This is a genomic window from Actinophytocola oryzae, assembly GCF_004364325.1.
Taxonomy (GTDB): domain Bacteria; phylum Actinomycetota; class Actinomycetes; order Mycobacteriales; family Pseudonocardiaceae; genus Actinophytocola; species Actinophytocola oryzae.
Window position 1 is genome coordinate 631,298 of the sequence record NZ_SOCP01000002.1, and the last position, 214,501, is coordinate 845,798.

At 70.6% G+C, this 214,501-nt stretch carries 192 protein-coding genes and 4 pseudogenes (1 of these 196 only partly in view); 114 read left to right on the plus strand and 82 right to left on the minus strand.

Annotated elements, in window-relative coordinates; all coding sequences use genetic code 11:
- Positions 1-1,639, minus strand: partial view of a polysaccharide deacetylase family protein gene (locus CLV71_RS06530; protein WP_133901686.1) — the 5' portion only. Its footprint begins 20 nt before the window's first position; the window shows 1,639 of its 1,659 coding nt (coding positions 1-1,639); it begins with the start codon at positions 1,637-1,639; the stop codon falls past the left edge of the window.
- 203 nt (positions 1,640-1,842) lie between these two features.
- Here CLV71_RS06530 and CLV71_RS06535 point away from each other — a divergent pair, with 203 nt between their 5' ends.
- The 9 genes from CLV71_RS06535 (at position 1,843) to CLV71_RS06575 (ending at position 8,642) form a co-directional block, all read left to right on the plus strand.
- The gene (locus CLV71_RS06535) at positions 1,843-2,622 is read left to right on the plus strand and encodes an SDR family NAD(P)-dependent oxidoreductase (RefSeq protein WP_166663973.1); all 780 of its coding nucleotides are present in this window, start codon (positions 1,843-1,845) and stop codon (positions 2,620-2,622) included.
- A gap of 96 nt (positions 2,623-2,718) precedes the next feature.
- Entirely contained in the window at positions 2,719-4,092 is a 1,374-nt protein-coding gene (locus CLV71_RS06540; protein ID WP_133901688.1) for an aromatic ring-hydroxylating oxygenase subunit alpha, read from the plus strand.
- Positions 4,089-4,661, plus strand: coding sequence for a 3-phenylpropionate/cinnamic acid dioxygenase subunit beta (locus CLV71_RS06545; protein ID WP_133901689.1), 573 nt, complete (start codon positions 4,089-4,091; stop codon positions 4,659-4,661). The genes CLV71_RS06540 and CLV71_RS06545 overlap by 4 nt, the downstream gene beginning before the upstream one ends.
- Complete coding sequence (locus CLV71_RS06550; protein WP_243866249.1) at positions 4,658-4,930, plus strand: hypothetical protein; 273 nt, start codon at positions 4,658-4,660, stop codon at positions 4,928-4,930. The genes CLV71_RS06545 and CLV71_RS06550 overlap by 4 nt, the downstream gene beginning before the upstream one ends.
- Positions 4,927-5,712 (plus strand): 3-(cis-5,6-dihydroxycyclohexa-1,3-dien-1-yl)propanoate dehydrogenase, encoded by a 786-nt coding sequence (hcaB, locus tag CLV71_RS06555; RefSeq protein ID WP_133901690.1) that lies wholly within the window; start codon positions 4,927-4,929, stop codon positions 5,710-5,712. Before CLV71_RS06550 ends, hcaB begins: the two co-directional genes overlap by 4 nt.
- A 14-nt stretch (positions 5,713-5,726) precedes the next feature.
- Positions 5,727-5,918 carry a ferredoxin gene (locus CLV71_RS06560; RefSeq protein ID WP_133901691.1) on the plus strand — a complete coding sequence of 64 codons (192 nt, stop codon included), beginning with the start codon at positions 5,727-5,729 and terminating at the stop codon, positions 5,916-5,918.
- On the plus strand, positions 5,915-7,099 hold the full coding sequence (locus tag CLV71_RS06565) for an NAD(P)/FAD-dependent oxidoreductase (RefSeq protein WP_133901692.1): 1,185 nt from the start codon (positions 5,915-5,917) through the stop codon (positions 7,097-7,099). The genes CLV71_RS06560 and CLV71_RS06565 overlap by 4 nt, the downstream gene beginning before the upstream one ends.
- The gene (phtC, locus tag CLV71_RS06570) at positions 7,096-7,857 is read left to right on the plus strand and encodes a 3,4-dihydroxyphthalate decarboxylase (RefSeq protein WP_133901693.1); all 762 of its coding nucleotides are present in this window, start codon (positions 7,096-7,098) and stop codon (positions 7,855-7,857) included. Before CLV71_RS06565 ends, phtC begins: the two co-directional genes overlap by 4 nt.
- Positions 7,854-8,642, plus strand: coding sequence for an IclR family transcriptional regulator (locus CLV71_RS06575; RefSeq protein WP_133901694.1), 789 nt, complete (start codon positions 7,854-7,856; stop codon positions 8,640-8,642). The genes phtC and CLV71_RS06575 overlap by 4 nt, the downstream gene beginning before the upstream one ends.
- A 595-nt stretch (positions 8,643-9,237) precedes the next feature.
- Here CLV71_RS06575 and CLV71_RS06580 read toward each other — a convergent pair.
- Positions 9,238-12,216 (minus strand): AfsR/SARP family transcriptional regulator, encoded by a 2,979-nt coding sequence (locus tag CLV71_RS06580; RefSeq protein ID WP_133901695.1) that lies wholly within the window; start codon positions 12,214-12,216, stop codon positions 9,238-9,240.
- A 194-nt stretch (positions 12,217-12,410) separates the two neighbouring features.
- Here CLV71_RS06580 and CLV71_RS06585 point away from each other — a divergent pair, with 194 nt between their 5' ends.
- From CLV71_RS06585 to CLV71_RS06595, 3 genes are read left to right on the plus strand one after another with little or no spacing between them, the layout of a single operon-like run.
- Positions 12,411-13,607, plus strand: coding sequence for a hypothetical protein (locus CLV71_RS06585; protein ID WP_133901696.1), 1,197 nt, complete (start codon positions 12,411-12,413; stop codon positions 13,605-13,607).
- Positions 13,604-13,906 carry a hypothetical protein gene (locus tag CLV71_RS06590; RefSeq protein ID WP_133901697.1) on the plus strand — a complete coding sequence of 101 codons (303 nt, stop codon included), beginning with the start codon at positions 13,604-13,606 and terminating at the stop codon, positions 13,904-13,906. The genes CLV71_RS06585 and CLV71_RS06590 overlap by 4 nt, the downstream gene beginning before the upstream one ends.
- On the plus strand, positions 13,903-14,835 hold the full coding sequence (locus CLV71_RS06595) for a carbohydrate kinase family protein (RefSeq protein ID WP_133901698.1): 933 nt from the start codon (positions 13,903-13,905) through the stop codon (positions 14,833-14,835). Before CLV71_RS06590 ends, CLV71_RS06595 begins: the two co-directional genes overlap by 4 nt.
- Positions 14,836-14,837: 2 nt before the next feature.
- On the opposite strand, the gene CLV71_RS06600 is transcribed toward CLV71_RS06595, so the two are convergent.
- Both CLV71_RS06600 and CLV71_RS06605 read right to left on the minus strand, forming a co-directional pair.
- Entirely contained in the window at positions 14,838-16,676 is a 1,839-nt protein-coding gene (locus CLV71_RS06600; RefSeq protein ID WP_133901699.1) for a tetratricopeptide repeat protein, read from the minus strand.
- Between the two features lie 609 nt (positions 16,677-17,285).
- Positions 17,286-17,849, minus strand: coding sequence for a dihydrofolate reductase family protein (locus tag CLV71_RS06605; protein WP_133901700.1), 564 nt, complete (start codon positions 17,847-17,849; stop codon positions 17,286-17,288).
- Between the two features lie 84 nt (positions 17,850-17,933).
- Here CLV71_RS06605 and CLV71_RS06610 point away from each other — a divergent pair, with 84 nt between their 5' ends.
- Positions 17,934-18,899 (plus strand): sigma-70 family RNA polymerase sigma factor, encoded by a 966-nt coding sequence (locus CLV71_RS06610; RefSeq protein WP_133901701.1) that lies wholly within the window; start codon positions 17,934-17,936, stop codon positions 18,897-18,899.
- Positions 18,900-18,919: 20 nt separating this feature from the next.
- Here the strand turns inward: CLV71_RS06610 and CLV71_RS06615 are convergent, their stop codons facing one another.
- Positions 18,920-19,396, minus strand: a complete 477-nt coding sequence (locus CLV71_RS06615; protein WP_133901702.1) for an NUDIX hydrolase — start codon at positions 19,394-19,396, stop codon at positions 18,920-18,922.
- A 244-nt stretch (positions 19,397-19,640) separates the two neighbouring features.
- On the opposite strand from CLV71_RS06615, the gene CLV71_RS06620 reads away from it, so the two are divergent.
- A complete protein-coding gene (locus CLV71_RS06620; RefSeq protein WP_208297413.1) occupies positions 19,641-21,074 on the plus strand; it encodes a pectinesterase family protein in 1,434 nt (477 codons plus the stop codon).
- Positions 21,075-21,092: 18 nt separating this feature from the next.
- Positions 21,093-22,526 (plus strand): RICIN domain-containing protein, encoded by a 1,434-nt coding sequence (locus CLV71_RS06625; RefSeq protein WP_133901703.1) that lies wholly within the window; start codon positions 21,093-21,095, stop codon positions 22,524-22,526.
- 61 nt (positions 22,527-22,587) lie between these two features.
- Here CLV71_RS06625 and CLV71_RS06630 read toward each other — a convergent pair whose 3' ends face one another.
- Together CLV71_RS06630 and CLV71_RS06635 are read right to left on the minus strand one after the other, a co-directional pair.
- Positions 22,588-23,493, minus strand: coding sequence for an SMP-30/gluconolactonase/LRE family protein (locus CLV71_RS06630; RefSeq protein WP_243866250.1), 906 nt, complete (start codon positions 23,491-23,493; stop codon positions 22,588-22,590).
- Between the two features lie 90 nt (positions 23,494-23,583).
- Positions 23,584-24,144 (minus strand): hypothetical protein, encoded by a 561-nt coding sequence (locus tag CLV71_RS06635; protein WP_243866251.1) that lies wholly within the window; start codon positions 24,142-24,144, stop codon positions 23,584-23,586.
- A 145-nt stretch (positions 24,145-24,289) separates the two neighbouring features.
- Here CLV71_RS06635 and CLV71_RS06640 point away from each other — a divergent pair, with 145 nt between their 5' ends.
- The 3 genes from CLV71_RS06640 to CLV71_RS06650 all read left to right on the plus strand — a co-directional run bounded on the left by CLV71_RS06640 (position 24,290) and on the right by CLV71_RS06650 (position 26,912).
- Positions 24,290-24,787: a hypothetical protein gene (locus CLV71_RS06640; RefSeq protein WP_133901704.1), complete on the plus strand. Its 498-nt coding sequence runs from the start codon at positions 24,290-24,292 to the stop codon at positions 24,785-24,787.
- A 127-nt stretch (positions 24,788-24,914) separates the two neighbouring features.
- A complete protein-coding gene (locus tag CLV71_RS06645) occupies positions 24,915-26,573 on the plus strand; it encodes a glutamate--tRNA ligase (RefSeq protein ID WP_133901705.1) in 1,659 nt (552 codons plus the stop codon).
- Between the two features lie 21 nt (positions 26,574-26,594).
- Positions 26,595-26,912 carry a peptidase inhibitor family I36 protein gene (locus tag CLV71_RS06650; protein ID WP_133901706.1) on the plus strand — a complete coding sequence of 106 codons (318 nt, stop codon included), beginning with the start codon at positions 26,595-26,597 and terminating at the stop codon, positions 26,910-26,912.
- 132 nt (positions 26,913-27,044) lie between these two features.
- On the opposite strand, the gene CLV71_RS06655 is transcribed toward CLV71_RS06650, so the two are convergent.
- Positions 27,045-28,175: a VanZ family protein gene (locus CLV71_RS06655; RefSeq protein WP_243866252.1), complete on the minus strand. Its 1,131-nt coding sequence runs from the start codon at positions 28,173-28,175 to the stop codon at positions 27,045-27,047.
- A 262-nt stretch (positions 28,176-28,437) separates the two neighbouring features.
- On the opposite strand from CLV71_RS06655, the gene CLV71_RS06660 reads away from it, so the two are divergent.
- Positions 28,438-29,676: a serine hydrolase domain-containing protein gene (locus CLV71_RS06660; protein WP_133901707.1), complete on the plus strand. Its 1,239-nt coding sequence runs from the start codon at positions 28,438-28,440 to the stop codon at positions 29,674-29,676.
- 26 nt (positions 29,677-29,702) lie between these two features.
- On the opposite strand, the gene CLV71_RS06665 is transcribed toward CLV71_RS06660, so the two are convergent.
- The 4 genes from CLV71_RS06665 to CLV71_RS06680 are packed head-to-tail and all read right to left on the minus strand — an operon-like array spanning position 29,703 to position 34,408.
- Positions 29,703-30,974 carry a cytochrome P450 gene (locus CLV71_RS06665; protein WP_133901708.1) on the minus strand — a complete coding sequence of 424 codons (1,272 nt, stop codon included), beginning with the start codon at positions 30,972-30,974 and terminating at the stop codon, positions 29,703-29,705.
- The gene (locus CLV71_RS06670) at positions 30,971-32,680 is read right to left on the minus strand and encodes a non-ribosomal peptide synthetase (protein WP_133901709.1); all 1,710 of its coding nucleotides are present in this window, start codon (positions 32,678-32,680) and stop codon (positions 30,971-30,973) included. The genes CLV71_RS06665 and CLV71_RS06670 overlap by 4 nt, the downstream gene beginning before the upstream one ends.
- Entirely contained in the window at positions 32,677-33,516 is an 840-nt protein-coding gene (locus CLV71_RS06675; protein ID WP_133901710.1) for an alpha/beta fold hydrolase, read from the minus strand. Before CLV71_RS06675 ends, CLV71_RS06670 begins: the two co-directional genes overlap by 4 nt.
- A 28-nt stretch (positions 33,517-33,544) precedes the next feature.
- Positions 33,545-34,408, minus strand: coding sequence for a helix-turn-helix transcriptional regulator (locus tag CLV71_RS06680; RefSeq protein ID WP_133901711.1), 864 nt, complete (start codon positions 34,406-34,408; stop codon positions 33,545-33,547).
- A gap of 438 nt (positions 34,409-34,846) precedes the next feature.
- On the opposite strand from CLV71_RS06680, the gene CLV71_RS06685 reads away from it, so the two are divergent.
- Together CLV71_RS06685 and CLV71_RS06690 are read left to right on the plus strand one after the other, a co-directional pair.
- The gene (locus CLV71_RS06685; RefSeq protein WP_133901712.1) at positions 34,847-35,866 is read left to right on the plus strand and encodes a patatin-like phospholipase family protein; all 1,020 of its coding nucleotides are present in this window, start codon (positions 34,847-34,849) and stop codon (positions 35,864-35,866) included.
- Positions 35,866-38,313: a hypothetical protein gene (locus tag CLV71_RS06690; protein WP_133901713.1), complete on the plus strand. Its 2,448-nt coding sequence runs from the start codon at positions 35,866-35,868 to the stop codon at positions 38,311-38,313. Before CLV71_RS06685 ends, CLV71_RS06690 begins: the two co-directional genes overlap by 1 nt.
- A gap of 9 nt (positions 38,314-38,322) precedes the next feature.
- On the opposite strand, the gene CLV71_RS06695 is transcribed toward CLV71_RS06690, so the two are convergent.
- Complete coding sequence (locus CLV71_RS06695) at positions 38,323-40,050, minus strand: cation:proton antiporter (protein WP_133901714.1); 1,728 nt, start codon at positions 40,048-40,050, stop codon at positions 38,323-38,325.
- An 87-nt stretch (positions 40,051-40,137) separates the two neighbouring features.
- Positions 40,138-42,405, minus strand: a complete 2,268-nt coding sequence (locus tag CLV71_RS06700; RefSeq protein ID WP_166663974.1) for a sialidase family protein — start codon at positions 42,403-42,405, stop codon at positions 40,138-40,140.
- Positions 42,406-42,574: 169 nt separating this feature from the next.
- Here CLV71_RS06700 and CLV71_RS06705 point away from each other — a divergent pair, with 169 nt between their 5' ends.
- Entirely contained in the window at positions 42,575-44,770 is a 2,196-nt protein-coding gene (locus CLV71_RS06705; protein ID WP_166663975.1) for an exo-alpha-sialidase, read from the plus strand.
- Between the two features lie 213 nt (positions 44,771-44,983).
- Positions 44,984-46,357: a serine/threonine-protein kinase gene (locus tag CLV71_RS06710; RefSeq protein WP_243866269.1), complete on the plus strand. Its 1,374-nt coding sequence runs from the start codon at positions 44,984-44,986 to the stop codon at positions 46,355-46,357.
- Between the two features lie 6 nt (positions 46,358-46,363).
- Here CLV71_RS06710 and CLV71_RS06715 read toward each other — a convergent pair whose 3' ends face one another.
- Both CLV71_RS06715 and CLV71_RS06720 read right to left on the minus strand, forming a co-directional pair.
- A complete protein-coding gene (locus tag CLV71_RS06715; protein ID WP_133901717.1) occupies positions 46,364-47,146 on the minus strand; it encodes a hypothetical protein in 783 nt (260 codons plus the stop codon).
- A 33-nt stretch (positions 47,147-47,179) separates the two neighbouring features.
- The gene (locus tag CLV71_RS06720) at positions 47,180-48,028 is read right to left on the minus strand and encodes a LysR family transcriptional regulator (RefSeq protein ID WP_133901718.1); all 849 of its coding nucleotides are present in this window, start codon (positions 48,026-48,028) and stop codon (positions 47,180-47,182) included.
- 102 nt (positions 48,029-48,130) lie between these two features.
- On the opposite strand from CLV71_RS06720, the gene CLV71_RS06725 reads away from it, so the two are divergent.
- Positions 48,131-48,808 carry an SDR family NAD(P)-dependent oxidoreductase gene (locus CLV71_RS06725; RefSeq protein ID WP_133901719.1) on the plus strand — a complete coding sequence of 226 codons (678 nt, stop codon included), beginning with the start codon at positions 48,131-48,133 and terminating at the stop codon, positions 48,806-48,808.
- Positions 48,809-48,845: 37 nt separating this feature from the next.
- On the opposite strand, the gene CLV71_RS06730 is transcribed toward CLV71_RS06725, so the two are convergent.
- Positions 48,846-49,271 (minus strand): TetR/AcrR family transcriptional regulator, encoded by a 426-nt coding sequence (locus tag CLV71_RS06730; RefSeq protein ID WP_208297415.1) that lies wholly within the window; start codon positions 49,269-49,271, stop codon positions 48,846-48,848.
- A 147-nt stretch (positions 49,272-49,418) separates the two neighbouring features.
- Entirely contained in the window at positions 49,419-49,622 is a 204-nt protein-coding gene (locus CLV71_RS48390) for a helix-turn-helix domain-containing protein (protein WP_208297416.1), read from the minus strand.
- A 22-nt stretch (positions 49,623-49,644) separates the two neighbouring features.
- Here CLV71_RS48390 and CLV71_RS48395 point away from each other — a divergent pair, with 22 nt between their 5' ends.
- From CLV71_RS48395 to CLV71_RS06745, 3 genes are all read left to right on the plus strand, one after another.
- Entirely contained in the window at positions 49,645-50,067 is a 423-nt protein-coding gene (locus tag CLV71_RS48395; protein WP_208297417.1) for a hypothetical protein, read from the plus strand.
- A 308-nt stretch (positions 50,068-50,375) separates the two neighbouring features.
- Positions 50,376-51,020: a helix-turn-helix transcriptional regulator gene (locus CLV71_RS06740; RefSeq protein ID WP_133901720.1), complete on the plus strand. Its 645-nt coding sequence runs from the start codon at positions 50,376-50,378 to the stop codon at positions 51,018-51,020.
- Positions 51,004-52,635 (plus strand): DHA2 family efflux MFS transporter permease subunit, encoded by a 1,632-nt coding sequence (locus CLV71_RS06745; RefSeq protein ID WP_133901721.1) that lies wholly within the window; start codon positions 51,004-51,006, stop codon positions 52,633-52,635. The genes CLV71_RS06740 and CLV71_RS06745 overlap by 17 nt, the downstream gene beginning before the upstream one ends.
- Positions 52,636-52,746: 111 nt before the next feature.
- On the opposite strand, the gene CLV71_RS06750 is transcribed toward CLV71_RS06745, so the two are convergent.
- From CLV71_RS06750 to CLV71_RS06760, 3 genes are all read right to left on the minus strand, one after another.
- Positions 52,747-56,298 (minus strand): choice-of-anchor D domain-containing protein, encoded by a 3,552-nt coding sequence (locus tag CLV71_RS06750; RefSeq protein ID WP_133901722.1) that lies wholly within the window; start codon positions 56,296-56,298, stop codon positions 52,747-52,749.
- Positions 56,299-56,555: 257 nt separating this feature from the next.
- Positions 56,556-58,100: a M4 family metallopeptidase gene (locus CLV71_RS06755; protein WP_133901723.1), complete on the minus strand. Its 1,545-nt coding sequence runs from the start codon at positions 58,098-58,100 to the stop codon at positions 56,556-56,558.
- Between the two features lie 83 nt (positions 58,101-58,183).
- Positions 58,184-59,050, minus strand: a complete 867-nt coding sequence (locus CLV71_RS06760; RefSeq protein ID WP_133901724.1) for a poly(ethylene terephthalate) hydrolase family protein — start codon at positions 59,048-59,050, stop codon at positions 58,184-58,186.
- Positions 59,051-59,213: 163 nt separating this feature from the next.
- Here CLV71_RS06760 and CLV71_RS06765 point away from each other — a divergent pair, with 163 nt between their 5' ends.
- Positions 59,214-61,649: a helix-turn-helix transcriptional regulator gene (locus tag CLV71_RS06765; protein ID WP_133901725.1), complete on the plus strand. Its 2,436-nt coding sequence runs from the start codon at positions 59,214-59,216 to the stop codon at positions 61,647-61,649.
- Positions 61,650-61,709: 60 nt separating this feature from the next.
- Here CLV71_RS06765 and CLV71_RS06770 read toward each other — a convergent pair whose 3' ends face one another.
- The 5 genes from CLV71_RS06770 to CLV71_RS06790 all read right to left on the minus strand — a co-directional run bounded on the left by CLV71_RS06770 (position 61,710) and on the right by CLV71_RS06790 (position 67,949).
- The gene (locus tag CLV71_RS06770; RefSeq protein WP_133901726.1) at positions 61,710-62,732 is read right to left on the minus strand and encodes a hypothetical protein; all 1,023 of its coding nucleotides are present in this window, start codon (positions 62,730-62,732) and stop codon (positions 61,710-61,712) included.
- A gap of 68 nt (positions 62,733-62,800) precedes the next feature.
- Positions 62,801-63,577 (minus strand): S1 family peptidase, encoded by a 777-nt coding sequence (locus CLV71_RS06775; protein WP_133901727.1) that lies wholly within the window; start codon positions 63,575-63,577, stop codon positions 62,801-62,803.
- A gap of 966 nt (positions 63,578-64,543) precedes the next feature.
- Positions 64,544-65,719 carry a cytochrome P450 gene (locus tag CLV71_RS06780; protein ID WP_133901728.1) on the minus strand — a complete coding sequence of 392 codons (1,176 nt, stop codon included), beginning with the start codon at positions 65,717-65,719 and terminating at the stop codon, positions 64,544-64,546.
- 193 nt (positions 65,720-65,912) lie between these two features.
- Complete coding sequence (locus CLV71_RS06785) at positions 65,913-66,989, minus strand: glycoside hydrolase family 43 protein (RefSeq protein ID WP_243866253.1); 1,077 nt, start codon at positions 66,987-66,989, stop codon at positions 65,913-65,915.
- Between the two features lie 42 nt (positions 66,990-67,031).
- Entirely contained in the window at positions 67,032-67,949 is a 918-nt protein-coding gene (locus CLV71_RS06790) for an arabinan endo-1,5-alpha-L-arabinosidase (protein ID WP_243866254.1), read from the minus strand.
- A gap of 557 nt (positions 67,950-68,506) precedes the next feature.
- Between CLV71_RS06790 and CLV71_RS06795 the strand changes: the two genes are divergently transcribed.
- From CLV71_RS06795 to CLV71_RS06805, 3 genes are all read left to right on the plus strand, one after another.
- Positions 68,507-69,106 (plus strand): hypothetical protein, encoded by a 600-nt coding sequence (locus CLV71_RS06795; protein WP_133901730.1) that lies wholly within the window; start codon positions 68,507-68,509, stop codon positions 69,104-69,106.
- A 108-nt stretch (positions 69,107-69,214) separates the two neighbouring features.
- Entirely contained in the window at positions 69,215-69,709 is a 495-nt protein-coding gene (locus tag CLV71_RS06800) for a hypothetical protein (RefSeq protein ID WP_133901731.1), read from the plus strand.
- Entirely contained in the window at positions 69,702-72,347 is a 2,646-nt protein-coding gene (locus CLV71_RS06805) for a M48 family metalloprotease (protein ID WP_133901732.1), read from the plus strand. The genes CLV71_RS06800 and CLV71_RS06805 overlap by 8 nt, the downstream gene beginning before the upstream one ends.
- On the opposite strand, the gene CLV71_RS06810 is transcribed toward CLV71_RS06805, so the two are convergent.
- Complete coding sequence (locus CLV71_RS06810) at positions 72,348-73,505, minus strand: TetR/AcrR family transcriptional regulator (RefSeq protein WP_133901733.1); 1,158 nt, start codon at positions 73,503-73,505, stop codon at positions 72,348-72,350.
- 227 nt (positions 73,506-73,732) lie between these two features.
- Here CLV71_RS06810 and CLV71_RS06815 point away from each other — a divergent pair, with 227 nt between their 5' ends.
- The 5 genes from CLV71_RS06815 to CLV71_RS06835 all read left to right on the plus strand — a co-directional run bounded on the left by CLV71_RS06815 (position 73,733) and on the right by CLV71_RS06835 (position 77,276).
- A complete protein-coding gene (locus CLV71_RS06815) occupies positions 73,733-74,908 on the plus strand; it encodes an oxygenase MpaB family protein (protein ID WP_133901734.1) in 1,176 nt (391 codons plus the stop codon).
- A gap of 215 nt (positions 74,909-75,123) precedes the next feature.
- On the plus strand, positions 75,124-75,723 hold the full coding sequence (locus CLV71_RS06820) for a TIGR03086 family metal-binding protein (RefSeq protein ID WP_133901735.1): 600 nt from the start codon (positions 75,124-75,126) through the stop codon (positions 75,721-75,723).
- 52 nt (positions 75,724-75,775) lie between these two features.
- Positions 75,776-76,147: a VOC family protein gene (locus CLV71_RS06825; protein ID WP_133901736.1), complete on the plus strand. Its 372-nt coding sequence runs from the start codon at positions 75,776-75,778 to the stop codon at positions 76,145-76,147.
- The gene (locus CLV71_RS06830; protein WP_133901737.1) at positions 76,148-76,483 is read left to right on the plus strand and encodes an ArsR/SmtB family transcription factor; all 336 of its coding nucleotides are present in this window, start codon (positions 76,148-76,150) and stop codon (positions 76,481-76,483) included.
- Between the two features lie 19 nt (positions 76,484-76,502).
- The gene (locus CLV71_RS06835) at positions 76,503-77,276 is read left to right on the plus strand and encodes a class I SAM-dependent methyltransferase (RefSeq protein WP_208297418.1); all 774 of its coding nucleotides are present in this window, start codon (positions 76,503-76,505) and stop codon (positions 77,274-77,276) included.
- 83 nt (positions 77,277-77,359) lie between these two features.
- Here CLV71_RS06835 and CLV71_RS06840 read toward each other — a convergent pair whose 3' ends face one another.
- Positions 77,360-77,941, minus strand: coding sequence for a TetR/AcrR family transcriptional regulator (locus CLV71_RS06840; RefSeq protein WP_133901738.1), 582 nt, complete (start codon positions 77,939-77,941; stop codon positions 77,360-77,362).
- A 78-nt stretch (positions 77,942-78,019) separates the two neighbouring features.
- On the opposite strand from CLV71_RS06840, the gene CLV71_RS06845 reads away from it, so the two are divergent.
- Positions 78,020-78,931 (plus strand): SDR family NAD(P)-dependent oxidoreductase, encoded by a 912-nt coding sequence (locus CLV71_RS06845; protein ID WP_133901739.1) that lies wholly within the window; start codon positions 78,020-78,022, stop codon positions 78,929-78,931.
- A gap of 10 nt (positions 78,932-78,941) precedes the next feature.
- Here CLV71_RS06845 and CLV71_RS06850 read toward each other — a convergent pair.
- From CLV71_RS06850 to CLV71_RS06875, 6 genes and pseudogenes are all read right to left on the minus strand, one after another.
- Positions 78,942-79,196, minus strand: a pseudogene (locus CLV71_RS06850) (dihydrofolate reductase family protein); the annotation flags it as partial.
- Between the two features lie 199 nt (positions 79,197-79,395).
- On the minus strand, positions 79,396-80,163 hold the full coding sequence (locus CLV71_RS06855) for an SDR family NAD(P)-dependent oxidoreductase (RefSeq protein WP_133901740.1): 768 nt from the start codon (positions 80,161-80,163) through the stop codon (positions 79,396-79,398).
- A gap of 10 nt (positions 80,164-80,173) precedes the next feature.
- Positions 80,174-81,364: a thiolase family protein gene (locus CLV71_RS06860; RefSeq protein ID WP_133901741.1), complete on the minus strand. Its 1,191-nt coding sequence runs from the start codon at positions 81,362-81,364 to the stop codon at positions 80,174-80,176.
- 21 nt (positions 81,365-81,385) lie between these two features.
- The gene (locus CLV71_RS06865) at positions 81,386-82,414 is read right to left on the minus strand and encodes an acyl-CoA dehydrogenase family protein (RefSeq protein ID WP_133901742.1); all 1,029 of its coding nucleotides are present in this window, start codon (positions 82,412-82,414) and stop codon (positions 81,386-81,388) included.
- Positions 82,411-83,559: an acyl-CoA dehydrogenase family protein gene (locus CLV71_RS06870; protein WP_243866255.1), complete on the minus strand. Its 1,149-nt coding sequence runs from the start codon at positions 83,557-83,559 to the stop codon at positions 82,411-82,413. Before CLV71_RS06870 ends, CLV71_RS06865 begins: the two co-directional genes overlap by 4 nt.
- A gap of 14 nt (positions 83,560-83,573) precedes the next feature.
- Positions 83,574-84,332 carry a crotonase/enoyl-CoA hydratase family protein gene (locus CLV71_RS06875; RefSeq protein WP_133901743.1) on the minus strand — a complete coding sequence of 253 codons (759 nt, stop codon included), beginning with the start codon at positions 84,330-84,332 and terminating at the stop codon, positions 83,574-83,576.
- A 195-nt stretch (positions 84,333-84,527) separates the two neighbouring features.
- On the opposite strand from CLV71_RS06875, the gene CLV71_RS06880 reads away from it, so the two are divergent.
- The 20 genes from CLV71_RS06880 to CLV71_RS06975 all read left to right on the plus strand — a co-directional run bounded on the left by CLV71_RS06880 (position 84,528) and on the right by CLV71_RS06975 (position 106,065).
- Positions 84,528-85,610 (plus strand): zinc-binding dehydrogenase, encoded by a 1,083-nt coding sequence (locus CLV71_RS06880; RefSeq protein ID WP_133901744.1) that lies wholly within the window; start codon positions 84,528-84,530, stop codon positions 85,608-85,610.
- A 79-nt stretch (positions 85,611-85,689) separates the two neighbouring features.
- Positions 85,690-87,138 (plus strand): aldehyde dehydrogenase family protein, encoded by a 1,449-nt coding sequence (locus tag CLV71_RS06885; RefSeq protein ID WP_133901745.1) that lies wholly within the window; start codon positions 85,690-85,692, stop codon positions 87,136-87,138.
- Positions 87,131-87,889: an ABC transporter ATP-binding protein gene (locus CLV71_RS06890; protein WP_133901746.1), complete on the plus strand. Its 759-nt coding sequence runs from the start codon at positions 87,131-87,133 to the stop codon at positions 87,887-87,889. Before CLV71_RS06885 ends, CLV71_RS06890 begins: the two co-directional genes overlap by 8 nt.
- Before the next feature lie 115 nt (positions 87,890-88,004).
- Positions 88,005-88,718, plus strand: a complete 714-nt coding sequence (locus tag CLV71_RS06895; protein ID WP_133901747.1) for an ABC transporter ATP-binding protein — start codon at positions 88,005-88,007, stop codon at positions 88,716-88,718.
- 12 nt (positions 88,719-88,730) lie between these two features.
- Positions 88,731-89,612 carry a branched-chain amino acid ABC transporter permease gene (locus tag CLV71_RS06900; RefSeq protein WP_133901748.1) on the plus strand — a complete coding sequence of 294 codons (882 nt, stop codon included), beginning with the start codon at positions 88,731-88,733 and terminating at the stop codon, positions 89,610-89,612.
- Positions 89,609-90,625 (plus strand): branched-chain amino acid ABC transporter permease, encoded by a 1,017-nt coding sequence (locus CLV71_RS06905; RefSeq protein WP_133901749.1) that lies wholly within the window; start codon positions 89,609-89,611, stop codon positions 90,623-90,625. The genes CLV71_RS06900 and CLV71_RS06905 overlap by 4 nt, the downstream gene beginning before the upstream one ends.
- A complete protein-coding gene (locus tag CLV71_RS06910; RefSeq protein ID WP_166663976.1) occupies positions 90,622-91,875 on the plus strand; it encodes an ABC transporter substrate-binding protein in 1,254 nt (417 codons plus the stop codon). Before CLV71_RS06905 ends, CLV71_RS06910 begins: the two co-directional genes overlap by 4 nt.
- Before the next feature lies 1 nt (position 91,876).
- The gene (locus CLV71_RS06915) at positions 91,877-92,791 is read left to right on the plus strand and encodes an SDR family NAD(P)-dependent oxidoreductase (protein WP_243866256.1); all 915 of its coding nucleotides are present in this window, start codon (positions 91,877-91,879) and stop codon (positions 92,789-92,791) included.
- Positions 92,791-93,633 carry a MaoC family dehydratase gene (locus tag CLV71_RS06920; protein WP_133901751.1) on the plus strand — a complete coding sequence of 281 codons (843 nt, stop codon included), beginning with the start codon at positions 92,791-92,793 and terminating at the stop codon, positions 93,631-93,633. The genes CLV71_RS06915 and CLV71_RS06920 overlap by 1 nt, the downstream gene beginning before the upstream one ends.
- Complete coding sequence (locus tag CLV71_RS06925) at positions 93,630-94,025, plus strand: Zn-ribbon domain-containing OB-fold protein (RefSeq protein WP_133901752.1); 396 nt, start codon at positions 93,630-93,632, stop codon at positions 94,023-94,025. Before CLV71_RS06920 ends, CLV71_RS06925 begins: the two co-directional genes overlap by 4 nt.
- Entirely contained in the window at positions 94,022-95,140 is a 1,119-nt protein-coding gene (locus CLV71_RS06930) for a thiolase C-terminal domain-containing protein (RefSeq protein ID WP_133901753.1), read from the plus strand. The genes CLV71_RS06925 and CLV71_RS06930 overlap by 4 nt, the downstream gene beginning before the upstream one ends.
- A gap of 9 nt (positions 95,141-95,149) precedes the next feature.
- A complete protein-coding gene (locus CLV71_RS06935; protein ID WP_133901754.1) occupies positions 95,150-95,962 on the plus strand; it encodes an enoyl-CoA hydratase/isomerase family protein in 813 nt (270 codons plus the stop codon).
- Positions 95,959-97,863 (plus strand): acetate--CoA ligase family protein, encoded by a 1,905-nt coding sequence (locus CLV71_RS06940; protein ID WP_133901755.1) that lies wholly within the window; start codon positions 95,959-95,961, stop codon positions 97,861-97,863. The genes CLV71_RS06935 and CLV71_RS06940 overlap by 4 nt, the downstream gene beginning before the upstream one ends.
- Positions 97,860-99,158 (plus strand): acyl-CoA dehydrogenase family protein, encoded by a 1,299-nt coding sequence (locus tag CLV71_RS06945; RefSeq protein ID WP_133901756.1) that lies wholly within the window; start codon positions 97,860-97,862, stop codon positions 99,156-99,158. Before CLV71_RS06940 ends, CLV71_RS06945 begins: the two co-directional genes overlap by 4 nt.
- Positions 99,155-100,354, plus strand: a complete 1,200-nt coding sequence (locus CLV71_RS06950; RefSeq protein WP_133901757.1) for an acyl-CoA dehydrogenase family protein — start codon at positions 99,155-99,157, stop codon at positions 100,352-100,354. Before CLV71_RS06945 ends, CLV71_RS06950 begins: the two co-directional genes overlap by 4 nt.
- Positions 100,351-101,274: an LLM class flavin-dependent oxidoreductase gene (locus tag CLV71_RS06955; RefSeq protein ID WP_133901758.1), complete on the plus strand. Its 924-nt coding sequence runs from the start codon at positions 100,351-100,353 to the stop codon at positions 101,272-101,274. Before CLV71_RS06950 ends, CLV71_RS06955 begins: the two co-directional genes overlap by 4 nt.
- Positions 101,274-102,359, plus strand: a complete 1,086-nt coding sequence (locus tag CLV71_RS06960) for an acyl-CoA dehydrogenase family protein (protein WP_133901759.1) — start codon at positions 101,274-101,276, stop codon at positions 102,357-102,359. Before CLV71_RS06955 ends, CLV71_RS06960 begins: the two co-directional genes overlap by 1 nt.
- Positions 102,360-102,363: 4 nt before the next feature.
- A complete protein-coding gene (locus CLV71_RS06965) occupies positions 102,364-103,875 on the plus strand; it encodes an AMP-binding protein (protein ID WP_133901760.1) in 1,512 nt (503 codons plus the stop codon).
- Positions 103,872-104,903, plus strand: coding sequence for an LLM class F420-dependent oxidoreductase (locus tag CLV71_RS06970; protein ID WP_133901761.1), 1,032 nt, complete (start codon positions 103,872-103,874; stop codon positions 104,901-104,903). The genes CLV71_RS06965 and CLV71_RS06970 overlap by 4 nt, the downstream gene beginning before the upstream one ends.
- 16 nt (positions 104,904-104,919) lie before the next feature.
- Positions 104,920-106,065 (plus strand): acyl-CoA dehydrogenase family protein, encoded by a 1,146-nt coding sequence (locus tag CLV71_RS06975; protein WP_133901762.1) that lies wholly within the window; start codon positions 104,920-104,922, stop codon positions 106,063-106,065.
- 31 nt (positions 106,066-106,096) lie between these two features.
- Here the strand turns inward: CLV71_RS06975 and CLV71_RS06980 are convergent, their stop codons facing one another.
- A complete protein-coding gene (locus tag CLV71_RS06980; protein ID WP_133901763.1) occupies positions 106,097-106,927 on the minus strand; it encodes an IclR family transcriptional regulator in 831 nt (276 codons plus the stop codon).
- An 18-nt stretch (positions 106,928-106,945) separates the two neighbouring features.
- Positions 106,946-108,079 (minus strand): CaiB/BaiF CoA transferase family protein, encoded by a 1,134-nt coding sequence (locus CLV71_RS06985; protein ID WP_279588712.1) that lies wholly within the window; start codon positions 108,077-108,079, stop codon positions 106,946-106,948.
- A gap of 254 nt (positions 108,080-108,333) precedes the next feature.
- On the opposite strand from CLV71_RS06985, the gene CLV71_RS06990 reads away from it, so the two are divergent.
- Entirely contained in the window at positions 108,334-111,465 is a 3,132-nt protein-coding gene (locus CLV71_RS06990; RefSeq protein WP_133901765.1) for an AfsR/SARP family transcriptional regulator, read from the plus strand.
- Here CLV71_RS06990 and CLV71_RS06995 read toward each other — a convergent pair.
- Genes CLV71_RS06995 through CLV71_RS07005 form a run of 3 tightly spaced genes read right to left on the minus strand, consistent with a single transcriptional unit; the run spans position 111,449 to position 114,374 of the window.
- The gene (locus CLV71_RS06995; RefSeq protein ID WP_133901766.1) at positions 111,449-112,201 is read right to left on the minus strand and encodes an ABC transporter permease; all 753 of its coding nucleotides are present in this window, start codon (positions 112,199-112,201) and stop codon (positions 111,449-111,451) included. The two genes, CLV71_RS06990 and CLV71_RS06995, sit on opposite strands and share 17 nt — an antisense overlap.
- On the minus strand, positions 112,198-113,151 hold the full coding sequence (locus tag CLV71_RS07000; protein WP_133901767.1) for an ATP-binding cassette domain-containing protein: 954 nt from the start codon (positions 113,149-113,151) through the stop codon (positions 112,198-112,200). Before CLV71_RS07000 ends, CLV71_RS06995 begins: the two co-directional genes overlap by 4 nt.
- A complete protein-coding gene (locus CLV71_RS07005) occupies positions 113,148-114,374 on the minus strand; it encodes a cytochrome P450 (protein WP_133901768.1) in 1,227 nt (408 codons plus the stop codon). The genes CLV71_RS07000 and CLV71_RS07005 overlap by 4 nt, the downstream gene beginning before the upstream one ends.
- 119 nt (positions 114,375-114,493) lie before the next feature.
- On the opposite strand from CLV71_RS07005, the gene CLV71_RS07010 reads away from it, so the two are divergent.
- Positions 114,494-114,973: a flavin reductase family protein gene (locus CLV71_RS07010; protein ID WP_133901769.1), complete on the plus strand. Its 480-nt coding sequence runs from the start codon at positions 114,494-114,496 to the stop codon at positions 114,971-114,973.
- Between the two features lie 139 nt (positions 114,974-115,112).
- Entirely contained in the window at positions 115,113-115,430 is a 318-nt protein-coding gene (locus CLV71_RS07015) for a putative quinol monooxygenase (protein WP_133901770.1), read from the plus strand.
- Positions 115,431-115,433: 3 nt separating this feature from the next.
- Here CLV71_RS07015 and CLV71_RS07020 read toward each other — a convergent pair whose 3' ends face one another.
- Positions 115,434-116,171, minus strand: a complete 738-nt coding sequence (locus CLV71_RS07020; RefSeq protein ID WP_133901771.1) for a DUF2306 domain-containing protein — start codon at positions 116,169-116,171, stop codon at positions 115,434-115,436.
- A gap of 105 nt (positions 116,172-116,276) precedes the next feature.
- On the opposite strand from CLV71_RS07020, the gene CLV71_RS07025 reads away from it, so the two are divergent.
- Genes CLV71_RS07025 through CLV71_RS07035 form a run of 3 tightly spaced genes read left to right on the plus strand, consistent with a single transcriptional unit; the run spans position 116,277 to position 119,774 of the window.
- Positions 116,277-117,053 carry a TetR/AcrR family transcriptional regulator gene (locus CLV71_RS07025; RefSeq protein ID WP_133901772.1) on the plus strand — a complete coding sequence of 259 codons (777 nt, stop codon included), beginning with the start codon at positions 116,277-116,279 and terminating at the stop codon, positions 117,051-117,053.
- A 58-nt stretch (positions 117,054-117,111) separates the two neighbouring features.
- Positions 117,112-119,361: a catalase gene (locus CLV71_RS07030; protein ID WP_133901773.1), complete on the plus strand. Its 2,250-nt coding sequence runs from the start codon at positions 117,112-117,114 to the stop codon at positions 119,359-119,361.
- An 11-nt stretch (positions 119,362-119,372) separates the two neighbouring features.
- Positions 119,373-119,774 carry an ankyrin repeat domain-containing protein gene (locus CLV71_RS07035; protein WP_133901774.1) on the plus strand — a complete coding sequence of 134 codons (402 nt, stop codon included), beginning with the start codon at positions 119,373-119,375 and terminating at the stop codon, positions 119,772-119,774.
- Positions 119,775-119,867: 93 nt separating this feature from the next.
- Here CLV71_RS07035 and CLV71_RS07040 read toward each other — a convergent pair whose 3' ends face one another.
- The 9 genes from CLV71_RS07040 to CLV71_RS07080 all read right to left on the minus strand — a co-directional run bounded on the left by CLV71_RS07040 (position 119,868) and on the right by CLV71_RS07080 (position 127,101).
- Complete coding sequence (locus CLV71_RS07040; RefSeq protein WP_133901775.1) at positions 119,868-120,542, minus strand: DUF6766 family protein; 675 nt, start codon at positions 120,540-120,542, stop codon at positions 119,868-119,870.
- 79 nt (positions 120,543-120,621) lie between these two features.
- A complete protein-coding gene (locus CLV71_RS07045) occupies positions 120,622-121,020 on the minus strand; it encodes a hypothetical protein (RefSeq protein ID WP_133901776.1) in 399 nt (132 codons plus the stop codon).
- A gap of 117 nt (positions 121,021-121,137) precedes the next feature.
- Positions 121,138-122,313 carry a PQQ-dependent sugar dehydrogenase gene (locus CLV71_RS07050; protein ID WP_133901777.1) on the minus strand — a complete coding sequence of 392 codons (1,176 nt, stop codon included), beginning with the start codon at positions 122,311-122,313 and terminating at the stop codon, positions 121,138-121,140.
- Positions 122,314-122,417: 104 nt separating this feature from the next.
- A complete protein-coding gene (locus CLV71_RS07055; protein ID WP_133901778.1) occupies positions 122,418-123,593 on the minus strand; it encodes a cytochrome P450 in 1,176 nt (391 codons plus the stop codon).
- The gene (locus tag CLV71_RS07060; RefSeq protein WP_133901779.1) at positions 123,590-124,393 is read right to left on the minus strand and encodes an ABC transporter permease; all 804 of its coding nucleotides are present in this window, start codon (positions 124,391-124,393) and stop codon (positions 123,590-123,592) included. Before CLV71_RS07060 ends, CLV71_RS07055 begins: the two co-directional genes overlap by 4 nt.
- Positions 124,390-125,337 carry an ATP-binding cassette domain-containing protein gene (locus CLV71_RS07065; protein WP_133901780.1) on the minus strand — a complete coding sequence of 316 codons (948 nt, stop codon included), beginning with the start codon at positions 125,335-125,337 and terminating at the stop codon, positions 124,390-124,392. Before CLV71_RS07065 ends, CLV71_RS07060 begins: the two co-directional genes overlap by 4 nt.
- Before the next feature lie 17 nt (positions 125,338-125,354).
- Entirely contained in the window at positions 125,355-126,200 is an 846-nt protein-coding gene (locus CLV71_RS07070) for a DUF4097 family beta strand repeat-containing protein (protein ID WP_133901781.1), read from the minus strand.
- Positions 126,201-126,250: 50 nt separating this feature from the next.
- On the minus strand, positions 126,251-126,790 hold the full coding sequence (locus CLV71_RS07075; protein ID WP_133901782.1) for a toxin-antitoxin system HicB family antitoxin: 540 nt from the start codon (positions 126,788-126,790) through the stop codon (positions 126,251-126,253).
- 86 nt (positions 126,791-126,876) lie between these two features.
- Entirely contained in the window at positions 126,877-127,101 is a 225-nt protein-coding gene (locus CLV71_RS07080; protein WP_133901783.1) for a hypothetical protein, read from the minus strand.
- A gap of 557 nt (positions 127,102-127,658) precedes the next feature.
- Here CLV71_RS07080 and CLV71_RS07090 point away from each other — a divergent pair.
- Together CLV71_RS07090 and CLV71_RS07095 are read left to right on the plus strand one after the other, a co-directional pair.
- Positions 127,659-128,204, plus strand: coding sequence for an EF-hand domain-containing protein (locus CLV71_RS07090; protein ID WP_133901784.1), 546 nt, complete (start codon positions 127,659-127,661; stop codon positions 128,202-128,204).
- Complete coding sequence (locus tag CLV71_RS07095) at positions 128,201-129,166, plus strand: terpene synthase family protein (RefSeq protein WP_133901785.1); 966 nt, start codon at positions 128,201-128,203, stop codon at positions 129,164-129,166. Before CLV71_RS07090 ends, CLV71_RS07095 begins: the two co-directional genes overlap by 4 nt.
- A 32-nt stretch (positions 129,167-129,198) precedes the next feature.
- Here the strand turns inward: CLV71_RS07095 and CLV71_RS07100 are convergent, their stop codons facing one another.
- The gene (locus CLV71_RS07100) at positions 129,199-130,200 is read right to left on the minus strand and encodes a LacI family DNA-binding transcriptional regulator (RefSeq protein WP_133901786.1); all 1,002 of its coding nucleotides are present in this window, start codon (positions 130,198-130,200) and stop codon (positions 129,199-129,201) included.
- Between the two features lie 164 nt (positions 130,201-130,364).
- On the opposite strand from CLV71_RS07100, the gene CLV71_RS07105 reads away from it, so the two are divergent.
- Genes CLV71_RS07105 through CLV71_RS07115 form a run of 3 tightly spaced genes read left to right on the plus strand, consistent with a single transcriptional unit; the run spans position 130,365 to position 135,518 of the window.
- Complete coding sequence (locus CLV71_RS07105; RefSeq protein WP_208297419.1) at positions 130,365-132,236, plus strand: discoidin domain-containing protein; 1,872 nt, start codon at positions 130,365-130,367, stop codon at positions 132,234-132,236.
- A 49-nt stretch (positions 132,237-132,285) separates the two neighbouring features.
- Positions 132,286-134,112 carry a ricin-type beta-trefoil lectin domain protein gene (locus tag CLV71_RS07110; RefSeq protein WP_133901787.1) on the plus strand — a complete coding sequence of 609 codons (1,827 nt, stop codon included), beginning with the start codon at positions 132,286-132,288 and terminating at the stop codon, positions 134,110-134,112.
- Positions 134,109-135,518 (plus strand): SMP-30/gluconolactonase/LRE family protein, encoded by a 1,410-nt coding sequence (locus CLV71_RS07115; RefSeq protein ID WP_133901788.1) that lies wholly within the window; start codon positions 134,109-134,111, stop codon positions 135,516-135,518. The genes CLV71_RS07110 and CLV71_RS07115 overlap by 4 nt, the downstream gene beginning before the upstream one ends.
- 41 nt (positions 135,519-135,559) lie before the next feature.
- Here the strand turns inward: CLV71_RS07115 and CLV71_RS07120 are convergent, their stop codons facing one another.
- Positions 135,560-136,804 carry a BTAD domain-containing putative transcriptional regulator gene (locus CLV71_RS07120; protein WP_133901789.1) on the minus strand — a complete coding sequence of 415 codons (1,245 nt, stop codon included), beginning with the start codon at positions 136,802-136,804 and terminating at the stop codon, positions 135,560-135,562.
- Between the two features lie 258 nt (positions 136,805-137,062).
- Between CLV71_RS07120 and CLV71_RS47515 the strand changes: the two genes are divergently transcribed.
- Entirely contained in the window at positions 137,063-137,200 is a 138-nt protein-coding gene (locus CLV71_RS47515) for a hypothetical protein (RefSeq protein ID WP_166663977.1), read from the plus strand.
- 26 nt (positions 137,201-137,226) lie between these two features.
- On the opposite strand, the gene CLV71_RS07125 is transcribed toward CLV71_RS47515, so the two are convergent.
- Positions 137,227-140,007 (minus strand): AfsR/SARP family transcriptional regulator, encoded by a 2,781-nt coding sequence (locus CLV71_RS07125; protein ID WP_133901790.1) that lies wholly within the window; start codon positions 140,005-140,007, stop codon positions 137,227-137,229.
- A gap of 143 nt (positions 140,008-140,150) precedes the next feature.
- Between CLV71_RS07125 and CLV71_RS07130 the strand changes: the two genes are divergently transcribed.
- Positions 140,151-141,446, plus strand: a complete 1,296-nt coding sequence (locus CLV71_RS07130; protein ID WP_166663978.1) for a glycoside hydrolase family 16 protein — start codon at positions 140,151-140,153, stop codon at positions 141,444-141,446.
- Positions 141,447-141,544: 98 nt separating this feature from the next.
- Positions 141,545-141,700, plus strand: coding sequence for a hypothetical protein (locus CLV71_RS47520; RefSeq protein ID WP_166663979.1), 156 nt, complete (start codon positions 141,545-141,547; stop codon positions 141,698-141,700).
- 65 nt (positions 141,701-141,765) lie between these two features.
- On the opposite strand, the gene CLV71_RS07135 is transcribed toward CLV71_RS47520, so the two are convergent.
- Positions 141,766-142,338 carry a TetR/AcrR family transcriptional regulator gene (locus CLV71_RS07135; protein ID WP_243866257.1) on the minus strand — a complete coding sequence of 191 codons (573 nt, stop codon included), beginning with the start codon at positions 142,336-142,338 and terminating at the stop codon, positions 141,766-141,768.
- 49 nt (positions 142,339-142,387) lie between these two features.
- Here CLV71_RS07135 and CLV71_RS07140 point away from each other — a divergent pair, with 49 nt between their 5' ends.
- Entirely contained in the window at positions 142,388-143,173 is a 786-nt protein-coding gene (locus CLV71_RS07140) for a class I SAM-dependent methyltransferase (RefSeq protein WP_133901792.1), read from the plus strand.
- Between the two features lie 4 nt (positions 143,174-143,177).
- Here the strand turns inward: CLV71_RS07140 and CLV71_RS07145 are convergent, their stop codons facing one another.
- Positions 143,178-143,645, minus strand: a complete 468-nt coding sequence (locus CLV71_RS07145; RefSeq protein WP_166663980.1) for a MarR family winged helix-turn-helix transcriptional regulator — start codon at positions 143,643-143,645, stop codon at positions 143,178-143,180.
- 52 nt (positions 143,646-143,697) lie between these two features.
- Here CLV71_RS07145 and CLV71_RS07150 point away from each other — a divergent pair, with 52 nt between their 5' ends.
- Both CLV71_RS07150 and CLV71_RS07155 read left to right on the plus strand, forming a co-directional pair.
- Positions 143,698-144,768 (plus strand): FAD-dependent oxidoreductase, encoded by a 1,071-nt coding sequence (locus CLV71_RS07150; protein WP_166663981.1) that lies wholly within the window; start codon positions 143,698-143,700, stop codon positions 144,766-144,768.
- Between the two features lie 93 nt (positions 144,769-144,861).
- On the plus strand, positions 144,862-145,749 hold the full coding sequence (locus CLV71_RS07155; RefSeq protein ID WP_243866258.1) for an SAM-dependent methyltransferase: 888 nt from the start codon (positions 144,862-144,864) through the stop codon (positions 145,747-145,749).
- Positions 145,750-145,751: 2 nt separating this feature from the next.
- On the opposite strand, the gene CLV71_RS07160 is transcribed toward CLV71_RS07155, so the two are convergent.
- Positions 145,752-147,800, minus strand: coding sequence for a peptidase M6 (locus tag CLV71_RS07160; RefSeq protein ID WP_208297420.1), 2,049 nt, complete (start codon positions 147,798-147,800; stop codon positions 145,752-145,754).
- 92 nt (positions 147,801-147,892) lie between these two features.
- Here CLV71_RS07160 and CLV71_RS07165 point away from each other — a divergent pair, with 92 nt between their 5' ends.
- Both CLV71_RS07165 and CLV71_RS07170 read left to right on the plus strand, forming a co-directional pair.
- Positions 147,893-148,570: a GntR family transcriptional regulator gene (locus CLV71_RS07165; RefSeq protein ID WP_133901795.1), complete on the plus strand. Its 678-nt coding sequence runs from the start codon at positions 147,893-147,895 to the stop codon at positions 148,568-148,570.
- Positions 148,571-148,644: 74 nt separating this feature from the next.
- The gene (locus CLV71_RS07170; RefSeq protein WP_133901796.1) at positions 148,645-151,629 is read left to right on the plus strand and encodes a beta-L-arabinofuranosidase domain-containing protein; all 2,985 of its coding nucleotides are present in this window, start codon (positions 148,645-148,647) and stop codon (positions 151,627-151,629) included.
- Here CLV71_RS07170 and CLV71_RS07175 read toward each other — a convergent pair.
- The 3 genes from CLV71_RS07175 to CLV71_RS07185 all read right to left on the minus strand — a co-directional run bounded on the left by CLV71_RS07175 (position 151,624) and on the right by CLV71_RS07185 (position 155,007).
- Positions 151,624-152,805, minus strand: a complete 1,182-nt coding sequence (locus CLV71_RS07175) for a cytochrome P450 (protein ID WP_133901797.1) — start codon at positions 152,803-152,805, stop codon at positions 151,624-151,626. The two genes, CLV71_RS07170 and CLV71_RS07175, sit on opposite strands and share 6 nt — an antisense overlap.
- Positions 152,806-152,809: 4 nt before the next feature.
- On the minus strand, positions 152,810-154,183 hold the full coding sequence (gad, locus tag CLV71_RS07180) for a glutamate decarboxylase (protein WP_166663982.1): 1,374 nt from the start codon (positions 154,181-154,183) through the stop codon (positions 152,810-152,812).
- 383 nt (positions 154,184-154,566) lie between these two features.
- Positions 154,567-155,007, minus strand: a complete 441-nt coding sequence (locus tag CLV71_RS07185) for a hypothetical protein (RefSeq protein ID WP_133901799.1) — start codon at positions 155,005-155,007, stop codon at positions 154,567-154,569.
- Positions 155,008-155,242: 235 nt separating this feature from the next.
- Between CLV71_RS07185 and CLV71_RS07190 the strand changes: the two genes are divergently transcribed.
- Positions 155,243-155,704: a CAP domain-containing protein gene (locus CLV71_RS07190; protein ID WP_133901800.1), complete on the plus strand. Its 462-nt coding sequence runs from the start codon at positions 155,243-155,245 to the stop codon at positions 155,702-155,704.
- A gap of 52 nt (positions 155,705-155,756) precedes the next feature.
- Here CLV71_RS07190 and CLV71_RS48400 read toward each other — a convergent pair whose 3' ends face one another.
- Together CLV71_RS48400 and CLV71_RS07200 are read right to left on the minus strand one after the other, a co-directional pair.
- Positions 155,757-156,665, minus strand: coding sequence for an excalibur calcium-binding domain-containing protein (locus CLV71_RS48400; protein WP_208297421.1), 909 nt, complete (start codon positions 156,663-156,665; stop codon positions 155,757-155,759).
- A 120-nt stretch (positions 156,666-156,785) separates the two neighbouring features.
- Positions 156,786-158,240 (minus strand): phospholipase D-like domain-containing protein, encoded by a 1,455-nt coding sequence (locus CLV71_RS07200; protein WP_133901801.1) that lies wholly within the window; start codon positions 158,238-158,240, stop codon positions 156,786-156,788.
- An 86-nt stretch (positions 158,241-158,326) separates the two neighbouring features.
- Here CLV71_RS07200 and CLV71_RS07205 point away from each other — a divergent pair, with 86 nt between their 5' ends.
- Positions 158,327-158,953, plus strand: a complete 627-nt coding sequence (locus CLV71_RS07205; RefSeq protein WP_133901802.1) for an LUD domain-containing protein — start codon at positions 158,327-158,329, stop codon at positions 158,951-158,953.
- A 3-nt stretch (positions 158,954-158,956) separates the two neighbouring features.
- Here CLV71_RS07205 and CLV71_RS07210 read toward each other — a convergent pair whose 3' ends face one another.
- From CLV71_RS07210 to CLV71_RS07225, 4 genes are read right to left on the minus strand one after another with little or no spacing between them, the layout of a single operon-like run.
- Complete coding sequence (locus CLV71_RS07210; protein ID WP_133901803.1) at positions 158,957-160,036, minus strand: NlpC/P60 family protein; 1,080 nt, start codon at positions 160,034-160,036, stop codon at positions 158,957-158,959.
- 32 nt (positions 160,037-160,068) lie between these two features.
- Positions 160,069-160,551, minus strand: a complete 483-nt coding sequence (locus CLV71_RS07215) for a poly-gamma-glutamate biosynthesis protein PgsC/CapC (protein WP_243866259.1) — start codon at positions 160,549-160,551, stop codon at positions 160,069-160,071.
- Positions 160,548-161,915, minus strand: coding sequence for a poly-gamma-glutamate synthase PgsB (gene pgsB / locus CLV71_RS07220; protein WP_133901804.1), 1,368 nt, complete (start codon positions 161,913-161,915; stop codon positions 160,548-160,550). The genes CLV71_RS07215 and pgsB overlap by 4 nt, the downstream gene beginning before the upstream one ends.
- Complete coding sequence (locus tag CLV71_RS07225) at positions 161,915-164,185, minus strand: cache domain-containing protein (RefSeq protein ID WP_133901805.1); 2,271 nt, start codon at positions 164,183-164,185, stop codon at positions 161,915-161,917. Before CLV71_RS07225 ends, pgsB begins: the two co-directional genes overlap by 1 nt.
- Before the next feature lie 184 nt (positions 164,186-164,369).
- Between CLV71_RS07225 and CLV71_RS07230 the strand changes: the two genes are divergently transcribed.
- The 5 genes from CLV71_RS07230 (at position 164,370) to CLV71_RS07250 (ending at position 167,904) form a co-directional block, all read left to right on the plus strand.
- On the plus strand, positions 164,370-165,287 hold the full coding sequence (locus CLV71_RS07230; protein WP_208297422.1) for a hypothetical protein: 918 nt from the start codon (positions 164,370-164,372) through the stop codon (positions 165,285-165,287).
- A 16-nt stretch (positions 165,288-165,303) separates the two neighbouring features.
- Positions 165,304-166,017, plus strand: a complete 714-nt coding sequence (locus CLV71_RS07235; RefSeq protein WP_133901806.1) for a PIG-L deacetylase family protein — start codon at positions 165,304-165,306, stop codon at positions 166,015-166,017.
- Between the two features lie 74 nt (positions 166,018-166,091).
- Positions 166,092-166,619: a winged helix-turn-helix transcriptional regulator gene (locus CLV71_RS07240; RefSeq protein ID WP_133901807.1), complete on the plus strand. Its 528-nt coding sequence runs from the start codon at positions 166,092-166,094 to the stop codon at positions 166,617-166,619.
- 11 nt (positions 166,620-166,630) lie between these two features.
- Complete coding sequence (locus CLV71_RS07245; RefSeq protein WP_133901808.1) at positions 166,631-167,398, plus strand: SDR family oxidoreductase; 768 nt, start codon at positions 166,631-166,633, stop codon at positions 167,396-167,398.
- Positions 167,399-167,475: 77 nt separating this feature from the next.
- Positions 167,476-167,904 carry a cytochrome P450 gene (locus CLV71_RS07250; RefSeq protein ID WP_243866260.1) on the plus strand — a complete coding sequence of 143 codons (429 nt, stop codon included), beginning with the start codon at positions 167,476-167,478 and terminating at the stop codon, positions 167,902-167,904.
- A gap of 6 nt (positions 167,905-167,910) precedes the next feature.
- Here CLV71_RS07250 and CLV71_RS07255 read toward each other — a convergent pair whose 3' ends face one another.
- Positions 167,911-168,837: an extracellular catalytic domain type 1 short-chain-length polyhydroxyalkanoate depolymerase gene (locus CLV71_RS07255; RefSeq protein WP_133901810.1), complete on the minus strand. Its 927-nt coding sequence runs from the start codon at positions 168,835-168,837 to the stop codon at positions 167,911-167,913.
- Positions 168,838-168,961: 124 nt separating this feature from the next.
- Between CLV71_RS07255 and CLV71_RS07260 the strand changes: the two genes are divergently transcribed.
- The gene (locus CLV71_RS07260; protein WP_208297423.1) at positions 168,962-169,159 is read left to right on the plus strand and encodes a DUF3103 family protein; all 198 of its coding nucleotides are present in this window, start codon (positions 168,962-168,964) and stop codon (positions 169,157-169,159) included.
- 11 nt (positions 169,160-169,170) lie between these two features.
- Positions 169,171-169,353: a DUF3103 family protein gene (locus CLV71_RS07265; protein ID WP_208297424.1), complete on the plus strand. Its 183-nt coding sequence runs from the start codon at positions 169,171-169,173 to the stop codon at positions 169,351-169,353.
- A 4-nt stretch (positions 169,354-169,357) separates the two neighbouring features.
- Here the strand turns inward: CLV71_RS07265 and CLV71_RS07270 are convergent, their stop codons facing one another.
- Positions 169,358-170,908 (minus strand): putative glycoside hydrolase, encoded by a 1,551-nt coding sequence (locus CLV71_RS07270; protein WP_243866261.1) that lies wholly within the window; start codon positions 170,906-170,908, stop codon positions 169,358-169,360.
- 395 nt (positions 170,909-171,303) lie between these two features.
- Here CLV71_RS07270 and CLV71_RS07275 point away from each other — a divergent pair, with 395 nt between their 5' ends.
- From CLV71_RS07275 to rox, 4 genes are all read left to right on the plus strand, one after another.
- Complete coding sequence (locus tag CLV71_RS07275; RefSeq protein WP_243866262.1) at positions 171,304-172,446, plus strand: 4-hydroxybenzoate 3-monooxygenase; 1,143 nt, start codon at positions 171,304-171,306, stop codon at positions 172,444-172,446.
- Positions 172,447-172,461: 15 nt separating this feature from the next.
- Positions 172,462-174,147, plus strand: a complete 1,686-nt coding sequence (locus tag CLV71_RS07280; protein ID WP_133901812.1) for a methyltransferase — start codon at positions 172,462-172,464, stop codon at positions 174,145-174,147.
- A gap of 1 nt (position 174,148) precedes the next feature.
- Positions 174,149-174,829 carry an NADPH-dependent F420 reductase gene (locus CLV71_RS07285; protein WP_133901813.1) on the plus strand — a complete coding sequence of 227 codons (681 nt, stop codon included), beginning with the start codon at positions 174,149-174,151 and terminating at the stop codon, positions 174,827-174,829.
- 280 nt (positions 174,830-175,109) lie between these two features.
- Positions 175,110-176,546: a rifampin monooxygenase gene (gene rox, locus CLV71_RS07290; RefSeq protein WP_133901814.1), complete on the plus strand. Its 1,437-nt coding sequence runs from the start codon at positions 175,110-175,112 to the stop codon at positions 176,544-176,546.
- On the opposite strand, the gene CLV71_RS07295 is transcribed toward rox, so the two are convergent.
- The 3 genes from CLV71_RS07295 to pdxA are packed head-to-tail and all read right to left on the minus strand — an operon-like array spanning position 176,531 to position 180,255.
- Positions 176,531-176,968 (minus strand): NUDIX domain-containing protein, encoded by a 438-nt coding sequence (locus CLV71_RS07295; protein ID WP_133901815.1) that lies wholly within the window; start codon positions 176,966-176,968, stop codon positions 176,531-176,533. The genes rox and CLV71_RS07295 overlap by 16 nt on opposite strands.
- Before the next feature lie 22 nt (positions 176,969-176,990).
- Entirely contained in the window at positions 176,991-177,791 is an 801-nt protein-coding gene (locus CLV71_RS07300) for a DeoR/GlpR family DNA-binding transcription regulator (RefSeq protein ID WP_133901816.1), read from the minus strand.
- Between the two features lie 10 nt (positions 177,792-177,801).
- On the minus strand, positions 177,802-180,255 hold the full coding sequence (pdxA, locus tag CLV71_RS07305) for a 4-hydroxythreonine-4-phosphate dehydrogenase PdxA (RefSeq protein ID WP_341771460.1): 2,454 nt from the start codon (positions 180,253-180,255) through the stop codon (positions 177,802-177,804).
- Here pdxA and CLV71_RS07310 point away from each other — a divergent pair.
- Genes CLV71_RS07310 through CLV71_RS07340 form a run of 7 tightly spaced genes read left to right on the plus strand, consistent with a single transcriptional unit; the run spans position 180,203 to position 187,043 of the window.
- A complete protein-coding gene (locus CLV71_RS07310) occupies positions 180,203-181,780 on the plus strand; it encodes an ABC transporter substrate-binding protein (RefSeq protein WP_133901818.1) in 1,578 nt (525 codons plus the stop codon). The genes pdxA and CLV71_RS07310 overlap by 53 nt on opposite strands.
- A gap of 2 nt (positions 181,781-181,782) precedes the next feature.
- Positions 181,783-182,763, plus strand: coding sequence for an ABC transporter permease (locus tag CLV71_RS07315; RefSeq protein WP_133901912.1), 981 nt, complete (start codon positions 181,783-181,785; stop codon positions 182,761-182,763).
- Positions 182,760-183,674, plus strand: coding sequence for an ABC transporter permease (locus CLV71_RS07320; RefSeq protein WP_133901819.1), 915 nt, complete (start codon positions 182,760-182,762; stop codon positions 183,672-183,674). Before CLV71_RS07315 ends, CLV71_RS07320 begins: the two co-directional genes overlap by 4 nt.
- 1 nt (position 183,675) lies before the next feature.
- A complete protein-coding gene (locus CLV71_RS07325; protein WP_133901820.1) occupies positions 183,676-184,497 on the plus strand; it encodes an ABC transporter ATP-binding protein in 822 nt (273 codons plus the stop codon).
- Entirely contained in the window at positions 184,494-185,282 is a 789-nt protein-coding gene (locus CLV71_RS07330; RefSeq protein ID WP_133901821.1) for an ABC transporter ATP-binding protein, read from the plus strand. Before CLV71_RS07325 ends, CLV71_RS07330 begins: the two co-directional genes overlap by 4 nt.
- Positions 185,279-186,253 (plus strand): aldo/keto reductase, encoded by a 975-nt coding sequence (locus CLV71_RS07335; RefSeq protein ID WP_133901822.1) that lies wholly within the window; start codon positions 185,279-185,281, stop codon positions 186,251-186,253. Before CLV71_RS07330 ends, CLV71_RS07335 begins: the two co-directional genes overlap by 4 nt.
- A 13-nt stretch (positions 186,254-186,266) precedes the next feature.
- Positions 186,267-187,043: an HpcH/HpaI aldolase family protein gene (locus CLV71_RS07340; protein WP_243866263.1), complete on the plus strand. Its 777-nt coding sequence runs from the start codon at positions 186,267-186,269 to the stop codon at positions 187,041-187,043.
- A 49-nt stretch (positions 187,044-187,092) separates the two neighbouring features.
- Here the strand turns inward: CLV71_RS07340 and CLV71_RS07345 are convergent, their stop codons facing one another.
- Positions 187,093-187,653, minus strand: coding sequence for a dihydrofolate reductase family protein (locus CLV71_RS07345; protein ID WP_133901823.1), 561 nt, complete (start codon positions 187,651-187,653; stop codon positions 187,093-187,095).
- Positions 187,654-187,858: 205 nt separating this feature from the next.
- Between CLV71_RS07345 and CLV71_RS07350 the strand changes: the two genes are divergently transcribed.
- From CLV71_RS07350 to CLV71_RS07360, 3 genes are all read left to right on the plus strand, one after another.
- Positions 187,859-191,437 carry a LamG-like jellyroll fold domain-containing protein gene (locus CLV71_RS07350; protein WP_133901824.1) on the plus strand — a complete coding sequence of 1,193 codons (3,579 nt, stop codon included), beginning with the start codon at positions 187,859-187,861 and terminating at the stop codon, positions 191,435-191,437.
- Between the two features lie 87 nt (positions 191,438-191,524).
- Positions 191,525-192,046, plus strand: a complete 522-nt coding sequence (locus CLV71_RS07355; RefSeq protein WP_133901825.1) for a SigE family RNA polymerase sigma factor — start codon at positions 191,525-191,527, stop codon at positions 192,044-192,046.
- Positions 192,043-193,077 (plus strand): hypothetical protein, encoded by a 1,035-nt coding sequence (locus CLV71_RS07360; RefSeq protein WP_133901826.1) that lies wholly within the window; start codon positions 192,043-192,045, stop codon positions 193,075-193,077. Before CLV71_RS07355 ends, CLV71_RS07360 begins: the two co-directional genes overlap by 4 nt.
- A gap of 36 nt (positions 193,078-193,113) precedes the next feature.
- On the opposite strand, the gene CLV71_RS50600 is transcribed toward CLV71_RS07360, so the two are convergent.
- Positions 193,114-193,338: a hypothetical protein gene (locus CLV71_RS50600; protein ID WP_133901827.1), complete on the minus strand. Its 225-nt coding sequence runs from the start codon at positions 193,336-193,338 to the stop codon at positions 193,114-193,116.
- Between the two features lie 25 nt (positions 193,339-193,363).
- Here CLV71_RS50600 and CLV71_RS50605 point away from each other — a divergent pair.
- Positions 193,364-193,462: pseudogene (locus CLV71_RS50605) on the plus strand (hypothetical protein); the annotation flags it as partial.
- 281 nt (positions 193,463-193,743) lie between these two features.
- Here CLV71_RS50605 and CLV71_RS07375 read toward each other — a convergent pair.
- Positions 193,744-194,184 carry an Lrp/AsnC family transcriptional regulator gene (locus tag CLV71_RS07375; RefSeq protein WP_133901828.1) on the minus strand — a complete coding sequence of 147 codons (441 nt, stop codon included), beginning with the start codon at positions 194,182-194,184 and terminating at the stop codon, positions 193,744-193,746.
- A gap of 79 nt (positions 194,185-194,263) precedes the next feature.
- Here CLV71_RS07375 and CLV71_RS07380 point away from each other — a divergent pair, with 79 nt between their 5' ends.
- Together CLV71_RS07380 and CLV71_RS07385 are read left to right on the plus strand one after the other, a co-directional pair.
- Entirely contained in the window at positions 194,264-195,085 is an 822-nt protein-coding gene (locus CLV71_RS07380) for an MOSC domain-containing protein (protein WP_133901829.1), read from the plus strand.
- A 22-nt stretch (positions 195,086-195,107) separates the two neighbouring features.
- Entirely contained in the window at positions 195,108-195,767 is a 660-nt protein-coding gene (locus CLV71_RS07385; protein WP_133901830.1) for a pyridoxine/pyridoxamine 5'-phosphate oxidase, read from the plus strand.
- Positions 195,768-195,774: 7 nt separating this feature from the next.
- On the opposite strand, the gene cynS is transcribed toward CLV71_RS07385, so the two are convergent.
- Positions 195,775-196,218, minus strand: coding sequence for a cyanase (gene cynS, locus CLV71_RS07390; RefSeq protein WP_133901831.1), 444 nt, complete (start codon positions 196,216-196,218; stop codon positions 195,775-195,777).
- A gap of 150 nt (positions 196,219-196,368) precedes the next feature.
- Between cynS and CLV71_RS07395 the strand changes: the two genes are divergently transcribed.
- The 4 genes from CLV71_RS07395 to CLV71_RS07410 all read left to right on the plus strand — a co-directional run bounded on the left by CLV71_RS07395 (position 196,369) and on the right by CLV71_RS07410 (position 199,835).
- Positions 196,369-197,865, plus strand: a complete 1,497-nt coding sequence (locus CLV71_RS07395; protein ID WP_133901832.1) for a carboxylesterase/lipase family protein — start codon at positions 196,369-196,371, stop codon at positions 197,863-197,865.
- A 28-nt stretch (positions 197,866-197,893) separates the two neighbouring features.
- Positions 197,894-198,268 (plus strand): VOC family protein, encoded by a 375-nt coding sequence (locus CLV71_RS47525; RefSeq protein WP_166663983.1) that lies wholly within the window; start codon positions 197,894-197,896, stop codon positions 198,266-198,268.
- A gap of 95 nt (positions 198,269-198,363) precedes the next feature.
- Entirely contained in the window at positions 198,364-198,945 is a 582-nt protein-coding gene (locus CLV71_RS07405; protein ID WP_166663984.1) for a hypothetical protein, read from the plus strand.
- Positions 198,942-199,835, plus strand: a complete 894-nt coding sequence (locus CLV71_RS07410) for a hypothetical protein (protein ID WP_133901835.1) — start codon at positions 198,942-198,944, stop codon at positions 199,833-199,835. The genes CLV71_RS07405 and CLV71_RS07410 overlap by 4 nt, the downstream gene beginning before the upstream one ends.
- A 214-nt stretch (positions 199,836-200,049) precedes the next feature.
- Here the strand turns inward: CLV71_RS07410 and CLV71_RS07415 are convergent, their stop codons facing one another.
- On the minus strand, positions 200,050-200,859 hold the full coding sequence (locus CLV71_RS07415) for an inositol monophosphatase family protein (protein ID WP_208297426.1): 810 nt from the start codon (positions 200,857-200,859) through the stop codon (positions 200,050-200,052).
- A 138-nt stretch (positions 200,860-200,997) separates the two neighbouring features.
- Here CLV71_RS07415 and CLV71_RS07420 point away from each other — a divergent pair, with 138 nt between their 5' ends.
- Entirely contained in the window at positions 200,998-202,149 is a 1,152-nt protein-coding gene (locus tag CLV71_RS07420) for a sialidase family protein (RefSeq protein ID WP_208297427.1), read from the plus strand.
- A gap of 4 nt (positions 202,150-202,153) precedes the next feature.
- On the opposite strand, the gene CLV71_RS07425 is transcribed toward CLV71_RS07420, so the two are convergent.
- Positions 202,154-202,504 (minus strand): cupin domain-containing protein, encoded by a 351-nt coding sequence (locus CLV71_RS07425; RefSeq protein WP_243866265.1) that lies wholly within the window; start codon positions 202,502-202,504, stop codon positions 202,154-202,156.
- 70 nt (positions 202,505-202,574) lie between these two features.
- On the opposite strand from CLV71_RS07425, the gene CLV71_RS07430 reads away from it, so the two are divergent.
- The 6 genes and pseudogenes from CLV71_RS07430 to CLV71_RS07455 all read left to right on the plus strand — a co-directional run bounded on the left by CLV71_RS07430 (position 202,575) and on the right by CLV71_RS07455 (position 208,852).
- On the plus strand, positions 202,575-202,907 hold the full coding sequence (locus tag CLV71_RS07430; protein WP_208297428.1) for an ArsR/SmtB family transcription factor: 333 nt from the start codon (positions 202,575-202,577) through the stop codon (positions 202,905-202,907).
- Positions 202,907-203,527, plus strand: a pseudogene (locus tag CLV71_RS07435) (cation efflux transmembrane domain-containing protein); the annotation flags it as partial. The gene CLV71_RS07430 and the pseudogene CLV71_RS07435, both read left to right, overlap by 1 nt.
- Positions 203,528-203,682: 155 nt before the next feature.
- Entirely contained in the window at positions 203,683-206,139 is a 2,457-nt protein-coding gene (locus CLV71_RS07440; RefSeq protein WP_133901837.1) for a carbohydrate binding domain-containing protein, read from the plus strand.
- A gap of 188 nt (positions 206,140-206,327) precedes the next feature.
- Complete coding sequence (locus tag CLV71_RS49190; protein ID WP_243866266.1) at positions 206,328-206,945, plus strand: excalibur calcium-binding domain-containing protein; 618 nt, start codon at positions 206,328-206,330, stop codon at positions 206,943-206,945.
- 13 nt (positions 206,946-206,958) lie between these two features.
- Positions 206,959-207,618: a hypothetical protein gene (locus tag CLV71_RS07450; protein ID WP_133901838.1), complete on the plus strand. Its 660-nt coding sequence runs from the start codon at positions 206,959-206,961 to the stop codon at positions 207,616-207,618.
- A 10-nt stretch (positions 207,619-207,628) separates the two neighbouring features.
- Positions 207,629-208,852, plus strand: coding sequence for a cytochrome P450 family protein (locus CLV71_RS07455; protein ID WP_133901839.1), 1,224 nt, complete (start codon positions 207,629-207,631; stop codon positions 208,850-208,852).
- A 4-nt stretch (positions 208,853-208,856) separates the two neighbouring features.
- On the opposite strand, the gene CLV71_RS07460 is transcribed toward CLV71_RS07455, so the two are convergent.
- The 3 genes from CLV71_RS07460 to CLV71_RS07465 all read right to left on the minus strand — a co-directional run bounded on the left by CLV71_RS07460 (position 208,857) and on the right by CLV71_RS07465 (position 211,421).
- Positions 208,857-210,410, minus strand: coding sequence for an FAD-dependent monooxygenase (locus tag CLV71_RS07460; protein ID WP_133901840.1), 1,554 nt, complete (start codon positions 210,408-210,410; stop codon positions 208,857-208,859).
- Between the two features lie 111 nt (positions 210,411-210,521).
- Positions 210,522-210,656: a hypothetical protein gene (locus CLV71_RS50085; RefSeq protein ID WP_279588713.1), complete on the minus strand. Its 135-nt coding sequence runs from the start codon at positions 210,654-210,656 to the stop codon at positions 210,522-210,524.
- 354 nt (positions 210,657-211,010) lie between these two features.
- A complete protein-coding gene (locus CLV71_RS07465; protein ID WP_166663986.1) occupies positions 211,011-211,421 on the minus strand; it encodes a hypothetical protein in 411 nt (136 codons plus the stop codon).
- Positions 211,422-211,620: 199 nt separating this feature from the next.
- Here CLV71_RS07465 and CLV71_RS07470 point away from each other — a divergent pair, with 199 nt between their 5' ends.
- Complete coding sequence (locus CLV71_RS07470; RefSeq protein WP_166663987.1) at positions 211,621-212,355, plus strand: helix-turn-helix transcriptional regulator; 735 nt, start codon at positions 211,621-211,623, stop codon at positions 212,353-212,355.
- 63 nt (positions 212,356-212,418) lie between these two features.
- Here CLV71_RS07470 and CLV71_RS07475 read toward each other — a convergent pair whose 3' ends face one another.
- The 4 genes and pseudogenes from CLV71_RS07475 to CLV71_RS07490 all read right to left on the minus strand — a co-directional run.
- Positions 212,419-212,970: a hypothetical protein gene (locus tag CLV71_RS07475; protein ID WP_133901843.1), complete on the minus strand. Its 552-nt coding sequence runs from the start codon at positions 212,968-212,970 to the stop codon at positions 212,419-212,421.
- Positions 212,971-213,273: 303 nt separating this feature from the next.
- Positions 213,274-213,762 (minus strand): annotated as a pseudogene (locus tag CLV71_RS07480) (SPFH domain-containing protein); the annotation flags it as partial.
- 3 nt (positions 213,763-213,765) lie between these two features.
- Entirely contained in the window at positions 213,766-214,197 is a 432-nt protein-coding gene (locus CLV71_RS07485) for an NfeD family protein (RefSeq protein ID WP_133901844.1), read from the minus strand.
- A 185-nt stretch (positions 214,198-214,382) separates the two neighbouring features.
- Positions 214,383-214,501 (minus strand): fasciclin domain-containing protein (locus tag CLV71_RS07490; RefSeq protein WP_208297452.1); only part of this gene is annotated, 119 nt, incomplete at its 5' end.

Genomic DNA, 214,501 nt, shown 5'->3' on the forward strand with positions numbered 1-214,501 from the left:
GTGGTCCTCCCTCGTCCAGCATCGACCTCGCGAACCCCCTGATCTCCGCCCGCGCCCGGTCGTCCAGATAGGACAGTCTGGACAGACCGTCCACTCTGGCCAGCAGCAGCGCCCCGAGCACGGTGGCGAGCCAGTGTTCGTCCAGCTCACCGTACTCGTCGACGAACGCGGCGCATCCCGACGCGAACGCCTCGGCGTGCGCGGGCAGGTGCACCGACTTGGCCACCAGGTGGGTCAGCAGGAAGGCGACGTCGAAGACCGGGTCGCCCGCACAGGCGACCTCCCAGTCCAGCACGGTGAAGTCGGGGTCCGGTCCGCCGCGGCGCACCAGGATGTTCTTGGGGGAGTAGTCGCCGTGGATGAGGTGCGTGGTGGTCTCGCGCAGCCGCCGCACCACCTCGGCCGTCCCGTCGATGCCGCCGAAGTAGGGCGACAGGCGCAGCTCGTCGAAGCGCCGGGCACCGTCCGCCGTGGCCAGCTCACCCGGCTCGGTGGCGTGGACCTCACGCAGCGCGGTCGCGGTCGCACGCACGACGTCGAGGTCGACGATGCCTGCGAGCAGCTGGTCACGCCACACCTCGCCGCCGACGAACGCCATGGTGAGCACCAGGTTCGGCTCGTCGAGGTCCACGACGGCCGGTGCCAGGCCGGGAAAGCGGCCCATCGCGACACCCTCGGCGAGCACCCGGTCACGGTCGGCGGGCCAGTGCCCGGCGACCGCGAGCAGCTCCCTCGGCCGCTTGACCACCACGTCGCCGACCCGCACCGCCTCGCAGGACACCCCGCCCGCCAGCGTCTCCTGTGGACCCCACCGCCACGGCGGTCCGGCCAGTGCGCCCCGGGCCCGCAGGTACGGAATCCACCGGTCGGGCGGGGCGTCCACCGGGGGCGGACCCGGCTCGGATCGCGGTGCCAGCAGGTCGGCGGCCCGGCACACGCGCACGTCCGGGTCGTCGGCGAGCGCCCCAAGCACCCGCTCGAGCGCCGCGTACCGGTCGTCGAGGACGCCACTGACGTGCGGGTGGACGACCAGCGTGGTCAGCTCGTCGGTGCGGTGCTCGACCTGGTACAGCCACTCGGTGGCGAGCTGGTCCGGGGTCGGCGGCCGGTCCCGGCGGTACTGCCACTCGTCGACCATCGGCCAGGTGAACGGGATGTTGACCAGGTCACCCCGAAGCGGCCGGAGCCGGCCCGCCGGCTGGTCGTCCTCGGTGAGCAGCGAGCTGTCGTAGCGGAAGCCCAGTGCCGCCAGCAGGTCGCTGCTCTGTCCGGAAAGGACACCGTGCGGCGCGCGGAACCCCGGCACGGTCACGCCCGCCGAGGTGAGCGCGGCCAGGCCGTCGCCGAGGAGGCGTTCCTCCTCGCCCGGCGCCAGCCGCGACCACTTCTCGTGCGCCCAGCCGTGCAGGGCGACCTCGTGGCCGCGCTCCAGCAGGTCGGCGACGTGCGCCGGGTAGTGCAGCAGGCTCCAGCCCTCGACGAAGAACGTGGCGGTGATGTCGAGGTCCGCCAGCAGCGCCAGGATTCGCGGGTAGCCGGTGAGCAGTGCGGAGTCGTTCCAGTCCGGTCGCGTGCGCACGCCGCGGCCCACGTCGAGCGCGGCTCCCAGCCGACCGAGGGTGAGACAGACGGTACGCATCACCGTGCACGTTATTGTATACGAACAGGCCAGATCAAGGTGTCGGGCGCCGAAGCGTGGTCACGATGGCGGCCCGCATGCGTTGTGTCACGCCAGGTCAGCAGTCGAGTTGGCAGGCCGTGTGCCCTATCGGAAATCCGTCCTGCGTAGCACACTTCTTCTCAGCAGAGAGCATTGCATGTATACAAGAGGAGCTGGTCGCCATGGAATCGGAGCTGACGCCGTTCGCCGCGCTGAAGGGCAACACGGCGGTCGTCACCGGGGCCGCGCGCGGGATCGGGTTCCAGATCGCCACGACCCTGCAGGGGGCGGGGATGACCCTGCTGCTCGTGGACCGGGACGGCGACGAGCTGGACCGGGCGGTCAAGGACCTCGGCGAGGGTGGGCCGGTCGTGCCGGTGGTCGCCGAGCTGACCGCGCCGGACGGGTTCGCGGGTGTCGAGTCGGCGCTCGGGACCGTGCCGCCGCTTCGGGTGTGGGTCAACAACGCCGGTGTGGTGAGCCACCAGGACGTGGCCGATGTGGACATGGCGGAGTTCGAGCGGGTGCTGCGGGTCAACGCCGAGACCGCGCTGCGCGGGTGCCAGGTCGCCTACCGGGCGATGCGCGAGGAGACCGACGCGGACCGTGCGATCGTGAACCTGTCCTCGCTGCTCGCCGACAAGGCGTTGCCACAGCGGTTGAGCTACGCCACGTCCAAGACCGCGGTGGAGACGATCACCCACTACGCCGCCCAGGAGTGGGGCCGGTTCGGCATTCGGGTGAACGCCGTCTCACCGGGCTATGTGGACACCCGGCTCACGGCGTGGCCCGCCGACGACCCTCGGCAGGTCGCCAAGCAGGAGGCGGTGTCCACCCTCGCCCTGCGCAGGGCGGGCTCGGTCGAGGACATCGCGAACGCCGTGCTGTTCCTCGCCTCGCCGATGGCCGCGTACGTGACCGGCACGGTGCTACGTGTCGACGGCGGCTGGCACCTGGCCTGAGGTGTGCGCCGGGGGTTGACGTAGCCCGACCTCATCCCGCACTCTTCTGCATAGAAGAAATTTTATCTGCGGTACAGATCGATTGCTGGAGGGCGGATGACCGGTCAGGCCACGGTGCTCGCCGACGTCCGTCGCGGCATGATCCCGGCGCACATCTACAACGACGCGGAGATCTTCCGGCTGGAGCGGGACCGGGTGTTCGGGCGTGCCTGGATGTTCGTCGCACACGAGTCGGAGATCCCCGCGCCGGGCGACTACGTCGTGCGCCGCGTGCTCGAGGACTCGTTCATCGTGGTCCGCGACGAGCAGGGCCAGGTGCGTGCGCTGTTCAACATGTGCCTGCACCGCGGCATGCAGGTCTGCCGCGCCGAGGTCGGCAACGCGTCGCACTTCCGCTGCCCGTACCACGGCTGGTCCTACCGCAACGACGGCCGCATCGTCGGGCTGCCGTTCCACCGCGAGGCGTACGGCGGCGAGGACGGCTTCAGGCGCAAGGGTCAGTCACTGCTGCCCGCGCCGTCGATCGACACCTACAACGGCCTGGTCTTCGTGAGCCTCGACCCGCACGCCCCGCCACTGCGTGAGTACCTCGGCGACTTCGCCTTCTACCTCGACTACTACACCAGGCAGAGCGAGGCGGGCGTCGAGCTGCGCGGCCCGCAACGCTGGCGCGTCAAGGCGAACTGGAAGATCGGCGCGGAGAACTTCGCCGGCGACATGTACCACACGCCGCAGACCCACACGAGCGTCGTGGAGATCGGCCTGTTCCGCGAGCCCAAGGCGGAGAAACGCAAGGACGGCAACACCTACTGGGCGGGCGCCGGCGGCGGCACCACCTACAAGCTGCCGCCCGGCACGCTCGAGGAACGCCTGCGCTACGTCGGCTACCCGGACGAGATGATCGCGAGGATGCGCGCCACCTGGTCGGCCGACCAGCAGAAGGTCATCGGCGACAACGGTTTCATGGTCTCCGCGGCCACCGTGTTCCCCAACCTGAGCTTCGTGCACAACTGGCCGAAGGTGGCCGACACCGACGCCGTCCTGCCGTTCATCTCGCTGCGCCAGTGGCAGCCGGTGAGCGAGGACGAGACCGAGGTGCTGTCCTGGTTCGTGGTGGACAAAGCGGCGCCGGAGGAGTTCAAGGCGTTGTCCTACAAGGCCTACCTGATGTGCTTCGGCAGCACCGGGATGTTCGAGCAGGACGACGTGGAGAACTGGGTCTCCCTCACCAGCACCGCGGCGGGCTCGATGGCACGCAGGCTGCGGCTCAACAGCAGGATGGGCCTGCTGACCGACGACACCACGGTCGTCCCGGCCCTCACCCGCGAGCAGTTCGCGGGCCCGGGCACCGCCTACGTCGGCTACGCGGAGCACAACCAGCGCGCACTGCTGAACCGCTGGGCGGACTGCCTGGAGAAGCCCGTCGACGAGGCCGCGTCGGTCGACATCGGTTCGGCGGACCGGTCATGAGCACCCGTCCGGCCTCCCCGCTCGGTCGCCATGCCTCGACCACCGAGCGAACCGGCTCGTCGCTGCCGTTCGACGACACCAGACACCTGCTCGCACACCGGTTCCTCGTCGACGAGGCCTACCTGCTCGACGCGCAGGACTACGCCACCTGGCTCGACCTGCTCACCGACGACATCCACTACTTCATGCCGGTGCGGGTGACCACCGCGCTCGGCGCCGGTTTCGACTGCGCGCCGGGCATGGCGCACTTCGACGAGGACAAGTACTCGCTGTCCAGACGGGTGGCCAGGTTCGCCACCGAGCACGCCTGGACCGAGGACCCCCCGTCGCGCCTTCGCCACCACCTGGGCAACATCCGCACCTTCGCCACCCCGACCGACCACGAGCTGGTGGTCGAGTCCGCGGTGCTCCTGTTCCGCAGCAGGGGAGACGTGCGGGAGCCCGCCGTCGTGTCGGCCGGCCGGGAGGACCTGCTCCGGTCCACATCGGACGGCTGGCGGCTCGCGCGCCGCACGATCATGGTCGACGAGTCCGTGCTGCGGATCCAGAACCTGGCGGTATTCCTGTGACCGACGACAGCCCCGGCCCCGGTGCCGACATGGTGCCCGTCGGCGAGCCGATCACGATCGCGAACGAGTTCGCCGAGATCCGCGTCCGCAGGGTCGACACCCGCAACGGCTCCCGGCTGCTCGTCGAGTCCCCGCGCAGCGGCCAGTGGATCACCCTGTGCCCGCTGGAGCTGGAGTCGCTCACCTGGCAGACCCCGCTGACCTTCTCCGCCATGATCGGACATCCGGCCGCCCCGCTGGTCACCGAGGCGAACTGGGAGGACCCGTGACCGGGTGGCTCGACGGCAGGCGGGCACTGGTCGTCGGCGCCGGGTCCGGCATCGGCCGCGCGGTGGTCGACGCCTACCTCGCCGAGGGCGCGCGGGTCGCCGTGCTGGAGCGCGACGAGTCCAAATGCGACAGTCTGGCGGCGGAGCTGCCGCGGGTGCCGGTGGTCACGGGCGACGCGACGACCCGAGCCGCCAACGAGGCGGCGGTCGAGGCCGCGGTGTCCGCGTTCGGCGGACTGGACGTACTGGTCAACTGCGTCGGCGTGTTCGACTTCTACCTCGGTCTGTCCGAACTGGACACCGAGGCGATCGACGACGGGTTCGCCGAGGTCTTCTCGGTGAACGTCAAGAGCTGCCTGCACTCGGTGAAGGCCGCGCTGCCCGAGCTGTCTCGCTCCGGCGGGTCGGTGATCCTCACCGAGTCGACGTCGGCCTACTACCCGGGCCGGGGCGGGGTGCTCTACGTGTCGTCGAAGTTCGCGGTGCGCGGCCTGGTGACCGCGCTCGCACACGAGCTGGCGCCGACGATCCGGGTCAACGGCGTGGCACCCGGCGGCACGCTCGGCACCGACCTGCGTGGCGCGGCGAGCCTCGGCCTGTCCGACCGGCGGCTCGCCGACACGCCGGGCCGGGCGACGGAGCTGGCGGCACGCACGCCGCTCAACGTGGCGCTGTCGGGCGCCGACCACGCCTGGAGCTACGTGTTCCTCGCGTCGGCGCGGTCGAGCGGGGTGACCGGCGGGGTCGTGCACTCCGACGGCGGGGTGGGGATCAAGACGTGACGAGGGAGGGCGCCATGCCGGTGGTACGGGCGGACGTCGAGGCGTGCCAGGGGTACGCGAACTGCGTGATGGGGGCCGAGGACGTGTTCGACATCGACGACGACGGCGTCGTGGTCGTGCTGCGCGACACCGTCGACGAGTCCGAGCGGGAGCGGGTCACCGGTGCGGCACGCAGCTGCCCGGTCAGCGCGCTCACGGTCGAATGAACCGCACGGTCGTGGTCGGGTCCTCCATCGCGGGGATTCGCACCGCGCAGGCGCTGCGCTCTGCCGGTGACACGGACGAGATCGTGGTCGTCGGCGAGGAGTCGGTGGCGCCGTACGACAAGCCGCCGCTGTCGAAGGCGGTCCTGGCCGGCACCGCGGAGGTGGCCGACGGCGCACTGCTGCCCGGTGATGCCGATGTCACCGTCCTGCTGGGCACCCCGGCGACCGGCCTGGACCTCGGTTCGCGGGAGGTGGAGCTGGGAGACGGGCGCCGCCTCGGCTATCGCGATGTCGTGATCGCCACCGGCGCGCACGCCCGGCCGTCGCCGTGGCGCCCGCGCTCGGGCGTGCACGTACTGCGAACCGCTGCCGACGCGCTGGCGCTTCGATCCGACCTGGATCGCGGCGGCCCACTGGTGGTGGTCGGCGCCGGGGTGGTCGGCTCGGAGGTCGCGGCCACCGCACGCGGACGCGGGCTGGAGGTGGCGCTGGTCGACCCGCTGCCGGTGCCCGCGGCGCGGGTGCTCGGCGACCCGGCCGGGATCTTCCTCGCCGAGCTGCACCGCGCCCGCGGCACCCGGTTGCACCTTGGCGTCGGTGTCACCGACGTGACCGGCGAGGCCGGTGACCTGCGGGTGACACTGACCGACGGCCGGGTGCTGCCCGCCGCGACCGTCGTGGTCGGCATCGGCGCGGCCCCGAACGTCGGCTGGCTGCGTGGGTCCGGGCTGCGGCTGCACGACGGGGTGGTGTGTGACGAGTTCGGCCGCTGCGCTCCCGGCGTGTGGGCCGTCGGCGACGTGGCCCGCTGGACCCGGCCGGGCGTAGGGGCCACCCGCTACGAGCACTGGACGAGCGCGGTCGAGCAGGCCGCGCTCGTGGCACGCAACATCGCGGGAGAGCGGCTGGTCGGGTACGCGCCGGTCGACTACGTGTGGAGCGACCAGTTCGACTGGCGGCTCCAGGTCGCGGGCCGCCCCGCGGACGCGGTCACCCACAGGGTGGTCGTTACCCCGGACGACGAACGGTTCGCGGTGGTCGGCTTCGACGCCGCCAGGGTGCCGGTGGGGGTGGTCACGATGAACTGGCCGCGGGCGATGCTCACCGCCCGCCGGTCGATGGACGACCCGGCCCTCGCCACCCGACTCACCGCGCTGGCCGGGAGCAGGCGGGCATCATGACCGAGGCATCGGATCGAGTGCTCGTCGCGGACGCGTGCCGGGTGCTCGCCGCGCGCGGCCTGTCCGACGGGGTGCTCGGGCACGTCAGCCTGCGGGTGGACGAGGAGCGCCTGCTGATCCGCTGCCGGGGGCCGCACGAGCGGGGACTCGCGTGGACCACGCCCGAGGACATCCGGCTGGTCACGCTGGACGGTGCCGAGGGCGCACCGGGGGAGCTGGACGGCTACTCGCCGCCGAACGAGCTGCCACTGCACACCGAGGTGCTGCGCAGCAGGCCGTCGGTGACATCGGTGGTGCACGCACACCCACCCTCCGTAGTCGCCGCGGACCTGGCGGGCATCGCGATCCGCCCGATCGTGGGTGCCTACGACATCCCGGGCGCGGCGCTGGCCCGCGCGGGCGTCCCCGTATACGAGCGCGGGGTGCTGATCCGCGACCGGGAGCTGGCCGGCGAGATGGTCACCGCGATGGGGGAGCGGCCGGTGGTGCTGCTGCGCGGACACGGTCTGACCAGCTCGGCCGCCGGTGTGGCACAGGCGGTGCTGCAGGCGGTGAGCGTCGACCGGATAGCGGCGCTGTCGCTGTGGGTCCGGGCCGGGGGCGGTGAGCCGGCCGAGCTGCCCGCGGCGGACCTCGACCAGCTGCCGGACCTGGGGTCGGGCTTCACGGTGGCCGTCGCGTGGCGACACGAGCTGGCACGGCTCGGTGACACTGCGGTGGGACCCGTTCATCCGTTCCGGTTAGGCTCTTCGTCATGAGCGCGGCTCCACGGAGCGCGGCGGACGGTCGCACGCCTCCCCACTACCCGATCGAGTCAGTGGACAACGCCCTGCGGCTGCTGCTTCTCTTCGCGGAGAAGCCGAGGATCAGGCTGACGGACGCGAGCGCCTACCTCGGGGTGGCGTCGTCGACCGCGCACCGGCTGCTGGCGATGCTGCAGTACCGGGGGTTCGTGCGGCAGGACGCGGCGTCCCGGGCGTACGAGCCGGGTGGTGCACTGGCGACGATCGCGTCGGCGGTGCTGCGTCAGGTGGACGTGCGGGCTCGTGCGCGGCCGATCCTGGAGCGCCTGAACGCGGAGTTCAACGAGACGGTGCACCTGGGCAGGCTGGAGGACCGCCAGGTCGACTTCCTGGACTCGATCGAGAGCAGCCGCGCCGTACGGGTGGCGTCCCGCGCGGGCCGGTCGCTACCGGCGCACTGCACGTCGACCGGCAAGGCGATGCTGTCCCAGCTGGACACGGCCGAGCTGCACAGGCGGTACCCGGAGGAGAAGCTGCAGGCCGTGACCGAGCGGACGATCACCTCGCGGGCGGCACTGGAACGTGAGCTGGCGACCACTCGCAAGCGCGGCTACGCGTCGAGCATGCAGGAGAGCGAGGAGGGCGTCGCGTCGGTGGCCGTGGCAATGGAAAGCCCGGGCGGCGACTATTACGCGGTCAACATCTCGATGCCGAGCACCCGCATGTCCCCCACCATCCGCACCGACGTGGCGAAGGCCCTCATCGCCGCCGCCCACGAGATCACCGAACTGCTCGTCTGACCACTGTGCTTGACGGTGAGGCGCTCAAAGGGCCCACGGCTCCTACGACAACCCGGGCGACAGTGGCGAACGACGCGTTGGTGCCATGAACACATGTGACGGTCACGCCAGGCTCGACGCGACCCGTGTCACGAAATTTGTTGAGCATATTACTACTATTGTCGGGTCGAACGGTCCCTCGATGCGACGAGGCGGGATGTACTGGGGTTTCGTCGGAACCGAACAAGCCATCCGCGCCGGGGTGTCCGCTAGAGAGAAAATGTGGACACCCCAGAGCGGCGGAATTCGATCCTAGGCACTCGCGGCCGAAACCGCCGACACGACGTTGAGCATGTCGTACCACGCCAAGGCGAGGCCAAATGCGACAACCCGTGGCAACCATCGCGCACTGTCCTCCACAGTGGCCAGGAAGGGCAGCTTCGCGGGGCACAAAAATTCTTGTTCCAAGATCATGACGGCATCCTGCCAGCCCGCCCCGTCGCCAAGGTCATCGGGGGTACTCTGCGCGCCAGGAGGAAGCAAAGTCGAATATCGTGTTCGATCTTTGTCGTCGAGCGGCTTCTCGCCTGGTCGGAGCGGGTTGTGAATTGCCGCTTCAGTCGGGAATATGAACCGTTTTCATATCGGTGCCTGTTCGCTGTGGAGTCTGAGTCAAGTGGGCGGCCTGCGCGGTCGTGCGCGGGATCGGGATTGGACGGTCGTCAACTGTCTCCAGCAAGCTGCGGACAACGGTGGCACGAGGGTCCGTCGGTGCGCTGATCAATTCCTGTGCCGACCTCCACGATTGTGCGGCCGTGGCCGACTCGCCGGCAGCTGCCTGGGATCGGCCCATGATGATGAGGCCGTCGATCTCCCCGGACTTGTCGTCCGCTTCCCGGTAGGTGCGGATCGCCTCGTCGGCCATTGATGTGGCGACGGCGTGGGAACCGAGGCGAAGGTGAGTGGCGGCCAGGGTGGTCAGCGCTGCCGCTCCGCCGGTTCGGTCCACGTGGACGCGGTCGAAGAGATCCAGCGCGGCCTGCCCGTACTGGAGGGCGTCCTCCAGTAGGTCCTGCTCCAGGCTGAGTTGGGCAAGGCAACGCAGTGCGGTGGCATGTCCGGCCAGATCGTCGGCCAGTTGGCTCGTGTAGGCGGCCAGGCGGTAGTGGGAGCGGGCATCAGTGACGTTGTGCAGCATGCGGTTCGCGTCGCCGAGGCGGCGATGGGTGTTGGCGACGGCCCAATCGCTCTGGATGCGGGTGTTCATGGCCAGAGCGCGGGTGAGCCATGTGACGGCATCGGCCGGCCGGCCCCGGTTGAGATGGGTGACACCGGTGTTGTGCGTCGAAACGGCGACGCCTCTCATGTCACCTGCCGCACTGAACGCCCGGTGGGCGAGCTCGAAGCAGTGTCCGGCGTTGGCGTGATCGTTGAGCAGGGCGTATGCCGTGCCCTTGTTGTTCAGGCAACCGCCAACCGCGGCCGTCTCGCCGGTGAGTTCCGCGGATCGGCGACCCAGATCGTGGATTTCCAGCAGGCTGTGGGGGCTCACGTGTCGGTTGAGTGCGTTGAGACAGGCGGACAGCCGCCACACGTGGTCGTGGTGGGCCAGCTCGACCGCCCGGTATGCGCAGGCGATGAGGTTCGTCCGCTCTGTGACGAGCCACCGCAGCGCGGTGTTCGCGTCGTCGAAGGCGACCGGCTCGACTGGGTCGACCGGGGTCAGTTCGGGCACCGGCTGATCGTCACCGAGGAGGAGCGAGCGAGCGTGGCATGCGGAGCCCAGGTACCAGTCGAGCAGTCTGCGCACCGCGCGATCTCGCTCGTCCGCCTTCTCGTTCTCTCGGACGATGTCGATGGCGTAGTCGTACAGCAGGTCGTGGACGAGGTAGCGGCCGGCCTGCTCCTGGGCGACGAGGTGTGCACCAACCAGCGCGTCGAGAAGCCGTTCGACGTCGGCGAGCTTGTCGTGGCCAAGCAGGGCGCAGGCAGCGCGCACGTCGAACCGGGTGGTCGGGTGCAGGCCGACGAGCCTGAAGGCGCGTTGTTCCTCCGGGCGCAGGTTGTGATAACTCCACGAGAAGGTGGATCGGAGTGTGGTGGTGTGGTCGTCGCCGTGGGAGCCCGCGTCGAGAAGACGTCGCTCGTGCCTGAGTTCGGTGGAGAGGTCGCCGATCGGCACAGCTGGTCGCGCGGCGATGTGTTCACCGGCGACGCGCAGCGCCAAGGGCAGGCCCTGGCACAGTTCGACGAGCGTTGAGGTCGTGGCCGGATCGTCGGTGGCACGGTGCCCGACGCACTTCTCGAGCAGCCTCGTCGCGTCGTCGTCGGACAATGCCGGGATGACCACGCGTTGGCCGCCGTCGCGGTAGATGACGCCGGTCAGCTGCTGGCGACTGGTGATCAGTGTCCGACAGCCCGCGGTGGCGGCGAGGAGCGGGCGCACGTGCATACTGTCACGCACGTTGTCGAGAATGACCAGTACATCCTTTTTGGACAAGGTGCGACGGAGCAGGGTCGCGCGTTCACTGGTGTCGTCGGGTATCTGGGTCGCGCGAACGCCGAGCTCCTCCAGGAACTCCGCGATGACGGTGTTCGGCTCGATGAGCGGGGCCTCCGCGTAACCGGCGAGATCGGCCAGCAGCACGCCGTCCGGGAACCACTTGTGTTGCCGGCGGGCCCAGTGTTTCGCGAGCGTGGTCTTGCCGACGCCGGGCAGCCCGTCGAGGACCACGACATCGACCTCGCGATCGTCACCGGCGAGCAGCTCGTCCAGCTGGTCGAGGAGTTCGTCGCGTCCCGTGAAAAGCGGTGTCACCCGGGGCGGGCTCGGCGGTGTCGGGGCCGCCGTGTTCGATCGGCGCGGACTCGACGCGTCCCTGAAGGCGTGGACGAGCTGCGCGGAAGGCTGTGCGCCGAGGTCGTCGGCCAGTCGCTGGGTGAACTCCCGGTAGAACGCGGGCACCTCACCGCTCCGGTTCGCGACGGCGAGTGCGTGGATCCACCTCACGGCCAACTGTTCCTCGGTGGTGTGTTCGGAGAGCAGTCGTTGGAGCCCGTCCAGGACCGCGTCGTGGTCACCGAGCGCGAGCTGCGTGTCGAACAGGCCGCAGAAGGCGGGAATGAGTTCGCTGTGGACCAGTGTCGCGCGTAGGCGACGCGCCCACGTCGTGTTGAGGTCGGCCACCGGTGGCCCTGTCCACATGCCCACTGCCGACGCGAAAAGCCCGGCAGCTTCCGAAAGGTTCCCTCTGCCGCGTGTCCTGTGGCCGTTGCGTACCGTGGTCCGGAATCTGTGGAGGTCCACAGTGGAGGGATCGATCTCCAGGCGGTAGGAGCTTGCTTCGTGCAACACGTCGGCTGGGCATCCGGATTCCCGTAATACCCGGCGTAATCGGGATACCTGGGGTTGGACCCGTTTCCCTGAGTCAGCTGAATGATCGTCGTCCCAGAGTGCTTCGAAGATACGGTCGACGTGCACCGCCTCGTTCATGCGGAACGCCAGGTAGCCGAGCAGGCCACGAACCTTGGTGGGACCGAGTTTGATCTGCTCGTGCATCTGCAGGCGTACTTGCCCAAGGATTTTCAGTTCCACCGAGGCTCCCCAACCGGGTCCGCAACGTGCCGGCAGTCGAGTGTGTGACGGGCAAAAACATCAACTCGCTTTTTTCTTCGACTCTGATATCCAACCGTTACGATTCGGGAAAGTCGCTGCAAGCGTCCTGCAAGTTGTCTGCCAATCCTGTCGCCATGCTCGACTCCGGAGTTTGTTCCGGGGAGGGAGCAAAGGTGAACGAACAAGAATGGCGGCAAGTGCCGGTCGGTCTTGGCGCACGACGATGGGTCACGAGGGAGACGCGGAAGGTCGTGCTCGTGGCGGCACATACCCTGGTCTCGGTCCAGCGCCTGCTGGACGTGGTGGGGTTGGTCGAGACGGATCGCCGTGTTCAGGTGGTGTTTACCAAGGCGCCCGCGCCACTTGGCGACGGCGTGTTGCAATATCTGGATTTTGTTGGCGCGCTGACTATTCCATGGACTCAGGCGGTGCACGAGCGCTTCGATCTTGCGTTGGCGGCCGCATACGCGTCAATTGACGACCTACATGCGCCGGTCCTGGTGATGGCGCACGGCGCGGGTTGGGGCAAACGTTCCGGCGGTACGGGACCGATATACGGGCTGGACGCCGGTCGACTGTTGCGGGACGGCAGGCCTGTGCCGGCGACGCTCGTGCTGTCCCACGACGCCGACCGCAGGATACTCACCGAACAGTGTCCGCAGGCTCTGGACATCGCCATGGTGGCCGGCGACCCGTGCTACGACCGAATGGCGGCCAGCCTGCCGTGCCGAGATGCCTACCGACGGGCGCTTGGGGTAGGCGTCGGCTGTGATTTGGTTGTCGTCGCTTCCACGTGGGGTCCGCACTCGTTGTTGGGGCGGATCGAGCAGTACCTCGTGACCGTTGTGAAGCAACTGGATCCGGCACGGTATCGGGTGGCCTTGCTGGCGCATCCGAATGTCTGGCACGCCCACGGACGCAGGCAGTTGAGGGCATGGCTGTCGGACGCACGCGCGGAGGGGTTGATGTTGATCGAACCCGACGTGGACTGGCGTGCGGCGGCCGTCGCTGCCGACTACGTGATCGGGGACCACGGATCGACGACGGTGTACTCCGCGGCCATCGGCACACCCGTCCTGTGCACCGATCTACCGATCGAGCACCTCAATCCGGCGTCTCTGCAGGCGTCGTTCGGTATGCAGGCACCGCGCCTGGTGCGCGCGAGACCACTCGAGCCCCAACTCCGCGCGGCCGCCGAGTGGTGGCGTTCGTTGCCGGCAGGGGGAACCGCGGCAAAGCTGACCTCGCGGCCGGGTCAGGCCCACCAGCTACTGCGGGAGGAGATGTACCGGTTGTTGGGGATGTCGATGCCGGGCCGGCACCGTGCGGTGGAGCCCATACCGGTCCCCGGACACGGGAGGAGGTCATGATGGATGACACCGTCGTCGCGATCTACGATGTGAGTGAACGCGCGTGGCTGCAGGCGGCCGACGTCATCGTCGGGCAACACCGCACCCGGTGGGCGGCGCGCCGGTGGATCGACTCGGTTCGTCAGTGCTACCCGGGCTGTGTCGTCGCGGTCACCCGCCAGCGGCGTGATCGTTGGTGTGTGGTCGGCTTGCCTGCCCGGGTCTTCCTGGTACGGGGTGGGTACATGGACGCGGCCATGTCCATCCAGATCGGGCGAGCTGCCTACCAGGTCTGGGCCGCACAAGGGGTGCGGTCATGACGCGCGTCCTCGTCGCGGGTGTCGTGAGCGTCCGGCTCTCTCAGCAGGTGCCGGAATTCCCTGTGCCGCTTGTCTCCAACCAGGTCGTCGACGGCGGGTTGGACGTGCGGCTGGCGGGTGCCGGGTGGTCCGCGGCCACCGTGGCTCGTGCGTTGGGCGCAGACGTCCAGCTCGCTACCTACGTTGGTGCGGATCCGCTCGGGATGGTAGCCGAGCAGGGACTGCGCGCCCGCGGCTGGTACCACCGCGGAATCCAGGTGTGCGCTGAGCAGCCGCGTGCCCTGGTGCTCTACGACGCGGCCGGGACCCGATGCGGAACCACGGACCTACGCGCCATGTGGGATCTGCGATATCCCGTGGACGTATTTGGCTCTCTTCTCGACGAGCAGTCCACCGACGTGGTCCTGATGGCCAGTGTGGGGTTCACCCGACCACTCATCGCCACCACGCTCGCACGACAGGTGCCCATCGCCACCGACATGCAGTGTGTGATCAGTGCGGACTACCCGCGCAAACAGGACTGGCTCCATGCGGCGACCATCGTGAGCTGTTCGCATGAGAAGCTGCGCGACGGTCCGATCGAATGGGTCGAGGCCCTGTGGCACCGTTTCGCGACGCCGATAGTCGTCATCGGATGTGGTGCGGACGGCGCACTGGTCGCCACTTATGAGGATCGCCGGATCTGGCACGTGGGCGCGCCGACACCACGAGGTGTGCGGTTCGTTGGCGGGGCCGGCGACACCATGCTCGCCGCGTTCGTGCACCAGTATTTCGAACACGGCGATCCGGTCTCCGCACTGCGCCACGCCACCCTCGCCGCTGGCTGGCTGGTCGGCGGTGGTCCCGACTACGAGTTCGATCTGTCCGCCGAGAGGCTCGCCACACTCGGTGCGCGTCATGGGTTACCGGACGCGCGTCGCGAGCGATGACGTCAACTACTCGGTCGCATCAACTGAGCTGCCCGGTCCCGATGGGACCGGGCTTGCTCGGCATCACCCAGTCGATCGTGCACCTGTGCGAGCAGGTCGTGCGTGGTGGCCCGTTCGTGGTCGGCGTCGACTGACACCAGCATGGCCAGCGCCTCCTCGAGCAGTTGGCGTGCCGCCTCGGTCTCTCCTCGCAGGAGGTGGGCTTGCGCCAGTACGTGTGACGCTCGGGCTGTGTTATACGGGTCGGGCTGCTCCAGCGAACGCAGGATCGCCATGGCCTCGTCGAGATGTCCGATCAAGGCCGGAACATCTCGTAGCGCGAGCAACGCCCTACCGAGGTCGATCAGCGCCAAGGCCAGGTCACGATGCAGGTCCAACGCGCGAATGATCTGGGCGGCCTCGTCGAAGGCGAGTACCGCCTGCTCGTGCTCTCCCAGGCGGGAGTGCAGTCCGCCCAACGTCTTCAGCCCGCTGGCCAGTCCGCGCCGGTCGCTCCGCTGCCGAGCCCCAGCCAGCAGTTCGTCGATGTGCTGCTGCGCCGAGGTGAACTCGTCAAGCCGTACATAGACGCGAGCCAGCCGTTTGCGCATCTCTGTTTCGGCATGCCAGTCCCGCATGTGGACGGCCGCGGTCAGGCCGAGCCGGTTCACCTCGACCGCCTCGCTGTTGTGCTTGTGCAGGATCAGCAACGGCTGTATGGCATAGGCCAGCTTGTAGGCGATCTCGTACCTGCCCTGTGTCACGGCCGATCGCATCACCGCCGCGAGATCCAGGCGGTGTCGTTCCAACCACGCGAGCGCACCGTCGTGGTCGACGACCTCTACGGGAAGGTCGTAAGATCGGCCGAACTCATGTGTGAGTGCCGGCCTCGCGGGCATCACGATTGCGCTCGCCGCCTGTGCGACGAACAGATGCCACTCACTTACCGTTTGCTCCATGGAGTTCCTGTCCTCCGAACTCACCTCCTGACCAACGACCGCGCGTGCGTGCGTCCGCACGAGTTGATGACAGCGGTACCGACCTGGACCGATCTCGTCGAGAACACCTGCGTCCAAGAGCGCGTCAATGGCCTCGCTCGCCCGGGCCGACCCACAGACCGCCGCGACCAGCTCGCCGGAAAGCAGAACGCCAGGATTGATCCCGACGACGTGATACGCGCCGACTGCCGAGCTCGGCAGGATCCGGTAGGACAGATCGAAGGTCGCGCGTACGGACAGGTCCTCGTCGAGCGACAACATATCCAATCGGCGGCGCTCATTGTCCAACGCCGCGACGAAATCGGCGACAGATCGGCGAGGCCGCGATGCGATCAGGGCCGATGCCACAGCCAGGGCGATCGGCAGTCCCTCACACCGGTCGACCAACTGTTCGCCCGCTGCCCGCTCGGCAGCGAGACGCGCCGCTCCCACGTGATGCTCGACCAACTCGATCGCTGCTGCTGAGTCCAACCGCCCGATCGTCACCACGGACGCGCCCTCGGCGAGCAGGCCAACCAGAGGCGATCGGCTCGTGACCACGACCACGCTCGATCCGGAAGAAGGAAGCAGCACGCGAACCTGCCCGGCCGAGAAGGCATCGTCGAGCAGGACCGCGATCGATCTGCCCGCGGTCACCGAACGGAACAGCCCAACGCGTTCGCTCAACGTCGTCGGCACAATGTCCGCAGGCACACCCAGTGCCCGGAGGAACGCGCCGAGAACGTCTTCGGCCGCCACAGGACGACCGGTGGTCTCAGTCAGCACCGCGTACAGAGCACCGTCCGGAAACTGGTTCAGCACGGCGTCCAGCCAACGCAACGCCAACGCCGACTTACCGACACCCCCGGGACCGTTGATCATCATCAGTCGCGGGGCACGTGCGCCGCCCGGCCGCACTTCATCCAGTTGGGACAGTTCCTCCGTCCGATTGGCGAAATGTACCGGAGGAGCCGGCAACTGCTGAGGGATGACGGCCGCGCCGGCTCCCGCTGGTTTCCACGTCAAGTCGCTGCCCCCATCCCCACACGGAACTTTCCATTGTACGTTGTGTGGGTGTCACTTTCTGTAACGTTGTACTGCCACGCTAAGCCATCGAGAAGTCAGCCGCGTGCGTCGTCCCACGTCCGGGTGACCCGCTGATCGTTTGCGTGACAGGATCGCCTACTGGAATGAGCTGCGGACCTGGTGAGTAAGCGTGTGATCAAGAATTGGCAGGCAATTCGTTTCCGGGTGTCAGCCCAGGCAACCTGCCGTCTTCAATGTTGAGTGCATGACGGTGCGTGGTTGCGGGAACCCATGTGGACGATTATCGACAGAAACTCCACAGCGGACACAAGGCCGACTCTCGTCGGCGCCGACCCACGTCCGTTCGCGTTGACAGGATATACCGCGTTGTGCGGACACTGGCCACTCGAAACCTCCATCCGGTCCCTGGCCGCTTCCCCGGCCGCTCCGGTAACGGGAGCGGCGTGATCACGCCGCCTTCCGGTAGCGCAGGAGCGCGGCCGGGCCCCGCTGTTCGACGGCGCTGAGCCGTAGGTCCGTGGGCGGGGTGTGGTCGGAGAAGAGGCGCTGTCCCGTGCCGAACACGGAGGGGAACACCAGGAGGCGGTACTCGTCGACCAGGTCGTGGCCGGCCAGTTCGTGGACGACGCTGATGCTGCCGGTGACGATGACGTCCTGCTCGGCCTTGCGGCGGCGGACGGTCGTGACCAGGTCGTCCTCGAGCAGTGACGAGTTCTGCCAGTCGTCGACGCTGGTCAGCGAGTGGGACGCGACCAGTTTGGGGATGTTGTTCATCCTCGTGGAGAACTCGTCGGTGCGGGTGGGCCAGATCTTCGCGAACAGCTCCCAGGTCGTGCGGCCCAGCAGCATGACGCCGGTGTCGAGCAGCGGCCCGAGCAGGAACTTGTCGCCCGCCACCGCCTCGGGGCCGTGGCGGAACGCCCAGCCGCCGTTGGGTGTTCCGCCGGATCCGTCCGGATCCTCGATGACGCCGTCCAGCGTGACGAACTCGATGACGGTCAGGTCGCTCATGTCCCACTCCTCGTTCGGTGTGTCCTGGCCGGCCGGGTGGCTCGGTGTCGGTACATACCGGCGAGTGCCCTCATACTCATCGCGATGACCACCATCGATTTCGAGACACGCGTCGAGCGGCACCGCCGGGAGCTGCTGGCCTACTGCTACCGGATGCTCGGGTCCGTTAACGAGGCCGAGGACCTGGTGCAGGAGACGATGCTGCGGGCGTGGAAGGCACGCGACCGCTACGACGAGCGCAAGGCCTCCGTCCGGACCTGGCTGTACCGCATCGCGACGAACGTGTGCCTGACCGCGCTGGAGGGGAAGGCGCGCCGCCCGCTTCCGTCCGGGCTCGGCGCGCCCAGCACCGATCCGGACACGCCGCTGCTGCCGGCCTTCGACGTGCCGTGGCTCCAACCCTTCCCCGACGCCCGGTTCCGCGACGGCGACGATCCGGCGGCGCGGGTCGTGAGACGTGACAGCATGCGACTGGCTCTGGTCGCGGCCATGCAGCTGCTGCCGCCTCGACAGCGCGCGATCTGGGTGCTGCGCGAGGTTCTGGAGTTCAGTGCCGCCGAGGTTGCCGGGCTGCTCGACACGTCGGTAGCCTCGGTGAACAGCGCTCTGCAACGGGCGCGGGCCGGGTTGGCCGGCGCCGCGGTCGTGGAGGACGAACTCGGCCAACCGGACGATCCGGCCGTTCACGAGGCCGTGGCCGCCTACGTGCGTGCCTTCGAGGCCGCTGACGTGGCGGGCCTGGTCGAGCTGCTCACCGAGGACGCGGTCCTTGAGATGCCGCCGGTGCCACTGTGGTACCTCGGCCGCGACGACTACGCCGCGTTCATCCGCAGGGTGTTCGCGATGCGCGGCGTCGGCTGGCGCATGATCCCGACCGGGGCCAACGGCCAACCGGCGGTGGCTGCCTACGCGCCGAACCCCGAGGGTGGGCACCAGTTGCACACGTTGCAGGTGTTCACCGTCACCAGCGGGGGAAAGGTCTCGCACACCGTCGTTTTCCAGGACCCGGCGGTCTTCGCGGCCTTCGACCTGCCGGCGGTCCTCGACTGATCGAACGCACCCCGCTCGGTTCAGGTAGCCGGGGACTGACACACACGTCTGGCGATCTCCGCGTCCAGTGGGCTCATGTCCTCGCTCACTGGACGCGCCGGCGGCCACCACTGAAAGTCGAGTGCCTCGTCGTTCGTGGTGAGCGACGGCGAAACCGGGAGCCGAACCCGGTAGATGGCAAGGAGTTCGCGGCGCACCGGCTTGGTGAGGACGAACTCGGCCACGGCCGCGAAGGTCAGTGTGACGTCGTCGATCCCTGTCTCCTCGCGGAGTTCTCGTACGGCGGTCTGCCGTGCGGTCTCACCGGGCTCGCGTTGTCCGCCTGGCAACTCCCACTGCCGTCGCCAGCGGTCGAACATCATGAGGACAGCGTCGTCGTGCGTGACGACCACCAGGGACGCGGGTACCGCGGCCAGAGGGTTCAGCTCCTGCTCGTCGGCCACTCGGAAGTCGACCAGCGCGTTCCCGGCGTTGTCGCGAATCGGCAGAGTGGCCACAACGTCCAGTCAACCGCACGGATCCGACACGGTCGAGGACCTGTCCTGTGCTGGGTGAACAGGTGTGACCGGTGTATCGAGAGTAATTCATGTTCTCGCTAACATGATCTTTGTCTTGGTCTTTCGACTGAACAATTTAAGCTGTGCAGTGCTGTTGACACTCGGACAACAACCTGCCATAACAGGTGAAGGAGATGTTGTTAGCGATAACATCGCGATCTGTCCTCAACGAGGAGGACCTCTCATGAGACCAGTGGGTTCGACGGTGCTCGGCCGCGTGGTCCGGGCGTTGGCAGTGCTGGCGATGGCGGGCTCGGCAGCCGTCTCGGTGTCCGCGCCGGCCCAGGCGGCGGTGCCGGTCAACGGCACGACCTACCAGGTGAGCGTCACCAACAGTGGTAAGTGCCTGGACGTCACGGCGGGGTCGGCTGACAACGGTGGTCTGGTGCAGCAGTGGAGTTGTTCCGGCGACACGTGGCAACAGTTCACCCTCGGCGCTTCCGGCGGCTACCGGACGCTGACCAACGTCAACAGTGGTAAGTGTCTCGACATCCCTTATGGGACAACTGAATCTGGTGTGCAGTTGCAGCAGTGGACCTGTAGTGGGTCCACGTATCAGCAGTGGCGGCTGGTCGCGTCGGGAGCTGGTACGTATCAGCTGGTCAACGTGGCCAGTGGGTTGTGTCTGGCGAACCAGAACGCGTCGTCGGGTTCCGGTGTGCCGATCGTGCAGGAGGCGTGTACGGCGAACACCAACAAGCAGTGGCTGTTCACCCCGGTGTCGACGGCGACACCGACGGTCGCTGCGGACGGCACCGGTCAGTACCGCACGGTGCAGGCGGCGATCGACGCCGTGCCGGCCAACAACGCGAGCCGGGCCACCATCACGATCAAGGCGGGCACCTACCGCGAGATCGTGACCGTGCCCGCGAACAAGCCGTTGATCACGTTGCAGGGCCTCGGCAGCGGCCCGTCGCAGGTGGTGATCGTGAACAACCACTCGGCCTACACGCACGGCACGTCCGGCAGCGCGACCGCGTTCGTGTACGGCCGTGACTTCGTGGCGACGAACCTGACGATCTCCAACGACCTCGACGAGAACTCGGTGCCGAGCGGCCAGCAGGCGGTGGCACTGCACCTGAACGCGGACCGCGCGGTGCTGCGCAACGTCCGGCTGCTCGGCGACCAGGACACGTTCCTCGTCAACGACTCGACCCGCGCCTACGTCACCGGCTCCTACGTCGAGGGGACCGTGGACTTCGTCTTCGGCGGTGGCACGATCGTGTTCGACGGCTGCGACGTGTACGAGAAGCGGTCGACCGGCGGCCCGATCACGGCGGCGAGTACCGCGGCGACGAAGACGTACGGCTTCCTGTTCTACAGGTCGCACGTCCGCGGCGCGGCGGCGGCCGGTACCACCAACCTCGGCAGGCCGTGGCGGCCGGACGCGCAGGTGTTGTACCGGGAGTCCACACTGGACGCCGTCGTCAGGACGTCGCAGCCGTGGACGGACATGTCGGGGAACCTGTGGCAGAACGCCAGGTTCCTCGAGTACCGCAACACCGGCGCCGGCTCCGGCACGGGCACGAACCGTCCGCAGCTGGCCGACTCGCAGGCCGCGAACTACACCCCGCAGAAGTACCTCGCCGGCACCGACGGCTGGAACCCCGTCGGCTGACACGGAAGGACGAATCCCATGCGCTCCAAGAGATCAGTGGCTCACGTCTTCTGCGCTCTGGCCCTCGCCGCGGCCGCGGCGGTCGTCGCGGTGCCGACCGCGAGCGCCGCCGTGCCCTCGGTCGGCGCCACCTACCAGATCAGCGTGACGAACAGCGGTAAGTGCCTGGACGTCACGGCGGGGTCGGCTGACAACGGTGGTCTGGTGCAGCAGTGGAGTTGTTCCGGCGACGCCTGGCAGCGCTTCACCCTCGGCGCCGCGGGCTCGTACCACACGCTCACCAACGTCAACAGTGGCAAGTGCCTCGACATCCCCTACGGCACAACGGAATCTGGTGTGCAGTTGCAGCAGTGGACCTGTAGTGGGTCCACGTATCAGCAGTGGCGGCTGGTCGCGTCGGGAGCTGGTACGTATCAGCTGGTCAACGTGGCCAGTGGGTTGTGTCTGGCGAACCAGAACGCGTCGTCGGGTTCCGGTGTGCCGATCGTGCAGGAGGCGTGTACGGCGAACACCAACAAGCAGTGGCTGTTCACCCCGGCAGGCAGGACGTGGTCGAACGCCGCGGACGGCTTCGCGGGCACCAGCGGCATGGGTGACACCACGACCACCGGCGGTGCGGCAGGCGCCACGGTCACGGTGACCAACTACGCCGACCTGGTCCGGTACGCGACCGCGAGCGAACCGTACGTGATCCGGGTCGGCGCCGCGGTCACCGTCACGCCGTACGGCACCGAGATCCGCGTCCAGTCGAACAAGACGATCATCGGCGTCGGCACCGGCGGGCACATCGTCAACGGCGGGTTCTTCCTGGCCGGTGGCGTGCACAACGTGATCATCCGCAACCTCACGATCCGCGACACCCGGATGGCCTCCGACGACCCGGACGACAAGGACTTCGACTACGACGGCATCCAGATGGACACCGCGCACCACGTGTGGATCGACCACAACACCATCGTGCGCATGAACGACGGCCTCATCGACAGCAGGCTCGACACCACGTACCTGACCGTGTCGTGGAACGTGCTGGCGGAGAACAACAAGGCCTTCGGCATCGGCTGGACGAGCAACGTGACGTCGCGGATGACCATCCACCACAACTGGATCCACGACAACAACCAGCGCAACCCCAGCACGGACAACGTCGCGTACGCGCACCTCTACAACAACTACCTGCAGAACATCACGTCCTACGGCAACTACGCCCGAGGCGCGACGAAGATGGTCCTGGAGAACAGCTACTTCGACAACGTGAAGGACCCCTACTACCGCGACGACGCCGCGCAGCTGCGGCAGTCCGGCAGCATCGTCGTCAACTCGACCGGTCAACAGGAGACGGGCGGCTCGGCCTTCACCCCGAGCACGTACTACGCCTACACCCTCGACCCGGCCACGAACGTCCCATCCCTCCTGCGCACCTACGCCGGACCGCAGGCCAACATCGGCGCCTGACCGGACAGTCACCCCTCGGCCGTCGTCCTTTTCGGACACTGTCCGAGGGGTGACGGCCGCGTCAGGGCAGGCCGGCGTGTGGGACCTCGACCTCGACGGCGAGTAGTCGCGCCTCACGTGTCGCGCGGCGTTCGTGCTCGGCGAAGGACGGTGCCGAGCACGCGAACAGGGTGCGGCCGTCATCGCCGCCGAGCATGCACGCGTAGACCCCGGTACCGGTGGGGATCTCGTCGAGGATCTCCCCGCCCTCGCGGACGCGGAGGAGTCGGGCGTGCAGCGCGTCGGCCACCCAGACGGCGCCCTCGGCGTCGGCGCAGATGCCGTCCGGGGCGACCTCGAGGCGTGCCAGCGCGGTCTCGACGTCGTCGGTCGCGGGGGGCTCGCCGAAGTGTGCCCACACCCGCTGGTTGGTCAGGTCGCCGTTCTCGTCGAGGTCGAAGGCGGTCAGGCGGCCCGCGAAGGTCTCGGCGACCACCAGCACCTCGCCGTGCAGGATCACCATGCCGTTGGGGAAGCGGAGGCCGTCGGCCACCGTGGTCACCGTGCCGTCCGGGTCGACGCGGCACAGGGTGGTGTCGCGCATGGCGGCGCCGCCCATCAGGTCGAAGCCGAAGTTGCCGACGTAGGCACGTCCCCGTTCGTCGACGACCATGTCGTTGAGCACCGCGGGCACGGCGTCGGAGAGGTTCGCGTGTTCCGCCAGCCCACCCGACTCGTCGCGGACCAGGACGCGGTGGTCGCGCATCGAGATGATCAGTGCGCGTCCGTCGGGCAGGAAGCCTAGGCCGGACGGCTGGCCGGGCACCTCGGCCATCACCTCGACGTTGCCTCGGCCGTCGGTCGCGAGGACCTGGTTGGTGTAGAAGTCCGAGACCCACAGGCGCCCGTCACGCCACCTCGGGCACTCCATGAACGAGTAGCCGTCGAGCACGACCGCCACGTCCCGGCCTGACGGCTCCATCGCCATGAATCTCACCTCGTAGGGGCCTGCCGGCTTCGTCGTGCGGCGGCACTCGATTCGCCTGCCGGTCAACGTAGCACCGTCGTCGGTCGGTCGTCAGGGTGTGGCGGGGTGGTCCGGGGGCGAGGACTGGAGGGTCTTCCACGTCAGCTCGGGTAGCGGGCCGCTGGTGATGTCGAGGTCCGTGCGGGCGTGGGCGTAGAAGTCGTTGCGCAGTCGCATGGCGTCGCGGTAGGCGTCGGCGAACGACGTCGTGTCGGGGTGGTCCTCCCTGAGGAGGCTTTCGAGCCGCCACACCCGCTCGCTCCACGCGCCCGCGGCCGAGATCGTCGCGGGCTCACCCAGGAGTAGGACGGTTTCCCAGCGCGCGGCGCGTTCGGTCTCCGCCTCGGCGAGGGCGGCGAACGCGGCGTCGAGGTCGACGGGCTGTCCCGTCGACAGCAGCCCTCTGGTCTCCGCGATCCGGCGGCACAGCCGGACCATGTGCTTGACCGCGTTCGCGTACTCCGAGTACGCGAGAAGGCGTTTGTCATCCCACCGGGCGGACTGTGCTCGTCGCCAACGGGTTCGCTCGGTCGTGGAGGTGACGACGAACGTGGCGGCCGAGCCGAGCAGGACACCGGCGATGGTCAACACCTGGGCGACGATCGGGTTCACGGGTCGAAGCCTGCCAGTTCCGAGGCTTTGTGGACAACAGTTCCGTTCACGCTGCGTCCAGTGATTGTTCACAATGGTATTACTGGTGTCCACTGTGGGGTGACGTCGGCTGTCCTTTTCTCGTGCTGGTGAGAGAATGCCGGTCATGAGAATTCGTGTAGCACTGGTCGCCCTGGCCCTTTTCTTCGCGGGCGCGCCTGCCGCGGTCGCGGATCCGGTCTGGGCGCCGCAGGTCAACGATGTCAAGGAGAAGCTGGAAACCGACTGCGGCCAGGCGTGGTTCTGGTCCGGCAGGACCGCGGGCGTGTCCGTCCGGGCCTACGCCGAAAACGCGGCGGCGAAGAATGACGGTTACACGCTCGCGGCCAAGTTGAAGGAGCAGCAAATACCGGAGCCGACCACCGACCAGGGCTGGCGAGAGTATTCGAAGTACTTCGCGCAGGGCGCGAAGTGCGAGGCGTTCGCGGTGGTCGGCGAGGATTTGCGGCCTGGCAACATCTGGGAGGAGGTCGAGTACCCGACGCTCAAGGCCAACCCCCTGGTCGCCTACGTGTGGCGGGTCGACACGCGAACGGACGAGGCCTGTGTGCTCTGGCAGAAGCCGACAATGCCCGACCAGGACTGTTTCACGGTCGACAAGTAGCTCCAAGGTCGACGGCTGACGCTCGGGGGTGTCCGGGCGGGGGAGCGATGGTCGCACGCGGATACCATCGGACCTCGAACGCCACGGACACCCCACGCAGTTAGCGTGCCTCTGACCTGGAGAGAACGTGCTTGACCACGCGGTCATCGACTCGCTGTTCCCCGCCGACCTGCCCGACCCCGAGCACTGGGAGCAGCACTACCCGCCGCGTGACCTGCCCGAGGGCGCCGAGGTCACCAGGTTCGGCCCGTCGCCGACGGGGTTCGTGCACATCGGCGGCGTGTACGTGGCGATGATCGACCAGGACGTCTCCGCACGCACGGGCGGCCGGTACCTGGTGCGGGTCGAGGACACCGACCAGTCGCGCGAGGTCGTCGGCGCGCTGGAGCAGTTCGAACGTGCGTTCGACTACTTCCGCATTCAGCCGACCGAGGGCGAGGGCAACGGCGAGTACGGGCCCTACCACCAGTCGGCCCGCGAGCGGATCTACCTCACCTACGTGCGCCACCTGCTGCGCCGGGGCCAGGCGTACCTGTGCTTTGCCACCCGCGACGAGCTGGCCGACATCACCGCACGTCAGCAGGCCACCAAGGTCCCGCCCGGCTACTACGGCACCTGGGCGATCTGGCGTGACGCCGACCCCGAGAAGGTGGCCGCCGAGCTCGCCAAGGGCAGCCCGTACGTGGTGCGGTTCCGCGCACCCGACGAGGCGGCCGGGCAGCGCGCCCGTTTCGACGACGCCATCCGCGGCGAGCTGGAGCACGAGGCCAACCGCAACGACGTGGTCATCCTCAAGGCCTCCGACCAGCCCGTACGGCTGCCCACCTACCACTTCGCCCACGCCGTCGACGACCACCTGATGCGCACCACGCTGGTCGTCCGGGGTGAGGAGTGGATCTCCTCGGTGCCGCTGCACCTGCAGCTCTTCGACGCGCTGGGGTTCGCCCCGCCCCGGTACGCCCACATCGCGCCGCTGATGAAGCAGATCCCGGGCGGCAAGCGCAAGCTGTCCAAGCGCAAGGACCCGGAGGCCTCGGTCGACTTCTACATCTCGGCCGGCTACCCCGCCGACGCGGTCCTCTACTACCTGCGTGGCCTGGCCAACGGCCGTCTCGCCGAGATGCCCCTGGCCCAGGCGCTGACCGAGCCGATCCACCTGGTGGAGTGCGGGGTCGCCGGGCCGCTGGTGGACCTGGTCAAGCTCGAGGACATCTCCGCGGACCACATCGCCACCCTGACGGGCGAGCAGATCCTCGACGAGCTGCGCACGTGGGCCGCCGCCCACGACCCCGAGGTGGTCACGGTGCTCGACACCAACCGTGACCTGGCCCTGCGTGCCCTCGCGGTCGAGCGCGACGGCGTCGAGAACCCTCGCAAGGACCTGCGCAAGTGGTCGGACTTCCGGCCCGCGTACGGGTTCTTCTTCACCGAGCTGTTCACCCCGGTCACCGACCCGGCCGACGAGCGGCTCGGCGGGCTCGACCCGCAGCTCGTCCAGGCGTTCCTCGCCGACTTCGCCGACGACTACCAGCCACTCGACGACGGCAGGGAGTGGTTCGACCAGATCCGCCAGCTCGCGACCAAACACGGCTTCGCACCCAGCCCGAAGGAGTTCAAGAAGAACCCCGACGCGTTCCCCGGCTCCATCCGCGAGGCCTCGCAGCTCGTGCGCGTCACCCTCACCGGGGCCACCCGCAGCCCGGACCTCCACGCCGTCGCCACGACGCTCGGCACCGAGGAGGTCCAGCGCCGTCTCCGCGCGCTCACGCGGAAGTCAACACCCTGATGTGATGACACACAAGAAAGCATGTCACTCACGCGGAGGGCGTATCTCTGCTTCTACTTCAACAGCAACTACGCGGGTGCTCGTGCCGACTATCTGTATTCGGACGGAAACCTCGACAACGAGCGGTTCAACAAAGGCGGTTCCGGCGCGAACGGCTACAACGTCGTGGTGAAGAACAACGCCGCGTCGGTCGTCAACAACTGGTCCTATTCCGCGACTGTCTACTACAACAGCGGCTGCAACGGCAGCGTGGCGTCGCAGACGATCGGTGCCTACGGCAAGGCCAACCTCAACGCGTCCATGAAGAACGAGAACGCCAGCTTCAGGGAGCCTTCGTAACGGCGGGCGTGCGTGAGGTCGGGTGTGCGTGAGGTCGGGTGTACTGAAGGGCCCCTTCGTAACGCTGGGCGTACTGAAGGGAGCCTTCGTAACGGCGGGTGTGCGTGAGGTGGCCGGGAAGCTCGGGCGCCTTCAGCGACTGCGCCAACCGCGACCAGTTCTGACCTCGGCCTCGCGGTCGCCGTCGCGCGACGGGGCCGTGCGGGCGTCGACCACCACCAGACCGGAGGCGAGCCCGGACAGGCCGCGGTGGGAGCGTGGGCGCCAGGCGAGCACGGCGCTCGCGACGAGCAACGCGAACGCCAGCGGGCCCGCACCCGGCACGTGGTCGCCGAGGCCGGTCAGCACGTAGTAGCCGAAGGTCCCCACCAGCAGCGCGGGCACCAGCCGCACCCCGGGATGGCGCCCGTCCGACCGGACCCGGCGCAGGCGCACGGCACGCTGGCCGAACGTCGCGCCCGCCGGGGCGAACGCGGGCAGTGCGAGCAGCAGCACCGCGGGCAGCCAGGTCGACAGCACGACCTCGGTGAGCGGGTCGTTCCCCGGTTCGCGTTCGAGGGTGTACCAGGCGGTCAGGCTGACCGCCACGTTGACGGCCATGCCGAGCAGCGCGACCCCGAGGAGGTCGACGAGCATGCCGAGCAGTCGCCTGCCGGTGGTGATCGGGCGGGGTGCGTCGGCCGGCAGCGCGGGCGTGCCCTGCAGCCTGCGCAGCAGGGGCGCGCCGAGGATGCCGAGCGCGGTGCCGAGGGTGTTCGCGACGAGGTCGTCGACGTCGAACAGGCGGTACGGGCAGGGGAACAGGAACCAGTTGCCGCTGCGCTGGGTGCATTCGATCAGGAGCGACACCAGGAAACCGGCGAGGACGATGGTCGGCACGCCCCGGCGCCGCAGGTACAGCCGCAGGTAGGCGCCGAGCGGCAGGAAGAGCACCACGTTGAAGGCACCCTGCTGCACGGCGGGGTTGGTGAGCACGCCGGGGTACTGGCGGATGTCCGACATGATCGCGAACGGGTCGAGCTGCGCGTGGGTGAACCGGGTGTGCGCCGTGCACCAGGCGGCGTCGAGGGGCGGCAGCGGCAGCAGCGTGTACGCGACGAGCGCGAACCCGTAGACGAGGAAGCCGAACGCGACCAGCCCCGCGCCGAAACCCAGCTCGCCGCGACGGCGGTAGGTGCGGTAGATGAACGGCACCAGCAGCAGCACCGCGAGCACCATGCCGCCGACGACCGCGATCACCGCGGGAAGGACCCTCGACTCCACCACGACTCCCCGAGTGCCATGAAGGACTTCCTGGAACCCGGTCGTGATCGCGACCGGGACAACGCACGAGATCGTCGTGACCTCTCCACGGGATCTTCACATCTCACCCCGACCATCTCCACGGCAGGTACCCCCAGCCGGTCTGCGGGTATCGCGGACATATCGGAAACCGCATACGCCGACGCAACGGTCTTCCGTCTTCGGTGGAGGCACGGGCCACGACTGGCGGTCCGCATGCCGGCTCGCCGAAAGGACCGTGATCTTGGACTTGGACTCCGCGCGTGGTGTCGACCGGCGGCGACTGCTCGGGTGGGGTGGGCTGGCCGCCGTGGGCGTGGCGGCGGGTGCCACCCCCGGCCACGCCGAACCGGCACGGACCGACCGCGACATCCCGCCCGACACCCGGCCCGGCGGCGCCTACGACCGGTTCGTCGCGAAGCTGGCCGAGGAGGACAGGTTCTCCGGCGTCGTGCTGCTGTCGCACCGGGGCCGGACCGTGCTGTCGCGCAGCTACGGCATGGCCGACGAGGAAAGGGGGATCCGCAACCACGAGGACGTCGCGTTCGACCTCAGCTCGGCGAGCCAGCCGTTCCTCGCGGTGGCCGTCCTGCGGCTGGCCCAGGATGGCGGGCTGGCGCTGTCGGACACGGTGGGTACGCACCTGACGGGCTTCCCCCCGGACGTCGCCGAGCAGGTCACCATCCACCACCTGCTCACCACCACCGCCGGGCTGGACGCCCCGATGCCGGACTGGCAACGCGTCTTCACCAGCACAGATGAAGTGCACGAGTACCACGAGCGGTGGACCCGGCAGGCGACACTGGCGGTGCCACCCGGCTCCGGGAACCAGGGGCACACCTCCGGCGCGGGCGCCGGCCTGGCCATCGCCGCGCAGATCGTGGAGGCCGTGTCCGGGACGACGTTCTGGGACTATGCGCACCAGCACGTCTTCGGGCGCTCCGGCATGCGGGGCTCGGGGTACTTCACGCGGTCGCGGTGGCTGACCGACGAGCACATCGCGCACCCGTACATGAGTCAGGCCGACGGCAGCCGGGTGGATGCCGTCCGCAACCTGGACAGGGGCGGCCTGGCGCCGGAGATCCAGGGCAGGAACCCGGCCCGGGGCTTCATCGGCCACGCCTCCGGCGAGGGCTTCGCCACAGCGCCGGACCTGGTCCGGTTCGCGCACGCGTTGCGTGACGGCACGGTCCTGGACCGGCCCTACGCCGACCTGCTGACCGGGGCCAAGCTCCCCGGCCGGACGCCGACGTCGTTCGTGGCGTACTCGGGTCCGCTGCACCTCGTCGACGGCCGTCAGTGGGTGTTCGGACGCGGCGGCGCCAACGCGGGCAGCGCCGCCAACTGGGACATCTACCCGGACACCGGTTGGGTCGGTGTCGTCCTCGGCAACCACGACGACATCCCGTTCCTGGAGATCCTCCAGCAGCAGACCCAGGCCATCACCGGCCGGCCCGCCGACCCACCGGGTGGCGGCGGCTGACGCGGTGCCGGGGGCCGTTCGGCTGCTCAGCGGCAGCCGCTTGCCGAGGTGTTCCCGGGGATCCTGCGGGTTCCGACCACCGGCAGGTGCTTGATGCCGTTGATGAAGTTCGAGTGCAGGTGTGCCGGCTCGCCCGCCGCCTCGAAGTGCGAGAACTGGAGGAACAGCTCGGCGAAGAACTCCTCGAGCGTGGTCCGCACCAGTGCGTGGCCGAGGCAGTAGTGCGGGCCGACGCCGAGGGCGAGATGGCGGCCCGCGTCACGCCGGATGTCGAAGGTGAACGGGTCCGGGAACACGGTCGCGTCGCGGTTCGCCGAGCCGAGCCATGCCGCGACCGCCTCGCCCTTGCCGATGGTGGTCTCGCCGAGCCGGACATCGCGGGTCGCGTAGCGGATGAAGTGGCTCGCGGGTGAGCTCCACCGCAGCGCCTCCTCGATGCCGCCGTCCAGCAGGTCGGGGTGGTCGGCCCAGTCCGCGTACGTGCCGCTCGCGGTCAGCTCGACCAGGGCCGCGTTCGGCACCTGCGGTGTCGTGACGTTCGCGCCGAGCAGCAGGCTGTAGCAGTTGGCGACGATCTCGGCGGCACCGAGCGGTTCGCCGTCCTCGACGCCCACCGCGCGCAGCGCGTCGACCAGGTCGGTGGTGCCGGTGTCCTCGCGCCGGGTCAACGCCTCGTGCAGCGACGCGAACAGCTCCCGGTGTGCCCGGTCCAGGGTGGCCTGGGCGCCGCCGGGGCCGACGAGGTCAGGGTCGTCCGGCGCGACGGCCTGCGCCGTCAGGCGCGTCAGGTGCGCCCACGTGTCCCTGGGGAGGCCCATGAGCGTGCCCATGACCGCCATCGGCAGCTGGTCGGTCAGCGCGGCGAAGTCGAACGGCTCGCCGTCGACGACCCTGGTCAGCAGGCCGTGCACCTCTTCGCGGATCGTGGCGCGGTGTTCGGCCACCACGCCGCCCGCCAGCGCACGCCGGATCGGCGACCGCATCCTCGTGTGTCGCGGCGGATCGGTCGCGGGTAGCTGACGGCCGCCGGCGGGATCCTTGCGGCCCAACAGGTTCAGCAGGGTGCCGTGCTCGGACGTGAACGCCGTGTGGTCGCGCAGGACCGTGGCGACGTCGGCGTGTGTCGTCACCGACCAGAACCCGAGACCCGGGCGGACCTGTTGCCAGTGCACGGGCTCGTGGGTGCGCATGGCGAGCCAGACGGCGTGCGGGTCGCCCTTCGCGTGTACCGCCGGGTCGAACAGGTCGACCGTGCTGAGGTCGATCGGTTCGTCGCCGCTCGGGTGGGTCAGTCTCATCGTGGTTCCCCCTCGTTCTCTGCGATGTGCTCGGCAAGCCCCGCGACCGTCGGGTTCTCGAAGAACAGCGTCGCCACGGGCAGGTCGATCGACAGCTCGCGGCGGGCACGATCGAGGATGTCCACCGCCAGCAGCGAGTTGCCGCCGATGTCGAAGAAGTCGTCGTGAACGCCCACGTGCGGCACCGCCAGGGTGTCCGCCAGCAGACGGGCCAGTGTCGCCTCGACCGGAGTGCGCGGCGGGTCGCGGGTGACGTCCACATCGGACGGCTCGGGCCGCGGTGCCGACAGGGCGGCCCGGTCGATCTTGCCCGCGCTCGTCAGCGGGAACTCCGCGAGCAGCACGATCGCCGTGGGCACCAGGTGCCTCGGCAGTCGCAGGCGCAACGCGGCGCGTAGTTCGGTAGACAGGTTCTCGGTCACGTGCGCGGGCACGACGTAGGCGACGAGAACCCCGTTCCTCGCCAGGACGACGGCCTCGGCCACACCCGGCAGGTCGGTCAGCGCGGCGGCGACCTCGCCCGGCTCCACGCGGTGTCCCGCGATCTTCACCTGGTCGTCGACGCGGCCGAGGAACTCGAGCATGCCACCCGCGCCGCGGCGGACCACGTCGCCGGTGCGGTACATGCGTTCACCCGGCACGAACGGATCGGGGACGAAGCGCTCGTCCGTCCACCCAGGACGGTTGAGGTAGCCGCGAGCGAGCCCGGCGCCGCCGGTGTACAGCTCTCCCTCTGGAACCGGCCGCAGGTTCTCGTCGAGGACGTACACGCGGGTACCGGGGAGCGGCGTCCCGATCGGCACCGTGCCGGTGACCTGGCGGGTGACCGTGTGGGACGTGGTGAAGCACGTGTTCTCGGTCGGGCCGTAGGCGTTGACCATGCGGACACGCGGGTGTGCGCGCCGGACCCGGTTGACGTGTGCGGGGGAGAGCACGTCACCGCCCGCGACGAGCTGACGGAGCCCGCCGAGGCTGTCCAGGTGGTGGTCGACCATGCGGTGGAACAGGCCCGAGGTGAGCCACAGCGTGGTGATCCGCTCCCGCCGCAGCGACTCGGCCAGCTCGGGCAGGGACAGCGGACCGGGTGGGTGGATGACGAGGCAGCCGCCGTTGCACAGAGCGCCCCAGATCTCGAACTCGGACGGGTCGAACGTCAGGGCGCACAGCTGGAGGAACGTCTCGTCGGGTCCGAAGTGGAGCCAGTCCGTGTCGTGGACGAGCCGGACCACGCCGCGGTGTGGCACGGCGACGCCCTTGGGATGGCCCGTCGAGCCGGACGTGTACCGCACGTAGGCCAGGCTGTCCGCCGACCCGCGCACCGGAGGTGGTGTGGTGTCGACGGGTTCGCCGTCCACCGTCAGGACGTTGACGCCCGGCAGGGGAATCGCGACACGGGCGACCACCACGCGGACGTCCGCCTGCTCGAACACGAGTCGTCGCCGCACGGCGGGCTCGTCGAGATCCAGCGGCAGGTACGCCGCGTCCGCCTTCAGCACGCCCAGCAGCGCGACGACCATCTCGAACGAACGCCGGACACACACGCCGACAACGGTTTCCGGACCGACGCCCTCGGCTCGCAGCCGCCGCGCCAGGTTCTCCGCGCGCTCGTCGAGCTGCCGGTAGCACAGCTCCGCACCGAGGAAACGCAACGCCGTCGCGTCGGGGGTGCGTGCCGCGTGCTCGGCGAACAGCTCGGCTGTCGTCATCGGTCGAGCCGCGCCAGCACCCTGGCCAGTTCGTCGGGCATGGACAGGAACGGCGAGTGCGACGAGTCCAACTCGACCACGGCGGTCGGCCGCGCCGAGATCGCGTCGATCTCCTCGACGAAGGCGCGCTGCAGGTCGACAGGGAACGCGTTGTCCCGCAGACAGACCACGTACGTGTGCCGCACCATCCCGTACCGGGCGGCGGTCACGGTGAGCGTCTCCGCCGTGATGCCCGCCGGTGCGTCCGGGGTGAGCATCGAGATCGCGGCGGCCGCGGTGGCGTCGTCGACGTCGTTGAACAACGTGTCCTGGATGACGGGGTGGCGCTCGGGGTCGCCGGTGTCGATGCGCAGCGCGCCGATCTCGGTGGGATCGCCGGTGAGGAGGTCGGCCACCGGCCGCTTCGCGTTGGCGGCCAGGCTGAAGTAGTGGTTCACCGGCCTGCCGCCGACGGGGGCGAACGCCGACACGTAGACGAGGTCGCTGACCAGCTCCGGGGCCAGCTCGGCGGCGGCGGTGGCCACGACGCCACCCATGCTGTGCGAGACCAGCACACACGGCCGTCCGTTGCCGATCCGCCGCAGCTGGTCGACCAGGGTCGCCGCGGCCGAGGAGGCGGTGACGGCCGCGACCCGCGAGGGCTCGGCGGCGTAGGCGGCGGCGTCGAACGGCCTGCGCCAGCGCGCCAGGGGCGACGAGCCCTTCAGCCCCTGCCCGTCGAGGTCGACGGCCACCGCGGGCACACCGAGACCGGCCAGGTGTTCGGTGACCTGGCTCCAGCACCAGCTGCCGTGCCAGAAACCGTGTGCGAGGACGACCGGGGGAACGAGATCCATACCCGAACGCTAGGGTCGTCGGGCCGGCTCAACCACGGCCTGTCAGTACGTGGATATCCTGTGTGAGCCTGGTCAACCGCTCCTGGCTGGACGTGCCGGCCGCCGCGTGGAGCGTGTGCAGGCGCTGTCGCGACTGCGAGCTCACCATCTGGGCACAGTCGAAGTCGAGGCGGCCGACGCGCTCGTCGTGCACGCTCACCGACGACGCGTAGGACCGGGAGACCCGGTGCGCCGCCCACATCCGCGTGAACTCGGGGCTCGCGGCGCGGAGGTCGGTGACCAGTGCCATGGCGTTCTCGTCGTAGTCGCGCTGCGCGACGACGACACGCAGGTAGGCGACGTAGGCGCGACCGATGGCGGCCTGCTGGTCCGGCGGGTTCAGCACGGTCCGCCGCCACCTGGCCGACCCGAACCAGCACCAGATCATGTTGGCCTCCCAGCCCGGCAGGCCCGCGACGTGCCCGAACAGCGTGCTGTGCAGGTCGTTCTGCGCCACGACGGTGGCGAGGTCGTCCGCGACGAACGCCGGCGAGGTCGTGCCGACCGCCCGCATGACCGACAGCAGCTGAGGGTCGACGAAGCCACCCGGTTTCCGTGCCGCGGGCGCGGGATGTCCCGCCAGCCGGTAGAGGTAGCCGCGTTCGTCGGCGTCCAGCAGCAGGGCCCGCGCCAGCCCGGCGAGGATCGCGGTCGACGGCTGCGGGCCACGGCCCTGTTCGAGCCGTTCGTAGTAGGTCGTGGACATGTTGGCCAGGCGCGCCACCTCGTCGCGGCGCAGCCCCGGCGTCCGTCGTCGTCGCCCGGCGGGCAGGCCGCGCCCCTCCGGCGTCAACGCCTCGCGCCGCCGCCGCAGGAAGTCGGCCAGCTCCTCACGCATGATGTTGTCCCCCACCCGTCCCACCGTCGCACACCATCGGCGACACGCCCGCCGTCGTGCGCGATCAAGCCGTCTCGCCGGGGACTTCCGGGCAGAGTGGGCTCCGCGGTGGCGAGGACTTCCGGCGCGCCCGTCACGTTTCCCGGGGCGTGGACGATGCGCCGCTGCCTCAGGCGCCACCCTACGAGTCGGCGAGCGCGCCCAGTGCACGTTTGTCGATCTTGCCGATGAACGACTCCGGGATCGCGTCGAGGACCGGGTACGACGCGGGACCGATATGTCCGGGTCGAGCCGTGCGCCGCCGACTTGCGTGCAGAAAACAGTCCGGTCTGCATCCAACTCGACCCCGTAATCTTCCACGGCGGTGAATTGATGTTCTGTTAGATTTCATTCGCCCTGGAAAAGACGCCGCTCCATGCGGTCCAGCACTCGACGTGAGGTGACCCGCACGGGATGACGAATATCGTATTCGACGAACGGCATCCTGTTCGTCAGGTGCTCCGGGAAAGGCGTGCGCGCGGCGGCGGTGTCGGCCGGCGGGACGATCCTTTCAAGATCGGGCTCGCAATCGAGGGCGGCGGCATGCGGGGAGTGGTGTCCGCCGCGATGCTGACGGCTCTGGAGGACCTCGGCTACGCCCCGTGCTTCGACGAGATCTACTGCTGCTCGTCCGGGGCGATCAACGGCGCCTATTTCATGACCGGCACGACGTGGTTCCCATTGTCGATCTATTACGACGACCTCACCACGGGCGAGTTCCTCGATTTCCGTCGCCTGCTGCGCAGGCAGGGTCCCATGAACCTGACGTACGTCTTCGACGAGGTGCTGACGCGGCGCAAACCGCTCGACTACGAGGCCATCATCGCGTCCGAACAGCGCCTGCACGTCATGGTCACCGACGTGGACGCGCTCAGGCCGCTCGACATAGCCGAATTCGACTCGGCCGGGGATCTCCGGGCCGCGCTGCTGGCCAGCACGTGGCTGCCGCTCGCGATCAGTGGCACCGCCACCTTTCGCGGCAGTCGCGCCATCGACGGCGGTGTGCTCCAGTTCCACCCGTTCCGCGCGGCCCGCGCCGACGGCTGCACCCACATCCTCTCCCTGAGCACCAAGCCGATCGGTCCGCTGGACCGCAGGGTCTCGGTCACCAACCGGCTGGTCGCGAGGCACCTCGAACGTGTCCGCCCCGGCCTCGGCAGGGGATTCCTCGCCTCGACTCACCAGTACGTGACCGAGGACAGGCCGTTTCTCGCGGCCAACCGTGCGAACCCCACCGCGGAACCGGCGGTGTTGGACCTGGCGCCGCTTCCCGGCACGCCCGAAGTGAGACGACACGAGATGAACCCGCTGGCTCTCTTCAACGGCGCCCGCGCGGCATACCGGACCACCTATCTGGCGCTTGAGGGGCGAGACGTCGTCGTCATCCCGCGACTGACCGCTCATGCCGTCGAACTCGTCAGGAACGACTCCTGATGAACGACCTCCCGCAACCCCCGGCAATCGACGCCGAGGCATTCCGCCCACTCTTCAGGCAGGTGGCGGCCCTCAACGGCACGGCGTCCGACGCGACCCGATTACGGGCCATCCGAAGGATCTGCGGCACCCCGGACGAATGGCGCAGGCTCCTGGCCGCCATACCGCTCGACAAGCTCTCGTTCCACCTGGAGGTGGGCCTCCAGCGGTCCGACGCCATCGACCGGCTGGCGCAGTGGTGCGGCGGGTTCAAGGCGAACTCGTCCGGCCACACCAGATCCCAGGCCGAGACCTACGGCTACCTGAGCGTGCTCCTGCTGACCCTCGTCACGATGCAGGAGGCCGGCGCTCCCAGGAGCACACCGGCGTCGACCGCTGACGGCGACGACGGGAACGTCGGCCACGACTGCGGCCTGTGCAGGCGGTTGGTCCAGGACGCGGCCGTACGTGCGACGCTGCTCGGCCTCTACGCACCCCGGCCCGGGTCGGGAGGCGACGAGCAGGCACACGCGGAGTGGCGCCGGATCCGACCCGAGACGCTGGAGTTCCACCGGCACGGCACCACGTCGATCATCCTGGGCGGCACACCACTCGCCTCGTCGGGGCGGCAGATCAGGTTCGCGCTGAAGTGCGTGCTGTTCCCGTACTCGAACATCCCGATCATCGCGCGCAAGACCAGGAACTACGCGAACGACCACAACTCGACGGACCGCGACGGCCGGGCGGTCCAGCACATGGTCCAGGTCTGGGCGAGCACCGACGACTGGATTCTCATGGACATGGCCGACGGGATCACGTTGGCCGAGGAACTCGCGAGGATGAAGCGGGAGAAGGCGGCTTTCGAGCTGGTGGGCAGGGCGCCGAGACGGGGGACGACCGTCGGGGGCAACGTGCGCCTGGACCTGATCAGACGACTGGGGCTGCCGCTCCTGCACGCCCTGGCACAGCTGCACGTCCAGGGCAAACAGCACGAGGACCTCTCGCCCACCAACATCATCGTCAAACGGAAGGCGTCGGTGGGGCACGGCCAGGACTACGAGGTCACCTTCATCGACTTCGGGCGGAACTACCTGTACACCAGCGCGGTCGGCAGTCTCGAGGGCGCGGAGGGGGTGTACGTCGCCCCGGAGATCCGCGACAGCGCGGACGACGTGCCCGGCGCCGACCTCTACTCGCTCGGCCGGATCCTGATCACCGTCGGCGACGTCGGCGAGAACAGCGACGGCACCATTCCCGACCGGTTCTACGGGCAGGCGCCGCTCATCGCCAGGGTGATCGAGGACCTCACCGACCGCGAGCCCGCACGGCGGCTGCTGGTCTTCAGGATGGCGGCCGACAACCCGGACGTGTACCGCACCGTCGGCGAGGTGCTCGAGCAGGAACTGGACGTGACGCAGGAGGCACTGGTCACCGACCCGGAGCTGCGTGGCTACGCCGTGCCCGTCGACCGGCAGTCCCTGAGCTCGTCCGTGAGATCCCTGCTGCCGCTGTCCCGGGAACCGAAGAAGCAGCGGAGGATCTATCGCTTCCGCAGGCGGCAGGGCGTTCTCTCCGACCCGCGGCGCTCGATGCACGCGCGCTGGCTGCTGGTGTTCTCGGTCCTCGCCTCCGTGAACCTCTACGTGTGCTGCACGGTGTGCGTCTACTGGTTCCTGCGTGACGTCGGGATCGACGTCCTCAACCCGCAGAGCCAGGCGTTCCTCCGACTGGTCGGCGCGCGGCCGGACACCATCCCGCTGGTCGACGACCTCCGGCAGTCGGGCTACGAGCTGGGGAACCTGGCGGAGAACACGCCGGCACGCCTGATCGGGCTCAGCTTCGCGCTCTGCGGCGCCAGGTACTACCAGAACATCTTCAGCGGCCTCACCACACGGGTGGCGCGTTCTCCCGCGATGGCCGGAGCCGGGTCGCGGGTCGTGACCGAGGTGGCGATGCGGTCGATGGCCGTCTGGTCGTCGTGGCTCATCCTGGCGTGCAACCTGGTGCAGGTCGCCTGGTGGCCACTCGCCACGGCGATCGGCTACACCGGCGTGCTGCTGGCGAACGTGTCCAGTGCGAGGTTCGCGGTCAGGCACCTCGAGCGGGCGCGGGCGAGTGGGCTGAGCACGGTGCCCCCCGCCCATCAGAAGATCCCGGGCCTGGAGAGCTACCGGCAGTGGGGCGCCAGCATGTTCTTCTACGCGGTGAGTGTGTGGGCCTTCGCGTTGGCGCTCTACGGCGGACTGCTCAAGGACACCTACGTGTACGCGTTCGTGGTCGTCCTCGTGAACATCGGTCTGTTCTACATCATCAAGACGGGCACCAACGGACTCGAGGTGCGTGCGGGGCTGAACCGCTGCTTCCTCGCCGCGGAACGCCTGCGCTTCGAGGCCGAGGCAGGCAGCGGGCTGACCGCGCCGAGGGACAAGCCCCAGCGGGTGCTGATCTCCGAGACGACCCCGACGTGAACGAGCCGCTCACCTGACACCTCGGGTGTCCGGACCACCGAACCGGGAGGCCATGGTGTCGATGAGGTTCTGGGCGCGTTCGAGGACGTGGGAGCTGTACGTCCCGCTCGCGCGGGCGTCGAGCAGTGCGTTCTGCTGCGCGTCGACGAGCAGGCGCTGCAGTTCCCGTCGTTGCTGGAGCGGGCTGTCCGGGGCCTGTTCGGTCAGCATCTTCTCGATGGACTCGGCGAAGGCGAGGTTGCGCTCCCGTGTCTGGTCGAGCAGGTCGTCGTCGAAGGGGTCGCCGTTCTCGCGGCGCAGGGTCGGGCTCTCGAGGAGGGACTGGGTGGCGGCCTGCAGCTCGGTCGTGAGGTGCGCCAGCTCGCGCTGGTCCTGGTCGGCGTCGGTGCCCTGGATGCCGAGCCGCTTGACGACCACGGGCAGAGTGCCGCCCTGGACGACGAGGGTGACGATCGCGACGGTGAAGGCGACCAGCACGAGCTCGGCGCGGTGGGGCACGTCGGTCGGCAGCGACTGGGCCGCCGCGAGGGTGACGACGCCGCGCATCCCGGACCAGGCGAGCACCGCGCCGCCGCGCCAGCCGAGTCCCTCGTTGGCGAAGAAGACGGCGTCGGCGTGGCGTCTGCGGAGCATCACGGTCGCCCTCTCGTACCGGCGCGGCCGGTCGGGGTGCGGGCCGCGCGCGGTGAGCCGGTCGAGCACGGCCTCGATCCGCTCGATGAGCCTGCCCGCGTCCTGCTGCTGATGCCGGAGCATCGCGACGAGCGGGATGACGAACACGACCCGCAGCACGACCAGCGTGAGCGTCGTGAGCAGCCCGAACCCGATCGCCGTCCACACGCCGTCGCCGGATTCGTGGACCGCGCTGACCACGGCGGTGATCTCGAAGCCCATCAGCAGGAACACGCCGTTCTCGAGGAGCAGCTGGATCGTCCGCCAGTTGGTGCGTTCGGAGATGCGGTCGTGGGCGGTGAACCGGCTCGCGCTCTTGTGTCCGGTGATCAGACCGGCCGTGACGACGGCGATGACCCCGGACGCGTGCAGCTCCTCAGCGGGCAGGAACGCCAGGAACGGCACCACGAACGAGATCGCCGTGGTGAGCACGGGCTGTTCGCGGATCCGCGAACGCACCCACACCGACCCGTGGCCGACCAGCACGCCGACGGCGATGCCGACGAACACGGCGAAGGCGAACTCGCCGAGCGCGCCCCGGAACGACACCACCCCCGCGGTCGCGGCCACGGCCGTGCGCAGCAGCACGAGCGCGGTGGCGTCGTTGACGAGGCCTTCGCCCTCGAGGATCGTGACCAGGCGGGGCGGCAGCCCGAGGCGCTTGCCGACCGACGTCGCGGCGACCGCGTCCGGCGGGCTGACCACCGCGCCGAGCGCGACGGCCGTGGCGAACCCGATGTCGGGAACCAGCCACCAGATCAGCAGCCCGGTGCCGAACGCCGAGACCAGGACGAGCAGCACGGACAACGCCCCGATGGTCCCGAAGTCCCGGCGGAAGTCGAGTACGGGGACGTTGACCGCAGCCGCGTACAGCAGCGGCGGCAACACCCCGGCCAGGATCCACTCCGGTTCGAGGAACAGATCGGGCGCGCCGGGTAGCCGGCCGCACCCCATCCCGACGAGCACCAACAGCACGGGTGCCGCGACGCCCAGCCGCGGTGCGAAGTACGACACCGCCACGATGATCAACACCGCCATTACGGCCAGCAGCGCCGGCTCCCGCATCTCCGCACCCGTCCCGTCTCGCCCCGTGTCCCTCCACAGTGTGCTCGACAGGGCCGGGACCTGCCGGTTCGGGTGTCCGGAGTGGACTCAGCCGTTACCGGTGAAGACGTCGTCGATGATGAACGTCTCGTTGGCGTCGGCCGTGCTGCTGGCCGAGAACTGGTGGCCGGTCATGTTGCTGGTGGCGCCGTCGGCACGGGTCGCGCTGCCGGTCGTGACGCCGTTGACGGTGACCGTGGCCCGGGTCGCGGTGGCGTCGACCCGGATGGTCGACCACACGGCCGTCGACGGGTCCAGCGCGGGACCGGAACCCAGGGCGTGCCAGGCGTTGCCCGCGTAGTAGCGGACCGTGCCGTCGCTCCAGACCGACAGGTGGTAGGCCGTGCGGCGCTGACCGCTCACCGGCGTGGCCAGCAGGTCGAACATGAACGACGACGGCGAGCCCTCGCCTGTCGGCCGCCACTTCACGGGGTGGAACCGGAACTCGAGGGTCCTGGTCGCGCTGGAGGAGTCGGTCCGCCGGACCGCGGGCAGGTGCTGGGCGTGGTCGTCGGTGATGAACAGCGCACGGCCGCTCCCGCTGCCCGCCGTGGACGTCGTGACCCAGACACCCTGGTGGCCCCTGCCCTGGTCGTCGACCGTGTAGTCGACGGAGTACCCGCGGGGGATGCCGTTCACCGGGTCGTTCTCGAAGGAGTCCACGTCACCCGCGTACAGCTCGATCTCGTTGAGCATGCTGCACGGCGCGGTGACGCCCGGCGGGCAGTAGGACGCAGGCCCGGTGAGCACCCGCACGTACTGGGCCTTCCGTGCCGGGGGCGAGGTGTAGCGCAGCGCGTAGCCTTCCTGGTTCGTCACCGAGTACCAGTCCTGCCACGGGTCGCTCGCGTCCAGCCTGGTCTGGACGGTCGCGCTCTGCGTGCCGCCGAGCGCCAGGCTCAGACCCGCCCTGGTCAGCGTGTAGGGCCGGTCCAGCGCGAGGTCGAACGTGCCGGTGCCGCCCTGTTCGAACGCGCCGGACCACAGCTCGGTGCTGCCGTCCACCGCACCCCGTGCCCCGCTGCGGTCGTGACCGGCCACCGCACCGAGGTCACCGCTCAGCCGCGCCTTCGACGACAGGTCGATCTTGCCGGTGTCGGCGGTGAGCACGTCGGCCATGGCACGCATTATCTGGAACTCCGTCGTGCCGCCGGACATGGGTGCGTTGTGCCACTTGCACTTGTTGTAGTGCGTGCCCTGGTAGGTGACGGCGTGGCAGCTGTCGGCGAGCAGCACGGCACGGTTCGACTCCGTCCACGCGAAGTCGGCGTTGCCGCTGCTCCCTTCGTTGAGGTCCTGCGGGCTGGCCGTCGAGTGGTTGTCGTAGTAGACCTTCCTGACGTTCCACGTCGTGCCCCTGCCGTCGTAGGACAACGCGATGGAGTTGTCCGGCCGCCCGGCGACGAGTGCGAGGATTCCGTTGGGCAGCAGGGAGAGTCTCGGGTTGATCCGGCCGAACGGGCGGTTGCCCGAGGAGTCCGCGGCGAACTCGGGAATCCCCTGCGGTGCGGCCGTCCACGTGGTGCCGAGGTCGGTGGACATCCTGCGCCACAGGTTGTCGTAGGTCGACGACCGGCTGACGGTGATCAGGTCACCGTCGGAGTTCAGGGCGAGTGCCGTCTCCGAGTAGCCGCGGGTGGACGAGCCCTGGGCGATGACGCTGCGCAGTGTCCAGCTCCCGCCCGCGTTGGTGCTCTGCACGAGCAGCGCGGACTGGCCGCCGGACAGGTTGGCGTACCCGGCCATCAGCAGCGGCCCGTTCGGCACCTGGACGACCGTGTTGGGGAAGAAGTTCGAGCTGGTTGCGGCGAAACTCTGCGGTGCGATGTCGAGCGTCGCGTTCGCGGTGGTGGGGAACGTCGTCCCGCTGTCGGTCGAGTACCGCATGACCAGCGTGCGTCGCTGCAGGGAAACCGAGGTCTGGCCGATGAACTGCGCGTCGATGACCCGCCCGTCGGACAGCCGCGCGCTCGCCTCGTAGCCGGGGCGCGTCGTCGTGGCGAAGGTCTGGCCGCCGTCGGTCGAGACCAGCTGGCCGTTGTCCGACGCGCCGTCGGCGTCGTAGTGGTCGACGTAGCCGCCGAACACGGTTCGCGTCGGTGCCGCCGCTGTCCCGGTGTCGTAGGCCTCGGCCGTCGCGTACCAGGTCGGCGGGTCGCCGGCGGGGTTGTAGACGCTGCCCTCGCCACTGACGACCAGGGTCGGCGCGGTCGGCGACGCCCCCGCGATCTCCGACCTGGTGACGGCCTCGGCGCTCGGCGCCTGCACCGCGGTGCCCGCCACGAGCGCCGCGACCAACAGAGTTCTTCCCAGCATGGACGGTCCCCGATCCCAGAGGTCGTCGATCACTCGCCGTGAAGAACCATCCACAGAACGCCGTTCCATGTCAAGGGTTCACGTATTGACATGGAACGCGGTTTCAGGTGCACTTCCGCGCGTCCCCGTCACACGGGCGCGTTCCGGCCTTCCATCGAGGAGCACCGCCATGTCCCGCGTCACCAACCTCGTGAGCGCCGCGCTCGGTTTCGGCGCCGCGGTCGTGCTGCTGGCCGCCACCACCGGTTCCGCGGCTCCCGGGGGACCACCCCCGACCGCGGAGAACCCGCTGCCCACCGGCGACGGGGCGGCGGCGAGCTCCTACGCGTCCGGCAACGGTCCACTGTGGAACGTCCTGAACTGGGGGCCCGGCCCCAGGGCGGCGAACCCCGGCGCGTTCGCCATGGACACCGTCGTCGACGGTCGCACCGAGCAGAAGATCTTCGTGTCCTCGTCGGCGAACGACGACACCCCCAGCGCCGACTCGATCAACAACCTGTCGACCTCGCTGGACTCCGGGCTCTCGTTCCTGACCACACAACGGAACGCGCCCGTCGGGGCGGGCAACATGGTCCGGCTGGACGACGGCTCGCTCGTCGCGGTCGACTTCATCCCGGAATGGCGGGACGACGCCCACAGCGGGATCAACCTGCGCGTGTGGCGTTCCCCCGACGGCGGCGCGACGTGGCGGCTGACGAAGGCGCCCTACACGCCGCCCCCGGGCAAGGTGCTCGGCGGCGACCGGGGGCTGCGCGTGCACCGCGAGGCCATGCTGGCGCCGGACGGCACGATCATGGTGCCCGCCTACCTGGCCTACGTCGGCGAGCGGCAGGGCAGCATCATCCTCCAGTCCGTCGACGGGGGCGGGACGTGGACCCAGCGCGGACAGATTCCCGCGCCGGTGGCCGTCAACGAGGTCGGCTGGTCCTTCACCACGGACGACCGGATGGTCGCCGCGGTGCGCACGGGGGAGAGCCCGCCCCGCCTCCGCACGAGCTTCTCGGCCGACCAGGGCAGGACGTGGTCACCGGCGGAGCCGCTCCTCGGGCCGGACGGGACACAGGTCGTGGGCATCAGCCCGCAGGTCCTGTTGCAGCCCAACGGGGTCATGCTGCTCGCCACCGGCCGCCCCGACGACAGGGTGTACGTCAGCCACGACGGCACCGGCCGGACGTGGGACGAGCAGCGGCTCGTGCTGGCGCGCTACCCGTCGGAGACCGGCAACGGCAGGTCCGACGGGACGAGCGGGAACAACGCGATGGTCAGCGTGGACGCGGACCGGACGGTGTTCTTCGGTGACTACTGCGCGGTGTGGGGCTGCAAGGCCTACCACGAGCAGTACGGGATCTTCGCGTCCTACGTCAGCGCGGTGACACCCGGCACGGGCCGGATCGACCTGGAGACCAAGGCACACAACGGAACCGTGAAGATCACCGGCGACTTCGCCCGTGGCGACCGGCGGTTCCCCGAGCAACGTCCGGAGGGTGCGGTCGACGGCAGCTCCCGGTCGCACTCGGCGGCGGTGCTGGACCGCAGGCGCGGCAACGCGTCGATGACGGTCGAGCTGGACCGCGCGTACCCGGTGAACCGGCTCGGGGTGATGCTCGGCAACGGGCAACCGTCCTCGGCGACGGTGTCGCTGTCGGCCGACGGTCGCGCGTGGACACCCGTGGTGCGTGCGGACAGGGTCCGCGACCACGCCGTGCGGTACACGGACCTCGCGCCAACACAGGCGAGGTTCGTACGGATCGAGGCGCCGTCGGGCACCGCGGTGACCGAGCTGGAGGTGTTCGCGGCGGGTCTGCAGACCTTCGAGAACGACCCGGAGTACGCGGTGCCGCGCGGGTTCGTCGACGCCCGCAACACGACGGTGACCGACCAGGAGCTCCGCGGCGCGGACAGCCGCGACTCGCTGCGCCTGTTCGACAAGTTCCTCGACGACAACGCGACCGCGACGGCCGTGGCACCGGACGTCGAGCACCAGACACTCGCGTTCAGCTGGGCCACCAACGACTTCCGCGGCCCGTTCACGTTCTCGGTCGGCGGCCACCGCGACGGGGCGGGGGTCGAGCCATGGCGGTTCCGCCTGCGCCCGGGACCACCCCGGACGTTGGAGGTGTACGACGGCAGCACGTGGCAGGCCCTCGGCACCCTGACCACGGCCATCCCGAACAACACCTGGACCCCGTTCGTGGTCGACGCCACGACGACGGCGGCCACCGTCCGGATCGGCGGCCAGGAGTTCACGACCACCACCCGCGCCGAGGCGGCCGACACCATCGCGGGCACGACCTTCACCACGGGCGACCCGGTCGAGTACGGCATGACGTTCTTCGTGGACGACCTCGCGATCACCGGGGCATAGCGCGGCCGTGGCCCGTTCCTCCGCCGGACGGGCCACGGCGAGGACCTGTCGCCGGTCCGCCCCGGAGACGCCGCACGCACGGTAATCGCGATCAGTCGTCTCGGTGAGGTTTAGCTTCGACCCAATGATGAAACTCTTGGGCAGAAGGTAGCGGGCGAGAGCGAGGGCGTCGTGACAACTGACCAGGAGTCGCCGGCCGAGGAACTCGCCCGTGTGACCGAGACACCGGGCGCCGCGGACGACGCCGACAGGCCGGACGCGGAACACCTGGTCATCGGCCGCTACCGGCTGTTCCGCAGGCTCGGGACGGGCGGGATGGGCGTGGTCTGGCAGGGCCACGACGAGCGGCTCAACCGGCAGGTCGCGATCAAGAAGCTGCTCCTGCGCCCCGATCTCCCGCCGGAGAAGGCGGCCGAGGCGGTCGCCCGCTGTCTGCGTGAGGGCCGCATCGCCGCCCGGCTCCACCACCCCAACGCGATCTCCGTGTTCGACGTCGTCGACGAGGAGGACGTGCCCTGCCTCGTCATGGAGTACCTGCCCTCGCGCAGCCTGGCGACCGTCATCGCGGAGGAGCGGGCACTCGCGCCGGACAAGGCCGCCACCGTCGGTGCGCAGGTGGCCGCCGGACTCGCCGCGGCGCACGCCGCCGGCATCGTGCACCGCGACATCACCCCCGGCAACATCCTGCTCGGCGAGGACGGCTCGGTGAAGATCACCGACTTCGGCATCTCCTGGGCGTCCGACGACGCCACGGTCACCGAGGTCGGCTCGTTCGCGGGCACCCCCGCCTACCTGGCACCCGAGGTCGCGCTCGGTGGCGAGCCCACCTCGGCGTCCGACGTGTTCTCCCTGGGCTCGACGCTCTACACCGCGGTCGAGGGTGAGCCGCCCTTCGGCGTCGCCGCGAACACCCTCGGCCTGCTGCACGCGGTGGCAGGCGGGCGGATCAACCCGCCTCGGCGGTCCGGTCCGCTGACCGAGGCGCTGACCGCCCTGCTCGAGGTGGACCCGGCCTCCCGCCCGACCGCGCGGGAAGCACGCGAGCTGCTCGCCGCCGTCGGTGAGGTTCCGGCCGACCTGGTACTGCCCGCTCTGCCGATCCAGCGATCCGCCCGCACCCAGGTCATCCGCCGGCCCGCGATGCCGGTACCCGACCCGCCCGCACGCTCCGGTCGCTCCCGCGGCGCTCTGGCGGTCGCGGGGGTCTTCTTCGTCGCGATGGTGGCCGTCGGCGCCTGGCTGCTCGGTGATCACGGCAACCTCGCACCGGCTGAGCTTCGGGTTCCGTCCAACGGGACGGGTCAGAGCGACAGCACGCAGGCGCCGGTGTCCGAGGTGGTGGCCCCGGTCAACAACGCCGGAGACCCCCAGCGGAAGGCGCAGGCACCCACGATCGCCCCCGGGGAGCCCAGCACGGCGCCGACGAGCGTGGCCGACACCTCGGTGACCACGACCACCGACGCCCCGCCCGCGACCTCGACCGACAACGAGGTCCCCCCGTCCGGCGACACCCCGACGAGTGAGACCGAGCCGCCGCCGAGCACCGAGGAAACGGAGTCGGCACCGGCGTCGAACGTCGTCGAGTGAGCGTCGTCAGTGCCGGGGTTCGGCGAGCAGTGGTGAGTGACCCGCCGCGGTCTCCCTGAGGATGCGCCAGGTGTCGAGTTCGTCGTCGGCAAGGTAGCCCGGCGGAAGCCACGCGGCGGCGTCGGCCGCGGTGACCGGGTCGAGTTCCGTGTCGTCCGCCGGCCAGTCGAGCACCGGCAGCCGGACCCGCATCGCGCCGGTCACCTCGTAGGAGTGGTCGTCCTGGACGAACAGCTCGGTCACGAGGTCACCGCCCACCCCGAGCCCGCCGTCGTTGTTGAAACACACGACCACGTCCGCGTGGAGGTCGCCGAGGACCAGGTCGAAGGCACCGCTCAGGAGGGCGCGTGTCCGCAGCTTCCCCGTCACGACGAGGAAGCTGCGGTCGACGTCGCCGTCGGACAGCAGCCCGTCGACGGTCAGGTCACCGAGCACGACAAGCGGCCCGTCAAGGGTCAGGTCGGCGTCGAAACGAGCGTCGCCGAACCAGATCACGGGCCGGCCCGAGGCCACGTGCCAGCCGTCGGCGGTGCGTTCGACGCCCTCGGTGTCCCCGGCAGGCAGGGCCGCGGCGAGCGCGAGGGCGAACTCGACGTAGGCGTTGTAGAAGTACCGTGCCCAGTCCGGGTCCCCGGTCAGCGTGCCGAGCCATGCGCGGATCTCCGGCAGCTGGTCCGCAAGCGACCCGACCTCGTAGTTGATGCCCGCGGCGCCGTGCACACGCAGCCCTGCCACGGCCTCGTCGAGCCGCGCTACCGCCGACCGGAGATGTCCCTCTCGGAGAAGCATCGGCGGAGTATGGCAGGCCTGTGACGGACTACGTCATCGACGGTCCGCGGCCGCCGCGGACGTGCCCGCCGCGGCTTTCGACGCGGCCCTGGCCAGCGCGGCGACTGACGGGGACGTGCTGTGCGCGGGCCAGGCGAGCACGAGGGCGCTCGGGGGAACGTCGGTCACCGGGACCGTGGCCAGGTCCTCGCGCAGGGGTGTGGTCAGCGACCGCGGTAGCACGGCGACCGTTCGACCCAGCGCGATCAGGTGCATGAGTTCACTGAGTCCGCCGACGGCGCCCGCGGCGGCGGGATCATACTTGTGCAGGCTTTCGCCCTCGAGGTCGGCCATCCGCAGGCCGGGTCGTCGGGCGAGTGGGTGGGCCACGGGCAGCACGGCGACCGGCGCCTCGCTCACGAGCGCTTCGGTGTCCAGCCCACGGACATCATCGGGCGGTAGGTACAGCAGCGCGGCGTCAGCCCGCCCTTCGCGCAGCATGCTCACCCGGTCGCCCGCGAAGACCACCTCGATCGGCAACACGCCCTGTTCGTTCTCGTAGGCGGCGAGCACGGCCGGGAGCAGACCCGCGTCACCGCCGGGTTTGATGGCCAGCACCAGGTGCGGATCGCCCGGTCCCGCACGCCGTGCCCGCGCGGCCGCGGCCGACACCGCGTCCAGCGCCGTGCGTGCCTCGCGGGCGAGCACCTGACCGGCCGCGGTCAGCGTGACCACGCGACTCGTCCGTTCGAACAGGCTGACCTCCAGTCGGCGCTCCAGTCGCCGGATCGCCTTCGAGAGCGCAGGCTGCGCGATGCCCAACCGGCTCGCGGCACGGCCGAAGTGCAACTCGTCGGCCACCGCTAGGAAGTACGCCAGCTCCCGCGTCTCCAACCGATCCATTCCTCCAGGTTATCAATCCTGGTCTGGCTGGTCTTGGACGCACCACGTCCGGCGGTGATGGGGTGAACACGGGTACCGAACACCGATACCGGGAGGTAACGCATGCCCACTATCGCTCTCGTCGCGGCCGGTAGGCGCCTCGGTCTGTCGCTCGGCCGCGTCTTCGGCAGGCAGGGCTTCGACGTCGCGCTGATCGCCCGCTCCGAGCAACGGCTCGGCGAACTGGCGGCGACACTGGCGGACGAAGGTGTCCAGGCCGCCGGGTTCGCCGCGGATGTCACCGACCGCGCCGAGCTGACCGCGGCCCTGGACCGCGCCGCGGCGCGGTTCGGCGGCATCGACGTGCTGCACTACTCGTCGGTTCCGGCAGGCGACGCGTGGATGACCGGGGTACTGGACGTGACCGTGGAGAACCTGCGGCCGCAGGTCGAAAGCACCTGTTACGGCGCGGTCAGCGCGACCCGCGCGGTGCTGCCCGCGATGGTGAGCGCGGGCAGCGGCACGGTGCTGTACACCACGGGCGCCAGTTCGGTCACGCCGACGCCGTGGGCCGCCACCTCCGGCGCCGCCGGTGCCGCCCTCCGCAACTGGGCTCTCACCCTCAACGGCACACTGGCCGACAAGGGCGTCTACGTCGGCCACGTCGCCATCGGCGCGTGGATCGCCGGAACCCCGGGCATGCCCGCCGACGCGTCGCCGATGGAACCGGACGCCATCGCCCAGGTCTACTGGGATCTGCACGCCACCCGCGACCGCGCCGAACGCGTCATCACCAACTGACCGGACCGGGCGGAGGTTCTGGCACGCGCCGAGGCGGTCATCGCAGGTGCGCGAGTGCCGTGATGACGCGGTCCGCGATGTCCGGTGGCCACGGGAACGCGACCGTCACCGCTCGCTGGTGGGCCAGGCCGTGCAGACCGAGCCACGGCGCGACGGCGTCCGCGTGTGTGTCGGTGCTCGTGGCCTGGCCCGAGGTGGCGCAGTCGTCGAGTGTCGCGGTGATCAGCTCCGTGCACGCGTCGCCGAGGGTCGCCACGTCGTCCCTCGTCACCGACGAGTCCTGCAGTGTCGGCATCCAGAGACCGCCGAACGTGCTCCGGTAGCGCTCGGGGTGTTCCTGGGCGAACCGCAGGTAGGCGTTGGCGCAGGCGAACAGCCGTTCCCGCGGGTCGCCCGCCGCGGCCACGGCAGCGCGGAGCCGGTCCTCCAGCTCGGCGAAGGACTCGCGTACGACGGCCAGCATGATGGCAGGCCGGTCGGGGAAGTGGCGGTAGATCGACGGCGCGGCGATCCCGGCACGCCGGGCGACGGGAGTCGGGCTGGACGCGAGTCTCCGACGCCCCGCCCGCCCCGGCCGACCATCGGGCCGCGGATGGCGGAAATGAGCACCTCAGCCGCCGTGCCGGACCTCGCCCGCGGTGACGCCGAACCGCTCGTGGAAGGTCCGGGAGAAGTATGCGGCCGAGGTGAAACCGCACCGGGCGGCCACGTCCGCGGTCAGCAGTTCCCTGTCGGTGGTCAGGACGCCGTGTGCGGCGTCGAGGCGGCGCGCCAGGATGTGTCGCGGCACGCTCGTGCCGACCGCCGCGAACACCCGGGACAGGTGCCGTTCGCTGATGCCGGTGCCCGCGGCGACGTCGTGCGCGGACAGCGTCGGGTCCGTGAGGTGTTCCTCGACGAACGCCTTGGCCGCCGCCCGGTGGAAGGCCGCCGTGGCCGGTGAGCACCGCGACGAGTTCGAGCACCGCCTGCTCGTCCGCGGGCATCGGGCGGTCGCGGCGGACCGCGCGTGCGACCAGCCGGGCCAGCGCCCTGCCGTGCTGGTTCTCGCCGACGTCGGCCACGACCGGGCTGTCGACCGTGGCCCGGCCGGTGAGCCGGGCGAACTCGGGCCGGGGGACCTTGACGGCCAGTTCGTCGAGCCCGTGGCCGAACCAGCGGCGGAACGGGCGGTCGGCGTCGCAGACGAGGAGCTGCCCCGGCCGGCTTGGCCTCGGCCATCGCGCCGGTGCGCTCGACCACGTGTCGGCTCCCCATGACCCGAGCGAGGTGGGCCCGTTCGAGCTGCAGGTTCACCTCGGTGGCCACGAACGGCGTGGCCGTCGGAGGTCGGCAGGCAAGCGCGATCAGGGACTCGGCGTTGTGCCGTTCCCACAGCTCCACCTGGCGGTCCGACTCGACGTGGGCGGCGGCGAAGGCGCGCGCGGGGAACAGCCCTGGTCATCCCGCCTCCTCGCTCCCCGTCCCACATTATGAGCCGCGACACGGCGCGTCGACACGTACCGGGACGCGCCGTATAGTCCATGCGGAATAACCGGTCCGGAGTCATCAGACAGGAGTAATCGGCATGGCCAGGTCCGCGGTGCCCCTGACGCCTCTGGCGATGGCCGTGGTCGAACTGCTCCACGAGCGGGACATGCACCCGTACGAGATGACCCAGCTCATGCGCGAACGGCGGGTCGACTACCGGGTCAAGCTGCGCGCCGGCTCGCTCTACCACACGGTGGAGCGGCTCGAGGCCCAGGGAATGATCGAGGTCGTCGGCACCCAGCGACAGGGCAGGCGACCGGAACGCACGGTCTACGCGCTGACCGAGTCCGGCCGGGACGTGTTCGTCGAGCAGGCACGCGCGATGCTCGCCACCCCGGCCCAGGAGTACCCGCAGTACCCCGTCGCGCTGTCGGCGGCCAACGAGCTGGACCGGGCGGAGGTGCTGGAACAGCTCAGGATGCGGGTGGTCGACCTCCGTGCGCGGATCGCCGCCGAACAGGTGGTCCTCGACCACCTGTCAGCCGAGCGGCTTCCCAGGATGTACTGGATCGAGTACGACTACATGCACCACCAGCGTCAGTCCGAACTGGACTGGACGGAGCGGCTGATCGAGGATCTGGACTCCGGCCGGATCTCCTGGCCGGACGCGAAACCGGACCCGATGCCCGAACTGTCCGTTGTGGACGGTGGTAGAGGAAGAGACGATGACAAAGCGAGCTAACCCGTGGGCGGCGCTCATCGCCCTGTGTGTCGGGTTCTTCATGATCCTGCTCGACACCACGATCGTGACCATCGCGATTCCGTCGATGGTGCGCGGCCTGGACACGGACCTGAACTCCGTGGTCTGGGTGATCAGCATCTACCTGCTGGTCTACGCGGTGCTGATGCTGTTCACCAGCAGGCTCGGCGACCGGTTCGGGCCCAAACGGGTCTACCTGGCCGGAATGGTCGTGTTCACCGCGGCGTCACTGTGGTGCGGTCTGTCCGGCACGGCCGAGACGCTCATCGCCGCCCGCGGCCTCCAGGGCCTCGGTGCCGCGCTGATGACGCCGCAGACGCTCTCGTTCATCACCCACCTGTTCCCGCCTGCCAAACGCGGCCCGGCGATGGGCATGTGGGGTGGGATCGCCGGTCTCGCCACGATCACCGGCCCACTGCTCGGCGGCGTGCTGGTCGACTCCCTCGGCTGGGAGTGGATCTTCTTCGTCAACGTGCCGATCGGCGTGGTCGGGATCGTGCTGGCCGTGGTCCTGGTGCCGGACTGGAAACCGGGGCGGCTGCGCTCGTTCGACGTCCCCGGCATCCTGCTGTCGGTCGCCGGGCTGGGGCTGCTGGTCTTCGGCATCCAGAACGGCCAGCACTTCGACTGGGGGCAGGTCCGCGACTGGATCAGCATCCCGGAGATCATCGCCGCCGGGGTCGTACTGCTGATCGCGTTCGTCTTCTGGCAGCGGTACAACCGCGGCGAGCCCCTCGTGCCGCTGCGGGTGTTCGGCAACAGGAACTTCTCGACCGGCACGGCCACCGCGACGGCCATCGGTTTCGCCATGACCGGGATGTTCGTCCCGTTGGTCCTGTACACCCAGAGCGTGCTCGGCCTGAGCCCGACCAAGGCAGGACTGCTGACCGCGCCGATGTCGCTGCTGTCGGGGATGATCGCGCCGTTCATCGGGCGCCTCTCCGACCGCGGCAACGCGAAGTACCTGGTGATGACCGGCTTCCTCGCGCTGGCGACCGGGCTCGGGCTCGTCGCGCTCATCAGCAGGCCGGACACGAACCCGTGGACGCTGGTCCCGGCGTTGCTGGTGGCGGGCGTGGGCACCGGTTTCGTCTTCGCGCCGATGAGCAACATCACGATGCGTTCGGTCGAGCCCGCGCTCGCCGGCACCGCCTCCGGCATCTTCAACACGTCGCGGCAGGTGGGTGGCGTGCTGGGCAGCGCGGCGATCGGCGTGCTGCTCCAGGCGCGGATCAGCGCGTCGATGACCGACGAGGCGACCGAGGCGGCCAGGTCGCTGCCGCCGGAGTACCGGGAGACCTTCGTCAACGGCGTCTCCCAAGCGGCGAGCTCGGCCAACGAGCTGGGCCCGGCAGCGGGCGGCGGCGTGCCGTCGAACCTGCCGTCCGAGGTCGCCGACCAGATCCAGCGGCTCGCCACCCAGGTTGTCCACAATGGACTCACCGACGCCACGCGCGAGTCCATGATCCTGCCCATCGCCGTGCTGCTCATCGGCGCACTCACCGCGACGCTGATGCGGCGCAACCCCGCCCCGGAACCACCGCGTGCGCCGGAGCCGACTCCGGACACCGCACCGACCGAGGGCGAGCGGGTCTGATCGGCGGGGGCCCTCGCCCGACCGCGCAGCGCACTGAAGGACGCCTTCGTAACGCTGGGTGTACTGAAGGCGTCCTTCATGACAGTGGTGGGGACCCGACCACTTATCCCGTCACGAGTTCCAGACCTGGAACTCGGACAGCTGACCGGCGGGCCACCCGGTGTTGCCGGTGAAGTTCAGCCTGAGGTAGCGCTGGCTCGTCGCGGCGAACGTGATGGTCACGGTGTTGGTGTTGGGGGAGAAGGTGTAGGACGCCTGCCCCACGACCGTGGTGAAGGACGAGCCGTTGGTGCTGCCCTGCACGGACAGCGTCTGGCTGCGCGCCTCCCACGACGCGGGCAGCTGCAGCACGATCCGGCTCGCGCTCTGCGCCGACCCCAGGTCCACCTGGACCCACTGCGGGAAGGCGTTGTTGGCGCTCTCCCAGTAGGTGTTCTGGTTGCTGTCGGTGGTGTTGCCCGACGCGTAGGTCTGCGAGTGGCTCGACTCGCTCGTCGGCCTGCCCGCCGCGAGGTTGGTGCTCGTGCCACCCGCACCCGTGCCGGACAGCGCGACGGTCGTCGGGCTGTTGGCGGCGTTGCTGGTGATCGTCAGCGTGCCCGCGCGGGTGCCGGACGCCGTCGGCCGGAAGCTGACGTTGACCGTGCAGGACCCCCCGACCGCGATGGTGCCGCAGTTGTTGGTCTGCGTGTAGTCACCCGAGACCGTGACGCCCGAGACCGACGCGGTCGCGGTGCCCGTGTTCGACACCGTCACCGCCCGGCTGCCGCTCGTCGTGTTGAGCGGCTGCGACGGGAAGGTGAGCGACGACGGGTTGGTGCTCAGCGTGGGCGAGTTCGGCGACGTGCCACCGCTCGGGTAGACCTCGAGCTCGGAGACCTGCCCTGCGGGCCAGCCGCTGTTGGCGGTGATGTTCACCCGCACATAACGTGCGCCGACCGACGGCACGGTGATGTTCACGACGTTGGTCGGCGAGGTGAAGGTGTAGGTCGCGGACCCGACGGCCGTGGTGAAGCTCGAACCGTTGGTGCTCGTCTGCACCGACAGGGTCTGTGTGCGCGTGCCCCACGCCGACGACGGTGGCAGCCTGAGCGTCACCCTGCCGACCGTGTTCGTCGCCCCGAGATCCACCTGCACCCACTGCGGGAACGCGTTGTTGGCGCTCTCCCAGTAGGTGTTCGCGTTGCCGTCGGTCGTCGTGGCAGCGCTCTGCGTGCCGTTGACCTCGCTGCTCGCCGACGCCGTCTTGTTGAGCGCGATGTTGGTGTCGCTGCCGATGCCGCTACCCGTCAGCGAGATCGTCGTCGGACTGTTGTTGGCGTTGCTGGTGAGCGTCACGGTGCCCGCACGCGTACCGGACGCGGTGGGCCGGAATGTGACGGTCACGGTGCAGGACGCCCCGACCGACAGGGTGCCGCAGTTGTTCGCCTGGCTGTAATCCCCGGAGGCGCTGACACCGGAGACCGTCGCCGACGTGGTGCCGGTGTTGGTCACGGTGACCGTCTGCGCCGACGTGCCGCCGACGACCGTGCCCGCGAACGACACGCTCGACGGGTTCGGGCTCAGGATCGGCCCGGGCGCCACCCCCGTGCCCGACAGCGGCACGGTCGAGGTGACACCGGCGGCGGTGACGGTCAGGGTGCCGCTGCGGGAACCCGCCGCGCTCGGCCGGAAGGTGACGTTGACCGTGCACGACGAGCCCGCGGCGATGCTGCTGCCGCAGTTGTTGGTCTGGCTGAAGTCACCGCCCGCGGTGACCGAGCCGACCGACGCGGCCGAGGTGCCGCTGTTGGTGACGGTGACCGCCTGGGCAGGGCTCGACGACCCGGTGGCGACGGACCCGAAGCCGAGTGCGGTCGGGCTGACGGAGATCTGCGAGCCGTTGTCCGGCAGGTAGGGCGGGAACGTCGGCCTGGTGATGTTCTGGCACTGCGGCGTCGCGAAGATGCCCGAGTTGCCGCCACCGTCGGTCAGCGTGAAGCCGACACCGCAGTTGTAGATCGGGCCGGGCGCCTGCGTGCCCGTCGCGGTGCTGTTGGTGATCGTGGCCGAGCCGCCGACCTGCTCCTGGACCACCCAGGTGCCGGTGTTCTGGATCGTGGCGTTGTTGATCTTCACGTTGGTGATGTTGGAGCCGGACACGAACTGGATGGCCTCGTACGGGCTCTGCTGGATCAGGATGTTGTCGACGTTGGTCAGCCCGGTCATGGCCCCGTCGCGTGCGTCGAACCACAGCGCGCCGACGCCGAAGTTCCAGTTGGGGTCGAGACTGCCGGAGCGGATGATCGTGTTGCGCAGCACGTCCGTGCGGCCCAGCTGGGTCGACGCGAACCGTTGTGCCACATGGATTCCGCCGCCCTGTGTCAGCCCGGAGTCGATGACCCTGTTGTCGGTGACGAAATTGTCGTGCCCGCCGTAGATGGCGATGCCGTTGGCGAGGATCGGGTACTGGATGGTGTTGTGGTCGAACGAGTCGTTGACGTCCGCGTTCTGTTCCGCCCAGGTGGCGAGGGCGTCGTCACCGGTGTTGCGGATGTCCGAGTTGGTGACCTTGGAGTTGGTGACGCCGTTGTGGAAGTTGACGCCGTCCGCCGTGACGTTGCGGATCCGCATGCCGCTGAACACGAGGTTCGTGAACGGCCCGTCCATCCAGGCGCCGACCTTCATGTGCTCGATCCACACCCGGTCCACGGTGGAGTTCGACATCGCGCCGCCGATGCCGTTGACCTGCGCGCCGTCGTTGCGTTCCTGGACGTCGCCGAAGATCGCGAAGTCGGCGAGGTGGATGCCGCTGCTGCCGTTCGGCGCGTAGTTGCCGTAGAAGCCCGGCGCGCTGCCGACGACCGTCGACCGCCACATGCCCGCGCCCCTGATGGTGACGTTGTTGAGGATCAGGTGGCCGGGGATCCTGAACGTGCCCTCCGGGATCCACACCGTGCCGCCCGCGCCCGCCGAGGAGATCGCCGAGTTGAACGCGGCGGTCGAGTCTGCGGCGCCGGTCGGGTCGGCGCCCTTGCTGGTCACCGAGACCGAGCCGGACGGCTGCCCGATGGCACCCGCGACGTTCTCGAAGTCGGCGAGGTCGATCGTGTACGACGACGCGGTGGAGTCGGCGTCGACCTGCAGGCGGAACTTCGTGCCCTGCGGGTAGGTGGTGCCGAAGAGCCGGTGGGCCTCGTCGTAGAAGTGGTGCGGGTTGCTGCCCGGCGAGTTGGTGAAGGGGTAGCCGCCGTAGTACCAGCTGTAGGCGTTGGTGAGGGTGAAGTTCGGCTGCTTCGTCCCGTTGATGTAGAGCGAGAGCGGCGCGGTGTAGACCGACCCGTTGCCGCTGTCCGGGATGCTGTACCGGAAGACGAACGAGTTGGTCGCCGACGGGGCCGTGAACTCGACGTACTTGCCGCTGCCCTGGAGCGTGACCGCCTTGCGGTAGGACGCCTCCGCGGGGAGCGTGTTGTAGTCGGTGCTCGGGCCGATGACCGTGCCGTTGGTGGCGGCGTTCTCCGCCTGCACCTCGACGTAGGGCAGGGTGGCGCCGACGCCGCCGGTCGCGGCCGCCGACGCCGGCTGGGCCGCGAGGACGACGAGACCGGCGGCGGCGAGGGTGCCGGCCGCGAGCGCGCTGACACGGGCCCGCCAGGTCGATGACGTCGGTGATGGGGTCATTCGCTGCTCTCTTCTCGGCAGGGGGCGAGTAGTCGGCGCGGCGGGCCAGATGGTCGCCTGCTCGACAGCAGGGGTAGAGACAGTGCTGGGGAGACCGTAACTCGCGGATCACCTGCACGCAATTACTAGACGCAGATCTGCAAGATTCCGACAGCGTTGGTCGGGTGGACCCAGGAGAAAACGGACAGGCGGCTCCCTCGCGGGAACCGCCTGTCGGGTGGGGGGTCGCGGCGGTCAGTCCGCCGCGCCCGGTCGGGTCAGCAGGTGGGTTCGCCGGACTGGGCCGGGACGCTGACGGCGTTCCAGGCCGCCCGGACGGTGTTGAACTCGGTGCAGCTGCCCGGGAACAACGCCAGCGCCGCCTGCAGGGTGGCGACCCGGACCCGGCCGTGGGTCCACGTCGTGGTCTTGCGCAGCAGGCCGTTGTAGAAGATCTGTGCGGCCTTCTGCACACCGACACCGGTCACCGCGGTGCTGTTGCAGGTCGGGCTGGACGGCTTGCCGCCGCCGGGGTTGCTGCCCTCGGCGAGCAGGTAGAACCAGTGATTCTGCACGCCTGCCCCGGCGTGCACCTCCAGGTTGGGCACCGACGAGCTGTAGCAGTTCGGGTGCCCGCTGCGCAGCGACGGCTGGTACATGTACCGGATCGGGCCGCTGCCCGACAGGTTGACCTCCTCGCCGACCTGGTAGTCGGGCGGGTCGTTGGGGTTGTTGGCGAACGCCTCGGTGACCGCGCCGAAGATGTCGCCCGTCGACTCGTTGAGCCCGCCCTTCTCGTTGCTGCCGCCGGAACCACCCGGTGTGAACTGGAAGATGCCGTGGCCCAGCTCGTGTGCGACCACGTCGACCGGGGTCGCCTGGCGCTGGCCGTCCGAGGAGCGGCCGAAGCTCGCCGAGCTGCCGTTCCAGAACGCGTTGACCGCGGAAAGACCGACGTAGGCCGGATAGCCGGTGCCCGAGCCGTTGATCCCGCTGCGGCCCAACCAGGTGCGCAGCATGTCCCACTCACGCTGGGCCGCGTAGAGGGCGTCGACGCACGCCGTCTCCAGGTTGGTGCCCGACCCGTTGCCCCACACGTCGTCCGGGCCGGTGAACACCTGCTGGTTGCTGGACTGCCCGCACCGCACGCCCGAACGCGTCGGGTCGGTCATCGAGAACGTGCTGCCGCTCTGCTGGGTGTTGATGGACACCGTGCCGTTGTAGAAGCCCGTGCCCGTGCCCGCCCGCACGTCATCCCAGGAGTCCAGCACCGCGCCGTTCGCGGCGTCCACGAACACGTGCGGCCGACTCGGCACACCCTCGGCCGTCCGGCCCTCGAGTACCACCTCGTGGGCGAGCCTCGGCGTGCCCACCGCGAACACCACCAGCCGGGTGCTCACCACCGTGTCCACTGTGGACAGTGTCTTGGTCGCGGTCCTCTCCGCCGCCTCCCCGGTCAGGGACGGGGTCGTGTCGAGCGCGACCGCCGTGGTGTCGGCGGTGACGGTGCCGTGCACGCGCCCCCGGCCGTCGGTGACGACCACCGCGTCGCCACCGACCACCTCGAGCCCTCGGTAGGTGCGTTGGTAGGCCGCGTAGAACAACCCGCCGCCGCCGGGAGTGAAGCTGGAGCGCAGGAAGACGTCCTCGGCGCCCTTGGCGAGCCCGACACCGCTCGCCGCGGCGGCGTCCGCGGCCTGTGCGGCGACGACGTCGGGGCTCCGCGGCTGGGGAGCCGACTGTGCGGGCGCCGGCAGGGCCAGCGTCAGCGCGAACCCGGCGACCGCGGCCATGCTCGCACGTATCCCATGTCTGGGTCTCATGAATGTCCTTCCTCCGGGTGCACGCGCCGTCGAGCGGCGGCGTGCCGAGTCAGCAGAGGTGCAGGGGGACGGTGCACGGCCGGTCAGGAGTGCGGGCAGGTGTCCCGGTACTCCTGGATCAGCGTGCTCGGACTCGGGGCGGGGCAGAGGAACTGGTCGTACCTGGTGTCGTTGTCGATGAACCGCTTGAGCCACGAGATGCTGTACTGCGCCACGGTCGTGTTGGCGCTCGTCGGTGCGGAGTGGCTCGCGTTGTTCAGCTCCAGGTACGCCTTGTCCGGGGCGGCGGTCAGGCTCGTGTAGAACGGCTCGGCGTGCGAGGACACCGGGGCGACCGTGTCGTTCTCGGCGCCGATGATCATCGTGGGCACGCGGTCGGTCGTCCAGGACTTGGTGCCGTGCCAGGGAGTCATCGGGATCGCGGCCTGCAGCGTCGGGCGGGTGCGGGACGCGGAGAGGCTGCCGCCGCCACCCATCGAGTGGCCCATCACGCCGAGCCGCGTGGCGTCGACACGGGTTCGCACGGAGCTGGAGTTGGTCACGTAGTCGAGCGCGGCCAGCAGCTGGGTGCCCCGGCTGTCGGGCTGGTCGAGCGTCGAGAGGGTGTCGATGGTGATCACCACGAAACCCTGGGACGCCACGCGCGGCCCGAGCCACGACACGCTCGACTGCGACGCCGTGAAGCCGGGGGAGATGGCGACCGCGCCGAACGTGCCCTCCGCCGTGCTGGTGGGGTAGTAGATCGTGCCGCCGCCGAAGCCGGACACCGACGATCTGGCGACGGTGACACTGGCGGTGGCGAACGGACCTCGGGACGCCTGGATGCTCGAGATCGTCGGCGCCGGACCGCGTTCGTAGGGGTTGGCCGCGGCCTGTGCGGCAGGCGCGGTAGCGCCCACCAGAAGCAATGCCGACGTGGACAGCGCGCAGAAGATACTGCGGATTCGCATGAATGCCTCGCTGGTACAGGGATGGGGTACGCCTATGACCCTCGGACACCCGCCGGATCGCGCGCATCGGCGGACCTACTGGTCTGTCGCCAACTGGGATCGGTAAAACTACCGTTCGGATGGCGTCTTCCGGTCGCGGTGTGCCGTGTGGCAGAAAGGTTCCATGCTGCGGGGACGCGACCGGCAGCGCGTCGCCGTCGACGCGTTGCTCGAACGAGCCCGCGACGGCCGCGGCGGTGCGCTGGTGCTGCGTGGCGAGCCGGGTTCCGGCAAGACCTCGCTGCTGCGTGCGGCACGGCTGACCGCCGCCGACTTCGACCACCACCCGCGGCGGGTACTGCTGTGCGTCGACGACGCACACGACCTGGACCTCGCCTGGCTCCTCGACGCGCTGTCCGACCTCGCCGACCAGCCGGTCGCGGTGCTCATCGCGACCGAGGGCACCGCGCACGGGCTGCCGTGCGTCGAGCTGGACCCGCTGGACCACGCGACGAGCGTCCAGGTGCTCCGCGAGCTGTTGCCGGGCCTGTCCACCGGGCTCGCCGACGAGGTGGCCCGCGTCGCGTGCGGCAACCCCCTCGCCCTGGTGGAGCTGGCGCGGTCGCTGACCAGTGCCCAGCTCGGTGGCGCGGAACCACCGCCGGACGTGTTGCCACCGAACAGCTCGCTGCGTGCGCGGCTCCGCGAGCGGCTCGCCGCGCTGTCCCCGCACGCGCGGCACGCCCTCGCGATGACCCTCGTCGACGACGAGGTCGACGTGGACACCCTCGCGCGGACGCCGGGACTGGACCTCGCCGCCGTGGACGAGGCCGCCGCCCTCATGGACCCCAGACCCCTGGTGCGGGCGACGCTGCGCGCGGAGCTGCCCGTGACCGCCCGCTACAGCGCGCACGCGACGCTCGCCGACACCCTGTCCGACGGGCCGCGCCGCACCTGGCACGAGGCCGCCGGGCTGCCCGGCCCGAGGGACTGCCACGCCGACGTGCTCCGCGCCGCCGCCGTCGAGGCACGGAAGCGGGGCGACTTCGCGGCGGCCGCCCGCGACCACGGCCGGGCCGCCGCCCTGACGACCTCGCCCGACCTGCGGGCCCAGCGGCTGCTGTCCGCGGCGGCCGACCACTGGCGGTGCGGCCTGCCGCACCGGGCTCGTGCCACGCTGCGTGCGGTCGTGCCGCTGTCGGCGCGGCACGAGGTGCGGATGCCGGCCGCGCTGGTGGAGAGCGGCATAGAGGTCGGCACGGGCGTGCCCGCCGTGGCCGCGCGGCGCCTGTCCCGTGTCGCCGAGCAGCTCCTCGCGGGCAACCGCGCGCTGGCGGTGACGGCGCTGGGGTTCGCGGGCGAGGCCGCGGCCGTCGCGGGTGACCACGTGTCGCACGGCCGGATCGCCCGCACGGCGGCGGGCTGGCGCACCCCCGACGAGGCGGCCGAGTCGGCGTTGGTGCTCGACCACCTGATCGGCACGGCCGCGAGCTTCGCGGGGCGGCACGACGCGGCGTTGCCCGCCCTGCGTTCGGTCGTCGAGCTGGCCGACCGGCTGCCCGACGCGACGTCCGCGATCTGGGGCGGCCACGCGGCGTTCGTGCTCGGCGACGTGACAACGGCGCTGCGGCTGACCGAGCGCGGAGTCGCCGCGGCCCGGGACAGCGGCCTGACCACGCTCGTGCCGTGGGCGTTGACCTACCGCGCGATGGCGACCCTGCTCGCGGACCAGCTCGACCTCGCCCGCGAGGCCGCGTTCGAGGGCGCGCACGCGGCGGTCGCGGCGGGACAGCCCAACGTCATGACCGACCACCTCATGTTCCTGGCGTTGCTGGCGGCGCTGCTCGGTGACACCGACACCGCACTGCACCGGATCGGCGCGGCGGCGGAAGGCGTGCGTGACCGTGGCCTCGGCCGGTCGGGCACACTCGGCGCCTGGGCGTTGACGTGCGTGGACCTGGTCCGCGACCGGCCGGCCGACGCGTTGGGGCGCATGGGGAACGTCACCGCGGGCGCACTGCACGCCGGGGTTCGTGCGCTGGCGGCGCCGGACATCGTCGAGGCTGCCGTCCGCTGCGGCGAACCGTCCACAGCGGACTCCGCGCTGCGCGGGTACACGCGCTGGGTGCACAGCACCGGACCACCGTCGCGGCTCGCCGTGTCACACCGCTGCCTGGCCATGGTCTCCGACGGGCCGGCCGCGGAGGACCACTTCACCGAGGCCATCCGCCTGCACCTGGTCAGCGGCACGACGATGGAGCTGGCGAAGACCGAGCTGTTCTACGCGGGCCGCCTGCGCCGCAACCGAAAGCCGCGACAGGCCCGCGAGCTGCTGCACGACTCGATCGGGCACTTCGAGCGGCACGAGGCCGATCACTGGGTGAACCGGGCCCGCGCCGAACTGCACGCGGTCGGTGAGCCGCCACAGCCCGGTGACGGGGCGTCCGCACTGACCCCGCAGCAGGACAAGATCGCGCGCCTGGTCGCGGAGGGGGCGACCAACCGTGAGGTGGCCGCCCGCCTGTTCCTGAGCCAGCGCACGGTGGAACACCACCTGCGCAACATCTTCACGCGCCTTGGCGTGCGTTCCCGCGTCGAGCTGGCACGCGTGCTCGACTGAGCGCCGCTGACCGGGCCGACCGGGCCGCGGCGTGGTGGTGGGCGACCCGGTCGGTGTCGACTAGCGGATGGTGACCTGGTACTCGACGCCACCCACGTCGGCCAGCTTGTTCTCACCGAGCGGGGCGAACTGGTTCACCCGGATCACGTGCGATCCCTTGCGGGGACTGGCTCCCACGCCGAACTGGAGTTCGAGCTCCGGTCTCGACTTCGGCGACAGCAGCACCCCGAAGAACCTGGCCTGCTTGAAGTCGCTGATCTCGAAGCTGTACTCGCCGACCTGTTTGACGCCGGTCGCCCGGCCGCCGCCCTCACGCCAGCGGGCGTACAGGTCGGGGCCGAGGTCGACGGTGAGCCTGCCGCCCGAGGCCAGGAAGCCGTTGCGCACGTCGGAGAAGGCCAGGTCGGTCGCGATGGTCTCCCTGCCCGGGTTGCCCAACGCGTACGGCCGCTTCTCGACCCTGCCGGAGAACAGGTCGACCGAGTCGACGTTGCGCCACGCGATGTTGTTGTTCCGCTGGGTGTTGAGCACGGTGTCCGGGCCCTCCACCGACGACATCGTGTCGTTGGCCGACTCCCAGCGGGCCAGCAGGCAGAAGTGGCCGGGACCGGGCACATCCGGCCACGGGATCACCGCGGTCGTGACGCCGGACGCGGCGACCGACAGCCCGAGGACACCACCGATGCTGGTCCAGTCCGCGCTCCAGCCGGTGCCGCCACCCGGCGAGGAGCGGTAGACGTCCAGGTTGCCGATGTCGGCGCCGGAGCCGTAGGGGCCCGGGTTGTTCAACTTGACGAAGATGTAGTTGACCGAGCCGACCTCGGGGTTCTCGCTGACGGCGCACTCCGTCGGCGTCGGGCACACCTTGATGTCCGGGCTGGTCCACACCGCGTTCGAGTGCGGTTCGACGCCGGCATCGCCGACGTAGTCGCGGATGTAGACGTCGGTGTCGGCTCGGACGCCCGCGTTCGTCGCGACCGCCGTCACCGCCGACGAGGTAGAGAGCAACGCGGCGACGAGTGCCGCCACCGCGGTGACCATCATGCCGCGGGAGCGACGCGGCCGCCTTTGGCTGCGTGTCATGGGATTCCTTCCGTGCACTGCGGGTTCGCCAGGTGCGGCGAACGACGGGGGTCGACTCGACGAGCGGGTCAGAGGGGAAGTCCTGTCACGCCCTGGATCCACGGGCGCAGCGACGGCACGTCGACGTAGATCGACGGGCTCACCGCGCAGTTGGAGCCGCCGCCGGAGCGGCTGGTGGCGCCGATCAGCTGCCACGCGCCGTTGACCGTCTTGACCTGCGGGCCGCCCGAGTCGCCGTAGCACGCACCCGCGACGCCGCCGGGGTTGCTGGTGCAGATCTCGGTCGCGCTCAGGATCCCCCCGCAGGAGCCGTCGGCCACGATCGAGGTGTTCAGCTGTTGCAGCTGGACCGGTGCGCCGCAGCCACCCGGGGTCGGGCAGGTCTGGCCCCATCCCATGATCCGCGTGAAGGTGCCGACCGGGCCGGAGCTCGCCGCGATCACGATCGGCAGGTAGGCGGCCGGTACGGTGCTCAGCCCGATCATCGCCAGGTCCTGGGACGGATGGGTGGACACCGAGGTGACCGAGACCAGCACGCCGCCGGAGGTGCGGTTGTTGCTGCCCACGCGCAGCCGCATGCTCGCGGCCGGGGTGCCCACCACGCAGTGCCGCGCGGTGACGGCCCAGTTCGGGTGCACGACCGTGGCGCCGCAGAAGTGGTTGCCGCCGAGGTCCTGCAGGGAACCCGCGAACGAGTAGGCGGGCGCCGGGCTGCCGCCGACGACGTTCGGCTGCGCACCGCCGCCCGTGGGTGGACCCGCGGCGGCCGCCGCGGGCACGGCCATCGAGGCGAACCCGAGTGCGATGGCCGTGATCAGGGCAGCGGCCAGTGAACGCAACCTCATTGTTGCCGATTCCTTTCGTGGGAGACGGACCCCAGACAGATACAGGGCCGGTCACGAAAAGTAGCTCGCCCGTCTCGGCGCGCACAAGCGTTGGCCGGGAAATTGCATCATTCGGCAGATGGCGGGGCCGACCGACGGCACTGGTTGGCCGATGACGGTCGCGTTCGGCGGATTCCTGACGCGCCCGAAGGAATGACTTCCGGCAATCCGGAATGGTGCGGCCCGGCTCGGCATTCGCGGTTGTGGATCAATTCCGCCACCGGGTGTACGACGCTCACCCACACGGCAGAGCGGGTGTGTACGGCTCGACGGAACGCGATCCGACCGCCGTTTGGGTGTATTGATCGGGTCGAGGAGCGTCCCGCGGTTCACATCTGCACCATGTGGCGGCCATTCCCCGAGTAATTACCGAAAATTGCCGCACCTTCGCTTGGTGGCGATTTCCAACGAGGTAGTGTGAACACGTGGCGGTGTCAGCCGTGGGAAATGGTTGTCCGTCGAAACGCCTTTGGCGTGTCGGCCGGGAAGTGTGCGGGATGATCGCCTGTCGGTACTCGTTCCGGTGTGAACTCGGCGGTTCTGTCCGGGTCAGCGTGGTGTCGGCGCCGCCGTGTCGACCGCCCGGCCGCCCGCACCGCGATTCGGTGGGGTTCCCCGAAGTCGTGTTCGCTTGTCGGTACTGGTCAGTCCTCTGGGTTTCTTCCGACTGTGAATCTGGGCCGGAAGTCGAGGTGACCTTTGTGAGTATTATTCGCTTTCGCTGGGCCTGCCCGGCAGTGGCATTCGTGCGGTCGGCACCGCGATGAGGGGGGCGCAGGCAGGTGTCGAGCGTGCCGCCGTGGTCGGCCGGGGAGCGTGCCGACGTATGACAGCTCGGTAGGCCTCGGCGTCGGGTCCGACGCGCGGCCTACCGAGCTGGGTGCGGCAGTCAGTTCCTAGTACCAGTACCACATTCGAGCCGGCCTGTCACTGAAGACGCGGCGCAGCATCGCGGTCATGGCGGTCACCTCCTTCGGGTGTCGAGTCGGTCCTCGGTCGACGGTGCAGGGTGAAGGGCCGGGGCACGGCACCTTCGGCCGTCAGGGCGCAGGCGTCACCTCCCGTCACGGTCAGGTGGGCGTCGCGGGTGAGGGCGGTCAGCGCCTCACTGACCAGCCCCAGTGCCACCGACGCGCCCGCGCACGTGAACGGGCCCGCGCCGAACGGCACCCAGGACCCGCGCTCGCCCAGCTCGTTCCAACGACCCGGCCGGAACGCGCCGGGCTCGGTCCAGTGGCGTTCGTCGTGGTGCAGCAGGTACGGACTGACCGACACGACGTCACCGGCGCGGAAGGACGTGCCTGCGAGGACGGCGGGACGGGAGAGGGTGCGGCCGAGCATCCACGGCACCGGCCGATGCCTGAGCGCCTCGCGCACGACCTGTTCGGCAGGCCACGGCCACGGATCCGCCCCAGACCCACAGCCGAGCAGCACCGACCACGCCAGCGTGGTGCCGACCGGCGCCACGATCGCCCGGAACATCATCAGATGCACCTCGGCCACGCGGCGATCCGTCTGGTCCCGACACGCGCCGAGAACGGCGTCGAGGAGGTCACGTGGCTCGCCGGTGCGTTGCGCCCTGCGCCGCGCGACTTCCTCGGCCACGGCCGCGACCAGCCTGCCGCGCAGTATCTCCGCCCGCGCACGCCGCCACATCCTCGGCGCGGTGAACATCACGTCGCCGTCCAGTGTCCGGTTGGCCAGCCGCCGGGTCCCGGCGGGAACCTCGGTACACAGCAGCAGCTCCGCCAGACAGCGGTACACCAGTCGGCTTCCCGCCGACGGCCACCGGTCGGTCGCGGGCAGCTGCGCCACCGCCGTCGGCAGAGCGGCGCGGTAGCGTGGCATGCCGTCCCGCACGAAGTTACGCACCGCGTGGCCGACCTCGATCTGCGCCGCCCGTGTCGGCAGCAGGTCCCCGAAGAACCCCGACCTGTCGGCGTTGAACTCCGGGTCACGCAGCACGACCTGCGCGAGAGCAGCGTCGCCGACGCAGTGGCCGCCGCCCGGCAGCCGGATCACGTCCGTCGCGGCGTGTCGACGAAGGTCTTCGACGTATTCCAGTGGATCGCGCCGCAGCCGGCGCCTGTTCCCGAGCCCCATCGAGGATCCCCTCCGGCTCCCAACGGAGTCAGCTCTCCGCCATGAAGCTAGAAGGTTTTCCGCCGCAGCGGCATCCCCCGCCGGTTCCTTCAGCCGTCCGAGGGCCGATACCCACCCGATCCAGCGTCCACAGTGCACCCACAGTGACGCAGGTAGGGCCGGCGTCGCGGCCGGCCCTACCGGTGAAGGAAGTTCAGGGTGCGGGTTCGCCCGACGGGGCGGCGAGCGCGGTGCCCAGTCGGACCGGGGTGCCGAAGTTGGGTGTGCCGTCGGCGTTCCAGGTGAACTTCTGCGCCCGGGTCGACCGGTTCATGTCGCACCCGCCGGACGCGGAGCTGTTGGCGTGGTACACGATCCAGTCCTCGGTGCCGTCCGGAGACCGGAAGAAACCGTTGTGCCCCGGTGCGTACACACCGTTCCCGTCGCTGCGCTGGAACACCGGGTCGGCGGACTTCGTCCAGTGCGCCCGGTTGAGCGGGTCCGTGCCGGTGAGGGTGAGCAGCCCCAGCTTGTAGTCCGGTCCCCAGCACGCGCTGGCGGAGTACACGATCATGGTTCTTCCGTTGTGGTACAGCGGTTCCGCGCCTTCGTTGACCGGCGCCGTCTGCCGTTCCCACGACAGCGTCGGCTGGCTGATCGTGCGGCGCGTGCCGCTGATCGTGTACGGGTTGGACAGTGGGGTGATGGTCAGGCTCTGGGTGCCGTCCATGGCGCTGCCCATGAGGTAGAGCCGGCCGTTGTGCTGGAGGATGCTCGGGTCCAGCTCCCACGTGCTGCCGAGGTCGGCCTTGAAGCTGTACGGTCCCATCGGGTCGCTGCCCGCGCTCTCCAGCACGTGCAGTCGCTGCGTCGGGTTGTAGTCCGACACGTTCTGCCCCGCCACGTAGTACAGGTACCAGCGGCCGTTGAGCAGGTGGAACTCCGGCGCCCACATGTTGCAGCACCCGTTGGGCCTGCCGGAGAGGGTGAACAGCACCGTGTCCGCCGCGGTGGAAAGGCCCGCCAGCGTCCGGGACCGGCGCATGGTGATCGTGGAGTTCCACGTGGTGGTGGCCAGGTAGTAGTAGCCGTTGTGGTACTGGAGCCAGGGGTCGGGGCCGTTGCGCTTGACCGGGTTGGTGAACGTGCCCGCCGCGACGTGGCTCGTCCGGTCGGGCGCGGTGGCCGAGGCCGGGGTCGCCGTCACGGTCCCGCACAGCACGGCGGCGGTCACGGCCAGGACCAGGCCGATGCGTCCGGGCCTGCGCGGACTTCGGGTGTTCGAGGTCATGTTCTCTCCCTTGCGACGCTGCACGGGGTCGACGATTCGTCCTCAGTGGAGGTAGGGCCAGCCCGCCGAGTCGATGGCGAGCAGGTTGATGCCGAGCAGTGAGGTCCCGTTGTCGGCGTAGTAGTGGTAGAACAGGACGTCACCGTCGCTGTCGGCCAGCACTTCCTGGTGGCCGGGTCCGTGGACGCTGCCCTGGCCCGCGAGGATCTCGGTGCCGCCGCCGGAGGTCATGGCGACGCCGTTGCGGTCGGTGTAGGGGCCGGTGACGCTGGTGGACCTGCCGACCATCACGCGGTAGGTACTGGCCGCGCCCTGACAGCACCGGTCGAACGAGACGAACAGGTAGTAGTAGCTGCCCCGTTTGACGATGTTCGGCGCCTCGATCGCGCCGCCGTTGCGCCCCGCGATGGCGCGGATGGTGCTGTCGGAGCGCAGGCCCGTGCTCGGGTTGAGCGCGATCATCTTGATACCAGACCAGAACGAGCCGAAGGACAGCCACCAGCGGCCCTGGTCGTCCACGACGAGGTCGGGGTCGATCGCGTTGAAGTTGTCCGACGTGCGGGACTCGATCACCAGGCCGCGGTTGGTCCAGGTGCCCGAGTTCCCGCTGCTGCTCGTGGCGAGGAAGATCGCCGAACGGTTCGAGCCGAACGTCGAGGCCGAGTAGTACAGGTAGTACTGGCCGTTGCGGTAGGACAGGTCGGGCGCCCACAGGTTGCGGCTGCCGCCCGTGTAGGTGGTCGTCCACGACGCGCCGCCGGGGAACACCGACCCGGCGTTGCGGAACGCGATGCGGTCGGTGGAGGTCTTCAGCGCGATGTCGTTGCCGGTGTGCGCCACGAGGTAGCTGCCGTCCGAGCGTCTGACCACGGTCGGGTCGTGCACGCCGACGTCGCCGGTCACCCGGCCGGGCAGGGGATAGGCCGACGCCGCGGGTGCCAGCACGACGGTCAGTGCCACCGCGCCCACCACGGCCAGGGCATGTCTTCTCAGTGAGACCACGGGATCCCTCGACTTCCTGGACAGGAGCACCCGAACGGTGCCCGCCTCGCCACCTTGCGAGCAGGAGTCATGACGCGTCACGACGAGTCGCGAGTCCGACTCGAGTCGCCTGGGAGCGCTCCCAAGGAGCGTAACGCGGCACACTCGTTAAAACAAGAGTAAATGTTATCGCTAACAACGAGCTGGTGTAGCGCAGGTCTGGCCAGTAGTGCCCGTGATCCACGGGATACCGGGTGCGAGGGAAGGTCGAGGTGTCGAGTCTGGCTCGATGATGTTATCGCTCACTTCACGGTGTCGCCGTAGGTGGATGATTCACCAGAAGGTTTTGTCGAGCGACTCGAACTTCTTTTTCGGACTGATTTCTGGACAGATCAAGGACAATTCGCGTACAGGTCCGATCGGGCAACCGATGGTGCGAAGCCCCGTGGTCCGCTTCGCTGCCCGTGCCGCCGTCTCCCACGCGGCTTCGGCTGAGCACAGTGAAAAGGAAACAGAACACGACTGGGAGGTCGGCAATGACGGACTTCGAGGACCTGGGCATCCCGGGCGACACCACCGGTGTCGGCACCATGCTGGACAACATCGACGGCTACTCGACCACCGTGATCTACAACGCCGTCATGAACGCGTCCGACGACGTGCTGCTCGCGTACTTCGGGTCCTACCCCGACGCTCGTGACGTCCTCACGGCCCGGCTCGACACCCTGCTGGGGACGGGTGGCACCGTGCTGGACAGCGACCTGGTCCAGCAGTACTGCATGGTGTTGCTCCCGCTGCTCAACGACATCAACGACGCCAACCACGTCAACGGTGTCGCCGTCGAGGCCGCGGATCTCGCTCCGCAACAGCAGCAGCTGCTCGACCAGGCCGAGGACAACTTCCGCACCTACGTCAACGACAACATCGAGGCCTACAACTCGATCCTGGTCAACCAGGAGAACGCCGAGTGGGGCCTTGCCGACTACCTGCTCCACACGCTCGACACCGGCGGCTGCAACAACGTCTTCGCCAGCTGGGCGATCCTCGTCGTCACACCGTACGCGGAGCACGGTTTCGTCCGCCTCGAGGAGCAGATCCGCGACCATCTGATGACCCGCGTCGGAATTCCGGTCTAGTTCGTCAATTCGCGCCACAGCATTTCATACTCCGTTTGGGTGATCCCCAGTGGACCCGGTATCAGTTACACCTGCACGGTGAATTCTGGTTCTCTGCGAGGGGGCACGATGGATGTCGACAGCCGGGTGACGGGCGTGGCGAAAGCCGTGGTCGCGGAACTGGCTCCGGACGAGTTGGTGTTCTTCGACACCGCGACCGAGATGTTCTTCCGCGACAGGAGCAAGCCGGCCCGCAGGCAGGGGAGGGACCCACTCTCCTTCGGGATCACCGAGGTGGTGGACGTGGTGACCCCCGCAGCCCTGTACGTGGCCGCGGTCGTGGTCGACGAGGTGCTGGGCAGGGCTGCGTCGAAGACCGTGGACAAGGTGGGCGGACGGTGGCTGCGCAGGAAACGGGTCGAGGGCCGCCCGGACGAGGCGCCGCTGCTCGTGTCCGACCCGGAACAGCTCGCCGCGATCTGCGTCGAGGTCCGGCGCCTCCTGCGTGCGCTGCACTTCCCGGAGGACAGGATCGAGGTGTTCGTCCGTGCCCTCGTCGGGGCTCTGACCGTCCCACGTGGCGTCTTCGAGCACGACGAGCGCGGACCTGACGCGAATGAGTGACAGACCCGGCGGGGCGACGCTCACGGAGTCCCCGTCGGCGACGGCGCCCCGGCGTCCCCCGTCCGGCATGACCGTGCTGTTCTCGCTCCTTGTCTCCGTCGTCGTGGTCACCGTCGGGGTCGTCGGCGCGCTCCTCTGGACCGTGACGGGGGACAACGCCCGGCGCTGGGCCGAGGCGTGGCAGCGGTGCGGCCCGGGGTGGCTCGCCGGGCCGGACGCGTCCACAGCCGGCGCCAACGAGGACATGCACCGTTTCGTGCGCTGTGTCGCACCGGTGAGCAGGGAACAGGCATCGTGGTCGCTGTACGCGGTCGGGCTGCTGGTCCTGGTCGCGCTGCTGTGCTACGCCGCCTACCCGGCCGTCATCACCAGACGGCGGGGGCTCGGACGGTTCCGGCCGGAAGGCGAGCTCGCCGAGGTCCTCGAGGGACTGCGTCGCGTGGCCGGTCTCCGAACGCCGCCGACGTACCTGTTGCGACCGAGCGAGGAGACCCGGGTCACCAGGGACGCGATGACCTTCGGCGCGTTCCGTGCCCGCCACATCGCGCTGGACATGGGGCTGGTGAAGGACTTCGGCCACGACCGGGACCGCTTCCGCGCGGTGGTGCTGCACGAGCTGGCACACGCACGCGGCCGTGACGTGCACATCACCTACCTCACCAAGGCCGTGTGGGCCGCGTTCGTCGCGCTCGCCTGGGTGCCCGCCGCGATCGGACTGCTCCTCCGGCACGACGCCTCGGCGTGGCTGTTCGCCGCGGGGCTCCTCGTGCTGACCGCGCTCGTCCTGTCGATCCGCAACGCGATCCTGCGGGAGCGTGAGCTGCACGCCGACGGGGTGGCCGCCGCCGTCGTCGGCCGGGAGGACGCCCTGCGCGTGCTGCACGGCGAGGAGCGGCCGGGACTCTGGCGGCGGTTCACCCACCACCATCCGAGTGCGGCCAGGCGACGGCGGTTCGTCACCGAGCCGGCCCTGCTGGACACGCCCCGCTGGTGGGAGCTGCCCGTGGTCGGGGTGGTCGTCGGGATGGTGGGGAGCAACGTCTGGTACGTCGCCACCATCGCGTTGGTCACGCTGCCGGGGACGAACGGCCTGCTGGTCGGCCTGCTCGTCGCACCCGCGCTGACCGCTCCGGTCGTGGTGGCCGTCTGGCGGGTCGTGCGACTGGACCCGGACGGCACCCACGTCCCGCGGTGGCTGGTGTTCGCCGGAGGACTGGCGCTCGGCTGCCTGGTCGGCAGACAGCTGTCGCTGACCTCGGTTCTCGTCGGCGCCTCCGGCGGCAGCGCGTTCGGGTCCGACCTTGTCGCCGTTCCCGGCCTGGTGGTGGCGACACTCGCCGTCGCACTGTGGACGGCGTCGGTGGCCAGGGAGGCGTCGCTGTCCGCCGTGGTCGTCGCCGTCACGGCCGCCGTAGGTCTCCTGACGGCGGTGTGGTGGCTCCACAGCACCGTCGGATCATTGTGGTCGTGGGACTTCTACGACAAGGGACCGGAGTTCCCCGACCCCGTGGGCCGGGCCGCCGGCTGGCTCGACGAGGCCACGCACTGGCTGACCCTGCGCAACCTGCCCCTGACGACGCTGGTCTACGTCCCGATCGTCGTGCCGTTGCTGAGTCTGCTCTGGCTCGTTCCGGCACTGGTGGCACCACGCGTGTTCGACCTGCGGCGGGCGTTGCGCGCCGGACTGGTCGGCGCGGCGACCGTCATGGTCCTCACCTGCGCGGCGGTGCTGGTGGCCCGGTGGTCGATCCCGTCGGAGATCAGGGCGAACGACCGGTTCGCGATCGTCTTCCACTTCTCGGCGATCGTGCTGTGCGTCGTCGTGCAGGCCGTGGTGGCGTTCCTGCTGCGGGGGCCGCACCGGGCCGTCCTGGTGCCGTTGGCGGCCACCACGACCGCGCTGTTGTCCTCCGCGGCCTTCTTCCTCGTCGTGGAACCGCTCTACCGCGCGGTCGACCTGAGGGCGTCCGATCCGGAGTCGCTGTACCCCGCGCCGGACTTCCAGATCATCGCCGACTTCGGGCAGTACAGCGTGCTGCTCGGCCTGCTCGTCTCCTCGGTCGCCGCCACCCTCGGCGCGCTGCTTCGCCCGAGGCCTGCGGCCGGTCCGGCACCGGGCGGGATGCGGGGGACCGTCGCGGTGACCATCGGCACGGTCGTGCTGGCGGCGGCAACCGTCCCGCCCGCCATCGACTACTGGAAGGCGGCCGGCCCCTCGACCACGCCCGCGGAATGTCTGGTGGGAACGTGGACGGAGCGGTCGAGGACCTCGTTCGTGCCTGCGGATCCCGACGAGGAGCCGCTGCGTTTCACGGGTTCCGGCTCCGTCCTGGTCTACACGGGCGACGGCCGTTTCCGCGCGGCCTTCAGCCCCGCCTCGGCCGACCACAGTGGACAGCGGTACGTCCTCGCGTACTCCGGTGTCGTCTCGGGCACCTATCGCGTCGACGGCGACCACATCGTCTACAGCTCGGTGGCTCCAGGCGTCGAGGTCTCGTTCTCCGTCGACGGCACGCCCGTGGACACCCGACCGGTGACGGGCTTCGCCGACGACGCGTTCACCTGCACGGGCGACACCATGACCCAGAAGGGACCGTCCTACTCGATCACGCTCGTCCGCGTCGAGGCCGGCCGCTGATCACAGGCCCAGCGCGCCGACGAGCAGCGCGGCGACCGCGTCGCGGTGCTCCGGGCTGTCGTGCCAGCGCAGTCGGCGACCTGCCTCCACCACCACGCCGAACCCGGCGTGCACCAGCACCCTGGCCTGGCGCGAGTCGAGTTCCGGGCGCGCAGACCGGAGCTGCTGCTCCCACACGGCGATGTGTTCACGCTGCGCGACGACCACGGGCCGCTGCAGGGTGGCGGGCAACCCGACCAGCTCGGCGTTCGCGACGCTCGTGAGGGCCGTGTGCTCGAAGCTGTAGGCCACATACGTCGCGGCCAGCGCGACGACGGCGTCGTGCGGGTCGGTCACCCCGCAAAGGTTCTGTTCCACCGCCTGAGTGAGGAGCCCGGCGGCCTGGAGGCAGGCCGCGGCGAGGATGTCGGCCTTGCCGGGGAAGTAGCGGTAGAGCGCGGAGGGGACGAGCCCGACGGCCTCGGCGATCCTGCCGTTCGTGACGGTGGCGAAGCCGTCCCGTTCGAACAGGGGGATCGCCGCCGCGAGGATCTCCGAGCGCCGGGTGCGTGGCACGGGCGGGGTCGGCAGTTCGACGAGGCGCGCGGTGCCCGCCGCCGGGTCGGTCGCGACCACACGCAGGGCGGCCGCCAGCAGCACGTCCTCGACGCGGCGCTGCGCGATCGAGGTGTGGTGCATCGTGATGGACCCGATCACGCCCAGCGCCGCGGCGGCACGCAGGTGCTCGTCGGGTAGCGGGTGCTCGCGCCGCACCACGTCGGTCACCCGCCCGACGACGTGCGCGAACTTGGCCCTGAGCACCCCGCGGTCCGCGCGGTCGAGGTAGCGGGCCTCCCACCGGTACACCCCGCCGGACGCGCGATGGGCGACGGTGACGCGGGTGACGGCGGTGAGGACGTCCACAAGGGACGCATCGGCCGGCACGTCGTCGAGCGCGGCGACGAGCCGGTCCACCATGACGTTCGCGCACTCGGCGAACAGCGCGTACTTGTTGGGGAAGTGCCGGTACAGGGCAGCCGCCGTGATGCCGACGCCCGCCGCGATCTCCTCCATGGACGCCGCGTGGTAGCCGCGCTCGCTGAACACCCGGCCTGCCGCCCCGACGATGAGCTGCCTGCGGTTACGCGGCCGGACGGCCGCGGCCGACTCGGTCGTCACCGCGGCGCGCGGGGGAGGGGAGCCATAAGAGCCAGTCAACCACGAAAGGGACCGCGTCTCCGAGACCAGCGGACCGATTCAGTCGGCGATGCCCTTGCCGCCGAACGACCCGCTTCGATATGTTAATGGAGAATCTCACGGTTGATCACGTGGGACCTGGGCTGACTTGCTTCCGCGGATCCCTGCAAGAGCGGCGCCGATGCCTATCAAGGAAGCTGGGTATGTAAATGAGCAGTCTCAGCAGAAGGAACGTCCTCTCGCTCGGCGTGGCCCTGGGGCTGGTGAGCGCCGTGGGCGCCGTCCCGGCCTGGGCGGCGGAAACCGACCCCTGGTGGACGTGGGACGACGAGGTGGACCGCCTGATGGCGGGGTTCCTGGACGGCGGTCAGGTTCCGGCGATCAACACCGCGATGCGGTCGTGGGTGGACAACGACGACCCGCTGCCCGGTGGTCTGCCCGCCACGCTCGCGGCGTATCTCCAGCAGGTCAACAGGCTCCCGTCGTGGGCGGACCGAACCAAGCTGCGCCTCGCGGCCGACTTCAACCGCCGCAAGGACACGTACCTGTTCATGCTGTACGGGCTGGGCAGCGGCATCATGAGCACGGTGATCCCGCGCGAGGCGAAGTCGGTGTACTGGTCCGCGGGCGGTGCCGACATGCAGGACCGCGCGGCGAAGACGTTCACGTTCGGCTACGACCTGAGCGACCGCAACGCCTTCGAACCGACGGGCCAGTTCGTGGTCACGGCCAACAAGACCCGCCTGGTGCACGCGGCGGTGCGTCACCTGCTGCCGAGGTCGTCGCACTGGCAGGCGGTGGCGGACGAGCAGGTCCCGATCAGCAACGGCGACATCCTGGTCACGTTCCACAGCCTGGGGACGTTCGTGCACAGGAAGCTGATCGAGTGGCACGTCCCGATGTCGGCGGCGGACGAGGAGGCATTCCTGCACTCGTGGCAGGTCGCGATCCACCTGCTCGGCGTGCGGGACGAGTTCATCCCGAAGACGTGGGCGGCGGCGGACGCGCAGTCGGCGCAGGTGCTCACGCCGATCCTCAGCCCGTCGTTCGAGGGCAAGGAACTGGCCGAGGACCTGCTGGGGCTGACCGCACAGATCGACCTGGGCGTAACCCGGGGTTTCCTCAACGAGTTCGTGCGGTACGTGCTGAGCGACCAGGTGGGCGACTGGCTACAGCTGCCACGCGACTACGCGGCGGCGGCGCTCATCCGCACGGGGTGGCCCGCGTACATCGCGTTCCGGGAGGGCCTGCTGCCGGTGATGCCGGTCGGTTTCTCCATGTTCGATCAGTTCATCCGCGCAATGGCGATGCTGTTCCTCAACAAGGCCACCTCCCCGACCGCGACCCTGATCACGATCCCCACCGGCAACCGCCCGGAAGCCTGACCAACTACGTGCCAACGCTGTTACGTGCGTGAGTCCGTCGCCAGGGACACTCCGAGTGCACTGGCCACGACTCCAACCAAAGGACGGGCTGTGCTCGGCGAGCTGGGTGAGCGCGCTCACCGGAATCGCGAGAATGCTGACGGCACAGAGGCTTCGAGCCTACGGGAATTGTTTCCCAGCCACCCGCATGGCCGGCGCCGTGATGTGATGGGTCGATGGCTGATGACCTGGGTGACGTGCGTGAGCTGGACCGGCGGGCGCTGGCCCTCACCGGGGAGGTCGTCGCCGCGGTGACGGCTGCTGACCTCGACCGGCCGACGCCCTGTGCCGAGTGGTCGATCCGTGCGGTGTCGGAGCACCTGGTGAGCGAGAACCGCGGCTACGCCGCCAGTTCGATGGGTGCACCCGCGATCGTGTCCATCTGGTACTCGGGAGACCTCAGACCCGACCCGCCCCGCGCCTACCACGACTCCGCCGCCATGGTCACGAACGCCTTCACCGCCCCAGGCCTCCACGAAAGCTCCTTCGAGGTGCGCGAGTTCGGCTACTTCCCCGCACCAACCGCGATCGCCATGCACTTCGTCGACGTCCTCGTCCACGGGTGGGACCTGGCCGTGAGCCTCGACGTCCCCTACCGCCCCGACGACGACCTGGCATCCGCCGCGCTCCACATCGTCGCCAGGTGGCCGCGCACCGGCAGGCGCACGCGGGAGTTCGCGCGACCGGTGACAGTACCCGCGACCGCCCCGGACTTCGCCCGGCTGCTCGGAACGCTCGGCCGGTCACCGTCGTGGACACCACCCGCGAAGGGTTGACCAGCCCAGTACGTTTAGCGAAATCGCTAAATATTGGGCAGGAGGCAATGCGGTGATCACGGGCGTTCATGCGATCATCAACACCGGGGAGGCGGAGGCGTCGCGGGCGTTCTTCCGCGACGTGCTCGAGTTCGACTCGGTCGACACCGGGGGCGGCTGGCTGGTCTTCGCGCTCCCGCCCGCCGAGTTGGGTGTCCACCCGACGGAAGGCACGGGCGGAGGGCACGAGCTGTATCTCATGTGCGACGACATCAACGCGACCGTCAAGGAGCTCGAGGGCAAGGGCGTCGAGTTCGTCCGTCCCGTCGAGGACGCCGGCTGGGGACTGCTGACGGCGATGCGTGTTCCCGGCGGCGGTGAGCTCGGGATCTACGAGCCGAGGCACGCCTCACCCGACCGGGACCCGAGTGCGACGAACGGGTAGATGAACCGGCCGCGGATCGTCCGCAACCTCGGTGACCTCGACGTCGTGTTCGGCGCGCTCGCGCATCCGACCCGGCGGGAGATCGTGCTGGTCCTGCACGATCGTGGGGGAGAGGTCACGGCGGGCGATCTCGCGGCCAGGTTCGAGCAGAGCTGGCCCACCACGACCCGTCACCTCACCGTCCTCGTCGACTCCGGGCTGGTCACCGTGCGCAAGTCCGGCCGCGAACGCCTCTACCGGCTGGACCGCGACAAGCTCGTCGGCGGGCTCGGCCTGTGGCTGCACAAGGTGGAGATCGGCGTCGTCGACCACCGCCGCCGCGAGTCGGGACAGTGAGCTGAGGCAGAGTAGGGCCGTGAACAACGTGTTCGACTACGACGCCGAGCTGCGTCGCTACCAGGAGCGGTTGCGTCACGCCGCCGACGTGAGCGCTGGCGACCGGGTACTGGACATCGGCTGCGGTGCCGGACAGACCACTCGCCAGGCCGCGGGCGCGGCGAGCGAGGGGAGTGCCCTGGGCGTGGACACCTCCGCCGAGATGCTGGCGCGAGCGCGTGCCCTCGCCGCGGCGGAGGAGCTGGCCAACGTGCGCTTCGAACAGGCGGACGCCCAGGTCCACCCGTTCCCGCCCGAGACGTTCACCCTCGGGATCAGCCGGTTCGGCACGATGTTCTTCCCCGACCCCGTCGCGGCGTTCACGAACATCGCGCGTGCGTTGCGGCCCGGCGCGCGGCTGGTGCAGCTGGTGTGGCAGGCCCGTGACCGCCAGGAATGGGTGGCCGCCATCCAGGGCGCCCTCGCCGGTGACGACCCGCCGCCGGTCCCCGCAGCCAGGGTCGACGCGTTCTCCCTCGCCGACCCTGCGGTGGTGGACGCCGTCCTGACCTCGGCGGGACTCACCGAAGTGGCCGTCACCGACGTACGCGAACCCGTCTACTACGGCGCGGATCCCGACGCCGCCGTCGCCGCGGTCCGCTCGCTGCACGTCGCGAGCGACCCACTCGCGGGGCGAAGCGCCGAGGAGACCGCGCGGGCACTCGACCGGCTGCGTTGCGTCATGGCCGCGCACGACACCGCCGACGGCGTGTGGTTCGACTCGAGCGCCTGGCTCGTCACGGCCCGCCGCTAGACCACCGGCGACCGACTCGGTCACTGCGATGCCGCTGGTCGCCGCCACCGAGAACGTCGTCGGCGTCCGGACCGCGCCGAGGTTCAGAGATCGGGCCAGCCGCGTTCGAGGTGGGTGAAGGCGGTGGCCAGGGCGGCACGCGGGTCGGGCTCGGTGCCTGCCAGGTCGGGGATCTCCAGGACGAAGCGGGCGAGGAGCCGCAGCGAGAGGTCGTCCGCATCACGGGCGGCCTCCTCGGCGATGACCCTGGTCAGCGTGGTCTCGCAGTCGGTCCACAGCCTCCTGGCGTAGGCCCGCAGCGCAGGCGTGGCGACCACGAGTTCGGTCAGGCACCGGTACTTCGGCCCCGGGTCGGGATCGAACGGGCCGCGCGTGGCCAGGAAGTCGTGCAGTGCCCGCAGGATCGAGACGCCCTCGGCCCGCTCCCGCACCGCAGCGGCCAGAGCCTGCTCCCGCTCGTCACTGTCGCCGAGGACGAGCGCCTCCTTGCCGCCGGGGAAGTGCGCGAACAGCGTCGACACCGCCGTGTCCGCGGCCTCGGCGATCTCGGCGACGGTGACCCGGTCGAACCCGCGCTCCAGGAACAGTCGCTGCGCCGCGGTCGCCAGAGCGTGCCGGGTGGCGGCCTTCTTGCGCTCACGCCGCCCAATGGTGCCCGGTGTCATGCCGCCAGCATACTCGAAGTCGATTCGAGTTCGTAGTCACGCTAAAGTCAGAGTGACTTCGACTTTCTGGGAGGCGCCATGCGCTGGGACGTTCGACGGCTGCCGCGTGCCGACGGCAGAACCTTCCTGGTCACCGGCGGCAACGCGGGTGTCGGTTACTTCGTCGCCGAGCAGCTGGCCGGCACGGGGGCGACGGTCGTCCTCGGCAGCCGGGACATCGCCAGGGCCGACGCCGCGATGGCGTCGATCCGGTCCCGCGTCCCCGGCGCGCTGGTGCGCCACGTGCGGCTGGACCTTGCCGACCACGCCTCCCTCGAGTCCACCGCGGGCCAGCTGGGGAGCCTCGACGCGGTCGTGTGCAACGCCGGCGTCATGCTCGACCACCCGCCGCGACGCGAGACCGCGGCCGGCCACGAGCTGATGTTCGCCACCAACCACCTCGGGCACTTCCTGCTGGTCCGGTGGCTGTTGCCGCTGCTCACCGCGTCGGCGGCGGGACGTGTCGTGACGACCGGCAGCTTCGTCGCGAGGTCCGCCCGGTTCGACCTGACCGACCCGCAGAGCACCAGGGACTACGCGCCCAAGCGTGCCTACGCCCGGTCGAAGCTCGCCCAGATGCTGTTCGCGTTCGAGCTGGACCGGCGGCTGCGTGCCGAGGGCAGCCCGGTGCGCAGCGTGGTCAACCACCCCGGCGGCGCGCTCGACTCGCTCACCCCGGACCGCCCGCCGGTGCACGCCAGGACCGCGGGCCAGCGGCTGCGCGGCCTGCCCGCGGGGCTCGTCGTACAGGGCAAGGAAGCCGGCGCGTGGCCCGCGGTCCGCGCGGTCCTCGACCCGTCCGTGGCGGGCGGCGGGCTGTGCGGTCCCCGCGTGTTCGGCATGCGCGGCGAACCCGGGCTCGAAACCGTGCGAGGCAGGCTCGCCGATCCCGAGCTCGCCGCCGGCCTGTGGGCCGCCACCGTCGACCTGACCGGCGTCGAGCCCGGCTGACCGGGCGAGGTCAGTGGACGACGTCGTAGACCAGCTTCTGGACGCCGTTCCGGTAGGTCTCGCTCTCGACGACCCTGAGGTTCTGCCTGTCCTTGTCGGTGGCGCTGAACAGCCGCTTGCCCGCGCCGAGCAGGACCGGGAACACCAGCAGGTGGTAGCGGTCGATCAGGCCCGCGTCGGACAGGTGCTGGTCGAGCGTGGCGCTGCCGTGGATGATGATCGGCCCGCCCTCGGTCCGCCTGAGCGCGGCGACGTCGTCCAGGGCTACCCCCGGGACAGAGTGTTCCCCGCCTGCGAGCAGGAGCAGATCCGCGCGTGCTTCTCGCTGCCGCGCACTGGCATGACCGGTGACCCGGGCATGCCATGGACCGCAACGCGGTCAACAGCACGAGTGAGCACTGTCGGCTACCTGTGCCCTCGCGCCGACAACGATCACAGGCGCGCAACCCTTTCGCGACTGTCCGTCAGCGGGGAGCCATGCGGATGGCGCCGTCCAGGCGGATGGTCTCGCCGTTGAGCATGGGGTTGTCGATGATGGACATGGCTAGCTTGGCGAACTCGTCGGGGTGGCCTAGGCGGCTGGGGTGGGGAACGGTCTTGGCGAGGCTCTCGCGGACCTCGTCGGACAGGCGGGCCAGCAGTGGCGTGTCGAAGGTGCCTGGCGCGATCGTGCACACGCGGATCGCTCGGCTCGCCAGGTCGCGAGCGGCCACGATGGTCATGCCGACGATGCCCGCCTTCGACGACGCGTACGGGATCTGGCCGATCTGTCCCTCGTAGGCCGCGACCGACGCGGTCAGTACGCACACGCCCCGGTCGCCGTCCAGCGGCTCGTTCGCCGCCATCCGGGCCGCTGCCAGTCGCAGCACGTTGAAGCTGCCGATCAGGTTGATGCCGATGATCTCCGTGTAGGTCTCCAACGAGCCCGGTCGTCCGTCCCGGTTCACCAGGCGGACCGGGCCGCCCCGGCCCGCACAGTGCACGACCGCGCGCAGCGGACCCGCCTCGGCCGCGGCGTCGAACACCGCGTTCATGCCGGCCTCGTCGCGCACGTCGGCCGGTACGAACCGGACCCGGTCGCCCAGTTCCTTCGCGACGGTCTCGCCCGAGGAGGTCTCCAGGTCGGCGATGACGACCGCCTCGGCGCCGCCGTCGAGCAGACGGCGCGCGGTCGCGAGGCCCAGTCCGGACGCCCCGCCGGTGACCACGGCGCTGATGCCGGTGATGTCCATGAGAAGTCCTTCAGAGTCGTTCGATGATCGTCGCGTTGGCCATGCCGCCTGCCTCGCACATGGTCTGCAGGCCGTAGCGGCCGCCCGTGGCCTCCAGGCCGTTGAGCATGGTGGTCAGCAGCCGCGCGCCCGACGCGCCCAGCGGGTGGCCGAGTGCGATGGCGCCGCCGCGTGGGTTGAGCCGGTCGGGGTCGGCGCCGAAGTGCTGTGCCCAGGCCAGCGGCACCGGGGCGAACGCCTCGTTCACCTCGTAGTGGTCGAGCTGGTCGAGCGTCAGACCGCTGCGGCGCAACACCTTCTCCGTCGCCGGGATCGGGCCGGTCAGCATCGTGATCGGGTCGTCGGCGGCCAGGGCGAAGGAGTGGAACCTGGCGCGCGGGGTCATCCCCAGCTCCTGCGCCTTCTCCTCCGACATGATCAGCACCGCGCCCGCGCCGTCGGTCAGCTGCGACGAGTTGCCCGGCGTGATGTGCCAGTTCGCCTCGGGGAAGCGGGCGGCCAGCTCGTCGGTGCGGAAGGCCGGCTTCAGCGCGCCGAGCTTCTCGGCCGTGGTGTCCGGGCGGATCGTCTCGTCCTGGTCGACCACCGTCCCGTCCGGGACGGTCACCTGCACGATCTCGCCGCTGCGGTCCGCCGCCGCGGCGCGGGTGTGGGAGCCTGCCGCGAACTCGTCGAGGGTCTCCCGGTCGAGCTTCCAGCGGGCGGCGATCAGCTCGGCCGACACGCCCTGCGGGACCAGCCCCGGCTCGTAGCGCTTCGCGACCGACGGGCCGAACGGGTCCATCCCGATCCGGGCGGTGAACATCGGGATGCGGCTCATCGACTCCACCCCGCACGCCACCACCACGTCGTAGGCCCCGGCGAGCACCCCCTGTGCCGCGAAGTCCGCGGCCTGCTGGCTCGACCCGCACGCCCGGTGCACCGCGACCGACGGCACCTCCTCGGGTAACCCGGCCGCGAGCCACGCCCACCGCCCGACCGGGCCGGACTGCTCGCCGACCTGGCTCACGCAGCCGGTGATCACGTCCTCGACCAGCGCCGGGTCTACGCCCGTGCGGTCGATCAGCTGCCGCAGCACCTGACCGAGCAACTCGACCGGGTGCAGCGACGACAGTGCGCCACCCGCCCTGCCCTCCCTGGGCGCCCTGCCCTTCGCCATCGGCGACCGAATGGCGTCCACGATCACGGCACTACGCGACATCGTCGTCCTCCTCGTCCGAAGTCATCCCACGTCGGTCAGGGTCGGCCACAGGCCGGCAGGTGCCGTCGCGACGGCCTCGCCCAACGTCCTCGCCCAGGCCAGCTCGCTGCCTGCCTCGTCCCGCCACGCCCACAGGCGCCGGGTGAGGTGGTGGAGCCGGTGCTCCTGGGTGAAGCCGATCGCGCCGTGGAGCTGGTGCGCGGCTCTCGCCACCGGCGCGACCGCGGCTCCAGCGCGGATCTTCGCGGCAGCCGCGGCGAGCACGAGCCCGTCGGTGTCCGCGACCCGGACCGCGGCGTCGGCGAGCGCGGTCGCCGCACCGACCTCGCCCGCCATCCGCGCGATCTCCATCTGCACCGCCTGGAACTTGGCCAGCGGGCGGCCGAACTGCTCGCGCTCACCCGCGTAGGCCACCGTCCAGTCCAGCACCTTGCCCAGGGCTCCGGCCAGCTGCACGGCTCTGGCCAGGGCGAACCTGGCCCGGACCGTCTCGGCGTCGACCGGCGCCGCAACGGCGGGCACGTCGTCGAACGTCACGTCGCCGCGCGGCTCACCGGCCAGGTTCGCCCCCACCGCGCCGTCCGGCAGGTCGGCGAGCGCGAGAACGGCCGAGTCGGGTCCCGTCGCGAGCACCGCGGCCCGGCGGGCGACCCCCACCCACGGGACGGCGGTCGCGGTGCCGGTGAGCCCGAAGCGGCCCTTGTCCAGCGGTCGCGCGAGCACCGTCCCCGCGACGGCGATGGTCAGCGGCTCGGTGACGATCGGCAGGTCGAGGCCCGCTGCCAGCAGGGCGGGCCCGGCGACCAGCAGCTGCTCGGCCACCGGCACCGCGGCGGCCCCCGCCGCGAGCGTCGTCACGACGGCCGCCGCGTCGTCCAGGGCGCCGCCCGAGCCACCCGCCTCCTCCGACAGACCGACGCCGGTCATGCCGGCCTCGGCGAGCACCGACCACAGGCCGGCGTCCCACGACCGGTCCGGCGTGAGGACGAACGGCTCGTGGGCGGCGAGGATGTCCCGCACCGTCTCGACCACCAGGTCCCTGGTGCTCATCGCAGCCCCAGACCGCGGGCGACGATGCCGCGCAGGATCTCGTTGGTGCCGCCGCGGAGCGTGAAGCCCGGCGCGTGCAGCTGTGCCTCCGCGAGTGTCCGGCCCAGCGGGTCGTCCGGGTCCAGCTCGACGACCCGGCGGATCTCGTCGATCACGTCCGTCTCGAAGGTCGTGCCCAGGTCCTTCACCAGCGCCGCCTGGATGTCCGGCAGCTCGCCACGGTCCAGTGCGGCGGCGATCCTCCTCGACAGCTGGCGCAGCGCGAGCAGCCGGGCCGAGAGGGTGCCGAGCGTCGCCAGCTGTGCCGGGTCCCGGGTCCGCGCCGCGTGCCTGGCGAACGCGTCGAGCAGGCCGAACGTCGAGAGCCAGCGCTCCGGGCCGGACCGTTCGTACGCCAGCTCCGCCGTGACCTGGCGCCAGCCGTCACCCTCGGTGCCCAGCAGCATCCCGGCCGGCACGACCACGTCCTCGAACACCATCTCGTTGAAGTGGTGGCCGCCGTCCAGGATCCGGATCGGGTTGATCGTCAGGCCGGGGCTCGCGAGGTCCACCAGCAGCTGCGACAGCCCGTCGTGCCGCCCTGGCCCGGTGCGCACCAGCACGATCCCGTAGTGGGCCAGGTGCGCGCCCGAGGTCCAGATCTTGGCGCCGTTGACCAACCAGTCCCCGTTGGCGTCGCGCTCGGCGCGGGTGCGGATCGACGCCAGGTCCGAGCCCGAGTCCGGTTCGGACATCCCGATCACGAAATAGCACTCGCCTGCGGCGATCCTCGGCAGCAGGGCGGTGCGCTGCTCCTCGGTGCCGTAACGCAGCAGGCTCGGCCCGGACTGGCGGTCGGCGATCCAGTGCGCCGCCACGGGCGCACCCGCGGCGAGCAGCTCCTCGGTCACGGCGAAACGCTCCATCGCCGAGCGTTCGTGGCCGCCGTAGCGCCTCGGCCACGTCATGCCGAGCCAGCCCCGCGCGCCGAGCCTGCGGGAGAACTCGGCGTCGAAGCCGCTGAGCCAGGAGTCGACGCGCGGGGTGAACGTCTCGGCCGCCAGGAACTCCCGCACCTCGGCGCGTACCGCTTCGGCGGCGGGCACGGCCTCGGCGGGGGAGAGGGCCAGTCCTCCCGGGTCGCCCGCGCGCGCGGTTGCGTCCACAGTGGTCACTGTGACTACCGGCCCGCCCACTGTGGACTCCGCCGTTCCACGAACGCCCGCGCGCCCTCGCGTGCGTCCTCGGAGGACCGGACCGCTTCCGCGAGAGGGGCCTGCCGGTCGAAGAACTCCGCCTCCGGCCAGTCCCGCGACTCGGCGATGACCTGCTTGCAGGCACGCGTCGCCAGCGGCCCGTTGCGGCCGATGGCCGCGGCCAGCTCGAGCGCGCCTGCCAGTGCCGACCCCGGCGCGGTGAGCCGGTTGACCAGGTGCACCTCGTGGGCCGTGGCGGCCGGGATTCGGGCGCCGGTGAGGATCCACTCCATCGCCAGGTTCGCGGGCACCTTCGCGGGCAGGCGCAGCAGCCCGCCGCCCGCCGGGACCAGCCCCCTGGTGACCTCCGGCAGCCCGAAGACCGCGTCCTCCGCCGCGACGACCAGGTCGCACGCCAGGGCGATCTCGAAGCCGCCGCCCAGCGCGTACCCCTCGACCGCGGCCACGATCGGCTTGGCGGGCGGGCGTCGCACGATGCCGGCGAACCCCCTGCCGGGTACCGACGGCCGCTCCCCGGCCAGGAACGCCTTGAGGTCCATCCCGGCGCAGAACGTCCCGCCCGCGCCGGTGATGACCCCGGCCACCGCGTCGTCGCGGGCGTCGAGGTCGTCCAGTGCCTCGGCGATCGCCTCGGCGGTGGCCAGGTCGATGGCGTTGCGGAGGTCCGGACGGTCGATCGTGATGACGAACGTGGTCCCGTTCAGTTCCGTGTGGACGGTCATCGGGTGGGTCCTCCGGGGCGTCGGTGGTGACCTCCGCAGGATAACCCCGGGTTTCTATCAGTGGAACGGCTTTCGACTCAGTCGAACCGAATATCGGAGACCGCTCATCAAATTCGACTGAGTGAAATTCTCTTCCAAAGACTCGAATTCTGGATTAACGTCCCGTTTCCAACGCGGTGACGTGCAGGAGGCCACATGGAAGCCCTGGTGTGGACCGGTTCCCGGCTCGAGGCGGTCGACGACCTCGAGGTGCGCGACCCACTGCCCGGTGAGGTCACCGTGCGGGTCGACGCGGCCGGGCTGTGTCACAGCGACCTCAAACCGGTCGACGGCGACATCGCCCAGGCGGTGCCCGTCGTACTCGGGCACGAGGCCGCCGGTGTCGTGGTCGACCGGGGCGCGGGCGTCGACCTGCCGATCGGCCAGAAGGTCGTGCTGTCCGTCCTGCGCAACTGCGGCCACTGCGCCGCCTGCCTCGCCGGCCTGCCGACGCTGTGCCGGGGCACGACGGAGAGCCCGCCGACCGTCTTCACCAGATACGGGGCCCCGGTCGCGCAGTTCGTCCGGGTCGGCGCGTTCGCCCGGCACACCGTCGTGGGACAACAGCAGGTGGTCCCGGTTCCCGACGGCATTCCGGACACGGTGGCCGCGCTGCTTGGCTGTGCGGTGGTCACCGGCTTCGGCGCGGTGTGGGAGCGGGCCCGGCTGCGTGCCGGCGAGAGCGCACTGATCATCGGCGCGGGCGGCATCGGGCTGAACGTGGTGCAGGCCGCGAAGGTGGCGGGCGCGAGCAGGGTCGTCGTGTGCGACACCAACCCGCGCAAGGAGGCGATCGCGCGGCGGCTCGGCGCCACGGAGTTCCTCGTGGTCGGTGGCGCCGACGACGTGGTGGCGACGGCGGCCTCGGTCTCGCCGGAGGGGTTCGACGCCGTCCTCGAGTGCGTCGGGCGTGCCGACCTGCTGACCGCCGCGGTCGGCGCCCTCGCGTGGGGCGGCCGGGCCGTGATGGTCGGCCTGCCGCCCGCCGACACCACGGTCACCTTCGGCATGCGGCAGCTCTTCCAGGACAAGGCCCTGCTGGGCTGTCGGATGGGCTCGGTCGACCCGCACCGGTTCATCCCCGACCTCGCCCGCCGCTACCTCGCAGGCGAGATCGTGATCGACCCGCTGGTCACCACCGTCGTGCCGCTCACGGAAGCCGAGGACCTCGTCGCCCGCCTGCGTTCCGGCGACCTCGACCGCGGCGTGTTCGACCTGGCCGGCCGGAGCCCACGATGAGCCCGATCAACGCACTGAAGGACGCCTTCGTAACGCTGGGCGCACCGAAGGACGCCTTCAGTGCGTTGGGGTGCGGCCGATGACCACCGTGACCGTGCCCGCGATGATCGGCGGCGAGCCCCACACCACCGGCCGCTGGTACGACACCGTCGACCCGGCCACCGAACAGGTGCTCGCGGCCGTCGCGGACTGCTCGGCCGCCGACGCCGACACCGCCGTGCACGCGGCCGCCGACGCGTTCCCCACCTGGTCCGCGCTGCCACTCGACCGCCGCCGCGCCGTGCTCGCGGGCACCGCGGCCCGGCTGGCCGGGCGCCGCGCGGAGCTGGTCGACCTCGCTGTCGCCGACACGGGCGCCCTCCCGTCCGTGGCGGAGAAGACCCAGGTCGGCGCCGCGATCGCACGCCTCGAGCAGTGGGCCGCCGCCCCGGACGACCTGCTCGCCGTCCCGTCCCCGGCCGACCGCGCCGGGCTCACCAGCGTGGTGCGCAGGACACCGGTCGGCGTGGTCGCCTGCATCAGCCCGTACAACTTCCCGCTGCTGGCCATGGTCGGCAAGATCGTGCCCGCGCTGTTCGCGGGCGACACCGTGGTGCTCAAGCCTGCCCCGCAGGACCCCCTGCTCGTCGTCGCACTGGCCGAGGCGCTGCGTGACGCGCTCGCCGAGAACAACGCACCGGCCGGCGCGGTCAACCTCCTCACCGGTGCCGACGGTGACCTCGGCGCGGCGCTCGTGCGGCACCCGCTCGTCCGCGCCGTCAGCTTCACCGGGAGCACGGCCGTCGGCATCAGGATCCACCAGGACGCGGCACCGACGATGAAGCGCCTGCTGCTGGAGCTGGGCGGCAAGGGCGCGGTCATCGTCAGGGCCGACGCCGACCCCACGAAGGTCGTCGCGGCGATCACCCGCACCTGGACCGTCCAGTCCGGCCAGGTGTGCCTCACCCCGGCGCGGATCATCGCCGACGCCGCCGTGCACGACGACGTCGTCGCCGGCCTCCGCGCGGCACTCGCGGACCTGGGGATCGGCGACCCGCGCGACCCGTCCACCACGGTGGGCCCGGTGATCTCGGCCGCCCAGCGCGCCAGGGTCGAGGAGCTGACGGCGTCGGCGGAGGACGAGGGATGCGCCGTCGAGCGCAGGGACGACCTGCCCGCCAGGGGCTTCTACGCCGCGCCCGCACTGATCACCGGCGCCGCACCCGAGCACACCGTGATGCAGGAGGAGGTCTTCGGGCCGGTCCTGACCGTCATGCGCGCGGTCGGCGACGACGAGGCCGTGGCCGCCGCCAACAGCACCCGCTACGCGCTGTCCGACTACGTGTTCTCGCCCGACCTCGACGCGGCCCACGCGATCGCCGCCCGCCTGCACTCCGCCCAGGTCGGGATCAACACCACCGCCAGGCACCCCGACGCGCCCTTCGGCGGCAACCGCGCCAGCGGCATCGGCCGCTCCGGCGGCGCCTGGTCACTCGACGCCTGCACCGACATCCAGACGACGACAGAGCAGGGAGGGACGAATGCTTGAGGTCCGCGACCTGACCGTCCACTTCGGTGGCGTCAAGGCACTCGACGGCGCCCACCTCACCGCGCAACGCGGGTCGATCACCGCGCTGATCGGGCCCAACGGCGCGGGCAAGACCACGTTCTTCAACTGCGTCACCGGCCTCTACCGCACCGGCGCGGGCAGCGTGACCTGGGCAGGCACCGACCTCACTGGCCTGCCGCCACACAAGGTCGCCGAGGCGGGACTGAGCAGGACCTTCCAGAACCTCGCGCTGTTCCGGACGCTCTCGGTCCGGGAGAACGTGCTGACCGGCGCACACCGGCTGGGCAGGGCCGGGTTCACCGCCGGGGTCCTGCGCTGGCCCGCCGTGCGCAGGGAGGAACGCCGGATGCGCGACGCCGTCGACGAGGTGCTCGACGAGGTCGGCCTCACCGACGTGCGGGACAAGCCGGTCAACGGCCTGCCCTACGGCACCCTCAAGCGGGTCGAGCTGGCCCGCGCCCTCGCGTCGCGACCGGAGCTGCTGCTGCTCGACGAGCCGGCAGGCGGCCTGTCCCACGGCGAGGTCGACGAGCTGCGGACGCTCATCCTCGACGTCCGCGAGCGGCGCGACCTCACCGTCCTCCTCGTCGAGCACCACATGAGCCTGGTGATGAGCATGTCGCACCACATCACGGTGATGAACTTCGGCCGCACCATCGCCGAGGGCACCCCGGCCGAGGTCCAGGCCGATCCAGGAGTCGTCGAGGCCTACCTGGGAGCGCCGGCATGAGCGGAGCTAGCGGAGCGAATCGTCGATGTTCAGGGCGTCACCTCGGCCGCGGAGGGCGCCGGTGTAGCGGAGCCTGCGGAGCGTTCCGGGGCCGCGGAGCGGGCGAGGGGGCGGCATGAGCGTTCTCGAGGTGAAGGACCTGACCGCGGGCTACGGGCCGGTGCGGGTGCTGCACGACGTCACGTTCTCCATCGACACCGGCACGGTCGCCGCCGTGCTCGGCGCCAACGGGGCGGGCAAGACCACCCTGCTGCGCGCGCTGTCCGGGATGCTCCCCGGCACGAAGGGCACGGTCACCTTCGACGGCAGGAAGCTCGTCGGCATGCGCACCGAGCGCATCGCCCGGCTCGGCCTGTCCCACGTGCCGGAGGGCCGCGGCACCTTCCCCGACCTCACCGTCGAGGAGAACCTCGCGGTCGGCGCCCTGCTCAGCCCGGCGGGCCGACCGTCCAGGGCGGACCTCGACCGGATGTACGAGCTGTTCCCGCCCCTCGCCAGACGCGAGCACGCCCAGGCCGGGCTGCTGTCCGGCGGCGAGCAGCAGATGCTCGCGCTCGCCAGGGCACTCCTGGGCCGCCCGAAGCTGCTCCTGCTCGACGAGCCGTCCATGGGCCTCGCCCCGCTGGTGGTCAGGCAGATCTTCGAGGTGCTCCGCACGGTCGTCGCGGACGAGGGCCTGACCTGCCTGCTCGTCGAGCAGAACGCCCAGCTCGCGCTCGGCATGGCCGACTACGCCTACGTGCTGACCGTCGGCGAGATCACGGCCGAGGGGCCGGCAGCCGAGCTGGCCGACGACCAGGCCATCCGCAACTCCTACCTGGCGCTGTAGGGAGCGAGTGAGATGCAGCAACTCATCCAGACGCTCTTGGACGGCGCGGCCAGCGGCCTGATCTACGGCAGCCTCGCGCTCGCACTGGTGCTCATCCACCGGGCCACCAAGATCCCCAACTTCGCGCAGGGCGAGATGGCGATGCTCGCCACGTTCATCGCCTGGCAGCTCATGTCGGTCGGACTGCCGTGGGGTGTCGCGGTCGCGATCACCGTCGTGTGCTGCCTCGTCGGCGGGTACGGGCTGCAGCGCGGCCTGATCCGCTGGGTGGAGCGCTCGCCGCACCTGACCCAGACCATGGTCACCCTCGGCCTGTTCATGGTGATCAACGCCGCGGTCGGGTTGATCTGGGGCAACCTCGCCAAGACCGTCGAGAGCCCGCTGCCGTCCGGCCCGATCAGGATCGCGGGAGTCGTCACCTCGTGGCAGGTCGTCGGCATGTTCGGTGCGGTCGCGATCCTGTTGATCCTGCTCTTCCTGCTGTTCAACCGCTCCAGGCTCGGCCTGAGGCTGCGGGCCGCCGCGCAGAACCCGGACTCGGCGCGGCTCGCCGGCATCGACGTCGGCCGCGCGTACGGGATCGGCTGGGGCCTGTCCGCGGTGATCGGCGGCGTGGTCGGGGTCATGATCGCCCCGCAGACCGGGCTGGAACCCAACTTCATGTTCCCGGTCCTGCTCTACGCGTTCGCCGCGGCGACCGTCGGCGGGTTCGACTCCCCGGTCGGTGCCGTCGTCGGCGGCCTGCTCGTCGGCGTCATCGAGGCGGTCACCGCGACCTATGTGGACTTCATCGGCACCGAGCTGTCCCTGACGGTCGCACTGGTCGTGATCGTCGTGGTCCTGATCGTGCGACCCCACGGTCTCTTCGGCAAGAAGGAGGTCGCGCGGGTATGAAGTCCGGCCTCGTCACCGCACTCGGCGTCGTCGCGCTCGTCGTGCTGGTGTTGCTGACGTTCAACGTCGAGGACTACGGCCTGAGCCAGCTCGCCCAGGTCGCGCTGACCACCGTCGCGCTGCTCGGGCTCAACCTGCTCGTCGGCTACGGCGGCCAGACCTCGCTGGGGCACGGGGCTTTCTACGCCATCGGCGCGTACACCACGGCGGTCCTCGTGACCAAGGCCGGGATGCCGCACCTGTGGACGCTGCCGATCGCCGCCGTGCTCACCTTCGCGGTCGGCGTCGTGTTCGGCATCCCGTCGGTGCGGTTGCGCGGGTTCAGCCTCGCGCTGGTCACGCTGGCACTCGCGATAGCGTTGCCCCAGCTGCTCAAGCACTTCGAGGGACTGACCGGCGGACAGCTCGGGATCACCGTGTCCCGGCCGGACCTGCCCGGCACGCTCACCGCCGACCAGTTCGTCTACCTCGTCACGGTCGTCGTCGGCTTCGCGGTGTTCCTCGGGGTGCGCAACCTCGCGAAGAGCCGCACCGGCCTCGCGATGGTCGCCACCCGCGACAACGAGGCGGCGGCCGGGGCGATGGGCGTCCCGGTGGCCCGCACCAGGGTCGTCATGTTCGCGCTGAGCGCCGCCCTCGTCGGCCTCGCGGGCTCGCTCTCCGTACTGCTCACCGGCTACGTCAGCCCGGACAACTTCGGGCTGACACTGTCGATCAACCTGGTCGCCGGCATCGTCCTCGGCGGTCTGGGCACGGTGTGGGGCGCCCTGATCGGCGCCGTCTACATCACCTACATGCCGGTGTACGCCACCGACATCTCGCAGTCCGCCCCCGGCATCGTCAACGGCCTGATCATCATCGTCTTCATGCTGTTCCTCCCCAACGGGGTGGTCGGCCTGCTGAGACCGGTGCTGCGCCGTCTGCGCTCCCGCAGACCCTCGTCCGCTCCCACCTCCCGGCCCCCGCACACGGCGGCCACCAGCACTCTTCCCGAGAAGGAGACAACCCCGTGAGAAGGCTTCGCAACGGCGCGATCCTCGTGATCGCAGCCGCACTCACCCTGACCGCGTGCGGTCGCAGCGACGACTCGGACAGCGGCGCCGGCAGTGGTGGCGGTGGCACGGTCAAGGCCGACCCCGGCATCACCGACACCACCGTCAAGCTCGGCGCGTTCACGCCGCTGTCCGGCTCCGGCACGGTCGCGAGTGCCGCCACCAAGGGCAGCGCCGCCTACTTCGACTACCTCAACGCGGAGAAGGGCGGCGTCAAGTTCGGCGACGGCAAGACCCGCAAGATCGAGTACACCACCTACGACAGCCAGGCCAACCCGGCGACCGCGCTGCAGCTGACGCGCAAGCTCGTCGAGGAGGACAAGGTCTTCGCCCTCTACGGCAGCAACGGCACCACGCCGAACCTGGCCGTCCGCGAGTACCTCAACCAGAAGAAGGTGCCACAGCTGTTCCTCGTCGGCGGCGCCAGCGCGTTCGGCACCGAGCACGACAAGTACCCGTGGACGATGCCGTGGCAGCTCGACTACATCTCGCAGGGCAAGGCCATGGCCCAGTACCTGATCAAGCAGAAGCCCGACGCGAAGATCGCCGTGATCTTCCAGAACGACGACTACGGCAAGGACTACTACGCCGGGTTCAAGCAGGGGCTCGGTGACAAGGCCGACCAGATCGTGAAGGACGCCAGCTACGAGGCGACCGACGCGACGGTCAACCGCCAGGTGTCGATCCTCAAGGACTCCGGCGCCGACACCCTCGCCGACTTCAGCATCGACAAGTTCACCACGCAGATCATCACCCAGATCACCCAGCTCGGCTGGGCCCCGACGCACCTGCTCGGCAGCTCGGGCACCGCGGTCGTGCCGGCGAGCGGTGACGCGGGCAAGGGCATCATCAGCACCGCCTACCTGAAGGTGACCACCGACCCGGCCGAGGCGAACGACCCGGCCGTGCTGTCCTACAAGGACATCATCGGCAAGTACGGCGAGGCCGGGATCAAGGCCGACGACCAGGGGGTGGTGTACGGCGTGGCCGCGGCGCAGAGCCTGGTCTCCGTGCTGCAGCACACGAAGGCCCCGACACGGCAGGCGCTGATGGACGCGGCGAAGTCGATCGACGGCTTCGCCCCGCCGATGCTGATCAAGGGCATCACGCTCAAGACGGGGCCGGACGACTACTTCCCCATCCAGCAGAGCCAGATCCGCGTGTTCGACGGCAAGACCTGGCAGTTCCAGGGCTCCGTGCTCGGAGACTGAGATGACCGCGGAGATGTCCACACAGGACGAGTGCGCCGACCGGGTGTGCGTCGTGACCGGTGCGGGCCGGGGCCTCGGGCGGGAGTACGCGTTGCGTCTCGCCGCCCAGGGCGCCGCCGTGGTGGTCAACGACATCGGCACCGGCCTCGACGGGGCAGGCCGTTCCGGCGCGCCGGGTGCGGCCGTGGTCGAGGAGATCACGGCGGCAGGCGGCCGGGCGGTGCTGAACACCGACGACGTGGCCGACTTCGCGGGCGCGCAGGCGCTCGTGGGCCAGGCCGTCGCCGAGTTCGGCAGGCTCGACGTGCTCGTCAACAACGCGGGCATCCTGCGGGACCGCACGATCGCCAGGATGACCGAGGACGAGTGGGACTCGGTGATCCGGGTGCACCTGAAGGGCACCTTCGCCACCGCGCACTGGGCACTGCGGCACTGGCGCGAGCGCGCCGGCGCGGGGCCGGTGCACGGCAGGCTGATCAACACCACCTCGGTGTCCGGCCTGTTCGGCAACCCCGGCCAGGCCAACTACGGGGCGGCGAAGGCGGGCATCGCGGCGTTCACCACGATCGCGTCGCTGGAGGCGGAGCGGTACGGGGTCACGGTGAACGCCGTGTCCCCGGGCGCGGCCACCAGGATGACCGACAGCATCCCCGGCCGTGCGTCCACGGTGGACGACTCGCGGTCGCCGCGCTGGGTGGCCGCCGTCGTGTGCTGGCTCGCGTCGCGCCGCTCGGACGGGGTGACCGGGCGGGTGTTCCTGTCCTCCGGCAAGCGGCTCGCGGTCGCCGAGGGCTGGCACCCCGGGCCGGTCGCCACGCCGGTCGACGACCCGGCGGAGGTCGACAGCGTGCTGCGGGCACTGGTCGGCAAGGCCAGGGCCGAGGCCGACCTCACCGGCGCGGACCGGGTGCGCTGATGCCTCTCGACCTCGACGCCGTCGGCGCGACCACGGACCCGTGGACGCGCACGTGGACCTCGGCCGACTCGCTGCTCTACGCGGTGGCGGTCGGCGCGGAGTCGCTCGCGTTCACCACGGAGAACAGCGAAGGCGTCGCACAGCGAGCGGTGCCGACGTACGCGGCGCTGATCGCCGGTGGGTCCGCGCCGATCAGGGACCGGCTCGGCGGCTGGGACCCGGCCGCGATGGTGCACGCGGGGCAGCACCTGACCTGGCACCGGGAGCTGCCGTCCGAGGGTGCCGCGACCCTGCGCACCACGGTCGCCGACATCACCGACAAGGGCAGCGGAGCGCTCGTCGGGCTGATCACCACGGCGTCCACTGCGGACGGTCCCTTGTTCGAGGCCCGCTCGACGCTGTTCATCCGGGGCGAGGGCGGCTTCGGTCGCACGGCGGGCACCCGCGCCGAACCCGCCGCCCTCGGCGACCCGGACGGCGAGATCGTCGTCAGGACCGCCGAGAACCAGGCCTTGCTCTACCGGCTCTGCGGCGACCGCAACCCACTGCACTCCGACCCGGCGTTCGCGCGCCGAGCCGGCTTCGAGCGGCCTATCCTGCACGGGCTCTGCACGTTCGGCATGACCGCGCGGGTACTGCTGCGCCGGCTGCTCGGCGACGACCCGGCCAGGCTGACCTCGTTCGGCGGTCGCTTCCGCACCCCGGTACTGCCTGGCGACGTGCTCCGGATCCGTTACTGGCGCAGGGAAAGCGGCCGCGTCGTGTTCCAGACCCGCCGCTTCGGCGCTGACCGGCCCGCCATCGACGACGGCGTCCTGGACTACGCACCGGAGGCGTCATGAACGTCCCCGCGCCGCGCCCGACGCCGGAGACCGCTCCCCACTGGGCAGCAGCCAACGAGGGAACCCTGGTACTGCAACGGTGTGCCGACTGCGGGTTCGTCGGCCACCGCGGCAGACTCGTGTGCCCTCGGTGCACGTCCGGGGCACTGTCCTGGTTCCCGGCGTCCGGTGCGGCCACCCTGTGGTCGTACGTGATCGTGCACCGTGGCGAGGTGCCCTACACGGTCGCGATCGTCGAGCTGGCCGAGGGCCCGCGCATGACCACGAACATCGTCGGCGTGGCGCAGACCCCCGAGGCGCTGGTGTTGGACATGCCCTTGCGGGTCGTCTTCGAGCCGCGTGGCGAGCAGCTCGTGCCGGTGTTCGAACCCGCCCGGGGCGGTGCGTCATGACCGGTGCGGCGATCATCGGCGCGGCGGAGACGGCGCGGGTCGGCCGGATCCCGGACCAGTCGGTGCTCGGGCTCAACGTCGAGGCGGGTGTTCGTGCGCTGGCCGACGCCCTCGTTTCCGTGTCCGAGGTGGACGGCATCGCCGGGGCGTTCGACCCACGACAGGTCGCGCACGAGCTGGGCATCCGCCCCCGCTGGGTCGACGGCACCAACGTCGGCGGCTGCTCGTTCCTGCTGCACGTCCGGCACGCCGCCGCGGCCATCCGCGCCGGGTACGCGAACACCGTGCTGATCACACACGGGGAGTCCGGCCGGTCCCGCGTCGGCACCCCGCCACGACCACCGGACCCGGCCTCGCTCACCGGCCAGTTCGAGGAGCCCTACGGCGCCCGCGCGCCGTTCACGCGGTTCACGCTGCCGGCCTTGCGGTACATGAAGACCTACGGCCTGAGCCACGAGGAGCTGGCGTCGGTCCCGGTGGCGCAGCGGCAGTGGGCCTCCCGCAACCCGAGGGCGTTGCTGCGTGACCCGCTGACCGTCGAGGACGTGCTCGCCGCGCCGCTCGTGGCCTACCCGTTCCACAAGCCCGAGGTCTGCGTGGTGACCGACGGCGGCGGCGCGCTGGTGGTCACCTCGGCGCGGCGGGCAGGCGACCGCGCGGTCCGGGTGCTGGGCGCGGGGGAGAGCGTCGACTCGCCGCTGGTCGCGGAGCTGGCCGAACCGCTGGGTTCCGCCGCCGCCCGGCGTGCGGCCGACGACGCCTTCGCCGAGGCCGGGGTCGACCGGTCCGATGTGGACCACGTGATGTGCTACGACGCCTTCGCGCACCTGCCGATCATCGGCCTGGAGGCGCTCGGTCTGCTGAAGCCGGGGGAGGCGGGTGGTTTCGTCGCGGCCGGGCACACCGCGCCCGGCGGCCGGCTTCCGGTCAACACCAACGGTGGCGGGCTGTCCTACACGCACACCGGGATGTACGGGATGTTCGCGATCCAGGAGTCGGTGCGGCAGCTGCGTGGCGAGGCCGCCGCGCAGGTGTCCGATGTGGAGCTGAGTGCCGTGCTCGGGTTCGGCGGCATGTACACGGCGGCGGCGGTGCTCGTGTTGGGCCGCCAGTGAGGGGAGATCATGGCTGAGACACAGGACATCACGGTCGAGGTGGACGGCCCGGTCGCGATCGTCCGGCTCGACCGGCCCGCGCGGCGCAACGCCTACACCCCGCGCATGGGCGCGGAGCTGACCGAGGAGCTGGTGCGGCTCGACGCGCTGCCGGAGGTGCGGGCGATCGTCGTCACCGGGGCGGGTGAGCACTTCGGCGTCGGCGCCGACCTCGACCAGGTGGACTGGCGCGACCGCGAGGCACACGACGTGGAGTCGTTGCGGGAGCCGGAGAAGGCGCCGTGGAACCTGTCCACGCCGATCATCGCCGCGATCAACGGCGACGCGATCGGGGTGTCGCTCACCTGGGCCATGCAGTGGGACATCCGGGTCGTGGCCGACACCGCGCGGCTGGCGTTCTCGTTCAACCGCATCGGGATCATCCCGGACCGCAACTCGACCTGGCTCCTGCCCCGGCTCGTCGGCTTCTCCACCGCGATGGACCTGCTGCTGACCGGCCGCACGATCACCGGCACCGAGGGACATCGGCTCGGCCTCGCCTCCCGCTGCGTGCCGGCGGCCGACGTGCTGACCGAGGCCGTCTCCGTCGCGCACGACCTCGCGGAGCGGTGTGCGCCCGCGTCGGTCACCGCCACCAAGCGGCTCATGTACGAGTTCCTGGAGGAGACCGATCGCCTGCGCGCCTACAACTACGAGCGGCGCACCCTGAACTGGATCCGCACGCTCGGCGAGACCCTGCGCGGGATCGCGGCCTTCAAGACCCGCAGGCCGCCGGAGTGGGGCACCACGAAACACGTCACGATCCCGGCGGACCTGCGATGATCGAGACCCTGCTGAGCCCGTCGCGGATCGCGATCGTCGGCTCGCTGTCCAAGGAGACCGGCCTCGGTGCGCGAACCCTGCGCCACCTCACCGAGGCGAGGTGTCCTGCGGAGATCGTGACAGGCGCGGTGTCCGAAGTGGACGTCGCGGTGGTCGCGGTCCCGGCCGCCGCCGTGCCCGAGGTCCTCACCGGGCTCGACGGCCGCGCGGCGCACATCATCGTGGTGTCATCGGGTTTCGACGAGGCGGGCGACGCCACGACGCTGCGTGCGGAGCACAGCCGGATCCTGGGGCCCAACACGGTCGGCCTGCACTACGCACCGTCGCGGTCGATGCTCACCTTCGCGGCGGCGTTCGACGACATGACGGACTGCCGCCACGGCAGCGGAGTCGTGCTGCTGTCCCAGAGCGGCGCGTTCGGCGCCCGGCTGCTCCGGTCGGCCCGGCGGCACGGCGTCGACTACGACGGGTTCATCGCCACCGGCAACGAACACGACTACTCGGCGGTCGAACTGGCCATCGAGCTGGTCGCCTCGGACACCCACCGGCCACGCACGATCGCCCTCTACCTGGAAAGCGTCCGCGACGTGGATGCACTCGACCGGATGCTCGCCGCCGCCCGGGCGGCCGAGGTGCGGGTCGTCGCGCTGCTGGGCGGCGCCTCGGAGTCGGGTGCGGGGGCGGCCCGCTCCCACACCGCGGCGGTCTCGCCCGACCACGCGGTGCTCACCGAGCTGTGCCTCATGCACGGCGCCGTGGTCGTCGGGTCGGATCGGGAGCTGGTCGACGCGACGGTCGCCCTGTCGGTGCTGCCGTCCGCGCGAGGTGGCCGGATCGGGGTGGTCACCGGTTCCGGCGGGGCCGGGGTGGTCGCCGCGGACATGCTCGCCGCGCGAGGCCTGGCCCTCACGCCGCTGAGCCCCGGCGCGCAGGCGTCGATCGGGGCACTGTTGCCGACCTACGCGTCGGCCACCAACCCGGTGGACGTCACGGCCCAGGTCATCGGGGACACCGGGGCGGTCGCGAACGTGCGAGCCGCGCTGGTCGACACCGGCGAGGTGGATGCCGTCCTGGTGATCGGCCGCGCCGAACAGGCGGCGGCCGTCGCCGGGGACCACGGGGTGCCCGTGGTGCTGGCCGTGCTCGACGGGGACGCGACCTCCGTCGCCGACCACGTCCGGCGCGGCGAACCGGTCCTGCCCAGCCTCGAGGCCGCCTGCAACGCGGTGCGGGCACTCGTCACCGGTGGCGTCGACAAGCCCGCCACCCTCCCAGAACCCGGGACCGGCGCGATGTTCGCGGCCGAGGACACCGCGTCCAGTGCGCGGTTCCTCGCCGAGGCAGGCGTGCCCGTCGCGCCGTGGCAGGAGGTCCACGACGTCGACGCGGCCGTCGCGGCGGGTACCGAGCTGGGCTGGCCCGTAGTAGTGAAGGCGAACCTGCCGACGCTGGCGCACAAGGCCGCGAGCGGGGGCGTCCGGCTCGACGTCGGCCCGGACGGCATCGCCGAGGTGGCCACCGCCCTGCTCGCACTCGCGCCATCGGTCATCGTCGCGACACAGCTGCGTGCCGGACCGGAGCTGTTCGTCGGCGTGCGCCGCGACCCGCTGCTCGGCCTCGTCACCGCCGCCGGGCTCGGCGGTGGCCACCTCGAACTCATCGGGCGCACCGTCACCGTGCCTGCCACCGCGCCGCCGGAATGGCTCGCGGAGCGGCTGCGTGCCGTCGTCTTCGCCCGGGCAGGCGACCGGTACGCCCACCTGCCCGACCTGCTCGCGGCCACCGCCGCGACGCTCACCGGCCTCGCCGTACGCCACGACCTCGCACTCGTGGAGTGCAACCCGTTGGTGGAGGTCGACTCCGGACTCATCGCACTCGACGCAAGGGTGGTCGCCGCATGAACACCGATCCCTATCTCGACTCCCGGCTCGACGTCTGGGAGCCGGTCGACCCCGACCCCCGCTCCGCCGACCCGACCGTCGGCTCGTGGTCGGAGCTGACCGAGCAGGAGCGGGCGATCCGCACGTTGGCCCGCGAGGTCGCCGACACCGAGCTGCGGCCGTGGGCACAGCACTGGGACGAGACCGAGGAGTTCCCGCGCCGCTCGCTCGACGCGGTCCGCGAGGCGGGCCTGCTCGACGTCACGCTCCCGACCGAGTACGGCGGGCGCGGCATGGGCCTGCTCACCGGCTGCCTCGTCGTCGAGGAGCTGGCCACCGCCTGCCTGTCCAGCGCGATGGCCGTGCAGCCGTTCCTGAACGGACCGTGGCGCGCGGTCTACGTGCTCGGCGACGCCGACCAGCGGCGGCGCTGGCTGCCCGGCATCGCGACCGGCGAGCGGCACTACGCGATCGCCATGAGCGAGCCGGGTGCCGGGACCGCCGGCACCGACCTGCGGGCCGAGATGGTCGCGGACGGCGACGGCTACCGGCTCCACGGGCTGAAGAGCTGGATCACCGGCGGCCGCGAGGCGGACACGATCATCGTGTTCTGCCGGCTGCCCGGCACCGTCGGCCCGTACGGCATCGGCGCGGTCGTGATCGAGGGCAGGCCCGAGGGCATGTCCGAGCCGATGGTCGACCCGAAGATGGGCATCCGGGGCGTCGCGGAGTGCGCCTACCGGTTCGACGGCGTGCGCATCGAGCCGCGTGACGTCCTCATCGCACCGGACCCGGAGTCCAAGCGGGGCGCGGAGATCCTGGTCAACCAGTTCAACCCGGAGCGGTGCGGCAACTCGGCCATGTGCACCGGGCTCGCACAGGGCGCGCTCGACGCGAGCATCGCGCACCTCAAGGCACGCAGGCAGTTCGACCGTCCGCTCGCCGACTTCCAGGGCCTGCAGTGGAAGGTCGCCGACATGGCGTTGGACGTGGACCTCGCCCGCATGCTCACCTGGCGGGCCGCACGGGCGGCGGGCGACGGGTTCCCGCCGCAGCGCGAGACCGTGATGGCCAAGCTCTTCTCCAGCGAGATGGTGCAGCGGGTCACCAACGACGCCATCCAGATCCACGGCGCCCGCGGCTACTCCCGCCGCTGGCCGCTCGAGCGGCTGTTCCGCGACGGCCGCGGCCTCTCGATCGGCGGCGGCACCGCCGAGGTGATGCGCAACCTGCTCGCAGGCCTCGTCCTCGACCGCCGGACCAGCCAGCGCGTGCCGGTGTCCACCACGAACGGCGTCCGCCCGGAGCAGGCGTGACCGCTCTGGAGGAGTTCCGCGCGCTGCTCACCGACCGGCTCCCGGCCGAGTGGGTCATGGCCGCGGCGGACGAGGACGTCGGCGCGTTGGAGGAGTGCGGCTCCTCGTCCGCCGCCGACGAGGTGGTCCGTCTCGTGGCCGCCGACGGCTGGCTCACCCCGGAGTGGCCTCCTGCCTACGGTGGCCGGGGCCTCGGCCCCGACGAGGCCGTCGCCGTGCGGACCGAGCTGCGCCGCTGGCGGATCGGCAACGTCGCCAGCGCCATCGGCACCTCCTGGGTCGGCCCGGCCATCCTGCGCTTCGGCGAGGACGCCGCGAAGGCCCGGCTGCTGCCGCCGATCGCCCGCAACGAGGCGCTGTGGTGCCAGCTGTTCAGCGAACCCGAGGCAGGCTCGGACCTCGCCGCGGTGCGCACGCGTGCCCGTCGCGACGGGGACCACTGGGTGCTCGACGGCACGAAGATCTGGACGAGCCGAGCGGACATCGCGCAGTGGGGCCTCGCACTGGCACGCACGGACGGCTCGGTGCCCAAACACGCGGGCCTCACGACGTTCTGCGTGGACATGTCGGCCCCCGGCGTGAGGATCCGCCCGATCCGCCAGCTGACCGGCGACTCGGAGTTCTTCGAGGTGGTCCTCGACGGCGTGGTCGTGGCCGACACGCTGCGCCTCGGCGAGCCCGGCAGTGGCTGGGAGGTCGTGCGCGGGGTGCTGGCGTTCGAGCGTTCGGCCGGTTCCGGCACGGGCGCCGCACCGCCGGGATCCGTGGTGGGGCGGGGCATCGACGAGCTGACGGGGCACTTCGGCGAGCTCTCGCCGACCCAGCGCGACGAGGTCGTCCGGGTGTGGATGGAGAGCAGGGTGATCGCGCTCAACAACCTGCGCGGCGCGGTCGAACGGGCGTCCGGCCGTGGCCCGATCCGGGCGGGGGCGCCGTACAACAAGATCCTCCAGGCCGAACACACGAAGCGGTTGCAGGAGCTGTTCGTCGACCTGGCAGGCATGGCGGCCGTGGCACGGGACCCGGCCGACGCGTGGACCGCGGCGAACGTGTGGGCCTACCTGCGGGTGCAGGCCAAGACCATCGCGGGCGGCACGTCGGAGGTGCTGCGCAACCAGGTGGCCGAGCGCGCGCTCGGCCTGCCCCGCGAACCGGACCCGACCAGGAAGACGCCGTGGCAGGAGGTCGTCGGATGAGGCTCGCCGCCAACTGGCTGCCGATCAGCCCCGAGCTGACCCGCGAGGTCGCCCGCCGCGCGGAACGTGCCGGCCTGTGGGGCCTGGGGATCGGCGACTCGCCGCACTACGGCGAGCTGTACGCGGCATGCGCCGACGCACTCGCGGTGACGTCGACGCTGACCGTGCTCACCAGCGTCACCAATCCGGTGACCCGACACGTGTCCGTCCACGCCAGTGCCGCCCGCACGTTCGGCTCCGAGCGGTTCGTGGTCGGGATGGGCCGGGGTGACTCGGCCGTGCGGACCTTCGGGCTCGACCCCGCGCCGCTGCCGGTCCTCGAGGCGGCACTGACCGAGCTGCGTGCCGCGGTTCCGGACGTCCGGCTGCAGGTCGCCGCGAGCGGGCCGCGTGCCACCGCGTTGGCCGGCCGGTGCGCCGACGGCGTCATCGGCGGCGCCGGTCGTGATCTCCCCGCCCTGCGTGGACTCCGGGACACCGCTGCCGCCGCGCACGGCGGGCCGGTTGAGCTGTGGGCGTCGGTGCGCCTCGCGGTCGCCGGTGACGAGTCGGACGTGCCTGCCCTGCGCACGCGGATGCTGCCGCGCGCCATCAGCGCCTCCCGGTTCAACTTCGCGGGCACGTTCGACGGCAAGAACGTGCCCGCCGCGATGCGGGAGACTCTCACCGAGCGCTACGCCGGCTACGACTTCGCCTGGCACGGCAGGTCCGGTGCCAACCCGGTGGCGACGATGTTCGCCGACCGTCCCGACATCGAGGACTACCTCCTCGACCGGTTCGCCGTCGTCGGCACCGTCGACACCTGCCGCGACCGCCTCGCCGAGCTGGACCCGGTCGTCGACGGCGTGTTCCTGTCCCTGCTGTTCGAGGACGCCGTCGAGCAGCTGGACATGATCGGCGACCTGGCAGGTGCCCTGTGATGCTCGAACCCACCGACGAGCAGCTGGCCTTCAAGGCCGAGGTGCGCCGCTACCTGGAACGGGCCTGGCCGACGACCGTCAGCAGGGTCGCCGTCGAGGGCGGCCCGCCGTTCGACACCACGGCGTGGGCCGGGCTGGCCCGCATGGGCGCGACCGGACTGCTGGTACCCGCCGAGTACGGCGGAGCGGGCGCCTCGGTCGTCGAGGCCGCGTTCGTGTGCGAGGAACTGGGCAGGCTCGTGGTCGCGGCGCCGTACCTGTCGTCGGCCGTGCTCGCCGCGCGCCTGCTGACCGGGCTCGGCGGCGAGGTCGCCGAACGGTACCTGCCGGGCATCGCGGACGGGACGACCGTCGCCACCGTCGCCTTCCTCGACGACCACGGCCGGTGGAACCCCGACGGACTCGGCGTACACGCCGAGAACGGCCGGCTCACCGGGCGGGTCGCCTACGTCACCGACCTGCCGTCCGCCGACCTCGTCCTGGTCGTCGCCCCAGGCCGGGACGGGCTCGGCGTGTACCCGGTCGCCCCGGACGCGCCCGGCGTCACGGTCGGGACGCTCGACTGCCTCGACCGGACCCAGCCCGTCGGCGCGTTGCGCCTCGACGACGTCGTCGTCGAAGGTGCCGCGATCGAGGCCGAGGTGGTGGCGGAGGTGGTCGGGGTCGCCATCGCCTGCCTCGCGGCGAGCCAGGTCGGGGGAGCGGAACGCTGCCTCGACCTCTCGGTCTCCTACGCCACCCAGCGCGTCCAGTTCGGCCGGATCATCGGCTCCTACCAGGCGATCAAGCACCGCTGCGCGGACATGCTCGCCCGCGTCGAGTCCGCCCGGTCCGCCGCACACCACCTGATCGACGCGGTCGCCACCGGTGAGGACGTCCCGGTGGCGGCGAGCCTCGCGAAGGCCTTCTGCTCCGACGCGTACGTGGCGTGTGCCGGCGACCTGGTCCAGATCCACGGCGGCATCGGTTTCACCTGGGAGCACGACGCGCACCTGTACCTCAAGCGCGCCAAGGCGTCGGCGCACCTGTTCGGCGACCCCACACACCACCGCGACCTGCTGGCGCGACACCTGTCGGGACGGTGAGGACGTGCGGACCTTCTCCCACTACGCCGCGGTCGACCCCGATCGCGTCGCGATCGTCGACGAGGCAGGCGAGATCACCTACGGCGCACTGAAAGCCGAGGCCAACCGACTGTCCGGTGGGCTGCTCTCGGCAGGCGTCCAGCCGGGGGAGAGCATCGCGGGTCTCCTGCCCAACGGCAGGCACATCGTGCTCGCCGAGCGCGCGGTGACCCAGCTGCCGCTGTACTTCACCCCGCTCAACTGGCACCTCACCGCGCCGGAACTCGCCTACGTCCTGCGCGACGCGAACGCCACGGTGCTGCTGACCGTCGAGGCGTTCCGCCCCCTCGCACTGGCCGCCGCGGCGGAGGCGGGCCTCGCACCCGACCGGGTCGTCGTACTCGACGGGACGCCGACGCTGACCGCCGGGATCGGCACCGACGAGCCGGCAGGCCGTGGTGCGGGACAGCGGATGCTCTACACCTCGGGCACGACCGGCAGGCCCAAGGGCGTGCGGCGTCCGCTGCCGGGCGGCACGCCGGAGGAGGCGGCCGCCGTGGTCGTCGCACGCGCCCGGCTCTACCACGCCGACCACGAGGACGGCCGGTACCTGTCCGTGGCGCCGATGTACCACGCCGCACCGCTCGCCTACGCCGTGCAGGCACTGGAGGTCGGCCACACGGTACGGATCCTGTCCAGGTGGGACGCGCGGACCGCGCTGAGGGCGATCGAGGACGACAGGATCACCTGGACCTACGTGGTGCCGCTGATGTTCGGCCAGTGGCTCGCCGTCGACCCGGCGGAACGCGGCGCCGCCGACGTCTCGTCGCTGCGGTCGGTCGTGCACACGGCCGCTCCCTGCCCGGTCCCGGTCAAGCGCGCGATGATCGAGTGGCTCGGCCCGATCATCCACGAGATCTACGGCGGCACCGAGGGAAGCGCCACGTTCATCGACGCGGAGGACTGGCTGACCCACCCCGGCAGCGTCGGCAGGGCACGCAAGGGCGTCGCGCTGCGGATCGTCGACCAGGACGGGCGTGACCTGCCGTCCGGCGAGATCGGCCAGGTCTACTTCGCCAACGCCGCCATGGCCTTCGAGTACCACCGCGACCCGGCCAAGACGGCGGCGAGCACGGACGCCGGCTACACCAGCCTCGGCGACATCGGCTACCTGGACGCGGACGGGTACCTGTTCCTGTGCGACCGGGGCGCCGACACGATCATCTCCGGCGGGGTGAACATCTACCCGGCAGAGATCGAGCAGGCCCTCGCCGGTCACCCCGACGTGCTCGACGCCTGCGTCGTCGGCGCCCCCGATCCCGAATGGGGCGAACGGGTTCACGCCGTCGTCGTGCTCCGCGACGGCGCAGTGACGGACGCCGAGGCGATCCGTGAGTACCTGCGCGACCACCTCGCCGGCTTCAAGGTGCCGCGCACCATCGAGTTCCGGGACGCGGTGCCGCGTTCCGACGTCGGCAAGCTGCTGCGCCGGGTGCTGCGCGAGGAGCTGTGGGAGGGCAGGGTGGAACGGATATGACCATGGAACTCTCCGTCAACGTCGACCTCACCGCGGGAACCGCCGCGCTGCCCGCCTTCCTGCGTGACGTCGAAGCCGCCGGTGCGGACATGGTGTGGGTACCGGAGGCCTACGGCCGCGATGCCGTGTCGGTGCTCGGGTTCTGCGCCGCCGCCACCTCGCGGGTACGGCTCGGCGCAGGCGTGCTCAACGTCTTCAGCCGTAGCCCCGCGTTGCTCGCGCAGTCCGCGGCGGCCCTCGACGAGCTCTGCGGCGGCCGGTTCGAGCTGGGCCTCGGCACGTCGGGACCGCAGGTCGTCGAGGGGTGGCACGGTGTCGCGTTCGACCGTCCACTGCGCCGCACCCGCGAGGTCGTCGAGGTGTGCAGGAGCGTGTGGCGACGCGAGGTCCTGCGCTACGACGGGAGGACCGTCACGCTCCCGCTGGAAGGGAGCAAGCCGCTCAAGCTCATGACCCGCCCCGTGCGTGCCGACATCCCGGTGTGGCTCGCGAGCCTCGGCCCACGCAACGTCCGGCTCGCCGCCGAGATAGCCCACGGCTGGCTGCCAACCCTGTTCGTGCCGGAACTGGCGGACAGAGTGTGGGGCGAGGACCTCCGAGCCGGTGCGGCACAACGGGATCCGGCGCTGCCGCCGCTGCGCATCGCCGCGGGCGCACACGTCGAGGTCACCACCGGCGACCCGGCCGCCGTGAGAACCGCACGCGACAGGGCACGCCCGTCGATCGCCCGCTACGTCGGCGGCATGGGCTCGGCGAACGCCAACTTCTACAACGACCTCGTCCGCCGCTACGGCTTCACCGAGGACGCCGACCGGGTGCGGCGGCTCTACCTCGACCACCAACCCGGTGCCGCGGCGGACGCGTTGTCCGACGAGCTGGTCGAGGCGCTCACCGTGTGCGGGCCGCCGTCGTACGTGGCCGACCGCCTCGCCGCCTACCGGGCCGCGGGCGTCACCGACTTCCGCGTGAACGTGAACGCCGGCTCCGACGGACCGCGCGCACTCGAGGCGCTCCGCGAACTGTGTTAGCACGAAAGGGAAACCGATGCAGAGGACGATCTACGGCCCCGAACACGACGCGTTCGCCGCTTCGCTGCGTTCGTTCCTCACCAACGAGGTCGTGCCGAACCTGGCCGAGTGGGAGGAGGCAGGCGCCGTGCCGCGCGACCTCTACCGCGAGGTCGGCAAGCTCGGCGTCACGGGCATCCAGGTGCCCACGAGGTTCGGCGGGGCGGGGGAGACGTCGTTCCTGTTCAACTGCGTGGTGACCGAGCAGATCGCCTACACCCGCTCGACGCTCGGCGCGCTGCGCGTGCACACGGACGTCGTGATGCCCTACGTGCTGGCCTACGCCGACGAGGAGCAGCAGGCCCGCTGGCTGCCGGGGATGGGGAGCGGTGAGCTGATGTCGGCGATCGCCATGACCGAGCCGGGTACCGGCTCCGACCTCGCGGGCATGTCCACCACGGCGCGGCGTACCGCCGACGGCTGGGTTCTCAACGGCGCCAAGACGTTCATCAGCGGCGGCAGCCAGGCCGAGCTGGTCGTGGTCGTCGCGCGCACGTCGCACGAGGAGAACCGGCGCGGTGGGCTGTCGCTGCTCGTCGTCGAGGAGGGGATGGCGGGGTTCGGCCGGGGCCGCAACCTCGAGAAGCTCGGCCTGCTCACCCAGGACACGACCGAGCTGTTCTTCGAGGATGTCCTCGTGCCGGAGGGGAACCTGCTCGGCGAGGAGGGCAGGGCCTTCGAGTACCTGACGGGGAACCTCGCGCAGGAGCGGCTGTCGATCGCGGTCAACGCGCAGGCCCAGGCGGTCGCCGCGCTGGAGGTGACGGTCGCCTACGTGAAGGACCGGTCGGTGTTCGGCAAGCCGCTGTCCGGGTTCCAGAACACCAAGTTCGTGCTCGCCGACCTGGAGACCCAGGTGACGGTCGGCCAGCTCGCGGTGGACCGGGCGATCGCCGACCACGAGCAGGGCACGCTGTCGGCCCCCGACGCGGCGAAGGTCAAGCTGTTCTGCACCGAGATGCAGGGCCGCGTGGTCGACGCGTGCCTGCAGCTGCACGGCGGCTACGGCTACGTCCGCGAGTACGACATCTGCCGCCTCTACGCCGACGCGCGCGTCTCCCGCATCTACGGCGGCACCAGCGAGGTGATGAAGTCGATCATCGCCAAGTCGATGGGGCTGTGACCGCCTTCCGGAGTGCTCCGGAGGACGGGACCTAACGGGCGCGGGCGGGGCCGCGTCGGTGGACCGCGGCGGCGAGTAGTGGCGAGGCCGGCCGCTCGGCGGGACCGCCGAGTTCGACGGTGAGCTGTTGCGCGGCGGCGCTGACCTTGGCGGCGATCGCCTCGCCGTTGTCCGGCACCCCGCCGGTCGGGATGGACACGCCGACCGCGCCGACCGGCTGGCCACGGTGGTTGAACACCGGCGCGGCCGCCCCCCAGACGCCTGGCCAGCGGTCACCGGTGCCGCTGGCGTAGCCGCGCAACGCGACGTCGAGCAGCTCCTGGTAGAGCGCCTTGCGTGCGTGCGGGGTGTAGGCGGTGGTCGCCTGCGCCTCGATGATCTTGTCGACCTCGGCCCTGGTCAGCCAGGCGAGCACCGCGTGCCCGGTCCGCGTCTCCAGCGGGCCGTAGTGGCCGCCGAGCGGGATGTGGGTGCGCACGGGCTTGTCCGGCTCGGCCTGCCCCGAGTAGGTCAGCCAGCCGTTCTCGAACGTGGCGTAGACGACCGTCTCGTCGATGACCTCGGCCAGCTCCCGCAGGACGCGGTCGGTGATCCGGTGCAGCCCGATGGAGTCGTTGACCGCGCAGCCGAGGCGCCAGACGAGGATCGTGGCGTGCCACTTGCGGTCCTCGTCCTGGACGACGAACCCCTCGTCACGCATGAGCCGCAGCGTGCGCAGCAGCGTCGGCGGGGTCAGCCCGGTGGTGCCGGACAGTGCCGTCAGGGTGAGCGGACCGTCCTCGCAGACGGCGGTCAGCACCCGCAACGTCCGGTTGATGGCTCCGTCAGCCGCCGGACTTCGTTGGGCCGAATCGGATTTCACTCAGTGATAATAGCGGTCTCACCCGGAATCGCGGTCGTCGGTGACGAGCCACTCATCGAGTACCTCCTCGGTGTGCTCGCCCGCACGCGGCGGACGCCCGACCGGACCCTGCCGGTGGCCGGAGAACCGCGGCGCGCGAGCGGGCTGGAGTATCCCGTCCTGTTCGACGAGAGCCCCGCGCGCGGCGAGCTGGGGGTCGTCCGACGCGCCGAGCAGGCTGCGCACCGGTGAGACGCAGGCGTCGGTGTGGTCGAAGGTCGCGGCCCACTCCGCCTGGGTGCGTTCGCGGAACCTGGCGGCGATCCTCGACCGCAGCGCGGGCCAGGCCGCCCGGTCGTGCTGCCGGTCGAGCGGCTCGTCGAGCCCCAGTCCGCCGATCAGTGCCGCGTAGAACGGCACCTCGATCGCCCCCACCGCCACGTGCTCGCCGTCCGAGGTCTCGTAGACCCCGTAGAACGGCGCCGCGCCGCCGTCGAGCATGTTGGTTCCCCGCCGGTCCGTCCAGTCACCGGTCGCGACCCTGGAGCGGGTACTGGCCAGCAGGTGTCCGACACCGTCGACGATCGCGGCGTCGACGACCTGGCCCCGTCCGGTCCGGTCGGCCTCGCGCAGCGCCGCGAGGATCCCCACGACCAGGTACATCCCGCCGCCCGCGAAGTCGCCGAGGAGGTTCAGCGGGACCTGCGGCGGTCCGTCCTTGCCGCCGATCGCGTGCAGGGCGCCGGTGATCGCGATGTAGTTGATGTCGTGGCCCGCCGTCGTCGCCCGGGGCCCGTCCGGACCCCACCCGGTCATCCGGCCGTAGACCAGTGCCGGGTTGTCACGCCACAGGTCCTCGGGCCCGACGCCCAACCGCTCGGCCACCCCCGGGCGGAAACCCTCCACAGCGGCGTGTGCGTGCCGCGCCAGTCGTCGCGCCACCGCGAGACCGTCCGGGTCCTTCAGGTCCAGTGCGACGGAACGCTTTCCCCGGTTGAGCAGGTTCTGGGTGTCACCGCCGGGGAAGAACGACGTCCCGCCCGGACGGTCGATCCGCACGACGTCTGCCCCGAGGTCGGCGAGCAGCATCGTGGCGAACGGGCCGGGCCCCATGCCGCCGAGTTCCAGAACCCGCAGTCCGGCCAGTGGACCCTCGGTGGTCGGCTCGGTCACGTGACCTCCTCGTCGCCGGGCAGCTGTCCCGGTCCTGCCTGCGAAGGGCTTATCTTCCGCCCCCGCAACGACTCCCGCCCTCCGGTGTGACCGACATGACGTCCGTCTCATTCGGACATCCACGCAGGCCTGCTCCGTTCTGCCTGCCTACTGCCCGGCGGATCGCCGGAGGTGTCGGTCGAGGGCCGGTGCGCCGCCACGGCACTGACCGTGGCGGCCCGCTCTCTACCGGTGACCATGGCAGGATCTGGCGGGTGCGGATCGGGATGCTTGGGCCGTTCGAGGTTCGTGCCGACGACGGCGTCCTCGCCGACGTGCCGGGTGCGCGGTTGCGTGGGCTGTTGGTCGCCCTCGCCCTCGAGCCGGGGCGTGTCGTCCCGAAGGCGACGCTCGTCGACTGGATCTGGGGTGAGCGCCCGCCCGCCGACGCGGCGAACGCCCTGCAGCGGTTGGTCTCCCGACTCAGGAAGCTGCTGCCGGAAGGGGTCGTCGACGGTCACACCGACGGCTACCGCCTGAAGGTGGCGCCCGACGACGTCGACGCCGTGCGGTTCGAGCGTCTCGTCGCCAGGGCCCGTGCCGACGACGACGCCGGGCTGCTGCGTGAGGCACTCGGCCTCTGGCGTGGCACCGTCATGCAGGACGTCGGCGCACAGGACAGCGAGGCGTTCGACGCGGCGGTCACCCGCCTCGAGGGGCTGCGCCTCGCCGCGATGGAGGAGCGGTTCGACGCCGAGGTCGACCATGGCCACGGGGCCGCGCTCGTCACCGAGCTGACCGACCTGGTCGCCGCGCACCCCGTGCGTGAACGGCTCGTCGCCGCGCTGATGCGTGCCCTCGTCGCGACCGGGCGCGACACCGAGGCCCTCCTCGTCTACCAGCGCACGCGGGAGGCCCTGGCCACCGAGCTGGGGGTCGACCCGTCACCGGAGCTGTCCGCACTGCACGTGGCGCTCCTGCGCGGCGAGCTGGGACAGCGCCGGGAGGAGAACCGGCGGACCAACCTGCGTGCCGAGCTGACCAGTTTCGTCGGCAAGGACGCCGATGTCGCCGCGGTCCGCGAGCTCGTCGCCGGACACCGCCTCGTCACCCTGATCGGGCCGGGCGGCTCGGGGAAGACCAGGCTGGCCACGGAGACCGCGCGCACGATGCTCGACGACCTCCCCGACGGGGCCTGGCTGGTGGAGCTGGCACCCATCGGCACCGCCGACGACGTGGCGCAGTCGACGATCACCGCGCTCGGCCTGCGGGACACCCTGCTCGGCACCCAGCCGAACGCGGAGCTGACCGACCGCGTCATCGCCGCCGTCCGCGACCGCGAGGCGCTGCTGGTCCTGGACAACTGCGAGCACGTGATCGAGGCGGCCGCGGCGTTCGCCCACCGCCTGCTCGGCGAGTGCCGGCGGCTGCGGATCCTCGCGACGAGCAGGGAACCGCTCAGCATCACCGGTGAGGCGCTGTGGCCGGTCGTGCCGCTCGCGCTGCCTTCCGGCGACGCCGACGCGAGCGAGATCGAGTCCTCCCCGGCCGTCCGGCTGCTACGGGACCGGGCGGGTGCGGTGCGCAAGGACCTCGCGGGCGACGCCGGGACGTTGTCGACGATGCTGCGCGTCTGCCGCGCGCTGGACGGGATGCCGCTGGCGATCGAGCTGGCCGCGGCCAGGCTGCGCACGATGTCCATCGACCAGCTCGCCAACCGGCTCGACGACCGGTTCCGCCTGCTGACCGGCGGCAGCCGCACCGCGCTGCCCCGGCACAGGACGCTGCGCGCGGTGGTCGACTGGAGCTGGGAGCTGCTCTCCGACGCCGAACGGACGGTCCTGCGCAGGCTCTCGGCGTTCTCGGGCGGCGCGAGCCTCGAGGCGGCCGAGCGGGTCTGCGCGGACGAGGTCGTCGAGCCGGAGCAGGTGCTCGAACTGCTCACCGCGCTCGCCGAGAAGTCGTTGCTGGTCACCGGGGGCGAGACCACGCAGCGTTTCCGGATGGCCGGCATCGTCAAGGAGTACGCCGCGCACCGGCTCGCGGAGTCGGGGGAGTCCGACCTGGCTCGGCACGCGCACCTCGCCTACTTCACCGAGCTGGCCGAGGCCGCGGATCCGCACCTGCGCCGCGCCGAACAACTGGACTGGCTCGCCAGGCTCCAGGCCGAACACGACAACATCAGCTCCGCCATGCGTGGCGCGCTCGCCGCGGGCGAGGCGTACGAGGCGATGCGGCTCGCGGCGGGCGCGGGCTGGTACTGGTGGTTCGCGGGCTACAAGGCCGAGGGCTTCGAGCTGATCACCGCGGCCACGAGGACACCGGGCGAGGTGCCGGACGAGATCCAGGCCATGGTCTACGGCTACGTCGTGATGTTCGGGGTCTCGGGACGGCGCGACGAGCACCACGCCGCCGAGTGGATCCACAAGGCACACGAGTTCAGTCTGCGGAGCAAGGAGAACAACCCGCTGTTCGGGCTCGTCACCCCGCTCGTGCGCATGCTGGAGGCACCGGAGTCGCCCCTGACCGCGTGGGAGCCGCTGCTGGACGCGGAGGACCCCTGGGTACGCGCGCTGGCCCGGCTCCAGCACGGCAAGATGCGGGTCATGGTCGGGCAGGGCGGCCTGGACGCGGACGAGTACCTCGAGCTGGCCCTCACCGAGTTCCGGGCACTGGGTGAACGGTGGGGGACCTCGTTCGCCCTGACCGAGCTGGCCGCGCGGGTCGCCGTGCGTGGCGAGTTCTCCGGCGCCTGCGAGTACCTCGAACAGGCCATCTTCGTGATCGACGAGGTCGGCGCGATCGACGACGTCATCCGGCTGCGGGTGCAGCAGGCCCAGCTGTACCGGCTGATGGGCGACGGGGACGCGAGCGCTGCCGCGCTCGCCGAGGCGGAGCGGTGCGCGCAGGGGGTCACCTGGCCGGACGCGCTGGCCGAGCTGGCTCTCGGCAAGGCACAGCTCGCCCGCTGGGACGGCAACGCCGAGGTGGCCTACGAGCAGCTCGCCATCGCCACGACCCTGCTGGGCCACGAGGCGAAGGAGCCGCACATCAGCACGTTGACCCAGGACCTGCTCGGCTACCTCGCCGACGATCCCGACCTCGCCCGCGAACACCGGGCCGCGGCCGTCGAGGCAGCGGCGGAGGCAGGCCACCCGCTCGCGATCGCGCAGGCACTGGTCGGAGTCGCGGACCTGGCGCTGCGCCGCGAACAGTACGAGCAGGCGGCGCGGCTCCTCGCGGCGGGCGACGCGATGCGCGGCCTGCCGGACCGCTCCCACCCGGACGCCGCCCGGATCGAGCAGGCGGCCCGGAGCCGCCTCGGCGACACGCGGTTCGCGGAGGCGGCTCGGGAGGGCACGGAGACGGTCTGGACCGAGCTGGTCGCGGTCACGCTCGCTTCGTGAAGGTGGCGCGCGCCCACAGGTAACCGACCAGCGCGATCCCGACGCACCAGGCGAGGGCGGCGATCACGTCGCCGGTGGCCGGTCCGGCGCCGTCGAGCAACCCGCGCATGGTCTCGATGATCGGCGTGAACGGCTGGTACTCCGCGAACTGCCGGATGACGGGGCCCATCTTGTCCGCGGGCACGATCGCGCTGCTGAAGAACGGCAGCAGGACCAGCGGCACCGCGGCCATGCCCGCCGTCTCGGGGGACTTCGCCGACATGCCCAGCGCGACGGTGAACCAGCCCGCGGCGGTGCCCAGCAGCAGGACGACGCCGAGCACGCCCAGCCAGTCGAGCAGGCTCGCCGACGGGCTGAACCCCATCAGGAACGCCACCCCGACCAGCGCCACGATGGCGATCAGGTTGGTCAGCACGCTGGTGACGACGTGCCCGGTCAGGACCGCGCCCCTGGAGACGTCCATGACCTTGAACCGGTTGATGATGCCCTTGGTCATGTCGGAGTTCACCGAGGTCGCGGTGCCGCCCAGCCCGTAGCAGACGGCCAGGAGCACCAGCCCCGGCGTCGCGTAGTCGACGTAGTCCACGCCGACGTCGAACGCGTCGCCGAGCATGTACACGAACATGAACATCATCAGGATCGGCATGAGGACCGCGTTGAACACCGAGGTCGGGTTCCTCGCGAGGTGCTTGAAGTTGCGCCTCAGCATGACGATCGAAGGGGACTTGGCACTCATTTCGCGACCGCCTCTGTGTCGTGGGCCGTGTCGTGGCCGGTCAAAGCGAGGAAGACGTCATCGAGATCGGGGGTGTGGACGGAGAACTCCTCGGCGCCGGCCGAGTACTCGTCGAGCCGGTCGAGCACGGACCGCAGCGACTTCGTGCCGCCGTCGCTCGGCACCCGCAGGGCCAGGGCCTCGTCGTCGCGCGTGGCCTCGGGGAAGATCCGCGCGGCCTCGTCCAGCTCCGCGACGGTGGTGAACCGCAGCCGCACGTGCGTGCCGGGGAGCCGGCGCTTCAGCTCGTCGGGAGTGCCCTGGGCGACCAGGCGGCCCTGGTCGAGCACCGCGATCCGGTCGGCGAGCTGGTCGGCCTCCTCGAGGTACTGGGTGGTGAGGAAGATGGTCGCGCCGTCGGCGACCAGCTCGCGGATGATCGTCCACATCGTGCGGCGGCTGCGCGGGTCCAGCCCTGTCGTCGGCTCGTCGAGGAAGATGATGCTGGGCCTGCCGACGAGCGTCATCGCGAGGTCCAGCTTCCGGCGCATGCCCCCGGAATAGGTCGACGCGGGCTTCTGCGCCGACTCCACCAGGTCGAACCGCTCCAGCAGGTCCGCGACGACGCGGCCGCCGTCACCGGAGCCCCTGCGGTCCAGGTCCACCATCAGCTGGAGGTTCTCCTGCCCGGTCAGCAGCTCGTCGACCGCGGCGAACTGACCGGTGACGCCGATCGCCGCACGCACCGCCCTGGCGTCGGTCGCGACGTCGTGGCCCGCGACCTGTGCCGTCCCGCCGTCGGCGCGGATCAGCGTGGTGAGCACGTTGACCGTCGTCGTCTTGCCCGCCCCGTTCGGGCCGAGCAGGGAGAAGATCGTGCCTGCACCCACTTCGAGGTCGATGCCGTCGAGCACGATCTTGTCCCCGAATGCCTTGCGCAGTCCCGAGACCGCGATCGCTGAGGTCGTCACTTGGCCGTCTCCGTCCAGGTCACCGGCAGTTCGTGCACGCCGTAGATGTTCATGTCGGACTTGAGCCGCACCTCGCCGGCCGGGACGGCGAGCGCGAGGTCGGGGAAGCGCCGCAGCAGGCCCCCGAGACCGGCACGCATCTCGATGCGGGCCAGCTGCTGGCCGAGGCACTGGTGGATGCCGTGGCCGAAGGACAGGTGGCCGCGGGCCGTGCGGTGGATGTCGAGGGTGTCGGGGTCGTCGAAGCGCTCGGGGTCGTGGTTGGCGGCCAGCAGGGAGATCACGACGGTCGACCCCTCGGGGATCTTCTCCCCGCACAGCTCGATGTCCTCCGTGGCGTAGCGGAAGAAGATGTCCGCGATGGACAGGTAGCGCATCAGCTCCTCGACCGCACCGGGCATCAGGTCGGCGTCGGCACGCAGCTCGGCCAGCTGCCCGGGGTTCTCCAGCAGCGCGAAGGTGCCCAGGGCCAGCACGTTGGCGGTGGTCTCGTGGCCGGCGAACAGCAGCAGGAAGGCGACGCCGGTCAGCTCCTCGATCGTGACGTCGTCGTCGCGGGCCAGGTCGGACAGGAGGTCGTCGCCCGGTTCGGCGCGCTTGCCCGTGACCAGCTCGGTCAGGTACGTGTTCAGCGCGATGTACGCGCCCATCTTCTCCTCGAGCGACTGGTCCCTGACCAGGAACTTGGCGGAGTTGACCTGGAAGTTCTCGCGGTCGGCGTAGGGGACCCCGAGCAGCTCGCAGATCACCAGTGACGGCACCGGCAGGGCGAACTCCTTGACGAGGTCGACCGGCGGGGCCATGTTCGCCAGCTTCTCCAGCTGCTGTTCGACGATCTCGACGATGTGCTCCTCGAGCGTCTTCATGCGCTTGACGGTGAAGGCGCCGGTGAGCTTCTTGCGCAGCCTGCCGTGGTCCGGCGGGTCCATCGCGACGAACATGCCCGGGATCTGGGGGGACGGTTCGGTGGGGGCGGGCATGCCGGGGGTCTCGTAGGGCATGTGGAGGATGCCGAGGTCCTGGCGGGAGCTGAACCGGGTGTCGGCCAGGAGCCTGCGGACCGCGTCGTAGCCGGTGACGAGCCAGCCCTCGTGCCCGTCGGGGAAGAGCATCGGACTGACGGGGCGGGCCCCGCGCAGCTCGGTGATCTCGCGGGGCGGGTCGAACGGGGTCACGTCACGCTGCATGGGCAGGCCGTGTGGGATGGGAACCGGCTGGCTCATCGGTTTCCTTTCGTGGTGGTTTGTTGTCACCACGATCACCGGTCGTCCTGTCACCGACCTGACACGGCTCTGACACCGACCCGGCGTCCGCGTCCGCCCGTCCCAGTACGGTGTCGCCCATGGCGGACTTCGACGACCTGGTCGGTCGGCTGGACTACCCGATGCTCATCGTGACCGCGAACGACGGTCACAGGCGGGCAGGCTGCCTGGTCGGGTTCGCGAGCCAGTGCGCGATCGACCCGCCGAGGTACATGGTGTGGCTGTCGAAGAACAACCGGACTTTTCAGGTGGCCGGGCGTTGCGACCGGCTCGGCGTGCACGTGCTGGGACGGGGGAACCGATTGCTCGCGGAGCTTTTCGGCACGGTCACCGGGTTCGACGAGGACAAGTTCACCCGCTGTGAGTGGCACGACGGTCCGGACGGTGTGCCCGTGCTGGCGGACTGCCCGCAGTGGTTCGTCGGGCGGGTCCTGTCCCGGCACGACACCGGCGACCACGAGGGCATCCTGCTCGAACCGACGGCCGTGGGTGGCGGAGCGGACCTGGGCCAGCTCGGCTTCCAGTCGGTCCGGGACCTCGACGCGGGCAACGAGGCGTGAGCGGAACTCCAGGGTTCTTCCCGGAGTCGGAGGCCGCGTCATGGGTGATGCGGAGCGCGGCGGGGACGTCGTGCGTCCACCCGGGAGGTCTTGATCTACAGTGCACTGACGACAAGCTCCCGGCGAAGGGGGAACGCGCGTGTCCGGCGGGAACATGTTCAGTGTCTACGGACGGATGACCGCACTGCCCGGCCGGCGTGACGACCTGGTCGCCGCGCTCCTCGACGGGTTCCGTGCCGGCGACGGCGGCGGCCTGCTCGCGTACAGCATCAACACCGCCTTCGACGATCCGGACACGATCTGGCTGACACAGCTGTGGATCGACAAGGAAGCCCACGACGCGACCACCCGTTCCGAGCCGGTCGCCGCGGCCAGCCGCCGGGTTCCCTCGCTCCTGGCTCGGCAGCCGGAGGGCTTCTACGGCCACGCCATCCACGTTCACGGCCAGACCACCTAGTCCTCAGGCGCTCGGCACCCGGACGCTCGTGCCGACACCCCGCGTGGCGGTGCGGCGGCTGCCTGGTTGGCGGCGTTCCAGCAGCCAGTCCGTGAGCAGCAACAGGAGCAGCGGGCTGAGCCACACCCCGATGCTCACGGCGCTGTACCGCATCAGCTCCTCGCTGCCGCCGAAGGTGGTGTCCACCTGCGGTGTGAGCACGATCGTGGCCACCACGTTGACGACCCGGCTCAGCACGATCGACATGGCGAGCGCGAAGCTGCGTGACATCCACCTGCGGTGGTCACCGTAACGGCCTTGCCGGGCCATCCGCAGGCCGATGATCGTGACCGTGAGCCACAGCGCCGAGCCGACCAGGTTCGCCACCCGCACCGACGGGCCCGCCGTGGTGTGCCAGCCGATGTACAGCCCGAGCACGCCGGCGGGGAGCGCACCGCCGAAGACGTAGAGCCGGCCGGTGAGCCGGTGCCCGCGCCGGTGGGTGTTGCGGAACGCGGGCCAGATCTGGAAGCAGGCCGTCACCATCGCCACCGCGCCGAACAGGACGTGCGCGACCAGCAGCGGGTAGTAGACGTCGTTGCCCTCCGGCGGTTCCAGCCGGGACAGCGACGGGTCGAGGGTCAGGTAGGGCGGCACCGAGAACGCCAGGAACGCCGCTGCCACCAGGAACAGGGGCCCGATCCAGGGGCGGCGCCACCAGGTGCGCACGCGGCGGGGCGGCACGTCCTTCGTCGAGGTCATGGGGAATCCGTTCCGGGGAGGCCAGGAAAAACTACGTACACCATACATAAATATGTAGGACATGCATAGTTTTAGAATGTGCCGACGACACGGACGGGACGGCACATGGCGACACGGGGCAAGAGCCCGGATCTTCAGCACAGCCTCACGCTGCTGTGGGAGGGGCGCTCCCCGGGCCGGCGCGGGCCACGAGCACGCCTCACCGTGGAGGGGATCGCGCAGGCCGCCATCCGGATCGCGGACGCGGACGGCCTGGAAGCGCTGTCGATGCAGCGGATCGCCGCCGAGCTGGGCTACTCGACGATGTCCATCTACAACCACATCCCCAGCAAGGACCTGCTGCTCGAGGTGGTCGCCGACGTCGCGGCAGGCAGGCCGCCCGAGCCCGACCGAGCGGACGACTTCCGGTACGCGGTGCGGCACTGGGTCGGCGCGCTGTGGGCAGGTTTCCAGACACGCCCCTGGCTGCTCCGCGTCCCGCTCGACCACGCGCCGATCGGGCCCAACCAACTCGCGTGGCTCGACCGCCTGCTGCGGCCCCTGCTCGTGGCCGGTCTGAGGGGCGGCGAGGCCAGGGCGGCGGCCCTGCACCTGACCGCGGTCGTGCGCGGCACGGCACAGATCAGCACGGACCTGACCAGCGCGCACAGGACCGACGACGGCCACCCCCGCACCGAGGCCGAGGTGGCCCAGGTGCTCGCCGGGTTCATCGATCCGGACGTCTACCCGGCGCTGGCCGCGGTCCACGCCGCCGAGAGTGCCGAGGTCGAACGGGAACGGGACGCGCTGCCCGCCGAGTTGAGCTTCGGGGTCGACCGGTTCCTGGACGGTGTCGAGGCCTGGGTGGCTCGCCGGGGCCGAGAGTCGTCGGTTCGGCGTTGAGTAGGGGCCGGATCCCTGGGTATTGCCTGTAGCAACTTTCCCCTACGAGGAGGACGAAGTGGCTTCAGGTAAACCGGGCAAGCTCGTCAAGGCGGCACTCGAGAAGGCGGTGGAGAAGGTCGCCGAGCTGGTGAATCCCCCTATCCCCGGCGCGCCGGGCAGTGAGCCGCCTTCGCTCGAGGAGCCGGTCGAGCCCCGTGGGCCGCTGGCGCCCAAGGCCGACCAGACCGGCCCGGAGACGGTGTCGCCGACCGGCGCGGACACCGGCGCCCCGCAGCTGTCCAACGGGCAGCAGGGCGAGTACCTCACCACGTCGGCCGGCCTGCGCCTGTACGACACCGACCACTCGCTGAAGGCAGGCGAGCGGGGGCCGACGCTGCTGCAGGACCACCACCTGCGTGAGAAGGTCATGCACTTCGACCACGAGCGCATCCCGGAGCGGGTCGTGCACGCGCGTGGCTACGGGGCGCACGGCGTGTTCGTCGGCTACGGCACGGGTGCGAACGTCTGCAGGGCGGGCTTCCTGGCCAACGGGGTCGAGACGCCGGTGTTCGTCCGGTTCTCCACGGTCGTCGGGTCACGCGGCTCGGCCGACGCCGTCCGCGACACCCGTGGGTTCGCGACGAAGTTCTACACGCAGGAGGGCAACTTCGACCTGGTCGGCAACAACATCCCGGTCTTCTTCATCCAGGACGGGATCAAGTTCCCCGACATCATCCACGCGGCCAAGCCGCACCCGGATCGCGAGATCCCGCAGGCGCAGAGCGCGCACGACACGTTCTGGGACTTCGTCTCGACCCACACCGAAGCCACCCACCACGTCATGTGGAACATGTCCGACCGCGCGATCCCGCGCTCCTACCGGACGATGGAGGGCTTCGGGGTCCACACGTTCCGCCTCGTCAACGCCGAGGGGGAGACCGCGCTCGCGAAGTTCCACTGGAAGCCGAAGCTGGGCGTGCACTCCCTGGTGTGGGAGGAGGCCCAGATGATCAACGGCTTCGACCCGGACTACCACCGCCGCGACCTCGCCGACGCCATCGAGTCCGGCGCGTACCCGCAGTGGGAGCTGGGCCTGCAGGTCTTCCCGGACACGCCGAGGCAGACGTTCGAGGGCATCGACCTGCTGGACCCGACGAAGTTCGTGCCGGAGGAGCTGGCACCGGTGCAGCCGGTGGGGATGCTGACGCTCAACCGCAACACGCTGAACTACTTCGCGGAGACCGAGCAGGTCGCGTTCCACCTCGGGAACCTCGTGCCCGGCATCGACGTGACCGACGACCCGCTGTTCCAGGCACGGCTGTTCTCCTACCTGGACACCCAGCTGACCAGGCTCGCCGGGCCGAACTTCAACCAGATCCCGATCAACCGGCCGCACACGGCGGTCAACGACATGTTCCGCGACGGCTTCCACCAGCACGCCGTGCACGCCGGGGTCGCGCCGTACCGGCCGAACACCCTCGACGGGGGCAACCCGTTCGAGACCGGGCCCGACGCCCGGCCGTTCGTGGAGGTGGCGCAGCCGTTGGCGAAGGTGGCGAAGGTGCGGCAGTCGCCGGTGTCCTTCGCCGACCACTACACGCAGCCGAGGCTGTTCTGGCAGAGCCTCTCGCCGGTGGAGAAGGAGCACGTCGTGCGTGCCTTCACCTTCGAGCTGGGCAAGTGCTACGAGCAGGCCATCAAGGAACGCGAGCTGCAGGTGCTGGCCAATGTGGACACTGTGCTGTGCCAGGAGGTGGCCAGGGGACTCGGACTGCCTGCCCCGACCGTCACCGGGCGGCCGAAGAAGGTCACGCCGAGCCCCGCGCTCTCCCAGGTCGGGCACAGCTGGCCGGTCGACGGGCGCATCATCGGGATCGTGGTCGACCCGGCCGACCTCGACGGCGTGCGTGCGGTGCGTGAGGTGATCCTCGCCGCCGGGATGGTGCCGCTGCTGATCGCGGCGACCGGCGGTCCGCTGGACGCCGACAGCGGCCTCGTCGCGCAGCGCACGTTCCTCACCGCCCGTTCGGTCGAGTTCGACGCGCTGCTGCTCGCGGGCAGCCCGCCGCCCGCCCCGGACGCGTTGCCGTCGCCGAACGGCAAGGCGGTCGTCGACCCGCGTGTCGTCCTGATGGTCCAGGAGTGCTTCCGCCACTCGAAGGCGATCGGCGGCTGGGGCAACGCGGCCGTCGCGCTCGAGGCGGCCGGTTGTGCCGACGGGCCGGGGGTCGTGCTCGGCGACGACGCGGCGTCCGTGCTCGGTGACGTGACCAAGCTGCTCGGCACCCACCGCGTGTGGGAACGGTTCCCCGCCAGCATCTCCTGAGAGGTCCGGTCGTGCCAGAAGCACTCACCGAGGAGGAGCTGACGTTCCTCCGCTCGATGTTCGATCTCGCCCGTCAGGGTGAGACCGGGCGGCTCGTGGCGGCGGTCGACGCCGGGATACCCGTGAACCTCACCAACGAGGCCGGGGACTCCCTGCTCATCCTGGCCGCCTACCACGACCATCCGGAGACGGTGCGGGCACTGCTCGACCGGGGCGCCGACACGGCAAGGGTCAACGACCGTGGCCAGACCGCGCTCGGAGCGGCGGTTTTCCGCCGCTCCGAGCGCAATGTCGCCCAACTGTTGGCCTCGGGTGCCGACCCGGCCCTCGGTCCGCGTTCCGCGCTGGACATCGCGGAGTTCTTCGACCTGCCCGAGATGCTGGCGCTCCTGCGTCAGCCGGACCCGCACTGAAGGACGCCTTCCTTACGCTGGGAGCACTGAAGGCGTCCTTCAGTACCCCCGGCGTTACGAAGGACGCCTTCAGTGCGTTCGGCCGGCGGGTGGTTATCCGGTGCTGTCGGTCGTCGCGTGTGGGGCGCCGACGGGTTTCGACTCCGGTGAGCCGCGCTGGCGGAGGTAGACGCTGAACACGGCCATGGAGCCGAGGGCGAGGAACTCGGACTGCCAGTTCTGGAGCGTGCGGTTCCAGAAGTCGGCGCTCGCCACGTATCCCGCCCACGTGACGGGGTCGGTGAGCTGTGCCAGCTGTTCGGCGTTGTAGGCGGCCTGGCCCGCGATGGACTGTGCGAGCCAGGACAGCAGGAACACCACGGCCATGGTGGCGCACAGGGAATGAGAGAACACCCGCGTGCGCCAACCGCCACTGCGGACCCACTTCGGCGAGTCCGCGGTGGCGTACGCGCCGACGAGCTGCTTCTCGTCGGACTCGGTCCCGATCTCGGCGGGCTTCTTGGACTCCGGTGAGCCGAGCTGCACGAGCCAGACCGTCGCGAAGATGTAGAGGAAGAACTGGAGGTACTCGGACTGCCAGTTCTCGGCGACGTCCACGGCGAAGTCCGTGCTGGCGACATAGGTCCAGAACGGGATCTGCCTGCCGCCGTCGACGAGCTGCTGGTCGTTGAAGTCCGCGTGCCCGGACACGGCCTGCCCGACGAGTGTGGCGAGGAAGAGCAGGCCGAACGCCAGGCTCAACCCGTTGGCGCGCAGGTACCGCTTCATGGGCGAAGGAGTCCGATCACGATGAAGTAGGCGAGACCGAGCAGGATCGCCCCGAGGTACACCGCGAAGATCGCGTGTCTCATCCGGACGCCAGCGTGCAGTCGTAGGTGTCCCGCTCGGCGCGGGTGCACCCGGCGGCGTCGACGCGCCAGCCGCTGTCGAGCTCGACGAGGAACAGCGTGTCGTCGCTGGTGTGCACCTGCGCGCGGTCGGACCACACGGAGGCGTCGCGTACGTCGCCGACGGGCAGCGAGAGCGTGGGGAGCGCCTGCCCGCACGTCTCATGTGGACGGGTCAGGTGGCTGGCGGTGTTCGGTGCGAGCAGCTCGCACGCGGTGCCGAGATCGTTGGCGCGCAACGCGTTCACGAACCGCCCCGCCTGCCTGGCGGCATCGTCGGCCCGCTGGTCCACGCTACAGCCCGAGACGAGAGCCAAGCCCGCCACGGCCACGCCGACGACCAACCACCTGACGATCACCCGCCCACACTACCCGGCTGGTCGGCCCTCAGAACGGCCTACCGGCCGGTGTAATCCCATCGAGTGTCGGAACGGGCCAGGACGACCTCGGGTCGAGGTCATCCTGGCCGTGTGCCGTCAGGCCCTGGCGAAGCCGACCCGGTACACCTTGCCCGGCAGGTCGGTCACGAGGTACACCTCACCGTCGCGGTCGGTGCCGAACGCGTTGACGTACTCGGGGAACGTGCCGAGCTGGGCGCTCGTGTACGTGCCGTCCCTATTGGCACGCAGGCCGTACGCGGTGTTGGCGCAGAAGTCGGACGCGAGGTAGGTGCCCGCCGCCAGGTTCGCGTAACGCTGCCCTCGGTACACCAGCCCGCCGATCACGGCACAGCCCTCGAGTCCCGAGCGGTAGTCGAACACCGGTGGCGTGTAGTCGGCCGCGGGGTCGCAGCGGGTCTCCTCGAAGACGACCGGTCCCTCCATGCACGACCACCCGAAGTTCGTGCCGCCGTCGCGGGCGCCGATGTGGTCGACCTCCTCGTAGCGGCCCTGTCCCACGTCGGCGATCCACAGGGACCGGTCGGCCCTGTCGAACGCGAACTTCCACGGGTTGCGCAGGCCCGACGCCCAGATCTCGGGCCGCGCGCCGGGGACGCCGACGAACGGGTTGCCCGCCGGCACGCAGTAGGGGAGCGGGGCGCACGCCCTGCTCACGTCGATGCGCAGTATCTTGCCGAGCAACGTGTTCCGGTTCTGCCCGCTGCCGTAGGGGTCGCCGCCGCTGCCGCCGTCGCCGATGCCCATGTACAGGTAGCCGTCCGGGCCGAACGTGACGTGTCCGCCGTTGTGGTTGCCGAACTCCGCGTGCTCCTGGGTGAGCAGGACCTTCTCGGCGCCCGTGGCGAGGTTGAGGCGCGACAGCGTCACCGCCGCGTCCGGCATGCGCGTGTAGACGACGTAGACCGTCCTGCTGCGTGCGAAGTCCGGTGCGGGGGCCAGGCCGAGCAGGCCGCGTTCGGCGTCCGTCTCGTTCACGCGGGCCGTCATGTCGAGCACCGGGGTCGGCGCGAGGCCGGATCTCGGGTCGTAGGAACGGATGCGGCCGGGTTTCTCCGTGACGAGCAGCCTGCCGTCCGGCAGGCCGTTGACCGACGTGGGACGGTTCAGGTCCGCGGCCACCTCGGTGGTGGTGACCCGCAGCTCCGCCAGCGGCACCTCCCTGCCGCCCGCGTCGGCGGTGCCCACGGAGGCCAGGACGGCCGCGACGGCCACGACCGGTGCGATGAGAAGTCGACTTCGTCGTCGGGACATGCAGGGCTCCCTCGCGTCAATGGTCTAGACAACTCATTGAACCACTCGAAGGGTGCGTTGGGTAGTCGGCCGGTCACGCTTCGGGATACCGTTGTTGCCGTTCGCTACCAGGTGACGGGCAGCCCGTGCACGCCGTGGATGTTCGAGTCGGTGCGCAGCGGCACGTCCGCCGCGTCGACCGCGAGGCGGAGCGTGGGAAATCTCTTCAACAGGGCCGGGAACGCGACACGCATCTCCACCCTGGCGAGCTGCTGGCCGAGACACTGGTGGATGCCGTGGCCCAGTGCGACGTGACCGGCCGCGTGCCGGGTCAGGTCGAGGGTGTCCGGGTCGGGGAAGCGCGCCGGGTCCCGGTTGGCCGCCTGCAACGAGACGGTGACCGTCTCGCCCGCCCGTACCAGCTCGCCACCCAGCTCGACGTCGGTCAGTGCGGCGCGGGCACCGGTGTGCGCGATGCTCAGGTACCGCAACAGCTCCTCGACCGCCTCGTCCACAGTGGACCAACCGTCGCGCAGCTCGCCGAGCTGGTCGGGGTTGGTCAGCAGCGCGAACGTACCGAGGGCGATCATGTTGGCGGTGGTGTCCATGCCGGCACCCAGCAGGAAGGTGCCGAGGCCGGACAGTTCGACGTCGTCCAGGTCACTGGTCGTCAGGTCGCTCAGCAGGTCGTCGGTCGGTGACCTCCGCTTGGCCAGGACCAGTTCGTGCAGGTACTCGTACAGGGCCGTCAGCGCGGCGCCCTGGTCCTCCATCCCGGCGCTGGTCGAGGTCAGCGTCCGTACCGTTCGCTGGAAGAACTCGTGGTCGGCGTAGGGCACGCCGAGCAGCTCGCAGATCGTCAGCGCCGGCACCGGCTGCGCGTAGGCGGTGACCAGGTCGGTCGGCGGGCCCTGCTGGGCCATGGTGTCCAGCTGTTCCGCGCAGATCTCCGCCACGCGCTCGGTGAGCAGCCGCATCCTGCGGACGGTGAAGCGGCCTGCCAGCAGCTCCCGGAAGCGGGTGTGTTCCGGTGCGTCGATGCCGGTCAGGTCGCCGGGCATGGCGGGTGGGATCTCATCGGGACCACCGGGGAACGGGTAGTGCATGAGCTCGTAGCGTGCGCTGAACCGGCTGTCGGCGAGCACGGCGCGGACCAGCTCGTGGCTGGTCGTCAGCCAGCCGACGTGTCCGTCGGGGTAGACCATCCTCGTCAGCGGCCGCAGCTCGGCCAGTTCGGCGGGTGGGTCGAACGGGCAGCCCTCGGGCCTCGTCGTCGGCAGCCCGGGAATCGGGGCGGTCATCGGTTGCGTTCCTTGCGGAACAACGACTTCGACCACACGTACCCGAGCAGCGCGAGCAGTACGCACCAGCCGACCGCGAGCCATCCGCTGTCGCCGACCGGGGTGCCCAGCAGCAGACCCCTGATCGTCTCGACGACCGGCGAGAAGGGCTGGTACTCGGCGAACCAGCGCAGCCAGGACGGCATGGAGTCGGTGGGCACGAACCCGCTGCCGAAGAAGGGGAGCAGCGCGAGGAACATCGGGGTGTTGCTCGCCGTCTCGACGCTCTTCGCGGCGAGGCCCATCGCCACGCACAGCCAGGTGAGCGCGATCGTCAGCAGCAACAGCACCCCGGCCGCCGCCACCCATTCGCCGAAGGTCGCCGTGGGGGAGAACCCGACGAGCAGCGCGACACCGAGGACGATCGCGAGGCCCAGCACGGCCTGGATGACCGTGCCGATGACGTGACCGGTCAGCACCGAGGCCCTGCTGATCGCCATGGTGCGGAACCGCGCGATGATGCCCTCGGTCATGTCCGTGGCGACGTTGATGGCGACACCCATCGCCGCGCTGGCGACGGTGATCATCAGGATGGCCGGCGTCACATAGCCGACGTACTCCGCGCGCCCGCCCAGCCCGGTGACGGCCGCCGAGCCGAGCCCGTCGCCGAGGGTGCCGCCGAAGACGTAGACGAACAGCAGCAGGAACACGATCGGCTGGCCGACCAGCAGGAGCGTGAGCGACGGATAGCGCTGCATGCGCCGAAGACTCCTGCGCAGCATGGTCATCGAGTCGCGCATCCCGTAGGACAGGGTGGTCATCTGGCCGGCTCCTTCTCGGGCTCGGTCCGGTGCCCGGTGAGGCTGAGGAAGACGTCGTCGAGGTCGGGGGTGTGCATGGTGAGGCTCTCGACGGTGACCGCCGCCGCGGTGAGCCGGTCGAGCACCGCCTGCAGCGAGGTGACGCTGCCGTCGGTCGGCACCCGGAGCGTGTGCGTCTCGTCGTCCTCTGTGGACACGTGGAGCACGTTCGTCGCGCGGTGCAGTGCGTCCGTGTCGGCGAAGCGCAGCCGCAGGTGCCCGCCGGGCATCCGGCGCTTCAGCTCGTCGGGGGTGCCCTGCGCGACGAGCCTGCCGCCATCGAGCACCGCGATCCGGTCCGCGAGCTGGTCGGCCTCGTCGAGGTACTGCGTGGTGAGGAAGATCGTCACGCCGTTCGCCACCAGGTCGCGGATGATGTCCCACATGGTGCGGCGGCTGCGCGGGTCGAGGCCGGTGGTGGGCTCGTCGAGGAAGATGACCAACGGGTCGCCGACCAGGGTCATCGCGAGGTCGAGCTTGCGGCGCATGCCACCCGAGTAGGTGGCCGGCGTCTTCTTGGCGACGTCGGCCAGGTCGAACCTGTCGAGCAGTGCCGCCGCGCGCCTGCGCCCCTCGCGGCGCGGCAGGTGGTGCAGGTTCGCCATGAGGAGCAGGTTCTCCTCGGCGGTGAGCAGGTTGTCGACCGCGGAGAACTGGCCGGTGAGGCCGATGGCGGCGCGGACGCCGTCCGGGTCGGTCGCCAGGTCGTGCCCGGCGACGGCCGCGGTGCCGCCGTCCGGGCCGATCAGCGTGGACAGGATGTTGACGGTGGTGGTCTTGCCTGCCCCGTTGGGGCCGAGCAGCGAGAACACGGTGCCGGGCGCGACGTCCAGGTCGATGCCGTCGAGCACGACCCTGTCGTCGTAGGACTTGCGCAGTCCGGTCGCCGAGATGGCCTGGCTCATGTGGTGTCCCCCGGGTGTCACGAGCGGTGGATGGCGACGTCGCCGAAGGAGGTGTTGGCCCGCACCTCGACCTTGTCGGTCTCGGCACCGGGTGCGGTGGCGGCGTCCATGTCGTTGGTGACCCGGCCGTAGTGGGTCTTCACGTCGAGCCACGCCGCACTGCCCTCGCGGATGCCGATCTCGAGGTCGCCCATGCTGGTCGCGAGCGTGAGCGTGCCGCGGACGGCGTCGAGCACGCGCACGGCGCCGTTGGCGGTCCTGGCGTCGACCTCGTCCTCGGCGTGTTCGACGGTGATGTCGCCGTTGGCCGACCGCACCCGCAGCGGACCGCCCGCCGAGCCGACCGTGGTGGCGCCGTTGGAGTTCTTGACCGTGCCGGTGCCGGTGACCGCACCGACGTGCACGCGGCCGGAGCTGGTGCTGATGTCGGCGTTGCCCGCGACGTGCTCGACGACGATGTTGCCCGCGGCGGTGGACACGTTCAGGTCGCCGGTGTGGTCGAACTGGACGTGTCCGGCGCTGGCCTTGTACCGGCACTCACCGAGCCTGCCGGTGGCGTGCAGGTCGCCGAGGCCGGTGCTGCCCTGCACACGCGAGCCTGCGGGCAGCTCGACGGTCACCTCGATCGACCGCGTCTTCTTGGAGATGTCGAGCGGGCGCAGCTTCGGCCCCTTGACCGAGAGTGTGCCGCCGGAGAACTCGACGCGGGTCTGCTCCGCGGCCTTGACGTCGGAGGCGTTGGTCTCGTCGCTCGGCCGGACGTCGACGACCGTGTCGGTGCGGTCGCTCGCGACGACGCGGACGTTGCCGACGGCGGGCTCGATGTGCGCCAGGATCGGTTCGGGCGTGTCGAAAGAAGGCATGGCTGTCCCCTTGGAAGTGGTGTGTTCGATGTTTGTGCTGGTGGGAGCGGTCAGCTGACCCAGCCGGTGACGTGCTGCGTCGCGCGGTGCCCGCCACGCCCGCCACCCGTCTGTGCGACCGGGCCGCTCTGGGCCGCGGGCTGGAGCGCAGTGGACGCGGCACGCACGAGCCACGCGTTGACCGAGCGTCCCTCCGCGGCGGCCGCCTCCTCGACGCGGGCCTTGAGGGTCTCCGGCAGCCTGAAGTTGATGCGGACCATCGAGCTGTCGTCCTCCGAGGCGGATGGTGCCTCGGGTTCCGCGGTCGGTGTGCGATGTGCGGTCTCCGGCGCGGTCGACGGTTCGACCGGGGGGAGCGTGACCGCGAAGGTCGTGTCACCCGCACGCAGGCGGACCTCGACCGACCCCGGCGCGAGGTCCCGGGTGATCTCGTCGGCGGCGGCGGACAGTGCGTCCAACAACGTGAGCTTGATGGCCGATGCCAGTGGCGCGGTCAGGCGCTCGGCGAGCGCACGGGCGTCGTCGCCACCAGCCTCGGCGGCGACGGCAAGCTCCCGGCGAACGGTGTCCACATACGGCGTCAAGTCCATGGCGCCACTATGGCGCATGAATGGAGCCATGGCAAGCCGTTTGGCTCATATTGGCGCCAAGTTGGCTCGCTGTGGCGCCAGTGGGGTCAGCGGCTGTGCTCGCACTCGCGTTCGAGGTCGCAGGCGACGAGGCGGGAGGTCGGGACGAGGTGGGTGCCGGAAAGGCTGAAGTTCACCCAGGCCGACCCGGGGCGCAGGTCGGGGGCGCGACTGACGACCCTGCCGTGGTCCCCGTCGTACCGGCCGCCCGCGACGAACACGTAGGTTCCGTCCGGAAACCAGTGCTCGTCGGTTAAGGCGCTCCCGTTCATCGCTGATGTCCCCCATGTTGTGCGACCGAGGCCAAGTGCCTCGCCGAGTGTCGCCGGGGATACAACCCTGCACCTAGGGCCAAAAGACCCTGATAGGCGTCTTCTGACAAGGTTCCTGTGCAGATTCCCGTGCGGGTGCACGTTCGCTCGCAAGCCGGCCGTTTTCTCGGCGTCGGCGCGTGTTCCGGTGGATGGGACAGGACCTGGTAGTGGTCATGACCCGTTTCCTACGGTCGGAAACGAGCATAGCCGACGACCGGCCGCGACCAGCTGTCAGACCAGTCGCGAGTCCGCGCCGAGTTCGCCGCCTTCCCGGCGGCGGCGATCCTCGTCACCAGCGCGGGCGCCGACAACCGCTCACGGGCCCACGGTGTCGACGAGAGCGTGCACCTCGCGGAGTTCGATCGTGCCTGTGCCGCGGAAGCACTGCTGCTCGCCGAGCTTGCCAGTGGGGCCGTCGAGAAAGCGGCGCTTCACACGACCTGGTGAATCCCTCGCCGTCGGGCTGCGCGCCGACCGGGCGGCTTCTACTGTCTTCGCCGACGACAGGAGAGACAGTGACGACACAGTTGCAGGAACGCAAGCTCGACCGTGCGTTCAACCAGTTGGACCTCGACGGCGACGGGCAGATCGAGCACGAGGACCTGATGGGTCTGGGTGCCCGGATTCTCGTGGCGTTCGGCGAGTCGCCGACATCGACGGCGGGCCGTCGGATCATCGACCGGCTCGACGTCGTCTGGGACACGCTGCGGTCGGAGGTCGACGCCGACCAGGACGGGCAGATCTCGTTGTCGGAGTTCAGGTCCGGCATGACGTCGGCGTTCATCGACGGCCCGAAGTTCGACTCGGCGTTCCGCCCGGGGCTGGACGCGGTGCTGGAGCTGTGCGACACCGACAAGGACGGTCTGTTGTCCCACCAGGAGTTCCGCGCGCTGCAGCAGGCGTTCGGGACGGGGCCGGACCACATCGACGCGGCGTTCGAGCGGCTCGACGCCAACGGTGACGGCAGGCTCGACCTCGACGAGCTGGTCGCGGCCGTCCGCGAGTACTACACGGGCGACGACCCGGACGCGCCCGGAACGTGGTTCTTCGGTCCTCTGTGACCGCGCACCTGCTCGGCTCGCTCGTCGAGCGCGTCGACACCCTGGCCGCGCCGTGCCGGTCGCACAAGGAGGTCGACGCGATCACGGCCGCGGTGCGGGACTGGGCGTTCGACCTCGGCTACGCGTCCAGCGCCGACGAATGGGCGAGACTGAACAGCATCCGGTGTGCCGAGTTCGCCGCCTACGCGTTCGCCGACGCGCCGGTGCGCAAGGCCGCGTTGTTCGCCACGTGGATCCTGTGGAACACGGTCGTCGACGACTCACTGGACGAGACCGGTCTCGGCAGCGACGTCGAGGCCGCACGGGCGATGTTCGACGAGTTCGACCAGGTCCTGCTGGGCGGCGAGGCGAAAGGCCGGCATGCGGGCGCCCTCGCGAAACTGTGGCACGCCACCGAAACGGGCACCACGCCCGCGTGGCGCGCCCGTTTCCGCGAGGACGTCCGCCTGATCGGCGCCACCTCGGTCGCCGAGGCGGTGAACCGGGACCTGCGCAGGGTGCCGACGATCAGGGAGTACCGGGAGCTGCGTGGCGGCACCATCGGCCGCTACCTGTTCAACCTGATCGAGCACATGTACAACGTGGACCTCCCGGAGTACCTGGTGTGGTCACCCGTCTGGTCCGAACTGGCCGAGGCGAGCAACGACGTCGTGGCGTGGTGCAACGACCTGGTCTCGTACCCCCGCGAAAACGCCGCGGGCGACGTGCACAACCACGTGATCGTCGCGGCCCACGAGCTGGACCTCGACCTCGACGCGGCCGCTTCCTGGGTACTGGACCGCACGGTCGAGCGGATGGCCGACCTCGGCGCCGCCTACCGCGCGCTGCCAGAGGAGTTCGACCGTCTCGGCGTGGACCTCTTCACCTCCCGGCAGGCGAGCAAGGTGGCGTGCGTCTACGCCGCGGCCCCTCGCGCCCACATCGACTGGGTCCGCTGCTCGGCGCGCTACCAGCCGTCCTGAGAAAGGCCGGCCAGGACGACCGCGGCTCGTCCTCAGCCAGGGCACACGGACGTGGAGCCGCGGACCACGAGCGTCGTGGCCAGTTCTATGTGGAGGGCCTCGGGTTGGTGGCCGTCCAGGACGCGCATCAGTTGGGTGACGGCGATGCGGCCCATCTCCTGCAGTGGTTGTCGCACGGTGGTCAGGGGCGGGTCGGTGGCCTGGCTGAGGTCGATGTCGTCGAAGCCGGCGATCGACAGGTCGGCGGGGACGTTCAGGCCGCGTTCGCGGGCGGCCTGCAGGGTGCCGACGGCCACCTTGTCGTTGAAGCAGGCGATCGCGGTGGGGCGGGGGGTCTGGTCGAGCAGGTCGGCGGCGGCCCGTCTGCCCGCCGCGGTGGTGGGTTCGATGTGCCGCAGCCGGTTGGGGGTCAGCAGGATCCCGGCCTGGGCGAGCGCGGCGCGGTGGCCTGCGAGCCTGGCGTCGCTGGCGAGCCAGTCCTCCGGACCCGCGATCACGCCGATGTCGCGGTGTCCGAGGGCGATCAGGTGGTCGGCCACGGCCCTCGCGCCCGAGAAGTGTGCGGCGGACACCGCGGCGATGTCCGGTGGTGGCGGCGTGCGCGGGTCGACCACGACGAACGGGAAACCCGTGCGGGACAACGTGACCAGTTGGTCGCCGTCCTCGGGGGGCAGGAGCAGGATCGCCGCGTCGACGTCGTCCTGGTCCGGTAGGCCGGTGAGTGCGTCGCTGTGCTGGGCGGACTCGCCCGCGTCGAGCAGCAGGCGCAGGCCGTGGAGCTTCAGCGTCTCCGCGATCGAGGACACGATCAGACCGAAGTAGTCGGACAACACGTACGGGCAGCGGACGTAGACGGTCCGCGTCCTGACGGGCTCCTCGGCACGCAGCCTCCGTCGTTCGACCGCCTGCAGGACCAGGTCGCGGGTCCTCGGGGCCACGTTGACGTGGTCGTTGAGCACGCGGGACACGGTGGCGACCGAGACGCCGGTGTCCGCGGCGATGTCGCGGAGACTCGCGCGCGGGCTATCGGGCATGGCGCTGTTTCAGGTGACCAGGCTCGCGTTCCACCTGGTCAGTATAGCGAGACGCCCCCCAGGGTTGACGATGCCGAACCAGCGGTGTTTCATCATGCAAAGAACGTGTTTCATGACGATCGACCATCTGTTACATCCGGCGCGCTCGTGCTAGGAGGACGGCGTTGAGAACGATCGCTGTCATGGTCCTGCTGCTCGGTCTCACGGCCGCCCCGCCGGCCGCCGCCGACCGGGACGTGCCGCGGGCGCGGGTCTGGGTGACCACGCCCGACCGTGCCGAGCTGATGGTCGAACGCCCGCCCGTCACGTTCGGCACGACCCCGTCGACCCAGCCGACGATCGTGGTCGACCCGGATCGTCGCTACCAGGCCGTCGACGGGTTCGGCGCGTCCATCACCGACTCGTCGGCCACCGTGCTGGCCGGCCTCGCGCCCGCCGCCCGGGCCGACACCATGCGCAGGCTGTTCGACCCGGTACGCGGGATCGGCGTGAGCTTCCTGCGTCAGCCGGTCGGCTCCTCCGACTTCACCGCGTCCGCGCAGCACTACACCTACGACGACGTTCCCGTGGGCCAGACCGACTTCGCCCTGCGGCACTTCAGCATCGACCACGACAAGGCCGCGATCCTGCCGCTGCTGCGCGAGGCCAGGCGCCTGAACCCCTCACTGTCGGTCATGGCCACGCCGTGGAGCCCGCCCGCCTGGATGAAGACCACCGGCTCGCTCGTCGGCGGGCAGCTGCGGGACGACCCGGCCGTCTACGACGCCTACGCACGTTACCTGGTGAAGTTCGTGCAGGCGTACGCGAAGGCAGGCGTGCCGGTCGACCTGCTGTCCGTGCAGAACGAACCGCAGAACCGCGCCCCGGCAGGCTATCCCGGCACGGACATGCCCGTCGCCCAGCAGCTGAAGGTGATCGCGGCGCTCGGGCCGATGCTCCGCCGCGCCAGCCCACGCACGAAGATCCTCGCCTACGACCACAACTGGGCCACGCACCCGAACGACGGCGACACGGAAACCGACTACCCGTACCAGATCCTGCGTTCGCCCGCCGCCCGCTGGATCGCCGGGACCGCCTACCACTGCTACTACGGCGACCCCAGCGCGCAGACCGCACTGCACAACGCCTTCCCGGACGAGGGGATCTGGTTCACCGAGTGCTCCGGCTCGCACGGGCCGACCGACCCGCCGGACAAGGTCTTCCGCGACACCCTGGTCTGGCACGCCCGCAACGTCGTCCTCGGCACCACCCGCAACTGGGCACGCAGCGCGGTCAACTGGAACATCGCGCTGGACAGTACCGGCGGCCCGCACAACGGCGGCTGCGACACGTGCACCGGCCTGGTCACCGTGCAGGCGGACGGCTCGGTGACCACGGACGCCGAGTACTACACGATCGGGCACCTGTCGAAGTTCGTGAAGCCGGGCGCCCGCCGCATCGCCAGCACCTCCTTCGGCACCACCGGCTGGAACGGTCAGATCATGGACGTCGCCTTCCGCAACCCGGACGGCTCCACCGCCTTGATCGTCCACAACGAGAACGACGACCCCCGGTCGTTCGCCGTCAACGTCGGCGACCGCACCTTCGAGTACACCCTGCCCGGCGGCGCGCTGGCCACGTTCACCTGGCCGCGCAGCCGGGCACTGGACAGCACGCTGGACTACGTGCCGACCAGGAGCGCGACCGCCTCGGTCGGTGTCGACGCCGCGTTCGCCGTCGACGACGACGCCTCGACGCGTTGGACCAGTGGGGCCGCGCAGGCGCCGGGCCAGTACCTGCAGGTGGATCTGAGCGCACGCAGGCACTTCCGCCGGGTCGCGGTCGACAGCGGGGGCAACCTCGGCGACTACGCCCGTGGCTGGGCACTGTCGGCCAGCGACAACGGCAGCACGTGGCGCACTCTCGCGACCGGCACCGGCGTCGGCCAGCTCACCACCATCGACCTCCGCCGCACCAGCGCCCGGTTCCTGCGGGTCACGTCGACCTCGGGCGCGGACAGCTGGTGGAGCGTCGCCGATCTCCGTTTGTACGACTGACTTCTCCACAAGCCGTGTGGAGATTGCTCCCAACCCTGCAAGGAGCATCATGTCATCGATATTCACGAGGAGACGGGTGGTCGCCGCCGTGGCAGCGGTCGCGGCCACCGTCGGGGCGGCGGTCGTCGTCCCGGCCACCCCGGCGATGGCGGCGACGACCGCCAACGTCTGGCTCACCACCGCCGACCGGTCGAACCTCCTGCGGCAGCAGGGCGGCGTCTCGTTCGGGTCCGGCGGCAGCGGGCCCGTGATCACCGTGAACCCCAACTCCACCTACCAGTCGATGGTGGGCTTCGGCGCCTCGTTCACCGACGCGGCGGCGTGGAACGTGTTCAACTCGCCGAGACGCGACGAGATCATGAACGCGCTGTTCAACCCGAGCAGCGGGGTCGGCATGAGCTGGCTGCGCCAGCCGATCGGCGCGACGGACTTCTCACGCAGCTTCTACACCTACGACGACGGTTCGGCCGACCCGAGCCTGTCCCGGTTCTCCATCGCGCACGACAACGCCTACATCCTGCCGCTGGTGAAGCAGGCGAAGGCGTTGAACCCGAAGCTGTCCATCATGGCCACTCCGTGGAGCGCGCCCGCGTGGATGAAGACGAACAACAACCTGATCGGCGGCTCCCTCAACGACAGCCAGGTCGGCACGTATGCCGACTACCTGGTCAAGTTCGCCCAGGCCTACGGTGCCGCGGGTGTCCCGATCAACTACATGAGCGTGCAGAACGAGCCGAACTTCTCCCCGCCCGGTTACCCCGGCATGTTGATGTCGGCAGGCCAGCAGTCCAACATCATCAACAACCTGGCGCCGAAGCTGCGTTCGGCGGGCCTTCCCGCCAAGCTCCTCGGCTACGACCACAACTGGGACAACACGAGCTACGCGCAGACCGTCAACAACAGCGCGGGAAGCAACGTGGTCGGCTCGGCGTGGCACTGCTACGGCGGCAACCCCAGCGGTCAGTCCACAGTGCACAACGCGCAGCCGAGCAAGGAGATCTTCTTCACCGAGTGCTCCGGCACGTCCTCGGGTGACGACGCGAGCACCTTCCGGGACTCGCTGCGGTGGCAGGGGATCAACCTCGCGATCGGTGCCACCCGCAACTGGGCCAGGACCGTGACGATCTGGAACATGGCACTCGACGCGAACCACGGCCCGGTCATCGGCAGCTGTGGGAACTGCATGGGCGTCGTGACCACCAACGGCGGGAACGTCACCTACAACGCCGAGTACTACGTCCTCGGCCACCTCAGCAAGTTCGTCCAGCCCGGGGCGGTCCGGATCGACTCCACCGGCTACGGCGAGGGCGGCATCCAGAACGTCGCGTTCCGCAACCCGGACGGGACGATCGTGCTCGTCGCCGTCAACAGCGGTGGCACGCAGAACTTCCAGGTCTCCTTCGGCGGCCAGTCGTTCGGCTACAACCTGCCAGGCGGCGCGATGGCGACCTTCACCTGGCCGGGTTCGGGCGGCACCACCCCGCCGCCCGGCCGGACCGGTCCCATCACCGGCCTCGGCGGCAAGTGCCTGGACGTCACGAACGGTTCGACGACCAACGGCAACCTGCCGCAGCTGTGGACGTGCTCGTCCGGCCCCAACCAGCAGTGGACGCTCGCCACCGACGGCACGGTCCGCGGCCTCGGCAAGTGCCTCGACGTGACAGGCAACAGCACGGCGGACGGCGCGGCCGTGCAGCTGTGGGACTGTTTCGCAGGCGCGAACCAGAGATGGACGTACTCCTCGTCCGGCGGCCTGGTCAATGTCGGTGCCAACAAGTGTCTCGACGTGAAGGACAACAACACGGCCGACGGCGCCAAGCTGCAGATCTGGACCTGCACCGGCGGCGCCAACCAGAGGTGGACGGTGCCGGCATGACGAACCGGCTGACACGCCGGGTGTTCGCGGTGGCGGTGACGGCGGTGGCCCTCTCGGGTCTCGCCGTCACCGGCGCCGCCGCCGCGGCGGCCAACGGGACGATCACCGGCATCGGCGGCAAGTGTGTCGACGTGACAGGCGGCAGCAACGCCAACGGCACACGGGTTCAGCTGTGGACGTGTGGCGGCGGCACGGCCCAGCAGTGGTCCGTGCGCGACGACGGCTCGATCTCGGCGTTGGGCAAGTGCCTCGACGTGGCCGCAGCGTCGACCGCGAACGGTGCCGCGGTGCAGCTCTACGACTGCAACGGCACCGGCGCGCAGCGCTGGACCGCCGACGCGGGCCGACTGGTCAACGCCGGGTCGGGCAAGTGCCTCGACGCGACGGGTGTGTCCAGCGCCAACGGCACCCCGCTGCAGATCTGGTCGTGCTCGACGGGTGCGAACCAGCAGTGGACGCTGCCGGTCCCGACGCAGGAGCCGCCGAACGGCCCCTGTCCGCAGGGGCCGTTCGGCAACCCGCTGCCGTCGCCGACGTCGACCGCGACCAAGGTCAGGGACGGGTTCAACTTCCTGGAGGGCCCCACCTGGGACGCGGCGACCCAGACCCTGTTGCTGTCGAACATGCGTGACGGCACGGGCAGCCAGAACGTCCAGCCGTCGGACATCCTGCGCTACACCCCGGCGACGGGCGCGTTCGAGACGTTCATCGCGAACGCGGGCGGCAACGGGCTGGCGATCAGCCGTGACGGGAAGTCCGTCCTCGCCGCTACCCACGACCAGCGCAGTGTCTCGTCGTACGACCTGACGACGAGACAGCGGACCACGGTCGCGGCGAACCACCAGGGCCGCCTGTTCAACTCGCCGAACGACCTGACGATCGGCGCGACCGGGACGGTGTACTTCACCGACCCGGACTTCCAGCGCGCGAACCGCCCGGACCAGATGTCCGGCAGGACAGGGGTGTTCCGGGTCAGCGGTGGCGTCGTCACGCTGATCGACGACACCATCCGCGAGCCGAACGGGATCGAGCTGTCACCTGACGGCAGAACCCTGTACGTGGGCGGAAACGGTACCGGGAAGGTCTACCGGTATCCCGTCAACGCGGACGGCAGCACCGGCACGCGCAGTGACTTCGCGTCGTTGAACGGATCGGACGGCGGCACGGTCGACTGCGCGGGGAACGTCTACCAGGCCACCTACAACGACGGGAAGGTCAACGTCCTCTCCTCGTCAGGCCAGTCCCTCGGCACGATCTCGGCCGGGCGGAACACGACCAACGTCGCCTTCGGCGGCCCGGACGGGAAAACCCTCTTCATCACGTCGGGAACGCCGTCCACCGGTGGCAACACGGGCAACTTCGGGCTCTACAGCATCCGCCTGAACGTGCCGGGCTGGCCGTACTGAGCGCACACCTGGTGGTGGGTTCGCCCCCACCACCAGGCACCTCAGTTGTCGATGGTGGTCACCACGTACTTGCCGCCCTCGGGGTAGAGGATGTGCTCGTCGTCCCGGTCGAGGGCGACCGCGCCGAAGTCCACACAGCCGTTGGACGCCCGCCGCGTGTCGAAGGTGATCTCGTACTCACCGTCGGCGTTCGGCGTCTCGTCCCGGCCGATGTAGAATTTGGGACCACCCCCGGGGCAGCGTGAGGTGAGCCAGTGGAAGTCGACCTGCTCGACTCTGGCTGGATTGCTCACGTCGACCCGGAGCGTGACGGTTCCGTGCAGGACCTGGCCGGAGTTCGGGGTGAGGAAGGTGAGTTCCGGCGTGCTCAGGTGCAGTGGATCGACGACGTACACGGTCGCGGCCAGTGCGGCAGCCGACGCCAGCAGCGCCGGCCACCTCCGTCGCCGCGTCCGGTGGATTCCCGTCCGCCCGGCTCGCGGCGGTGCCACCAGGGCGTCGGCCTGATCCGGCTCCCGGCCGGAGGCGACCGGGACGCCGCGTGGCTTCCGACGCTCCTCGTTGGCATGCAACGCCAGCTGGTGCAGGTGTCGCAGCTCCGGGCCGGGCTCGATGCCCAGCTCCTCGGCCAACACCTCGCGGACGCGCTGGAACGTCACCAGCACCTCGGCCCAACGCCCGTCCTCGGCAAGGGCCCGAAGCAGGTACTCCCATGTCCTCTCGCGCAGGGGATCCTCGGCGGTCAGCGGCCGCAGGAGGGTGATCGCGTCGTCCGCGCGGTTCGTCGCGAGCAGCGCCTCGGCCAGGCTGTACCTGGCGTGCCACAACATCGCGCGGAGCCGCTCCGCCTCCGCCTCGACCTCGGCGCCGGCCAGCGGCTCGTAGGGGTTGCCGCGCCACAGCTCCAGCGCCGCCGTGAGCTGGTCCACCGCGGCGGCGGGAGCCCCGTTCGCGTCCGAGACCCGATCCTCGAACACGGTCGCGTCGCATTCGTGGCGATCGAGCCTCAGCCGGTAGTCACCGCCCCGGCGGCTCTCGATGCGTGTCAGCCCTTCGTACCGCGGCACCACCGTGCGCAGGTGGTGGATGTAGGTCCGCACGTTGTTGGCCGTCGACCTCGGTGATCTTTCCGGCCACAACGTCTCGACCAGGTAGTCGGCGCTCACCCACGTGTTCGCGCGCAACAGCAGCGCGGTGAGCAGGCGGCGTTGCATCAGAGCCGGGATCTCCACCCGCTCGCCGCCCTCGCCGTTCAGCTCGACAGGGCCCAGAACTCGGAAATACACGATGCCCTCCCCCAAGAGGTCTACCGGTCCTCGATGAGAACACGGCCGGTTCCTGCCGCGAGTTCACCGAACCCGGCCAGTCCTCGCCTGCCGCAACGGCAGGCTCGGCCGCCTCCACCGGGGCCGCGCCGGAGGAATGCCCAGTACATTCTGGGTTCTTTCACGGTTGATCGGGTGAGTTGACCGACGGTGAAGTGTGGGTGAATCGGTCGTGGGCATGGTCGTGGCACAACAGTTCCGGCCATGAGGAGAGAATCGGTGAACAGGCCAAGAATCATTTTTCTGATCGATGTCCTGCTCGTTCTGGTGTTGGCGGTTCCCGTCACGGCGGCCGCGGTCGCTGACCAGTCGGTCGTCGTGATCGCCGGCGACAACCCGTGCTGCCGAAGAACGTAGGAAAGGCGGGGCGTGACCGTTTTCGGTCACGCCCCGCTCGTCAGCAGTGAGTATTCGGCCAGTGCTTCCGTTCTGGCCTGGGTGCCGCGGAGGTCGTCGCTGTTCGCGATTGCCTTCTCGGCGTAGTGGCGTGCCTTTTCCCTGTTTCCGGACAGGCGGTGTGCCTGTGCCAGCACGGTGAGCGCCCAGATCTCGCCGAAGCGGTACCCGATCCGGTGGACGTCGTCGAGGGTGCGGGTCATGAGGTCCACGGCGCGGTCGTACCGACCGAGGTCGAGGTGGATCCTCGCCAGCACCTCGTGTGCGTCGCACTGCCGGTAGTGGTCGCCGATCTCCTCGTACCAGGCGAGACCGACCTCGATCATGCCGATGGCGTCCTCGGAGCGGCCGAGCTGGTGATGGGCCTTGCCGAGGTTCACCAGCGCGAACGCCTGGCCGATGGGGGCGTCGATCTCGCGGGCGATCGCCAGCTGTCGCTCCAGGCAGGAGATGGCCTCGTCCGGGCGGCGGGCGAGCAGGTGGGTGTGGCCGAGGTTGCCGAGCGCCCGCTGTTCGCCGAAGCGGTCGCCGAGCTCGCGGCAGATCGCCAGCTCGGCGGCCCCGTGGGCGCACGCGCGGTCCAGCTCCCCGATGTGGCGCAGGTTCCCGGAGAGGTTGCCGTGTGCGTAGGCCTGCGAACGGCGGTCGCCGAGGCGCTCGGCCGCCGCGACGGCCTCCTCCTGGAAGGCGATCGTGTCCCGCGGGTCGTTGCCGCCGGAGAGCAGGTACCAGTGCAGGGCCAGGGCGAGCGCGACGCCGAGACGCGCGTGCTCCGGCGGGCCGTCCCACGACCGCCTGACGACCGCGATCACGTTGCGGCGCTGCTCGTCCAGCCACCGCAGCGCCTGTTCCGAGTCGGTGAGAGGTTTGGGCGGTGTCGTGACCTCGGGTGCGGGGTGGTGCGCCCGGTGCGGGTACACGAGCGCGTTGGCGTGGCCCGTCGTGGACAGGTAGTGGTTCAGCAGCCGGGTGAGGGCAGCGCGTTGCCGCTCCTCGGGGACGAGGGCCGCGCCCAGCTCGTTGGCGAACAGCCGCGTCAGGTCGTGCATGTGGAACCGGTGCGGCGCGGTCTCCTCCACCAGGTGCGCGTTCAGGAGCCGCTCGACGATCCGGTCGGCCGCCGGGGGCGTCGTGTCGAGTACCGCGGCCGCCAGGTCGAGGTCGACCTCGGTGACCGGGAGCAGGCCGAACAGGCACAGGGCCCACGCCGCGCTCCGGTCGGTCGGGTTGTCGCTGTCGTTCAGGGCGGTGTGGCTGACCGCGAGGCTGGTGCGCACCGCGACGTCGCCCGCGGCCAGCTCGGTGAGCCGGTCGCGCTCGTCGGCGAGCCGCTCGACCAGGTCGAGCACGCGTCTGCTCGGCCGCGCGTTGAGCCGGGCCGCGGCCACGTGCAGTCCCAGCGGCAGGTGTCCGCACAGCTCCGCCAGCCTGCGTATCGCCTCGGGTTCGGCGTTCGGCCTGCCGTCGGAGACCAGACCGTCGAGCATCGCGGTGGCGGCGGTCGGGCTGAGGGGGCCGACGTGGAGGTAGATGGCGCCCTCCAACGCCTCGAGCCGGGTTCGGCTGGTGATCAGCACCGTGCAGCCGGGGAGCAGTAGTCGCACCTGTGCGGCGGTGGCGGCGTTGTCCAGCACGACGAGCGACCGCCGCCCGGCCGCCACGGTCCGCAGCAGCGCGGCGGCCTCGTCGGGGTCACCCGGTACCTCGGTGATCCCCAGTGCACGCAGCAGCTGGTGCAGTGCCTCGGCCGAGGACAGCGGTGACACGGCCGGGGTGGCGCCACGGAGGTTGACGTGCAGCTGTCCGTCCGGGAAGCGGAAGGCCGACAGGTGCGCGGCGCGGATGGCCAGCGCGGACTTGCCGACCCCCGGTGCGCCGTGGAGGACCACCACCGGGGTGCCGGTGTCGAGCCGTGCCGTCAGCTCGGCCAGCTCACTGTCCCGGCCGACGAGCGTCGGTAGGTCGCGGGGGAGCTGGCGGGGGGTGCGCGCGGCGGCGGCGACCGGTGCGGTGGCGTGCAGGGCGGGGTCGGCGTCGAGGATTCGGTGGTGCAGCCGCAGTAGCTCGGCACCCGGCTCGACCCCCACCTCCTCGCCGAGCACGCGGTAGATCCGCCGGTACTGCTCGAGTGCCTCGGCCTGGCGGCCACACCGGTACAGGGCGAGCATGAGCTGACCGGCGAGGCGTTCTCGCAGCGGGTGTGCCGAGGTGAGCTCGGTCAGGTCGGTGACGACCTCCTCGGCCTGCCCGGCCGCGAGCGCGGCGTCGAACCACTCCTCCCTGGTGGCGAGCCGTTGTTCGGTCAGCCAGGTGGCCGTGGCGGCGATGCTCGCGGTGTGGGGCACGTCGGCGAACGGCTCACCCCGCCACAGGTCGTGTGCCGCACGGAACAGGTCGGCGGCACGCCGGGGGTCCCCGAGGTCGCGGGCCGCTCGTGCCTGAGTGACAAGTCCCTCGAACCGGTGCAGGTCCAGCTCCTGGTCCCGCACCCGCAGCAGGTAGCCGGGCTTGCGCGTCACCACCCGGTCGGCGCCACCCGGCGCGGTGCGCAGTGCGTGGCGCAGCCGCGAAACGTAGCCGCGGACCAGCGCCCGTGCCTCGCGAGGCGGCTGCCGGGGCCACAGCTCGTCCACGAACCGCTCGATCGCCACGAGGTCACCGGGTCGCACCAGCAGGAGACCGCACACCACCCGCGTCCTCGGCGGCCCGAGGTCGACCACCGCGCTCCGGTCGCACACCTCCAACGGCCCGAGTACGCGAAATTGCACGTACTTGCCACCTCCGGGAATCCGGCCGCCCGTTCAGGTACAACCTACCTTTCCACGACGACGTTTCAGCGATGTCCCGAATACGCGGCCCTGTCAACGTCGACAGGGATTGCCCGGAGAGTTCGGGAAGAAAGGAAGTCACAGTGAGTCGAATACGATCCGCGTGGGCCGCGGGTCTCGCGGGAGCCGCGGCGCTCGCACTGGTCACGGCCCCGCTCGGCGTTGCCGAGGCAGTGCCGAGAGCCGCGGACGTGGTCGTCACGGCCACGGTGCTGAACACGCATCAGGTGAAGGTCGACTGGACGAGTTCGCTGAGTCCGCAGCCTGCTTCGTGGACGGTGGGGCGTGGGGGTACCGACGATCTCGGTACGGGTCCGTGGTCGACGACCGTTGCCGGGTCGGCGAGGACGTTCACCTTCAACTCCCTGGTGACAGGACAGCAGTACACGTTCACCGTCACCCCGGCGGGAAGCACGCAGGGCTACACGGCCACGGCGACCCCGGGCGGCACGGCCGCGGCGGTGACAGTGGCGGCGACGGTGCTGAACGCGGCTCAGGTGAAGGTCGACTGGACCAGTTCGTTGAGTCCGGCGCCCGCCTCGTGGACGGTGGGGCGCGGGGGGACGGACAGTCTCGGTACGGGTCCGTGGTCGACGAGCGTCGCCGGGTCGACGAGGACGTTCACCTTCAACTCCCTCGTGGCGGGGCAGGAGTACACGTTCACCGTGACGCCGGCAGGGAGCACGCAGGGCTACACGGCCACCGCGACTCCCGGCGGCACGACTCCGCCGGGGGGCACCCCCGGGGACACCGCCGGGGACACGCAGGGCTGGGGAACACCCGTCTGGCAGGACGACTTCACCGGCACCGCACCCGGCCCGGACTGGGGTCTCTACAGCGATCCCGGCAGCCAGCACGGCAACCGCCAGCCGGGCCAGTGCCAGGTGTCCGGCGGGACGCTGAAGCTGGTCTCGCTGCCGGACCGCAGGACATGCGGCATGGCACACCGCCGCAACCAGACCCACGGACGGTGGGAGGCACGGGTCAGGACCTCGGGAGGAGGGTGGAAGAGCCTGTTCATCATCTGGCCGCAGTCCGATGTCTGGCCCCGCGACGGTGAGTACGACTGGATGGAGCAGACCGCAGGGGGGAACTGTTACGGCGGCTTCCTGCACTACCCGGGACACACTCCGATCACGCAGGAGGTCCTTCCCTCGAACTGCGTCGGGACCAGCCAGTGGCACAACGTCGCGTTCGAGTGGTCCGCGGGCAGCATGAAGGGCTGGGTCGACGGCCGGCTGTGGTACAGCATCGCCGCGAACGCCGACCTGACCCAGATGCCGGCGGGACACCTGACCATCCAGCAGGACGACCAGGGCTCCGGCTCCGGCAACTCGGCGACCATGGAGGTCGACTGGGTCAGGGGCTGGGACCTCTGAGGGAGCGGTAGCTCCTCTCACAGGGGTCGGCGGTGATCCGGGGTATGGGGAGGCCCGGATCACCGCCGACCGACACCACACACATCGAGGTCTTCGCCATGCCGCGAACCGTTGCGACGTCGACGATCGGCGACCGCCCGACACGACCAGGTCCGCTACCGAGGATTCTCTGGAGCACGGCGGTGGTGCTCGTGGTCTTCCACCGCATCGACGTCAGGGCGTGGTTCGAGGGCAGGCCGACGTTGCTGTTGTGACGGCACAGGTCGCCGTACTGTCCGAACAGGAACGTCGCACGCCCGTCGGGCGTCTGTCCCAGGGGTCACTGGTTGGTGTCGGTGGTGATGTGCTCGAACAGCCCCGGACGGATGCGGGTGCGGACCCCCGTCGCCCACGGTTGCGCCACCTCGTCGACGTCGAGGGCGGCGACGTTGTTGAGCAGCATGCCGAAGGCGAGGAACGACTTCACCGTCACCGGGTCGACGCCCGTCCCGCCGGCGACCGTGTCCCACATGCGAGCGAGGCGCGACCGCACCAGGTCGCGGACCTCGCCGTCGCCACACGCGGCGAAACCCTGCAGCTGCAACAGAAGCGTGGTGCGGTCGGCCAGCGACTCGTAGTACCGCGCGCCCATCATGGCCAGCGCGTCGAGTCCGGCCGCGCCCTCGGCGGCCTGGGACATGCCGTCGCTGAAGCGGTCGAACGCCGCGCCGACCAGCTCCAGGAACAGGGCCTTCTTGGTCCCGAACAACCGGAACACGTACGCCTGGGTGATGCCCGCCGCTCGGGCGACGGCCTCGACCGACGCGCCGTGGAGCCCGTGGTTCGCGAACTCGACCGCGGCGATCCCCAGCACCTGGTCGCGCCGTTCCGCTCCGCTCATGCGTGTGGTCACGACCACGTAAGTTATCAGTTACTAACTACTAACTGCTAGCGTGGCGGTCGTGAACGATGACGTCTTCGCCGCCGTGGCCGACAAGTTCGCCGACGAGGCCTACGCCTCGGTGAAGGGCTACGTGCGCACGTACGTGATGCACCACCAGCTGCTCGAGCACCTGTCGCCGCCCCCGGCGACCGTGCTCGACGTCGGCGGCGGCGCGGGCCACCAGTCGTTCCCACTGGCCGAGGCCGGCTACGAGGTGACCCTGCTCGACCCGTCGGAGGCGATGCTGGCCAAGGCGCGACAGCGGCTGGAGCGGCTGCCCGACGAGGCCCGGCGCCGGGTGACGCTCGTGGCGGCGGCCGGCGAGAACGCCGTCGGGGCGGTGGACGGCCGACGCTTCGACGCCGTGTTGTGCCACGGCGTGCTCGGGTACCTCGACGAGTCGGCGCCGCTGGTCGAGCAGCTGTGCCGGTGTACCGCCGCCGACGGCATCGTCTCGGTCATGACGGGCAACGCCAGGGCGGGGGCGGTGCGCCCGGCCCTGGAACAGCGGTGGGACGACGCCATGGCGGCGTTCGACGCGAGGACCGAGATCGGCGTGCTCGGCGTGACGGGACGCGCGGACACGGTGGAGGAGCTGAGCGAGCTGGTGCGGGGCGGGGGAGTGGAACCACTGCGCTGGTACGGCGTCTGGCTCTTCGTCGACTGGCTCGGGTTCGCGGGCGTCGACCTCGACCCCGGCGACGCCCGGAAGGTGGCCGCGCTCGAGCTGGAGGCCGGCAGGCGAGACCCCTACCGCCAACTCAGTCGCGTCTTCCACCTCGTGGGGCGCAGGGGACCGGACTGACGGGTCAGTCGTCCCCCGGTCGGGCACCGGCCGTGCGGACAGGAGTCGCGGCGTGGGCGACGAAGCGGGTGAGCAGTTCGTGGAGTTGTTCGCGTTCGGCCGCGGTGAACGGGGTCAGCAGGTCGGCCATTGCCTCCGCCGAGACCGTCGTGGCCTCACCCAGGCGGGTGCGGCCCAGCTCCGTGAGGTGGACGGCGTAGCGGCGCCGGTCCTCCTCGCTCCTGCGGCGTTCGGCCAGACCCTGACGTTCCAGCTCGTCGATGACATACACCATCGATGACTTGTCCAGCTGCAGGCGGTCCACGAGGGCCTGCTGGGGAACCGGCCCCAGCTGCGCGAGTTGCCCGAGCACGCCGAGGTGGCGCAGGTCCAGCCCCAACTCGCGCAGAGCCCTGTTCGTGGCCGCGCGGGCGTAGCGGTGGGCCAGGTTGAACCCGCCGCCGATGAGTACCTCGATCCGGTCGCTCTCCATGCCACAAGTATGACCGATGACAAACCGTCTGAATTCAGATAATCTCGGTTCGGTGAGAACAGTCATCGTGGGAGCCGGGCTGGCCGGGCCGCTCCTCGCACAGGGACTCGTCCGGGCGGGGTTCGAGGTCGCCCTCTACGAGCGGGAAGCCGCCATCGACGAGCGCAGTCAGGGCTACCGCATCCATCTCGACCCCGAGGGGGTCGACGCGCTGCGGGACTGCCTGCCGCCCGACCTGTACGACGAGGTCGTGGCCACCTCCGGCATCCCAGGCTCGGGCGTCACGATCCTCAGTCCTCGTCTCGAGGTCGTCCAGCGCATCGCGGCGCCCGTGGACGGCGACGAAGGTCCACAGCACCTGTCCGTCGACCGGGTCACGCTGCGGCGGATCCTGCTCACCGGCATCAAGACCGGCCACGCCACCTTCGACCACTACGAACTGCTGGCCGACGGCACGGTCCGGGTCCACTTCGCCGGCGGCGGCTCAGCCGAGGCGGACCTGCTCGTCGGGGCCGACGGCACCCACTCGCGTGTCCGCGCGCAGCTCCTGCCCGACGCCGAGGTCGTGGAGACCGGCCAGTTCCTGATCTTCGGCAAGACACCGCTGACACCGGAGGCCCGTTCGCTGACACCGGCCGCCTCCCTCGACGGCTTCTCGGTCGTCGCGGGTGCCGACGGCCGGTTCATGCCGTTGGCCGGACACCGGCCCCGCACGGGCGAACCCGGCTACCTGATGTGGGTCGTCGGCTCCCGGCAACCGGCGTCCGCTGTGGACGGATCGGCCCTGCGCGACACCGCCGCGCGGCTCGTGGGTGACTGGCACCCCGACCTCGCCGCGCTCGTCGGCCTGGCCCATCCGGCGACCGTGCACGCGACGACCGTCCGCACCGCGAAACCCGTCCCGCCGTGGACGACCGGGCCCGTCACCCTCATCGGTGACGCCGTTCACACCATGGTGCCCGCGGGCATCGGTGCCGCTGTCGCATTGCGCGACGCCGCCCTGCTCTGCGCTCAGGTCACCAGTCCTGCGAGCGACCTGCTCGACGCCGTCCACGCCTACGAGGCATCGATGCTCGAGTACGGGTTCGCCGCCGTGGCACGGTCCCTGCGCGCAGGCGGCTGATCTCTGCCAGGGATCGACGCGACCTCGGCCCGTCGGGTGACGTGGTAACGATATGATCATCCCGTACCTGGCCGACAGCAGACGGGGAGGCGCGTGGACGAGGGGAAGTCGCGGATTCACCTGCCGGGGGTGGACGTGGACCGGCCGAGTGTGGCCCGCGTCTACGACTACTACCTCGGCGGAAACGCGAACTGGGCCGTCGACAGGGAGTTCGGCGCCAGGGTGCTGGAAAGCTTCCCGCTTCTCCGAAATGTCGCCATCGCGAACCGCCTGTTCCTCAACCGGCTCGTCCGGCACCTGACGAACCTCGGCATCCGCCAGTTCCTCGACATCGGCGCCGGGATGCCGACCGTCGGCAGCACCCATCAGATCGCCGACGAGCTGGCGGCCGCCACGGGCCGGACGCCGGACGCCCACGTCGTGTACGTGGACAACGAGCCGATCGCCGTGGCCCACGCCGAGATCCTCCTCGAGAAGGGTGGCGACCGCGGCAGGCACGGCGTGATCAGGGCCGACCTTCGCGAGCCCGACGACCTGTGGCGCGACGCCATGGCGACCGGCCTGCTCGACCCCGACGAGCCGATCGCGCTCCTGCTGATCGCCGTGCTGCACGTCCACCAGCCCGGTTCCGACGGCGTCACCGACATCGGCCCGGAGTCGGTCGCGCGGCTGCGTGAGCTGCTGCCCGTGGGCTCCTACCTCGCCATGACGCACATCACGGACGAGGGCGTCCCGCCCGAGGTCGGCGAGAAGCTCGTCGAGCTGAAGCGGATGTACGACACCTCCAGCAGCAGCGACGCCATCTGGCGCTCGCACCGGGACATCGAGGCCATGCTGGGCGACTTCGCCGTACTGGAGCCGGGTTGGACCTGGCTCACCGAGTGGCATCCCGAGGAGACCGGGCCGACGGTCCGCCCCATCGCCTTCCCCACCCCGAACCACGCGGTCGGCTGGGCCGGCGTCGGCAGGAAGACGGTCTGACCTCACTGTCCGTTCGTGTCGCGCCGGCCGACCGTGCACGCGAGTGAGCGGGTGGCGGCGGGATCGCTCTCGGACCTGGCCGTCAGGGTGACCGTGGCCTCGCGAGCGGCGCCCGGCGCGGGGGAGACGTACACCGGCACGGCGACGGTGTGCCCCGCGGCGGCCGTGGCCAGCGCGTTGTCCAGCACCGCGGTCCAACCCCTGCCACGAGACGAGACCGACAGCCGGTAGACGTCGTCGACCGGCGTCGCGCCGGACTGACCGGTGTTCGTGAGCGGGAACGTGCACAGTGCGACCCCGCCGGGCCGGCCGCTGACCTCGGGGCGGCCCAACCGCACCCCACGGCGTTGCGGGCCGGAACCGTCCAGGGACCGCACGGCGAGAGTGTAGGAGAGGACGCCCCCGGCGTCGCGCCGGACGTCGATCACGTAGAAGTGGAGGCGGTTGGGCTCGTCGACCCACTCGTACGCCGAACCGGAGTTCAGGCCCGCGTGGAAGGCGGCGTCGTTGAGCTGGCGGTGGTCGGCGATCGAGGCCATGACGGGAGTGCCGTCGGGACGGCGGAAGTCGACCAGCCCGATGTCGCCGGGGTTGGCGTCGATGACCCAGTCGAAGCAGTTGTAACCGCAGGTGTTGCTCTCGCGGGTCTTGTTCTTCGCGATGATGACGCCGTGGTCCGGGGTGAACGAGTCGAAGCCCATGCGGTCGACGACCTCGAGGGTGTAGTGGTCCCAGCCGGTGTTGCCGTGGCAGAACGGGTCGGTGCCGATGTCGCAGTCCGGGGTGCGGTCGGGTCTTCCCGGTCCGTCGAGCCGGACCTTGATCCCGGAGGTCCCGTCGGGGCCCGGATCGACGGCGCGGGCGGTGACCGTGGCGACGACGAGCCCGGTGCCGGCAAGGGCTTCGCGACTGACCTCGAGCACGTTGGCCGCAGGCACGATGCCCGCGTGGATCCTGTTGCGCAGCATCAGCCCCGCCGGGGACCAGCCACCCATGTTCGGTGGGATGACCCAGCGCATGTGGTGGCCGCCCGGGCCGTTGAACGACCCCCGGTCCATCATGTCCCACGGCGCGGAACCGACCCGGTGGAACGGGCCCGGCGGGTTCTGCCGGTCGGAGAACGGATTGTTGTTGTTGTCGCCGATGTCGAAGAAGTAGTGCCCCATCTCGTGGGTGATGGTTCCGGAGCTTTCCGCCTGGCGGATGGACGACTGGCCCCACTGTTGGGCGGCGGCACGCCAGGAGGTCCACTCGACGTACCGGGTGGGTGCCCAGTTCGGCAGCGCGGTGTCCGACGCGGGTGGACCCCAGTCGTCGGGGATGTCCTCCTTGCTGTCGAACCTCATCTCGCCGAACTCCTGCCAGATGCTGGTCTCGTCGTAACCGGCGTAGACCCGCAGCACGACGTTGTAGCCGCACTTGCTGTCCGGGCACGGGATCCCGCGGACGGCGAGGTCGGCCTGCCACACCGTGTCGGCGTCGCGGTCGAGGTTTCCGTTGCAGGTGAAGCCGTTCGGGCACGCCCCGGCCTGCCCGAACTCGTTCAGGCCGTACTCGAACAGGTTGCGGGGAAGCCGGTAGGCGCCGAAGGTGTCCATCTTCTCGACACCGAGGCGCCCTCGGCTCTGCTCCATCCAGTACTCGTGGATGGTCCTGCCGTGGTTGTACTCGTTCGGTACCAGGTAGAAGTCGTGGTAGAAGCGGGGCACGTCCGCGCGCTGGATCGGGTCGATCTGCGGGTTGCCGAACGGATCGCTCCTCTTCGGCTGTGTGATCACGAAGGGCTGGTCGGGGAAGTCGACGGCGACCAGTGCGATCCGCAGGCCACGCTCACCGGGCCGCCCGTTCGGGTCGTTCCAGTTCGTGCCCGGGATGTCCTTCCAGTCCGCCCAGGTCATGTCGTACTGGTTCTGCCAGTGTTGCGGATCCACTGGTGGGACGGTGAAGTCGGACGCATACGCATGCGCGGACACCGGTCCGCCGACGAGCGCCGCGGTGAGGGCGAGGACACCCGACAACCGCATCACAGAGTTCGCCCCAGTCAACCTCATCGCACGCACACTCCTCGGGTGCCGGCAGATGATCGGTCATATGTAAAATACGACATGGCAGTGCCCGCGTCCATGCACCTGGAGGACCGTCGATGGCGCGACCGCCCCACCTGGCCCTACCGTCCTTCGCGCGGTGGACGAGTGTTCGCGAAGAGGTCACGGCCGTGCTGCGCGGGGCCATCGTCTCCGGCGAGATGAGGCCAGGCGAGCTGTACTCGGCGTCAAGCCTGGCCGAGCAGTTCGGCATCTCCGCGACGCCGGTCCGGGAGGCCATGCTCGACCTGGTCAAGCAGGGTCTCGTGGAAGTGGTGCGCAACAGGGGTTTCAAGGTCACCGAGATCTCCGAGGCCGACCTCGACCACATCACGCGGATCCGGCAGCTGCTCGAGCCGACCGCCGCGGCGGAGGCGGTCCCGCACGTCGCGGCGGATGAGCTGGCCGCACTGCGCGGGCTCGCGTCGGCCATCGTCGACGCGGCGGCGGAGGGAAACCTCGTCAGCTACATCAACGCCGACAGGGAGTTCCACCTCCGGCTGCTCCGCGCGGGCGGGAACCACCGCCTGGTGGGAATCGTCGACGACCTCCGCGCACAGACCCGCCTCTACGGGCTGTCCGCGCTCGTCGCGTCGGGACGTCTGGTCGACAGCGCACAGGAGCACGTCGAGATGTGCGACCTCATCGCGGCGGGTGACGCGAGGAAGCTCAGGAAGCTGATGGACACCCACCTCGGCCACACGCGCCGCGAATGGGCGGGACGCGAGGCGGAGTGAGCCGTCGGGTGCGTCCTTGACGCCCGATTTCGGCGCTCAGTAAAATTGCACACCTCACATGTCATCTGGCACCGATGATGGTGGAGAACTGGATGCACAAGGACTTCTCCCGGCGCCGCGCCCTGCAGTTCGGTGCGCTCGCCGCCGCGACCCCCGCCGCTCTCCCGCTGATGTCCGGCCAGGCGGCAGCCCAACCGGATCCGTTACCTGCCAACGGTTTTCCCGCGCCACCCGGGTGGCGGGTGCGGCCGTTCGACCTGGGGCAGGTGACCCTCGGCGACAGCGTCTTCCGGGAGAAGCGTGACCGCCTGCTCTACTTCGCCCGCGAGTACGGGCCGAGCGTCGTGGACGGCGTGCGCGACGACCGGCGCGGCCCGGACCGGCTGCTCCGCAGCTTCCGCGTCAACGCCGGACTCGACCACAAGGGCGCGCTCCCGACAGGCGGCTGGGAAACCCCGGACGGAAACCTGCGCGGCCACTACACCGGCCATTTCCTGACGCTGTTGGCGCAGTCCTACGCGTCGACCGGCGAGCAGGTCTTCAAGGACAAGCTCGACTACCTGGTCACAGCACTCGGCGAGTGCCAGGACGCGCTGGCCGCCGCCGCGAGCCTGCCGACGCCGCGTGTGCCCGGCCGCTCGGGCACCGCGGTGCGGCTGACCGGCACCCCGAACGGGCACATCACCGGCGACGCCGACCACGTCGCCGTGCCATCGAACGTCACGGCCGGGCTGACCGACTTCACCGTGGCCACCTGGGTCAACCTGGCGGTCCGGGACGCGGACGCGCGGATCCTCGACTTCGGCAGGCCGGGCGACAGCGGCGCCGACTCGACGGTCCGGATGTACCTGTCCGCGCACACCGCGACCGGCGGCCCCCGGTTCGCGATCACCAACGGCGGCGGCGAACAACGCGTCGACGCCACCACCCAGCTCACCGCGGGCACCTGGGCGCACGTCGCGATCACCAGGGCGGGCAACGTCGGCACGATCTACGTCGACGGCACCGCCGCGGGCACCGGCACGCTCGACCTCGGCCCGGCGGACCTCGGCACCACCACCAACTGGCTCGGCAGGGCGCAGTTCCCGCAGGCCAACGTCAAGTTCCTGAACGCGACCATCGACGAGTTCCAGATCTTCGGCCGCGCCCTCACCGTCGCCGAGGTCGCCGCCGTCGCACAGAGAGCCGACGCGATCGGCACGACGGACCTGGTGGCGTGGTACCGGTTCGACGAGGCACCCGGATCGTCCATTGTGGACTCGTCGGGTCGAGGCAACCATGCCGAGTTCTTCGGTGCCACCGACGGGCGGCGTCACCCCGGCTTCCTGTCCGCGTACACCGAGGCCCAGTTCATCAGGCTCGAGGAGTTCACGAACTACAGTGCGGCGGGCATCTGGGCGCCGTACTACACGCTGCACAAGATCACCCGCGGCCTGCTCGACGCCTACCACCTCGCCGGCAGCACGCGGGCGCGGGAGATCGCCAGGAAGGTGGGTGACTGGGTGCACAGCCGCTTGTCCACACTGGACAGAGAGCGCCTGAACCGCATGTGGTCGCTGCACATCGCGGGCGAGTACGGCGGGATGAACGAGAACATGGCCCACCTCGCCGCGATCGAACGGGACCCGGTCCGCCGGGCACGCTACCTGGAGACGGCGACGTGTTTCGACAACCGTCGCGCGGTGTTCCCGGCCGCGGTGGAGAACCGTGACGTGCTGCGTGGCATCCACGTCAACCAGCACGTGCCGCAGTTCATCGGCTACCTGCGGGTCTTCGAGCAGCACCCCGCGGGCCGCGAGTACTTCACAGCCGCCGAGAACTTCTGGCACATGGTCGTGCCGCACCGCATGTTCAGCCACGGCTCGGCAGGCGGCCAGTACGCGGCGGGCGACGGCTACCCGGAGAACACCAACGCCGAGCTTTTCCAGCCACGCGACGACATCGCCGAGTCGCTGACCTACCAGACGCGGCCGGAGACCGACTCGGGCGGTGGCGGCGGCGAGACCTGCTCGACCTACAACCTGCTGAAGCTCACCAGGAACCTGTTCTTCCACGACCCCGACCCGGCGTACATGGACTACTACGAACGAGGTCTCCTGAACCACATCCTCGGGTCCCGGCGCGACATCGACAGTGCCACCGGCCCGCAGGTGACCTACTTCGTGCCGGCACATCCCGGCGCCACCAGGGGTTTCGGCAACCTCGGTACCTGCTGCGGCGGCACCGGACTGGAGAACCACACCAAGTACCAGGACTCGATCTACTTCCGCTCCTCCGCCGGTCGGACTCTGTACGTCAACCTCTACATCGCCTCGACGCTGAGCTGGGACGGCTTCACCGTCACGCAGGAGACGGACTTCCCCCGCGAACAGAAGAGCACGCTGACGGTCGACGGCCGGGGCCGCCGCGAAATCAGGCTCCGGGTGCCCGGCTGGGCCGGGAAGGGTTTCGCCGTGACGGTCAACGGCGTCCCCGTGCACGTGAAGGCCACACCCGGCACGTACCTCGCTCTGCGGCGGACGTGGTCGCCGGGAGACCGGATCGAGGTCTCGATGCCGTTCGGCCTGCGGATCGAGCGGGCCGTCGACGACCCCGCGGTCCAGAGCCTGTTCTACGGTCCGCTGGTCCTCCCCGCGCTGAACGACTCCCGAACCTGGCGAACGTTCTCCTTCTACCGGCACCTCAAGCTCGACGGCGACCTGGCCGCGGCGGTGAGCCCGTTGGGGCAGCCGAACTTCTTCAGTACGCACGGCCACACGCTGCGCCCGCTGTACGTCGGCGTCGACGACGCGCACCACATCTACTTCAGGCGCCTGGAACCGACCGTCGTGTTCGGCACGGCCGACGCCGGCGTGTCGAACGAGACCACCGACGAGGACGGGTTCTCGTTCCTCGACCGGGTCTGGGAAGCGGCCCCGTTCGCCGGCCACGACCGGTTCGTCCGCCGGGTTCGCGAGGTGTCGGGGGAGTGGCAGGCACGCGGGCGGTTCACCCGTCGGGACCGCCATGCGGTGATCGCCGCCGCGGTCGAGGCCGAGGACAGCCTGCGTCCGTCATGACGTCCTCGGCACCACCGTGTCCCACACCGCGTCGAGCACGCCGGGCAGCCGCAGCTTCCAGCCGTGCGGCGACGGCCGCCAGCCGGGAGCGGGCCGCACGTCGGGCATCCGTTCCAGTAGCACGTCCAGCGCGGTGCACGCCACGGCGATGACGAGCGGGTGCGCCGGACAGTGGTGCGGGCCGGTGCCGAACGCGAGATGGGTGCGGGCGTCGCGGTGCACGTCGAACCGGTCCGGGTCGGTGAACACCGCCTCGTCGCGGTTGGCCGAGGCGATGGCCACCGCGATCGTGTCGTCCGCCGGTAGCTCCCGGCCGCCGAGCGTCACGGCACGCGTCGTGCGCCTGCCGAGCACGCCGACCGGGCCGCTCCACCGCACCGCCTCGTGCACCGCGGCGCGGAGCAGCGACCGGTCGGCACGGACCGCGTCGAGCTGGTCGGGTGCCGACCACAGCGCCGCCAGCGTCCAGCCCGCCAGCCAGCCGGGCTCGACCACGCTCAGCGCGATGTGCTTGAGCACCGGCACCACGTCGGCGTCCGGCCGTGCGTGGCCGGGCGGCCGGTTGGCGTGCAGCAGGTGGGAGGTCACCGAGTCGTCCGGCTCGGCACGCAGCCGGTGGACGACCGAGGTCAGCGCGGCGTCGTCGGCCATCTCCTCGGCGGCGGTCGTGCGCAGCGACGGGTCGCGCCCGAAGTCGTTCGCGACCCTCGTGAGCACGTTTCCCCAGCGGCGCAACGCGTCGGTGCCGACACCGGTGTCGAGCCCGAGCATCGCGGTGACCGCGGTGGCCGTGAGCGGCTCGAAGTAGTCCGAGGCGAGGTCGGCGCCGCCGGACGGGAGCAGCTCGTCGGCGACCTTGTACGCGACCGGGCGGGCGGTGCTGTCGACGAAGGCGTTCATCCGGTGGGGACCGAAGTCGTGTCCGAACGCCTCGCGCACGTCGTCGTGGGACCTGCCCTCCCGCATCAGCAGCGGTGTGCCACCGCACAGGTCGAGCATCGGCGACCCTGGCTGGTCGGTGGTGAAACGCTCCACGTCCGTCAGGACCGTGTGCACGTCGTCCCAGCCGGTGACCAGCCACTGCCGAGCCTCCGGTACCCAGGCGACCGGTTCCTCGCCACGCAGCCGCGCGTAGACGGGATAGGGGTCGGTCTCCAGCTCCGAGATGGTGAGCACGGGGTCAGTCGGCGAACGACAGCACGGCCGCCGCCTTCGGCAGGGGGAACGGGTGGTCCGCCAGCCGGTTGGTGTGCTTGACGAGGCTCTCGAGGAACCGCGTCGCGAGGTCGAGCGTGAACCCCTGCCTGCACACCACGCGCATCACGTCGACGTGCTCGAGGTTGGGCGGCAGGCTGTAGGCGGGCACGTGCCAGCCGTCGCTCTTGAGCGCCTCGGACAGGTGGTACACGGTGAAACCGAGCGTCTCCGGCTCGTGCAGGCGCATCGCCACCACGGGCAGGTCCTCGCCGTCGCTGATGATCTCGAACGGTCCGATGGCCGCGATGCCCTTCGCGAGGTACCTGGCGACCTCCTGGCAGCGCTGCGCGATCAGCTGGTAGCCGGCGACCCCGTTGCGCAGGAACTGGTAGTACTGGGCGATCACGCCGGAGGCGGGCCGGGAGAAGTTCAGGGTGAACGTGGGGTGGTGGCCGCCGAGCACGTTGCAGTCGAAGATGAGCGACTTCGGCAGGTACTCGGGGTCGCGCCACAGGCACCAGCCGCCGCCGGGGTAGACGAGGCCGAACTTGTGGCCGGACGCGTTGATCGACACCACCCTCGGCAGCGCGAAGTCCCACGCGAAGTCCACGTCGAGGAACGGCGCGACGAACCCGCCGCTCGCCGCGTCGACGTGCAGCGGCACGTCCACGCCGCGGTCGGCCGCCACACCGTCGAGCGCCGCCGCGATGTCCGCGATCGGGTCGTAGCGCCCGTCCTGTGTGCTGCCGAGCACCGCGACGACGCCGATCGTGTTCTCGTCCACCACCTCCGCGGTCAGCGCCGGGTCCAGGATCGTGCGGCCCTCCGCGAGCGGCACCATCCGCGCCTCCACGTCCCAGTAGTTGCAGAACTTCGGCCAGCAGACGTGGACGTGCGTGCCGAACACCATGTTGGGCCTGCCCGTGCCGCCACGTTCCCGCCAGCGGCGCAACATGGCGAGACCGGCGAGCATCGCGGCCTCCGAGCTGCCGCTCGTGGAGCACCCGATGAACTTGCCGTCGTCGTCGTGCCACAGGTCCGCGAGCGCGTTGATGCACTCCTGCTCGATGAGGGAGCTCGCCGGGTACTCCTCCCGGTTCATCAGGTTGATCGCCGCGGTCTCCGCGTAGATCTGTTCCAGCTCCGGCTCGGCGGCCGTGGTGCAGAAGGTGGCGAGGTTGAGCGCAGCGCGGCCGTCGAGCAACAGCCGGGACCGCACGATGCCCGCCGCGACACCGGCGGGCATGGGGTTCTCGGGGAGCCGTCCTTTCGGGACGACGTCCTCGTTGATCCGCTGTGCGAACACCGGGGCGATCTGCAGGTCCTGCTCGTCGGTGATCACGCGCTGCAAGCTCATGGCGACCTCATGTATTCTTTGACGCATCGGAAAAGGACGTGTGGAAACGGAACAAAGGGCTGTCGCCACAATTGGCCGTCGGCCCAGGCCGAAAGCAGGGTTCGGTGCGCGCGTACCGGATTTGTTCGTCCTCTGAATGATGCCAGTCCGTGTGTCGGCGAGGGAACGTCGTCGCTGGCTGATGACCCGAACGGGTCGACCGAAGTCTCCACTGGCCGATTTGCCTTTACGCAGCGTTCGGTCGCCCGGTTTTCTCGCGACGGATTTCACGAACGAGCCACCCTCGGTCAGGGGCTTTCGGGCAAACGGTCACCCCGAACGCACTGAAGGCGTCCTCCGGTGCGGTGGACGCACTGGAGGACGCCTTCGGGCGCCGTGGTTCGTCAGGCGGTGGCGAGCTGGTCGCGCACCGCCGTGAAGGCCTCGTACTCGTCCTTCTGGTCGACCGGCAGCTGGTAGGCGGCGGCCATCAGCTTCGGCACCGACGGGATCACCGTCAGGCGGAAGGTCCGCCCGTCCGTCGTCTTGATCACGAAGCGGCCCTGGAGGTCACGCTTCTTGACCGAGGCCAGGTTCTCGTTCGTGATGGTCAGCGGCGTGCCCGCGGTGATCGAGCCCTTGTCCTCGTCGACCGGCACGATCACGAGGTCCGTCCGCCCCGGCCGGAACCCCACGACGAAGTTGCTGACCGTGGTGCTGCGGAAGACGATGTAGTTCTTCTGCCTGATCTCGCTGGCGTACACCTTGGTGTAGCTCGTGCCGTTCTCGACCACGGAATCGAAGGCGGCGTGCATACCCGCCTTCAGCTCTTCTTTGCTCGGCACTGCCGCTCCTCCCGGACCTGCTCGACATGTGAGCAAGTTTCATGTAGGCGTGCACCGTACAACCCTGCCCGCGCAGCGGTTCACCGGGTTGGGGAAAACCCGACCGTCGGGGTGACACGGTGACAGTCGGTGTCACGCGCGTACCTCGATGGTTTGACATCCGCGTCGGCGGTGCTGAGGACACGGCCGGCCCGGGTATGACACCTCCAGTCGAACCTGACAGCGGAGGCGAACCGTGAAGAGGACAACCACCATCGCCGTTGCGGCGGCACTGGGCCTGAGCGGCGTGACGGGTGTGGCCCGGGCGGCATCGAGCTACGGACAACAGGTCATCGCCCTGACCAACGACCAGCGCGCCGCGCACGGCTGTGGCCGCCTCGCGGCGAACAACGCGTTGGGCGCGGCGGCACGCGGCCACAGCGGCGACATGGCCCGGCACAGCTCCATGTCCCACGAGGGCACGGACGGCTCCGATCCCGGCGACCGGATCACCGGGGCCGGCTACCCGGCGACGGAGTGGGCCGAGAACGTGGCCTACGGCCAGTCGACGCCGAAGGAGGTGGTCACCGCGTGGATGGACAGTCCCGGCCACCGGGCCAACATCCTCAACTGCGAACTCGCCGAGATCGGGGTCGGCCGCGCGGTGAACAACAAGGGCGTGGCGTACTGGACCCAGGACTTCGGCGCCAGGGGCTGATACGCGAACGGCCCCCACCCGGCGAGGGTGGGGGCCGCTGTTCACCGTTTCGTCAGGGCAGGTTCTCACACGCGATGCGGTCGTCGTCGCCGTCGAGCTGTGCGACGTCGCCGTAGTACGGGTAGTAGGTGTCGAACCACGCCTGCGCGTCGCTCTGGGTGGCGAAGTTCGTGCAGTCGACACTGTTGCCGGGGTTCGCGGGCTGTCGGATCTCCGGCACCGGGCGGCCTGCGCCGACCCACTCGGTGTAGCTGATGGCCCGGCTGAACGCGGCGCCCTCGTAGTAGATCGTCGGGCCGTTGCCGTACTTGTAGAACCGGTCGTTCACGATCCGCTGCACGACCTGCGGTGTCGGGAACGCCTCCGCGCTCCACTCCGCGTAGCCGATCGAGTAGCCGTCGCCGGTCGACAGGTTGGTGATCCGCATGATGTTCGGCGCCCACGACAGCTTCATGAAGCCCTGGGTGGACCGCCACTCGTAGCCGCGGAAGCCGGAGGCGGCCCACTCGGCGTAGGTGAGCTTGTGCTTCACCCCGTCCTCGCCCTGGACGAAGATCTCACCCGAGGTGCCCCACTGGTAGTAGGAGCTGCCCGCGATCCAGCCCGCCGTGCGCGGCACGGGGCTCCCGGACGCGTGCCACTGGGCCTCGGTGAGCCGGTCCCAGTCCCACGTCGACTCCGGGTCCCCCCAGAAGGTGACGGCGTAGACGGTGGGGGACCACGCGTACTTGACGTAGTCCGTCGGCGAGGCCAACGGCTCGGGGAAGCCTGCCCCGGCCCACTCCTCGAAGCCGACCGCGCGGGCGATGCCGCCGTCGACGTGCCAGATCGTCGCGTCGAACGGCTGCTTGTAGTAGCCGTCGCTCACGGCCGCGTTCGCGGGGGCCGCCACGGCGACGGCCGTGCCCAGTGCGACCGCCGCGCCTGCCAGCGCGGCGGCCACCCGTGTGATCGTGTTCAAATATCTCGCCTTTCGTCCCGCCCCGAACCTGGTGTGCGGTGGGACCTTCGGCATTCCGCGTCGGTTGGTTACGGGCGGAAGCCGGAATACAGGCGCGATTAACTCGATCGAGTTAAGAACCTATCCGTCGACCAGCAGCCCGCGCAGTGGTCCCTGCAGCCGGCCCGCCCGCCGGGACACGCCGGGAAGCAGCGTCAACCGGTGGGTGCGGGGCTCGCCGCGCCGGTCGAGGGCGGCCTGTTCCTCCGCGATCGGGCGCCACAGTCCGTCCACGATGTCCGTCGGGTCGCCGTCGAGCTCGGCGGCGGGCGTACGCAGGTGCTCCGACCACAGGCGCTGCCGCGTGGCACGGATCAGGGCGCGGTCGTCGGTCGCCACGTTGACCTCGGTGTCGTTGAACAGCGAGTGCTCGTTGAGGTTGGCCGAGCCGATCGTCATCCACTCGTCGTCCACGATGCCGAGCTTGGCGTGCACGTACACCGGCGCCGACTCGTCGCCGTCGTGGGTGCTGACCGTCGTCGCGACCAGCCGGTTCTTGCCGTCGTCCGCGTCGAGCAGGCGGCCGAGCTGGCCCCGGGTGGTGTCCGCGCCGTTGCTCGGCTTGCGTGGCAGCAGCAGGACCATGCGGAACCGGTCGTCCGGCGGGTCGCACAGCTTGTCGATCAGCAGCTCGGCGATCTCCGGCGACCACAGGAACTGGTTCTCCAGGTAGACCAGCCGCCGCGCGGACCGCAGCGCGCGCAGGTAGGCGTCGAGGATGGTGAACTCGCCCTTCGGTGCGAAGCCGTAGGTCTTGTCCGGCACCGTCCGCAGGAACTGCACCCTCGTGTCGCCCGCCTTCGCCTGCTGCGGGGGCTCGGGCAGGTCCTCACCGGCGACCTCGCTCCAGCGGTGGGCGAAGTGCCCGGCGACGTCCGCGACCACCGGGCCGCGCAGCCTGGTCATGAGGTCGTGCCAGCCGATCGGCCGGTTCGGCGGGTGCTCGGAGCTGTCGTGCCGGTCACCCTCCAGCGCGGTGAAGTCCAAGCCGCCGACGAACGCCACCTCGTCGTCGACGATCACCAGCTTCTCGTGGTGGCAGTGCATGGTGCGTTCCCGCGCGTCGAGCACGCACCGCACGCCCGTGTTCTCCGTGAACTTCTTCTGCTGCGCCTTCACCAGCCCCCGGGTGGGCTGGAACGCGGGCATCGGCGGCCCGGCCCACAGCAGCAGCCGCACGTCGACACCGCGTTGCGCGGTCACCGCGAGCAGGTCCCGCAGCGTCGGCGCGTCGGGCTCCCTCGTCAGCCGGAAGTCCGGGCTCGCGTGCCAGTTCGCGATGTGCACGTGGGAGCGTGCGTTCCGGATGGCCTCCTGGATCGTGGGCAGGGCCTCCTCGCCGTCGACCAGGACCTTCAGCTCGTTGCCCTCCCGCACCGGCCCGCGCCCGCCGAACCGGTCCTCGGTCCCGGTGGTGAGCACGTCACCCCACCCCAGCTGCCGCAGCCTGCGCACGTGGTGTGTGCGCAGGACGTGCTCGATGCCGTCCCCGATGCGTTCGTCCGTCTTGTCCAGCAAGGTGCGAAAAGGGCTCACACCCTCCATGGCACTACAGATCGGGCCGGTTCGCTCAACGGAGGGGCTCGACCTGACATCCCGCGAGGTCACGTCGTCGTACTGGCATGACCATCCGGACATCGACCTCGTTCACCAGCCCGGCGTCCGCACCGCGCCTCGAGCGGACGGCGGACGCGCTGGCCGCGAACGGGTTCACCGTCGAGATCCTCGACGACGCCGAGGCGGCACGCACCCGCGTCCGCGACCTGATCCCCGTCGGTGCGGGCGTGTTCACCTCGGCCAGCGAGACGCTGCGCCTGTCGGGCATCGAGGAGGACATCAACGCGAGCGGCCGGTACCAGGCGCTCAGGCCCCGGCTCCTCGCCATGGACCGCGTCGCCGCCGCCGACGACATCCGGCGGCTGCTCGCCGGTCCGGACGTCGTCGTCGGCAGCGTCGCGGCGGTCACGGAGACCGGTTCGCTCGTGGTCGCGTCGGCCAGCGGGAGCCAGCTGCCCGCCTACGCCGGTGGCGCGGGCCAGGCGATCTGGGTCGTGGGAGCGCAGAAGGTCGTGCCCGACCTGGACAGCGCACTGCGCCGCGTCCACGAGCACGCCCTCCCACTGGAGTCTGCCCGCGCCCAGGTGGCCTACGGGCAGCCCAGTGCCGTCAACCGGCTCCTCGTCCTCAACGCGGAACCCCGTCCCGGGTCCCGCACGGTACTGCTGCTCCGCGAGGCCGTCGGGTTCTGAGACTCAGATGCGTCGTGCGGCGCGCCAGGCCTTCGAGTACATGCCGCCGTCGTCGAGCAGTGACGTGCCGCCGAGGTCGCCGAACGTCGGGCCGTTGGCCCGCTCCCTGCTCGACATGAACCGGTAGTGGCCGGCCGAGTCGACGCCGACGAACACGCCGACGTGGTCCAGCTCGTCCACGCTGCCCTCGACCTCGAAGAACACCAGGTCGCCCGGCTGCAGGGCGTTGTAGTCGGTGACCCGGGTGCCCTTGTTGGGGATCAGCGCCACGCCGGGGCCGTTCTGGGCGATGGCCCACGCACGCCTGGGCAGGCCGGGGCCCGGGTCGTTGCTGCCGAGCAGCGGGTAGCCGAGCCGGAAGCCGTAGACCATCCGCACGAAGCCCGAACAGTCGAGCGCGCCCCGGTGCTCCGGCTTGGGCTCCTTCCTGCCCGAGTCGGGGAACCGGTAGGGAATGCCGAGGTAGTCGAGGAAGTCGGACTGCTCGAGCCGCGCGTAGCCCGCCGGTTCCACCGGGCCGAAGATCGCGTCGCCCCGGAACTGCAGACCCTCGGGGTTGGTCTCGTCGGCGGCGCCGTCGAAGTACTGCATCGCGGTGTCGAACACGTCGGGACTCGTGTCCTTCATGGCCGCGTCGAACCACGGCCCGAACCACGCGGCCTTCTCCGCGCCGGGCGCCCACGGCTCCGGCGCCAGCCGGACCCACGTCGTCGAGGTGACCGTGGCGTCGGTGAACCGCGCGTCGGCGAACGTCCTCGACGGGCCGGTCAGCGCCACTGTCCTGGCGCCGTCGGTGAACGTGGCGAGCACCGTGCCCGCCTGGTCCCGCACCACGGTCCGACCGGGGTTGTCGAGCCGGTCGAAGCGCGGGCCCGCGGCCGGTGCCTGCCCGGCGCCCGCCGCCTGGATCGCCACCGCGGTCGCGGGCGGTGCGCTCGTGGCGTCGCCGCTCGCCTGCTGGCGGGCGAACTGCACGACGCCGAACCCGCTCAGCCCGATCACCGCGAGCACCACACACGTCCGCAGCGCCTTCGAGGAGCCCTGCCTGCCGGATTCTTCGGTCCTCTGGTCAGTGCGTGCCATGCCCTGAGGCACGTCCACGCGGGACGGTTGGTTCACACCGCGGGCACCAGCCCGATGAGCACCCCGCTGGCCAGCACGCCGTAGCTGGCGAAGCTGACCGTGCCGGTGGCGAGCAACGTCGACACCGGCGGCTGCCGCACGAGCTGGTAGGCGATCAGCCCCGGCACGACGAAGCCGAGCGTCTGGTGGGCGAACACCAGCGGGTAGTCCCGCTGGATCAGCAGGAACAGCGTGCTCTGGAACAGCACGCCGGTGAGCACGACCGCGGCGAACAGCCGCTTGCCGTAGAGGATCACCGCCCGCTGCAGCAGTTTCGTCGCGCCGAAGGTGAGCGCGGTCATCAGCACCACGATGGCCGCGCGCCGGTAGTCCTCGACGAGGGTCAGCGCTACCCAGCCGGGCGTGATCATCCCGCCGGGGGACAGGTTGGTGGTCAGATAGCACATCAGCGAGAACAGCAACCCGATCGCCAACCCGAGGGTCGCCACCTCGGGAGGCAGGCCGTAGTCGATCACTGCTCACGCCGGCTTCGGATGCGGGGCAACGGTTGTGTCACCCACGCGCTCTGTTGCTGCGGCCTTCTGACCGGCACGTGCCCGTCGGGGACATGTCCTTCCGGGGCGGGCCGGGACCGGGGATAGGGGGTCGGCCGGGGCGCCTCCCGGTCGAGTGGCTTGTCGCGTGGTTCCCGGACGGCGGCGGCGGGGGCGGGGGTCAGCGTCTCCAGCTCTTCCAACAACAGCTCGCCCTGGCCGTGGATGTTGCCGATGGCGATGAGAGAGGCCTGCTCGTCGATGCCGTCCACGATCTCGTCGACCAGTTCCCGCGCTTCTCGCGCGCCGCCGAGGTCCACGATCGTGTCGTGCCACCGCTGCGGGATGGCGACCTTCGCGCTGCGGGTCGGGGTGCCGATCAGCACGACCCGCTCCGGCTCGAGGTCGGCGACGAGCGCGCCCATCTGGGCGTTGCGCTCCATCCGGTCCGGCCGGCAGTTGATGACCAGGTGCAGTGGTCTCCTGACTCCCCCCGAGCCGAGCAGGCGCTGCACGTTCATCAGCGTCGACTGGGGGTCGTTGGCCGCGAACACGTTCGCGACACGCACCAGCTTGCCGTCCACCTGGTACCGCTTCACCTCCAGCACACCGGGGTCCGGCGGCGCGGACCACATGCCCGCCAGCGCCGAGGACCGGTTGACCCCGAGCAGTTCCGCGACCACGAGCGCGATCGCGACGTTCTCCTTGAACGTGATCCAGCTGAACTCGGCCATCTCCTCGTCGGTGACCGACTCGGGGTCCACGACCAGCAGCGCGCAGTCGCGGCGCGCGGCCTCGCGTTTGAGCAGTGGCAACCGTTCCTGCTCCGCGGTGACGCACACCCCGCCGACCGGCATGGTCCTGGACAGCGACCTGGCGACGTCGTCGAGTGTCGGGCCCATCTCGGTGAGGTGGTCCTCGCGGACGTTGCACAGCACGCCGATGTTCGAGCGGATGAGCTTGTCCTGGCTGATCCCCTGCAGGTCCGGCATGACCGCCATGCACTCGATGACCAGCGCGTCCGGCCGGTACGCCGAAGCCCGCCGGACGATGCCGACCTGCTCGATCACGTTCGCGATGCCGAACTTGCGGTAGACGGGCTCCTCGCTGGCGTCCGGGTGGATGAACCTGGCCGCGGTGCCGGTCGTCTTCGCGACGGTGACGAGCCCACCGCCCCGCAGGGCACCGGCGCACAGCCGGGTGATCGAGCTCTTGCCGCGAATGCCGTTGATCATGATGCGGTTGGGGATCCGGTTCAGGTTGGCGTTGTGGCGGCGTTGTTCGACGAGGCCGCCGAGCAGCATCACGACGCTGCCGCCGAGGAGCACGAAGTACAGGAAGATCATCAGCCGCCTCGCCTGGCAGGGGACGGGCTCTGGTGTGAACGGGGACGGGTGGGGGCCTGCCCCCGGCGCCGCCTCGGTGCCGGCTTGGCCGTCGACGGTGTCGCGGGCACCGCGGCGATCAGCTCGGTCGAGTCGGTCGCCGCGCCGGTGGGCCGGCGGGACCCGCCGAGCCTGCGCACCCCCTCGGTCATCGCCTGCCTGCAGATCTCCAGACAGGAGGCGATCGTGCCGATCTGGTCCTGGTGCTGCGGGTAGATGACCGAGCCGTGCCTGCCCGCGACGATCTCGTCCGCGGCCTCCGCGACCCGGCGCAGCGGCCGGATCACCAGCAGGTACTGCCAGCCGAAGAGCAGCAGCGCGAGGAGCGCGGCCACCAGCGCGGCGACCATGGCGTTGCGGCGCAGCTCGTTGTCGGGCAGCGCGAGGTCGGTGACCGGCTGCTCGGCGACGACCGTCCAGCCCAGCTTGCCGCTCACCCCGCCACGCAGGCGGGCCGACACGACGACCGCGCGGCTGCCCGTGCCCTCCTGGGTCCTGGCGACCGGGTCGCCCTTGCCCGCCTCGATGGCGCTGTCCCGCAGCTCCGCGCCCAGGTCGGCGAAGGCGATGAAGCCGCCGGTGGACGCGATCGTGCGCAGACCGTTGTCCACCAGCTGGACCGAGCCGGGCGCCCGCGCGAGCAGCCTGCCGATGTGGTCGAGGTCGAACTCGCCGACCAGGGTCCGGCCCTTCGGCAGCGGCGCGTACGCGAACAGCACCGGCACCGGCGCGGTGCCCTGCCGCAGCAGGATGCCGGGCTGGGCGGGCAGCGGCTCGGCGGCACGCAGCGGCGGGCGGCCCACCGACGCGGTGACCTGGCCGTCCTGGTCGATGACGTACACGCCGCGGTAGCGCGACTGTCCGGCGAACAGCCCGTCGAGCCGCGACCGCACGTCGGTGCCGTCGTCGCCGGTGAGCGCGGCGAAGGACGTCAGGTCGGCGAGCCCGTCGTTGAGGCTGCGCCGCAGTGCCTCGGTCGCCGCCGTCGTCTGGTTGCGGGCGCTGGCGACCACCGCGTCCGGCACGGCGACCTCCCCGCTGCCGACGGTCAGCAGCACGCCGACCGACCAGGCGAACACGGCACCGGTGGTGAGCCCGAGCGCGACGACCGTGCCCATGCCCTTGCGGCGTGGTTTCTCCAGCCGTTCCGGCGTGCCGCCCAGCTCCGAGCGGCAGTGCTCGAACGCGGCGGCGATCCGGTCCACCTCCCGGGTCCTCGCCCGCCGCAGGCGCGTCGTCATCAGCTTGCCGCCCGCGATGGCCAGCGCGTCGGCACGCAGCCGCCGGGTCGGGTTGACCAGCACCCGCCGGATGAGCAGGAAACCGAACAGCGCCACCCCGACGAGCGCGACCGCGGGCACGACGCCGTTGCCGCCCGGCCCCGCCGGGACGACCGGGGCGTGCACCACCGACACCACGGCGAGACCGAGCGTGCCGTTCACCCGCGAGGACGACACCGGCGTGTACACGACGGTCGGCTGCTCGGTGCGGCCCTTCGGTCCGGTGACCGCCCTGCCGGTCAGGCTGCCGTACTCGCCGTCCGCCCCCGCGGCACTGGCCAGCTCGACCAGCCGGTTGACGTCCTTGTCGGCGGTGGCTGGCGGGGTGCCGCGAGAGTCGATCACCTGGCCGGTGCTCGTGGTCAGCAGCAGCGCCTCACGCAGGTCGCCGCCGATCGTGGAGTCGGGGAGCCTGCTGCCGCGGGCGGCGACGAGCAGCTTGGCGCCCGGCAGCGGCGTGGCCACGACCACCCGCAGTGTGCCGTCGGCACCGACGACCGGGGTGACGATCGTGCTGGTCACGGTCTTCGGGACCGACTGGCCGGAGACCGGCTCACCACGGGTCGCGACGAGGGCACGCGTGGCGGCGTCGAGCACCGCGGCCCCCCGCCAGTTCCCGGTCTGCAGCAGCCTCGTCAGCAGCTCGTCCGGCGTGTCCGCGGGCACGTCCGTCACCGTCTCGAGGTCGGCGATGCCCTGGCTGGCCGAGGCGCCGATGGCCGAGCCTGCGCCCTGGACGAGCTGCTGCTGCGACTCGGTGACGGCCGGGGACACCGCGCCTGCCTCCTGCCCGTCGAGCAGTACCGCGCACAGTCCGGCGTGCAGCAGTAACAGGAGGAGCACCGTGATCGAGGGCGTGCTGACCCCGGAGGGGAAGCCGTTCTCCGGCAGCTGGTCGGTCAGTGCGTGCCCCGGCTTGGGGCGCCGCGGTCGTCTGGCTCGGACTACCATAGTTGCGCGTTTCGTCCTGATCCGTGCTCGGCCGAGGATGTCGTGACCTATACGTACGCGCGGCCCCGGAGCGTGTGCTTCGCGTTACCCGATCTTCGAATCGGGCCGGAATTTACGCCGAACGGCCTACTGCGACTGGACATTTCGGTCTAGTAGTCATCGGGGCCCTCTACACTCCGCGACGGTGAGTGGACTCCTTCGACAGCCGGTCCTGTGGCTCGCCATCGGAGCCGTGCTCGTCGCCGGCACGTCGTTCGTCGTCGGGCACGGCAACGAGCCCGCCGCGGCCCCGCGCGGCGACACCCTTTCCGCGACCGACCTCGGCACGCAGGTTCGCCGCTTCGCCGCCGGTCTCCACGACGACGCGCGCTACCGCGCGCCCAGGCAGTCCGAGCGGCGTCAGCTGCTCTCGGCCCTGCGGGCACTGGCGGCAGGCGACTCGGAGCGCGCCGAGGACGAGGCCGCCGAGCTGGGGTTCACGGTCCGGACCGGCACCGACGAGAGGACCGGCCGCAGGTACGGGCTCGCGGTCAACCCGAAGGGCGAGCGCGGGTGGGGCTGGTACCTGGTCGACCTGTCCGCGCCGGTCCGGCTGGCGGTCGAGGTGCCGCACCCCAACTTCGACCTGCACACCGAGGAGATCGGGTTGGCGCTCTACCGGGCGGTGCCCGGGTCGCTCCTGATGGTCGCGGGCACCCACCGGCGGGTCGACGACGGTGCGGGCGACGTCGCGCACCGCACCGACTCGATGTTCCACGCGGTGGCGTCCGACATCGCCGGGCGCGGCCTGCCCCAGGTCCAGCTGCACGGCTTCCACGACGACAACCTGCCGGACGTCGACGTGGTGGTCTCGCCGGGCGCGGCCGACCCCGACGACGCCGTGAGCCGGGTGGCCGACCGGATCGACGACGCCGACCTGCGCGTGTGCCGGTCCTGGCGCGGGGACTGCGGCCGCCTGGAGGGCACCACCAACGTGCAGGGCCGTGACGCGGCCAGGCAGGGCACGACGTTCGTGCACGTGGAGATCAGCCGCAGCGTCCGGGACGACCGCGACGACTGGTCCGCACTGGTCCGCGCGATGGCCGACGCCGAACTGGACTAGTCGGTACGGTCCGGGTGTGGAACATGTCGCGGAGGACTGGTCGAGTGCGCTGGCCATCGTCGCTCACCCTGACGACCTCGAGTACGGCACCGCCGCGGCGGTCGCGCGGTGGACCGGGCAGGGCAAGGCGATCGCCTACTGCCTGGCGACCAGCGGCGAGGCGGGGATCGACGGCCTCGAGCCGGAGCGGGCCGGGCCCCTGCGCGAGGCGGAGGAGCGGGCGGGCGCGGCGCTCGTCGGGGTCGACATCGTGGAGTTCCTCGGCCATCCGGACGGCGTGCTGGAGTACGGGCTGCCGTTGCGCCGGGACATCGCGCGGGCGGTCCGGCGGCACCGGCCGGACGTGGTGATCACGGGCAACTACCACGACACCTGGGGTCCGGGGATGCCCAACCAGGCCGACCACGTCGCTTTGGGTCGCGCGGTGCTCGACGGCGTGCGGGACGCGGGCAACCGCTGGGTGTTCCGGGAGCTGCTCGACGAGGGGCTCCAGCCGCACAGGGTGTCGTCGTTGCTGGTCAGCAACGTGCCGGGCGCGGAGCACGGGGTGGACGTGACCGAGTCGTTCGCGGCAGGGGTCGCGTCGCTCGAGGCGCACGCGGAGTACCTGCGTGGCCTGGGCGACCACGCGATGAGTGATCCGGGGGAGTTCCTCGAGTCACTGGCCCGCCAGGTCGGCACGGCGCTGGGCTGCACGTACGCGGTGGGTTTCGAGGTCGTCAGCGTCTGACCCGCGACAGTTCGTTCAGTGAACTGTGACACGGAACAGTTCACTGAGTGAACTACGAGGTTACCCTCGGGGGCATGTCGCTTCCCAGCACGTACGCCGACCGCAACTGCTCGCTGGCCAGGGCGCTGGAGGTGGTCGGGGAGCGGTGGACGCTCCTCGTGGTCCGCGACGCGTTCTTCGGGGTGCGCCGGTTCGGGGACTTCGCCGCCCAGCTCGGGATTCCCCGTGCCGTGCTGACGAGCAGGCTGAAGTCCCTCGTGCGGGAAGGCGTGCTCACACGTGACGAGCTCGCGGGCGGAAGCGTCGAGTACCGCCTGACGGACAAGGGCATCGAGCTGTGGCCGATCGTGCGTGCCCTGATGAACTGGGGCGACGCGCACTACTCGCCCGCCGGGGCGCGGCGCGCCATGCGCCACGACGAGGACGGCGCTCCGCTCGACGGCGAGGGACGCTGCCGGGACTGCGACGTGGTCGTCCCGGTCCAGGAGATCCGGACCGAGCCGGGCCCCGGGTTCGAGCCGCCGAGGTCCGCTCCCGATCCCGTGTCGGGCGCGATGAACAGCCCTCGGCGACTTCTCGAACCGATCACGACTCGCGAATGAGGAGAACCACCATGTCTTCCGTGCTCATCACCGGTGCGTCCAGGGGAATCGGCCGGGCCGTCGCCGTCGAGCTGGCGGGCCGAGGCCACCGGGTGATCGCCACGGCACGCCGACCGGAGACCCTCGCGGACCTCGACGTCGACCAGCGCCTGCGCCTCGACGTCACCGACCAGCAGAGCGTCGACCGGGCCGTCGGAGAGGCCGGCGAGATCGACGTACTGGTCAGCAACGCGGGCGAGACCGTGCGTGCGCCACTGGAGAGCGTGCCGCTGGCCGAGGTCGAACGGCTCTTCCAGCTCAACACCCTGGGTGCGCTGCGGGTGGCGCAGGGCGTGCTCCCCGCGATGCGTGAACGAGGAGCGGGCCGCCTCGTGTTCGTCTCCAGCACCCAGGGGCGCATGGTGCTGCCGATGATCGGCCCCTACGGCGCGAGCAAGTGGGCGCTGGAGGCGCTTGCCGAGACGCTCGCCATCGAGACGGGTCACTTCGGCATCAGCGTGAGCGTCGTGCAGCCCGGCGCGGTCTCCTCCGGTGGCGGAGAGCGTGCCAGGGTCTTCCTCGAGGACGACGATCCCTACGCCCCGCTGTACGCGGAACTCGGGGTGCTGCGCGGTGAGGCCGTCAGTCCGGAAGTGGTCGCCGCCGCGGTGGCCGACACGATCGAGCTGCCCGACCCGCCGCTGCGGATACCGGTCGGCGCACCCGCCGAACGTGCTCTGTCGGCGCGCAAGGAGGCCCCGGAGAGCGAGCCGTTCCTCATGGCCGAGATCAACTGGTAGTTCCGACATTCGAGCTGCAGCGCCGAACTGCCTTGTTTTCCGCACGGGGTAAGGAGAACTCTCGAAGCCGCGAGCTGGTGCCCGAGCTGCGGCGCGTGCAGGAGGACCCGACGCTGATCCCGCACCTGGTGAACGAGTCGTTGCGGTGGGCCTCACCGGTCAAGCACTTCATGCGGCAGGCCGCCGAGGACTACGTGCTGCGGGGACAGCGGATCCGCGCGGGCGACCGGATGATGCTGCTGTTCCAGTCGGCCAACCGCGACGCCGACGTGTTCGACGACCCCGACAGCTTCCGCGTCGACCGGCAGCCCGACCGGCACGTCGCCTTCGGTCACGGCGTGCACGTGTGCATCGGGCAGTACCTGGCCAAACAGGAGATGCGCCTGCTGTTCGAGGAGCTGCTGCCCAGGATCGAGTCGATCGAGATCACCGGGGAACGGAAGGTGGTGCTCTCCAACTTCGTCGGCGGCCCGAAGAACCTGCCCGTACGGCTGGTCCTGCGGTGAGCGCCCTCAACCCGTTGTGAGGCCGAAGAACTCGACGGCGTGGGCGGCCATCCCCCCGGTCGGCAGGTTGTGCACGCCACCGGCGACGGTGATGGCCTCGACCTTTCCCGCGCCGCAGTCGTAGCCGAAGTGTTCCCGTGTCCAGCCTGGCGCGGGGCTGTCGGTCGCGGTGGGGGAGGGACTGAGTCCGTGTAGATCGGTCCACTGGTCGACCTGTTCCCGCAGCAGGGAGTAGGCGATCAGGGTGTCGTCCGTGCCGTGCCAGAGTTGGACGCGTGGCCACGGGCCGGCGTGGTCCGGGTTCGTCGCGCGGGCCAGATCGCCCCATTCACGCGGCGACTTGTCGACGGTGCCGGTGAAGCACGGGCGGGACGGGTCGAAGTCGGCCTCGTTCGGGAAGCAGGCGAACGGGATGCCCATGAACGCCGCGCCCGCGGCGAAGACGTCCGGGTGGAGCACGAGCAGGGCGGTGGTCTCCATGCCGCCGGACGAGCCGCCGGTGGCGAAGACCCGCCGTGGGTCGGCGTGGTGGCGCGCCCTCACGTAGTCGACCATCGACACGATGGAGTCCGGATCGCTGCCGCCGTCACGGCTTCTGGCCGCGTCGGACCAGACGTCGAAGCAGTTGTCGTGCTCGGACGCCGACGGGTACACGACGACGAAGCCGTACCGGTCGGCGAGCGACGCGAACTCGCTCGACTGGTAGTAGCCCGGCCCGGAGCCGGTGCAGCCGTGCATCGCCACCACGACCGCCGGTTCGGGCCGGACGGAGTCGGGCACGTACAGGTGCATGCGCAGGTTGCCGGGGTTGTCGCCGAAGTCCGTCACCTCGACCAGCGCCGCGGCCGACGCCACCTGCCGGAGGGGCACGTCGGCGGCGACGAGCGCCAGCGTGCTGGCGATGGTGACGAACACCGCCGCGGTTCGAGTCATCGTGGCCTCCCGGTGCGAGGCTAGCGCCGCCCGCGCCGGATGGCTGGCAACTGTTACTCGTTGACGACCTGTACGGCCCGTCGCCCAGGTTTGTTCCCGACGGGCCGCTCGCCGACCCACGACCGTGACCGCGTACGACACCGACGGCAGCCAGGTGCTCCTCGACGCGACGCGTGTCCCGACCCGTCCCGTGCTGGTCGTCGACGTCTACACGGAGAAGGCGTTGCCGCTCGGCCTCGAGATCATCGACACAACCCGCCCACTTCTCGGCCCACAAGTACAACCTGGCCGCCTTCGTCATGACTCGTCGACGCGCTGCTGACCATTGTGGACGTGGCCGTGTACGTGCCGATCGTCGATGCCGTCCTCGGCGCCCTACCGTCCTCGTGGTGGACCGACGACCCCGACTACGTCGACAGCGGGTACACCCTGTCCACCACCAGCACCGGCCGTGTCAACGGCGCCGCGGCGAACGGCTGGCTGGACCTGGCGCCCTACTGGGTGGAGCAGCTGTAGGGGACTACCCGGCGGGCGGTACGGCGGCGGGATCGTAGTGGCAGGCGGCGTCCCACAACAGGAACGAGTTCGTCCCGCTGTCGGCCGCAGCCCTGATCTGGGTCTGCACCTCGGCGGGGCCGTAGGTCCTCCTGAGACTGAACGCCTGCAGCCACGGGACCACCTCCGCGCCGGTGCCGCGCATCTGCTCGGTGAACGCCGCGACGGACCTGGCCACGATGTCGTACGGCTGGGCCTCCGGCTGCGCGACGCCGTACTCGCCCGGTCCCCAGTGCGACGGGTACACCATCGGCGCGATGTAGTCCGCGTTCGCGGCCATGGCCGGGATGTCCTGTGCGATGGCCGTCGGGCGCGACGCGGCGATGCCGAACACGGAGGCGCCGAGGAACGCGCCGTGGGCACGCACCGCGGTGCGGCTGCGTCCGAGGAAGTCCGCGATCGCCTGTTCCGGCGTGCCGACCAGCCCCGGTATCCGCATCTGCGTCAGCGCACCCTCGGGCCTGCGCACGTAGTCGTACAGGATGTCGTCGAAGCCGAGCTTCGCCGCCTCCGTCGCCAGCGCGATGTTGTAGCCGATGACCTCCTCGTTCGCGAAGTTCGTGAACGCGAAGTCGCCGTAGGAACCCGCCCACGGCCTGCCGTCGCCGGTCTGCAGGACGCGGTCGGTTCTGCCCGCGCGCCAGGACGCCTGCGCGAGGATGGGGTCCCGGAAGGCCACGAGCCTGCCCACCACCCGGACTCCGGCCGCGTGCAGCTCGTCCGTGACCGCCTTCACGTCGTAGTGGCCCCGGGTCGCGCCGATCTCCCTGGCGAGCGGCACCTGCGAGTCGTACCCGATCTCGCCGTTCTCGTCCTTGATGTCGAGCTGGACGGTGTCGATGCGGTGCTCGGCGACCATCCGCAGCACCGGGTCACGCAGTGCGGCCGACGTCCAGCCGAGCGCGGACATGTGGACGGCGCGCATACCGGGGTGGCGGGTCTGCACCGTGTACTCCGACGCGGTGGAGTTGCCTGCCGCGTCCCGCGCGACGACCAGGACACTCGTTGGCACGGAAGGAAGTTCCACGTTGAAGGCATCACCCGAAAGGTGTGCCGGAGTGTGGTCGACGGTCACGACCGAGGCGCCCTTCGCCTGCCCGCGCAGGGTGAACCTGCCACGCAGGTCGGTCACCTCGGTGTCGTCGACGCTCAGCCGCGGCGGGGTTCCGTCGACCGTGACCGTGCGGGTGACCTCGTTGTCCGGGAGCATCGTGCGGGCGCGTCGGGCGGTCACCGTGTGGGTGCCGTCGTAGACGTCGGGTGAGGCGAGCACGAGCCGGTCACCGGTTCGGCGGACCTCGACGGTGTGTCCGTCGAGGAGCACCTCGACATCGTCGACGTTGCCCGTGACGGCCAGGTCGGCCAGCCGCTCCGGTGTGACCGTCGCCCCCTCGGCCATCCCGGTGATGGCGAACCTCGCCGACAGACTCTGCAGTCCCAGCGGCACCACCACCGCCAGCGCCACCACGCCGGCACACGCCAGCGCCATCGTTCTTCCCCGCTGCCTCCAGCCCACGACGCCGAACTCCTCCCGCTTCCGCGCACCAGCCAGCGGGGTGGGTATGCCCGTGCCGTGCAGAGCCAACCAATATTCACCCGATCGAGTCTTTCGTTGCGGCAGAAGAGAAGCCGGGCAGACGGTCGGGTCGTGTCCACTGTACTGAGTCGGGCCGGCGCGACCGCACGGTCCACATCGGACCGGGTGGCCGGGTGTCGACGTTTCGCGGCGCCGACATGGCGATATCGCCTTGAAGTGAGGACTTCCTCCCGAACGGGTGAATGTGGACAGAACGGTGTGTCATGGCTGTCTCGGCCGACCCGCTGCCATCTAGGGTCGCGGACCGACAGATCGGGACGAGTACGGATACTCGACGACAGGAGGAGGGAGAGCTGACCGACCAGGTGCGTGTGGTGATCGTGGGAGCCGGCCCGGCGGGGCTGGTGCTCGGCAACATCCTGCGAGCACGCGGAGTGGACACGCTCGTACTCGAGCGGAACAGCAGGGAGTACGTGCAGAACAGGGCCAGGGCGGGTTTTCTCGGCGTGCACAGCGTCCGGGTGCTGACCGAACACGGGCTCGCCGGCGGGCTGCTCCGGGCGGGCCGGTCGCACGGCACGTGCGTCTTCCGCACCGGCGAGGGCGAGCTGACGCTGTACTACGGCCAGCTCGGCCGGGGCGAGTCCCACGTCGTCTACCCCCAGCAGGACCTCGTGACCGACCTCGTCGCGAGCTACCTCGACCGGGGTGGCGAGCTGCGGTTCGGGGTGGCCGTCACCGACGTCGACCCCGCGACCGGGACCGTCCGGTACCGCGACTCGTTCGGCGCCGGTGAGGTCACCGGGCGGTTCGTCGCGGGCTGCGACGGCGGGCACGGTGTCACCCGGCAGGCCGTGCCGGGCAGGCCCGCGACCCGCGACCACGGTGTGTCCTGGCTCGCCGTGCTCGCGGCGGCCCCGCAGAGCATGGCGGCGGTCACCTACGCCCTGCACGACCGCGGTTTCGCGGGCCACATGGCGCGCGGCCCGCAGGTCACCCGCTACTACCTGCAGGTCCAGGCCGACGACGAGCCCTCGGCCTGGACCGAAGAACGGATCTGGACCGCGCTCGGCGAGCGGATGCGCGTCGGCGAGTACTGGCCGCTGCGGACGGGACCGGTCACCGAACGCCGGATCGTCCACCTGCGGTCGGCGGTCGCCTCCCGGCTCCAGCACGGCAGGCTGTTCCTCGCCGGTGACGCGGCCAGCCTGATCAGCCCGTCCGCCGCCAAGGGCGCCAACCTGGCGATCATGGCCGCAGAGGTGCTGGCCCGGGGGATCACCGACGTCCTCACCCGCGACGACGAGCGCGTGCTCGCCGCCTACTCACGCACCTGCCTGCCCCGCATCTGGCGGGCGCAGGAGTTCTCGCACTGGATGATCGAGCTGCTGCACGCCCCGGCGGGAGACGACCCGGACATCGGGTTCCGGCGCTCACTGCGCCGCGCCCGGCTCGACAGCCTGCGTGACTCCCGTGCCCACCAGGACTTCTTCGCCGAGAACTACGTGGGCATCTGACCCATGGGAGTGAACATGACCCTGACAACCGCCCCCTCGATCACCGCGGCGGACCTCATCCGCCTCTCGGCGGCACTGGCGCTCGTCGAGGCCAACGACACCGAGTCGGTGCTCGCCACCGCGATGCCGTCCCTCGGTGCCGCCGAGCGCGAGGCCGTCGTCCGGCACGCGACCTTCACCCACGCGGCACTGATGATCTTCGTCGACACCCTCGACGGGCTGGGTGCCGAGCTGGCGGCCCACGGCGTCGAGGTCGGCCCCGCCATGCCCAGCGTCGTGGTCCGCGACCGGCTGAGCAGCCGGTACGGGCTGCCTGCCGCGGACCTGACCGTGGGCATCCTGCACGCCACGGCCGCCGACCGCGCCGGGCGGCCGTGCCAGGTGGAGATCTTCGCCATGGTCACCCCGCCGGAGCTGGCCGAGGTCGCGGCCGACGAACGCAGGCACGGCAGGGAGAACCACTTCGCGCTGGCCATCGCCGAGCCCGACCCGGTCGTGTTCGACGGTCTGCGGTCGGTGATCGCGGCCCGGATGCGCCCGGACGGCGGCGGCTACAACGACGTCGAGGACGCGACCGTCCTCTACTTCCGCGACGCCCACCACCCCGACCCGACCTTCCGCCGCCTCGAGCTGCACTGTGCGGGCCACTTCCCGGGCCTGGTCGACACCCACCGGCGCGCGTCGGCACCCGCCACCGGCCTCCTGGAGCTGATGACCGGCGCCTGGGCCACACAGGCGATCGCGACGGCCGCCGAGCTGCGCCTGCCCGACCACCTCGCCACCACCACCGACCTGCCGTGCCTCGCCGAGGCCACCGGCGCGGACGGGGAGAGCCTCGGCAGGCTCCTGCGCTACCTGACCACCCTCGGCGTCGTCCACACGGCGGCGGACGGCTACGAGCTGACCGACACCGGCGCTCTGCTGCGCTCGGACGTCGACGGCTCGATGCGCCCGCTGGCCCTGATGTACGGCGGCCCGTTCTACCGGTCCTTCGCCGCGCTCACCGACGCCGTCCGCACGGGAGACGAGTCCTACGCGAAGGTCTTCGGCGTCCACCACTTCGCGCACATGGCCGCCGACCCGGGCCTCGCGGACCTGTTCCACCGGTCCATGGGCGCGAGCAACCCCATGTTCTCGGAGGTGACCAGGGTCGTCGAGTTCGCGGGCACGGTCGTCGACGTGGCGGGCGGCAACGGCGAGCTGCTGGGCCGCGTCCTCCGCGCCAACCCCGACGTCCGGGGTGTGCTGTTGGAGCGCCCGCACGCCCTGGCCGCCGCCGAACGCCTGCTGGCCGACGTGGCGGACCGCTGCACCCTGGTGGCGGGCGACTTCACCGAGTCCGTGCCTGCCGGCGGTGACACCTACCTGCTGTCCCGCGTCCTGCACGACTGGGACGACACGCGCTGCGCCGCGATCCTGGCCACGTGTGCCTCGGGCATGCCCGACCACGCCCAGCTGCTGGTCGTCGAGCGCCTGCTCCCGGAGACCTGCGACACCGACTCGCTCGCGGTGCCGTGGGACATCCACATGCTCTGCAACGTCGGCGGTCGCGAGAGGACGGCGGCGCACTACCGCGCGCTGCTGTCCGGGGCGGGCTTCGAGATCACCGCCATCCACCCGCTCCCCCTGGACGCACACGTCCTGTGCGCCAGGAGGAGTGACGGCCAGGAATACCCGGCCCCGCGAGTCGTTGGGAGATGATGTGACGACACTTGGACTGATCGGCAGTGGACACATCGGCTCGACCGTGGCGAAGCTCGCGGTGGCGGCCGGGTACGACGTGGTCCTGAGCAACTCCCGGGGCCCCGAGACGCTGGGTGACCTGGTCGCGGAGCTGGGCGAGAAAGCTCGTGCGGCGACCGCGGAGGAGGCCGCGCTGGCGGGGGACATCGTGGTGGTTTCCATCCCGGTCAAGAACTTCCGGGACGTGCCCGTGGCGCCGCTCGCAGGCAAGGTGGTGATCGACACGGGCAACTACTACCCGGCGCGCGACGGGCAGATCGCCGAGCTGGACAGCGGCGCGTCGACCACCACGGAGCTGGTTGCCGGGCACCTGTCCGGGGCGAGGGTGGTGAAGGGCTTCAACAACATCTTCTTCCGCCACCTCGCCGAGCTGGCCCGCCCCTCCGGCGCGGACGACCGCAGCGCGATCGTGATCGCGGGCGACGACCAGGACGCCAAGAAGAGCGTGACGGAGTTCCTCGACGCCATCGGCTACGACACCCTCGACGCCGGTTCGCTGGCGGACAGCTGGCGCTTCGAGCCGGGGACTCCGGCCTACGGCCTGTTGTACGCGGGCGGCGCGGAGAACTTCATGGAGGAGCCCGGCCACCCGACCGGCGCGGCGGCACTGCGTGAGGCACTCGACGCCGCACAGCGCTGACGCCTGCGGACTCTCTCGGGACGACGTCGGCCCGGCCGCGTGCCGGGCCCCGTTGCCCGCGATCCCGTCGCTGACCCGGACGACGAAGGCAGGGAGAAACCTCACTCCCTGCCACTTCCAACATATAGCGCACCGGGGGGCTTGCCACAAGACCCCGCTCGTGCCGCAGAATCGGCGGCCGTAACCACAACCTGCGCGAACATGGGTTCCGCCGCGCGGTCGTGGGCGCCCGGCGCGGGGTGTGCGTGCCGAGACGGAAGTCGTCGAACGAGGGGGTTTCATGGTTGACGTGATCGTCGTGGGCTGCGGTCCGACCGGCGCGATGCTGGCGGCCGAGCTGCGGCTGCACGGCGTGCACGTGGTCGTGCTCGACAAGGACGCGGAGCCGACCAGGATCGAGCGCTCGACCGGCCTCCACGCACGCAGCGCCGAGGTGCTGGACCAGCGCGGCCTGCTGGGGCGGTTCCTCGCGCTCGGCACGGAGTACCCGCTCCGCAGCGCCTTCGCGGGCATCATGAGGCCGGCCCCGGACCGGCTGGACACCGCGCACCGCTACACCCTGGGCATCCCGCAGACCATCACCGACCGCCTGCTGTACGAGCACGCCGCCGAGGTCGGCGCCGAGATCCGGCGCGGCTGCGAGCTGGTCGGCCTGAGCCAGGACGAGGACGGTGCGACCGTCGAGCTGGCCGACGGCACGCGGCTGCGTTCCCGCTACGTCGTCGGGTGCGACGGCGGGCGCAGCACCGTGCGCAAGCTGCTCGGCGTCGGTTTCCCCGGCGAGCCCGCCGGCAAGGAGTGGCTGCTCGGCGAGGTGGAGCTGACCGAGTCGGCGGAGGCGGTGGCGGCGGTGGTGGCCGAGGCCCGCGAGACCCACAAGGGGTTCGGGGTCGGGCCCATCGGCGGCGGGGTGTTCCGCGCCGTCGCGCCCGCCGCGGGAGTGGCAGAGGACTCCTCTGTCCCGCCGACCATCGACGAGCTGAAACAACAGATCCGGGCGATCGCGGGCACCGACTTCGGCGTGCACTCCGCGCGCTGGCTGTCCCGGTTCGGCGACGCCACCCGGCTCGCCGACCGGTACCGGGTCGGTCGGGTGCTCCTGGCAGGAGACGCGGCGCACATCCACCCGCCGATGGGCGGGCAGGGGCTCAACCTCGGCATCCAGGACGCGTTCAACCTCGGCTGGAAGCTGGCCGCCGAGGTCGGCGGCTGGTCGCCGGAGGGGCTCCTGGACACCTACGAGACCGAACGGCGGCCGGTGGCCGCCGACGTGCTGGACAACACCCGCGCGCAGGTCGAGCTGACCTCGCTCGAGCCGGGTCCCCAGGCGGCACGCAAGCTCCTTGCCGAGCTGATGGACTTCGAGGAGGTGACCCGGTTCCTGATCGAGAAGGTCACCGCGATCGGGATCCGCTACGACCTCGGCGACGGCCACGAGCTGCTCGGCAGGCGGCTGCGCGACATCCAGCTGAAGGGGGGCCGCCTGTACGAGCGGATGCACGGTGGCAGGGGACTGCTGCTGGACCAGACCGGCAGGCTCTCGGTGGAGGGCTGGGCGGAGCGGGTCGACCACGTCGTGGACGTCAGCGAGGAGCTGGACGTGCCCGCGGCGCTGCTGCGGCCGGACGGCCACGTGGCGTGGGTCGGTGAGGACCAGCGGGACCTGATGGGGCACCTGCCGAGGTGGTTCGGCGCGGCCTCTCAGAACTCCAGGTAGACGGCGGTCGCCTGGTCCGCGCCGGAGGTGAGTGCCGCTGCCATGTCCGGTTTCAGCAGCGGTAGCGCCTCCTCCGGCGTGGCCCAGCGCCACTCGGACAGCTCCGCGGCCTGCAGCCGGATCTCCAGCGCGTCGTGGGTGCCCATGTCGAAGACGAACGCGAACCGCGCGGAGCGGCGCCGCGCGGGCCGCCACGTCACCGCGAGCGGGCGGCCGGGCTCGAGGTCGACGCCCAGCTCCTCACGCAGCTCGCGCCTGCACGCGGCGGTGGGCGGCTCGCCGCGCTCGAGGCGGCCGCCGGGCAGCTGCCAGTGCCGCTTGCCGACCGGGCGGACGATCAGCCACCGGCCGTCCGGGTCGCGGATCAGCCCACGCGCCGTGGCCACACGCGCGGGGACGGGACGCCATCGGAAGGAGAACACCCGGGCATTCTCCTCGACGGAGTCAGACCTGCGTGCCGTCGGCGTCGGTGACGACCGTGCGGATGCCCGCGGCCAGGAAGGGCGCCAGGGCGGCCGGGTCGACGCCGTCGTCGGTGACCAAGGTCCACCCGCGGGGCAGGCGGGCCCACGCGTGGAAGGGGCGGCGGCCGAGCTTCTCCGCGTGCGCGAGGACGTAGACGTGCTCGGCGCGGTCGGCCATCAGCTCCTTGAGCCGGGTCTGGTCCAGCTCTGCCTCGCAGATGCCGCTGTCGGCGGTGACGCCGTCGGCGCCGAGGAAGGCGCGGTCGAAGGTCATGCGGTCCAGCGCGGCCTCGGTCAGCGGGCCGACGAACCCCTGGGACACGTGGCGCAGCGTGCCGCCGAGGCACTGGACGTGGATCTCGTCGACGTCGGCCAGCGCCTGGAGGACGGTCATGCTCGTCGTCGCGACGGTCAGGGGGAACGTCGTGCGTAGTTCCAGGGCGAGCGCGCCGACGGTGGAGCCCGCGTCGAGCAGCACGTTCTCCCCGGGACGGACCTGGCCTGCCGCCCAGCGCGCGATGCCCTGCTTCTGCTCGAACGCGTCGCCGATGCGTTGGCGCAGCGTGCTCTCCGGGTGCGGGTCGAGCGCGATGGCGCCGCCGTAGGTGCGTGCCAGCCTGCCCTCGGTGGTCAGCTGGGCCAGGTCGCGGCGGATGGTCGACGCGGTGACGTCGAACTCGGCGGCCAGCTCCTCGACCGACGCGAGCCCGGTCGTCGACGCGAGGCGCACGATCCGCTCCCGGCGCCAGCGTGACCCGTGGCGCTGCCCATCGCTCGGCACGGCGCTCCCCTCAGCTCGTTGCCCCGGCGGGCCTCGGTGACATCTGCGCGGCCTGGCGCAGCGCCTCGATCATGCTCCGCACGTCAACCTTGCCGGTACCGGCGATGTCGAAGGCCGTGCCGTGGTCGACCGAGGTGCGGATCACCGGCAGGCCGACGGTGATGTTCACGCCCGCGTCGATGCCGAGCACCTTCACGGGCGCGTGGCCCTGGTCGTGGTACATGGCGACGACGAGGTCGTAGTCACCCCGGCCGGCGACGAAGAACGCGGTGTCGGCCGGCAGGGGGCCGCGGGCGTCGATGCCGTCGGCACGCAGCTTCTCGATGGCGGGGACGATCTTCTCTTCCTCTTCGCCGTAACCGAAGAGGCCGTTCTCGCCTGCGTGGGGGTTGATGCCGCACACGCCGATCCTGGGGTTGGGGATCCCGGCCCTGGCGAGCGCGTCGTGGCCGCGGCGGACGGTGCGCTCGACGAGTCCCGGCTCGATGCGGTTGACGGCGTCGACGAGGCCGATGTGGGTGGTGACGTGGATGACCCGCACGGTCGGGGTGGAGAGCATCATCGACACCTCGTCGATGCCGCAGAAGTGGGCGAGCATCTCGGTGTGGCCGGGGTAGCGGTGGCCTGCGGCGTGGAGTGCCTCCTTGTTGAGCGGGGCGGTGCAGATGCCCTGGACGTCACCGGCGAGTGCCAGCTCGGCGGCGACGCGGACGTACTCGTAGGCGGCGTGTCCGGCGACGCTGGACAGCGTGCCCCACGGCAGGTCGGCGGGCAGCAGCCCGAGGTCGATGACGTTGATGCGGCCGGGGGTGAACTCGGCGTCGGCGACCCGCTCGACGGTGACGATCTCGGGGGACAGGCCGAGCACCCCCGCGGCGGCCCGCAGCCGTGCCGCGTCACCGACGACGACCGGCCGGCAGTCGTCCCGCGGCTCGACGAGAGCGCCGACGACGACCTCGGGTCCGACCCCGGCGCCGTCGCCCATGGTCACGGCGATCAGCGGGGTGTTGGTGCTGGTCATGGGTGACATGCCTTCCGTCGGGTGGGTCCACTCGCCACGCAGTGCCGCGACGATGGAGGTGAGGGAGTCGGGGCCACCGAAACTGCCCGGGCGGGTGACGACGAGCCGCCCGTCGTCGGTACGGCTGCGGACGGCCCCGTGGTGCACGGAGTCGATGGGGTGGAGTGCGCGTACACCGAGCGCGTCGAGTACGCGCCGGGCGGTCTCCCCGCCGGTGAGGACGAGCGGGGTGTCGGTGCCGGCCACGACCCGGGCAGCGAGTGTGGCGAGACTGGCGGAGATGGCACGGGAGCGGGTCGGGTCGACGGCGGCGCCGGGTGTGGGACGCAGGACCGCGGCTCCGCCGCGCAGTGCCTCGATGACCTGTTCGTCGGCGTCGCCGGGCGTGACCTCGGTGGCCCCCTCGGCGATCAGGCGCCGAACCTGCTCGCGAGCGACGGCCTCGGCGGTGCCGACCACGATGAGCGGGTGGCCGGGGTAGCTCGCTGCCAGGGTGCGGGTCAGTGCCTTGTCTGGCGCGGTGGCGTCCCAGTCCGTGAGCGGCTCGTCGTGCGGGGTGGTGGGACGGTCACCCTCGGCCGCGTGGGGGAGCGCCATCGCCCTGCCCAGGGCGGCGGCCACCCCGCCAGAGCCCGCGAGCGCCACGCCGTCCGGGGCGGCGACGACTATCGCGTCCAGGTCGGTGTCGGTGGTCGCGTCGCAGACCGGGACCAGTCCCGCCGCCACCGCCGCACGGAGAGCCGCAGGCAACTCCGGGGACCGGATCGTCGCCAGGGGGATCACCGTTGTCCGCAGAGGCGACAGCGCCGCCGCCACCGTCGTCGGTGCCTGCCGGGCTTCCGCCGCCCACGCGGGCACCTCCGCCAGTGGCCGCCCATCGACCGTGACCACCCCGCCGGCCACCACCCGGTCCAGCGCGGGCAACGCAGGCGCCACCACCACCGGCCCGACCGCACCCACCAGTGCGGCCAGCGGACCACGGAGCAGCGAGTCGATCTTCACCAGTACCCGTGCGCCCGGCGTGGCCGAGACCGCCGCAAGCACCCGGGCCGACACCTCCTCGGCCGGCAGGTGACGCGCATCGAGATCGGTCACGCACACCGCACCCCGCGGCTGCCCAGCCAACACCAGCGTGGCCGACCCACTGCGTGTTGTGAGCAGCGAAGCGACCTCCGCAGCCCCGGAGAGATCATCAGCCACGGCGTGTAGAGCCACCCGATCGTCGCTGATCATCGCACTCCTGTCGCTCCGTCGAAGGATATCGTTCGCGGTGTCCAGCGTGACACATGATGCGCGAAACGCGCCAGCCTCTTGCGCGAAACACGCAACTCGTGTCACGGTGACCCACGCAACATCCACATGCGACACGCATTGACGTGAGAGGTCGACGATGACCCCACCTGGACGCGAGCCAGCGCTTTCGCGGCGTTCGTTCCTGCGCATCGGTGCCCTCGTCGGCGCCGGCGTGGCGTTCGGACCGTCCCTCGCCGCCTGCGCCGGACCGACCGGCGCCGCGGGCCCGGGCACCATGACGCTGGCGCTCAACCGCTCACTCGTGAGCCTCGACAACAAGCTCAACCAGTTCGACGCCGCCGTCACCGTGCAGCGCGCGGTCCGCCAGGGCCTCACGAGCATCGACCGGGACCTGCGGGTCACCAACGTGCTCGCCGAGCGGTTCGAGCTGACCGCCCCGACACAGTGGACAGTCCGCCTGCGCGACGACATCCGCTACTCGGACGGCAGCCGGGTCGCCGTCGCCGACGTCGACACCGCGCTCGCCATGTACCAGCAGGTGCAGGGCAGCTTCCTCGCCGGCTTCTTCCCCGAGTGGCCCAGGGTCAACCAGCTCGACGACCGCACGTTCACGCTCGACACCGAGCGGCCGTTCCCGGTCCTCGACTACCTGATGGCCAACATCCTCATCACCCCGGCGAAGGACAACAAGCCCGAGGAGCTGCAGTCCGGCATCGGCACCGGACCCTACGTCGTCGCCGAGTCCAGCCGGGGCACCGGCGACTACACGTTGCGCCGCAACGAGAACTACTGGGGCACCCGCGCGGTCGTCCCCGAGGTGCGCGTGCGGTTCGTGCCGGAGGAGTCCAGCCGCGTCGTGTCCATGCGCTCCGGCGAGGTCGACGTGATCGACACGATCTCGCCCGACTCCGCCGACCAACTCGCGGGCCTGCCGGGTGTGCACGTCGAGTCCGTCGACGGCACGCGCACCAACCAGCTCTTCTACAACTTCCGCAAGCCCGAGGACCACCCGCTGTCCAACCCGAAGGTGCGCGAGGCCCTCACCTACGCCATCGACCAGCACGCGCTGGCCAACGACGTGCTCGCCGGCTCGGTCACCTCGGCCACCGGCGTCGTCGCGGCGACCCTGCGTGGCGCCACCGACAACCACGCCTACACCCACGACCCGCGCAAGGCCAGGCAGATGCTCGACGCGGCAGGCGTGCGCGACCTCGAGCTGACGCTCATCTGGGAGTCCGGCGAGTTCGCGAGCGACGCCTTCGTGATGGAGGCCGTCACCCAGATGCTCGGCGACGTCGGCGTCCGCGTGAAGCTGCACGAGTTCCAGCCCGGCGGCGACATCTCCGCGTGGCGCCAGGGCAAGGGCGGCGACTGGGACGTGCTCGGCAACGGCTACGGCAACCCGACCGGCCTCGCGCTCACCAGCCTGCAGGGCATGTACGGCGGCACGCCGGAGAAGGAAGCCACCCGCGACACCTACCAGGGCTACGTCTTCCCCGACGTCGCCCAGCTGATCGTCGACGCGTCGTCCGAAGTGGACGATGACCGCCGCGACCAGCTCCTCGCACGGGCACAGGACGCCGTGTGGGACACCTGGCCGTGCCTGTGGGCGTTCGTGCCGAACTCCGTACTGGCACAACGGGACCGCGTGCGTGACCTGCTGCTCGCGCCCAACAACTCCTACGACCTCAGTGCGACGAAGCTGGAGGCGTGAGAATGCTTCGATACCTGGCCAAGCGGATCGGCCAGAGCGTGCTCACGCTCGCGCTGACCATCACGGCCGTGTTCGTCCTGTTGCGACTCGCGCCTGGCGACCCCGCCTACGCCTACGCCGGCCCCACCGCCACGAACGAGGACCTGGCCCGCATCCGCGAGCAGTTCGGCCTCGACGGGTCGATCCTCAGCCAGTTCGGCACGTTCCTCAAAGGACTGGTGCACGGCGACCTCGGCACCTCGTTCTCCTTCCAGGCACCCGCGCTCGACGTGGTGATGGAACGCCTGCCCTACACCATCACCCTGGCGTTGGCGGCGATCATCGTGACCGCGGTCGTCGCGGTGCCGCTCGGCGTGTGGATGGCGCGGCACGTCGGCACCGCCCGTGAGTTCGGCGCCAACCTCACCACGATCGCGGCGCAGTCGATGCCGGAGTTCTGGAGCGGCATCATGCTGCTCACGGTGTTCGCGGTGCTGGTGCCGATCCTGCCCGCGTCCGGGTTCGCCACGTGGGGCGGGCTGGTGTTGCCGACGCTGACCGTCGCGCTGCTGCAGGTCGCGTTGATCAGCCGGATGGTCGGCCGCGAGATGTCCGGTGCGATGTCCGCGCCGCACATCACGGTCGCCAGAGGGCGCGGCGTGTCCGAACGGGCGCTGACCTGGCGTTACGGCATGGCGAACTCGGCCATCCCGGTGCTCACCGCGCTCGGCACCCGCTTCGCCGCGATGCTCAACGGCGTCGTGGTCGTCGAGGTGGTGTTCGCGTGGCCGGGTGTCGGCTCACTCGTCGTCCGCGCACTCGAGACCCGCGACTACCCGCTGATCCAGGCCACCGTCCTCGTCACCGCCACGCTCACCGTCCTGGTGCAGCTGCTCGTCGACCTCGCCTACCCGCTGCTGGACCCGAGAGTCCGCCTCACGGACAGGACCTCGGCCCGAAGCGCCCCGTCGGCGTTGCGCGTCCAGGAAGGAGCAACGGTATGACCGTCACCGCAACCCCGCCACCCGCCGCCGCCACCCGGCCCAGCCGGGTCACCGAGGCGGACCTCCGCCGCGCGGGGGTCCGCAGGCGTGGGCGCAGTGCCCGGGTCAAGCTCTGGACCGGCGCCATCTGCACCCTGCTCGTCGTCGTGCCCGTGCTGCTGGCCGGTGTGCTCCCGCTGCAGGGCCCCGACGAACAGGACCTCGGCGCGCGGCGGCTCGCGCCCTTCACCGACGGGCACCTGTTCGGCACCGACCAGATCGGCCGCGACGTCCTGTCCCGCGTGCTGCACGGCGGCCAGACCTCGCTCGTCATCGGGCTCCTGGCCGTGCTCGTGTCGGGTGTCATCGGCATCACCCTCGGCGCGCTCGCCGGCTTCTACCGGGGCTGGGTCGACGCGGTGGTGTCCCGCCTGCTCGAGGCGCAGATGTCCCTGCCGCTGCTGTTGATGCTGCTGCTCGTGGTCGCGTTGTTCGGCCCGTCGATCACCGTGATCACGTTCGTCATCGCCATCGCGCAGTGGCCCGAGGTGGCACGGCTGACCCGGTCGCTCGTCCTGGTCGAGCGCGGCAAGCCCTACGTGGCCGCGGCGACCGTGCTCGGCCTGCGCAGGATCGCGATCCTCGCCAGGCACGTCGTGCCGAACATCGTGAAGCAGGCGAGCCTCGTGGTGCTCCTGCTGCTCGCACAGGCGGTCCTGCTGGAGAGCGCCCTGTCCTACCTCGGTGCCGGGCCGGAGCGCCCGTTCGCCACCTGGGGCCGGATCATCTCCGACGGCCAGGACTACATCACCACGTCCTGGTGGCTCGTCACGCTGCCCGGCCTGTTCATCGTCCTGCTCGTCGTCGGCGTGAACCTGCTCGGCGACGGCCTGCGTGACCGCACGGCCCGTTCGAAGAGGAAGGAGGCCTGAGATGACCGACGCCCCCCTACTGGAGGTCGAGGACCTGCAGGTCGAGATCATCACCGCCACCGGAGTGGTCCGCGCGGTCGACGGCGTCTCGTTCCGCGTCGAGCGCGGCGAGACCGTGACGATCATCGGCGAGTCCGGCTCCGGCAAGTCCACCACCGCGATGGGCGTGCTGCGGCTGCTGCCCCCCGAGGCCGTCGTCTCCGGGCACGTCCGCCTCGACGGCGTCGACGTGGTCGCCGACCCGAAGGCCGCGGCCCGCCTGCGTGGCCACGCGGTCGTCCTCGTGCCACAGGACCCGATGACCTCGCTCTCACCCGTGCACACCATCGGCCGCCAGCTCGGCGACGCGGTCCGGCTCGCGGGCACCCGCGGCAAGGCCGAACGCACGGCCCGCGCGGTCGAGCTGCTCACCTCGGTACGCATCAAGGACCCGGCCGACGCACTGCGCAGGTACCCGCACCAGCTGTCCGGCGGGCAGCTGCAGCGGGTGCTCATCGCCATCGCGCTCGCCGGCAGCCCACGCCTGCTCGTCGCCGACGAGCCGACCTCCGCGCTCGACGTCACCGTGCAGGCCGGCATCCTCGACCTGCTGCTGGAGCTGCAGGAACGCACCGGCGTCGGCATCCTCATGATCACCCACGACCTCGGCGTCGCACGCCTGGTGTCCGACCGCATCCACGTGATGCGTGACGGCGCCTTCGTCGAGTCCGGCGCCGCGGCCGACATCGTCGACCGGCCCGGACGCGAGTACACGCGGGCGTTGCTGGCCGCCGTGCCGAGGCTGGGTACCTTCACCGACGAACCCGTGGGGAGCACCCGATGAGCCCGCTGCTGTCCGTCGAGGACCTCGTCGTCTCCTACGGCGGCCTGCGTGCCGTCGACGGGGTGAGCTTCACGGTCGACGAGGGCACGACCCTCGCCATCGTCGGCGAGTCCGGCTGCGGCAAGTCGTCCGTGGCGAACGCACTGGTGCGGCTGGTGACCCCGGAGTCCGGGCGCGTCGTCCTCGACGGCGTCGACATCGCCAGGATGCCCGAGCGCACGCTGCGGCCACTGCGCCGCAAGATCCAGATGGTGTTCCAGGACCCGTACGGCTCGCTCGACCCGCACCTGACCGCCGGCCGGATCGTCGCGGAGCCGCTGTCCGGCCTGTCCCGCGCCGCACGGGACAAGGAGGCCGCGCGGCTGCTCGACCTCGTCCGCCTGCCTGCCGGGATCGCCGAGCGCAGGCCGGCGGAGCTGTCCGGCGGGCAGCGCCAGCGGGTCGGCATCGCGCGTGCCCTGGCCACGAGCCCCCGGCTGCTGGTGTGCGACGAGGCGACGAGCGCGCTGGACGTGAGCGTGCAGGCGCGGGTGTTGGAACTGCTCACCGAGCTGCAGGCCGAGCAGGGTCTCACCTACCTGTTCATCTCCCACAACCTGGGCGTGGTGCGGGAGATCAGCTCGCGGATCGTGGTGATGCGGGCCGGCGTGATCGTCGAGTCCGGCACCACCGCCGACGTGCTCGCCTCGCCGACCCACGAGTACACGAGGAGACTGCGAAGGGCCGCGCTCGACCCGACCACCATGCGCGGCGTCAAACCACGCGAGCTGGTGGCACAACGATGACCTTCACCGTCCCCGGGGCACCCGTCGCCTCGTCCCGCCTGGTGCTCGGCACGATGACCTTCGGCGACACCGTCGACGCGGCGGGCGCGGCGGCCATGCTCGACGCCGCACTCGACGCGGGCATCACCTCGGTGGACACGGCGAACGGCTACGCGGGCGGCGAGACCGAGCGGATCCTCGCGCCACTGCTCGCCACCCGCCGCGACCGGGTCGTGCTCGCCACGAAGGCAGGCATGCCGCACCCGGACGCCGGCGAGCACGCCCTGTTGTCCGCGAAGGGCCTGCGGCTCTCGCTGGAGGGTTCGCTGCGCAGGCTCGGTGTGGACCGGGTCGACCTGTTCTACCTCCACCAGCCAGACCGGGCCACGCCGATCGAGGAGACGCTGACCGCCGTGGCCGAGGCCGTCGACGCGGGCCTGGTCGGCGCGCTGGGCGTGTCGAACTACTCGGCGTGGCGGATCGGCGAGGTCAACACGGTCGCCGACCGCGTCGGCTGTCCCCGGCCGGTCGTCGCGCAGCAGCTGTACAACCTGCTCGCGCGCCGCGTCGAGGAGGAGTACCTGGAGTTCGCGCGGGTCACCGGCCTCGCCACGATGGTGTACAACCCGCTCGGCGGGGGCCTCCTGACCGGCAGGCACCGCTTCGACGAGGACACCACCGCCGGCCGCTTCGGCGACTCGCGCCTGGCCGCCATGTACCGCGACCGGTACTGGCAGCCCGGTTTGTTCGCGGCGGTCGAGCGCCTGACCGAGATCGCGGGCGACGCGGGTGTGCCGCTGACCGAGTTGGCGCTGCGCTGGCTCGCCGGTAGCGACGATGTCCACGCGATACTGCTCGGTGGCTCGAAACTCGCGCACCTGCGGCAGAACGTCGACGCGGTGGCGGCAGGCCCGCTGCCCGACGACGTGTTCGCCGCGTGTGCCGAGGTCGGCGCCGCACTCCGCGGCCCGATGCCCGCCTACCACCGCTAGGAGGACGTTCCCCGTGCCAGACTCCCGTTTCCGTGCCTTCGCCGACCGCCTTCGCGCCCGCGAGCGCGCCGTCGGCTACTGGGTGGCGCTCGACAGTCCGATGTCGACCGAGCGCATCGCCCGGCTCGGCTACGACTACGTCGTGCTCGACGCCCAGCACGGCCTGCTCGGCTACTCGGGCCTGCTGGCCGGTCTGACCGCGATCGACGCGGCGGGCGGCTCGGTCGGCATGGTGCGGGTGGAGGCGAACGACCCGACCTACATCGGCAAGGCACTGGACGCGGGTGCGGGTGGCGTGATCGTCCCGCTGGTGGACAACGCGGCCGACGCGGCCTCGGCCGTGGCCTCGGCGCACTACCCGCCGTCGGGCCGCCGCAGCTACGGCCCCATGCGTTCCGGCCTGCGGGTCGGCCCGGTCCCGGCGGACACGAACGCGTCGGTGGTCGTCCTCGCGATGATCGAGACCCCCGACGGGCTCGCGAACATCCGCGAGATCTGCGCGACCCCCGGCCTGGACGGCGTCTACGTCGGCCCCTCGGACCTGTGCATCGCGGTCGGCGGCGCCTTCCCCAACGACCCGGCGGTCGCGGACGTGTTCGAGGCCGCCCTGGTCACGATCCGGGAGACGGCCGCCGAGGCGGGCATCGCCGCGGGCATCCACACGTTCTCGGGAGAGAATGCCGCCCGCCGCCTGGCCGAGGGCTACACCTACGCCACGGTCTCCTCCGACCTGACCCACCTGGAACAGTCGGCCGCCGCCCACCTGGCGACCGCGACCGCCACCGCCTGACCCGCACTGAAGGACGCCTTCCTGACGCCCAGCGTTACGAAGGCGTCCTTCAGTGCGTGCGGTAGCGGGAGAACGTGATGCCGCTGCGGAACGACTTCGCCTCCAGGAGCGTCAGCTTCGGCTGTGTGAAACCGTCCGGGAAGAGCCTGCGGCCACGACCCTGCACGACGGGGTAGACGAACAGCCGGAACTCGTCGACCAGCCCGGCGCCGATCAGCGTGTGGCACAACGTGATGCTGCCGGTCACCACGATGTCCTGGCCCGGCTTCCCCTTCAGCGCGCGAACCTCCTCGACGGCGTCACCGGACAGCACCTCGGAGTTCTGCCACTCCGGCTCGGTCATCGTCGACGAGACGACGTACTTCCGAACCTGGTTGAGATAGTCGGTGACACCGGTGGCGTCGTCGGTCTGCTCGGGCCAGTAGCCACGCAGGTCCTCGAAGGTCCGGCGTCCCACCAGGAACGCGTCCGCCGCGCTGTCCTGGCGGTGCATCTCCTCCCGCAGGTCCGAGCTGTCCACATCGGCCTGTCCCTGGGGATCGAACCATTCGTCCAGCATCTCGACGGAACCGTCGACCGTGATGTTCTGCGTGATGGCGAGCGTGCGCATCGGTGGCCTCCCAATCTCGCGTGTCGCACCCATGCTGTAACAGACCACCGGGGCACGCAGAACTCATCGGCGCCGCAACTTGTCTGTTATCGCTAACAGTGCGAGATCCCGGCCAGTTCGATTTCGCCGGGAGGGCTTGCCTGCCGTGATGTGAGCGCTCACACTCTTGGGGTTACCGCGATCAGCGACGACCTCGGGAGCAGCGATGAGGGTGCCGAAGAGACTGGTCAGTGCCGTCGTGGCGGCGGTCACCCTGGCCGCCACGACCGGCGTCGCGAGCGCCACGGCACCCCTCGCGCTCCCGCGACCGGCGCTCCACTACGAGTTCGACGCGGACGACCTGACCAGCGGCGCCGTTACCGACTCCGCAGGCAACGGGCTGGACGGCGTGCTCGTCAACGGCACGACCGCGGCACTCGTCGACGGCGCCGACGGTGGCGTGGCGATCGACCTCCCCGGCGGCGGGCCGGCGTCGACCGGCGCGTACGTGCGCCTGCCGAGGGAGGTCCTCGCGGGCGGGACCGACCTGACCGTGTCCGTGCGGCTGCGCTGGGACGGCACGACCGCCCCGTGGCAGTGGATCTACGCGCTGGGCAGGGACACCGGCCGCTACCTGTTCTCAACGCCCTACAACGGTGACGGCCGCCTGCGTTCCGCGGTCACCACCGCGGGCGGCGGGGCAGAGGCTCAGGTCACCGGCTACACCGCGTTGCCCGCGAACGTCTGGCGCACCCTCACCGTCACGCTCGACACGACCGCCGACCGCGTGACCTCCTACCTCGACGGCACCGCCGTGGCGTCGGCCGCCACGACCGCGACGGCGGGTGAGCTGCTGGACACCGCCGAGTTCGCGGGCTACCTCGGCAAGTCGTTCTACCAGGACCCGCTGTTCGACGGCGCGGTCGACGACTTCCTGGTCTACCGCGAGGCGTTGACCGCGGCACAGGTCGCCGAGAGCGTCGGCGGTCAGGTGCCGACGCCGGTCGCGCTGTCGCAGGACAGCTTCGCCGTGCGGACCACGACCGGCACGGCGCCCGCGTTGCCTGCCGGTGTGCGTGCCGCGTTCACGGACGGTTTCGACCGCCAGGTGCCGACCGCGTGGTCCACCGTGGACCCGGACGACTACGCCGCACCGGGCACGTTCACGGTCACCGGGTCGGCGGCGGACCACCCGCTCCGTGCCACCGTGACCGTGGTCCGCGAAGGTCAGCTGATCGTGGACCTCGCGCAGGACACCGGCGAGTTCCACGGCGGCGCCGCGGGCACCCTGTACGGGCTCTACGGGCAGGGAGTGCCGACCAACAACCTCATCGAGGGGATGAACCTGCGTACGGTCTCCACCAAGGCGCAGGACGGCCCGCAGCACCCGGGCGCCGACGCGCTCGAGGTGGTCGAACCGCTGGCGGACAGCACCGACGGCGACGTCTACATCTACATGACCGACATCCACCGGGGCTTCCCGTACCAGTGGCCCGGCGCCACGCCCGCGGAGAAACTCGCCCTGTACCGGGAGAAGGTCGCCACCCAGGTCGACCAGGTGCTCCGACTGGCGCCGCAGTACCGCGACAACATCGTGTTCGTGCCGTTCAACGAGCCAGAGGGCAACATGTTCGGCACGGGGGAGTGGAGCTACGACGGCACGAGCTGGCTCACCGACCCCACCGACTACTTCGCCGCGTGGGACGACTTCTACCGCCTCGTCAGGTCGAGGATGCCGGCCGCCCGCGTCGCCGGTCCCAACACGAGCATCCTGTTCGACCAGGTCAAGGACTTCCTCGTCCACACCCGCGACGCGGGCACGCTGCCGGACGTCGTCACGTGGCACGAGCTGAGCCATCCCGAGCAGGTGCGGACGAGTGTCGCCCGCTACCGCGCCTGGGAGGCGGAGCTGCTGCCTGGGGTGACCCTTCCGGTCAACGTCAACGAGTACGCGTTCAACTACCACACCTCGGTGCCCGGCCAGATGGTCCAGTGGCTGTCCGCGATCGAGGAGTCCAAAGTGGACGCCGACATGGCGTACTGGAACATCGACGGCAACCTGTCCGACTCCGCCGTGCAGGCCAACCGGGCCAACGGGCAGTGGTGGCTGTTCAACGCCTACGGCGGCATGAGTGGCCACACGGTTCGGGTGAGCCCACCGTTCCCCGGCGAGAACTACTCACTCCAGGGCGTCGCGACCGTCGACCGGGCGAAGCGGCAGGCGCGGGCCGTCCTCGGCGGGTCGACCGGCCGGGGGTGGGTCCAGTTCACCAACGTGCCCGCCGCCGTGTTCGGTGACCGGGTGCACGCCTGGGTGCGGGAGATCCCGTGGACGGGCCAGATCGGCGACTCCGGGCCGCCGCGACTGGTCGCCGAGGAAACCCTGCGCGTGCGCGACGGCCAGGTGCTGTTCGACTTCGACGGCGGCGACCTGCCGAGGATCACGGAGTCCTCGGCGTACGAGATCGTGCTGACCCCACAGGGAAGCGACCGCCCGTCCGGCGTGTCACCCTCGACCTGGCAGGGATCCTACGAGGCCGAGGACGCGGCCCACACCGGTGACGGGTACAGCCGCAACGGACCGGAGGGCTCGCCGTCCGACGTGTCGAAGTTCTACACCTCGGGTGCCCACGACGTCGGCGGGCTGCGTACCGGCTCGAACGTGGCGCTCGACTTCACCGTGGACGTCCCGAACGACGGCACGTACGACCTGAGCGTCTTCGCGAACTCGCTCAACACCTACGACCTGGTGAGGGAACAGGGCCCGACCAACGTGTTCCTGCGTGTCGACGGCGCGGCGGAACAGGAGCTGTACCTGCCGCTCGGCTACAAGTGGGTGGTCTGGGACCACACCGACACGACGGTGAGGCTCACCAGGGGCCGGCACGTCGTCACCCTCGCCGCGCGGAGCAAGGACGGCACCCGGGGTACGAAGGGTGACGCGATCGTCGACCGGCTGACCCTGTCGCTGCCGAACCCCCGTGCGCGCACGGAGGCTCTCGAGGCGGAACTGTCCTGGTTGGACGGTGGACGGCCGGTGTACGACCAGCGCCGGGCGTCGGGATCGGGAGCCGTCGAACTGGGCAGGAACGAGGCGGCGACGTTCTGGGTGTACTCGGCCACCGACGCCGAGTCGACGATCCACGTGGACACCCTGGCGGGGCGGGCAGACCTGACGGTCAACGGACAGGACGCGGGCCCCGCGGGGAACACGGCGGTGTCGCTGTCCGGCGGCATCAACAAGGTCACGGTCACCGGCAGCGCACACCGCACGCTGGTGGACCGGATCACCGTCACGCCGACCGATGCGATGCGCCCCGCGACCTACGAGGCGGAGGACGCGCGGCGGGCGGGCACGGTCGAGGCGGCCGCACTGTCGCGGGCGAGCGGAGGCGAGGCCGTACGAGGCATCGGCGGCGAACCGGGCAACGGCAACACCCTGACGTTCACGGTGCGGGCCGCGAAGGCGGGAGTGCACGCCGTCCGGGTCCGCTACGCCAACCCCGAACAGTCCGAGGCGACGCACTACAACCCCGACCCGCTCGCCAGGCACGCGGACATCTCGGTCAACGGCGGCGCCGCGACGCGGGTGTCGTTCCCGCACTCCTTCCACGAGAACAACTTCTGGGAGCAGACCGTCTACCTGAGGCTCGACCGAGGCGCGAACACGATCTCGTTCCGCTCGGAGGAACTACCGAACTTCGACGGCGTGACCTACGCGTCGGACACCTTCCCGGGCGTCCTGCTCCGCTCGTCGGAGGCACCCGTCATCGACCGCATCACGGTGGTGCCCTTCGCGGAATGAGCGGCATGCGCGCCACCGTCGCACGTGTTTCGGCCGTGATGCAATGTTTCGGGCCACTCGTGCGTGAGTAGTGCGGAGGTGGCCGTTTTGGGCGACAGTGACGATCCGCCGGACTTCCAGTCCTGGGTCGGGGCACACGGTGACGCGTTGATGCGGTTCGCGTACCTGGTGACCGGCGACCACGACCGTGCGGCCGACGCGGTCCAGGACGCGCTGGTCGCCGTCTGCCAACGATGGCAGCGGATCGTCGCACGTGGGAGCCCGGACGCCTACCTGCGTCGTTGCGTGGTCAACGCGGACACGTCGCGGTGGCGGCGGTTCCTGCGCATGGAGCGGCTCGAACCCGACCCGACGCTGTTCGCCGAGCCGGGGACCGGCGTCGACACGGCGGGTCGGGTCGTCCTCGAGGACGCCATGTGGTCGCTGTGCCTGCGGCTTCCGGCCCGGCAGCGGGCGGCGATCGTGCTGCGTTACTACGAGGACTACGCGGACGCGGAGATCGCGGCGGTCCTGGACTGTTCGGTGAGCACCGTGCGTTCCCAGATCCACCGCGGTCTCGCCACGCTCCGCGACAGGATCGGCGAGACTGAGGAGGCGGTTACGCCATGACTGGTTCCGACGACGCGATGACGGACACGCTGACCAGCGCGTTCCGGCGGCACGCCGGGCAGGCGCCGCCGGTGGACGGCCTCCCGGAGAAGGTGGTGGTCCTCGCCAGGAGGCGCCGCCGCCTGCGGGTCACCGTGGCCGTCGCCGCGATCGTGGTGGCCGCGGCGAGCATCCCGGTGGCCTTCGTGGCGTCGGTCCGCGACACCGTGCCCACGGCGACCCGGCCGCATCCGGCGTGGCGGTGGGAGTCCTACCGGGGCATCGAGGTCCAGGTGCCCCCTGACTGGGGGTACGGGGTACCCGGTCGCTCCTGGTGCGCCGGGACGGAGAGGGGCGCGCCCCGGCCCGGCGCAGTCGGGAGACCAGGTCCTGTCCAGGACGTCCGGTGCATGCCGGACTACCCACCCGTCGACCAGCGGGAGAACTGGCTCGTCTTCGGCGGGAACGAGGCAGGCGTACACCGCTACGACGCGGGCTGGGTCGAGGAGACGCGCCGGCTCCACGGCGGGTCCGTCACCGTCTTCACCGACGACGCCGCGTTGCGCAGGGCCATCCTCGGCTCGGTCCGACCCATCGTCGGCACCGACGAGCACGGCTGCCCGGTCGACCACGGCGTGGTCGGCGACCAGGCAGGGTACCGGCCCACCGACGGCGGGCTGCCCAGGCCCGAGACGGTCGAGTCGGTGTCCGTCTGCCGGTACACGTTGACGTCGGGCTCCGCCTTCCCGCTGCTGTCGTCCGGCCGCCTCACCGGCGAGGCCGCAGGCAGGGTCGTGGCCGCCATCCGGTCGGCACCCGAGAGCGACGTCACCGTGGCGGGAGATGGCGCCGAGATCGCCGTGCTGCGACTCCACACCGACGACGACCGCACCCGTGAGGTCGTCGTGCGCTACAGCGACAGCACGGGGAACGGCTTCGACGACGGGACGACGAGGCGCGAGCTGACCGCCGACGCGATCCGTCCGCTGCTGACCGGACCCAACAGCCCGTCGCAGCTGTCCGGGGCCGTCGCGAAGCTGCTCGGGGGCTGAGGTCCTGGCCGGTCCCTACTCGCCCGTCCGGCCGGCTCAGCAGGCGGCGAGCCGGTCCAGCAGCTCCTGGAGCAGCGCGTGCTCGCCGGGGCCCAGTCCGGCGGGGTCCTCGCGGACCCGGTCGGACAGTTCGTGGTCGCGGCCGTCCTCGGGCTGGGTGATCGTCGCGCTACGAGTACACGACCGAGCTGCTGGACTCGACGGCGGGAGGCGGCGGCCGGTACCTGCTCGAGATAGCGCCGTGAGCACCTGGTTCGTCACCGGTGACACCCTGGACGGGTTCGGCGTGGCCTACGCCGACGCCGCGCTCCGCCGGGGAGACCGCGTCGCGTTGACCTCGCGGCGGCCCGAGGAGCTGCGTGCCTGGGCGGAGCCCTGCGGCGACCGGGTCATGGTCCTGCCGCTGGACGTCACCGACGCACGGCAGGTCCGGGCCGCGGTTCGACCCCGCGCCGCCGCCGAGCAGGCACACGGCCCGTCGCAGGATCCGCCGCGGCAGTGGCTGCAGGGCGAACCGGCCCGCGAGGTCCTCGACGGCCCCGCCGAGAGCATCCACCTGCTCGTGGGCATCCACCCGAACGCGCATGTCACCCGCTCCGATCCAGGCACCGCCGCTGGTGTCCACGATCGAGAACAGGCGTCGCCGCAGCCCCCGACCGGGTACGTTCAGGCGCGGCTCTTGATCGTCTTCATCGTCAGGTGGGAGTCGACGCGGCCGATGCCGGGCGTGTCCTCGAGCGTGTGGGTGACGAACCGCTCGAACGACTCGAGGTCGGCCGTGGCGACGCGCAGGAAGTAGTCGGGCAGCCCGAACATGCGGCGGAACTCGACGACCTCGGGGTAGGCGGCGACGAGCGCCTCGAACCGGGAGACGGTGGCCCGGTCCTTGGTCGCGAGGTCGACGTTGACGATCACCTCGAACCCGCGGCCTGCGCTGACCGGGTCGACCCGGGCGTGGTAGCCGGTAATGACGCCGTCCTGCTCGAGCCTGCGCACCCGGCGCAGGCACGGCGCGGGCGTGAGCCCCACGCGGTCGGCCAGCTCGGTGTTGGTCAGCCGGGCGTCCGCGGCCAGCTCGTCGATGATTGCGCGGTCGATACGGTCCACGCCGAATTATTGCGCTGCGACTCACCGAACAGCAATGACTGGCAATCGCGTTGCGGCCCTCGCGAGATACGTTGCTCCGGTGGCGACGATCTCCGAGCTGTACCACTACCCGGTGAAGAGCTGTGCGGGCGTCCGCGTCCCTGCCGGCGCGCTCGGCCCCGCCGGGCTGGCGCACGACCGGCGGTTCCTCGTGACCGATCCGGCGGGCACGTTCCGGACCCAGCGTCGCGACCCGCTGCTCGCGACGATCACCCCGGCCGTCGACGACACGTGGCTGACGCTGTCCGCACCGGGCGCGGGCGCGGTTCGCGTCCGCATCGACACGGAGGCGCCGCGCAGGCCGGTGACCCTGTTCGGCGAGGGCTTCCGGGGTATCGACCAGGGCGACGAGGCCGCCGCGTGGCTGGGGGCAGTGCTGGGTGCGGCCAGCCGGCTCGTGGTCGCGCCGCCGGAGCACGACCGCGTCACCGACGGCCGCACCCCCGGCACCTCCGCCTACGCCGACAGCTGCCCGGTGCACCTGCTGTCGGCCGCGTCGCTGCGCGAGCTGAACGACCGGATCACCGCGCGGGGCGGCGACCCCGTGCCGATGAGCAGGTTCCGGCCGAACGTCGTGGTCGACGGCTGGGACGCGCACGAGGAGGACCACGCCCCGCGCCTCACGATCGGCGGCGCGGCGCTGGCCTACGCGAAACCGGCGATCCGGTGTGCCGTCACGATGGTGGACCAGCGGACCGGCCGCCGCGCGGGCCCGGAACCACTGCGGACCCTCGCGTCCTACCGCCGCGCCCCCGGCGGCGTCGCGTTCGGCGGGAAGTACGCGGTGGCGCGCCCCGGCCCGGTCGCGGAGGGCGACCCGGTCACCGTCGCCGACCGGTCCGAAGCGGACCTCGGCCGGTGAGGCCGTCGCTACGATGGCAGGCATGGGGGAGATCACCTCGGCCGCGCGCCTGCGGGCGCTGCCGTCGCTCGCCGGACCGCTGCCCGGGTTCGACCCGGACGCCGCGCCTGCCGACCCGGACGAGCTGTTCGGCCACTGGCTCGCGGAGGCGGTCGAGGCCGGAGTCGTCGAGCCGCACGCGATGACACTGTCCACCGTGGACCCGACGGGACGGCCGTCGGCGCGGGTGCTGATCCTGAAGTACCTCGTCGACGGCTGCTGGGCGTTCGCGACGGGTTCCGGGAGCCGCAAGGGCAAGGAGCTGGCCGACACACCGTGGGCCGCGCTGACGTTCTACTGGCCGGCACCGGGCCGTCAGGTGCGGGTCCGCGGCGCGGTCAGCCCGGCGAGCGCGGACGAGAGCGCGGCGGACTTCCTCGCCCGCTCCCCGGGTGCCCGGGGAGCGGGGCTCGTCGGTAACCAGAGCGAGCCCCTGTCCGGCCTCGCGGAACGCGACCGCGTCCTCGACGACGCGACCGGACGCGCGGCGGCCGACCCGGGCCTGGTCGCACCGGAGTGGACGGTGTACCGGGTGGTGGCCGACGAGGTGGAGTTCTGGCAGGGCGACGAGCGGCGTCGACACGTCCGGCTCAGCTACACCCGCGACGGTGACGGATGGGTGCGCCGGCTGCTGTGGCCGTGACCGCCGGTCACCACTGGTAGGGCAGGAACTTCCCGTCCAGTGTCACCACGACGCGGTCTCCCGCCGGGTCGGGCACCTTGGCGACGTCCATCCGGAAGTTGATGGCGCTCATGATCCCGTCGCCGAACTGCTCGTGGATCAGCTCCTTGATCGTCGGCCCGTAGACCTGCAGCACCTCGTAGAACCGGTAGATCGTCGGGTCGACCGGCACCGCGGTGTCCAGGGCGCCCCTGGTCGGTTGCAGCCGCAGTGCCAGGACCTGCTCGTCGGTCAGCTCCAGCAGCTCACCGGCCTTCACAGCGACGTCCTCCGGTACCGGGTGCTGACCGAGCAGAGCCGCCGTCGTCCACACGAGCGGCCGGTCGAGCGCCTCCGCGATCGCCGCCCAGCTCAGTCCGAGCCGGGTCTTGGCCGCCAGAACCGCCTGTCCTGTCTCAGTTTTCGTGGTCATGTGGCCGATGGTGGCGGTGCCGTCCCGCGAGGTCCAGTGCCGGACGCCGTCGGTGAGACCCAGTTCACGGTCGACTACCGGTACCTTCTCGAACGGGGCGGCATCGGGGCAGTCGGTGACGCTCGACCCGACGATCGAGTGGAGAGCCGCATGGCCGAGTTCGACGTTCGCACCGCCGCCGGGACCGTGCGTGGCCGGGTCGAGGACGGGTTGACGGTCTTCCGCGGCATCCCCTTCGCCGAGCCGCCGGTGGGGGAGCTGCGGTTCTTGGCGCCCGAGCCCGCCCGCGCGTGGGACGGGGTGCGGGAGGCGTTCGAGTTCGGGCCCCCGCCGCCGCAGGACATGGGCTCACTGGGCCGTCCCGGCGCGATCGTGGCGGCCGAGGGCGACGACTGGCTGACCGTCAACGTCTGGACGCCCGACCCGGCCGGGCGGCGCCCGGTACTGGTGTGGATCTACGGCGGCGCCTACCGGTTGGGGTTCTCCGGCAGCCCCGGCTACGACGCCCGGCACATCGCCCGCGACGGCGACCTCGTGGTGGTCTCCTTCAACTACCGCCTCGGCATCGAGGGGTTCACCCAGATCGAGGGCGCGCCCGCCAACCGGGGACTGCTCGACCAGGTGGCCGCGTTGGAGTGGGTGCGGGACAACATCGCCGCGTTCGGCGGTGACCCAGGCCAGGTGACGATCGTGGGCGAGTCGGCGGGTGCCGGGGCGGTCGCGGCGTTGCTCGCCATGCCGAGCGCGGCGGGACTGTTCCGGCGAGCCGTCGCGCAGAGCGTGCCGGGCGTGTTCCTCTCACCGGAGCTGGGTGCGGACATCACGACCGCGATCGCCGCCGAGCTGGACCTCGCGCCGACGGTCGCTGATCTGTCCACAGTGGACCCCCGTGAGCTGACCGGGGCCGGTGCGGCGATGTCGGCGAACATCATCCGGCATGCCGGGCGCTGGGGTCAGGTGGCGTACTCGCTGAGCCCGTTCGCGCCGGTCGTCGACGGCGAGGTGTTGCCCACCACGCCGTGGGCGGCGCTCGCCGCCGGTGCGGCACGGGACGTGGAGCTGGTCGTCGGACACAACCGGGACGAGTACCGGCTGTTCATCGCGTTGGCCGGGCAGCTGGGCAAGATCGGCGCGGAGGACGCGGAGCTGGCCCTGCGGGTCTACGGCCCCGGCGGCGACTACCGGGCGGCGTTCCCGGACGCTTCCGCGGCCCGGCTGTACGAGCTGGTCCACTCCGACTGGCTGTTCCGCATGCCGACCCTGCGCCTCGCGCAGGAACAGGCCGCCGCCGGTGGTCGTGCGTTCATGTACGAGCTGACCTGGCAGTCGTCGGGTATGGGTGGTGAGCTGGGTGCCTGCCACGGACTCGACGGGCCGCTGCTGTTCCGCACCTTCGACGCCCACCTCGGCCCGCTGCTCATCGACCCGGCGGCACCGGAGGAGGCCGAGGCCCTGTCCGCGCGCTTCCGAGGGGCATGGACGGCGTTCGTCGCGACGGGTGATCCCGGCTGGCCCGCGTACGACGACGACCAGCGCCTGGTCCAGGTCTTCGACACACCGTCGGAAGTCGTGCCCTATCCGGAAGAGACGTCGCGGCGACTCTGGGAGGCCCACACCTTCGGGGCACTGCCGTTGCTCCAGGGCTGACCGGGCGCCGCCGGTTAGGCTGCCCGTCGTGATCATTCGTCATGTGACCTTCGACTGTGCCGACCCGTACGCGCTCGCGACCTTCTGGAGCGACGTGACCGGGTGGCCGGTGTCCGACGTGGACAAGCCGGGCGACGCCGAGGTCCTCGTCGAGGCACCGTCACCCGTGCCGGGGCTGCTGTTCATCCGGGTGCCGGAAGGCAAGACGGCGAAGAACCGGGTCCACTTCGACTGGATGCCGGTCGAGCGCACCCGCGACGAGGAGGTCGACCGCGTCATGGCCCTCGGCGCCACACTGCACGAGGACCACCGCACCCCGGAAGGGCTCGGCTGGGTCACGCTGCGGGACCCCGAGGGCAACGAGTTCTGCGTGGAGCGAAGCGCGGCCGAACGGGGCGCGTGACCCGACACCGACTAGCGCCGCCATCACCGGGAAACAATAGGGCGGTGGTATTTCCAGGGTGATATTCGCCTCTTTGTCATTGTGGAGGTGAAATCATGATCGTGTTCCGGTTACTGGTGCTCGTCATGACCCTGGTGCTCGGCGCGTGTGACACCGCCGCTGACACCTCCGACTACGCGACCGAGGAAGCGACGTCCACCGGAACCCCGACCGAGGAGGGTACGGGTCCGGAGAACCCCCGACCGACAGACGACGGCATGGCCGTGACCTTGCCGGAGCTGCCGGTCGGCGGCGGGTCGAACGGTGAGCCTGCCGACCAGTGTGCGACGGCCTCGTTCACGTCGTCGTTGCCCGACGGCGTCTCCGTCAGGGTGACCGGAATACGGTTCAGCGCCGACGGCGCCTCGGTCGACGGCGGGGGCTGCGACGGGAACGACTTCTGCGACGGCTTCGTCTTCGACTCCCCGGGGGCGACGTGTTCCGTCTCGGTCGACGCGAGCAACGCCACCACGGGCGTGGACATGTCGTTGGCCGGGGAATGTGTCGCTGAGGACGTGAGCGCCTGCGACGACCTCAGGAACAGCTCCGGTTCCGTGGAGCTGAACGTGCCGCAGACGTCCGACCCGGACGAGACCACGACGACCGAGGACGAGCCGCTCCCGAGCCAGACGGAATGACGGCCGAGAACGCCGAGCAGGTCGGTCAGTTCGAGCGGTGGGTCCGCGCCGGCGCGAGCGTCGTCGCGCCGGCGACCGCCGTGAGCGCGGTGTTGTTCTACTTCGGGTATGTGTCGGCGAGGGCGCAGTACGAGTACTTCGGCATCGACGTGGACACCGTCGGGCTCGGCACACAGGACTACGTCATGCGCAGCCCGCAGCCGTTGCTCGCGCCGCTGCTCGTGTTGACGATGCTGGGAATCGGCGTGCCGGCACTGCTTTCCGCGACCAGGACCCGGGTCGCGGGCAATCCCCGACGGGCCCGCCGCCTGGCCCGCGCCTGCTCGGCGGCAGGCACGGTGCTCGCCTGCGCCGGTGCGCTGCTGTTGCTGACGTACGTCCAGTGGCAGGGCTGGAAGCTGTACGCCCTCGTGACGCCGCTGCTGACCGGCGTCGGGGCGGGGGTCGTCGCGTACGCCCGGCGGGTTCGCGCGCTCGTGCGCACCAGGACGCCGAAGGAACGACGTCCGCTCCTGTCGGGCCATTCCTCGGACGTGCTCGTCGTCGTGGTCATGGCCATCAGCGTCTTCTGGACGACGGCCACCGTGGCCCAGTGGTCCGGCCGAGGCCTGGCGATGCGGCAGGCACGCGAGCTGGACCGGCTGCCGAGCGTCATACTGGACACCAGGGAACGCCTGTTCCTGCGCAGCCCGGGCATAGACGAACGCGTGCTCGAGGAGTCGCCGGGACAGACCTTCCGCTACCGCTACCGCAACCTGCGACTGCTCATCCACGGCAACAACCGCATGTTCCTCGTCCCGTACCGTTGGTCGGCGAGCGACTCGACACTGGTGGTCGAGCTCGACGGATCGGTCCGGGTGCAGTTCCAGTTCCAGAACCAGCGTCCGTGACCCGCCCGGGTTGGGAAGATCGCCATGATGATCGTGCTCCTTGTTCTCGGTGTCGTCGTCCTCGCGGTCGGGGTGTTCGTCGGGGATTCCGGCCCCCGACGTGCTCGACAACTACGTGTGGGTGATCTTCCGCCTCGCGAACACGCCCTACTCGATGCTTCTCAACAGTTCCAACGCCGGCTCCGAGGTCCTGGTCGGGTTCGTCCGCCGCGGATCATGACGTCGGGTCGTCGCCGAGGGCTCGCCAGTCCCGGGCGGTGGGCAGGCCGTGCACCAGCGCCAGGAAGGCGTCGTGCAGGTGGCCGTTGGTGGCGAGGACCGTGCCGTCGCCGGAGAGCACGGGGTTGCCGGACAGGTCGGTGACGCGCCCGCCCGCCTCGCCGACGATCACCGGCAGCGGCGCGACGTCCTCGTAGCCCATCGGGAAACCCGCGATGACGTAGGCGTCGACCTGCCCCGTGGCGAGCCCGGTCGTGCCACCGCTCGTGCTGAGGAACACCCGGCGGTGGAGCGCGAGCAGCAGCTCCTCCGGCCACGTGCCCGGGTTGCCCATGGCCGTCCTGGCGCCGCCGATCCCGGTCCGGTCGCTCACCCGCACGGGGACCGCCTCCGCGTCGGTGGACCGCCAGCAGCCGCGGCCGCGGCCCGCGAACACCGTCTGCCGCGCGATCGGTTCCCTGATGACGCCGATGGCCGGCCCGTGTTCGTCCTCGAAGGCGAGCCGGGTGTTGAACAGGGGGATCCGGCGGGCGAAGTAGTAGGTGCCGTCGATGGGGTCGACCACCCAGCGGCGACCCGAGGTCCCGGCCGTCGTGCCCCCCTCCTCGCCGTACACCTCGTCGTCGGGCGCGTGTCGCGCCAGCTCGCCGCGGACCACTTCCTCGACGGCGAGGTCCGCCGCCGTGACCTCGGTGCCGTCCGGCTTGCGCGACGTGCGTGGGTCACCGGCGAAGAACCGCGCCGCGGCCAGGTTTCCCGCGCGGCACGCCAGGTCCACGGCGAAGTCGAGCAGATCCTGGTCCACCGGCGGACTTCCGAGTGCGCTCATGTGGGGTGGACGTGCCGCCCGTTCGCGTGGTTGCCCCGCACTGCGCTGGCCTTCTCACCTCATCTGCGCAATAGTTGGTTACCTCTCAACAGAAGTCGGGGCGATGGAATGCTGATGAGGTCTTTCGGCATGGCCGCGGGGCTGGTCGTGCTGGCGCTGCTCGGTGGGACGACGTCGAGCGTCGCGGAGAAGCCACTGGAGCGTGCGCTGCTCTACCCGGACGGGGTGAGCTACCCACGTGTGATCCGGCTCGAGCACAACGGCGCGGCGAACGGGCGCGTGCTCGCCTCGGTCGGCACCACCGACGGCAGCGCGACCGGGGTCATCCTGGAGAGCACCGACGGCGGCGCCACGTTCCAGAAGGTCGGCGCCGTCGTGGATCCCGAGGGCGCCGACCGGCGGGGCATGTGCTGCGGCACGCTGTTCGAGCTGCCGTCACAGGTCGGTGACATGCCGGCGGGCACGCTGCTGTGGGCGGGGACCTTCGGCTACCTCGTGCCGGAGGCGGACCGGCACACCACGCAGCGCCTGTGGGTCAGCCGCGACCTCGGTCGCACCTGGACCTTCCGGTCGGACATCGCCACCTCGCCCAACCAGTACAACGCGTGGGAACCGGACCTGTCCGTCGCCGCGGACGGGCAGCTCGTCGCGCACTACTCCGACGAGTCGGACAAGCAGTACCACGACCAGAAGCTGGTCAGGGTGCGCTCCGCCGACGGCATCACCTGGACCGACTACCGGGAGACCGTCAAGAACGGCGACTTCTTCGTCCGCCCCGGCATGGCCGGGGTGCGCAGGCTCGCGGACGGGACGTACTTCCTCGTCTACGAGGTCTGCAACACGGAGGAGCCGATGTGCGCCATCCACTTCCGCACCTCCGCCGACGGCTGGGACTACGGCGACCCGGTGGACCTCGGCACCGCCGTGCGCACCGCCGACGGCAAGTGGGTGCGCCACACCCCGACCATCACGGTCACCCCGACCGGCGCGATCGTGCTCGTCGCCGAGATGCTCGTGAACTCCGACGGCAGCAAGGCGGCGGGCAACGGCAGAACGTTGCTGGTCAACGAGAACGACGGCGTGGGCCCGTGGCGGGAGATCCCGGCGCCCGTCGAGGTCCCGTCACCGGACAACCACGGCTGCATGAACTTCAGCCCGTCGCTGCTCGCCTCGCCGGACGGCACCAGCGTCCTGGAGGTGGCCACGGATGTCGTGGACGGCGTCTGTCACGCCTTCTACGCCACCGGGCCCATCCCGCCCGCCTGACCTGTCACGGCGTCCGCCAGCGGATCTCCAGCATCGTGGCGCCGGTGTCCGTGCGGTAGGGGCCGTGCGGCATGCCCGGTGGCCGGGAGGCGTAGTGGCCCGAGGTGAACGTGGTGCCCAGCGTCAGGTCGAGCAGCTCGCCGTCGAGGATGTACACCTCCTCGAAGTAGGCGTGGCGGATCACCCCGGCCGCCGACGTGTCGGTACCCGGCTCCCACCTGGCGACCCTGGTCAGTGTCCGCTCGTCGTCGCCCCTGCTCAGGACCCGCTCGAGCACCGTCGGCGCGGTCGCGTCCACCTGCCACGGCAGCCCGTCGACGGCGAAGAACTCGTGTTCGGCCTTCATGGTGCCCATCCCAGCACCCAGCGGGCTCGACCGTCGGTTCAGGATTCCCTGAATTCAGGTTTCGCTGTACTGTTTCCTCGTGCTCACCATCGCCGCCCACGCCGACGTGCTGGCCCGGTTCGGTCACGCGCTGTCCGACCCGACCAGGAGCCGGATCCTGCTCGTCCTGCGCGATGCGCCCGCCTACCCGGCGGACCTCGCCGACACCCTCGCCGTGTCCAGGACGAAGGTGTCGAACCACCTCGCCTGCCTGCGTGGCTGTGGCCTCGTGGTGGCCGTGCCGGAGGGGCGGCGGACCCGCTACGAGCTTGCGGAGCCGAGGCTCGCGCACGCGCTCGACGACCTGCTCGGCGTCGTCCTCACGGTCGACCCTCGGGTCTGCCCGGCCAGCGGGACCGAGGGGTGCTGCTGATGTCCGTCGAGGTCACCGGGTCGCCGTCGGCGGAGCGCCGCTCGGTGCCGGCACGCAGGGTGAGGTGGCTGGTCGCGGCCACGATCTCCTACAACGTCGTCGAGGCGGTCGTCGCGATCACCGCGGGCACGGTTGCCTCGTCGACGGCGTTGGTCGGCTTCGGGCTGGACTCGGTGATCGAGGTGTCCTCGGCGGTCGCGGTGGCGTGGCAGTTCTCCGCACGAGACCCCCGGGCACGGGAGAGGACGGCTCTGCGGGTGATCGCGGTGTCGTTCTTCGTGCTCGCCGCGTACGTGACGGTGGCGTCCGTGCGGGCACTGCTCGGCGGCGCCGAGACGGACCACTCGACGGTCGGGCTCGTGCTCGCCGCCGTCAGCCTCGCGGTCATGCCCGGCCTTTCCCACGCGCAGCGCCGCGCGGGCCGGGAACTCGGCTCGGCGACGGCGGTGGCCGACTCGAAGCAGACGTTGCTGTGCGCGTACCTTTCCGCGGTGCTGCTGGTCGGGCTTGCGGTGAACGGCCTGTTCGGGTGGTCGTGGGCGGACCCGGTGGCAGCGCTGGTGATCGCGGCGGTCGCGGTCAGGGAGGGGCGCGAGGCGTGGCGGGGCGACGCGTGCTGCGCCGTGCCCGCCGGCACCGCCGAGGCGGCTGCCTGCGGGTGCGGCGGCGCCTGCCGACCGCCCGACGCCGAAGTATTTCGGCTGGGGGACAACAGCTTCCACACCGCGGCGGGCCTGCTCTAGCGTCTGGCCCCACTCGGTGAGTGAGGAGCGATATGTCCACATCTGGTCGATCGACGCCACCATCCGGAGGGGCCCGGCTGCTCGGCGTCGTCCTGGCAGGCGGTCTGATGGTCGGTGCGCTGGCGGCACCCGGCACCGAGTACGAGCGGCCGGTCCCGTTGGCGGACTGGACCGGCACCCGGCTCGTGGCCAACGCGGGCTTCGAGGCTTCCCCCTCGGCGGTGAGCCAGTGGGAGGTCACGGCCACCGGCGGCAGCGCGGCGGTCACCACCAGCCCGGTGCACGGCGGTGCGAACGCGCTGAGGGTCACCGACACCGCCTCCGACGACGGTGTGTCGGTGCGGAGCGGGCGCCTCGCGGTCGTACCCGGTGAGACGCTCACCGCACACGCCTTCGCGCAGCGCGTCGACCAGACCGCGGGGTCGCTGTACCTGGAGTACTGGCGTCCGGACGGGTCACGCATCGACGAGGCCGTCGTGAGCACCAACGTCACCAGCGCCACCGGCTGGCAGGCGCTGACCGTCGGCGCGGTCGCGCCGGACGACGCCGTCACCGCGACCGTCCTCGTCTACAGCGCCCAGGCCGCGCTCGGCACGACCGTGTGGGACGACGTCACGCTCGACTCGGCGCCGCCGCCCGCCCGCAGGGTGCCCAACAGCTCCTTCGAGGACCTCCACGACACGCCGCTGCCCTCGCCGTGGGCCGTCTCCGGCAGCGGGACCGCGCAGCTCGTCACCTCGCCCGTGCACACCGGCAACCGCGCGCTGCGCATGGTGGACAACAACGCCGACGCGGGCGAGACGGCGCTGGCCAAGGCGATCCCGGTGACCGGCGGCGAGACGCTCACCGCGACCGCGTGGTACCAGATCAGCAGCGGCCTGACCGGCTCGCTGTACCTGGAGTACCGCAAGGCGGACGGCTCCTCGCCGGACACCTACAAGACGAGCGTGAACGTCACCTCCGGCACCGGCTGGCGCAAGCTCACCGTGTCGAAGGTCGCGCCGTCCGACGCGACCTCGGTGACGCTGCGGCTCTACAGCGCGCTCACCACCACCGGCACCACCGTGTGGGACGACGTCACCATCAGGTCCACGGCGGACGCGAGGTACGCGGAGGCGGTCGGCACCGGGAGCGTGCTGTTCGTCGGCGACCAGCGGGTGGAGTCCTACACCGGGATGACCAGGCAGGTCGTCAGGGGCACCCCCAAGGGTGACCCGGCGCTGACCGACGGCGCGACCGGCGTGGTGCTGGGCGGCGGGACCTGGGACGCGAACCCGAGGTTCGGCGGCGCCGTGCTGCGGGACCCCGACGGCACGTACCGGATGTGGTACAACTCCGCGGCCGGCACCGGCCTCGCGACCAGCACCGACGGTGTCAAGTGGACGCGGTACGGCACCGGGCCGGTGTCCGGCCACGGGCCGAGCGGGATCGCGGAGAACCCGAGGTACGACCCGTCCAACGCGTCGAGCATGCGCTTCTACACGCTCTACCCGAAGAACGGCCTGTACTACGCGATGGCGTCGCGGGACGGGATCACGTGGGCCGACCTCAACGGCGGCAACTCGGTCCTGCCGGGGTTCGACGTCGCGAACGTCAGCTGGGACCCGACCAACGGCGGCCGTTTCGCCGCGCTGACCAAGCAGTACCCGACCGGGTCCCCGTACGGCGCACGCACCGTCTACACGTCGTTCAGCACCGACTTCGTGCACTGGACCGCACCGAGGTTCGCACTGGCGCCGGACGCGTTCGACCACGAGAAGGTCGTCGCACGGTACCCGTCGCGACCGGCCGCGTCGTCGGAGATCTACGGCATGGCGGGCATGCGGTACGGCGAGCAGTTCATCGGCGTGCCCTGGATGTTCGACGTCCACGAGCGGCCCAACGCCCTCGGCAACCCCGGCGACGACGTCGGCAGGGCGCACCTGGAGCTGACCGCGTCGCAGGACCTGCTCAACTGGAGCAGGCCCGCCCGCGACGCGATCGTCACCGAGCCCGCGCAGAGCGCGTGGAACTGGGGTTTCCAGGTCGGCGGCAGCTCGCTGCTGACCGTCGGCGACGAGGTCCGGTACTACTACGGCTCGTTCGCGGGCGAGCACGGCTGTGACGCCACGGACGTGCCCAGCCTGTGTGCCAAGGCCATGGGGAACAGCAAGATCGCCCTGCTGACGTGGAAACGGGACCGGTTCGAGGCGTTCCGTGCGGGATCGGGTGGCGGCAGTGTCACCACCAGGACCCTCGCGCCGACCGGCACCAGGGTCACGGTCAACGCCAACCTCGGTTCCTCGGGCCAGCTCCGGGTGGCACTGCTGGACTCGGCGGGCAATCCCGTGTCCGGCTACGCCGCCGCGGACGCGACCCCGGTCACGGGCGACACCCTGGGCACGGTCGTCAGCTGGGGCGGCCGGACCACCATCCCGACCACGGGCGGCCCGTTCCGGCTGCAGTTCCAGCTCACCTCGGGCGACCTGTACTCGTACTCGATCAGCTGACCGCCGGCGCAAGGGCGCCTTCCACCCGGAAGGCGCCCTTCAGTGCTGTTCCCGGCCGGGTAGTTGACAGGAGCTGGCCAGATTTCGCCTCCACGCAACGCACCAGGACCCCTCGGCGATTCCTGTGGCGTGGTCACGTGCCCGTTCGGGGACGGCCTGGGAAAACGGCCGTGGGGAAAGGGTCGGAGATGAGCAGTGGTCAGGTCGAGCGGTCGTCACTTCGGCAGTGGTGGCGGAGCCGGAAACGGAAATGGCCGTGGGTCGTCGCGGCGCTGGTACTGATCCTGTTCGTCATCGCGGGCATGTTCGGGGACCCGGCGAAGAAACCGGGGGAGACGCCCGCCGACAAACCCGCGATGGCGATTCCCGGCGGGCTGACCGGAATGGACGCGGCATCGGCGCGCGACCGGCTCGAAGCCCTCGGGTTCGGGGTCACGATCGAGTCGGTGGACGGCCGGGCGGTGATCGTCGAGGGCAACTGGCTCGTGGTCTCCGCCGAGCACCGGGCCGGTGGCTCGGCCGACGACATCCTTCTGCGCGTGGAGAAACCAACCGAGCCGACCACCACGACCACCCAACCACCCGCGGTCGTCGAGGCGCCGCCGGTCACCCAGGCGCCACCCGTCACCGCGACACCGCCCGTCGAGGTCGCGCCGGTACCCGAACAGCCGGCCGAACCGCCCTCGGCCTACTACGCGAACTGCGCGGCCGCACGCGCCGCCGGGGCGGCACCGCTGCACGCGGGCGAGCCCGGCTACCGCGCGGGCCTGGACCGTGACGGCGACGGCGTCGCGTGCGAGAAGTAGAGGTCGTGGCGCGATGAAGGGCCGCTGGTACTACGTGGTCACGGTGTGCTCGCTCGGCCTGCTGGCGTGGCTGCCGTTCGTGCACGCCGGGACCCACCTGCGCCGCCGGTCGGTGACCATGCTCGCGTGCGGCTACGGCCTGGCGACCGTGGTCATCGGCACCCTGCTGGCGGTGACACCGACCGACGAGAACGGGAAGTCCACGAACAGCGCCGTCGGTGTCGTGGGCGTGCTGCTGATGATGGCGACCGTCGCACTCGGCTGCGTGCAGCAGTCCGCGCTGCGGCGGGAGGTGTACAGCGGCGCGCCGCCCAAGGACACCGTGGACCCCGCGCTGGCCGCCGCACTCGAGGCACGGGAGCGTCGCGAGAACGCCCGCCGGATCGCCGCGCGCGACCCGCTTCTGGCGCGTGACCTCAAGATCGGCCGCCCGGACCTGACCCGCACCTTCGACGACGGCGGCCTGGTCGACCTGAACTCCGCGGCACCGCGGGTCATCGCCGAGTCCTGCGACCTGCCCGTCAGCACGGGAGAGGACATCGCGGCCGTGCGTCCGCCCGGTGGGTTCCTGACCGTGGACGACGTTTTGTCACTCGCCGAGATTCCCGTCGCCGCATGGGACATCATTCGCGATCGGGCCGTCACGATCCCACGACCGGACTGGCGAGCCTAATATCCGAAGCATGCGAGAACTGTCGCTCGACAATCCCGTCCACACGTGTGATCCGGCATCCGACACCTTTGTCGAAGCGACCGTCCTCCGCGAGTTCGGCCACGTCGTCCCCGTCGTGCTTTTCGGCGGAGTGCCGACGTGGATCACGGCGTCGGCCGAGGCGAGCCGGCTCATCATGGATCTCAATCCGGATATCTCCCGGGATTCCGCCAACTGGGCCGCGTTGCGACGCGGTGAAGTGCCGGACACCTGGCCGATGCTTTCCCTGGTCACCGGAAGAAACCTGGCGAACACGGACGGCGCGGACCATATGCGGCTGCGCAGGCTGGTGACCCACGCGTTCACCAACAAACGGATCGCCGCGGTGGTGCCACGCCTGAACGAGATCGCCGACGAACTGCTCGACACGCTGGCCGACCACCACGACCCGATCGACCTGAAGGCCTCCTACGCCTACCCGCTGCCGATGCGGATGCTCTGCGAGTTCTTCGGCATCACCGACGAGGACGAGCGCGGGGAGCTGACGCGGGTCTACGGGATCCTGTTCGACGCGGGTGCGGCCGACGAGGAGCGGACCCGTGCCGGGACCGACCTCGAGGACGCGCTGACCCGGCACATCGCGGACAAGCGTGCCCACCCGGACGACCGCCTGACGAGCACGCTGATCCGCGTCCGCGACGAGGACGGCGACCGGCTGACCGAGCGGGAGCTGACCGACACCCTGCAGGTCATCTTCGCGGCGGGGAACGAGACCACCGTCAACGCGATCGCCAACGACGTGGTCGGCCTGCTGACCCATCCCGACCAGCTGGCGCTGCTGCGCGACGGCACCCACCCGTGGTCGGCGACGGTGGACGCGGGCCTGCACTGGAACGCGCCGCTCAAGTGCGTCTACATGCGTTATGCCCTGCGTGACACGGACGTCTGCGGCACCGTCGTCCGGGCAGGGGAGCCGATCGCCACCATGATCGCGGGCGCGCACCGCAACGGCGGCATCGTCGACGAGCCGGAGCGGTTCGACATCACCCGGACCTACCGGGGCCACGTCGGCTTCGGCGCGGGCCCGCACTTCTGCGTCGGGGCACCACTGGCCAGGCAGGAGATCGCGATCGGTCTGGAACGGCTCTTCACGCGCTTCCCGGCCCTGCGGCTCGCGGTCACCCCGGACCGCCTGACGAAGATCGTGTCCCCGGCGATCAACGGACTGGTGGACCTGCCGGTGGTCCTCACCTGACCCGTCAGCTCGCCGTGACGCCGGAGGACATCGCCGCCCTCGTACCGAACCAGCGGGCGAGTGCCTCGCGCAGTGTGGCCGCGGCCGTCTCGGCGGGTTCGTCGACCGGTGCGGCCCAGGCGACGTGGGCGTCCGGGCGGATCAGGAGGGCGTCGGCCGGTCGGTCGTCGGTTCCGGCGGTGTGGACGTCGACGCGGTGCCCCCGCTCCCGGGCCACCTCACGCAGCTCCCGGCGGTCGGCGAGGTCCAGGAGGACGGGCCGCGCGGGGTGCATGAGTTCCGCGACGCTCGTGGTGCCCTCGCCGGTGTGCAGCGTGAGGTCGGGTGCGAAGGTGCCGACCACGGCGTGCCGGTCGGCGCCGGGGACCGGGTACCGGAGGTCGCTGCCCGACACGAAGCCTCCCATGCGGCGCAGCGGCTGCTCGTCGGCGAGCAGCTCCCGGAAGACCTGCCGGAGTGCCTCGGCGGCCGGGTCCTGCCCACGCCGGAGCGCCACCTGCGCCCGTGTGTGGAGCAACGTACGTTCGCCCGCGAGATGACGCTCGTCGTGGTAGGTCTCCAGCAGGCCCTCCGGCGCCCAGCCGTTGACGCCCGCGGCCAGCTTCCACGCGAGGTTGACCGTGTCGAGCATGCCCGCGTTGAGGGCCACGCCGGTGGCGGGGAACAGGTGGGCCGCGTCGCCTGCCAGGAACACCCGCCCCTCGCGGTACCGGTCGACCTGCCTGGCCTGGAACGTGAAGCGCGACAGCCGAAGCGGCTCGCCCACGGGTAGATCCACGCCCAGCACGCGGCGGACGCTGTCGTGCAGCTCGGTCAACGTCATCGGCGTGTCGTCGTCGTACTCGGTCGACTCGTCCTCGGTGGTGAAGAGGAACAGCACTCCCGGGCTGTGCGACCCCAGCGCGAACACGCCGCGGTCCGTTCGCGTGTAGCCCCAGCCGATCCTGCCCCACCCCGGCACGTCCAGGGCGCCGTCGTCGAGCAGGGTCACCCCGTCCGGCACGGTCACCTGGCCGATCCGCTGGACCTCCGGATACGTGGTGCCGGGGAACGCGATGCCCGCCAGGTCCCGAACCGCGCTGCGCCCGCCGTCACAACCCACCAGGTACCCGGCCCGCACCCGGTACGGCCCGTCCGGCCCGCGCACGTCGACGGTCACCCCGGTGTCGTCCTGGCTCACCCCGACCACCTCGTGGCCTCGACGAGCCGCGGCGCCCAGCTCGCGGGCACGCTCGTCGAGCAGGCCCTCGAGCCGCGGCTGCGGCAGCTGGATCGCCCGCATCGGGGGATCGGCCAGCCGCGTGAAGTCCAGGTGCACATCGCCGAACGGGAACCGCGGCGCGGGGTTCGGGTCGATGCTCGCCTCGCTGAACCGGTCCAGCAGGCCCCGGTAGTGCAGCAGCCGCAGGATCTGTCCGCCAAGGCCGCCGGCCTTCTCGACGTCACGCGACCTCGCCCGCCGCTCCAGCACCAGCGCTCGCACGCCCGCCAGGCGCAGCTCGGCCGCCAGCATCAGACCGGTCGGGCCGGCTCCCGCGACGATCACGTCGGTGTCCACACGCACTCCGTTTCCGCAGGTCCTGGCCACGACCGAGGATTCTGCGGCACGACCCGGGGCTTGTGGCAAGCCCCCCGGTGCGCTATAGCTTGGAGTAGGCGGACCCCACGGTCACGGGGTCAGGTCCTTCCCGGGTGGCAACGGGCTCGTCGCGTCGGCGGCGTCCGACATGCTCGGCACCGGCCGCCGCAGCCCGGTCTGCGCCGCGACCGGCGCGGCGCGCGACAGCGGGACCGTGCCAGTCAACGCGGACGTTCTCGGGCATGTTCGATCTCCGTTAGGTGAGGGCGATTTCCAGGTGTGACCACGTGGCCGGGTGGTCGTAGCGGCTTGTGGTGATCACATGGGCCGTGCGCTCGTGCGGTGCCTTGATACGGGCGCACGGTGACGGTGTGCGGTAGCGGCGCCGCCGAGAGTTGCACAGGTGACGCCTCCATAGCCGGGCAGAAACGCCGTGGTTCGTAGGCCAGACTCTTTGACTATGGTCCACTCGCATGGGTTTTCCACGACTGCGAAGGCTGACCTGCCGGCGGGGGCAGGTCAGCCCCACTTCTTCAGATGGCGATGGGACTCCATTTTGTTGCCTGTGCGGTCCGCTGATCAGCAGACCTGAACTGCGTCGATGATATTTCCAAATTTACCGTTGAAGTTGGCCCCGACCCCGGGCGGAATGGAAAATCCGACCGGCTGCCAACTACCACCCCAGTTATACGGCAAAACACCCGCGCCGCCACCGTTGTAAATCGACTCAATGCGATCGTTCTTTGGCGGAGTCATCTTTCCGAGATCGAAGAATCCGCAACTCGGTGCGACCCAAAGTAGCGCTACGTAGTTCAGGCCGTCGTAGTAACATGAGTGGCCGGCTGGGCAATCGATCGGTGCGGCGAGCTGCGCGTTGGCGGCTGCGCGGCTTGCCGTCGACGGAGTCGAACTAGCGAGGCCTGCCATGGCAACGAGTGCGATGACAACCGCTGTGGCAGCGCCGCTCAAGCTGTATTGTCTGGTAATCATGACCGCATCCCTTCTTCGGCTTGACGGTATGTTGCGATGCCATGTCAGTCTTCAGCGAGGACTCTGTGGGCGGTATGGCACGAAGGTGGAAACCGTTGGTCGAGATGGAAGTGGCAAAGACCAAGCCGTTTGGAGGCTGATTGTGAGGTCGACTACTTATGGGCCGGAGCACCTGCTTGACGCTCACGATCTGCGTCGGGTGTTTGGTCTGCTGGAAGAGGTCGCTGCTGCTCGTACGGTACAAGCGTTGCGCGAGCAGGTCGTGGAGTCGCTCGGTCGACAGTTTGGCTTCCGGGATACAACGTTCTTTCTGGGGCCAACGATACGGCAGATATTTGCGGATCAGCGGCCCGTCGTTAACGGTGTAGCAGCTCGAATGGCCGACCAGTACATTGAGACCTTCCGGTGGGATGATCCGTTCGCTCTGACTACTCAAAGAATGCCAGAAAATGCATGTGTTCAACCGCTGTGGCTGGGTGGACTCACGGCGGAGCTGACTCGTCCTCGCCAGCAATATTATATGGAGAGGTTCCTGCTGGGGCATCGGGTGCAGGACAAAATGGTTATCCCGCTCATGACTGGTCGCACACTGGCCGGTGGTGTCGGAATCCTATCTCGACAGACTCTCACGAGGCGAGACAGGGCAGTTGGACAACTACTCGCCCGACATCTCACGCCCCTTCTTGACCTTCAGGCGGGTAGTAGCCACGGTTTCGACGGGCCGCAGGTCCATTTGTCGCCACGTCAGGCTGAAGTCGCTGATCTGGTAGCACAGGGGATGACCAACAAAGAAGTAGCCGAGAAGTTGAGCGTGTCTGTTGACACGGTGAAGAAACACCTTACTGTGATCCTGAAAGCCACCCGCTGCTCAACGCGTACCCAACTGGCGCTATATCGCCACAGCGGTACCATCGACGGTGCACCGTCCAAGTAAACGGGTCAACATCGCCTTGCAGGTCGCCATGTGAGGTACCTCGGATGTCGAGTTGTGGTTCGGTTAGCGGGCCGGCGCGACCCCGACGAGCCGATGCCGGTTCAACGCGGATTGCTCGATCTGGGTGAGCCCAGCTGTCTCCGCGCCGTCACTGCCGTAGGTGACCTGGACGCCGCTGATGCGGTGGCTGGTGACCAGGCCGGTGCCGGGGGTGGTGAGCATGCGGGAGGCGAGCGCGCAAACCACGGCGAGTACATCACGCGGGGTCTGTTCGTGTCCGTAGACCGCGCGCACCTCCAGCGACCGGCAGCTGGTGGGCCACCCCGCATGCCGGTACAGCAGCCCCGCCACGCTGGTCTCGACCTCGCCGACCCGTTCGATCCCGTGGACGAGGACGGAAGACACCGACACCAGGTGCAGGGTCGGCATCGCGAGCAGCCGCCCGCCGGCCGCGTCGAGTGTCCACACCACGTCGGTTTCGCGGGTGATGGACCAGCCGCAGTAGCCGCGTACGAACTCCGACGCCGCGTCGAGCACGAAGCCGGCCTGGGCCGGGTTTGTGGGCGGGTGGCCGAGGTAGGCGGTCAGGTCGTCAGCGGTTGCCAGTGCGGCCACGGCGGCTTGTCTTGGTCTGTGCCTGGGTGCGCGCGGGCGCCGGGCCGGGCCGCTCGGTGGGCTTGATCACCTTCGTCCCGACACTGGGCTCGGTGTCGGCGAGCCAGCCAACCGTCATGGTGACCGGCCCTGGTGTGGGGCTGTGCACCGTGATGGGCTCGTCTAGGTAGGACACTCGGGTGGTTACGGGCTGGTCGTCGAACGGCTCGGCGCCGGTGCTGTGCACATGCCTTCCATTGACCAGCGGAGATCTAATGTCCTCAAGAGAAAACTTGCCCTTGATGGTCTTCGGCGAGTCGATCGCCTGATCTCGACCCGGTTGACGCGGATGCCCCACTTGCCGGTCGCCTCGTCGAGCACGCCGCGCAGCTGGCTGTTGATGGTGTCGCGCGAGGTCAGCGTCTTCTCCAGGTCCATGGAGCCGACCACGTTGCGCAGCGTGGTGACGGTGAGCTGCTCGACGGCCTGGAGGTAGCTGGCGATCTCGTAGGCCGCCGCGCGTGGGTCCGTGATCTGGAAGTACAGGACCGTGTCGATCTCCACGACCAGGTTGTCCTCGGTGATGACCGGCTGCGGCTGGAAGGACACCACCTGCTCGCGCAGGTCGAGCGCGGGGTGGACGCGGTCGATGTAGGGGATGACGAAGTTGAGGCCGGGCTGGAGGGTGCGGCTGTAGCGGCCGAGCCGTTCCACGTTGCGGGCGCGTGCCTGGGGCACGATCCGCACCGCGCGCAGGACGGTGAACACCACCAGGACGGCGACGAGCAGGCTCGCGACGAGTAAGGCGTCCATGGATCACTCCCGTGGGTAGACGTAGGCAGTGGTGCCGCTGATGCGCATGACGTCGAACGTCGCACCGACGGGGATGACCGAGAACTCGTCGAAGGCGCGGGCGGTCCACTCCTCGCCGTCGATGCGCACGAGCCCGTCGCGGTCGGTCACCTCACGCAGCACGTGGGCCCGCTTGCCGACGAGCGCGTCGACACCGAAGCGCTCCAGCTGCGGTGTGCGCATGTGCCGCAGCGCGATCGGCCGGACCAGCACCACGCCTGCCGTCGCGGCGAGGCCGAACATGACGAGCTGGATCGGCAGGGGCAGACCGATGGCCGCGAGCAGCGCGGGCACGAGTGCGGCGGCACCGAGCACCCCCAGCGCGGCGGTGAGCGTGAAGATCTCCACGACACCCAGCGCCACGGCGAGCACCAGCCAGATGAGCCACAGTTCCACCGGCCACTCCCAACGCGTATCGGAAACCCCGGGGAGTACACGCGTGCCCATGAGTCTATGGCTCATCCGGGGGTACTGGCGGGTGCGACCGGCCCACCCACCACGTTACGCCGCCTTGGTCGGGACGGCAGGGAGCCCACGGCGGACTGGGCATTGTCCGCCGTGGGCGTTGGTGGGGGTTGGGGTCAGGTGGTGGGCATGAGGACTGTGTCGATGAGGTAGACGGTGGCGTTGGCGGTGTGGACGCCGCCGCAGATGACGTTGGCGTCGTTGACTTTGAGGTTGTCGCCGGAGCCGGTGACCT

What these genes read in the sequence shown, in the direction of transcription:
- CLV71_RS06995 (WP_133901766.1), bottom strand. Translation starts at nt 112,201, where the DNA reads ATGAGTGCCAAGTCCCCTTCGATCGTCATGCTGAGGCGCAACTTCAAG.
- CLV71_RS06605 (WP_133901700.1), bottom strand. Translation starts at nt 17,849, where the DNA reads ATGAGCGACCTGACCGTCATCGAGTTCGTCACGCTGGACGGCGTCATC.
- CLV71_RS06575 (WP_133901694.1), top strand. Translation starts at nt 7,854, where the DNA reads ATGAGCGCGGCTCCACGGAGCGCGGCGGACGGTCGCACGCCTCCCCAC.
- CLV71_RS06785 (WP_243866253.1), bottom strand. Translation starts at nt 66,989, where the DNA reads ATGACCTCGAACACCCGAAGTCCGCGCAGGCCCGGACGCATCGGCCTG.
- CLV71_RS07465 (WP_166663986.1), bottom strand. Translation starts at nt 211,421, where the DNA reads ATGATTACCAGACAATACAGCTTGAGCGGCGCTGCCACAGCGGTTGTC.
- CLV71_RS49190 (WP_243866266.1), top strand. Translation starts at nt 206,328, where the DNA reads ATGAGCAGTGGTCAGGTCGAGCGGTCGTCACTTCGGCAGTGGTGGCGG.
- CLV71_RS06885 (WP_133901745.1), top strand. Translation starts at nt 85,690, where the DNA reads ATGACCACCGTGACCGTGCCCGCGATGATCGGCGGCGAGCCCCACACC.
- CLV71_RS07405 (WP_166663984.1), top strand. Translation starts at nt 198,364, where the DNA reads ATGATCGTGTTCCGGTTACTGGTGCTCGTCATGACCCTGGTGCTCGGC.
- CLV71_RS06940 (WP_133901755.1), top strand. Translation starts at nt 95,959, where the DNA reads ATGATCGAGACCCTGCTGAGCCCGTCGCGGATCGCGATCGTCGGCTCG.
- rox (WP_133901814.1), top strand. Translation starts at nt 175,110, where the DNA reads ATGGTTGACGTGATCGTCGTGGGCTGCGGTCCGACCGGCGCGATGCTG.
- gad (WP_166663982.1), bottom strand. Translation starts at nt 154,183, where the DNA reads ATGAGCTTGCAGCGCGTGATCACCGACGAGCAGGACCTGCAGATCGCC.
- CLV71_RS06830 (WP_133901737.1), top strand. Translation starts at nt 76,148, where the DNA reads ATGAACCGGCCGCGGATCGTCCGCAACCTCGGTGACCTCGACGTCGTG.
- CLV71_RS07005 (WP_133901768.1), bottom strand. Translation starts at nt 114,374, where the DNA reads ATGAGCCAGCCGGTTCCCATCCCACACGGCCTGCCCATGCAGCGTGAC.
- CLV71_RS06800 (WP_133901731.1), top strand. Translation starts at nt 69,215, where the DNA reads ATGGATGTCGACAGCCGGGTGACGGGCGTGGCGAAAGCCGTGGTCGCG.
- CLV71_RS07170 (WP_133901796.1), top strand. Translation starts at nt 148,645, where the DNA reads ATGATGGTGGAGAACTGGATGCACAAGGACTTCTCCCGGCGCCGCGCC.
- CLV71_RS07330 (WP_133901821.1), top strand. Translation starts at nt 184,494, where the DNA reads ATGAGCCCGCTGCTGTCCGTCGAGGACCTCGTCGTCTCCTACGGCGGC.
- CLV71_RS06820 (WP_133901735.1), top strand. Translation starts at nt 75,124, where the DNA reads ATGGCTGATGACCTGGGTGACGTGCGTGAGCTGGACCGGCGGGCGCTG.
- CLV71_RS07410 (WP_133901835.1), top strand. Translation starts at nt 198,942, where the DNA reads ATGACGGCCGAGAACGCCGAGCAGGTCGGTCAGTTCGAGCGGTGGGTC.
- CLV71_RS07225 (WP_133901805.1), bottom strand. Translation starts at nt 164,185, where the DNA reads ATGGTAGTCCGAGCCAGACGACCGCGGCGCCCCAAGCCGGGGCACGCA.
- CLV71_RS06665 (WP_133901708.1), bottom strand. Translation starts at nt 30,974, where the DNA reads ATGAGACTGACCCACCCGAGCGGCGACGAACCGATCGACCTCAGCACG.
- CLV71_RS07325 (WP_133901820.1), top strand. Translation starts at nt 183,676, where the DNA reads ATGACCGACGCCCCCCTACTGGAGGTCGAGGACCTGCAGGTCGAGATC.
- CLV71_RS07080 (WP_133901783.1), bottom strand. Translation starts at nt 127,101, where the DNA reads ATGAACGGGAGCGCCTTAACCGACGAGCACTGGTTTCCGGACGGAACC.
- CLV71_RS06675 (WP_133901710.1), bottom strand. Translation starts at nt 33,516, where the DNA reads ATGGATCTCGTTCCCCCGGTCGTCCTCGCACACGGTTTCTGGCACGGC.
- CLV71_RS07335 (WP_133901822.1), top strand. Translation starts at nt 185,279, where the DNA reads ATGACCTTCACCGTCCCCGGGGCACCCGTCGCCTCGTCCCGCCTGGTG.
- CLV71_RS06695 (WP_133901714.1), bottom strand. Translation starts at nt 40,050, where the DNA reads ATGCGGGAGCCGGCGCTGCTGGCCGTAATGGCGGTGTTGATCATCGTG.
- CLV71_RS06765 (WP_133901725.1), top strand. Translation starts at nt 59,214, where the DNA reads ATGCTGCGGGGACGCGACCGGCAGCGCGTCGCCGTCGACGCGTTGCTC.
- CLV71_RS07450 (WP_133901838.1), top strand. Translation starts at nt 206,959, where the DNA reads ATGAAGGGCCGCTGGTACTACGTGGTCACGGTGTGCTCGCTCGGCCTG.
- CLV71_RS06915 (WP_243866256.1), top strand. Translation starts at nt 91,877, where the DNA reads ATGACCGCGGAGATGTCCACACAGGACGAGTGCGCCGACCGGGTGTGC.
- CLV71_RS07455 (WP_133901839.1), top strand. Translation starts at nt 207,629, where the DNA reads ATGCGAGAACTGTCGCTCGACAATCCCGTCCACACGTGTGATCCGGCA.
- CLV71_RS06700 (WP_166663974.1), bottom strand. Translation starts at nt 42,405, where the DNA reads ATGCTGGGAAGAACTCTGTTGGTCGCGGCGCTCGTGGCGGGCACCGCG.
- CLV71_RS07315 (WP_133901912.1), top strand. Translation starts at nt 181,783, where the DNA reads ATGCTTCGATACCTGGCCAAGCGGATCGGCCAGAGCGTGCTCACGCTC.
- CLV71_RS06715 (WP_133901717.1), bottom strand. Translation starts at nt 47,146, where the DNA reads ATGCTTCTCCGAGAGGGACATCTCCGGTCGGCGGTAGCGCGGCTCGAC.
- CLV71_RS06845 (WP_133901739.1), top strand. Translation starts at nt 78,020, where the DNA reads ATGCGCTGGGACGTTCGACGGCTGCCGCGTGCCGACGGCAGAACCTTC.
- CLV71_RS06730 (WP_208297415.1), bottom strand. Translation starts at nt 49,271, where the DNA reads ATGCTGGCCGTCGTACGCGAGTCCTTCGCCGAGCTGGAGGACCGGCTC.
- CLV71_RS07240 (WP_133901807.1), top strand. Translation starts at nt 166,092, where the DNA reads ATGTCGCTTCCCAGCACGTACGCCGACCGCAACTGCTCGCTGGCCAGG.
- CLV71_RS07010 (WP_133901769.1), top strand. Translation starts at nt 114,494, where the DNA reads ATGGCGGACTTCGACGACCTGGTCGGTCGGCTGGACTACCCGATGCTC.
- CLV71_RS07255 (WP_133901810.1), bottom strand. Translation starts at nt 168,837, where the DNA reads ATGACTCGAACCGCGGCGGTGTTCGTCACCATCGCCAGCACGCTGGCG.
- CLV71_RS06720 (WP_133901718.1), bottom strand. Translation starts at nt 48,028, where the DNA reads ATGGATCGGTTGGAGACGCGGGAGCTGGCGTACTTCCTAGCGGTGGCC.
- CLV71_RS06880 (WP_133901744.1), top strand. Translation starts at nt 84,528, where the DNA reads ATGGAAGCCCTGGTGTGGACCGGTTCCCGGCTCGAGGCGGTCGACGAC.
- CLV71_RS06780 (WP_133901728.1), bottom strand. Translation starts at nt 65,719, where the DNA reads ATGGGGCTCGGGAACAGGCGCCGGCTGCGGCGCGATCCACTGGAATAC.
- CLV71_RS06600 (WP_133901699.1), bottom strand. Translation starts at nt 16,676, where the DNA reads ATGATGATCAACGGTCCCGGGGGTGTCGGTAAGTCGGCGTTGGCGTTG.
- CLV71_RS06770 (WP_133901726.1), bottom strand. Translation starts at nt 62,732, where the DNA reads ATGACACGCAGCCAAAGGCGGCCGCGTCGCTCCCGCGGCATGATGGTC.
- CLV71_RS07160 (WP_208297420.1), bottom strand. Translation starts at nt 147,800, where the DNA reads ATGAGGTTGACTGGGGCGAACTCTGTGATGCGGTTGTCGGGTGTCCTC.
- CLV71_RS06590 (WP_133901697.1), top strand. Translation starts at nt 13,604, where the DNA reads ATGATGGATGACACCGTCGTCGCGATCTACGATGTGAGTGAACGCGCG.
- CLV71_RS06740 (WP_133901720.1), top strand. Translation starts at nt 50,376, where the DNA reads ATGGCCAGGTCCGCGGTGCCCCTGACGCCTCTGGCGATGGCCGTGGTC.
- CLV71_RS07020 (WP_133901771.1), bottom strand. Translation starts at nt 116,171, where the DNA reads ATGACCTCGACGAAGGACGTGCCGCCCCGCCGCGTGCGCACCTGGTGG.
- CLV71_RS06545 (WP_133901689.1), top strand. Translation starts at nt 4,089, where the DNA reads ATGAGCACCCGTCCGGCCTCCCCGCTCGGTCGCCATGCCTCGACCACC.
- CLV71_RS06945 (WP_133901756.1), top strand. Translation starts at nt 97,860, where the DNA reads ATGAACACCGATCCCTATCTCGACTCCCGGCTCGACGTCTGGGAGCCG.
- CLV71_RS06595 (WP_133901698.1), top strand. Translation starts at nt 13,903, where the DNA reads ATGACGCGCGTCCTCGTCGCGGGTGTCGTGAGCGTCCGGCTCTCTCAG.
- CLV71_RS07320 (WP_133901819.1), top strand. Translation starts at nt 182,760, where the DNA reads ATGACCGTCACCGCAACCCCGCCACCCGCCGCCGCCACCCGGCCCAGC.
- CLV71_RS48395 (WP_208297417.1), top strand. Translation starts at nt 49,645, where the DNA reads ATGCCGGTGCCCGCGGCGACGTCGTGCGCGGACAGCGTCGGGTCCGTG.
- CLV71_RS07425 (WP_243866265.1), bottom strand. Translation starts at nt 202,504, where the DNA reads ATGGGCACCATGAAGGCCGAACACGAGTTCTTCGCCGTCGACGGGCTG.
- cynS (WP_133901831.1), bottom strand. Translation starts at nt 196,218, where the DNA reads ATGACCACGAAAACTGAGACAGGACAGGCGGTTCTGGCGGCCAAGACC.
- CLV71_RS06840 (WP_133901738.1), bottom strand. Translation starts at nt 77,941, where the DNA reads ATGACACCGGGCACCATTGGGCGGCGTGAGCGCAAGAAGGCCGCCACC.
- CLV71_RS06860 (WP_133901741.1), bottom strand. Translation starts at nt 81,364, where the DNA reads ATGTCGCGTAGTGCCGTGATCGTGGACGCCATTCGGTCGCCGATGGCG.
- CLV71_RS07100 (WP_133901786.1), bottom strand. Translation starts at nt 130,200, where the DNA reads ATGCCCGATAGCCCGCGCGCGAGTCTCCGCGACATCGCCGCGGACACC.
- CLV71_RS07420 (WP_208297427.1), top strand. Translation starts at nt 200,998, where the DNA reads ATGAGGTCTTTCGGCATGGCCGCGGGGCTGGTCGTGCTGGCGCTGCTC.
- CLV71_RS07115 (WP_133901788.1), top strand. Translation starts at nt 134,109, where the DNA reads ATGACGAACCGGCTGACACGCCGGGTGTTCGCGGTGGCGGTGACGGCG.
- CLV71_RS06725 (WP_133901719.1), top strand. Translation starts at nt 48,131, where the DNA reads ATGCCCACTATCGCTCTCGTCGCGGCCGGTAGGCGCCTCGGTCTGTCG.
- CLV71_RS07110 (WP_133901787.1), top strand. Translation starts at nt 132,286, where the DNA reads ATGTCATCGATATTCACGAGGAGACGGGTGGTCGCCGCCGTGGCAGCG.
- CLV71_RS06670 (WP_133901709.1), bottom strand. Translation starts at nt 32,680, where the DNA reads ATGACGACAGCCGAGCTGTTCGCCGAGCACGCGGCACGCACCCCCGAC.
- CLV71_RS07360 (WP_133901826.1), top strand. Translation starts at nt 192,043, where the DNA reads ATGACTGGTTCCGACGACGCGATGACGGACACGCTGACCAGCGCGTTC.
- CLV71_RS07350 (WP_133901824.1), top strand. Translation starts at nt 187,859, where the DNA reads ATGAGGGTGCCGAAGAGACTGGTCAGTGCCGTCGTGGCGGCGGTCACC.
- CLV71_RS07395 (WP_133901832.1), top strand. Translation starts at nt 196,369, where the DNA reads ATGGCCGAGTTCGACGTTCGCACCGCCGCCGGGACCGTGCGTGGCCGG.
- CLV71_RS06760 (WP_133901724.1), bottom strand. Translation starts at nt 59,050, where the DNA reads ATGCGAATCCGCAGTATCTTCTGCGCGCTGTCCACGTCGGCATTGCTT.
- CLV71_RS07385 (WP_133901830.1), top strand. Translation starts at nt 195,108, where the DNA reads ATGGGGGAGATCACCTCGGCCGCGCGCCTGCGGGCGCTGCCGTCGCTC.
- CLV71_RS07345 (WP_133901823.1), bottom strand. Translation starts at nt 187,653, where the DNA reads ATGCGCACGCTCGCCATCACGCAGAACATCACGGTCGACGGTTCCGTC.
- CLV71_RS06900 (WP_133901748.1), top strand. Translation starts at nt 88,731, where the DNA reads ATGCAGCAACTCATCCAGACGCTCTTGGACGGCGCGGCCAGCGGCCTG.
- CLV71_RS06685 (WP_133901712.1), top strand. Translation starts at nt 34,847, where the DNA reads ATGACGAATATCGTATTCGACGAACGGCATCCTGTTCGTCAGGTGCTC.
- CLV71_RS07145 (WP_166663980.1), bottom strand. Translation starts at nt 143,645, where the DNA reads ATGGAGAGCGACCGGATCGAGGTACTCATCGGCGGCGGGTTCAACCTG.
- pdxA (WP_341771460.1), bottom strand. Translation starts at nt 180,255, where the DNA reads ATGCGCAGGAACGAACGCCGCGAAAGCGCTGGCTCGCGTCCAGGTGGG.
- CLV71_RS07060 (WP_133901779.1), bottom strand. Translation starts at nt 124,393, where the DNA reads ATGACCACCCTGTCCTACGGGATGCGCGACTCGATGACCATGCTGCGC.
- CLV71_RS07165 (WP_133901795.1), top strand. Translation starts at nt 147,893, where the DNA reads ATGGCGCGACCGCCCCACCTGGCCCTACCGTCCTTCGCGCGGTGGACG.
- CLV71_RS07280 (WP_133901812.1), top strand. Translation starts at nt 172,462, where the DNA reads ATGACCCTGACAACCGCCCCCTCGATCACCGCGGCGGACCTCATCCGC.
- phtC (WP_133901693.1), top strand. Translation starts at nt 7,096, where the DNA reads ATGACCGAGGCATCGGATCGAGTGCTCGTCGCGGACGCGTGCCGGGTG.
- CLV71_RS06650 (WP_133901706.1), top strand. Translation starts at nt 26,595, where the DNA reads ATGTCACTCACGCGGAGGGCGTATCTCTGCTTCTACTTCAACAGCAAC.
- CLV71_RS06895 (WP_133901747.1), top strand. Translation starts at nt 88,005, where the DNA reads ATGAGCGTTCTCGAGGTGAAGGACCTGACCGCGGGCTACGGGCCGGTG.
- CLV71_RS06815 (WP_133901734.1), top strand. Translation starts at nt 73,733, where the DNA reads ATGAGCAGTCTCAGCAGAAGGAACGTCCTCTCGCTCGGCGTGGCCCTG.
- CLV71_RS06925 (WP_133901752.1), top strand. Translation starts at nt 93,630, where the DNA reads ATGAACGTCCCCGCGCCGCGCCCGACGCCGGAGACCGCTCCCCACTGG.
- CLV71_RS06865 (WP_133901742.1), bottom strand. Translation starts at nt 82,414, where the DNA reads ATGAGCACCAGGGACCTGGTGGTCGAGACGGTGCGGGACATCCTCGCC.
- CLV71_RS07040 (WP_133901775.1), bottom strand. Translation starts at nt 120,542, where the DNA reads ATGAAGCGGTACCTGCGCGCCAACGGGTTGAGCCTGGCGTTCGGCCTG.
- CLV71_RS06875 (WP_133901743.1), bottom strand. Translation starts at nt 84,332, where the DNA reads ATGACCGTCCACACGGAACTGAACGGGACCACGTTCGTCATCACGATC.
- CLV71_RS06540 (WP_133901688.1), top strand. Translation starts at nt 2,719, where the DNA reads ATGACCGGTCAGGCCACGGTGCTCGCCGACGTCCGTCGCGGCATGATC.
- CLV71_RS07310 (WP_133901818.1), top strand. Translation starts at nt 180,203, where the DNA reads ATGACCCCACCTGGACGCGAGCCAGCGCTTTCGCGGCGTTCGTTCCTG.
- CLV71_RS06620 (WP_208297413.1), top strand. Translation starts at nt 19,641, where the DNA reads ATGAGACCAGTGGGTTCGACGGTGCTCGGCCGCGTGGTCCGGGCGTTG.
- CLV71_RS06905 (WP_133901749.1), top strand. Translation starts at nt 89,609, where the DNA reads ATGAAGTCCGGCCTCGTCACCGCACTCGGCGTCGTCGCGCTCGTCGTG.
- CLV71_RS07065 (WP_133901780.1), bottom strand. Translation starts at nt 125,337, where the DNA reads ATGAGCCAGGCCATCTCGGCGACCGGACTGCGCAAGTCCTACGACGAC.
- CLV71_RS06775 (WP_133901727.1), bottom strand. Translation starts at nt 63,577, where the DNA reads ATGAGGTTGCGTTCACTGGCCGCTGCCCTGATCACGGCCATCGCACTC.
- CLV71_RS06560 (WP_133901691.1), top strand. Translation starts at nt 5,727, where the DNA reads ATGCCGGTGGTACGGGCGGACGTCGAGGCGTGCCAGGGGTACGCGAAC.
- CLV71_RS06795 (WP_133901730.1), top strand. Translation starts at nt 68,507, where the DNA reads ATGACGGACTTCGAGGACCTGGGCATCCCGGGCGACACCACCGGTGTC.
- CLV71_RS06930 (WP_133901753.1), top strand. Translation starts at nt 94,022, where the DNA reads ATGACCGGTGCGGCGATCATCGGCGCGGCGGAGACGGCGCGGGTCGGC.
- CLV71_RS06960 (WP_133901759.1), top strand. Translation starts at nt 101,274, where the DNA reads ATGCTCGAACCCACCGACGAGCAGCTGGCCTTCAAGGCCGAGGTGCGC.
- CLV71_RS06855 (WP_133901740.1), bottom strand. Translation starts at nt 80,163, where the DNA reads ATGGACATCACCGGCATCAGCGCCGTGGTCACCGGCGGGGCGTCCGGA.
- CLV71_RS06705 (WP_166663975.1), top strand. Translation starts at nt 42,575, where the DNA reads ATGTCCCGCGTCACCAACCTCGTGAGCGCCGCGCTCGGTTTCGGCGCC.
- CLV71_RS06625 (WP_133901703.1), top strand. Translation starts at nt 21,093, where the DNA reads ATGCGCTCCAAGAGATCAGTGGCTCACGTCTTCTGCGCTCTGGCCCTC.
- CLV71_RS06805 (WP_133901732.1), top strand. Translation starts at nt 69,702, where the DNA reads ATGAGTGACAGACCCGGCGGGGCGACGCTCACGGAGTCCCCGTCGGCG.
- CLV71_RS07055 (WP_133901778.1), bottom strand. Translation starts at nt 123,593, where the DNA reads ATGACCGCCCCGATTCCCGGGCTGCCGACGACGAGGCCCGAGGGCTGC.
- CLV71_RS07075 (WP_133901782.1), bottom strand. Translation starts at nt 126,790, where the DNA reads ATGGACTTGACGCCGTATGTGGACACCGTTCGCCGGGAGCTTGCCGTC.
- CLV71_RS06755 (WP_133901723.1), bottom strand. Translation starts at nt 58,100, where the DNA reads ATGAGACCCAGACATGGGATACGTGCGAGCATGGCCGCGGTCGCCGGG.
- CLV71_RS47520 (WP_166663979.1), top strand. Translation starts at nt 141,545, where the DNA reads ATGCCGCGAACCGTTGCGACGTCGACGATCGGCGACCGCCCGACACGA.
- CLV71_RS06890 (WP_133901746.1), top strand. Translation starts at nt 87,131, where the DNA reads ATGCTTGAGGTCCGCGACCTGACCGTCCACTTCGGTGGCGTCAAGGCA.
- CLV71_RS06970 (WP_133901761.1), top strand. Translation starts at nt 103,872, where the DNA reads ATGACCATGGAACTCTCCGTCAACGTCGACCTCACCGCGGGAACCGCC.
- CLV71_RS06745 (WP_133901721.1), top strand. Translation starts at nt 51,004, where the DNA reads ATGACAAAGCGAGCTAACCCGTGGGCGGCGCTCATCGCCCTGTGTGTC.
- CLV71_RS07070 (WP_133901781.1), bottom strand. Translation starts at nt 126,200, where the DNA reads ATGCCTTCTTTCGACACGCCCGAACCGATCCTGGCGCACATCGAGCCC.
- CLV71_RS06920 (WP_133901751.1), top strand. Translation starts at nt 92,791, where the DNA reads ATGCCTCTCGACCTCGACGCCGTCGGCGCGACCACGGACCCGTGGACG.
- CLV71_RS06640 (WP_133901704.1), top strand. Translation starts at nt 24,290, where the DNA reads ATGAGAATTCGTGTAGCACTGGTCGCCCTGGCCCTTTTCTTCGCGGGC.
- CLV71_RS06975 (WP_133901762.1), top strand. Translation starts at nt 104,920, where the DNA reads ATGCAGAGGACGATCTACGGCCCCGAACACGACGCGTTCGCCGCTTCG.
- CLV71_RS06610 (WP_133901701.1), top strand. Translation starts at nt 17,934, where the DNA reads ATGACCACCATCGATTTCGAGACACGCGTCGAGCGGCACCGCCGGGAG.
- CLV71_RS06935 (WP_133901754.1), top strand. Translation starts at nt 95,150, where the DNA reads ATGGCTGAGACACAGGACATCACGGTCGAGGTGGACGGCCCGGTCGCG.
- CLV71_RS07050 (WP_133901777.1), bottom strand. Translation starts at nt 122,313, where the DNA reads ATGTCCCGACGACGAAGTCGACTTCTCATCGCACCGGTCGTGGCCGTC.
- CLV71_RS06535 (WP_166663973.1), top strand. Translation starts at nt 1,843, where the DNA reads ATGGAATCGGAGCTGACGCCGTTCGCCGCGCTGAAGGGCAACACGGCG.
- CLV71_RS06955 (WP_133901758.1), top strand. Translation starts at nt 100,351, where the DNA reads ATGAGGCTCGCCGCCAACTGGCTGCCGATCAGCCCCGAGCTGACCCGC.
- CLV71_RS06630 (WP_243866250.1), bottom strand. Translation starts at nt 23,493, where the DNA reads ATGGCGATGGAGCCGTCAGGCCGGGACGTGGCGGTCGTGCTCGACGGC.
- CLV71_RS06750 (WP_133901722.1), bottom strand. Translation starts at nt 56,298, where the DNA reads ATGACCCCATCACCGACGTCATCGACCTGGCGGGCCCGTGTCAGCGCG.
- CLV71_RS07440 (WP_133901837.1), top strand. Translation starts at nt 203,683, where the DNA reads ATGTCCACATCTGGTCGATCGACGCCACCATCCGGAGGGGCCCGGCTG.
- CLV71_RS07205 (WP_133901802.1), top strand. Translation starts at nt 158,327, where the DNA reads ATGACCATCCGGACATCGACCTCGTTCACCAGCCCGGCGTCCGCACCG.
- pgsB (WP_133901804.1), bottom strand. Translation starts at nt 161,915, where the DNA reads ATGATCTTCCTGTACTTCGTGCTCCTCGGCGGCAGCGTCGTGATGCTG.
- CLV71_RS06690 (WP_133901713.1), top strand. Translation starts at nt 35,866, where the DNA reads ATGAACGACCTCCCGCAACCCCCGGCAATCGACGCCGAGGCATTCCGC.
- CLV71_RS06565 (WP_133901692.1), top strand. Translation starts at nt 5,915, where the DNA reads ATGAACCGCACGGTCGTGGTCGGGTCCTCCATCGCGGGGATTCGCACC.
- CLV71_RS07245 (WP_133901808.1), top strand. Translation starts at nt 166,631, where the DNA reads ATGTCTTCCGTGCTCATCACCGGTGCGTCCAGGGGAATCGGCCGGGCC.
- CLV71_RS07025 (WP_133901772.1), top strand. Translation starts at nt 116,277, where the DNA reads ATGGCGACACGGGGCAAGAGCCCGGATCTTCAGCACAGCCTCACGCTG.
- CLV71_RS07210 (WP_133901803.1), bottom strand. Translation starts at nt 160,036, where the DNA reads ATGGCACGCACTGACCAGAGGACCGAAGAATCCGGCAGGCAGGGCTCC.